This is a genomic window from Glycomyces luteolus, assembly GCF_027622875.1.
Classification (GTDB): domain Bacteria; phylum Actinomycetota; class Actinomycetes; order Mycobacteriales; family Micromonosporaceae; genus Glycomyces; species Glycomyces luteolus.
Map to the genome: position 1 here is coordinate 1 of NZ_JAPZVP010000007.1, position 225,367 is coordinate 225,367.

Below are 225,367 nucleotides of genomic sequence, written 5' to 3' on the forward strand. Positions count from 1 at the left end.
GGGCACCGGCGTTGCCGGTCCCGCCGCCGCAGCGAGCGCTCCGGCCTTGCGGCGCTTGCGCGCCAAGCGGATCGGGAGGATGATCGCGGCGGCCACGAGCGCCGCGACGGGCAGGAACGGCAGCACGACGCCGATCACGACCGAGACGACCACGAGGAACCCCACCGCACCGTTGAAGCCCACGACGACGCCGTCCCAGAACGAGTCCGGTCCGCCGTAGTCCTCGGCCGCGGGCGCGGATGGCGCGACAACGGTGAAGTCGATGGTCGACAGCGCCACCCGGTCCTGCAGGTCCTCCAGTTGCGCCTCCAAGGACGCCAGTTCGCCTTCCCGCTCGGCCAGTTCGGCCTCGAGTTCGAGGATCGCGGTCACGGAGGTCGCCTCCGCGAGGAGCCCGCGCACCCGCTCCACACTCGCGCTCTTCGTGGCGATGTGCGCGTCGAGGTCGACTACGGCCTCGGTGACATCCTCAGTGGTCACCGCCCGGTACCGTTCGCTCTCGGCGAGCGCGGCGAGGCCGTCCATGGCCTCGGTGAACCGCTCGGACGGGACCCGCAGGACCAGGTGGGCGCTGCTGTACGAGTCCTCCTCGCCGGTCGCGCGGTCCCGCTCGTCGGCGGTGACGAACCCGCCGTAGGACTCGGCGAGGTCCCAGGCCTCCTCGGCGACGCCCTCGGCGTCGGCGTCCTGGACCTCGAGCACCGCTTCGTAGACGATGGAGCGCTCGCCGGTGTCGATCTGCGGGTTCGCGACGGCGCCGGGGTCCTCCTGTCCGGCCGTGTCGGCGGCCTCGAGATCGTCCTGCCCCTCGACCGACGAGCCGGCGCCGCCGGAGCTCGCGCATCCGAAGAGGAACATTGCGGCCGCGGCGAGCACGGCGGCGGATCTGAAGAGTCGCATGGTCAGCCTCGCAAGGGGTCTCGGAAGGGGCGTGCGGCAGGGGAGCCGCCCGGTGTCTCCCATGGTGTTCCCTCCGCGTCACGAACCAGCTGCGGAAGCCGCTCGATAGGGGAAGGAAGATCATGTGCCCGTTTGACGCCGCACTGCCCGGTCGCGTTCCCGCCGCCGACTCAAGAGGACCGCCGAAACTGTTGCCATATACTTGCAATAGGGACGCGGGCCATGTGACATGTGATATGCCACCACCCCCGGCCCTCGTCCATGAGCGCAGCACCCGAACACTGACGAAGACCATGAGGGAGACCGATTGGCGAAGAAGGAGGCACTGGTGACCGATCACGAACAGGCTCCGCCCGTTGACCGCGCCGCCGACGGGCGTGTCCCGGGCGAGCTCGGCCGGGCGCACCCGATCACGCAATACGGCGAAGCCGTGCTGCACCGCGCCTGCAAACCCGTCGAGGCCTTCGACGACGCGCTGGCGGCGCTGGTCGAGGACATGTTCGCGAGCATGCACGCGGCCAACGGCGTCGGCCTGGCGGCCAACCAGATCGGCGTCGACGCCCGGGTGTTCGTCCTCGACTGCGAGGACGCCGACGGCGTGCGCACCGTGGCGGCCGTGGTGAACCCGGTGCTCCACCTGCCGCCCGCGCCCCGGGAGCTCATGGTCGACGACGAGGGCTGCCTGTCGGTGCCCGGCGCGTTCGAGGACACGCCGCGTTCGACCACCGCCGTGGTCGAGGGCTTCGACGCGCACGGCGAGCCCGTACGGATCGAGGGCACCGGCACCTTGGCACGGTGCCTCCAGCACGAGTACGACCACCTCGAAGGCACCGTCTACGTCGACCGGCTCCCGAAGAAGGCCCGCAACCGCGCGCTGGCCGAGGCCGGCCTCCGCTAGGCCGCGGGCGGCGTCGGACCCCTCTGGCATCATCGGCGCCGTGGAATACACGGAACTGAAAGCACGCCTGCGCCAGGCCTACGACGCCGACGCCGACTCCCGCGCGGTCATGAGCGACCGCCCGTGGAAGGCCCTGGAACGCAATCGGTTCGCCGACCGGCTCCGCGAGTCCGGGGCGTCGCGGCTGCTGGAGATCGGTGCGGGGCACGGGATCAGCGGCCGGTTCTTCGCCGACCAGGGTTTCGACGTCACGTGCGTCGACCTCTCGCCCGAACTCGTGGCGCACTGCCGCGGCAAGGGCCTGGAAGCGCAGGTGATGGACTTCGGCGACCTGGACTTCGAGGACGCGTCCTTCGACGCCGTGTTCGGCATGAACTGCCTGCTGCACGTGCCGAAATCCGAACTCCCCGGCGTGCTCGCCGAAGTGCGCAGGGTGCTCGCCCCGGAAGGGTTGTTCTACTGGGGACAGTACGGCGGCCAGGACTACGAGGGGGTCTGGGAGACCGACCACTGCGTCCCGAAGCGGTTCTTCTCCTTCTTCACCGCCGACCGCATCGAGGCGGTCGCGGACGAGCACTTCGACCTCGTCGAGGCGAACCACACCGCGCTCGAATCGGACATCGACCAGTACCAGGGACTCATCCTCCGCAAGCGCTGAGACCGCCGAGGCCGCCGAGATACCGTTGATGCAGGGTTTGGGGCTGGGCAAGCGCTCCAGCGCGCTCTATCCTCGCCTCAGGCCGCCTCAGGCCGCCTCACGGCCGATCCAGGCGCGGAACGGGGGACACGCCATTGTCTGCTGAGCAGCAACAGATCGCCGAGCTCATCGCGATCGGCAACGACGGGCGCCTGTACGCGACCGAGCCCGACCGGCTGCGCCGCCTCGTCCGCTACGAGCTCGCCCGCGAAGACCGGCTCGCCCAACCGGAACTGCGGCAGGCCGGCGTCGGACTCGTCGCGCTCGGCGAGTACACCGAGGCGAAGCGGGTGCTCAAGCTGGCGCTGCAACGCGCGGTGACCCCGCACCAGCGCGTCGCGGCGCTCGTCAACCTCGGCGACGCCCACCGCTACCCCGGAGAGCTCGCCGCCGCCGAGCCGCTGTACGAGGAGGCCATCGAGATCGCGCAGGCCGAGAGCCCGCACACCCTCCACTTCGCATTGCAGCACTATGGCAAACACCTCATCGACGCCCGCCGCCCCCACCTCGCGGTCGAAGTCCTGACCGAGGTCCTGCTCATGCGGCAGAAGATCGGCGATCCGGCCCTCATCGCGTCGACACAGGACGCGTTGAGCGCCGCCCGCGCGGCCGTCGGGCAGCGTACGATCTGACACTCTCCGTGTTGCACCGTCCTTCCGTAGCCGAGCAGAGGAACGCCATGACGACGAACCCGACCGCCGACTCGAACCCCGCACCGCACGAGGCGATCGGTCTCGCCCGCATCGCGGACATGCTCCGTGCCGAAGCCGCGAACGGCCTGTACTGGGGAAGCGAACCCGACGAGGAGGCCCGGCTGCGGGCCCTGCGCGACCGCGCCGCGGCGCTGCTCGCCGAGGTCGACCACCGCTCGTACGAGGAGATCAGGGCGGTCTTCGCGACCGACAGCGTGCTGCGGACGCCGATCCCCGCCACCGAGTTCCGCATCGACTGCGGCGACGGCACCCGCCTCGTCCACCGCCGCCGCTTCCGCTCCGACCCCCTCGCACGCCGCCTCGAAGCGACCGCCGCCGCTCTCGGCGCCGACGTGCCCGCCCAGCCGATCGCCATAGCCGACACCGACCTCGCGGACCTGCCCTGCCCGCACACCTACCTGCTCGTCTACGAGTTCACGACGGACCTCGACGCCGACGCGGCCGAGAAGCTCCTCGAACCGGCCGACCCGGACCTCGACGGCGACCTGCCGACCCTGGCCCCGGCCGCCAGCGCCGTCGTACGCGAGCGCGGCCCGCTGCGCGTCTCCCCGGCGGCCAAGGAGATCCTCGACGAGGTCGCGGCCCTGGCGAAGGACTCCCTGGCGGCCGCGACGAGCCCCTACTCGATCGAACGGCACCACCGGGTTGCCGCGCACTGCGAGCGCACCGTGGAGGCCGAACTGGTCTATCCCCGCATCGACTGCGGCGACCTCGCCGCGTTCATGGTCCCCACGGGCGCTGACGCCGCGATCTTCGACGACGAGGGCCGCATCCTCGTCATACAGCGCACCGACACCGGCCAGTGGGCGGCCCCCGGCGGCGGGGCGGAGGTCGGCGAACCCGTCGGCCTGGCGTCGGTCCGCGAGGCGTTCGAGGAGACCGGCCTCGAAGTCGAGCTGACCGGCCTGTCGTGGGCGTTCGACAAGCGGGACACGAATCTCGGCGACAGCCGCATGCCGATGATCATGAGCTTCACCGCCCGCCGGACCCGTCCGGACCAGACGATCCGCCTCGCCCCGCTCGAAGCCTCCGACCACCGCTGGATGACCGAAGCGGAAGCGGCGGAAGCGGACCTGTTCAAAGGCCACGAGCTCCGCATCCCCGTCGCCTTCGCCCGCAACGAGACCCTCAAGTAGACCACCGGCAGTGATCGCGAAGGCCCGGCAGCCGAACGGCTGCCGGGCCTTCGCGATCAAACCTTAGAAGATCAGGCCGTCGCACGAGGTCTCGATCGCGGTGAGCGCCGCCGCCTCCTCATCGGAACCCTCCGGCGTGCTGTAGTACTCGTTGAGGTCGTCGATGCACGCCTGCATGACCTCCGCCTCCCCGGCCGGGCCCTCCAGCTCCGACACCTGCGCCTCGGCCGCCTCCAAGTCCTCCTGCAACTGGCTGATCTCCTTGTCCCGGTCGGCGAGCCGCGTGTCGGCGTCCTCCAGGTCGCCGTTGGCGCGCAGCCACAACGCGACCGACACCGCGGCCGCCGCCAGCCCGACCGCCATGCCGATCGCGAGGAGCGGCACCAGCGGCGACTTGCGGGGCGCGGCCGGGAGCGGCGGCTGCAGCAGCGGCTGCGTCCCGTACGCCGGCTGCGGCGGGATGGCATGCGGCGGCGGGCCGGGCTGCGCCGAGACAGGGGACTGCGGGGCGTACCCGGAGTCGTACGGCTGCGGCTGCAGCGGAGAGTAGGAAGGCGGGACGCTCTGCGGCGGCTGGGGATCGCTCGGACCGCCGAGGTTGTAGTGCGGAGGCGGGTTGTAGGCCATGATGGCTCCTTCAGCGGATGGGTGCAGTCCAGGGTAGAGCGGCCGTGCGAATCCGACGGCACTACCAGTGTGACGACAGGGAACAGGGACCGGTCCCCGCCGTTACCCAAACTTGACATCACGGACCCGCAACGGCACCGCTGAAGGGCGGGCGCGGTCCGACCGCGCCCGCCCGGACCCTTACGCCGCCTTCAGCGTGCCGCCGTCGATGACGTGGTCGGCGCCGTGGATGTTCGCGGCCCGGCCCGAGAGCAGGAACGCCACCAGGTCCGCGACTTCCTCGGGCTCGCCGATGCGGCCCGAGGCGATCCCGAACTGGCCGGGGATCGCCTCCAGGAAGTCGCCGTGCGCGACGCCGTACGCCTCGGCGACCTTGCCGCCGAAGCGCTCCTCGTCCCTCCACAGCGAGGAGCCGATGACACCCGGGGAGACCGTGTTGACCCGCACGCCCTGCGGCGCGAGCTCTTCGCTGAGCCGCTTGGAGAAGGCCGTCAGCCCGGCTTTGGCCTCGCTGTAGCCGACCGGTCCGATCGCGGGAAGGTACTTGTTGACCGAGGAGACGTTCACGATCGCGCCCCGGCGCTCGATGATGCCCGGCAGCGCCGCCTTCGTGGTCCACACCGCACTGAACAGGTTGAGGTTGAAGACCTCCGTCCACTGCTCGACCGGGATGTCGAGGAAGCCGCCGAGCGCCATCCGGTCGGCGTCGCCGCCGCCGACATTGTTGACCAGCAGGTCGATCCCGCCGACCGCGCTGGCCGCCTCGTGGACGATGCGCTCGGCGCCCTCCTTGGTGGACAGGTCGGCACTGACCGTCGCCGCGGCGATCTTCTCGAGTTCCGGGGTGATGGTGCGGGCGGCGCCGACGACGCGGACGCCCTCGGCCGCGAGGGTCTCGGCGATCGCGAGTCCGATGCCGCGGCTGGCACCGGTCACGAGGGCGGTCTTGCCGTTGAGTCCGAGTTCCATGGGACTGCCTTTCATTCGTTCTTGAACTAGAGGTCAAAAATTGAGGCGAGAAAAACGCCCTCAAGTGAGGGCGCAGTGGTCCTGCTGCGGTCAGAGACCCGCCACGGCGGTGTCGATGATCCGGTGCAGCACCGGGCCGTCGTGGGTCTGGGCCAGGACGCGCAACCCGACCACCGTGTTCATCAGGAAATGGGCCTGGGCCTCAGCGTCGACCTCCTTCGCGACGTCCCCGTCGCGCTGGCCCTTGCGGATCCGCTCGGCGAACAGCCCGATGGTCGCATCGGTCATCCGCTGCACCGCCCGGATCGCCTCGGGATCCTTGCCGCCCAGTTCGAGGGCGGTGCTGGCCGCGAGGCAGCCGCGCCTGACCGGGCCGTTGAGGTCGATGTCGACAAGGAGTGCCAGGTAGGCGCGGATGCGTTCCCTGGCGGTGCCGGGTTCGTTCAGGAAGGCTTCGGTCATCTCCGATCCGACCTGCCCGTACAGGTCCAGCGCCCTGCCGAACAGCTCCCGTTTGGAGCCGAACGTGTGGTACAGGCTGCCCTTGCCGACGCCGGTGGCCTCGGCGAGGTCCGCGGGGGAGGTCCCCGCGTAGCCCTTGGTCCAGAACGTCTCCATCGCCTGCGCGACGGCCGCGTCCGGTTCGAAGTTCTTCGGCCTGCCCATGTCCTGAACCCTACAACATTCTTGACTCAGGGGTCAACAACGGTCGGGTCTTCACGACGAGGCAATGAATGCGCTGGTGCGCAACAGGTCCGAAGGGTGCGGTGATCATGCCGTTTCGTACGGTTGCCGCAGTTGCCGGGCCGGGCGATACTGGAAGCGTGCTCAAACCCCTCGTCATCGCCTCCGATCTGGACGGCACGCTCCTCGCCCCGGGCGGCGCCCTGTCCGAACGGACCCGCGACGCCCTCGCGGCCGCCCGCGCCGACGGGATGGCCGTCGTCGCCGTCACCGCCCGCACCCCTTACGGCGTGGACATGCTGCCCGACCTCCTGCCGTACCTCGACGGCGCGGTCTGCGCGAACGGCGCCATCGTCTACGACCCCGCCACCGGGCGCATCCGCATCCTCCGCTCGATCCGGACCTCTCTGGGCCGCAAGGCGGTCGCGGCGATCGCCAAGCGCCTGCCCGACGCGGTGTTCGCCGTGGAGAACGGCACCGCAATTGTCGGCGAGGAGCCCTACCGCGCGCTGGTCGGCGCCTCGAACTGGGAGTTCGCGCCCGATGTGGACGGGGTCTTCAAGCGCGCCAAGCGGGCCGTCAAGATCAAGGTCTACTGCGCCGACCGCAGCGGCGAGGAGATGGCCGCCGCGATCGCCGACGCCGAACTCGGCGGACTGACCATGTGCCACTGGGGCGACTTCGGGATGCTCGACCTCAACGCCCGGGGCGCCGACAAGGCGTTCGGGCTCGCCACCTGGTGCCGCGAGCGCCGAGTCGGCCCGGACAAGGTGATCGCGTTCGGCGACATGCCGAACGACGCGCCGATGCTCGCGTGGGCGGGCCGCTCGTACGCGATGGGCGACGCCCACCCCGAGGCCGTCGCGGCCGCCACCGGCCGCGCCGCCACCAACGCCGAGGACGGGGTCGCCCAAGTCATCGAGGGCCTCCTCGACAACGACACCGCGGCTGCCGCCTGACCGGCGCGGTCCGCCGGAGATAACCCGTTGCGAGCCTCCGCCCGGTCTGCTGGACTTGGCGGAGCGCGGCACCGCACCGCAACGGCTCGCCGGATTCGCCGAGCGTGCCGCGCCCTGATCGACCGACGAAGGGGTCACCATGCGCCAACAGTTCATGTCATCCGAGCACCGTTCCCGCGAACTCAAGGACATGACTGCTGTTGCGTACGCTCAATCTCGGCATCCTCGCCCATGTCGACGCCGGTAAGACCAGCCTGACCGAGCGGCTCCTCCACGCCGCCGGGATCATCGACGAGGTCGGCAGCGTCGACGCGGGCAGCACCCGCACCGACACGCTCGACCTCGAACGCCGCCGGGGGATCACCATCAAGTCCGCGGTGGTGTCCTTCGCGCTCGGCGGCACCACCGTCAACCTCATCGACACGCCCGGCCACCCCGATTTCATCGCCGAGGTGGAGCGGGTCCTGAACCTGCTCGACGGCGCGGTGCTCGTCGTCTCAGCCGTCGAGGGCGTCCAGGCCCAGACCCGCGTCCTGTATCGGGCGCTGCGCCGCTTGGGCGTCCCGACCCTGGTGTTCGTCAACAAGATCGACCGGGCGGGCGCCCGGTCCGACGCGCTGCTGCGCGACCTCGCCGCGAAGCTCGACCCGGCCATGGTCCCGATGGACACCGTCGAAGGCCTCGGATCGCCGGAGGCCGAGAGCAAGCCGCGCGAGCGCGACGCCGCGTTCGACGGGGACCTGCTCGAAGCCCTCGACGACGAGGACCTCCTGGACGCCTACCTCGCGGGCGTCGACGGTTCCCCGAACGCCAGTGGCATGTCACATGTCGCGCATGACGCGGCACTGGGCTCGGCACTCGACACCGCGTTCGAGGCACGCGTCGCGAAGGGCCGGGCCCACCCGGTCCACTTCGGGTCGGCGATCACCGGCGCCGGCATCGAGAGCCTCGTCGAGGGACTCCGCCGCTTCCTGCCCGGCTCGGTCGGCGATCCGGAAGGACCGCTGTCGGGCACCGTGTTCAAAGTGGAGCGCGGCTCGGCGGGGGAGCGGATCGCCTACGCCCGCCTGTTCGCCGGTGCGGTCGCGGTGCGCGACCGCATTCACGTCGGCGACTGCCGTGAGGCCAAGGTGACCGGCATCAGCGTCTTCGAGGACGGGATCGACCGTCCGCGGCCCCGGGCCGAGGCCGGCCGGATCGCGAAGCTCCGGGGCCTGGGGGAGGTCCGCATCGGCGACGCGATCGGTCGGCCGCCGAAGCTCCGCACCGAGCACTTCCTGCGGCCCGCGCTGGAGACCGTCGTCGCGCCAGTCGATGAACGCGACCGGCCCGCGCTGCACGCCGCGCTCACCCGACTGGCCGAACAAGATCCGCTCATCGGCCTGCGCCACGACGAGACGCGCCGGGAACTGTCCGTATCGCTCTACGGCGAAGTCCAGAAAGAGGTCATCGGCGCCACCCTCGCCGAGGAGCACGGCCTCGCGGTCGACTTCCGCGAGTCCACCGTGATCTGCGTCGAGCGCGTCACCGGCACGGGCGCGGCCGCCGAGTTCATCGCCAAGGACCCCAACCCGTTCCTCGGCACCGCAGGCCTGCGGGTGGATCCCGCTTCCGGCACCGGCGTCGACTTCCGGCTCGGCGTGGAGCTCGGCTCGATGCCGTTCGCGTTCTTCAAAGCCGTCGAGGAGACCGTTCACGAGACGCTGCGCGAGGGCCTGCACGGCTGGCAGGTCGAAGGCGTCGCGGTCACGATGACCCACTCGGGCTACTGGGCCCGCCAGTCCAGTGCGCACGGCGGCTTCGACAAGAGCATGTCGAGCACCGCCGGGGACTTCCGGAACCTCGTGCCGCTCGTCCTCATGGCCGCCCTCCGCCGGGCCGGAACCGTGGTGTGCGAACCCTTGCACCGCTTCCGGATCGAACTGCCCGCCGCCGACCTCGGCGGCGTCCTCGCCGCGCTGGCGAAACTCCGCGCGGTCCCCGAACCGCCGGAACTCGGCGGCGGCCGGTGCGCGCTCGAGGGCACGATCCCGGCCGGGGCCGTCCACGGCCTCGGCCAGCGCCTCCCGGGCCTGACCAGCGGTGAGGGCGTCCTCGAGAGCGTCTTCGAACGCCACGAGCCGGTGACCGGCCCGGTCCCGTCCCGGCCCCGCACCGATGCGAATCCGCTCGACCGGGAGGCCTACCTGCTGGCGGTGATGCGCCGCGTGACCGGCAAATGAACCGCCTCGCCGCCAAAGTCCGAAGTGGAATCCATTGTGTCCCAATATGTTCGTTATTTGAGGAGTTGGACCGCAAATGTATGATTAAGATCCCTTGACCGCCCCTTCGTCCCGTCGGTACCCCTGGCGGGACGAGAAGAGAACGGACACAAGCACATGAAGCGAAGGCTCGTTACCGCGAGCGTCGCGCTGGGGGTCGTCGTGGCCGCCACCGGCGTCGCCACCCTCACCGCCCAAGCCGATCCGATCGAACCCGAGGACTCGGAACTGTCCACCTGGACCGTTCCGAGGCTCACCGCCGACGAAGCGGCCGAGCTCGAAGCGCTCGGCTTCACCCTCGCCCACGACCACGGCGCCGAATCCCACATCATCGGCGACGAAGCCCTCGCCGCCGAAGCTCGCGAACTCGGCTACGCCCCCGAATTCGTCGACACCGTCTACAAGGACCTCCCCGTCACCGCCGAGCAGGAGGGCACCTACTACGGCGGCTACCGCACCGTCGACTCCTACGAAGCCGACCTCCAGGCCATCGCCGAGGCCAATCCCGACCTCGCCAGCCTCCATGACATCGGCGACTCCTGGCTCAAGACCCAAGGCGAGGGCGGCCACGACGTCTACGCCATCTGCCTCACCAAGATCGCCGCCGGCGACTGCGAGACGGACCCGGACTCGGCCAAGCCGCGGTTCTCCCTGATCGCTCAGATGCACGCGCGCGAGATCGCCACCGGCGAGGTCGCCTGGCGCTGGATCGAGAAGCTCGTGGACGGCTACGGCACCGACGCCGAGGTCACCGAGCTCATGGACACCAGCGAGATCTGGGTGGTGCCGATCGCCAACCCCGATGGCGTCGACATCGTCGCCTCCGGCGGCGACGACCCGATCCTGCAGCGCAAGAACGCCAACGACAGCAACGGGAACTGCGGTGACAGCCTCGGCGTCGACCTCAACCGCAACTCCACGTTCGAATGGGGCGCCGACTCCACCAACCCCTGCTCCGAGACCTTCCAAGGCCCCTCTGCCGGGTCCGAGCCCGAGACGCAGGCCGTCGAGGACTGGCTCCGCGCCCTCCACCCCGACCAGCGCGGCGAGAACCCCGCTGACGCGGCGCCCGACGACGCCCGCGACGTGTTCCTCACCCTCCACTCCTACGGCGAGTACATCATCGTCCCGTGGGGCTACACCAATGACGTCGCCCCGAACGACGGCCAGCTCCGCGCGCTCGGCGAGGCCATGTCGCAGTCCAACGGCTACTTCGTCGGCACCAACGACGACACCGTCGGATACAGCACCAGCGGCACTACCGACGACATGGCCTACGGCGAACTCGGCGTCGCCTCCTTCACCTTCGAGATCGGCCCGGACACCGGGGACTGCGGCGGGTTCTTCCCCGCCTTCACCTGCGTGGACGACACATTGTGGCCCGAGAACGAGGGCGCGCTCATGACCGCCGCCCAGGCGGCGGCCGCGCCTTACGGCGGCTAGCGAACGGTTCCCGGCGGCGCGGTGCCGCGACCGCGCCGCCGGGAACCGGAACCTCCGCGTTCGCCCGCTCGACCTCGCCCGGCCGTTCATACGATGTTCCGGCCCGCCGCACACATTGCGGTTGCCCCGGCCCCGGTCCAACCCCGATACTCATCCGGTGCCCCTACCGAAACTCATCGCCACCGACCTCGACGGCACCCTGCTCGACCGGCAGGGCCGACTCTCCGAACGCAACCAGAAGGCCCTCCAGACCGCCCGCGAACACGGCATCCTCACCCTCGCCGTGACCGCCAGGCCTCCCCGCGCCGTCCACCGCGTACCCGGACTCACCGCCGTCCTCGACGGCGCCCTGTGCTCCACGGGCTCAATCCGGTTCGACCCGGTCACCCAGACCGCCGAGCTGCGCCACGCTATTCCGCTCGCACTCGCCCGCGAACTCCATCGGCAGCTGCGCATCGCCCTCCCGGACGCGGATTTCGCCGTCGAGACCGGCCAGGCGCTCCGCATCCAGGGCGAGTACTTCCGCGGCCTGCGTCTCACCGACCCGTGGATTCCCGTCACCGCCGACGAGGACCTGATCGACACGTCCGATCCCGTCGTCGGTCTGCTCGTGCACGACACGGCCTCGACGGGCCCGGCGATGCAGGAGGCCACTGCCCACATCGCACTGCCCGGCGTCCACCTGTGGGGATGGGGCCGCTATCCCGAGATCGAATGCACCGCGGCCGGAGCCGAGAAGGGCGCCACGCTGGCAGCCTGGTGCGCCGAGCGCGGGATCGGTGCCGAGGACGTGATCGCCTTCGGCGACATGCCGAACGACGTCTCGATGCTCGCCTGGGCGGGCCGGTCCTACGCGATGGAGGGCGCCCACGCGGACGCGGCCGCGGCGGCGACCGGCCACGCGGAGCCGGCCGCCGAAGACGGCGTGGCGAAGACGATCGAAGCCCTGCTCCAACGCTAGGCCACCCGGCCGAGACCGCCCCCGATCGCCACGCATCGCGCCGACGTTACGCCCCTCACCTGCACTGGCACCCGAGTGTCGACCCGTGTGGCGGTGTGGTCCTCTTCGGTGGTCGGAGGCGGATGCGGGCGGGAAGGGACATGCCCTATGCGCACACGCCCGCGCACGGGCGCGAATGCTCGCCGCCTACCGGCACCGGTAGAACACGATCGCCTTCTCGAACTCGAACACGTCATGCGCCGCGAAGTGCGATTCCAGCTCCGCCGCCGCCACGGCGAGGATCCGGTCGAACGCCGCGTCGTCGCAGTCGACATAGGACCTGATCGAGACGAGATAGTCCATGAGCGGCCGGGGCTCGGGAACCGAGACCAGGCCGCGCTTCTCGAAGCGCTCCACCGACCCGAACGCCGCTTCCAGATAGTCGGGTGCGTTGGCGGAGTCGAAGTTGGCGACCTCCGCGGACGGAATGTACGTGTCGGGGCCCAGGACCGCGCGGATCGCCCGCGCCCAGTGGGCGTACGGCTCGGCCATGTCGTCGTGGGTGTTGGTCGAGACCAGCAGGGTCCCGCCCGGCTTGAGCACGCGGCGGAACTCGCCGACCGCCTTCGCGATGTCCGGCACGTGGTACAGCATGTGCATCGCGAGCACCGCGTCGACGCTGCCGTCGGGGTAGGGGATCGCCCGGGCGTCGGCCACCATGATCGGCGGTTCGACCTCGGAGAGCATCCCGGGCGCGGCGTCGATGCCGACGACCGCGGCGGCGGGGTGGTCGGCGCGCAGCCGCTTGAGATAGCGGCCGTGCCCGCACCCGACGTCGAGCACGAGCCGAGGGTCGGCGGGCATCAGATCGGCGGCGACGTCGACCGGGTCGAACTGGGGCTCGCGGTAGTCGTAAAGGCTCACACGGGACTTGAGGTTGCCCGCGTGCGCGTAATTGCCCTTGCTGCCTTCGACGTTGACGGCCATGCAATGCCTCTCTCCTCATGGAGGACGCCGTCGCGGCGTCCTCGCGAAGCGCGGCGGCGTGCGCCGCGGTGAACGGAGCTGTCCAAACTACCCGAGAGTCCTCTGGGCACACACTCCCTGAAGCCGCCGTCAGGCGACTTCAGCTCCGGTTCAGGTTCGGGCCTTCACAATCGGAAGCTCCATCGTGGCATCGTCGGGAACCGCTCGACGGCGGCGCCACCGGAACCACACCAGCAGACCGAAACCGATGAGCAGGAGGACTACGCCACCACCGATCACATAAGCCCACCAAGGCAGACCGGCCGCGTTCGCGCCCGGCCCGCCGCCCGCGGCTTCGGCGGCCTCCTGCGGCTCGTCGGTCCGCAGGACGACTCTGTCGGCCTCGTACGCGATCCGGTAGCTAGCGCCGCCGATCTCCAGCTCGGCGTCTTGAGCGAGGTTGGCGAAGGTGCCGGACACACCGCCTGCGGCGGTGACGACGGTGATCTCCTCGGGGAGCGCCGCGCCCTCCTCGTAGGCGACCGCCAGCGTCCCGTCGAGTGTGGCCTCGCCCCCGACCGTGAGCCCCCCGTTCGAGCCCACGGTCAGGGTCGAAGCCTCGCCGAGCGACAGGTTGCCGCCGACGCTGCTCGCGGCGCGGACCGCCAGCCCCTGGTCGACGGTCAGGTCCCCGGCGAGCTCGGCCCCCGTCGCAGCGGCGCTGTCGCCTTCGGCGCCTGCCTGTCCGGAACTGTCGGCCTCCGCGTCGGCGCTGCCGTCGCCGTCCTGGCCGGTGCTGTCCTGGGCGGCGGTGCCGAGCACCACGACGCCTTCGGCGACGGTCCAAGCGCCCGCGGCACTGCTCGAGCCGGAGTACGTCCACGTACCGGTGCCCGATTTGACCAGGCCGCCTTCGCCTTCGACGCCGCCCGCGTAGGCGGTGTCGCTCGCGCTGGCCACGGTCAGACCGTCGGCGCCGAGCCGCAGGGTCGCTCCCGCGATGCCGCTGAGGTCGTTCACCGTCTGGCCTTCGACCTGCGAGAGGTCGAGCACGGCGTCCCCGCCGGAGAGCTCGACGTGCTCGGAGGCCGCGAGGTCGCCGCCGGTGAGGGCGAGCGTGCCGCCGGAGACGGTCGTCGGACCGGTGTAGGTCGTGTCCCCGGTGAGCGTCAGCGCTGCGGGGCCGGCCAGTTCGAGCGCGCCCTCGCCGCTGATCCGCGCGAGTTCGATGTCGGTGGAGGCGTTGGCGACCACGAGCGTCCCGTTGTCGACCACCTCCGCGAGATCGGTGCCGGTGAGGAGCCAGCCGTCGCCGCCCTCCTCGCCCGTTCCGAGGCGCAGGACCGCACCCGACTCGATCGTGGTGGCGCCGTCGTAGTTCTGCTGGTCGGCGAACGTGACGTCGTTGCCGGCCGTGCCCGCGATGGTGACGTCGCCGCTGCCCACCGCGTCCATCGTGTCGTGGAAGATCCCGCCGGAGATGGGCGCGTCGAGCTGGACCGGGCCGTTGTAGTCGAAGATCAGATGGCTGCGCATCCGCCTGGCGTGCATGTTGATGTAGACGGTGTCGCGGTTGCCCGGCAGGAAGAACTCGTTGTCGGTGCCGTCCCCCCACTGCACGAGCGCGCCCTCGATGTTGATGCCGCGCTTGTTGTGGTTGTGGGCCACCACCTCGTAGTTGAGGTTCGGGTCCGACAGCGACGGGTCGGTGTCCGGCCCGGAGTCGGCCCACGAGTACACCCCGGACATCACCACTCTGCTCCCGAAGATCTGGGAGTGGAAGTTGATGTCGTTGCCCCACTCGCGCGAGTAGAAGTCCACGTCGAGGACGGTGTCGTTGCCGTCCTGGGTGTCGATGATGAACGACCCCTGGTTGAGCACGGTGTCCACTTCGGGCATTGTGGAGAGGAATTCGCGCTGGCTGTAGTGGATCGCTGTGCCGTTGTAGAGCATGCCCGAGAACGTGTGGTTGCCCGCGAGCGAGAGGCCGTCCCAGGTGCCGCGCGGCTGGACGATGAAGCCGGAGCCGCTGAGGTTGCCCGGATGGTAGCGGCGGCCGTGGACCGCGACGATCAGCGTGCCGTCGACGTGGTGGTTCAGCGCGTTCCACTCGAAGTTCGGCAGGTCGTACGGGTAGTGCCCGAGGGTCCCGGTCGTGCCCTGGCCGTCGCCGTACTGGAGGGTGGCGCCGGATTCCACGGTCACCGCGGGCGGATCGGGATCCTCGATGGTGTTCCACCACCAGGGTTCGCCGCGCGCTTCGACGCGCTGGCGCTGGCGGTCCTCGGGGATGCTGAAGTCGGAGTCGGCGGTGAGCACGAGTTTCCCCGGACCGCTGACGGTGAGCGTGCCGACGCCCGAGAAGTGGCCGCCGTAGACGAGCTCCTCGCCGTCGCCCAGGTTGACGACGGCGTCGCCGTTCAGCACGACGTCCTGTCCCGCGCGGAGCTGGCCGGTGATGTCGTTGGCCGCCTGTGCCGGGGCGGCGGCGAACGGCACGGTCAGGAACGCGAGGAGCGCGGCCAGCAGCAGGCGCGCCCAGGCGGTGCCGCGCCGCGGCCGAGCGGTCGAGCCGCGAGGCGGCCCCAGGCTGTGTGAATCCTTCACGGTTCAACAAGTTACCCGGTGATTTTCAGCGGTTTTCGGTGGGTGGGCGGGCCCCGGTCCGGTCCGGGCCGTCCGGTGCGGCCGCGTTCGCGAGGCCTGCTCCGGTGCGGCGCAGAGCGGCCCGCGCCGCCGCGAGCGGGGTTAGGCTGGGCCGTATGCATGTCGTCATCGCCGGAGGGCACGGACAGATCGCGCTGCGCCTCACCGAGATCCTGGCCGCCGAAGGGCATTCGGTCACCGGGCTCATCCGCAATCCCGACCACGCCGAGGACCTCACCGCGATCGGCGGTCGTCCCATCGTCCTCGACCTCGAGCAGGCCGACGCCGAGCACCTCGGCGGGCTCCTCGCCTCCGAGATGTACGGGGAGGTCGATGCGGTCGTGTTCGCGGCGGGTGCCGGGCCCGGCAGCGGCGCGGCCCGCAAGGACACGGTGGACCGGGCGGCGTCGGTGCTGCTCGCCGATGCAGCGGAACGGGCGGGCGTGCGCCGCTTCCTGCAGATCTCCAGTATGGGCGCCGATTCGGAGCCCGATCCGAGCCGCGACGAGGTGTGGGCGGCGTACATCGAGGCCAAGGCCGCGGCCGAGGAGGACCTGCGCGCCAGGGACCTCGACTGGATCATCCTGCGGCCCGGTTCGCTCACGAACGACCCGCCGACCGGCCGGGTGCATCTCGCCGAGCCGCCGGTGGGTCGCGGTGCCGTCACTCGCTCCGATGTGGCCGCTGTGGTGGCCGAACTCCTGCGCCGTCCGACGGTGTCGCGCCTGGTCCTGGAGGTGCGGGGCGGTGACACCGCGGTCACCGAGGCGGTGGACGCGCTCGGCCCGGAGGACTGAGCACGCCGGTCCGCTTGCCTCCCATGCGTATGCGGATTGCGGCGGCAAAAGTCGTTGCTCGATACTGTACCGATGCGATTCGGTGTGGTTCCCTCCTCGGTCCGCCGCGATGTCCTCGCCTGGCACGGCAGTGCCGGCCAGGCCTGGCTCGACGGCCTCCCCAAGACGGTCTGGCGTCTGCAGCGGCTGTGGTCGCTGCGGACCGACGGGCCGCCCTACGGAGGCGGCAGCCACTCCTATGTGGTCCCGGTCCGGCGGGAGACCGGCGAGCAGGCGGTCTTGAAGGTCATCTACAGGGACGTGGAGAACGCCGCCGAACCGACTGCGCTGCACCAGTACGCGGGCGACGGCGCGGTGCGCCTGTACGAGTACGACCCCGAGACGGGAGCGATGCTCCTGGAGCGGGCCGTCCCCGGCAACCGCCTCAAGTCGACCCGCTTCTTCGGCCATCGCACCCCGGAGGCCGCGTGGCGGCGCATCGGGATCGCGTGCGGGCTCTACCGGCGGCTGTGGCGGCCGATGGACGCGGTCGAAGGGTTCCCCGGGTTCCCCGCGGCCACCGAGATGCTCGACCAGTGGCGAAGCGAGTACGGCGACCAGGGAAGCGCCGCACGGCAGGGCCCCGGGGCGGCCCGGCTCGACCTCGCCCTCGACCTGTGCGAACGGCTCGCGGACCCGCCCGAACTCGGCATCGGCAACCGCGACACCCACCTGGGGAACATCGTCTCCGCCGAACGTGAACCGTGGCTGGTCATCGACCCCAAGCCCTATCTCGCCGAGCGGGCCTTCGACGGCGGGTACCTGCTGTTCATGCTGCAGCACCACGGCCCGCACAGCGGCGCCGAGCTGCTCGGCGCGGTCGCCGAGGGCTTGGGCGCCGACGCGGAGCGCCTGCGGGCATGGGCGCTGCTGCGCGCCATCGACCACCTGACCGAGGTCGAGGGGGAACGCGAAGTCGCCGCGGCCGAAGCGACCGTGGCCGCACTCGAAGGGGCGTAAGCGAAGCGGCGGCCGCGACGCGCGTGGCGGCCGCCGGGCTCATTCGGGTGACGGCACTCGGGTCGGATTTCCGACTCGCGCTCGAGTCGTCCAGTCGTCGCCGGCCCCCTTGAACAGTCAGCCGCGAGTGTCGCGGCGGCCGGCCAGGAGACCGCGCAGACCGATCACGCCGACCGCGACGCCGAGCCCGAACGAGGTGGCCGCCAGTGCCAAATGGACCCAGAAAAAGGCCGTCGAATCGCCCGCGGCGTCGAACGCCAGGCCGCTGACGTCCTCGAACAGGTTCTTCACGAACGCGGTCCAGATGAACACCGACCAGACGCCGAAGGCGAGCAGGAACACCGAGACCGGGCGGCTGAGCTTCATGGCACCAGTATCCGGTCGGCGATGCGGGCGGACGTTTCGGGCGAGACGCACCGGTCGCCGGTCACGTTCCCGACCGAGTCGCGCCGGTTCCCTCTTTCGGTCTGCCTGTTGCGCCTACTATCCTGGTCTTTGCAGACCCGGTGTCACTCTGTGCGGCAGTTGCGTGCATACCGTGGTCTGCGATGATGGAGACCGGAATGTCATCAATAGATGGAATGGCTGGCCGGACATGAGCGGACACGACAAAGCCTCATTGCCAGACGGTTACCCCGACCCTGAAGTCGTGGGCTGGGCGCGTACCGAGGATCTGGAGTTCGCCGGCCTCCACATCAGAATGACCATTACTCCGGGAGACCGGATAGTGCAGTTGTGGGAGCTGGCCGACGGCCATCCCGTCCGCTGGCTCGGCAACGTCTTCCGCGTCGAGTCGGAACCGCCGGTCCTCAAGCTCAACTACCGCTACGAGTCGCAGTTCAATCGCACCCAGCGAGATGTCGTGGCCCGCACCGGCGCGAAGTTCTGGAAGGGCTGAGTCCCGGGACCGCCGCCCGCCCCTCGGGGCGGCACGAACCGATGCGGCGCATCGATGAACGAGCTGTCCGCTCATTCAGTTCCGATGCGCTCCAAGGCCTCGACGAGCGGCGCGAACTCGGGGTTGCGCCGCGCCTCCTCAAGCGCTTCCGCCAAGGCCCGGTCGTGGGTCGGCGTCGCCTCCGCGAGGAGCTTCCGCCCGGACTCGGTGACGTCGGTGTAGATCCCGCGCCGGTCGTCGGCGCAGATCGTCCGCTGCAGCAGCCCCCGGTCCTCCATGCGCGTCACCAGGCGCGTGGTCGCGCTCTGGCTCAGCACGACAGCCTCGGCCACCTGCCGCATCTGCAGGTGCCTGCCGGGGGCCTGCCGGTCGAGTACGGTGAGCAGCGAGAATTCCCGGACGGACAGCCCGTGCTCGGCTTCGAGGCGGCGCTCGATGCGGTCGGCGATGCCGTCGTGCAGTGCGGAGAGGGCGCACCAGTGCTGGGCCAGCGCGGTACTGGGGGATGCCGCTGTGCTCATGATGCTCCTCCGGCTCGGTCCGATCGGGGTCAATACTAGCGTACCGCGATATAAGTTACAGGCGGATAATCGTTGCTTGCATTAGTCGGCGTCTGCAAGTAATGTGGGCCTCGGCAGTTCGAACCCGAGCACGCCCGCGAGGGCCTGCGGACAGGAGAACCGATGAGCGACAAGCCGACCGTGAGCGTCCTGGGCACCGGCATCATGGGGGCCGCCATGGCCCGCAACCTCGCCCGCGCCGGGCACGAGGTCACCGCCTGGAACCGCAGCCGCGACAAGGCCGAACCGCTCACCGCAGACGGCATCCGCATCGCCGACACCCCCGCCGAAGCCGTCGCGAACGCCGACGCGATCGTGACCATCCTCCACGACGGACCCGCCGCCCTCGACGTCATGCGCCAAGCCGCCCCGGCCCTGCGACCCGGCGCGCGATGGATCCAGTCCACCACCGCAGGCATCGAAGGCATCGCCGGTCTCGCCGCCTTCGCGGCCGAACACGACCTCGTGTTCTTCGACGCCCCCGTCCTCGGCACCCGCGAACCCGCCGAAGCCGGCAAGCTCACCGTCCTCGCCTCCGGTCCGAACGACGACCAGACCGCGAACGCCGTGTTCGACGCCGTCGGCGCGAAGACCGTGTGGATCAGCGCCGACGGAGCCGACGGTGCGGCTTCCCGGCTCAAACTCGTCGCCAACAGCTGGGTCCTCGTGCTCACCCACGGCATCGGCGAAGTCCTCGCGCTGGCCGAGGGCCTCGGGGTCGACCCGCAGCGGTTCTTCGAGCTCATCGAGGGCGGACCGCTCGACGCCGGATACGCGCGCATCAAGGGCGGCCTGATCCTGAACGGCGAAACCGGGAACACCAGCTTCGGCCTCGACACCGCGGAGAAGGACGCGCGGCTCATCGTCGAGGCCGCTCGCGTGAACGGCGTCAGGCTCGACCTGGGCGAGGCCGGGGTCGAGCGCTTCCGCCGCGCCGCCGCGCAGGGCCACGGCGGCGAGGACATGGCCGCGTCGTACTTCGCGAGCTTCGCCGAATAGCAAGCACCGACGAATTGCAAGCACCGCAACAAGAAGGAGCCATCATGGCGAGGATGCTGTTCATCATGACCGGGGCCGGCGAGTGGACGCTCAACGACGGCACCAAGCACACCACCGGGTACTGGGCCGAGGAAGCGGTGGTCCCGCTCGAGGCGTTCAAGCACGCCGGTCACGAGATCACCGTGGCGACGCCGGGCGGCGTGGTGCCGCCGGTCGACCCGGCGAGCCTCACCGACGAGGCCGGCGGCGGCGCCGAGACCGCCGCGCACCTGCGCACCGCGGTCGCGACGGCCGACGAGTTCGCCAAGCCCGCGGACCTCGCCGATGTGGACCTCGGCGACTACGACGCCGTGTACGTGCCCGGCGGCCACGGGCCCATGGAAGACCTGGCCGTCAACGCCGACTCCGGCCGCCTCCTCGCAGGAGCGCTCCGCGACGGCAAGCCCGTCGGCCTGGTCTGCCACGGCCTGGCCGCGCTCCTCGCCGCCGAGGACGAGGGCGTGAACGCCTTCGCGGGCTACCGAGTCACCGGCTTCACGAATGCCGAAGAGCACCTGGCGCAGCTGGCCGACAAGGCCCAATGGCTGCTGCAGGACCGGCTCGAGGCCGCCGGAGTGGTCTTCGCAGCCGCCGACCCGTTCACCTCGCACGTCCAGGTCGACCGCAACCTCGTCACCGGCCAGAACCCCCAGTCCTCCGCCGAGGCCGCCGAAGCCCTCATCGACCTCGTCGGATAGCGCCCCTACCCGAAAGCCGAAAGGACCCACCTTGACCAGCAATCTGTTCACCCCGATCACGTTGCGCGGGACCACCGTCCCGAACCGGATCTGGATGGCGCCGATGTGCCAGTACAGCGCCGACGCCGCGGGTCCCGCGACCGGCGTGCCGAACGACTGGCACCTCCAGCACTACGGCGCCCGCGCCGTAGGCGGCCCCGGTCTGATCCTGGTGGAGGCCACCGCGATCGTGCCCGAGGGGCGCATCAGCCCAGTCGACCTCGGCATCTGGAACGACGCCCAGGTCGAGGGGCACCGGCGGCTCACCGCGTTCATGCGCGGTCGAGGTGTGGTCCCGGGCATCCAGATCGCGCACGCGGGCCGGAAGGCCAGCACGGACAGCCGCGGCGGCGGCTCGCTCGCTCCGGGCGAGGGCGGCTGGGAGACGATGGCTCCCAGCGCGATCGCGTTCAGCGGCGGCCACGCCGTGCCGCACGAGCTGAGCGTCGAGGAGATCCGCGGCGTCGTCACCGCCTTCGCGGTGGCCGCCGAGCGGGCGCTCGCCGCGGGGTACGAGGTCATCGAAGTGCACGCCGCTCACGGCTACCTCGTCCACGAATTCCTGTCCCCTGTCTCGAACCGGCGCGAAGACGCCTACGGCGGCGACTTCGCGCACCGGGCCCGCCTCGCGCTCGAGATCGCCGACGCGGTGCGCACGGCAGTGGGGGAGCAGGTGCCGGTGCTGTTCCGGCTCTCGGCGACCGACTGGATCGAACCCGACGGCTGGACCGCCGACCAGACCGTGCGCCTCGCCGCGCTGCTGCGCGAGCACGGCGTCGACCTGGTCGACGTCTCGACCGGCGGCAACCTCCCGGACGCGCGGATCCCGGCGAGCCCCGGCTACCAGGTGCCGTTCGCCGAGCGGATCCGGCGCGAGGCCGGGATGCCCACGGCCGCAGTCGGCATCATCACCGAGCCGCAGCAGGCCGAGAAGATCCTCACCGAAGGCGGCGCCGACGCCGTGCTGCTCGGCCGCGAGCTCCTGCGCAACCCGTACTGGCCCCGCCAGGCCGCGCACGAGCTCGGCGCCGAGCACCCGCTCCCGCGCCAGTACCGGCGCGCCGAACGCAAGCGGGCCTGAGCACCGGTCGGGAGGCGGCCCCGCCTCCCGACCGGCCCGCCGACACCCTCGGGAGATCCCGGGGATCACCGCCGTGACCACCTAACCTTTTCGTCCTGAATGCACTTCCGCTCAGGCTCGAAAGGGACGCCCATGACCTGGACACCCGGCGCACTCGTCCGTCACCAGCCCCTCGCCCGCCAGCACCGGCCGGGCGCCGCAGCCGACGCCTACCGCATCCACTACCGCGGCAACGACCACGAAGGCGGACAACGCCTCGCGAGCGGCGCCGCCTTCATCCCCGCCGGAACGGCTCCCGACGGCGGCTGGCCCGTCATCGGCTTCGCCCACGGCACCACCGGCCTCAGCGACGCCTCGGCCCCCTCCCGCGCCGGGTTCTCGCAGATCGAACTGGCCCACATCGACCGCTGGCTCGCCGCCGGGTACGCGGTGGCCGCCACCGACTACGAAGGACGCTCCACGCCCGGGCCGCACCCGTACTTCAACGGCGAGGCCGTCGCCGACGACGTGATCGACGCCGTCCGCGCCGTCCAGGGCCTCGACCACCGCATCGCGACCGCCTGGCTGGTCGCCGGGTTCTCCCAGGGCGGGCACGCCGCCATGCACGTCGCCAACATCGCCACCGGGTACGCCCCCGAACTCGACTTCCGCGGCACCATCGCCGTCGCACCGGCCGCGTGCGCCGGGGAGCTCATCGCGGCACTCACCGCCGACGGCGACGCCCCGCTGTCGCCGATCGTGCCCCTCACCCTCGCCGGGATCGCCGCGACACACCCCGGGTTCGAACCCGACGCGTTCCTCACCCCGCTCGGTGCCGAACTCGTCGCGTGGGCCACCCGCGCCACGCTCCGCGACATGCACCAGGCCGTGCGCGGCATCGGCAACGACCAGGCAGGGACCACCGGCATCGCGGCGCGGCCCGAGATCGCCGAGGTCCTCGACGCCGCCGGCGCCCCGGTCACCTACCTCGACCGGCCCGTGTTCATCTCCGCCAGCCGCGATGACGAGATCATCCCGCACCAGCCCGTCGAGCGCTTCGCCGACGGCCTGCGGCGGGCCGGAGCCGACGTCGCCTTCGCCGCCCACATCGGCGCCGACCACGCCGGGATGCTCGAGACCGGCCAGCCCGACGCGATCGACTTCGGACGCGAACACCTCGAGGCCGTCGGCGTCGCGTACGACGTTCCGGCCCAACGCTTCGACCTGCTCGACCGCAGCGGCGACGGCTTGCTCGCCCGCGACGACTACGACGCGTTCGCGCTGCGGCTGGCCCGCAGCCTCGGCCACGCGCCGCGTTCGGCGAAGGCCGCCGCAGTGCGCGACGGCTATCGGCGGCTGTGGAACGCCGTGTGCACCGCCGCAGACGGCGACGACGACGGCACGGTGAGCGCCGCCGAGTACCGGGCATGGGCTGCAAGGGAAGCCGCCGCCGACGGTGACCGCTCCGGTTTCGCGACGGCCGTGCGCCCCCTCGCCGAAGCCGTTATCGCCCTCGTCGACGACGACGCCGACCGCGCCCTCGACCGAGGCGAACTCGACCGGCTCCTGACCGCGTGCCGAGTCGCACCCGAAACGGCCGCCGCGACCTGCGCGCAATTGGACGCCAACGGCGACGGGCGGGTCAGCGCCGATGAGATCGTCGACGCGGTTCGAGGCTTCTGCATCGGCGAAGCGGCTCCGGGCTCCTGGCTGTTCGGCAGGTTCTGAGCGGGATGGGCGAGCATCCGCCCGGAGCCCGGAGGTCCTAGACCACCGTCTCCGAATCCGCCGTCTCGTCCCGGACGCCGAACTCGTCGCAGACCTCCTTCGTCGGTCCGCATCGGACGATCCGGCCGCGATCCATCACCGCCACGCGATGCGCGAAGCCCCGCACCGCCTCCAAATCGTGGCAGATGAACAGATAACTCAGACCCAGACGCTCCTGCAGGCCGATGAGCAACTCGAAGATCTCCCGGCGCAGCGGCGCGTCCAAAGCCGAAGTCGGCTCATCGAGCACCAGGAGACGCGGCTCGCTCGCCAGCGCCCGCGCGATGTTCACGCGCTGGCACTGACCGCCCGAGAGCTCGTGCGGACGACGGTCGGCGAGTCCGATGTCGAGTCCGGTGAGCGCGAACAACTCCCGCACCCTCGCCGGACCCGCGACAGGGTCCCAACGCCGCTGCACCCGCAGCGGCTCGGCCACGGCCTCCCCGGCGGAGAGACGCGGACTGAGCGAGCCGTACGGGTCCTGCAGCACCGGCTGCAACCGCGGACGGAGCGACCGAAGATCACGCTCACCCATGTCGGCGAGATCGCGGCCCTCGAAGCGGACCGTGCCGCTCGCGGGCCTCAAGAGCCGCAGCACCGCGGCGGCGATCGACGACTTGCCCGAACCCGAAGGGCCGATGAGCGCCAGCGTCTCCCCGGCCGCGATGTCGAACGAGACGCCGTCCACCGCACGATTGCCCGAGCGGGTTCCCATTCCCAGCCGATAGCGAACCGGCGCATGTGACATGTGATATTCCACCGTCAGATCGCGGACTTTCAGCAGCGATGCCGCATCGTTCAACGGCGCTCGCGGTGCGAGCGCGGGACCCTCTCGGATCACGTCCGAGAGCAGCCGACCCTCCTCGATGGCGAGTACCCGATCGGCGTACTCGTCGACCACCGCGAGGTCATGGGTGATGACCAGCATGCCGGTCCCCGTTGCGGCGCAGCGTTCCCGCAGGAGATCGAGGATCTGCGTCCGGGTCCGCACATCGAGTGCCGTGGTCGGTTCGTCGGCCACGATCAGTTTGGGGGTGGCGGCCGTGGCGAGGGCGATGACGGCGCGCTGGCGCATGCCGCCGGAGAACTGGTGCGGGTAGTCGCGGGCGCGGGCGGACGGGTCGGGAATGCCGACGGCGTCGAGCGCGTCCACTGCGGCCTGCCTCGCGGCGCCCTTGCCGATGCCGCGAACTGAGGCGATGGCCCCGGCGATCTGGTCGCCGACCCGGTGGACCGGGCTCAGCACCGTGAGGGCGTCCTGCGGCACGTAGGCGAGGGTGCGTCCCCGGAGCCCGCCGAGCACCGCTCGGCCGGCGCCGAGGATCTCGGTGCCGTCGATGACCGCGCTGCCCGACGCGTGCGCCGATGGCGGCAGCAGTCCCAGGATCGCTTTGGCGGTCAAGGACTTCCCGGCGCCCGAAGCGCCGATGAGCGCCACGATCTCACCGGGGTCGATGCTGAAGGAGATGCCGCGCACGGCTTCCGTCCGTCCGATTCTGACGCGAAGGTCGCGGACGTCGAGCAGGGTGCGGGCGTTCATGCGAACACCGCCTTCCGACGCGGCAGCCGGGTGAGGTTCGCGCTCGAGACCGCAAGTGCGGCAAGACATGCGATCGCGGCGGCGGGAGCGAGCGCGGCGGCGGGCGCGACCTCCACATAGGCGCGCGACTCGTCGAGCAGGAGCCCCCATTCCGGCGTCGGCGGCTGCGTGCCGAGCCCGAGGAAGCCCAGCGATGCGATCGCCAGCGCGGTGCCGGGCAGGCGCAGTGCCGCGTGGCGCGCCAATGGCCCCGCCACTTCGGGAAGCACGTGCCGGATCGTGATCCAACGTGGACTCGCGCCCAGGGCCCGCTGAGCGGTCAGGTATGAAGCGGCCCTGGCCTCTTGGGTCAGGGCGGCCGCGTGCGCGGTCAGGTTCGGCCAGGAGACGAGGGCGACCGCGATCGCCGCGCCCGCCGTTCCCGGTCCGAGCGCGGCCGCCACGAGCACGCCGGCGAGGACGGGAGGAACCGCGTTCGCGATGTCCGCGACGCCCGCCGACACCCGTGGCGCGAAGCCGAGTGCGAGCGAGAGCGCGAACCCGAACGCGCACACCGCGACCGCCGCGCCGACCGTGTGGGCGGCGCCGTGGCCGAGGCGGGCGAGCACGTCGCGTCCGAGCGCGTCGGTGCCGAGCGGATGGGTCGGCGACGGTTGCAGGAGCTTCTCCGTCACCTCAACGGTGAGCGGATCGCGGAGCAGGCCCCAGACCACGACCACGGCCAGGATCGCCGCAAGGGACACCGGCACGACGTACTGGCCTGGGCCCGAAGGGGCGCGCGGCGGCGGCGGTGGGCGCAGCGCGGCGTCTCGCAGGCCCGAGCCGAGCATGGCGCGCCGGGCGAGGTGACCGAGCGCGCCGGCGGTGAGGCCGAGGCACATGAGCGCGAGCACGGAACCTTGCAGCAGTGGCAGATCCTGGGATTTCGCCGCCCCCAGCGCAGTCCGGCCGATCCCGGGCACCGCGAAGATCGTCTCGACCGCGACGGCGCCGCCCGTCACGGCGACCACCACCATCCCGAACTGCGGCATCACCGCGGGCAGAGCGCGCCGCAGCACGCCGAGCGCAATGCGCCGCTCGGTGACGCCGGCCGAGCGCCACAGCGCCACCCACCGCTCGTCGAACGCGCCCGGGAGGGCGTCGCCGACGAGCCGCCCGAGCATCGCCCCCGCCGGGACGCCCATGGCGGCGGCGGGCAGTACGAGGTTCGCGGGCCCGGTCCAACCCGAGGTCGGCAGCCAGCCCAGCCAGACGCCGACGACGATGAGGCCGATGGTGGCGAGAAGGAAGTCGGGGCACGCCACCAGGATCGCGCCGACGGCGCCGCCGGGGCGATCGTCGCCGAGGGTGCCCCGCGCGCCGCGCCAGACGGTCCGCGCGCAGAGCGCGGCCGCCAGGAGCGTCGCCACGGCGAGCGCGCATGCCATGAGCGTCAAGGAGGTCCCGAGCCCGGAGGCCACCGCGGGGCCGACCGGGTAGCCCGAGACCCACGAGGTGCCGAAGTCGCCGTGGAGCAGGCCCGCCGCCCACCGGCCCAGGAGCGCCAGCGGTCCGGCGTCGAGCCCGAGGTCGGCGCGGATCGCGTCGAGCGCCTCCGGGGTCGCCTCCTGCTCGGCCGACTTGGCGCGGAGCACGGTGAGGGCGGGGTCGTTGCGCGAGAGCCACGGGAGCAGGCCCACGACGGCGAGCAGCGCCGTCAGCGCGCCCAGTCGGGCCAGAACGGTGCGCACCGCTACACCAGACGTGTCTGGGGACCGACGAGCTCGCGTTCACGCGGGTCCTTGAGCGACCCGGACACGCTCGCCGCATCGCCCTGGATGACCCGCTCGTGCAGAAGCGGGATCGCCGCGTCGGCGTTGAGGATCGCCGTCTCGGCCGCGAGCACGGCCGCGCGCCGGTCCTCGCCGGGCTGGGTCGCGGCCGCGGTGCCGAGGGCTGCGTCCACGCCGTCGTCGGCGAACTGGGAGAGGTTGAACGAGCCGTCGGAGGCGAAGTCGGAGAACATGTACGCGACCGGGTCGCCGGAGTCGAGGACGGTGGCGCGCGAGAGCAGGAACGCGTCGAACGCGCCGTCGAGCGCGTCGGCCTCGATGTTCGCGTACTCGCGGATGTCGAGCTCCACGGCGAATCCGGCCTCCTGCAGCTGCTGCTGGAGGACCTGGGCGACCTCGGGCAGCTCGGCGCGGTCGGTGAAGGTGCCCAGCGTGATCGTGGTCCCGGCGGTGTTCGCGGCGGTGGCGGGCCGGGTGCGGCCGGCGCGTTCGGCGGCCCACGGGATCGCCGGGCCGAGCAGGCCCTCGGCGAGGTCGGCGCGGCCGTCGTAGACCCCCTCCACGATCGTGGCGGCGTCGATCGCCTCGCGGGCGGCGGCGCGCACTCCCGGGTCGCTGAACGGGCCGGTCGAGCAGTTGAGATAGAGCGTGCAGGTGCGCGGCATCGGCACCTCGGTGATCTGGTCAGGCTCGAGCAGGCCCGCCTGGGAGACCGGGATGGCCTCGACGATGTCGGCCTCGCCCGCGCGGAGCTTCCCGGCGCGGGCCGTGCCGTCGGGGACGAACGACGCGTCGATGCCCGCGGCCAGGACCTCGCCGCCCCACCAGTCCTCGTTGCGGTCGAGTGAGGCCGAGGAGGTGCCGTCGACCGAGGTGAGGACGAACGCGCCGGTGCCCGCGCCCACAGGGTCGACGATCCCGTCGCGGTAGGCCTTCGCCGCGAGGATCGAGAGCTGCGGTGAAGAGAGCCGGTGGGGGAGCAGCGGGTCGGTGTCGGCAGTGGTGACGGCGACCGTGCTGCCCGCGACCTCCACGGTGAGCTCGACGCCGTCGAGGATGCGCGGTTTCGGCGCGGCCTGCGCGGCGAAGGCGAGGGAGTTGGCGACGGCCTCGGCGGTGAACGCGGTGCCGTCGTGGAAGACCACGTCCTCGCGGAGTGTGAAGGTCCAGGTGTTGCCTTCCTGGATCCAGTCCTGGGCGAGCCACGGGAGCGCGTTGCCGTCGGTGTCGAGCACGACGAGGGTCTCGGCGGTGGCCCAGCGAGAGAGCTTGAACGCGTCGTCAGACAGCGGTGAGAGCCCCGACCGGGGCGGCAGCATGTGCGCGACCCGGACCCGCCCGGAGGCCGTTGCCCCCTCGGAGCCTTCGGAGAAGCAGGCGGCCAGGCCGAGGACCGGGGCGGCGGACGCGGCCGCGAGGAGTGAACGGCGGGAGACAGGCAAGGGAGGACTCCATCGGGGAGGCGGGGACGGTACTCCTCGGAACCATATACAAATGAAAACCGTATTCATTTCCTGTGGGGCGGGACTTGCTCCGGGTCACAACCCCGGATCCCGCCTCATCCGCCACACGACGGCGCTATCGGACCGCGCCGTCAAGTGGTGCCATCGGCAAGTGGTATGTCACATGTCGCGCGGCATATGGCACTGAAACCCATCGGGACTCGCGCTGGGCGCCATAGAATGCCGCCATCGCCGAAGGCGAGGGGAGCCGCATCATGGACCACCGGGACGCCGCCGAAACGGGCGCGCACGCCGCCTACCGCCCCATCTCGGACTACGCGCTCATCTCCGACCGCCGCTGCGCCGCTCTCGTGTCCTCGGAAGGCTCCATCGACTGGTTCTGCCGGCCCCGCTTCGACAGCCCCGCCGTCTACGGCCGCCTCCTCGACCCCGACGCCGGCCACTGGTCCATCCGCCCCGTCGGCCCCTTCCACCACGAGCGCTCCTACGTCGGCGAGACTCTCGTCCTGCGCACCGTCTTCACCACGGACACCGGCACTGCGCACCTCATCGACGCCATGGCCATCGGCCCCTCCTACGAGGCCGACACCGGCGTGCGTCTCAGGCTCGCCTCACGCGCCCCCAGAGCCACCCTCCGCGTCCTCGAGTGCACCGCTGGCGAAGTCGACATCGAGTTCGTCTTCCGACCCCGGCCCGAATTCGGCCTGGTCAAACCCATCTTCACCAACATCCCCGGCGGCATCCTCGCCACCGGCGGCCCCGTCCGCTTCGCCCTCACCTGCCCCGTCCCCCTCGACTTCAGCGAGGACGGCGCCACCGCCCGCTTCACCCTCCGCGCGGGCGACAAACACCGCTTCGTGACCCAATCCGCCGGACTCGCCGAACCGCCGCCCGCTACCTGGACTCACGAGGCCGTCGACGCCCAACTCGAAGAGACCATCCAAGGCTGGCAGCACTGGAGCGACGCCCACCCCACCTGGGACGGGCCCCTGCCCCACCTCGTGCGCCGCTCCCTGCTCGTCCTCGAAGCCCTCCGCTACCAGCCCACCGGCGCCATCATCGCCGCGCCCACCACGTCGCTGCCCGAAGCCGTCGGCTCGGGCCGCAACTGGGACTACCGCTACGCGTGGATCCGCGACGCCAGTTTCACCATCCAGGCGCTGGCCGCCGCCGGATCCACCGATGAGGCGATCGAGTTCTTCGAGTTCATCACCCGCGCCGCCGCCCACTACCACCCCGAGAACCCGCTCCAGATCATGTTCGGCGTCGGCGGAGAACACGACCTGTCCGAACGGGAGCTCACACACCTGTCAGGTTGGCGCGGTTCACGTCCCGTGCGCATAGGCAACGCCGCCTGGCAACAGCCCCAGCTCGACGTCTACGGCGAACTCCTCGACGCCGCCTGGCAGCTGCGCCCCCACCTCGCCCACCTCGACCCCGCCGCCCGCCGCTTCCTCACCGGTGTCGCCGACGCCGCCGCAGACCAGTGGGGACGACCCGACCAGGGCATCTGGGAGTCGCGCGGCGACCCCCGCCACTACACGTATTCCAAACTCATGTGCTGGGTCGCGCTCGACCGCGCCGTCAAACACGCCGAAGTCATCGAGATCGAACAACGCGAGGCCATGACATTCGGCCGGGACATCTTCAAAGGCGAGGAACTCTCCCCTGAGGACTTCGAACGGGTGAAGCTGGCGCCGGGCTGGGCGGCCGCGCGCGACCGCATCCGCGAAGCCATCGAGACGCACGCGTGGAAACCCGAGCTCGGCGCCTTCGGGGCCGCCTTCGACGGCGACGACCTCGACGCGGCCGTGCTCCTCCTGCCCGCCGTCGGCTTCCTGCCCGGCAACGACCCGCGCGTCATCTCGACCGTGGACGTCATCGCCGAGCGGCTCCGAGAGCCGCGAGGCCTGGTGCGTCGCTATGCGTCCGGGACCGATGGACTCGAAGGCGACGAGGGCGCGTTCGTCATGTGCACGTTCTGGCTCGCGCAGGCGCTGGCCCTGACCGGCCGGGTGGAGCGGGCCCGCGAGGTGTTCGAGGAGGCGGCGGCCTGCGCCAACGACCTCGGACTCATGTCGGAGGAAGTCGACACCGCCACCGGGGAGATGCTCGGCAACTACCCGCAGGCCTTCAGCCACATCGGCCTCATCAACGCCGCGGTGGCGATCCGCGACGCCGAACGCCGCTGACCGGCCGCGCGACCGTCGGGATGCCGTCGCACCGGATCGCGAAAAGCCTTCGAACGGGACGTGCGCTGACGCTACGGTGACGTGGAGCCGCGCCTACGCGACGGCTGACAACGGGGGAACCACTGAGGAGGGCGGCGACATGGCCGCGCACAAGGAACACGCCGGACACGCGCACGAACACGGCAGGAACTGCGGCCACACCGCGGTACCGCACGGCGACCACACCGACTACGCCCACGACGGGCACCTGCACCGCCTGCACGGCGACCACGTCGACGAATGCGAGCCGCAGGGACACCTCGTCCACGATTCTCACGCCCACCAGCACGGCAAGAGCTGCGGGCATGTCGCGGTCGCCCACGGCGACCACCACGACTTCGTGCACGACGGCCACCGCCACGCCGCCCATGCCGGCCACTGGGACGACCACTGAGCCGGGTCGACGCAACGCGAAGCGGCCGTGGTCATCACGCACACGGCCGCTTCGCGTCGTCTGATCTCAGGTGGGCTGGGCCCAGGAGCCGCGGACGTGGCTGAGGTGCAGCTCCATCACCTGGCGCACGTACTCAGGGTCGCGGGTGAGGAGGCCGTGCAGGATCTCCAGGTGCTCCCCGGCCGACTCCTCGAGCTCGCCCAGCTCCATGAGGGCGGTCAGGCCGTACAGGCGCGAGCGCTGGCGCAGGTTGCGGACGGTCTCGACGAGCGTGGCGTTGCCCGAGAGCGCGAGCATCTCGAGGTGGAAGCGCATGTCGGCCTCGACGTAGGCGATGAGGTCCTCTTCGGCGGCGGCGTCCACGATGGCCTGGGCGAGGGGGCGCAGCGCCTCGATGTCGGCCGGGTCCGCGGTCGTCGCGAGCGCCACGGTCGTCGGGATCTCGATGAGCTCGCGCAGCTTGGTGTACTCGTCGAGCTGCGCCTCGGAGACGACCTTGACCCGGAAGCCCTTGTTGGGCACCGGTTCGACCAGTTCCTCCTTGACGAGGTCGAGCATTGCCTCCCGCACGGGGGTGGCGGAGACCCCGAACTGCTCGGCCAGGACGGGCACTGAGTAGACCTTGCCCGGGGCGAGCTCCCCGGTGATGACGGCGGCCCGGAGGGCCTCGCCTATGCGCTCCCGGTAGCTCGCGCGGCGCCCGCCCATCTCGGGCAGGGACATCGCGACGGCTGGCGCGGCTCCGGCTCGAGCTGGCATCAGGACCTCCTCAGTGGTATGTCACACGTGGCGCGTCACAGTATGCGGGAGGGCTCAGAGGATGAATCCGCTGGGGAAGGGGTCTTCGGGGTCGAGCGTGTACTGGGCGGTACCGGTTATCCAGGCGCGGCCGGTGACGGACGGGATGACAGCCGGGATGCCGGCGACCTCGGTCTCGCCGACGAGGCGGCCGGTGAAGCGCGAGCCGATGAACGACTCGTTGACGAAGTCCTGGTCGAGTCCGAGCAGGCCGCGGGCGCGGAGCTGGGCCATCCGCGCGGAAGTGCCGGTGCCGCAGGGGGAGCGGTCGAACCAGCCGGGGTGGATGGCCATGGCGTGCCGGGAGTGCTTCGCGTCCGAGCCCGGCGCGGTCAGGTAGACGTGGTGGAGGCCCCGGATGGACGGCTCCAGCGGGTGCACCGGCTCCGCTTCGGCGTTCACGGCCGCCATGATGTCGAGTCCGGCGGCGATGAGCTCGTTCTTGGCGGCCCGGTCGAACGGCAGGCCGAGGTCGTCGAGGTCGACGAACGCGTAGAAGTTCCCGCCGAAGGCGAGGTCGTAGCGCACCTCGCGGCCGTCCTTGAGGGTCGCGACGCGGTCGAGCCCCACCGAGAACGCCGGAACGTTCACCAGCGTGACGGCTTTGGCCGCACCGTCCTCGACCTGCACCTCCACTTGGACCAAGCCTGCGGGAGTGTCGAGGCGGACCGTCGTGACCGGCTCGGTCACCGCCACCATGCCGGTCTCGACGAGCACCGTGGCCACCCCGATCGTGCCGTGCCCGCACATCGGGAGGTAGCCCGAGACCTCGATGAACAGCACACCCCAGTCCGCGTCCGGGCGGGTCGGCGGCTGGAGGATCGCCCCGCTCATGGCGGCGTGGCCGCGCGGTTCGTTCATCAGGAAGCCGCGCACGTGGTCGGAATGGTCGCGGAAATGGTTGCGCCGCTCCATCATCGTCGCCCCCGGGATGGCGCCCACGCCACCGGTCACGACCCGGGTGGGCATGCCCTCGGTGTGCGATTCGACCGTGTGGAGCACGAGCCTGCTGCGCATGGGTCCTCCTTCTAGGCGAGACCGGCCGCGAGGGCCTGCTCGGTGGCGGTGCGGACCTCGGCGGCCTGCTCGGGCATGAGCGGCACGCGGGGGAGGCGGCACTGGCCGCCCTTGCGGCCCACGATGTCCATGGAGAGCTTGATGGCCTGCACGAACTCCACTTTCGAGTCCCAGCGCAGGAGCGGGTGCAGTTGGCGGTACAGCGGCAGGGCCGTCTCGAGGTCGCCCGCGACGGCCGCCCGGTACAGCTCCACCGTGGACTTCGGCAGTGCGTTGGGGTAGCCCGAGACCCAGCCGACGGCGCCGGCGACCGCCAGTTCGAGCAGCACGTCGTCGGCGCCCACGAGCAGGTCGAGGTCGGGGGCGAGCTCGGCGATGCGGTAGGCGCGGCGCACGTCGCCGGAGAACTCCTTGACGGCGTGGATGAGGCCCTCGGCGTGGAGCTTCGCCAGCAGTTCTGGGGTGAGGTCGACCTTGGTGTCGATCGGGTTGTTGTAGGCGACGATCGGCACGCCGGCCTTGGCGACCTCTTCGTAGTGGGCGATCACCGAGCGCTCGTCGGCCCGGTAGGCGTTGGGCGGCAGGAGCATGACCGCGCCGCATCCGGCGTCGCGCGCCTGCTCGGCCCAGCGGCGGGCCTCGGCGGCGCCGTAGGCGGCGACGCCGGGCATGACGCGCTCGCCGCCGATCGCCGCGACCGCGGTGGCGACGACCTCGGCGCGCTCGGCCTCGGTGAGGGTCTGGTACTCACCGAGGGAGCCGTTCGGAGTGACGCCGTCGCAGCCGTTCGCCACCAGCCAGGCGCAGTGCTCGTCGAATGCCGCGAAGTCGACCGTGCGGTCGTCGTTGAACGGCAGGGCGGTGGCGACGAGGACGCCGCGCCAGGGGCGCGATTCGAGTGCCGACATGGGGCTTCCAATCTCGATGACGTGTGACATGGTACTGCTGGAGCCGCCTGGGGCGGCCTGGGAAGCGGTGGCGGCGGCAGCGGCCGTTCACCGATCAGTATCAGTAATATGTCACATACTATAGTGGGATCACGGGTCCCGCGCGCAACGGGGAGTGACAAACCGCGGACCAGCGAGCGAACACCCGACGCCCGAGCCCCGAACGCCCGTCGACGAGGCTTCCCATACTGGAGGCCTCGCCGCAGGCGCCATCGCACCGAACCGTCGAACGGAGCGCACCCATGGCCGACACGCTGCGCAGTGTCAACCCGACCACCGGAGTGGCCTTCGGCGACCCGATCGCCGAGACCACGCCCGAGGAGGTCGCCCGGGCCGCGGGGGCCGCCCGCGCCGCCGCGCCCGGTCTCGCCGCGATGCGCCCGGCCGAACGCGGCAGGCTCATGCGCGCCCTCGCGACCGCTCTGCTCTCCCACGAGGACGCCGTCGTCACCCTCGCCGACGCCGAGTCCGGCCTCGGCGAGACCCGCCTCCGAGGCGAACTCGCCCGCACCACCGGCCAGTTCGAGCAGTACGCCGCCTACGCCGAAACCGGGGCGACCCTCGACGCGGTGATCGACCACGCCGCCCCGCGCGCGACCCCGCCCCGACCGGACCTGCGCCGCTGCAACGTCCCGCTCGGCCCCGTCGCCGTCTACGCGGCCTCGAACTTCCCGCTCGCCTTCGGCGTCGCCGGGACCGACACCGCCGCCGCGCTCGCCGCCGGCTGCCCGGTAGTGGCCAAAGCCCACGCATCCCAGCCCGCCACCGCCGCCCTGCTCGCCGCGATCATCACCGAAGCGCTCGAGTCCCACGGCGCCGACCCGCGCGTATTCGCCGTTGCCACCGGTTTCCAGGCCGGACTCGATCTGATCCGCGACCCGAACATCAAGGCAGCGGCATTCACCGGCTCGATCGCGGGCGGCCGCGCCCTGGCCGAGGAGGCCGCGGGACGCCCCGAGCCGATCCCCTTCTACGGTGAGCTCGGCAGCCTCAACCCCGTCGTGCTCACCCCCGAGGCCGTCGCGCAGCGCGGCCCCGGCCTGGTGGAGGAGTTCGCGGCGTCGATGACGCTCGGCGCGGGCCAGTTCTGCACCAAGCCCGGACTGCTCTTCCTCCCCGAGGGCCACGGTCTCGAGGAGGCGCTGGCGGCGGCCCTGCGCGCCAAGGAAGTCCACCCCATGCTCAACGCCCGCATCCGGGAGGCCTACGCGGCGGAAGCGGCCCGGCTGGCGTCACATCCGCAGGCGCGCTTCACGGTCGAGCCTGCGACAGTGGAGGGCGGTTTCGCGGTGACGCCGGGCCTCGTCGCGGTGCCCGCGTCCGCGATCGACGGCGACGACTCCCTGCTGCGCGAGTGCTTCGGCCCGACCGCCCTGGTGCTCACGTACGCCGACACGGCAGAGCTCGAACGGGTCCTCCCGCAGCTGCCCGGCGGCCTCACCGCGACGGTGCAGCTGGCGACTTCGGCGGATCCGGTCGCGCGGGTGGCGCTGCCGCTGCTGGCGGAGCGCTCGGGCCGCGTCATCGTGAACGGCTGGCCGACCGGTGTGGCCGTGACCCACGCGCAGCACCACGGCGGCCCGTGGCCCGCGTCGACGAACGCCCGGCACACCTCGGTGGGCACGGGCGCGATCGCGCGCTTCGTCCGACCCGTCGCCTACCAGTCCACTCCGGAACCGCTGCTTCCCGAAGCGTTGCACGACGACAACCCGCTGGGCATCGAGCGCCGCGTCGACGGCGAGCTCGAGTCCACACGGCAGCGCTGAGGACCGGAACAGCTGAGGTCGCGCTAGTGCCATGTGGCATGTGATATGTCACGCGGCACCTTGAGGTGCCGGATAAGCGGTCCGGGAAGCGAGAGCCCGATGCCCGGTATGTCGCGGCCGGGAGCGGCGCCCCCGCGCCCTTAAGGTGGCGCTTGTGGAGAGACGACAAGCGAGCGCGGCGGCGGCCGGGGTCCGCTGGGCCGTGGCCCTGACGGCAGTAGGCGTGGCCTTGGCCGGGTGCGGGGCGAACAGGGCCGCGCAGACCAGCGAGATGGCGCCTGCGATCTCCGGAGTCGACGCCGACGCGGGGACGCTGGCCCTGCGCGACATGCAGGTGGACTTCGGTGAGCGGGGCTTCTACCCGGAGGGCGGGCAGGCCCCGCTGCGGATCTGGATCGACAACCGCGGCGACGAGCCCGTGGTCCTCGAAGCGGTGACGAGCTCGGCTGCCGAGGCCGTCGTCCTCGCGACCGAGATGGTCATCCCGGAGGAGACCCCTACCGCGGACGAGTCGGCGACACCGGAGACCGATGCGTCGGCTTCGCCGACCGCCGGCGAATCCGAAAGCCCCGAAGCCGACGCTTCGCCGACCGCCGACGCATCCGAGAGCCCCGAAGCCGACGACGCTTCGCCGACCGCCGACGCATCCGAGAGCCCCGACGCCGACGCCGCGGAGTCCGCGTCGCCTGAAGGCGAAGCGACCGCCGCCGAGCTGGAGGGCCAGCGCGACTTCGAGATCGAGATCGCCCCGGACTCGTACATGCGTCTGGCGCCCACCACCGGCTCCTTCCTGATGCTCGACGGGCTGAAGGAGGACGTCTTCATGGGCGGGACCGTCGAGGTCACGTTCGTCTTCTCGAACGGCGAGGCGGTCACCGTGGACCTGCCGATGGGCGTCCCGGAGGAGGCCCCGCCCCGTTCCTATTTCGAACCGCGCCACGAGGAGGAGGCCGGGTAACTCGGCGTCCTCTCAAACGACCGAACGGCGGCGGCGCATGAGCGCCGCCGCCGTTCCCTTACCCGTTCGCGTTGCGGCGCTTCAGGACACCCGCCAGGCGGTGACTTCGATTTCGCGCGTCGTGCCGAGGTCGATCGAGGCTTCGGGCGTGACGGTCTCCATCGGCGAACCCTCGGCGTAGCCGACGTTGACCTCGGTCGCGTTGACGACGTCGCCCGCCTCGACCCGGTTGGTCCACAGCATCGCCGCGCTCACGGAGTCCCCGGGGGCGAGGGTGATCGGCGTGGGCCCGGGGTCCTGGAGCGTGTCCGAGCCCTGCCGGACCGCGACGTCGACGCCGGGGATCTCGATCACCGGGTAGCCGTTGATCTCGATGTCCTCGGTGCCGCAGTTGACGAGCTCGATGCCGGAGGAGCGTACGCCCATCGCGGCGCTGCCCTGGGTGACGGTGACATGGAAGCCTTCGGCGCAGGCCGGCGCCTCCGGCCGGTCGGTGGCCGGTTCCACCGGTTCGGCGGGCGGGGCCGCGGGCACGCCGGAGAGCTGCCAGGCCCCGAGGTCGAGCACGTGCGCGGTGTCGAGCTCGATCGGCTCGGCGAGGTCGAGCTCGTACCCGGCGTACACCGGCAGGGCGTTGATGAGGAACCGGTCGACTTCGAGCACGTCGCCGCTTCCGGTGGCGGGCGTCCACGAGAGGGGCGCGATCGCGCCCTGGCCCGGGTCGACCGTGACCGATTCGGGGGCGTTCATGTCGCGGGGCGCGACGACGTTCCCGCCGAACACGCCGACCTGCGGCATGCTGTCGAGCAGCAGCGGCTCCTCGCCGCAGTTGACCAGGCCGATCGCCATGAAGGTGCGGTCGCCGACGACGCCCGTGGGGGTGAGCGACATCTGGATGCCGTGCTCGTCGCACTCCGTGGAGGTCGCCGCGGCCGCGGTGGGCTCGTCCTCGCCGCCCGCGCCGCACGCGGACGCGGCGAGGGCGAGGACTGCGGCGATGAGCGCCAGTGGCCGGGTGGTGCGTCGCATGCGGTGTCCTTCGCTTGGTGGGGTTCCGCATGCCTGACGCTGAGGCCCTATGGCGAGGTTGCACTGGGCGTCTGAATGATCAGCACGGTCAGGTCGTCGGTGCGCTCGTAGCCGCCGGCCTGGAAGTCGGCCTTGAGCTTGCGATGGAGGCGGTCGGGGTCGCGGATGCCGGAGGCGACGTGCGCGTTGAGTCGCTCGATCACCGGGAACGTCTCTCCGGCGGCGTTGCGGCCCTCGACGAACCCGTCGGAGAACATCACGACGAGATCGCCCGGCATGAGCGTGACCTCGCGGATCTCGCTGACCTGGAGTCCGAAGTCGGCGAGGCCGAGCGGCGGCATGGGCCGCACGGTGAGCGGCTGGGCCGATCCGCGCACGAGCAGCGGGGCGGGGTGTCCGCACAGCAGGACCCTGAGGGTGTCGAAGCGGGGCGTGATCTCGACGAACGCGGCCGTGGCGTAGGACTGGTCCCATTCGTTGCGGCCGCGGTTGTGCATGCGCACGCGCCGCTCCATCCGGGCGGCGAGCTTGCGCAGGTCGGGGTCGTCGAGCGACCGTTCGCGGAAGGTGCCCAGGAGCGCTTCGGTGAGCTGGACGGCGGTGAGGTCGTGGCCCTGGACGTCGCCGACCACCGCGCGGATGCCGAGATCGGTCTCCTGCACGTCGTAGAAGTCGCCGCCGACCAGGCCGGGGCTGCCGTCGTGCGTCCGGTAGGCGACGGCGACCCGCGCCCCGCCGATGCGGGCGGGCAGTTCGGGGAGGATCGCGGACTGCACCGCCTCGGCGACGAGCGTCATCGAGATGAGGCGGTTGACCATGCGGTTCCTGGTCCACGCCAGGGCCGTGCACAGCGCGCCGATGATGAGGACGGGCGGCAGGTCGTTCCAGGTGGACTCGGGGTAGCGGAAGATCCCGAGGGCGTCCTGCCCGGAGGCGACGACGGCGGCGACGAGGATTGTCGCGCCCGCGGTGACCAAGGGCCCGTTGACGAGTGCGGTGAACGCGGGCAGCAGGACCACTGTGTAGTCGGCGAACTCGGCGGCCTCGTCGTCGAGGAACGCGATGGGGAGGCTGACGGCGATGAGGATGAACGGCATGAGCCGCAGGAGGAGGACCGTGCCGGGTTCGCCGGCGGCGATGCGGCGCCAGGGGTTCTTCGGCAGCACATAGGACCTGAAGTAGCCCTGCATGTCAGCGGCCCCGCGCTTGGTCCCGTCCACGGGGAGAGCGTATGCAGATCAGGGATTGAAAGGGCGATGAACAGGCAAAACAAGAGGCGGGCTCGCGGCGCTGGGAGTCGCCGCGGGCCCGCCTCCGGGTGCTACACCTTGGCCTGGGCCGCGGCGATGTGCTCGCGCAGCCGCTCCTCTTCCTCGGACGAGAGGTTCGTCTGGAGGAGCTTGCCCTGGTACTGGCCGCGGAGCTCTTCGAAGACCTTGTCCTCGGTCATGGAGCGGACCAGGACCACGAGCGCGGCGCTGCCCGGGTTGAGCTCCTTGCCGAGGCTCTTCATGAAGGAGTCGTCGACGCCGACGTCCGACATGGCCCCGCCCGCGGCCCCCGCGGACGCGCCGACGGCCATGCCGAGCAGCGGCGCGAAGAACAGCAGGCCGATGAGCCCGCCCCACAGCGCACCACCGGTCGCGCTGATGCCGACCAGCGAGGTCGACTGGTGGAGTTTGACCTTGCCGTCGTCGCGACGTTCGACGACGACCGCGTCGTCGAGTTTGATGAGCTCGCGCTTCTGCATGTCCGCCAGCTTGGTCAGGACGGTCTGCGCGGTGGGGACGTCCGGATAGGCCACGGCGATGAGTTTGCTCATGCGTCTTCCTCTCTGCTGGCCGCCTTCGGCGGCGTCTCGCCCGATTGTGTCCCTGTTCATGCATGTTCGCGGGCAAATGCCGGGCAAATCCCGGTACGCGCGGTGAGCACTGGTGCCGGACCCGGGTAATCCCGCCAGGCGGGACCGGCGGTTGACGCTCGCCCTTCCGGCAATCTATATTTCCCATAGATTTGGTAGAGATATCTGGTTCGGACATCACTCGGAAGGCTCCCCAGTGCGCTCCCTCGTCCTGCTCGGCCTCGTCGGCCTCGCCGCCCAACTCGTGGACGGCAGCCTCGGCATGGCCTACGGCGTCACTTCGACCACGCTGCTCCTGGCCATCGGCGCCAACCCCGCCGCCGCCTCGGCCACCGTCCACCTCGCCGAGATCGGCACGACCCTCGCCTCAGGCGCCTCGCACTGGCGCTTCGGCAACGTCGACTGGAAGGTCGTCCTCAAGATCGGCATCCCCGGGGCCGTCGGCGCCTTCGCGGGCGCCACCGTCCTGTCGCGGCTCTCCACCGAAGTCGCCGCCCCGGTCATGTCCATCATCCTGCTCTCCCTCGGCCTCTACCTGCTCATCCGCTTCACTCTGCGCGGCCTCGACCGCAAGAACCTCGGCAAGCCCCTGCGCAAGCGGTTCCTCGCCCCGCTCGGACTCGTCGGCGGCTTCCTCGACGCCACCGGAGGCGGCGGCTGGGGCCCGGTCGGCACGCCCGCACTGCTCGCCAGCGGCCGCATCGAACCCCGCAAGGTCATCGGCTCCATCGACACCTCCGAGTTCCTGGTCGCGCTGGCCGCCTCGGCCGGCTTCATCGTCGGCATCGGCAGCGCGGGCATCGACTTCGCATGGGTCGGGGTCCTCCTGGCCGGCGGGCTCATCGCCGCGCCGATCGCGGCCTGGCTGGTCCGCCACATCCCGCCGCGCGTGCTCGGCTCGGCCGTCGGCGGCGTCATCGTCCTGACCAACACCCGCACCCTGCTGCGCAGCGACTGGATCGCCGCCCCCGGCGGGGTCGCGATCGCCGTCTACATCGCCATCGCGGCCGTCTGGGTCGCGGCCGTGGTCTACTCGGTGCGCCGCCACCTCGCCGAGCGCGACGTCGGCGGGCCCGTCCTGGACAAGGCCAACAACCCGGAGGCCGCGGAGTCGCCCGCCCGCGTCGCCGAACCGGCCGCCGAGACCGCCTGAGCCACAACGACTGCGGCCCGCCCCGATCCGGGTGCGGGCCGCAGTGCTGTCCAGTGCGCCAACCACACCGTCCCTATTGGATTTGGATGACGACGTGAAGGTGAACTTCAAGTAGCATCTGGCCTCAACGTGGCCGTGAGCTGGACCGTTGGAGGCGCCGTGACGCAGTTCTACCAAGCTTTGCTCCGCGACGGAGGACCCCGGCTCGGGCCGCGGCTGCGGCGGTGCTTCGCCGCCTGGGCGGGAGCCGAGGACGACGGCGAACGGATCTTCGAACACGCCCGCGGCCGCACCCGCACCGCCTTCGCCGACAACGACCTGTGCGGCCGCTACATCCACGACGGGCCCACCGGCGACGGACGGCTCCGCACCACCGCCACCTGGGCCGCGGGCCACAAGGGCGCACCCGGCTGGGTCCGCGTCACCGTCGAGGGCGACCTCGACCAGGCGGCCGTGACCGCCCCCGGATTCATGCCCGCGTTCCTCGCCACCGGCCGCGCCACCGACGGCGCCGTCCCCGTCGAGGCCGGGCCGCTCCTCATCGGCCCCGAAGAGGTCAAGGAGCTCACCGGCTGGCTCGCCCGCCCCGACCGCGCCGTCCCCCTCATCGTCCTCACCGTCGACCGCAGCGACCCCAACCTCGTCGCCGCCTGCGCCGACCACCTCGCCGAGACCCTCGCGGGCGTCGCCGTCGTCGCCCGCCTCTACGACTCCCGCACCCAGGACGACCTCAACGCCTGGCTCGGCGGCGACCTCAGCGTCTTCGGCGGCGGCCTGCGCACCTACCTGCCCGGCGTCCGCCCGGGCGAGGAGACCTACGCGATGCGCCACCAGCCCCGCGGCGGCGGCGCGATACGCGACCAGGGCGTCCGTTCACTCGAAGTCGTCGTCAGAGGCGTCGTCGACCTCTCCGTCCACCGGCCGCTCCCCGCCGATGTACGCCGCGCCGAACCCAGGATCGCCCGCATACTCGCCGGCGCCCTGCCACCGGCCGAACTCCACGCCGCCCCGCCCAGCCCCGCCGCGATAGCCGTCCCGCGCGGACCCCGCATACCCAGACCGGCCGCACCGTCCGAACCGAAGACCGCACCACCCGACCCCCCGGTCCAGACACCCGAACCGCAGCCCGCACTGACGACCGAACCCGAGCCCCCGCAACCGGAACCCGCGGTGCCCGCGGGCCTCGCCGACGACATCGCCGCGAGACTCGCCGACCGCCTCGACGACAGCGTCCTCGACGCGCTCGTCGACATGGCCCGCGGCGGCGACTCCGAGACCACCGGCCTCATCAAGACCATGTCCGCCCACCTCGACGCCCTCACCCGCGCCGTCGAATCCGCCGGGCTCCTCGGCTCCCGCGCCCCCAGCCAGGAGCTCGAACGACTCCGCAGACAGTACGACCAGCTCGAACTCGACTACACCGAACTCCAAGAGCACGAACGCAAAGCCCAGGACCGCATCCGCTGGCTCGAGGGCCGCCTCGCCGAGCACGCCGACCCCGTCTACGGCGTCCAGACCGACGCCGACCAGGACGACTGCTGGGAGGCCGAGAGCCTCATGGAGGTCGTCCAGCGCGCCCGCAAGCAGCTGCGCCACCTCGACCTCCCCGACGCCCTCGACACCGAGGTCTCCCGACTCGACGTCACGTACCCGCGCCAGCGCCGCCGCTGGACCGGCCGCGCCTGGGACGCCCTCCGCGCCCTCGACGCCTACGCCGCCGCCCGCGCCGAAGCCCGCTTCACCGGCGGCTTCTACGACTGGTGCGCCCGCCCCCTCCCCGGAGCGCCCGTCATCACCCCGACCATGGTGTCCATGAAGGAGTCCGACTCGGTCTCGGGGAACCCGAAGTTCCACCGCGCCAGGGTCTTCCGCGTCCCCGCCGAGATCGACCCCTCAGGCCGCGTCTTCATGCCCTCCCACATCAAACTCCAGCAGGTCGGCTCGCCCGCGCCGCGCATGCACTTCCTCGACGACGCGGGCGGCGCCACCGGGAAGGTCTGGATCGGCTACCTCGGCGACCACCTGCCCAACACGCGGACCAACTGAGGGGCGCCCGCCCCGCGCGGCCCCTCCCGTAGGCTCGAGGGAACCCCCGGGAGGAGCCTCGATGGACTTCATGCGCCGCAACGCACGATGGATCGCTCTGGCGGCCCTGCTCGCGATCCTGGCGCCGTTCCTCGCCCAGATGTTCAACGCCCTGTTCGCGGTCGACACCCTGCTCGTGGCGGTGATCCTGCTGGCCGTCATCGTGATCGCCGTGGCGCTGCTGGCCCGGTCGCAGAACGACGAGGACTGAGCCCGCTCACCGGTCCCGGATCGTGAAGCCGACCAGGCCCTCCGGCTCCTCGGCGACCACCTCGACGCCCTCGACCACCGCCGTCGGCGGGCCGTGCCCGGCCCAGGCGATGATGGCTTCGACCTGCTCCGCAGTCCCTTCGAACACGGCCTCGACGGTGCCGTCCGCACGGTTGCGGACCCACCCGGCCAGCCCCAGCGACTGCGCCTCCCGCCGGCACTCGGCCCTGAAGAACACGCCCTGCACGCGTCCTTCGACGATCACCCTGCGCCGCACCATCACCGCCCCCTTTCGCCGATCACCCGCGAGTGTAGTGACCTGGGCCTCCACCCGCGGGTCCACCGGCGGTCCACCTCGAACCCGCCGGCCCCGCTAGGCTCCGAAGCAGGACCGTCACCCCTGGCCGCACACCTCCCGCAGGAGCACCCCATGGCACGCCGCAAGCGCCCACTGTTCGCCCGCTGGTATCCCGACGCCGCCGCGCGGCTCGAGGAGCGCGGCCTCGCCGCGCAACGTGCGGAGCTGCTCGCCCCGCTGGAGGGGCGCGTCCTCGAGATCGGCTGCGGCTTCGGCGCGAACTTCCCGCACTACCCGGACGCGGTCACCGAACTCGTGGCCGTCGAACCCGAGGAGCACTTCAGGGACCTCGCCCGCGCCCGCGCCGACGAACTGGGACTCAAGGCCACCATCGTGGAAGGGGCGGCCGAGGCGCTGCCCGTCGAGTCCGGTTCCTTCGACGCCGTGGTCGCCACGGCCGTGCTCTGCTCGGTCGACAGCCAGGCCGATGCGCTGGCCGAGATCGCCCGCGTCCTCAAGCCCGGCGGGGAGCTGCGCGGCTTCGAGCACGTCGGCTCGCCGGGCCGGGCCCGGCATGCGGCCGAGAAGGTCCTCGACGCCGTGCTCTGGACCCATCTCAACGGCGGATGCCGCCTCTCTCGCGACACGCTCGGCGCGATCCGCGCGGCCGGGTTCGACACCGGCGGCATGCGCGAGGAGCGCTTCGCGTTCCTGCCGTTCCCGGTCTCGAAGAGCCCGCACATCGTCGGCACGGCCCGCAAACCCGGGTGATCGCGCTTAGGCTCGGGAGGCAGCGCCCGCAGAGGAGGAACGCATGGCCCGCCGCCAACGCCGCCTGTTCGCCCGCTGGTACCCCGGCGTGGCCGCCTCCCTCGAGGAGCGCGGCCTGGGGGAGTGGCGCCGGAGCCTCCTCTCCGGGCTCGCCGGGCGCGTGCTGGAGGTCGGCTGCGGGCACGGCGTCAATTTCCCGCACTACCCCGACGCCGTGACCGAACTCGTCGCCGTCGAACCCGAAGCGCACCTGCGGGACCTCGCCCGGGAGCAGGCGGCGTCCTCCCGCGTCGCGGTGACGGTGCTCGACGGGCAGGCCGAGGCGCTTCCGGTGGAGAGCGGTTCGTTCGACGCGGTCGTCTCGACACTGGTCCTGTGCTCGGTCGAGGACCAGGACCGGGCGCTCGCGGAGATCCACCGGGTGCTGCGGCCCGGCGGGCGCCTGTGGTGCCTGGAGCACGTGGCCTCGGCGAACCGGCCGATCCGCTGGGCCGAGCACGTGTTCGACGCGGTGTTCTGGTCCCACGCGTTCGGCGGCTGCCACACGGGCCGCGACACGGGTGCGGCGATCGAGCGCGCGGGGTTCCGCCTCGAGGGCCTTGAGGCGCGGCGGTACCCGGACCTGCCGTTTCCGCTCGCGGTGAGCCCGCACCTGATCGGCGCCGCCCGCAAACCCGGCGCTTCGGGCCCTGTGGAAGACTCTGCCGGAAATCGGTGAAAGAGGTCGAGGCGATGCCCGTCTCCGCGCCCTCGATCGAAACGCTGCCGACCTCGCACCTTCGATCATCGGGAGCACCCAGTGTCCGCCAGCAGGACCGAGACCGACGAGTTCGACGCGGCCGCCTGGCATGCCGAGAACGCGACGCCGCGGCCGACCGCGGTCGTCGCCGCCGACGACCGGATGAAGGCCGACACCGCGTACCGCCTCGTCAACGGCGGCACGGCCCTGGTGTGGCGCGGCGACTTCCACAACGCCCGGCAGCTGCTGCGCGCGCTCGACCGCCGCATCGGCGAGCCGCGCCCGTCGCGGGGCACCGCCGCCGAGACCTTCTACCGGCACCGCCAGCACCGCGCCCGCCGCGCCAAGCTGCTGGGACGGCTCGTGGTCGTCCTCGGCGAGGGCTACCGGCTCGACCTGCGTCGCGCTCCCGATGTGCGCCAGGCCTGCACGGAGGCTTACGGGCCGCCTTCCGGACCGGTCGCGGTCGCCTTCACCGAGCTGCAGGGCGTGCTCAGCGCGCACCAGTGGCGCGAGCAGGGCGTGCCCGTGCCCGCGCTCGGCGACCGCGTCTTCCCGCATTACGGCGTGTTCTCGCCGATTCGAGGCGAGTACGTCGGCCTCGTGGCGGAGGCGCCGCTGCCTGCTGCCGCGGGCACCGCGTTCGACCTGGGTACCGGGACCGGTGTGCTCGCCGCGGTCCTGGCGCGCCGCGGTTTCGACCGCGTCGTGGCGACCGACGCCAACCCTCGGGCGCTCGCGTGCGCCCGCGACAACGCCGAGCGGCTGGGCCTCGCCGACCGCATCGACGCGACCGTTCACGGGCTCTTCCCGGACGGCCGGGCCGACCTGGTGGTGTGCAACCCGCCCTGGCTGCCCGGCAGGCCCGTCTCGGCGGTCGAGGGCGGCGTCTACGATCCCGACGGCGCCATGCTTCACGGCTTCCTCACCGGCCTAACCGGCCACCTGAATCCGGGCGGTGAGGGCTGGCTCGTCCTCTCCGACCTCGCCGAGCATCTCGGCCTGCGGACGCGGGACGACCTGTTGGGCGCCTTCGCGAAGGCGGGCCTCGAGGTCCTCGGGCGGCTCGACACCCGGCCGTCTCACCCGGGTACGGAGCGGAGCCCCGACCTCCTCGCCGACGCCCGCCGCAGGGAAGTGACCTCGCTCTGGCGGCTGCGCCCCGATTCCGGTTGAGCTGGGGTGCGGCGCCCGCATACGCTGCACGGCATGGACTTGCCGCGGAACCTGCTGAATGTGGTCGACATCGAGGCGACCTGCTGGAAGGGCGAGCCGCCGCCCGGCGCGGTCAGCGAGATCATCGAGATCGGCCTGACGGTTGTCGACCTCGACCGGCGCGAGCGCCTCGCCAAGCACCGCATCCTGGTGCGGCCCAGGCGGTCCCGGGTGAGCGAGTTCTGCACCGAGCTCACCGGCCTCACCCAGGAGGAGGTCGACACCGGCGCCGAGTTCGCCGAGGCCTGCCGCCTTCTCGTCGACGCGCACCGGTCCGATTCGCGGCCCTGGGCGAGCTGGGGCGACTACGACCGCAAGCAGTTCGAGCGGCAGTGCCGGGCGACGGGCACCCGCTACCCGTTCGGGCGGCGGCACGCCAACGTGAAGCTGCGGTTCACCGAGGCCCGGGGCCTGCGGCGCAGGCCGGGCATGGCGGAAGCCCTCGCGATCGCGGGCCTGCCGCTGGAGGGCCGCCACCACAGCGGCGCCGACGACGCCTGGAACATCGCCGCCCTCGTCCTCGACCTGGCCGAGCGCGGCGACTGGCCAGAATAAACTCGACCACTCCAGAAAAATAGTACGTTCGGCCATAATTGCTGACCGATCGGGTGAGGTTCTAAACTGTCCAGTAATATCATAATATGGTATAGTTTATCCAATTCGGAGTTATGAATGGACGGGCGCAGCACACCAAAACCGGTTGAACCGAACGTCGTGCGCGCCGTGTCCGGAAACCCCGCGGCGCTGTCATTGCGCGCGGCCCGAAGATGCAACCGCAGCGCCCATGCAATGCCTTTTCACCCGTGGCCGGCGACCGTGGAGGCCACGCCGATCCTCTCTCGAATGGCAAAACCATGAGAAAGCTGATATTCGTGGCATTCGCAGCGCTCGCGCTGCTGTTTGCCGGATCGTCAACCGCGTGGGCCGGAAGCCCGCACTTCATCAACGTCTCCTACACCGTTTCCGGAGACACCTTGACCGTCGAGGGCAAGGAGGCCGGACTCGGCAACGAGACGCAAGTGCACATCGAGGTCACGGCGACCGCCGAGTGCATCAACCCGGGTGGACACCACCCGAAGGCCGAGAACAAGGCCGACGTCGCCGGCGGGGGCGACTTCCCGGTGCAGAACGGGAAGGCCGTCTTCTCGATCACGGTGACAGCCGACTTCCAGCCGGACTGCTCGCCGCCCATGGAGGTCAGATTCACGAACATCGTCGTTGAGGACACAGAGCACAACGTCGTCAAACGACTCTAGCGAGTACTGCGATTCCTGCGGCTTCGGCACCTCTAGCCGGGGTCGCATAAAGCCGCCCCGACCAGAGGCGCCGACGACAGGCGCTGGAGCGCCCCAGGGCACGGTCAGGCGAGGCGGCCGTACGCCTGGAGGGTCGCGAGTGTCGCCCGGGTCAGGTAGCCGCCCCACTCGTGGACGACCACCGGGGTCCACATCATGAAGTTCGGGGCCCACCCGCCGTCGGAACCTTGGGTGTCGATGAGGTGGTCGAGGTGGCGGTCGATCTCCTCGTCGCTGAAGAGGCCGCGGGCGAGCGAGTCCGGTGTCGGTGCCAGATCGAGCGGCGAGTGCGTGTGCCCGGGCTCGGTCGGGTCCAGGGCCGCGCTGGCGCGGAGCGAGGGGCCGAGGCGCTCGATTTCGGCTCGGGCCCGGTCGCGGTCGGGGACGCGGTCGAGGAACCGGACCACGCACATCGCGTCGTAGGCGCCGATCTCGTCCAGGTCGGCGAGCGTCCGCCAGCAGAACTCGGTGGCCGGCTCCAGCCAGGGGTGCTTGACGTTGTGCGCGTGGAGGAGCCCGGCGATCGGCGCGGTCGGATTGAGGGCGGCCGGGGGATCCTCGCCCTGCGGCTGCCACCACGGGCCGCGTTCGTCCTCGACCACGGTGGGCAGGACCCAGGGCACGCCGCCGTCCTCGGTGGAGTGCTCGTCGAGCCAGGCGCAGGCGGCGAGGACGATCGCGTCCTCGAACGCGCCGACCTCGTCGAGCGCCCAGAACGCGACCTCGACGCCCTGCGGCTGGCTGCCGGGGCCGCGCAGGTCCGGTTCGATGGCGTGGCCGAAGCCGCCGTCGGGGTTCTGGTAGGCGCGGACCGCGTGCAGGACCGGCCCGGCCGGCCCGTCGTGGAAGCGGTGGGCGAAACGGGCCCGGTCGATGAGGCGGGCGTTGAGGTGGAGGTACCGCTCGGCGGCGGCGAACGCGTGCTGGCTGAGGGTCTTCTCTCGGGTCTTCATGCGGGCCCCTTCGTTGCTGCGTCGATGCGTTTTCGACCGTACCGGTGAGGTGTGACGGCTTAGTCCAGCGCGCGCTGGAAGGCCGCGAGGACTTCGTCGGTGAACAGGACGAAGCGGATGTCCGAAACGTTCGTGGCGGTCTCGCGCACGGTGCCGACGGCGATCGCGGCGGCCGACTCGGCGGGCCACCCGTATACCCCGGCCGAGACCGCCGGAAACGCGATCGAGTCGACGCCGAGCCGGTCGGCGACTGCGAGGGATTCGCGGTAGCAGGAGGCGAGGAGGTCGCCGCGGTCCTCGTCCTCGGTGTAGACGGGGCCGACAGTGTGGATGACCCAGCGGGCCGGGAGCCGTCCGGCGGTGGTGGCGACGGCCTGCCCGGTCGGGAGGCCCTTGCCGTAGCGGGAGCGGCGGAGCTCCTGGCATTCCTCGAGGATGGCCGGGCCGCCGGCGCGGTGGATCGCGCCGTCCACGCCGCCGCCGCCGAGGAGCGAGGTGTTCGCGGCGTTGACGATCGCGTCCACGTGCTGCTTCGTGATGTCGCCGCGGAGGATCCGGATGCCCATGCCCTCATGCAATCACGCGGGGCCGGGTTCGGTGCGGGGGCCGCCGTTTCGGCGCCCCGAGGCGGGTGCGGCAGTAACGTTCGAGGTCAAGGGCTTGTTACGAAGTCGTGATGCGCGGAGGTCCCCGGAACGCGTTGACAATGCAACAAGCAACCATGTATAACCAAATAAATCCAAGTGAAACGGGGGTGAAACCACATGTTCGCAGAAGAGCGCCAGCAGCGCATCGCCGAACGGGCGCGCACCGCAGGCCGCGTGGACGTCGCGGCCCTGGCGGCCCACTTCGAGGTCACCACCGAGACCATCCGGCGCGACCTCACCGCCCTCGAGCGCCAAGGCGTCGTCAAGAAGGTCCACGGCGGCGCGATCCCCCTGGAGCGCATCGGTTTCGAACCCACCGTCGCCGCCCGCGACGCCGTGCAGACCGCCGCCAAGGAACGCATCGCCGCCGCCGCGCTCGCCGAGGTCCCCGCCGAAGGCGCGATCCTCCTCGACGCGGGCACCACCACCGCCCGCATCGCCCAGGCAATCCCGGCCGACCGCGACCTCACCGTCGTCACCAACGACGTCCTCATCGCCTCCCTCCTCGCCGCCAAGCCCCGCCTCACCGTGCTCATCGTCGGCGGCAAAGTGCGCCGCCGCACCATGGCCGCCGTCGACGACTGGGCCCTGCGCGCCCTCGCCGAGACCTACGTCGACGTCGCCTTCATGGGCGCCAACGGCATCAGCGTCGAACGCGGACTCACCACACCGGACACCGGCGAGGCCGCCGTCAAGCGCGCCATGATCAACGCCGCCCGCAAGACCGTCGTCGTCGCCGACCACACCAAGGCCGGCAACGACTGCCTCGCCCGCTTCGGCACCCTCGACCAGGTCGACGTCCTCGTCACCGACACCGGCCTCGACGACGACCTCGCCGCCGACTTCGAGTCCGCCGACCTGAAAGTGGTCCGCGCATGATCGTCACCGTCACCGCCAACCCGAGCCTGGACCGCACGATCGAGATCGACCGCCTCCGGCGCGGCGAGGTGCAGCGAGCCACCGGCGCCCGCGTCGACCCCGGCGGCAAGGGCGTCAACGTCTCCCGCGCGCTCGTCGCCAACGGCCACCCCACCCGGGCGGTCCTCATCAGCGGCGGCCACGCCGGCACCGAACTGCTCGACCTCCTCGCCGAGGCGGACGTGCCGGTCATCGAAGTGCCCGTCTCCCAAGGGGTCCGCTCGAACCTCACCCTCGCCGAAGCCGACGGCACCGTCACCAAGCTCAACGAGGCCGGCCCGGTCCTGCGGGCCGAGGAGATCGAAGAACTGCTCGACGCCGCCATCGCGGCGCCGCCGAACTACGCCCTGCAGACGCCCTCGAGCAGCATCGAACGGCCGACCGCCTGGATCGCCGGATGCGGAAGCCTCCCGCCCGGGGTCGGCGCCGACTTCTACGCCCTCCTCGTCGCCCGCGCCCGCCGCGCCGGAGCCGCCACGGTGGTCGACTCCTCCGGCGCCGCCCTCGACGCGTGCCTCGCCGCCCGCCCCGACCTCGTCAAGCCCAACCTCGAAGAACTCGCCGAAGCCGCCCGCACCCGCATCGCCACCATGGGCGACGCCGTGAAAGCCGCCGAGGCCCTCCGCGCCGCCGGAGCCGGAGCGGTCCTCGCCTCGCTCGGCGCGGACGGCGCGATCCTCGTCTCGGCCGAAGGCGTCTGGCACGCCCGGGCCGCCCTCGCCGCACCCGTCGCCAGCACCGTCGGCGCCGGCGACGCCGCCCTCGCGGGCTTCCTCGCCACCGGCGGCCGCGGCCCCGACGCGCTGGCCGCCGCCGTCGCCTGGGGCACCGCCGCGGTCTCCCTGCCGGGCAGCATCATGCCCGGCCCGAACGACATCGACCTCGGCGCCGTCCAGATCACCCGCGACCCGGACGCCGCCCGGGCCCTGAGCTGAAGCTACGAAGAGGAGCACGCACCATGTCCGATCTCATCACCGCCGATCTGATCGACCTCGACCTCCACGGGGCCGACCGCCACGAGGCCACCGCCCGACTCGCGGGCCTCCTCGCCGCCGCCGGGCGCGTCACCGACGCCGACGGGTTCCTCGCCGACGTGCGCGCCCGCGAAGAGCAGATGCCCACCGGCATCGAAGGCGGCATCGGCATCCCCCACGCCCGCAGCGCCCACGTCACCGCCCCCAGCCTCGCCTTCGGGCGGGCCCCCGAGGGCATCGACTTCGGCTCCGAGGACGGCCCCGCCGACCTCGTGTTCCTCATCGCCGCACCGGAAGGCGGCGGCTCGGAGCACATGACCATCCTTGCGAAACTCGCCCGCAAACTGATCCACCAGGACTTCAAGACCGCTCTCCGCGAAGCGCCCGAAGCGGAAGCGGCCGCCGCACTCATCCAGCAATCCCTCACATAGAGAAGAAGAAGGTGCTCGAACAATGAAGCTCGTAGCAGTCACCTCGTGCCCGACGGGTATCGCCCACACCTACATGGCCGCCGAGGCACTCGAACAGGCCGCCATCGCGGCCGGACACGAGATCCAGGTCGAGACGCAGGGCGCCGCCGGCGCCGAAGCGCTCAACCCGACCGACATCGCCGAGGCCGACGCGGTCATCTTCGCCGCCGACGTCGACGTGCGCGACAAGGATCGCTTCGCCGGGAAACCCCTCGTGTCCGGCCCGGTCAAGCGCGGCATCAACAACGCGGACGCGATGGTCGCCGAAGCCGTCGCCCTGGCCGAAGCCGCACCCGCCGCGAAACCCGAGGCCGGATCCGTCGCACCGATGACGGCGGCGGCACCGAAGCTCGGCCCCGGCGCGAAGCTCCGGCTGTGGCTGATGACCGGTGTGTCCTACATGCTGCCGTTCGTCGCCGCCGGCGGCATCCTCATCGCCCTCGCGTTCCTCATCGGCGGAGCCGAGATCAACCAGGTCGTCTACGGCGGTGAGTTCGAAGGCGTCACCTACGAGGCCATCGCCAACCCGACCGACATCCTCGCCCAGGCCGGGTTCGCCGGCGTGCTGATGTACCTCGGCGCGACGGCCTTCTCGATGCTGGTGCCGATCCTGGCGGGCTACATCGCCTTCGGCATGGCCGACCGCATGGGCATCGCACCCGGCGTCGTCGGCGGCCTGGTGGCCGTCGCCATCGGCGCGGGCTTCCTCGGCGGCCTCGTCGCCGGCCTGCTCGCCGGCGCGGTCGTCATGGCGCTCAAGCTCATCAAACCCGGCCAAGCGCTGCAAGGCATCATGCGCATCGTCGTGATCCCGCTAGTGGGCGTGTTCGTCGTCGGCTTCATCATGCTCGTGGTGGTCGGCCAGCCGATCGCCGCCGCCCAGTCCTGGCTCACCGACTGGCTCGCCGGCCTCTCCGGGGCCAACGCGATCCTGCTCGGCCTGCTGCTCGGCGCCATGATGGGCTTCGACCTGGGCGGACCGGTGAACAAGGTCGCCTACCTGTTCGGCGTCGGCGCACTCGCCAGCGGCGATCTCACCATCATGGCCGCTGTCATGGCCGCGGGCATGGTCCCGCCGCTGGGCCTGGCGCTCGCGAGCGTCGTGCGGCCCAAGCTGTTCACGCCCGGCGAACGGCAGGCCGGCAAGGCCGCCTGGCTCCTCGGCGCCTCCTTCATCACCGAAGGCGCGATCCCGTTCGCCGCGGCCGACCCGCTGCGCGTCATCCCGTCCACCATGATCGGCGGCGCCGTCGCGGGCGCGGTCTCCATGGCGTTCGAGGCGACGCTGCGGGCCCCTCACGGCGGCATCTGGGTCATCGGCCTGATCGGCAACTGGGGAGGGTTCCTCGTGGCCCTGCTCGCCGGAACCGCCGCGACCTGCCTCGCGGTGATCGCGCTCAAGACCGTGGCGCGGTCCGAGACCGCCGCCGAAGCCGACGAGCACGTGCTCGCCATCTGATCCGCAGGGAAGGAACCGAGATGTCCGAACGCCGCGTAGTCATCGCCTCCACCGTGGGCCTCCACGCCCGCCCGGCCAAACTGTTCGCGAAGCTCGCCGGAGACCTGCCCGCCAAGGTCACCATCGCGAAGGAAGGCCAGGAGCCGGTCGACGCCCGCTCGCTCCTGATGATCCTCACCTTGGACGCCAAGGGCGGCGACGAGGTCGTCCTCGCTGCCGAAGGCGAAGGCGCCGAGGAATCCCTCGACGCACTCGCCGCCGAGCTGCAGACCGACCGCGACGCCCCCTGAGGAGCCATCGTGACCGCTGAGATGACCGGCATCGGCGTCAGCCCGGGCGCCGCGTACGCACCGGTGGCCCGGCTCGCACCCGTGCCCGCCCCGCCCGCCGACACCGGGCCCGAGCCCGACCCTGCCGCCGCGCTCGCCAGGGCCAAGACCGCCCTCGAAGCGGTCGCCGCCGACCTCGACGACCGCGCCGAAGCCGCCAGCGGGACCACCGCCGACATCCTCGACGCCCAGTCGATGATGCCCCGCGACCCCGCGCTGGCCGACCAGATCGAGAAGGCGCTCGCGGGCGGCCGCTCGACCCCGCACGCCGTCATCGAGGCCTACGGGTTCTTCCGGTCCGCGCTCGAAGCCGCCGGGGGCTACCTCGCCGAACGCGCCGCCGACCTCGACGACCTGCGCGACCGCACGATCGCCGTGCTGCTCGGCCGGCCCATGCCGGGACTGCCCGACCCCGGGCATCCGTTCGTGCTGGTGGCCAAGGACCTCGCACCCGCCGACACCGCCGCGCTCGACCCGGCGAAAGTCGTCGCGATCGTCACCGAGCAGGGCGGGCCCACCAGCCACACCGCGATCCTCGCCAAGTCGATGGGGCTGCCCGCGGTCGTCGCCTGCCCGGCCGCCGCCGCTCTGGCGGACGGCACCGAGGTCCTGGTCGACGGCGGCACGGGCCTGATCGTGCCCGATCCCGAACCGGGAAGGGTTCGCCGCGTCCTCGACGCCGAGGCGCGGCGGAACGCGGCGCTCGAAGCGAGCCGCGGCCCGGGCCGCACCGCCGACGGGTACGCCGTGCAGCTCCTGGTGAACCTCGGCTCCCAGGCCGACCTCGCGGCCGCCGCCGCGGTCGACAGCGAAGGCGTGGGCCTGTTCCGCACCGAGTTCCTGTTCCTCGACCGCGAGACCGCACCCACTGTGGACGAGCAGGTCGAGGCGTACGGGCAGGTGTTCGCGGCCTTCTCCGGCAGGAAGGTCGTCGTGCGCACCCTCGACGCCGGAGCGGACAAGCCGCTCGCGTTCGTCGACCACGGCGACGAGCCCAACCCGGCGCTCGGCGTGCGCGGCATCCGATTGGCCCGCACCGACGCCGGATCCTCCCTACTGGACGACCAGCTCACCGCGATCGCCGCCGCCGCGGCGAAGCACTCGGCGGAAGTGTGGGTCATGGCCCCGATGGTCGCGACCCCCGGCGAGGCCGCCGCGTTCGCCGACCGGTGCCGCGCCCGCGGACTGCCCACGGCGGGCACCATGATCGAGGTCCCGGCCGCGGCGCTGCGCGCCTCACGGGTGCTCGACGGCTGCGACTTCGCGAGCCTGGGCACCAACGACCTCGGCCAGTACACGCTCGCCGCCGACCGCATGAACGGCGCGCTCGCCGAACTCCTCGACCCCTGGCAGCCCGCCCTGCTCGACCTGGTGAGCCTCGCCGCCGAGGCCGGGCGCGAGGCGGAGAAACCGGTCGGGGTGTGCGGCGAGGCCGCGAGCGATCCGCTGCTGGCATGCGTCCTCGTCGGCCTCGGCGTCACGAGCCTGTCGATGGCGCCGGGCGCCGTCGCGGCCGTCCGCGCCGAACTGTCCACGCGCACGCTCGCCGACTGCGCGGGCATGGCGGCCCGGGCGCTGCACTCGGACGACGCGGCGGAGGCCCGCCGGGCGGTCGCCGCCTATTGACCACCCGGGTGCCACGTGACGCGTGATGTACTACCCGCCCCGGGGCTGCGGGCGGCGACTCGTGCCGCCACGGCCGACGTGCCCGGGAGCGCGGCCGGTTCGGGCGATACCGGACCCTTCAACTAACCCATTTACAAAGGCGGCGTTCGCGCCGTACCATGCATTCATGAAGTCCACCTCGCGCGACATCCGCCTCCGCAACTGCTTCGCAGTGCTCCGGCACCTGATCGCGGACGCCCCCACCTCCCGCCAGATCCTCGCCCGCGAGACCGACCTCAGCGTCGCCACCGTCTCCAACCTGGTGACCGACCTGATCGAACTCGGCGTCGTCATCGAAGTGGGCCGCGAGGACTCCGGCGGCGGCAGGCCCCGCGCCCTGCTCGCGCCCAACGCGGGAGGCGGCGTCATGATCGGCGTCGACGTCGCCGAAACCTACGTCTACCTCGAGGTCTACGACCTCACCCTGGCCGTCGTCGACCGCGTCGAAGAACGCATGGAGCCCAGCGAGAACGCCCCCGAACAGGTCATCGGCCACATCGCCTCCGCCATGGACCAGGTCCGCGAACGCCTCGGCGACCGCGCCGTCCTCGGCCTCGGCGTCAGCCTCCCCGGCCAGGTAGACGTCACCTGGGGCGTCTCCGGCTTCGCCCCCAACTGGAACTGGCACGACGTCCCCTTCCGCAAACTCCTCGACGACCGCCTCCAACTCGGCGTCCCCATCTACCTCGACAACCCCCTCAAGACCATCACCGTCGGCGAACTCTGGTTCGGCGAAGGCCGCGGCGTCGACCGCCTCGCCGTCCTCATCCTCGGCACCGGCGTCGGCGCCGGACTCGCCTTCGGCGGCCAGCTCTACCGCGGCGCCACCAACTCGGCAGGGGAGTGGGGCCACACCACCATCAACCCCGCCGGACCCCAATGCCGCTGCGGCGCAAAAGGATGCATCGAGGCCTACATCGGCGCGCCGGCCATCCTCTGGCACTGGGGCCAACTCGACGGCCGCGCCAAGGCCGGATCCCAGACCGAGGCCATGGCCGCGCTCGCCGCCGCCTGGGAAGCCGGCGAACCCACCGCCGTCCGCACTGTCGAGACCGTCGCCGAATACCTCGCCGCCGGCGTCGCGAACCTCCTCAACCTCTTCAACCCCGACCTCGTCGTCCTCGACGGCTGGGTCACCAGCGCCCTCGGCGACGCCCTCATCCCCGAATTCGAACGCCGCCTCCCCGACCACGCCATGGAGGCCCCGCTCAAAGCCGCCCGCCTCAAACGCAACGGCCAGGACCGCAACATGGTCGCCCTCGGCGCCGCCGCACTGGCCCTCGAAGGACACCTGAACCGCCTGAACACGGTGGGCTCCCGCAGCCGCCGCTGAACCCCGCCGCCTCGCGGCACCGCCGCCCCGGCGGTCGCACACGCCCCAGTCGTCCCTCCCGGCTGGGGCCGTTCGTGTTGTGCGCTGGGGAAACTCGCGCACCTCCTGCGGTGATCGCTCCCACCGGTTTCGAGCGCAAATCGTTATCCGAGCCCTTACTCCAACCCATTGACAAAGTGAGTGGCGCTCGCAACACTGGAGGCGAATCGACGGACGTCGAATCTCCGCTGCGACGTCGACCAGACACGGGGTCGCACGGGGAGCCCTTCCGACCTCTCAACGTAGCGAGGAGCTCGTCATGGTTGCCTTCAAGCGCAACGACCCTTCCCAGCAAACGCTCGCCAAACTGGCGATGAACCGCCGCCGCATGCTCGCCCTCGGCGGCCTCGCCGCCGGGGCCGGAGCGCTCAGCGCGTGCGGCGGCAACACCGGCCGCGGCTCCAGCGAGGGCGTCAACCTCTCGCAGTGGTACCACCAGTACGGCGAGGCCGGCACGCAGCAGGCCGCCGAGAAGTACGCCGCCGCGTACAAGGACGCCACGGTCACCATCAACTGGATCCCCGGCGACTACGACACCGCACTCTCCTCGGGCCTCCTTGCCGAGAAGGAGGGCGACTACCCGGACGTCTTCGAAGGCCACCTCAACCGCGCCATGGTCGAGAGCGGCCAGATCGTCCCGCTCGACGACATCCTCGCCGACGTCCTCGACGACTACACTCCCGACGACCTGGCGCGCAACACCATCGACGGCAAGCTCTACGGCGTCCGCATGATCGACGACCCGCAGTTCCTCTACTACCGGCCGTCCCTGCTGGAGGCCCAGGGCATCACGCCCCCCGCCACCTTCGAAGAGCTCATGTCCGCCGCCGCCGCGCTCACCACCGGCGACGTCAAGGGCCTCTTCCTCGGCAACGACGACTCGGCCACCAAGCTGTTCCAGCCGATCGTCTTCTCCGCCGGCGAGACCCTGCTGACCGACGCCAACGAGATCGGCTTCACCAAGGAGACCGTCCTCGCCGGGGCACTGCAGGTCAAGGAGCTCCACGACTCCTCCTCGCTGCTCGTCGGCGCCCCGACCGAGGCCTGGGACCCGTCCTCGATCATCCAGAACCTCTGTGCGATCCAGTGGTGCGGCCTCTGGGCGCTCCCGCAGATCATCGAGGCCCACGGCGACGACATCAACGTGATCCCCTTCCCCGCCTTCGGCGGCGGCACGCCGACCGTCTTCAACGGCGGCTGGGACACCTTCGTCAACGCCAAGTCCGCGAACGTCGAAGAGGCGAAGGCCTTCGTCAAGTGGCTCTGGATCGACAACGAGGAGTTCATCCTCGACTGGAACCTCTCCTACGGCTTCCACATCCCGCCCCGCCTCTCGATGCGCGGCAGCGCCGAGCAGCTCCAGTCCGGCCCCGCCGCCGAGGCCGTCCGCATCTCCGAGGAGTTCGGCTGGGCCGAGAACCCGAACTGGACTCCCAAGATGGAGACCGCGGTCGACGACATGATGAACCACATCGTCCTCGAAGGAGCCGACCCCGACGCCGAGTTCGACGCCGCCGCCGCCACCATCCAGGGCGAACTCGACTCGATCTTCGGCTAGGGGAGTGCGACACGTGGCAGTCTCCGCAGAGGCCGCCCCGGACGCGAAGGCGGGCACCGGGGAGCACGCTCCCCGGGCCCGCCGGGGCGCCCGCTGGCGGACCTCCCTCACCTTCTGGTGCTTCGTCGCACCGTTCCTGATCGGCCTCTTGGTCTTCACGGTCATCCCGGTCGTCTGGAGCGCCTACCTGTCGTTCTTCGACGCGACCAACACCGTGAGCCCCACGCCGGAGGACTTCGTCGGGTTCGGCAACTACACCGCGATGCTGACCGACCCGGCCTTCCAGGACAGCCTCATCACCTTCTCGGTGTTCGCGGCGTTCATCGTGCCGGTCACCTTCGCGTGCTCACTCGGCCTGGCGCTCATGCTCAACCGGGTGCGCCTCATGCGCGCCTTCTTCCGCTCGGTGTTCTTCCTGCCGTTCGCCTGCTCCTATGTGGTCGCGGCACTGGTGTGGAAGATGTCGATCTTCAACGGCGTACGCTACGGCCTGGCGAACACCGTCCTCGACCTCTTCGGCGTCGACGAGATCGCCTGGCTCTTCCGGCCCGACCCGCCGTGGTTCTGGCTCGTCATCGTCTCGCTGCGGCTGTGGATCCAGGTCGGCTTCTACATGATCCTGTTCATCGCCGCCCTCCAGCAGATCCCCCAGCACCTCTACGAAGCCGCCTATGTGGACGGTGCGAAGCCCGGCCGGCAGACCTTCTGGCACATCACGCTGCCGCAGCTGCGCGCCACCTCCGTGGCGGTGCTGATGCTCATCCTCATCGCCGCTTACCAGGCGTTCGACGAGTTCCTGCTCCTGGTGGGCACCATGCCGTCGGCGAGGCCGCCGCTCGTCTACCTCTACCAGACCTCGCTGGGCATGCAGCAGGAGCTGGGCACCGGCTCGGCGGGCGCGCTCATCCTGGCGCTCCTGATCGCGCTCGTGACCCTCCTGCAGGGCAAGTTCCTCGGCTTCGGCAACTCGGAAGAGCGGTGAGCCATGACCATTGAGATCAAGCGCAAGTCCCCGGCCGGCCGCAGGCGCGGACCCGGCACCAGGGGCGGGGGCGCGGTCAACTTCCTCGGGCTCAGCGTCCTGTCGGTCCTGTTCCTCATCCCGTTCTATCTGATCCTGCGCAACGCCCTGTCGACGGACGCCGAGATCACGGCGCCCGGCTGGATGTGGTTCCCCGTCGCGCCCGCCTGGGAGAACATCGAGAAGCTGTTCACCGACCCGTCGGTGCCGATGGCCCGCGCGCTGCTCAACTCGGCGCTGGTGGCGACCCTGACCACGGTGGGCACGCTGTTCCTCTGCGCCACCGCCGGTTACGGTCTCGCCCGCATTCCGTACCGGCACGCGAACAAGGTCTTCTACCTGGTGCTGGCGACCCTCATGATCCCCGGCGCAATCACGTTCATTCCGAGCTTCGTGATGGTCTCGAGTCTCGGCTGGATCTCCGATCTGCGCGGCCTGGTGATCCCTACGCTCTTCAACGGGTTCGTGGCCTTCCTGTGCCGCCAGTACTTCCTGAGCTTCCCCAAGGAGCTCGAGGAGGCCGCGCGGGTCGACGGGCTCGGCTACTGGGGCGCGTTCTGGCGCATCGTGATCCCCAACTCGGGGAACTTCCTCGCCGCGATCGCCGTCATCACCTTCGTGGGTTCGTGGAACTCCTTCCTGTGGCCCTTGGTGATCGGGCGCTCCCCGGACTCGTGGACGGTGCAGGTGGCACTGTCGACGTTCCTGACGGCCCAGACGGTGAGCCTTTCGCAGCTGTTCCTGGCGGCGCTCGTCGCCATGCTGCCGCTGCTGTTCGTCTTCCTGTTCCTGCAGCGGTTCCTGGTGCAGGGCGTGGCGCAAACCGGTCTTAAGGGGTGAACACAAGGGACTCCCTGTTCCCATAGCGGACCGATGCGGATGCTAATGTGAGCTGCACTTCGGTCAGCGAGCCCAACCGGCTGCGGGTGAACACCCCGCAGCCGTGCGCTTTGACCACGCCCGTCCCCCCTTTGCACAAGGAGTCATCCCCAGTGGAAGAACTGAAGATCCGGTCCCCCTTCGGCGTGTGGATCCTCACCCTCGTCAGCTTCGGCATCTACGGCCTGTTCTGGTACGCCAAGACCGCCACCCAGATCAAGGCCGTCAACCCGAACAACCCGGGCAACGTCAGCGGCTCCAGCCTCGTGGTGTGGATGCTGTTCGGCTTCATCACCCTGTACATCGTGCCGATCATCAACTGGTTCAAGCTCTGCGCCTCCATCAAGGCCGAGCAGCAGGCCGCCGGTCTGGCCCCCACCTTCAACACCGGCGTGGCCACCCTCCTGTGCTTCGTCGCCGGAACCAACCTCTGCTACATCCAGGCCCAGCAGAACCTGGTCGTGAACGCCGTCAAGGCCCGCCAGGGCGTCCCCGCCTAAGACGCCCCTCGTCGTTGCACACGCGGAGGCGAAGCCCCCGGCTGCTGATCGCGGCCGGGGGCTTCGTGCTGCGTGACGCGTGATATGCCACTGCGCGGCACAGGCGGCGTCCTAGCAGCCGGGGACCGGCTAACCTTGCCGCTGTGGATCTGACCGAATTCGTGCCCGTCGTCCCCGACTTCCCCGAGCCGGGGGTCGGCTTCCGCGACATCACGCCGCTGCTCGCCGACCCGGGCGCCTTCCGCTCCTCGGTCGACCGGCTCCTCGAGGCCTGCGCGGCCCACCCGTACGACGCGATCGCCGCGTTCGACGCCCGGGGCTTCCTCTGGGCCGCCCCGCTCGCCGACCGCACCGGCACCCCGCTCATCCCCATCCGCAAGGCCGGCAAGCTCCCGCGCGCCGCCGCGGTCGAGACCTACCGCGGCGAGTACGCCGAAGTCCGAGTCGAGATGCACGCCGACGCCGTCCGCGAAGGCGACCGGATCCTCCTGGTCGACGACGTCATCGCCACCGGCGAGTCCATGGCCGCCGGCGTGCGCCTGGTCGAGGGCCTCGGCGGCACCGTCGCCGCCTGCGCCGCCCTCCTGGAGATCGCCTCCCTCTCGGGCCGCGACCGCCTCGACGGCTACCCGGTGATCTCGCTCCTGGGCAAGCTCTAAGCCCGCCAAGCGAATCCGAGGCACATTCGCACACTACCGATGTCGTACCCACCTGTCAGGGTGGATCCGGGGGTCCGCGACACGGGTAATACGTGACATGTCACATCGCAGTCACGCGGTGCGCCCCCTCGGCGCGACACCACCACCGGGCCGAAGCAGACCAATGGCGCGTGACCGGTGATATGTCACGCGCCATCGCCCTTTGCGGGAAGACCGTTCAGCCGACGAGCTTCGCGAGGTTCGCCGGGTCGGCCAGTGCCGAGCCCATGCCGATGACCGAGGCCCCGGCTTTGATGTAGGTGTCGATCTCGTCGGGGCCGACGCCGCCGGTGGCCACGAACTTCATGTCCGGGAACGGGCCGTGCATCGCCTTGAACCAGTCCGGTCCGAGTGTCGAGGCCGGGAAGACCTTCACCCAGGTGCAGCCGAGGTCGCGAGCGAGGCCGACTTCGCTGGCGGTGGCCACGCCCGGCAGGTGCGGCAGTCCGGCCGCGTGGGAGGCCTCGAGCACCGCCGGGTTCAGGCCCGGCGCGATCGTGTAGGCCGCGCCCGCGGCGGCCGCGCGCTCCACGTGCCCCGCGGAGACCACGGTTCCGGCGCCCACGGCGCGCCCGCTCGGGCCCGCGGCCTTCACCGCGGCGGCCAGCGCCGCTTCTTGGCCGGGCTTGCCGATGGGGACTTCGACCAGGTCGAAACCGGCGTCCCACACCCGCTCCGAGAGCTCCACGGTCTCCTCGGCGGGCAGGCCCCGCCAGATCGCCATGACGCGCTGCCCGGCGAAGAGGCGGTCGAAGAATTCGCCTTGGTCAAAGGTCACTGGTCCTCCAGGATGGCTCGGACGGTCTCGGGTGGCGGCGGGGGCGCGAGGTCCCCGACGGTCTGGAGGGCGCCGGCGGCGAGCCGGTGGCCCAGCCGCATCGATGCCTCGAGTGAGGCGTCGTGCAAGTGGCCGTAGAGGAATCCGGCGGCGAACGCGTCGCCGGCGCCGACCGGTTCGACCACGTCGACCGGTTCGGCGGGGGAGTAGGCGCTCTTGCCGCCTTCGAACGCGGTGACGCCGTTGCCGCCGTCCTTGACGACGAGGGCGCCGGTGCCGGGCAGGAGTTCCCGGACGTCGTCGGCGGTCGCCACGCCCCACAGGGTCTGGGCCTCGTCGAGGCCGACGAAGGCGATGTCGGCCGCGTCGGCGAGGCGTCGCAGGGCCGGCCCGGCCTCGCCCACGGGCCACAGCGCGGGCCGGTAGTTGACGTCGAAGCTCACCAGTGCCGGGTCCAGGGCCCGCTCGATGACGAGCTCGTCGATGAGGGCGGCGCACGTGTCGGAGAGGACCGGGGTGATGCCGGAGAGGTGCAGGAGGCGCGGGGCCGCGGTCCCGTCGAGGTGCCCGGGGCTCATGGTGGAGGCGGCCGAGCCGCGCCGGTAGTAGTGGACGCGGGTGCCCTCGGGTCCGGGGTCTTTGAAGTACACGCCGGTGGGCCGGCCGGGGTCGGTCTGGACGTGGCCGCAGTCGACGCCGGCCTCGCCGAGGACGTCGAGGATGCGCTGCCCGAGCGGGTCGTCGCCGACCTTGCCGCACCAGGCGGCGTGCGCGCCGAGCCGTGCGAGGGCGACGGCGACGTTCGATTCGGCCCCGGCGACGCCCATGTGGAGGTCGACGGCGCCGCGGAGGGGTTCGGCGGCGGCGGGGGCGAGGACGATCATCGATTCGCCCAGGCACAGGACGTCCATGTGGCTCCGTTCGTGTCCGCGCTCGCGCGTGTGTGGGGTCGGCAAGAGGTGGCTTCAGCCTACCGACTGGAAAACGCATACACAAAGCGGCGGTCGCCGCTCGCCCGGGACGGCGTGGCTCGGGTTCCCGGTTCGGCGCCCCCGCCCGCGTAGACTGTGTGACACAGGCCTCTCACCTTGGAGCCGGACATGACCGACCTGCGTCTGGTGAAGCTCTTCGCGTGGACCATCGGCGTGCTCATCCTGCTGTGGATGCTCACCGAGTGCTTGGGGGGCGCGGACGAGACCGACCCCGGACCTCAGGATCTCAACCGCGACACGCAGCAGTACGCGGCCGACTGCGAGCGCGCCTGGCAGGCGCTCGACCTGGCGGTCCAGGCCGATGACGACAACGTGGACAGCATCGTCGACCAGCTCGACACGCTGGGCACCGAGATCGAGGACCCGAACCTCAAGGCGCTCACGGCGGACTTCGGGCAGCAGGCCCAGGAGATGGTCGCCGACGCGCAGTCCCAGGACGCCGAGGCCCTCGAGGACGCCCAGGCGGCGTTCCGGGACGACGCCGCGCTCGATCTCGCGATGCGCTGCCCGCTGCGGTGAACATGCCCGCAAGCTGGACACAGGTATTGACAGTGTTCGAAATTATCGCTAACTTCTACACGTTCGAACATCCTTCTGCCGGAAGGAAGTTCAGTGAGCCTCAATGTGGAGGGACGCGGCACGGCGCGCGAGCGCCCGGACCGCCTGCGCCTCCGCGCGGACTTTGCTCTGGGGTTGACGGGGCGGGACCGCCCGAAGGCGCCCGGGCCGCGTGATCGCGGCCCAGGCGGCGACGGGCGGTCCCGCCCCGTTCCGTTCGCGGCTGGGGCTTACCTCCGGTGGCACGCCCCGATAGGCCGGCCCGCGCCAGTGCAAGCGTTCGTCTGCATTCGCACACCCTCGAGTACGCACGTGGCCGACGAGCTGCGGTTTCGCATGATTCCAGGCGCCCGTCGCGGACCGCGCGTTTGGGTTCGGGGCCGCGCTTGTGGCAAAATGGCACGTCTGCCGTTGACCCGTAGGAGCCTCGTTGCCACCCAGCGAATTGCACGCCACCTTCCTGCCCGACCACGCCTCCCCGGCCGACGGGCGGCTGCTCTTCTTCGGCGGCGCGCACCCCGAGGCCGCGGTGGCCGAGCTCGGGCTACCGCCGGGGGACCCGGTGGACGCCGAGCTGTACCTCGACGGCGAGCTCCGCGAGATGGAGGGCGTGGCCATGCCGGTGCGGCCGGTCCTGCCCGCGCTCACCCGGATCGCCTCCCGCCCGGACATCACCGAGTCGGTCGCGATCTGGGCGCGCATCGCGAACGCGGTCGACGACGACAAGTTCGACGACCTCGACCGCATCGCCGGCGAACTGCCCGCCGAAGGCCACTCCGTGCCGCACTCCGAGGGGCACGTGTGGACCGCGAAGGCGCTCGTGGGCGCGTTCGTCGAGTCGTTCACCGAGCTGCTGCGCTCCGACTCCGGACTGAACCTGCGCCTCATCACCGCCCAGCACTCCGACCCCGGCGAGGTCCGCGTCAACGCCGACCTGCGCAAGTACCAGGCCCACGGCATCGCCTGGCTGGAGGCCGCGGCCGAAGGCGGCGCGGGCGTCATCCTCGCCGACGACATGGGCCTCGGCAAGACCCTCCAGTCGATCGGGCTGCTCGTGCGCCGCGCCGGGAACGCCCCGCACCTCGTGGTCTGCCCGACCTCGCTGGTCGGCAACTGGCAGCGGGAGATCGCCCGATTCGCGTCCCAGCTCAGCGTCCACCTGCACCACGGCCCGGCCCGCACCAAGGACCGCGCGCCGCTGACCGAGGCCGACGTCATCGTCACCTCGTACTCGATCGCGTTGCGCGACATCAAACTCCTGCGCCAGATCGCGTTCGACACGATCGTCATCGACGAGGCCCAGGCCATCAAGAACCACCGCTCGCGCACGGCCGGAGCCGTCCGCGACCTCACCGGGCGCGTCCGGGTCGCCCTCACCGGTACCCCGGTCGAGAACCACCTGTCCGAGCTGTGGTCGATCTCCGAGTTCGTCAACCCCGGGCTCCTCGGCGGCCAGACCGACTTCAAACGCCGCTTCGCCGACCCCATCGAGATCGGCCGCGACCCCGTCTCGGCCGCCACCCTCCGCGCCCGCATCGACCCGGTCGTGCTGCGCCGCATGAAGGAAGACGTGGCCGCCGACCTGCCGCCGAAGATCGAGGCGGTCGTCGCCTGCACCATGACCGACGAGCAGGCCGGGCTCTACAAGGAGGCCATCCGCGAGGCCTTCGACGAGGGCCTCGGCGACGGCATCACCCGCCGCGGCCGCGTCCTCAAACTCCTGACGCGGCTCAAGCAGATCTGCAACCACCCCGCCCAGTACGTCGGCGAAGGCGACGGCGGACTCGCCGAGCGCTCAGGGAAGCTCGACCGGGTCACCGAGATGCTCGCCGAAGTCGTCGACGAGGGCGACAAGACCCTCATCTTCACCCAGTACCGGCAGATGGGGGAGCTGCTCTCGCGCCACCTCCACGCCGAACTCGGCGTCGCCGCGCCGTTCCTGCACGGCGGGCTCGACCAGCCCGCCCGCGACCGGCTCGTGGACGAGTTCCAGACCGGCGAGGGACCGGCGATCCTGCTCGTGTCCCTCCGCGCCGGCGGCACCGGCCTCAACCTCACCGGCGCCTCGCACGTCGTCCACTACGACCGCTGGTGGAACCCGGCCGTCGAAGACCAGGCCACCGACCGGGCGCACCGCATCGGGCAGACCCAGACCGTCTACGTCCACAAGCTCGTCACCGCCGGGTCGCTCGAGGAACGGGTCGACGAGCTCCTCGCGCGCAAGCGGGCCATCGCCGACGCCGTGGTCGGCAACGGCGAGGACTGGCTGGGCGACCTCGACGACTCCCAGCTGCGCAAACTCATCGAACTCGACGCCGACGGAGGCCACCTGTGAGCGACCCCTACGGCCGGACCTGGTGGGGCCGCAAATGGTGGCGGGCCCTGGAGACCATCGGCCTGAACTATCCCGACCAGCGGATCGTCAGAGGGCGCGCCCTGGCCGGGCAGGGCGCCGTCAGCGGCATGTCGATCGACCCGGGCAAGGTCTCGGGCCGCGTCACGGACGGCGGCCGCGCCTTCGACACCGAGATCAGGATCCCCGTCTACAACGCGTCAGCGTGGGCCGCGGGGATGACCGCGCTGTCCCTGTCGCCCTCGTGCGTGGCCGGGCTGCTCGCCGGGCGCCTGCCCAAGCGGATCGACGACGTCCTCGCCGAGACCGGGATGCGCCTGCTGCCCAAGAAATTCGTCACCGAGGAACACAACCGCATCACCGCGAGCTGCCCCTGCTCCGACAGCCGCGAAGTATGCGCCCACATCATGGCGCTCGCCCTGGTCAGCGCGGCGAAGATGGACGACGACCCGTGGCTGGTCCTGCTCCTGCGCGGCGGCCCCACCCGCGACCTCGCCGGGCGCCTGCGCGCCGCCAGGCTCGCCAGCATGGACGCCGCCCAGCCCGTCTGACCGCCTCCATCGACGATGAGGACGCCGAAGCCGGGCCGCGATCGCGGCCCGGCTTCGTATTCGATTCGCGCGGATCAGCCCTTGGCAGGCCGGATCCGATCAGTGATCCAAGCGTCGAGCCGGCCGAGATCGGCGCAGGCCGCGACCTCGGCGCGACGTTGGTCGCCCACCTCGCCGTCCGCCTCCAGCATCCGAAGCAAGGTGGCGCGGGCGTGTCGGACAGCGCCTTCGCCACGGCCCTCTTCACGGCCCCTGGCCAGGAGCTCCTCGGTGTACTCCGAGTGGTAGCGACGGGCTTCGGTCTTCATGAGTGCCTCCAGCAAGCTCGCAGGCTCCTTGGCCAAAGTGGTGAGCAGGAATGTCGCGTAGCCGGCCGCTCGTCCAGGCTCGATGGTGCCGAGCCAGCGGTCGAGCGTCGAGACGAACAGTTCGGTCGGAATGGTCTTGGGCTGCCGGCGCATGACCGCCGCGGCGACGGCCGCCGCCGCGTTCGGCGGGGCCTCGTCGGAGCCGAGATCCGGCATGTTCGCGGGGCCGACCGTCGCGACCGCGAGGATGCTGTCCGGACCGGTGCTGATCCCGCGGCGGAACCTCCTGGCGAGCGCGTCGGTACGGCACAGCATGAGCGGTACGACCGGGATGCGGTGGTCCTCGAAGGCGCGCGCCACGTAACCGGGCAGCCGGTGGTACTCGTCTTCGCTCCACTCGTGCTGCACCACGCAGACGACCAGCGACTCCGACCCGTCCGCGAACCCGAGACGAACGACGGCGTCCGCCCCGCGCTCGGTCGGCCCCGGCGAGCCGACCGCGCCCGAGCGCGTCTCCGCCAGGACCCATCTCGCGCCGCGCGGTCCGCCCGCGAGCGCCAGCATCCACGGCACCGACGCCGGCTCGTCCTGGATCAGCTTCACGAGGATCTCGTGGAACTCTCCTGGCATTGATTCCTCTTTCCAAATCGGGGATCACCCGAAAGAACGAGGAACGAACCGGACGGACACGGCCCTGTCGGAAACCTGACAGTCTGGGAGAGAAGGGGACTGCCCCGACCAGCGGCGGCGCCGCAGACTCAGGCCAACGTCACCGACAAACCGGAACCGTTGGGCGACACCGCCACCGAGAGCATGTCCGCGACCCTCGGCAGACCGTCGGCCGCCTCACCCTTGTAATCGCCCACCACCACCGTGGCCGCACCCGCGGCCCTCGCCGAGGCCAGACCCGCAGGAGCGTCCTCGAACACCACCGCCTCCGTCGCATCGAACCCGAGCGCCTTCGCCGCCAGCATGTACGGCTGCGGATGCGGCTTGCCCTTCGTCACGTCATCGGCCGCCACCAGGATCTTCGGCAGCGGAATGCCCACCGCCGCCAGCCGCCGCACCGTCAGCGCACGCGTCGCCGACGTCACCACCGCCCACCGGTCCCGGTCCAGACCGCGCAGCAGCGCCGCCGCCCCCGGAATCTCACTGATCCCGTCCGTGCGGTCGATCTCCTCCGCCTCGATCCGGTCGGTCTCCGCCACCACGTCCACGCCGTGCGGCGCGAACTCCGCGACCACCTCGATCGTGGGCCTCCCGTGCGCCACCGCCAGAATCGCCGAAGCCTCCAAGCCGTGCCGGTCGGCGAACCGCCCCCACGCCCGCTCCACCGACGCCGTCGAATCGACCAGCGTCCCGTCCATGTCGAACAGCAGCACCGAAGCCGTCAGCACCGAATCGCCCATGCGTACCCTCCTCGAGTCCAATGGACCGTCACGCTACCAACGGAACATGACGGCCACGCTAACTCTCACGAAGGATTCGAACATCGCACCGTGAGCCTGAGCCCCGCACCGCACCGATAACGGTTGCGCCGAACCGGACGACCACCTAGCGTCGACACCGTGCCAGCACTGATCCTCCCCACTGAGCGCCTTGGACTCTCCTTCGCCGAGGCCGTCCGAGAATTCCTCGCCGAAGGCCGCGGCGGACCCGACGACCGCACCCTCCTCGGCGACCTCATCCGCGAAGCCGGACACCCCGACGACACCGACCAGTGGATCGCACGCGTCCTCGACTTCGAACACCGGCTCACCACCGACCCGCCCGCGAACTTCGTCCCCGCCACCACCTACTGGTGGACCGACGACGACATGTACCTCGGACGCATCAACCTCCGCCACCGCCTCAACGCCTCCCTCAGCGAGACCGGCGGCCACATCGGCTACGACATCCGCCCCACCGCCCGCAGGCAGGGCCACGCCACCGCCATGCTCGCCGCCGTCCTGCCGCACGCCGCCGCCATCGGCATCGACAAGGCCCTCCTCACCTGCGGCGTCCAGAACATCGCCTCCCGCAAGGTCATCGAAGCCAACGGCGGGGTACTCGAAGACGAACGCGGCGGCAGACTCCGCTACCGAGTGCCCACCGCGCCATAGCCGCCACGCAAACAGACACCGGTTGGGGGAACAAGGTGGAACTCAAACGCGTCGACTACGACCGCACGCAGCACGCCGGATACGCGAAGGGCCGCAGACTCCTTCCCACGAGCCGCCGCACCTGGCTCCGGGCCTTCCGCGAGCACGCAGGGGACCGGCGCATCGGCACCGTCCTCGACGTCGGCTCCGGCACCGGGCGCTTCACACCCGCGCTGGCCGACGAGTTCAGTGCCGACGTGATCGGCATCGAGCCCTCGGCGCGGATGCGGGAGGTCGCCCACATCGAGTCCTCGCACCCGCTCGTCTCGTACGTGCCCGGCCATGCCGCGGACCTGCCGGTCGCCGACGCGAGCGCCGACCTGGCGCTGATGTTCCTCGTCTGGCACCACGTGCCCGACCGGCCCGCCGCGGCGCGGGAACTGGCGCGCGTCCTCGCGCCGGGCGCGCGGCTGCTCATGGCGACCACGCTCTCGGACCGACTCAAGGAGCTGCTGCTCTACCGGTACTTCCCGCGGACGCGCGACATCGACGCGGCGGTGTTCCCGACGCTGGAGGAGACCGTCGACGTGTTCGCCGAGGCCGGGTTCGCGCACTCGGGACTCACCGAGGTCCACCACCGCTCGGCCGACAGCCTGAGCGAGTACGCCGGGCGGCAGCGGATGCGGGCGCTGTCGGTCTACGAGCACCTGACCGACGAGGAGTACCGGGAAGGGCTCGCGGCGCTGGAAGCCGACGCGGTCGCGGAGACCTCGCCTCGCGCGGTCGAATCCGAATGCGACCTGCTCGTGTTCACTCGACGGTGAACGGCCGCAATGGTTCCCGCGGTTGCGATGGCACATGACATGTGACATGCCGCTGAGGAGCGGCGGGGACGACACCGAGATCGGCGATGGTGCATGGCATGTGCCATATCATCGCGGCCCCGCTGAGGCCGCCTCACCGACCGCGTGCCATGGCATATGACATGCCACTGACTGGCCACCCGGGCCTCAGTTGCCGTCCGGGGCGACGAGACCGGTGTTGTAGGCGAAGATGACCGCCTGCACTCGGTCCCGGGCGCCGATCTTGGCGAGGATGCGGCCCACATGGGTCTTCACCGTCGACTCGGCGAGATGGAACCGCTCCGCGATCTCGGTGTTGTTCCAGCCCCGTCCGATCGCCGTCAGCACCTCCTTCTCCCGCTCGGTCAGGACCCCGAGCCGCTCGGCCGCCGCCGAGGTGTCGCCCTCGCCCTCGACCGGGAACTGGTCGGCGAAGCGGTCGAGCAGCCGCCGCGTCAGCTTCGGCGCGACCACCGCGTCACCTGCGGCCACTACACGGATCCCCGCCAGCAGCTCCTCCGGCTGGGCGTCCTTGACCAGGAACCCGCTCGCGCCGGCCCGCAGCGCCGCGTACGCGTACTCGTCGAGGTCGAACGTGGTCAGCACCAGCACCCGGCTGCGGCCGCCCGCGGCGATGATCCGGCGCGTCGCCTCGATCCCGTCCACGCCAGGCATGCGCACGTCCATGAGCACCACGTCAGGGCCCAGCTCAGTCGCGCGCCGCACCGCGTCCGCCCCGTTGCCGGCCTCCCCGAGCACCACGAGATCCGGCTGGCTCTCCACCAGCATCCGGAATCCCATGCGCTGCAAGGGATGGTCGTCCACGATCAGCAACGTGGTCACCGGTGCTCCTCTCCGTCCCCGGGCAGCCACAAGGCGACCCGCCAGCCCCCGAGCGCCTCCGGCCCGGCGACCATCGTGCCGCCGAACGCCGCCGCCCGCTCCGACAAGCCTGCCAGACCACGGGCGGTACCGGCCTCGTCCACCCGGTTCCCGCTGTTGCGCACCGTGACGGAAAGACCCGAGCCCCGGTACTCGATCGTCACCTCGGCCCGCTTCACGCCCTTCGCGTGCTTCAACACGTTCGTCAGCGACTCCTGCACCGTCCGGTACACCGCCAGCTGCTGGTTCTCCGACAGCGCCAGCGGCTCGCCCGTCACAGTCACCGTCACCGGCAGCCCCGCCTCCCGGACCCGCTCGATCAACGCATCCAGATCGGACAGTCCCGGCTGCGGCGCCAGCTCCAGCTCCCCGTTCTCCTCCGCCTTGAGCACCGACAGGACCCGGCGCAGCTCGCCCAGCGCCTCCCGGCTCGTGCGCCCGATCGCCTCGAGCGCCTCCTTCGCCTTCTCCGGCGAAGCGGTCGCGGCGTACGCGCCGCCGTCCGCGAGCGCGTTGATCACCGCCAGGTTGTGCCCGATGATGTCGTGCATCTCCCGCGCGATCCGGTTGCGCTCCGCCGTGACCGCCTGATGCGCGGCCTGGTCGCGCTCCGCGTGCTGGAACTCCCGGCGGGTGCGCATCAGCATCCCGATCGTCACGACGAACCCGAAGTAGATCGCCCCAGGCGCGAAGTACCCCAGGAAACCGAGCACCGAATGACCCTCATTGACCAGCCAGTCGATCAACGAGGGCACCAGCGAGACCAGGCCCGCCCACCACAGCAGCTTGAGCGGGCGCCGCACCACCAGGTTGTAGAGCACGAACGTGAACGCCACCGCCCCCGCCGCGTTCACGAACCCCGCGTTCTCATCGCTCGTGTACCCGAGCGGGATCGTGATCGCCAGCGGCGCGCACTGGCTCAGCAGCACCGTGAACGGGTACCGCCGCCGCCAGATCGTCGGCACCAGGAACATCGCCACCAGCACGAGCTGCAGCAGCGGACGCTCCGGCTCGAGCTCTTCAGCCGCGGCGAACACCATCGCCATGGCGGCGGGGAACGAGTACAGGAAGATCGGGAACAGATTCCAAAGCAGCGGATGCCGGGAGTCGAACTCCAGCATCCGCTGCCACATCCCGCGCTTGCGGGTAACGGTCACGGCCTCGGCCACGAGTACATGCTCACACGTCGCGACGCTTGAGCAGCACGCCCGCCAGGCCATACGTGACGACCAGCCAGATGCCCATCCACAACCACGACTCGCCCACCGACAGGTTCGCCCCGCCCGGGTCGACCATCAACAGCGTGTTGGACACGTTGCCCGGCGCGTACGGCGTCACATCGGCGACCCAGTTCCACGGCAGCAGCGTCGCCAACTGCGGCAGGATCATGATCACGCCGATGTAGAACCCGATCGAACCGGCCGAGTTGCGCAGGATCGAACCGATCCCGAGCGCCAGCAGCGCCAGGTACACGATCATCGCCGTGTACCCCAGCAGCGCCCGGAGCACCCCGTCGCCGGCCAGCGACACGCCGCCCAGATCCGTGCCCGAGAAGATCGCCTGCGTCATGAAGAACGTCAGGAACACCATGACGCCGAACAGGACCGCGACCACGGCCCCGTACACGGCGGCCTTCGCCCACAGCACCGAGACGCGCCTCGGCGCGGCCGACATGGTCGAGCGGATCGACCCGGTCGTGTACTCACCCGTGACCGTGAGGATGCCCAGCACCGCCACGAACACCGAAGCGAGTGAAATCCCCGCCATCGAGAAATCGAGCGCCGCACCCGCGCCGCCCGACGCCTGGTCGCTCGGCACACTGGACGCGATGAGCGCACCCAGGCCGGCGCTGAACACGACCGCGCACAGCAGCACGATCCAGGTCGAACGCAGCGACCACAGCTTCGTCCACTCCGAACGCAGCAATCCCGCCGCGCTGAGCTTGTAGTTCGCCGGCGGCGTGTAGGCCGCGGGACGGTCGGTCATCACGGCGGCGGTCATCGGTTCGCCCCTTCACTGGTCTGGCGGTACTCGACCGCGTCGGCGGTCAACTGCATGAACGCGTCCTCAAGGGACCCGCGGTCGGTGCGCAGCTCGTGCAGCACGAGGCTGTGCGCGGCCGCGGCCTGGCCGACGACGGCGGCCTCGGTCCCCGTCACCTCCAGGACCCCGCGCTCCGGACTCGCGACGGAGATCCCGGGCCCGGCCAGATGCTCGGCCAGGCGCGCCGCGTCGGGCGAGACCACCCGCACGCGCGACCGCCCGTTGCCGGACACGAAATCGTCCACCGTGGTATCGGCCAGGAGCCGGCCCTGCCCGATCACGACCAGGTGCTCGGCCGTCTGCGCCAGCTCGCTCATGAGGTGCGAGGACAGGAACACCGTCCGGCCCTCGGCTGCAAGGCCCTTGAGCAGCAGGCGGATCCACTTCACACCGTCCGGGTCGAGACCGTTCACCGGCTCGTCCAGGATCAGCACTGCCGGGTCGCCGAGGAGCGCCACGGCGATGCCCAGGCGCTGGCCCATGCCGAGGCTGAAGCCGCCGACGCGCTTGCCGGCGACCTCGTGCAGGCCGACGAGGTCGATGACCTCGGTGACGCGGCGTTTCGGGATGCCGTGGGTGCGGGCGAGGGCCAGGAGGTGCTTGTAGGCGCTGCGCCCGGCGTGAACGGACTTGGCCTCGAGCAGCGCGCCGACCTCGGTGAGGGGCGAGCGGAATTCGGAGTAGTGCTTCCCGTTGACCCGGGCGAGGCCGCTGGTGGGAGCGTCGAGGCCCACGATGGCGCGCATCGTGGTGGACTTCCCGGCGCCGTTGGGGCCGAGGAAGCCGGTGACGACGCCGGGTTTGACGGCGAACGACAGATCATCCACGGCGGTCTTCTTGCCGTAGCGCTTCGTCAAGTGCTCGATCTCGATCATGCACCGAACGCTACGGCGCGCCGAAGGGCGCTTCATCGGTTCGAGGAGCGAACTTCAGGGACACGAGTGGTACCCGAGTACTACGACTTCAGGTCAGGGCGGGGCGGGCGCGCCATCACCGGGAATCCGACAAGTGCCGCGTGACATGTCATATATCACCCGTATGGCGAACCCCCGGAAATACCCTGACACAGGGGTACGACAGTGATGGGGGAAGGACATCGGTTCCGGCCGTTCGGGCCGGTCCGTCATTTCGCCTCGGAGTAGCTGTCGACCACCTTGGGCCGCAGCGGAATGCGAACCGGAAGGTCACCGAAGAGGGTTCTCGTGGCGGCGTCGGCGGCCTGTTCGATGACCGAGCCGACGGTCGCGGCGTGCTCGGCCGGGCAGTGGACCACGACCTCGTCGTGCAGGAAGAACACGAGCTCGCCGAGTCCGCGCTCGTGGAGTTCACGCCGCAGCAGGGCCAGCAGGACCAGGGCCCACTCGGCCGCGGTGCCCTGCACGATGAAGTTCCGGGTGAAGCGTCCGCGGCCGGTCGCGGCCCGCGTGCCGTCCTCGGAGTTGAGGGTCTGCCACCAGCGCTCGCCCGGGGCCGGAACGGTCCGGCCGAGCCAGGTGCGGACCAGTCCGCCCTTCTCGCCGGTGCGCGCGGCCGACTCGACCCGGTGGAACGCGGCCGGGAACCGGTCGCGCATGAGCTGCACCAGCTGCGCCGCGTCCCCGGCCGTACCGCCGTACATCGCGGAGATGAGCGCGATCTTGGCCTTCGACCGCTCGCCGCCCAGTCGCGGCGCCAGCTCGGTGTACAGGTCGTCGGCGGCCGTGGCGGCGATCATCGCCTGGTCCCCGCTGATGGCCGCGAGCAGCCGCGGCTCGAGCTGCGCGGCGTCGGCCGCGACGAGCTTCCAGCCCGGCTCGGCCCGGATCGCCTCCCGCACGGCGTGGGGGAGCTGGAGGGCCCCGCCGCCGTCAGTGCCCCAGCGGCCCGTGTCGGCCCCGCCCACCATGTAGACGGGCCGGAACCGGCCTCGGTCGGCGAGCCCCGGATCGGCATCGGCCCCCGGCGCTCCCGTCGCGGAGACCCAGGCGTCCGCCCAGTTCCAGCCGAACGCCGACCACACCCGCGCGTGCTCGCGGTAGACCTTGAGCGCCTCGACGGCAGGGTGGTCGACGGAGGACAGCTCCCACGAGTGCGTGTTCTTCACATCGAGCCCGGCCGCGTGGAAGGCGGCGAGGACCTGCTTCGTCGAATCGGGATTGAGCTGGTGCCCGAACGCGTCGACCACCTTGTCCGCCAGCGCCTGGAGCTTCCTGGGCCGCATGCCCTTGGTGGGGCGCGGCCCGAGCAGGTCGCGCAGGAGGCGGTCGTGCACGCCGCGGTCGAAGGGGACCCCGGTGCGGCTCATCTCGGCGGCCACCAGAGCGCCGGCGGATTCGGCCGCGAGCAGCGTGCTCAGGCCCGGAATGGCGGCTGCCGCGGCGCGGCGGCGCTGGTCGAGCCAGGTCGCCTGCAGGCGGACGAGGAGGGCCGGGCCGTCCACGGGTTCGGGCTCGCGCTCGAAGAGCGTCCCGGCGTCGGGGTCGGACTCCGCGGTGACGGCGGGCGGCTCGCGGCCTTCGACGCGGGAGAGGATGCGTTCGGCCAGCCGAAGGTCGCGGCAGCGGTCGAGTCGGGCCCCGGCGTTCAGCAGCGGCGGGTAGTCGTGCGCGGCGTCGGCGAGGACCCATCGCGGCGCTTCAGGGTGGCGGTGGCCGAAGTCGGAGCGGGCGGACTCGGTCCCCCCGGTGCGGCGACCGCCGGAGAGTTCGCGAGCTGCGGTGTCCGTGCGAGCGGCGATGGCACCGCCAGTGGCGGTGTCGCCTGAGGCGGGGTTGCGCCGCGCATCGGCCTCGATCGCGGTCACCGCGGCGGCCAGGTCGTGGTGGTACGTGACGGCGCCGCCGGGCAGGGGCATCGTCCACCCTTCCCCGCCGCGACCGTGCACGAGTGCGACCTCCATGGCTCAAGTGCACCATGTGCCACCGACATCCCGACCCATCCGGCGCCGCAAGGCGCATTCCGGGGCAGGCGAACCGCCTCCCGGTGAGGCGAGCCATGAATGCGCCTCGCTTCCCTGCGCCTCCGGTCCGTGTCGTGCCCGCATGTCAGGGTCGTACCGGGCCCGCAGATCGCGTAGTACGTAATATGTCACATGGCATTGCAGGTCAGGGCCGGAACTGGCGGCCGTGAGACGACTGTAGACATACTTTCGCGTCTTCCCGGGTAACCAGGCGCCATGGCACTGATTCTGTGGATCCTCGCGGTCCTTCTCGTCATTTACGGCATCTTCATGATCTTCCGGGGCCAGGTGCTCCTGGGGATCGTGGTGATCATCGTCGGCCTCCTGGTCGGCCCCGGCGGGGTGAGCGTCTTCACCTGACCGGGCTGCGGGCGGCGGTGGCACCCGGCATGCGGCCGCCGCTGCGCAGCGCGCCCGGATGCCGCTGGGCGGCGTGCGACCGGCCGGGGAAGCTCGCGGTCGCCGCCCAGCGGCGCCACTGCGCTCGCCGCTAAGCGGACTCTCGCACCACCAGTTTGGTGGGAAGGATCTGGAGCGCTTCGACCTCGTGACCCTCCAAGAGCCGCAGCATGGTCCGGGCCATGGTGCGGCCGATCTCCGCGATCGGCTGCCGCACCGTCGTCAACGGCGGATCGCAGTACGTCGCCAGCGCGATGTCGTCGAACCCGACCACCGCCACGTCGCCCGGCACGCTCCGGCCCGCTTCGCGCAGCGCCTGGAGCGCGCCGTGGGCCATGAGGTCCGAGGCCACGAACACCGCGTCGAGGTCCGGTTCGTCCGCGAGCAGCTGCCGCATCCCCGCGTGTCCCGATTCGGCCGTGAAGTCGCCGACCGCGACGATCGCGCGACGGTCCGCGTCCGCGAGCGCCTGCCGGTACCCGTCCAGGCGCGCGCGCCCCGCGACCATGTCCTGCGGTCCGGCCACCGTCGCGATCCGCTTGCGGCCCTTGGCCAGCAGGAACTCCACCGCGGCGCGCACACCGCCGACATGGTCGACGTCGATGCAGGGCGCGGCCAGGTGGGGCAGGCCGTTGCACACCACCGGCACGCCGCGCCGCATCATCAGCTCGGGCAGGAGGTCGGCGTCGTGCAGCGAGGCGAACATGACCCCGTCGACGTGCCCGCCCACTGCGTACCGCTCGGCTCGCGAGCGCGCCTCCGCCGAACCGGTCGTCAGGAGCACCAGGAGCTTGCCCGCCGCGTCGAGCTCCGTGGCCACGCCGCGGATCACGCTCGGGAAGAACTGGTCGTCCGAGAAGACCCGGTTCGGCGACTCGGGGAGGATGAGCGCCACCGAATCGGTCCGGTGGGTCACCAGGGACCGCGCGGCGGCGTGCGGGACGTAGCCGAGCTCGGCCGCCGCGGCCTCCACGGCCCGCCGCAAGTCCTCCGCGACCGTGGTCTGCCCGTTGACGACCCGTGAGACCGTCGCACGCGACACGCCCGCCCGCTCGGCGACCGCCTCCAGCGTGGGCCGGCCGGTGCCGGGACTCCGCACCGGCCCGCCGCCGGGCACCGCCTCCGCTCGCCGCATGCCTTCCGCCTCCGTACCTCTCAGCCCTTGACCGCGCCCTGCATGATCCCGCTGATCATGTACTTGCCCAAGAGCGCGAACACCGCCAGCAGAGGAAGCGTAGCCAGCATCGTCCCGGTCAGCACCAACGACTGGTCGGTGACATAGCCGCCGCTGAGCGTCGACAGCGCCACCTGCACGGTCTGCCGCTCGGGGCTCGACAGCACGATGAGCGGCCAGAAGTAGTCGTTCCAGGAGGTCAGGAACGTGAGCACGCCGAGCACGACCGCAGCGGGCCGGGCGGCGGGCATGACGATCTGCCAGAAGATCCGGAACGTCGAGGCGCCGTCCATCCTGGCCGATTCGATGAGCGAACCGGGCAGCGCACCGCGCAGGTACTGGGTCATGAAGAAGACCCCGAACGCGCTCACCAGCCCCGGCGCGATCACCGCCCACAGCGTGTCCGTCCACTCCAGCTCGATCATGAGCATGAACAGCGGGATCACGCCCAACTGCACCGGCACCATCATCGTCGCGACCACCGACACCAGCAGCACCTTGGCGCCCTTGAACTCCAGTTTCGCGAACGCGAACCCGGCGAGCGTCGAGAAGAACACCACCGACGCCGTCACCGAAGCGCTGACGAGCACCGAGTTCCACAGCGCCGTACCGAAAGGCACCGTGGCGAAGACCCGCTCGACGTTCGCGGCGAGATTCGCCCCGGGCAGGACCGGCGGCGGGACCTGCGCGAGCGCCGAGTTGTCGCGCGAAGCCACTACGAGGCTGTAGTAGAGCGGGAAGCCCGAGAAGAACAGCACCGCGACCAGCGTGAGGTAGACGAGGCGGCCGGGCTGCTCGCGCAGGGCCCGCAGCCGCGCTCGTGCCCGACGGCCCGGCCGGCCCGGCAAGGCTGTGCGGTCGGCCCGTCGGGGGTCTGCGGCGGCGGGGGAGGACGTCGGCGCGGCGGCGAGGTCGGGGCGGGTCATGAATCGCTCCTGATGCGGCGGATGAAGAGGTAGTTGAGGAGGGCGACGATGACGATGACGAGGAACATCGTCCATGCGACCGCGGAGGCGTAGCCGAATGCGAAACCGCGGTTGAAGCCGTGCTCGTACAGGTAGAGCGTGAGCGTCTGGAACTGCCTCGAGGCGCCGCCGGTGACGCCGTTCGGTCCTCCGCCGCCGAAGAGCTGCGGTTCGGCGAAGATCTGCAGCCCGTAGATGGTCGAGACGATCACGGTGAACACGATGGTGGGCCGGATCATCGGGACCGTGACGTGGAACAGCTGCTGCATCCGCGAAGCGCCGTCGAGATGGGCGGCCTCGTAGACCTCGCGCGGGACGGCCTGCATCGCGGCGAGGAAGATCAGGGCGTTGTAGCCGGTCCACTTCCACGCCACCATCACCGCGATGGCGATATGTGACGTGGCACTGCCGGACTGCCAGTCGACGCGCCCGGCTCCGAGCGATTCGAGCACCCAGTTGACGAGCCCGAAGTCGCGGCCGAACAGCTGGCTGAAGATGACGGCGACGGCCACCACGGAGGCGACGTTCGGCAGCAGCATCCCCATGCGCCAGAACGTCTGCCCGCGCAGGCGCAGCGTCAGCAGGTGCGCCAGGAGCAGGGCGGCCAGCAGCTGCGGCACCGTGGCGAGCAGCAGGATGGAAAGCGTGTTGCCCAGGGCGTTCCAGAAGTACGGGTCGCTCAGGAGCGTCTGGTAGTTGCCGAGCCCGAGGAACGCGTGCTCGTCGGAGAGCAGGCTCCACTCGTGTGTGGACACCCAGGCCGTGTAGGCGAGCGGGAAGAGCCCGAACGCGGCGAAGAGCGCGAAGAACGGGGCGATGTACAGGTACGGCGAGGCTTTGAGGTCCAAGCGGTACCGCAGGTGCTGGAAGCGCCCTGCGGGGCGCTCGGGTCCTGCGGTGGGGGAGGACCGTCCAGTGGGGTCGGCGGTGCTCTTGGCGGCGATGGTCATCGGGTCGCTTTCAGGATCGTCGGAAGCGGAAGCGGAAGCGGAAGCGGAAGCGGAAGCGGAAGCGGAAGCGGGACCGGCCGGGCGCGGGCGGTGCGCCCGGCCGGTCCCGCCTCCTTTGGGGGGCTAGAACGATTCGAGGTCGCCGAGGACCTGGCTCCAGGCCTCCTCGGGCGTCTGGCTGCCGTCCTCGATGCGGCCGAGTCCCTGGCCGATCGTCGCGAGCACGTCGCCCTGGAGCGGTCCCTGGTACTGCGGCTCGACGGCCTGGGCCGCCGCGGTGAAGATCTGCCCCACGGGTGCGTCGTTGAAGTAGGCCTTCGTCAGTCCCGTGAGCGCCTCGTTCTCGTACAGCTCCGGTGCGGACGGGAAGTTCCCGGTCGCCTCGAACACCTTGAGCTGCTGCTCAGGGGCGGTGAGCCATTCGATGAACGCGTATGCCTCCTCGGGGTGCTCCCCCTGCGAGGGCAGCACGAGGTGCGAGCCGCCCATGTTCCCGGCGCCGCCGGGCACGGTGGCGATGTCCCACAGCCCGGCCGAATCGGGCGCGTTCGTCTCGATGTACGAGGTCATCCACGCCGGGCAGATGATGGTGGCGAAGGTGCCCTCGCTGAAGCCCGCGTTCCATTCGGGCGTCCAGGCCTGGAGCCGGTTCGACATGCCCGCCTCGATCGCCTCCACGGTCAGGTCCCATGCCTGGCCGATCGCGGGGTTGGACTCGACGACGAGGTTGTCCTCGCGGTCGTAGACGCCCTCGTCGGCCTGCTCGACCATGGCGCGGAACATGTTCCCCGAGGACTCGAAGAAGTACCCGCCGCCGGTGGCCGCCGAGTACTGGCGGCCCACGTCCACATAGTCCTCCCACGACGCGGCCCACAGCGCCGAGACCTCGTCGCGTTCCACCGGCAGTCCGGCCTGCTCGAAGAGGTCGCGGCGGTAGCACATGGCCATGCCGCCGACGTCGGTGCCGAGGCCGATCAGGGATTCGCCGTCCTTGGACAGGGCCTGCTGCCACTTCCATTCCAGCCATTGGCCTTCGAGGTCGTCGGCGCCGAGTTCCAGCAGGTTGTGGAAGCGGTCGGGCTGGGAAGTGTACTGCGAGATGTAGCCGACCTCGACGGCTTCGATGTCGGCGGTGCCCGAGCCGGTGGCGAGGTGGGTGGTGAGGTTGGTGTGGTGGTCGGCGAACTCGGCGATGCGCTCCTCGAACTCGATCTCGGGGTGCAGCTTCGTGTACTCCTCGTAGAGGGGCCCGAATCCGAAGTCGCCGAACAGGCCGACGCTGAGGGTGATCTTGCCGTCGTCGTCCCCGCCGCCGGAGCAGGCGGCGGTCAAGGCGAGCGCCGCCGCGGCGGCAGCCGCCATGGCGGTGCGGATCGGTCTGGTGTTCATCGGTGGTTCTCCACTCCGGGTGGTGAGGGATCCGCTGCCCGGTCGGGCAGCGGGCGGCGGCACGCGGCCGCCGTGGCGATAGGGCGTGGCTCCGGGCCAGCTTCAAGAGAGCGCTCTCTGCTCCGGATTGCGGGCCCCGAAGCCGAGCGGTGCGCTTCAGGGCCTTGGAAGGTCGAGCCGACCGGTGCCGGCATCGATTTCGGTACGTCACGCGTGACATGTGATGTGCCACCGCTTTGGGGGAGTGGCGGAGCGGCGCGGCCGTGTGGAAGGACGGCGCGGCCGCGCCGATCGGATCAGTGCCTGAAGTGGAACTCCTGCACGGACACGAAGTCCTGCGGCTGGCCCGAGGTGAAGGTGAGGAACACGTCGTGGGTGCCGGTCACCGAGGCCACGTTGCCGGGCACGTCCCGCCAGGAGGTCCAGCCGCCGGTGTTCGCGATCGCGAACGAGCCGATCGGATTGGCGGTGGCCGAGTCGATCCGGACCTCGACGAGACCGCTCACCCCGCCTCCGGCACCCGAGGCGACCCGGGCGACGAAGTCCACCGGACTCGTCGACCCGAAGTCCACATCGTCATAGCGGGCCCAGTCGCCGTTGCCGAGCGGCCCGATCGACGAGCCTCCGGCCGTGGCGCCCGAGGAGGCGTCGAACGACGCCGCCGCGATCGACGCGAACGCGTCGCGCTCCCCGCCGGGGCCGCCGGTCGTCGGCGGATCGGTCGGCTCGCCGGTGCCGCCCCCGCCCGCGGTGAACACCCGCACGTAGTCGACGAGCATCGAATGCCCCGGCTCCGTCGCGGCCGTCGGCGTCGCCTGCCCCGACACGCCGTCGGGGAACGCCCCGCCGATCGCGAGATTGAGCAGCAGGAAGTACCCGGCGTGGTCGGTCATCTGCGCCCACGTGTCCGCCGGCAGGTCGCCCTCGTCGATGGTGTGGAACAGCGTCCCGTCCACGTACCAGCGCAGCTGGCCCGCCGCGCCCGACTCGTCCCACTCCATGCCGTAGGTGTGGAAGCCGCTGTGGCACGAACCGCCGCAGTAGGTCTGCCCGGCGAGCCCGTTGAACTCGTTGCAGGGCCCGCCCGGCGCCACACCGCAGTGGAGCGTCCCGAACGTCCAGTCCAGACCGTTCACGTTCTCCATGAAGTCGATCTCGCCGATGCCCGGCCAGTTCCAGTGGTTGCCGCGGAACGGCGCGCCCATGGACCAGAACGCGGGCCAGTATCCGAGCGCCGCCTCACCGTTCACCTGCGGCAGCTGGAGCCGTCCCTCGACTTTCAGCGTCCCGCCCGGCGGCGGCTTGAAGTCGGCCCGGACGGTCTCGATCCGCGCCGAGGTCCACTGCCCGGCGGCGTCGCGCAGCGCGGTGATCTCGAGGTTCCCGCTGCCGTCCATGGAGACGTTCGCCGGGTCGTTCGTGTGGGCGGCGATCTCGCCGGTGCCCCAGTTGCCGGGCCCGCCGGGGTAGCCGTGCCCGAGGTCGTAGATCCAGTTCGCGGTCGAGGGCTGCGATCCGGCCGAGCCGTTGAACTCGTCGGACCAGACCAGGTCCCAGGTCTGCGCGGCCTCGGGGCCTTCCTGGGCGCCGGCTTCGGCGATGGTGAGGCCCGCCGCAGCGAGCACGGCCGCTCCCGCGGTGGCGGCGGCGACGGCTCGGACGAGCCTTCGCGGTGCAAGTCGGCGGCGGGGTGGATGCTGTCGTTCGGAGGTCTGCGCTTGTGCCATGACGGCTCCTTTGCCGAGGGTTCGAGAGATCGCTCTCTCAGATCTGATCTGGATGCAGATTGATCTTGAGAGAGCGCTCTCTCAGTCGGTTCAGAGCTCATTCCTACCGAACAAATCGGTACATGTCAATGGGTCGTGGCCCAACCGTTATCGGCCGAGCCGCGGGTAAGCCCTTGCAGCGCTTGGTTAACGATCACCTCGAAGGCGTGGCGGTTCAGCGTGCGCCTTCGTCGCCCTCGGTCTGCGGCGGCTGCCGCGCCTCCCGCGACCGCCGCTGCAGATCGTCGAGCCGCGCCTGCCGCTCGTGCCGCAGCCGCTCCAGGCGCCGCTGCCGCTCGCGCCGCTCCTCGGGCGACTCCGTGCCGCCGAGCATCCGCTTCTCGAGCCACTCCACGTGCTCGGCGTGCGCCGCGGCGTTGATCGCCCGGACGTCCTGGTAGGTGCCCCGCAGCGACTCCATCCGCTTGAGCGCGTCGTGGCACTGCGCCAGCAGGATCTCGATGTCGGCGTTCTCGGCCGGGTCGGCGTCCTCGCGACGCGCCTCGAGCCACGCGATGCCCTCCCGCAGCTTCTCGCGGGCCTTGAGGTTGTGCATCGCCAGGTCCTCGACGAGTCGGTCGGTCGTCTCGAGGAAGCTCAGGTGAGGATCGGGGCGGTCGTCGGTGCCCATGGGGGCCGTCCTTCCACGAGGAGGTGCCTCTACCCCCTCTACCATACGGGCGCGGCTACGATCATCCTTCACCGCGCGACCGATTCACCCCGAAGTCTGAGGCCCAGTGGAACCCATCGAGACCGTCATCGACACCCTCACCCGGACCCAGGACGCTCCCCCCGTCTGGGTCATGCTCGCCTGCCTGGCCGCCGCGGCCGCCGCCGTCCTCTACACGCCCGTGTGGCGCTGGTCCCGCGGCCTCGTCACCATCGCCCACGAAGGCGGCCATGCGTTCATGGCGGTCCTCATGCGCCGCCGCCTCACCGGCATCCGCCTGCACGCCGACACCTCGGGCCTGACGTTCTCGCGCGGCAGGCCCACCGGATTCGGCGCCGCCATGACCCTCTTCGCCGGCTACATCGCCCCCGCCGCCCTCGGTCTCCTCGCCGCGGGACTCACCGGCGCCGGGCGCATCGTCCTGCTCCTGTGGATCACGCTGGTGCTCCTGGCGGTCATGCTCGTCTTCATCCGCAACTGGTACGGCGCGCTCGCGCTCATCGTGGTCGGGGCGGGCGTCTTCGCCGCCACCTGGTACGGCAACGCGATCGTGCAGACCGTCGCCGCCTACGTGGGCGCCTGGCTGCTGCTGCTCGGGTCGGTGAAGCCGGTGCTGGAACTCGGCTCGCGCCGCCGGGGCAGGCGCGGCTCGGGCCAGTCGGACGCCGACCAGCTCGCGGGGATCACCCCGCTGCCCGCCGGCGGCTGGATCTTCCTGTTCGCCCTCGCGACCATCGCGGCCGCGCTGTGGGGCACCTACATGCTGCTGCCCGCCGACGAATGGCTCGCCGCCCTCTAGCGTCCGCTTCGGGAACGGCGCCGATTCAGCGCAGATGCCGCTTGGTCTTCGCGGTCGGCGCCACCGAGTACGGGTCCTCCGGCCACGGGTGCTTGGGGTATCGGCCGCGCATCTCCTTGCGCACCTCCCGGTAGGGCCCTTCCCAGAACGACCTGAGGTCGGCGGTCACCGCGAGCGGCCGCCCGGCGGGGCTGAGGAGGTGCAGGACCACCGGCACGCCCGCGACGCGCGGGGTGTCGACGGCGCCGAACATCTCCTGGAGCTTGACGGCGAGCACCGGCGTCTCACCGGAATAGTCGACGCGGGCCTCGCGTCCTGAGGGGACCGCGAGCGCCTCCGGAGCGGTCTCGTCGATGCCGGCCTGCCACGGCAGCAGGTTCCGCAGCGCCTGGCCGACCGGGATGCGCTCCACATCGGATCGGCGCCTCGCCCGGGGCCACCACGGCTCCAGCCAGTCGGTGCCCGCCGTGAGCGCCGCGTCCGAGACGTCGGCCCACGGTTCGCCGAGCGCTCGGTGGCAGAACGCCATGCGCTCGCGCAGCCGCTTCGACTCCTCCGACCAGCGCAGCAGGCCGAGGCCTTCGCGGCGCAGCCCTTCGGCGAGCGCCGCCGCCACGAGCGCCGGATCGGGCTGGCGCAGCGGCTCCGAGGAGATCTCGATCGCCCCGAGCGACCGCACGCGGCGCGCGGCCACGTCCCGGCGCTCGCCGTCCCACTCGACGCGCTCGCCCGCGCTGTCGCCAACCAGCTCGCAGGCGAGCTCGCCGTCGATCGGGACGGCGGCCCGGATGAGGGCGGCGGCGCGGCCGGGGGAGCGGTCGGCGTCGGCGATGGCGAGCCACGGGCTTCCGGCGAGCGAGGAGCCCTCGGCGGCGACCGCGCCCGTGCCGGCGACGGTCCGCCACTGCCCGGCGCTCAGCGCCGCGCCCATCCGGTTCGGGTCGGCCCCTCGGCCCCGGATCGGCGTGAACGCCGCTCCCCCTTGGCTTTTGGCGACGCGCTCGGGAAAGGCCAGGGCGATGACGGTGGCGGCGGCCTCGTCGTCGGCGACCGCGAATCGGCGCGCACCACCGGATCGCGACGCGGCCGCACCGGCTGGCGGGCTTCCGTTCGCCGCAACGGTGTCCGGGCTCCGCTCGGTGCCTGCGTCGCGCGCGCTCGACAGCGCTCGCTTCAGGCGTTTGACCTCGGACTCCCACTGCCGGTCCCTGCTGGTGCGCAGCTGGCGCCACTGCGCGAGGAGGTCGTCGCCTCTGGCGCGGCGGTCGAGGTTCAGGAGCGCGGCGACCTCCGCGGCCTTCTCCGCGCCGACGCGTTCCGCGCCGTCGACCAGCGCGCGGGCCAGTCGCGGCGGGACGCCCATCCGGGCGAGGGCACGGCCCCGCGCGGTCGCCATGCCGTCGGTGTCGATGGCGCCCAAGGCGCGGAGGGTCGTCTCGGCGGCCTCGAGCGCGCCCGCGGGCGGTGGGCCCGGCAACGCCAGGTCCTCGACGGGGGTGCCCCAGCAGGCGGCCTGGAGGCGGAACGCGGTGAGGTCGGAGCAGGCGATGTCCGGGGCGGGCTGGGCGGCGCGGCGGGCGTGCTCGGCTTCGCTCCAGCACCGCCAGACCGCGCCGGGGCCTTCGCGTCCGGCGCGGCCCGCGCGCTGGTCGGCGGAGGCGCGTGAGGCGTAGGCCGTGGTCAGGCCCGGCAGGCCGCGCGCGTGGTCGATGAGGGGCCTGCGGGCGAGTCCGGCGTCGACCACGATCCGCACCCCGGGCACGGTGAGGCTGGATTCGGCGATGTCGGTGGCGAGGACGACCCGGCGGCGATCCCCTGCGCGCATGGCACGGTCCTGTTCGGACGACGAGACCGAGCCGTGCAATTGATATATATCGACTCCGAGGTTTTCGGAAGTCAAGTGGGACAGCCGCTCGGCGACGCGACGGATCTCGGCGGCGCCGGGGAGGAAGACCAGGAGGTCGCCGTCTCCCGCGTCGAGGGCCCGTTCGGCGGTGTGGGCGACGTGCGCGAGGAATCGGGGGTCGACGCGCATTCCGTCGGGTGCGTTGACACGCTCCCTCGTTGGGGCCCAGTGCATCTCGACGGGGTGGCGCATCGGTTCGGAGCTCACGGCGGGCGCGGGGGCGTGCTCGGTGCCGAGGAGGGCGGTCCAGAGGGTGACGTCGGCGGTGGCGGAGGCGGCCACGAGGCCGAGGTCGGGGCGCAGGATCTGGCGGGTCTCGGCGAGGAACGCGCAGGCGGTGTCCGTCTCGAGGTGGCGTTCGTGGCATTCGTCGAGCATGACGAGGTCGACGCCGGGGAGTTCGGGGTCGGCGATGAGCCGGTTGAGAAGGACCCCGGTCGTCACGACCTCGACGCGGGTGGCGGCGGACCGGCGGGCTTCGCCCCGGATCTGGTAGCCGACCCGACCGCCGACCTGCTCGCCGAGGATCGCGGCCATGCGCGTGGCGGCGGCCCAGGTGGCGAGGCGCCGCGGCTCGGCCACCAGGACGCGCCGCTGTGGCATATCACGTGTCACACGTGACGCGGCATCGCCGGCGGGAACGTCCTCTCCGGGTATGAGCCCGGCGAGGGCGAGCGGAGCGAGCGTGGTCTTGCCGGTGCCGGGCGGCGCGGCGAGCACCGCGGTCCCGGTGCGCGCCACGGCTTCCAGGAGCGCGGGCAGGGCTTCGCGGATCGGCAGCTCGGGCAGCGCGGGCGGTTGCGGCATGACGACCATTCTCGCCGAGGCCCTGCGGGTGCGGCGACCGGACGAGGTGAGGGCGCGCAGGCCGGGTCGGCTCGGGGCCGAATACGGCGAGGGCGGCGACCGCGATGCGGTCGCCGCCCTCGCTCACGGCTCAGCCGGCCTGCTGGTTGCCGTCCGGGCAGGATTCGTCGTTTGCGACGTAGCTCAACTCGATCGCGGTCTCGTACCCGACCTCGGTGCCGCCTTCAGGGTCCTGGTAGAGCACCTCGCAGGTGTCGAACTCGCCGGTCTCGGTGGAGGTCGGCACCGCAGTCACGTCGGTGAAGCCCTGGCTCGCGAGCTCGTCCATGGCGTCGCTGACATTCTGACCGGTGAAGTCGTCCATCTCGACGAGCTGCGGCTCCTCCTCGGAGGTCTGGTCGTCGGAGTTGTCCTCGTCGTCGCCGTCGCCGTGGTTGTCGGAGTCGCCCTCTCCGGAGTCGCCGCCCGAGTCGTCGCTGGTCTCCTCGGCGGCCTCGGTCTGCTCCGCCGACGTCTCGGCCTGCGACGTGGCGCCGGTGTCCTCGCCACCGGTCAGGTCCTTGTCGTCGTCGGACTGGTCCCACGGCTTCAGCAGGAACAGGGCGACGAGGATGACCGCGATGCCCGCCACGACCACCAGGATCGGCCCGGTCGGATTCCGCTTGGGCTGCTCGGCCTCGCGCGGGGGCGGCAGCGGGCGCTCGGGCGCGCCGCCGGTCCGGTACTGGCCGGTCCCGGGCGAGCCGTACTCGTCGTGCTGCACCGGCTGCGCCGAGGTGTGCGCGGGTGCGACGCCCGCGGCCATCGCCGGGGCCATGCCCGGCGTCATGACCTGGGTCGACTGCGGCGACGGGCCGGACTGGTACGGGCTCGGCGAGGGAGCGAGGATCGTCGTCGTGCCGCCGCCCATGCCGCCGGACTTGCAGACCTGCGCGAGCTCGGCCGCCGAGGCGAATCGCTGGCGCGGGTCCTTCGCGAGGCATCGCATGATGATCTGCGCGACCGGCCCGGGGACGTCGGGAGGGAGCGGCCCGGGCTGGCCGGTGAGGTGGCCGGCGATCGCGGCGGTCGGCTCGTTGCCCGCGAACGGGGGCCGTCCGGCGAGGCATTCGTACGCGACGATGCCCAGCGAGTAGAGGTCGGTCGCGCCGGTGAGCTGCGCGCCCTGGAGCTGCTCGGGGGAGGCGTAGGCGAGGGTGCCCATGACGGTGCCGGTCTCGGTCAGCCCCGCGCCGCCCTTGGCGGCGGCGATGCCGAAGTCGACGATCTTGACGCCGCCGTCGGAGTCGACGAGCAGGTTCCCCGGCTTGATGTCGCGGTGGATGATGTGGGCCTGGTGGGCCACGTCGAGGGCCTCGGCCGCCGAGGCCATGATCTTCAGCGTCTCGTTGGGGGACAGGCGCCCCCGCTGGCGCAGCACGTTGTCGAGTGCCTGGCCGCGCACGAGCTCCATGATGAGGTACGAGACCAGCCCCTCGGGGGCGTGCTCCTCGCCGTAGTCGTAGAGGCTGACGATCCCGGGCGACTGGAGCTGGGCGACGGCCTGCGCCTCCTGGTGGAAGCGGGCGCGGAACCGGTCGTTGCCGGACAGTCCTGAATGGAGCAATTTAACGGCGACCGTGCGGTTGAGCCGGGTGTCGGTGCCTCGCCACACCGCGCCCATGCCGCCCGCGGCCAGACGCTGTTCTAGGCGGTAACGGCCAGCGATCAGGTTCCCGGGTTCCACCCTCGGCCTCGCTTCTGATTCAGGGAGCAGGGGACGTGGGAGAGCTTAGTCGGCAGGCCCCGGACCGCCCGAGGGCGCCCGGGAGCTGCCGGGTTCGATCGGCACAGCCCGAATGTGTGACATGTGATATGGCACTGCTCGGTCGGTTCGGGCCGATCGCGATCGGCCCGAAGCACCTACTGCGCGTCGTCGGCCGGCTCCAGGGTCAGGCTGATCGAGTTGATGCAGAAGCGGGCGTCGTCGGGGTTGTCCCAGCCCTCGCCGTAGAACACGTGGCCCAGGTGCGAATCGCAGTTGGCGCAGCGCACCTCGGTGCGGCGCATGCCGAGGCTGTCGTCCTCCAGGAGCCGCACGCGGTCCCCGGCCATGGGCGTCCAGAAGGAGGGCCACCCGCAGCGGGAGTCGAACTTCGTGTCGGAGGCGAACAGCTCGGCGCCGCACGCGCGGCACCGGTAGACGCCCCGGCGCTTCTCATCGACGTACTCGCCAGTCCACGGCGCCTCGGTGCCGCCCTGGCGCAGCACCTTGTACTCGTCGCGGCTGAGCTGCTCGCGCCACTGCGCGTCGGTCTTGCGGTCCTCGGCCATGCTCCAAGTGTAGGAGCAGCGCGCGCCGTCTCGTCTCGCCCGGGCGGGGCGCACCCCGATCGGGGAGCGGGCCCAGGACCGCGCGCCACCTCCCGGCAGCGGGCATGTGTTGGATCGACGGGCCGACAGCGCAGCGAGCGGGCGGTCCGATCCGCGGGACCTGCTTACCACTGCCGTTGCGGCACGGAGGCGCCCGAGCCCGCGTCGCCCTCCCGGCGGGCCGCTAGGATCGTGCCCATGCGGTACCTCCTTGGCGACTACACCACTGAAGGCGGCCCGGGCCTCGTCGTGGCCGGCCCCGACGGACTCGGCGCGGCGGCGGCGGTGGTCAACCCGACGTGGGTCCACGTCGGCCCCGAAGCGGTCTACACCCTCACCCACACCGAGCCCGGCTTCGCCGCGGCCTGGCGCCTCGGAGAGGACTTCACCCTCGACCGGGCCGGCCAGGGACAGTCCACCGGCGGCGACAACCCCTGCCACGGCACCGTCGACCCGAGCGGGCGCTGGCTGCTGGTCGCCAACTACGGCGACGGCGACGGGGGCGGCTCCGTCGCGGTCCTGCCGATCGGCGAGGACGGCACGCTGGGCGAGGCGACCGACGTCTTCAAGTTCTCGGGCTCGGGCCCCGACGCGGATCGCCAGACCGGGCCGCACGCGCACCAAGTGGTATGTCACATGGGACGCGTCCTGGCCGTCGATCTGGGCACGGACCGTATCCACGCGTTCGACCTCGGCGAGGACGGCAAGCTCGTCCCGGCGGCGACCACCGTGCTCGAGCCGGGCTTCGGGCCGCGGCACCTGGCCTTCCTCGGCGACCGCGCGATCGTGGTGGGGGAGTTGGCGAACGCCGTGGCCGTCGGGACCTTCGACGAGCGCGCGGCCACGTTCGCCTTCCGGGCCCCGGTCGCCCTGCCGGGCGGCGAGGTCGCGGACTTCGCGGCCCTGCCGGACATCGGCCTTGACGAGGAGACGCCCCGCCCGCTTCCGGCGGCCGTGGTCCCCGACCCCGAACGAGGCCTGGTGTACGTCACGGTGCGCGGCCCCGACCAGGTCGCCACCGTCGATCCCGCCGACGGCTCGCTCGTGCGCTCGGTCCCGGTAGGCGGCGCCTGGCCCCGCGATGCCGTGCTCACCGCCGACGGCACGCTGCTGGTGGCCTGCCAGCACTCCGGCGCCGTCACCCGGGTCGACCCGACCGGTGCGGCCGAGCCCGTCACCGAGTGGTCCGTCCCCGGCGCCACCTGCGTGGCCCCGCTCACATAAATCGTTCCGACCAGGCAAATTTGCGCCGCCTGCAAAATTTCTTCATTTGCATCTTGTGAACATGAGTAACCTCCACTAGGGTTGCTCTCATGGCCGACCAGACCGGACTCCGCGAACGCAAGAAGGCCGCCACCAAGGCGGCCCTCTCCGCAGCGACCTTCCGTCTCGCGGTCACCAAGAAGGGCCTCGGGAGCGTCACGGCCGACGAGATCGCCGCCGAGGCCGGCGTCTCGACCCGCACCTTCCACAACTACTTCCCCTCGAAGGAAGCCGCGCTCCTGCACGACTTCAACGAGACCACGAACGCACTGCTCGCCGACCTGCGCGAACGGGCCAAGACCCAGCCGATCTGGGACGCGATCCGCGACGCCGGCATCGCCATGCACCTCGACGAGAAGTTCGACCTCGAGATGATGCGCTGCCGCGAGCAGCTCATCCACGACTCTCCCTCGCTCATCAAAGAGCAGTCGGGCCAGTTCATGGCCCTGTTCACCGAAGCGATCGGGATCGTCGCAGAAGCCACCGGCACCGCCGTCACCGACCTCTACCCGCGTCTCGTGCTCGGCAGCGCCCTGGTCTGCATCAAGACCACCACCGAGCACTGGCTCTCCGAGCCCGGCGAACGCACCCTCGCCGAGGCGATCACCGAGGGCTTCGCCGTCCTCGAACACGGCATCACCAAGCCGCCCTCCGCACCCGGGAACTGAAACCGCCCGGGTCAGAGACGACAACTGAAGAGAAGGCACTACCAGGAAACCCCACCGCCGACGACCTCGTCGGCGAACACCACCCGAGCCGACCGGCTCCGCCGCCGCACACCCACTGCCGTCCTTGCGACGCAGCGCGGACGGCGGAGCCGGAAGGCGAACCCTGTAAGGAGCACCCAGCGTGGCCACCTTCCTCTACCGTCTCGGCAGAGGGTCCTTCAGACTGCGATGGCTCGTCCTCGTCGTCTGGGTCCTCATCGTCGGCGGCGTCGGCGCCGCGGCGGCGACCATGCAGCAGGAGACGAACCCCGAGTTCGTCCTCCCCGGCACCGAATCCCAGGAGGCCTTCGACCTCCTCGAAGAACGCTTCCCCGAGGCGAGCGCGGACGGCGGCAGCGCCCAGATCGTGTTCGAATCCGAGACCGGCGAACCGCTCACCTCCGAGGCCAACAAGGCCGCCATCGAGGACCTCGCGGCCGTCATGCAGGACTCGCCGCAGATCGCCGCGGTCACCAGCCCGTTCGCGACCGACGAAGCCGGCAACCCGATCGGCATGATCTCCGCCGACGGCCAGAACATCGCCGTCATGCAGGTCACCTACGCCGAACCCTCCATGGAGCTCGACGAGGCCACCGTGGACTACCTCCAAGAGGCCGTAGCCGACACTGAAGACGCCGGCGTGCGCGTCGAGGTCGGCGGCGACGTCCTCCAGGCGATGCCCGAGACCGGCGCCACCGAGCTCATCGGCATCGGCGTCGCCCTGGTCGTCCTCGTCATCACCTTCGGCGCCCTCCTCGCGGCGGGCCTGCCGATCATCACCGCCGTCCTCGGCGTCATGCTCACCACCGCCGGCATCCTCGCCGCGACCTCCTTCATGAACGTCAGCGAATCCACCGGCACGCTGGCCTCCATGATCGGCCTCGCCGTCGGCATCGACTACGCGCTGTTCATCCTCTCGCGCTACCGCGGCGAACTCGCCAAGGACGGCCGCGTCGAAGACAAGCGCGCCCGCGCCGAGGCCATGGGCCGCGCCGTCGGCACCGCCGGCTCCGCCGTGTTCTTCGCCGGCCTCACCGTCGTGATCGCGCTCCTGGGCCTGTCGGTCGTGAACATCCCGTTCCTGACCGAGATGGCCGTGGCCGCCGCCGTCACCGTCGTCATCGCCGTGCTCATCGCCGTCACCCTGCTCCCGGCCTTCGCCGGATTCGCCGGGAAGCGGATCTTCACCAGGCGGCAGCGCCGCCGCATCGCCGAGGGCCTCCACGACTCCAAGCCCAACGGCGGCAAGCGCTGGGCCGGGTTCGTCACCCGACACCCGATCCTGGTCGCCCTGGTCGGCATCGTCGGCCTCGGCACGCTCGCCTACCCGGCGCTCGACCTCGAACTGGGCCTGCCCGACGCCGGCTCGTCCAGCGAGGACACCACCCAGCGCCAGGCGTACGACCTCATCAGCGAGGGCTTCGGCGAAGGCTTCAACGGCCAGCTCCTCATCGTGGGCGACCTCGAAGACGGCGTCGACGCCATGACGGCCGCGCAGAGCATCACGGACGAGCTGAACGGCATCGACGGCATCGCCGTCGTCGGCCAGGCGATGCCGAACGCCGACATGGACACCGTCATGGTCTCCCTCATCCCGGAGACCGGCCCGTCCGACCACGCCACCAACGAGCTCGTGCACGAGATCCGCGGCGTCCTCGCCGACGACGCCGACGCCGACTGGTCCGTCACCGGCGCCACCGCGCTGAACATCGACATCTCGGACAACCTCAACGACGCGCTGCTGCCGTACATGCTCATCGTCGTCAGCCTCGCCGCGCTCATCCTGCTGCTGGTCTTCCGCTCGCTCCTCGTGCCGATCATGGCCACGCTCGGCTTCATGCTCAGCGTGTTCGCCGCACTCGGCGCGCTCGTCGCGGTCTTCCAGTGGGGCTGGATGTCGGAGCTGTTCAACGTCGACCAGCCCGGCCCGATCATGTCGATGATGCCGATCCTCATGATCGGCCTCGTCTTCGGCCTCGCCATGGACTACCAGATCTTCCTGGTCACCCGTGTCCGCGAAGCCTACGTGCACGGCGCGAATCCGAAGCAGGCCATCGTGGAGGGCTACGGCCACTCCTCGCGGGTCGTGGTCGCCGCCGCGCTCATCATGATCAGCGTCTTCGCGGCGTTCATCTTCAGCGGCGAAGCGCTCATCGCCTCGATGGGCTTCGCCCTCGCGGCCGCGGTCATCTTCGACGCCTTCGTGGTCCGCATGGCGATCATCCCCGCGATCATGGCCCTCATCGGCCGCGGCTCGTGGTGGATCCCCAAGTGGCTCAACCGGATCCTGCCGAACGTGGACGTCGAAGGCGAAAAGCTCCAAGAGCACCTCGCCAAGGACGCCCCGCACGAAGCCGAGCGCGAGCTCGTCGGAGCGTCCAAGTAGCCGATGCCTGAAGGGGACCGGGCCCGCCCCGGCCCGGTCCCCTCCGGCAATCGGCGAACGGGGGACCCTTCATGGTCTTCTTCTGGGCGATGCTCATCCTCATCGGCATGGTGGTCGCGGACTTCTTCGTCCCGATGCTTCCGAGCGCGACGCTCGTGACCGCCGCCGCCGGACTCGTCTTCGGCAACCCGATCCTCATCGGAGTGCTGCTCGTCGGCGCCGCCGTCGCCTCCTGGCTCGGCGAATTCCTCGGCTACCGGCTCTTCCGATCGCTGCGAACGGGACTCGCCCGCCGCAGCCCGCGCGCGGTGCGCGGCCTCGTGACCGGCACCGTCGCCAAACTCGAAACCCTCCTGCAGCGCACCATCAGCGACCACCCGTACCGGACGACGATGGTCGCCCGGTTCCTGCCCGCCGGACGCACCGCGCTGGCGTGGGCGGCGGCCGGCACCGCCAAGCCCCCGTACGCGCGCATGGCCGCCCTCGGCGGGGCCCTGTGGGCGGTGTACTCGGTGAGCCTCGGCCTCACGATCGCGTGGATCGCCGGGCCAGGACTGCAGTCCCTCATCGGATCCGTCGTCACCATGGCGGCCGTAGGCCTGTTCCTCGGCTGGCTGGCCCGCCGCTGGCAGCGGACCCACCCCGACCTGCCCGGCAGCGTCCCCGACGCCGCAGTCCTCCCGATCGCGGCCGCACCCGACACCGCGCTCCCCGTACCCCGCGACACTCCGGACGACGCGAGCGGCACGACCGCCCGCGCTGCCTGAACCGCCCAGTGCCATGCCACATGTGACATGGCACTGGGCCCATCCCGGGCCCGGCAAGCCGCTCCACACGCCCACCGGCCGCGAAACCGCCGCTCCGGCACCGGCCCCACCGGGACCCCTTGCCGTATCCGGACGGCATTGATAGCGTCTGCCAGCGTGACTTCACCGCAGCGCATCTTCGGACCGCTTGACCACAGCCGCACCGGGTGGGCCTCGGCCGCGCTCGCGATCGGGAAGCCCGCCGCCGACCTGGCGGTCCAGGGCCCCGAGGCCATGCCGGTCACCATGTCCAACCACACGCACGTCGAGAACTGGTTCGAGCTGCTGACCCGGCCCCTGTGGGGCCTGGCCGCCGCCAAGGACACCGTCCCCGCCGACCTGTGGGCCGGCATCGCCACCGCCCTCGCGCGGGCCCTCGACCCCGCCGATCCGTGGTATGTGGGCGACGTCCAGAACGGCGGGCAGCGCGTCGTCGAGTCCGCCGCCGTCGGCTGGACCTTCGCCCTCGCTCCCGAGAAGCTCTGGGAGCCCTTGGACGCCAAGGCGAAGGACAACGTCGCCGCCTGGCTGACCGCCGCTTACACAGCGCCGGTGGCCGACACCAACTGGCACTACTTCCCGGTCTTCGTCGGTCACGGGCTCAGGCGTCTCGGCATCGAGCACGACCGGGCCGTGACCACCGGCCACCTCGACCGCATGGGGGAGTTCGCCCTCGGCACCTCGGTCTTCGAGGACGGTCCCGGCGGGCGCGTGGACTACTACAACCCGTTCGCGTTCCACACCTACGCGCTGCTGCACTACAAGCTCTGCGGCGACGACCGGTTCGTGGCCAACGCCGCCGCGTTCGCCCGCAAGTTCCGCTCCTGGTTCGCCGCCGACGGCGCCGCCGTCCCCTACGGGCGCAGCCTCGGCTACCGGTTCGCGCAGGGCTCCATGTGGAGCGCTCTGGCGGCCGCCGACGTGGAGGCGGTGCCGTGGGCCGAGGCCGCGGGGTTCGCGCGCCGCCATCTCGACTGGTGGTGGCAGCGCCCGATCCTCGACCCCGAAGGGCGCCTCACCGTCGGCTACGCCTACCCCAACGACGCGGTGGTGGAGCAGTACCTGACGGCCGGTTCGCCGTGGTGGGCCACGAAGATCTTCACTGGACTCCTCGCTCCGGCCGACCATCCCTTCTGGACCGCTGACGCGGCGGTGCCGGAGCCGGTCGTGGAGCCGCACAAGGCGGCTCGCGCGGTCCACGTGCGTGACCGGGGCGGCCACGTGACGCGCCTGAACGGGCAGGCCTGGCACCCGTGGGCCCGCGGGGGTCAGGAGGCCTACAGCAAGTTCGCGTACTCGACGCTGGCGGGCTTCTCGCACTCGACGCCCGGTCCGGGCCTGGAGTTCGCGGTGCCGGACGGGGCGCTGATGCTCTCCGAGGACGGGCGCCACTGGCGCGGCCGCGAGGACTCCGACGAAGGCACGATCGACGCGAACGGCGTACTCACGATCGCTTGGCAGCCTTGGGAGGACGTCACGGTGACGACCTCCCTCGAAGCGGCCGTCGACGGCTGGCACGCGCGGGTCCACGTGATCGAGACCGAGCGGACCCTCCACACCGGGGAGGGCGGCTGGTGCGTACCTCGGCCCGGGCACATCGCCGAAGTCGACGAGACGAAAGCCGTAGTGGTCAGCCAGGGGATCCGCTCGGAGATCATCGACGGCGTCAGTGCGCATCAAAGCGGCGGCAGGCAGGCGGCGCTCATCGAACCGATGAACGGCACCCACCTGTACTGGCCCAGCACCGTCCTACCGGTGCTCAGGGGCGTCCTTGAACCAGGCAAACACGTCCTGAAATCTCTGATATATATCGGCACCGAGGTTTAAAACCTCCTCTTAATAAACAGACAAAAAACACTGAATCGTGCGCGGCTTCGCCGCGCTCTCACCAAAAGAACGACTGCGAGCCCGGTCACGATCGCGATTCGGGTGTCACAAACGGCGGCCCTGTTCGGCTCTTGGAATGCAACTGGCCGAGAACCCTTGAGGAGGGCCGCCGTGAACGCAGTACCTGATCCGCCGGCAGCGGTGTTCGCCGAGCACCGCGAGCTGCTGTTCGGCATCGTCTACGGGATGCTGGGCACCGTCGCCGACACCGAGGACGTGCTCCAGGACGTCTGGCTCGCCTGGGAGCGCCGTTCGCACGGCGCGCCGATCGAGCACGCCCGGGCCTATCTGGTGCGGGTGGCGATCAATGCCGCGATCGCCCGCCAGGAGGCCGTGAAGCGCCGCCGCGAGACGTACATCGGGCCGTGGCTGCCCGAGCCGGTGATGACCGAGACGGCGCCGGACGCCGCCGATCCCGCGTTGCGGGCCGAGTCGGTGTCCTTGGCGCTCATGGTGGTCCTCGAATCGCTGACTCCGGCCGAGCGGGCGGTGTTCGTGCTGGCCGAGGTCTTCGGGTACGCGCACGGGGAGATCGCCGAGCTGCTGGGGCGCTCGCCCGCGTCGGTGCGGCAGCTCGCCCACCGCGCCCGGTCGCATGTGCAAGCCCGCCGCCCCAGGTTCGCGGTGGACCCTGCGGTGCACCGGCAGGTCACGGAGCGGTTCATGGCCGCCGTCGCGGGCGGGGACCTCGACGCGCTGCTCGGGCTCATGTCGCCCGAGGTGGTGCTCAACTGCGACGGCGGCGGCATCGGTCCGGCGGCCGGGCCCCGGCCCATGCACGGGGCCGATCGCATCGCCGCCCTGCTGGTGGGTCGCACGTTCCGCCGCTCCGAAGGGCTGGCGATCGAGTTCCGGCCCGTGAACGGCTCGCCTTCGGCACTGATGGTGCGCGAGGGGCGCGTCGTCGGCGTGCTCATGCTCGAGCTCGCGCCCGAGGGGGACCGGGTCGCCGCGGTCTACGCGGTCACGAACCCCGAGAAGCTCACCACCCTGCACTGAAAGCAGATCGAGTAGTCGCCGTGCCGGACCGCCGGTCGCGGCTCCCGCCACCGTGCGCCGATCAGGCGCGAATCCGAGGAAACCCATGAAGCTCACCGTCATCGCAGCGACGGGCGGGGTCGGCCGCGCCGTACTCGCCCAAGCGCTCGAAGCGGGCCACGACGTCACCGCCGTAGCCCGCGATCTGTCCAGAATCGACAGCAGCATTCCGGCCGTGGCCGTCGACCTCACCGAGCCGGTCACCGAAGCGCTCGTCGCGGCCGTGGCCGGGGCGGACGCGGTCCTGTCCTGCCTCGGGCCGCGCGCCAAGGCCGAGACCGGCATCGTCGCTCCCGGTACCGCGCGCATCATCGCGGCGATGCAGGCGGCGGGGTCGCGGCGGCTGCTCGCGGTGAGCGGCATCGGCCTCGCCACCGTCCCGACCGCGGCCCGGCCGCACCCGCCGCGCCGCGAACCGGGCGCGGGCCCGTTCCTGAACTACGTGATGCTCCCGATCCTGCGGAGCGCGATGGGCACGCACATGAGCGACGTCGCCGCGATGGAGGAGCTGCTGGAGGAGAGCGGCCTCGACTGGACCTCGGTGCGTCCGCCGCGCCTCACGGACGGCCCGCGCACCGGCGTCTACCAGGTCGCCTACGGCACCAGCCTTCCCTTGGCGCTCAAGATCTCCCGCGCCGACGTCGCTCACGCGATGCTCGCCGCGATCACCGACCCGCGCGCCTCGCGCACCCACATCACCACCGCTTACTAAGGAGCAATCCCATGTCCACGCTCGCTCTCGTCCTCGCGATCACGTTCGGCGTCCTCAACCTCGGTTCGGGCATCGGCGCGATGGTCCGACTGAAGGTCATCCTGCCGCTCATGGACGGCGCGCACGTGCCGCAGTCGATGCTCGTCTTCCCGATCGGCGTCCTCAAGGCCGCCGGCGGGCTCGGCCTCCTGCTCGGCCCGGCGTTCCCCCTGGTCGGCACGGCCGCGGCCGCCGGCCTGGTCCTGTTCTGGACCTGCGCGGTCCACACGCACGTGCTCGCGAACTTCTGGCCGAAGGAGACTTTCGGGACGTTCACGTTCCTGGCCTCCTCGATCGCGCTGCTGGCGCTCGGCCTGGCCGTGTGAGCGCGAGCGTTCACCGCCAGGCGGAGCGGGGTTCTTCCGGCAGTCTTGAACATTTCGCATTATTCGGGCAATCTGATTGCGCCATAACCGAAGCCGAGACCCCTCGGCCGCAAGACCACTGGAGTCACATGCACCTCCCGCCCCGCCTGGCGGCGCTCACCGCGCTGACCTCGCTCGCCGCCCTCACCCTCGCCGCCGCTCCCGAACGGGTCGAGGCGCAGGACGCCGCGATCAGCGGCGATCTCTCCGTCCTCTCCTACAACATCGCGGGCCTGCCGCTCGGGCTCGGCGATGGCGACCCCGAGACGAACACGCCGATCATCGGTTCCCGCCTGGGCTCCTACGACATCGTGCACGTCCAGGAGGACTTCAACTACCACGCGGCGCTGTACGCGGCCGACGACCATCCGCACCGGACGGCCACCAGCGGCGGCGTCCCCTTCGGCGACGGCCTCAACACGTTGTCCGACCTGCCGTTCGAGGACTTCGAGCGCGTCAAGTGGAACGACTGCTCCTCCGGTTCGGGCGACTGCCTGACACCCAAGGGCTTCACGTTCATGCGCGCCCGCCTCGCCGAGGGCGTGTGGGTCGACCTGTACAACCTCCACACCGACGCCGGGAGTGAAGCGGCCGACATCGCGGCCCGCGAGAAGAACCTGGCGCAGGTCTCGGCGTTCATGGCCACGCACTCGGCCGGGAACGCGGTGATCGTCTACGGCGACACCAACACCCGCTACACGCGCGGCGACGGCATCGCCGAGTTCGCGGCGGGCAGCGGCCTCACGGACGCCTGGGTGGAGCTGATCCGCGGCGGGGACGCCCCGAACGCGGGCGATCCTGCCCTGACCTGCCAGGACGCGACCGTGGATGCGACCTGCGAGGTGGTCGACAAGGTCCTCTACCGTTCCGGCGACCACGTCAAGCTCGACGCGGGCACCTACCGCAACGACCATGCCGCCTTCAGGAACGACGCGGGCGAGAACCTCTCGGACCACTATCCGATCGCGGTGGACTTCTCCTGGAGCACCGGCGGCGACTTCGCGCTCAGCGACCAGCTCGGGGGGCCGCACGGCGACTTCTTCACCGATGTGGACGACCTCGACGCGGGCGACTCGGCCCGCGTGCTGCGCCTGCGCGCGGGGGAGCGGGTCGACTCGATCGGCGCGACACTTGCGGACGGCACCGTGCTCGATCATGGCGGCAGCGGCGGCACCGTGCGTGAACTGACGCTGGCGGCGGGGGAGTACCCGGTCGCCCTTCGCGTCTGCCAGGCTCAGCATGACGGCCGCACGCGGATCTTCTACGCCCGCTTCACGACCAGCGCCGGCCGCACGCTCGAAGGCGGTACGGCGACGGGCGAGTGCGCGACGTTCACGGCGCCGGCGGGCTGGCAGATCGCCGGTTTCCACGGTCGGGCGGGCGCGGCTCTCGACAAGGTCGGCGTGGTCTGCACGCGCCGCTGAACGGGCGTCTAGCCGTACTCGGCGATGTCGTGGACCATGAATCCCAGAGGGGCGCTGATCCCGGTCAGCACGCAGAACCAGACGAGGTATCCGGGGTCAGCGCCGTGGAGCAGGAAGCCCATGAGGATGACGGCAGCGACGCAGGCGATGGCGAGGACCCACTGGAGGAACGCGACGAAGTAGCTGATCGGGATCTGGGCGGCGGAGACGAGCGCGCCCGCCGACCCGGCGACGAGCATCGAGCAGCCGACGGCCGCGATGCCCCAGAGCAGGTTGGCGAAAACCTCGTCGGACCAGGCGCGCAGGCTCGCAAAGGTGAACTCGGGTGCTTGCGCGGTGTCGTTGTCGTCGGTGCTTTCCTGTTCGGCGCTTTCAATTTCGGTGGCCTGGCTCGTATCGGAGGTGGCTTCGGTGGTCTGCTCGACCGCGTTGATGTCCGGGTCGGTGCTGGGGGCGAGGGTCCAGCCCTGCTGCTCCAGCCACTGCTGGCCGCCGAACAGGGCGAAGATGGTCGCGACTCCCGACAGGAACGCGACCGTCCAGGCGAGGCCCTTCACGAATGTCGACAAGGGGCTCCGAACCTCCAAAGCAGGGCGCACGACCGGCCTTCACGGGCAGCGGTGCGGGCGGGCACGACCGAGCTGATCCTATTGCGCCAGCGCCACTGGCGGGTTGCCGCATCGGGGTCGGCCCGAGCGCTCGTGGTCAGGCGTCCATCGCCAGGCAGCGGCGCACTTCCCGCATTCGGTAGGCGATGTGTTCGGCCGTGTCGAGTTCTGTGCTGCCGTTGCTGTGGACCAGGCCGGCCGCCCAGAGGCATTGGGCCGCATGGCGGGCGGCCATGAGCACGGGCAGGTGCGCCTCTAGTTCGGGCGGCAGTGGGCGCACCGACCGGTACCCGGCCAGGAATGCGGTTCGCAATCGTCGGAAGTGGGGGTAGTCGCTGAGGTTGCCGAGGATGGGTCCGAGATCGGCGAGGTAGTGGCCCCAGCCGCTGTCGTCGAAGTCGATCACGCCGACGTTCCAGCCGTGCGAGGTGCGCGTGGTGTGGCAGTTGAGGAGGATGAAGTCGTGGTGGACGATCCCGTACGTGTCGGGGCCGTTGCCGAGGCGGTGGAAGATCTCGGTGGTGCGGTCGGCGACGGTGTCGAAGAGTTTGCGGTCTTCGGTGTCCAGCAGGTCGTGGAGGGGGCCGGGGCGGTGCGGGGAGTCCTCGGTGAACAGCGCTGGGGCGTCCCAGGTGGGCAGGTGGAAGTCATCGGGTGGGGTGAAGGTTTCGGCCGCCTGGTGGAGGTGTGCCAGGGCGCGGCCGATCTGGTGTACGCCGCGGGGGCCGAGGCCGGATTCGGGGCGGCGTACGCGGCCGTCGACCCAGGTGAGCAGGTCGCAGTGGACGGTTCGGGGTTCGTCGGCTGCGGGCAGGGGGACCGCGACCGACAGTGCGCTGTTTTTGGTCGACACGGGTTTGGGGATGCGGACTCCGGTTTCGGCCAGGGGTTCATGGATCGCGTCGAGGAAGGCCAGTTCTGATCGGGTGTGGGCGGGGAGGCGGTAGTTGGGGCGGTGGACTCGGAGGGCGTAGCGGCTGTTTGCGGTTGTCACGGCGAAGACCGCGTTGTTGAGCAGTCGGATCGGTTCGATGGTGACCGGTCCGGGCAGGTCGTATTCGAGCAGGGCGGTTTCGGCGGCGGTCCTGGCCGTGTCGGCGTAGGCGGTGGGCGGCACGCGGGCTCCTTCGGTGGTGCACCGGTCGGTGCGGGGTGGAGTGATCACAGCAGACTGGCAGCTCGGGCGCAATCGGGTATCGAAGGGCCGGAATGCGATTGCCCCGCAGGCGCAACCGGGACGCGGGGCTGCGCGTCTAGTACTCGCACGGGAAAGCAGGCCCATGAGGTTGACGGGCTCGACGGGAACGCGGAAGGACCGAGCGATGCACAGCGCTTCAGGACAGACCACCGACGAGCGGTTCCAGCAGGTCGGCAATTACCGGAGCGGCGACGGTCTCGCCGCGCGCCAGGGGATCTTCGCTTACAAGACCCCCGCCTACGACCTGCCCGGTGTCGTCAGCGCGAACCTCACGGGCGAGCCGAAGCGGGTGCTCGACGTCGGGTGCGGCAACGGCCGCTACACCGCGCGGCTGCGCGAGGCCTTCCCCGGTGCGGAGGTGATCGGTGTCGACCTCGCTTCGGGCATCCTCGAGTCCGTCGCGGAGCCGACGGTGGTCGCGGATGTCGCGGACTTGCCGTTCGAGGACGGTTCGGCAGACGTGGTGCTCGCGATGCACATGCTCTACCACGTGCCCGACATCCCGGCCGCGCTCGACGAGCTGCAGCGGGTGCTCGCTCCCGGCGGGGTCCTGTTCGTCTCCACGAACGCCTCGGACGACAAGGCTGAGTACGTCCCGATCTGGCAGGACGCGGCGAAGGCCGTGCTGGGAGCCGAAGTGCGGCTGACGCTCTCGGCGCTCCTGGAGCGGTTTTCGCTGGAGACCGCCCAGTCGATGCTGGCCGAGCGTTTCGACAGGGTCGTGCTGCACGACCTGCCCGGTGTCATCGAGCTGCCCGAGCCGGGGCCGCTGGTCGCCGCGTTCCGGTCTGAAGAGGACTTCATCGGTCTGCCGCCGGAGGACTTCGAGCGGCTCATGGGCGAGATCGAGCGACGGTTGGGCGAGCACTTCGAGCAGCAAGACGTTCTGCGGATCACCAGCCACGGCGGGATCCTCGAATGCCGGGGCGCGAAGGGCTAGCGCCTCTCGACCGGGACACGCGCAGTCTGGGCCCGTTAGGATCGCAGGTGGTCGACCTGTTCGGAGGCAACGATGCGCAATACCGAAATGGCGAAGCTCGGCGTCCTGGTCGGGGAATGGCGGACGACGATCTCCGACGCCTGGTTCATCGAACCGCCGGGGACGGCGGTGCCGGGCGAGACGAGCGTCAAGTGGCTCGGGGAGTCGATGTTGCTGGTGCACACGAGGTTCGGCGGGGGCGGGCATGAGCATTCGGAGTTGCGGAACGTGCTGGGGCGGAGCGATGCGAACGACCGCTTCGTGGCGCTCTATGAGGACGACCGGGGCGTGTGCCGCGAGTTCGCGATGACCTTCGGGGACGGGCGATGGACGATGTCTCGCAAGGATCCGGACTTCCATCAGCGTTTCATCGCCGACGTCGTCGAGCAGGACCGGATTCTCGGGCGCTGGGAGGCTTCGGACGATGCGGGTGTGACCTGGCGCAAGGACTTCGACCTCACGTATGAGCGCCTTTAGCGCTCTGGGGTGGGTGGGGGGCTGCTTCGCTGCTGCTGAACGGGTCGGGGCCACCGCGAAAGCGGTGGCCCCGTTTGGTCGTGGCGGTTATCCGGCGACCCAGAGGCTCAGGGGTTCGAATCCTCCGAGGTCGGTGATGGAGCTGGAGCCGGGGACTTGGTAGGGGCCGCCGACGCAGTCGTCGTTGGCGAAGAGGGCGGCGCTGGAGGTGTGGGTGTTGATGGCGGAGTTGACGCGGCCGGCCCAGCCGTGGTCGACGAGGCTGACGCAGGTGCCGGGTTCGACGAGTGAGCTGACGGTGAAGCGTTCGCCGGTGAAGCCGGGGCCTTCGAAGAGGCAGAGGGTCTCGGTGAAGGGGCAGTCGCCGGTGCTGGTGGTGTCCGAGGTGGAGGCTGCGGCGGGGCTGGCGGTGGCGAGGAGTGCGGTTGCGGTGAGTGCGAGGAGGACGGCGGGGGTTCGCTTGCGGGGGAGGGAAGTCGCGTCGGTGGCCTTGGGGTGCTTGCGCATGCGCGGTTGCTCCTTTGGTCGCGAGTTGCTTTGCTAGTCAAGCATATCGATATTTGGGAGCGGTGTCATCGCGTCGAGCGCGTCGATTTCCGCTGGTTTGCGGATCACCGGTCTCGCTTGCGCGTTCGGTGACGGTGCGCACTTTTTTACGTCCCCGCAACGGGAGTTCATACGGTCGTTCTTGACGTGAACGGCAGTGAAACATCGCGCACTTAGCTTGTACCCATAGCGGATACGACGCTGTATACGCACCTGTACACCGCCGCTGCCTGCGGCGGAACCCCTTACAGGCCCGGTCCCCGTCGAACCGGGACGCTCACCCCGCGAAAGGTCGATCACCGCATGCCACAGCGTTTCAAGTTCAGAGCCCGAGATGTCGCCCGTACCTTCACCGCCTCCGCCGCCGTCACCGCGCTCGCCCTGACCGCCGCGTGCGGTTCGCGGGCGGGAGAGGAGACGGCGGCCGCCGAGTCCTGCGTGGACACGTCGGGCGACACGGTCAAGGTCGGGGCGCTCAACTCCCTGTCCGGCACGATGTCCATTTCCGAGACCACGGTCCGCGACGCGATCTACCTGGCCGTCGAAGAGATCAACGCCGCAGGCGGCGTGCAGGGCAAGCAGATCGAGATCGTCGCCGAGGACGGCGCCTCCGAGCCGACGGTGTTCGCCGAGAAGGCGGAGAAGCTGATCCGCGAGGACTGCGTCGCCGCCGTGTTCGGCGGTTGGACGTCGGCGTCGCGCAAGGCGATGCTGCCGGTGTTCGAGGACAACGACTCGCTGCTGTACTACCCGGTCCAGTACGAGGGCCTGGAAGCCTCCGAGAACATCTTCTACACCGGGGCGACGACCAACCAGCAGATCATCCCCGCCCTGGACTACCTGGCCGAGACCGGCGTGAAGTCGCTGTACCTCGTCGGCTCCGACTACGTCTTCCCCCGGACGGCGAACGCGATCATCAACGCCTACGCGGCCGACAAGGGCATCGAGATCGTCGGCGAGGACTACGCGCAGCTGGGCTCAGTGGAGTTCTCCACGATCGTCAACCAGGTCAACGCCTCCGGTGCGGACGCCGTGTTCAACACCCTCAACGGCGACTCGAACGTGGCGTTCTTCCGCGAATACGCCAACGTCGGCCTGACCGCCGAGGAGATGCCGGTCATGAGCGTCTCGATCGCCGAGGAGGAGGTCGGCGGCATCGGTGTGGAGAACATCGAGGGCCAGCTGGCGGCATGGAACTACTACCAGACGGTCGAGTCGCCCGAGAACACGACCTTCGTGGAGGCGTTCAAGGCCGAGTACGGGGCCGAGCGGGTCACCTCCGACCCGATGGAGGCCGCGTACAACTCCGTGTACCTGTGGGCCGCCACCGTCGAGAAGGCCGAATCCTTCGCGGTGGAGGACCTCCAAGCCGCCGCTGACGGGGTCTCTTTCGCCAGTCCTGAGGGCACCGTCGTGATCGACGGCGACAACCACCACGTGACCAAGACCGCGCGGATCGGGCAGATCAGCGCCGACGGGCTGCTGTACACGGTGTGGGAGTCCGAGGGCCCGATCGAGCCGGACCCGTTCCTCGAGGGCTACGACTGGGCCGCCGACCTCAAGGTGACCGAGTAACCACTTTGCACATGTACGGCTTGCAAGCATCGCCGTGATAGGCGATCAGGAAGGAGACACCGTGGACCTTCTCGTAGGGCAGTTGTTCACCGGTCTGAGCACCGGCTCGATCCTGCTGCTGGCGGCGCTGGGCCTCTCGCTCACGTACGGCCAGATGGGCGTGATCAACATGGCGCACGGCGAGTTCATCATGGCGGGCTGCTACACGGCCTACGTGACGCAGCAGGTCGTCGGCGACGCCGGGGTGTCCCTCCTGATCGCCCTCCCCACCGGGTTCCTCGTCGGCGGGGCCATGGGCCTCATCCTCGAGACCCTGCTCATCCGGCACCTCTACCACCGGCCGCTCGACACGCTCCTGGTCACCTTCGGGGTCGGCCTGGTGCTGCAGCAGGTCGCGCGGGACGTGTTCGGGGCTCCCGCCGTGAACGTGACGGTGCCGCAGTTCCTGCGCGGCGGTGTCGACCTGCTCGGCACGGCGGTGCCGAAGACGCGCCTGTTCATCCTGGCGCTCGCGATCGCCGCGGTCGCCGCGGTGACCCTCGTCCTCCGGTTCACCCCGGCCGGCCGGCGCATCAGAGCCGTGGTCGGCAACCGGGACCTGGCCGAGACGGCCGGGATCTCCTCGCGGGCCGTCGATGCGGGGACGTTCTTCATCGGCTCGGGGCTCGCCGGCGTCGCCGGTGTGGCGTTGACGCTCATCGGGGCGACGAGCCCGACCACCGGCCAGTCCTATCTGGTCGACGCGTTCCTCGTCGTGGTCGCGGGCGGCATGGGCCGCATCAAAGGCGCCGTGGTCGCGGCGATCGCACTGGGGACGTTCCAGGCCGTGTTCGAGACGTATTCGACCGCGTCGCTGGCGAAAGTGGGCGTGTTCGTCGTCATCGTCGTCTTCCTGCAGCTGCGGCCCCAAGGCCTGTTCACGCTGCGGACAAGGAGCCTCGCATGAGCAAGTTCCTCACCGGCCGCGCCGGGACGTGGACCGGGTTCGCCGCCGCCGCGCTCGTCCTCTTCGGCGCCGCGCCCCTGCTGCTGTCGGGATTCCGGCTCGGGCTCCTCGCCCAATTCCTGTGCTACGCGATCGTCGCCGTCGGCATCGGCCTCGCCTGGGGCCGCGGCGGGATGCTCACCCTCGGCCAAGGCGTGTTCTTCGGCATGGGCGCCTACCTCATGGCCATGCACATGAAGATGGCCGACGCCGAATTCCGCAATGGGCCCGGCTCGGTCCCCGACTTCATGGAACTCGCCGGCATCCGCGAAATCCCGGCGTACTGGGTGCCGTTCGCGTCCCCGGCGTTCACGATCGCGGCGATCCTCATCCTCCCCACCGCCTTCGCGGTCCTCCTCGGGTTCGCGGTGTTCAAACGCCGCGTCAAGGGCGCCTACTTCGCGATCCTCTCCCAAGCCCTCGCCGGCGCCTTCGCGATCCTCCTCATCGGACAGCAGTCCATGGGCGGGTTCAACGGCCTCTCCCGGTTCCGGTACTTCTTCGGCTACAACCTCGACGACCCGATCAACCAGCAGATGCTGTACTTCATCGCCGCCGGGATCCTCCTCGTCGTCCTCGCCGTCGCACTGCAACTGCGCCGCTCCCGCTACGGCGAACTGCTCGTCGCCGTCCGCGACGCCGAAGAACGCGTCCGCTTCCTCGGCTACGACGCCGCCAACATCAAAGTCGTCGCCTACGCTGCGGCCGCACTGTTCGCCGCCGTCGCCGGAGCGATCTTCGTCCCCATCGTCGGCATCATCTCCCCGGCCAACATCGGGATCGTGCCCTCCATCATGTTCATCCTCGGCGTCGCCATCGGCGGCCGAGGAAGCCTCATCGGCCCCGTCATCGGCGCGCTGGCCGTCGCCCTCGCCCAGTCCGCCCTCTCCGAGCAGTTCCCGTCCGCCTGGACCTACGCCCAAGGACTGCTGTTCATCGTCGTCATCGCCCTGCTCCCCGGCGGCATCGCCTCGATCGCCGCCGCCACCAAGCGGTTCCGCAGGGAACCGGTCACCGCGGAGGCCCCAGCATGAACCAGGCAGCACTCACGTGCACGAACATCGAAGTCGAATTCGACGGCTTCAAAGCCGTCAACGGCGTCGACCTGACCCTCGACAGCGGCGAAGTCCACTTCCTCATCGGCCCCAACGGCGCCGGCAAGACCACCCTCGTCGACGCCATCACCGGCCTCACCCGCTACACCGGCTCCGTCACCAAAGACGGCACGGAACTGCGCGGCAAGAAAGTCCACCACATCGCCCGCAAAGGCATCGGCCGCACCTTCCAGACCGCCACCGTCTTCGAACACCTCACCGTCGCCCAGAACCTCGACATCGCCGCCGGATCCGGACGCTCCCCCTGGCACCTCCTCCGCCAGCGCCGGCATCTGCCCGATCAGGTGGTGGCGGTGATGGAGCAGATCGGCCTGGACGGTCAGGCCGAGACGGCGGCGGGGGTGCTCGCGCACGGGCAGAAGCAGTGGCTGGAGATCGGGATGCTGCTGGTGGGTGATGCCGATGTGCTGCTGCTGGACGAGCCGATCGCCGGTATGGGGCATGAGGAGCGCGATCGGACGGGGCGGTTGCTGCATGACATCGCGGCGACGCGGGCGGTTGCGGTGGTCGAGCATGACATGGATTTCATGCGGGCCTTCGCGTCCCGGGTCACCGTCTTGCATGCCGGGGCGGTGCTGGCGGCGGGGACGGTGGATGAGGTTTCGGGTGATCCGCGTGTCCAAGCGGTGTATCTGGGTTCGGTACAGGAGCAGGAGGTCGCTGATGCTGCGACTGCGTAATCTGACGTGCGGGTACGGTCGCTCTGCTGTGGTGCACGGTGTCGATCTGGAGGTCGGCGCTGATGAGGTCACTGCGGTGATGGGTCATAACGGGGCGGGGAAGACGACGTTGCTGCGTGCCGTCGTGGGTCTTGTCCCGGTCATGTCGGGGACGATCGAGTTCGATGGGGAGGCGATCAACCGGAAGCCGGCGAACAGGCGTGTGAGGGCCGGTATGGCCTATGTTCCCCAAGGGCAGCAATGCTTTGCGCATTTGACTGCGGGTGAGAATCTGCGTTTGGTGGCGGACGGCCGCAAGAGCGGCAGGGCGCTCGTGGATGCGCAGTTGGATCGGTTTCCGGCGTTGCGGGGGCTGCTGTCCCGGCAGGCCGGGCTGCTTTCGGGCGGTCAGCGGCAGCAGTTGGCGATCGCGCGTGCGCTGATCACGGAGCCGCGGTTGCTGATCCTGGACGAGCCGACGGAGGGGATCCAGCCGAACGTGGTCGCCGAGATCGAAGGGGCGATCGTGGACCTGGCCAAGGGCGGGTTGTCGGTGCTCCTGGTCGAGCAGCATCTCGGATTCGCGTTGCAGGCCGCGTCGCGGTTCACGGTGCTGCGGTCGGGCCGGGTCGCCTCCCAGGGCGAGGCGGGCAGCGGTGCGGTGGAACGGGTTCGGGAGGCGATGGCCATATGAGCGGGTTCATGGCGTTGCCTGAAATGGAGGGTCCCCTCGCTGCGCGGGTGTATGTGGCGTTGCGGGCGGACTTGATGGCGGGAAAGTACGAGCCGGGGAAGCGGCTTGGTGAAGAGCGTCTCGCGGGGAACTACGGTGTCTCGCGGACGCCCGTGCGGGAGGCGTTGAGCCGACTTTCAGCCGACGGGCTCGTGTCGCGCGAGGTGGACGGCCTGTATCCCTACCGGCCGAGGATCGACCAGTTGCATGATCTGTACGAGGTTCGTTTGACCCTTGAACTGCGGGGACTGGCTCGGGCGGCGGCTGACCCGGAGATCCGGCATGACCGGGATCTGCTGGGCCCGGAGCTGGAGCGCTGGTACCGGTTGCGGGAGGCGCCGCCGGGACCGGACGCCGGATTCGTCGAGTCCGACGAGCGCTACCACCTGACGCTGCTGGCGGCGTCGGGGAATCCGCAGCTCGCGGAGTCGCTGAAGGTGGTGAACAACCGGATCCGGCCGGCGCGGATGTTCGATTACTTCACGGCTGAGCGGATGGCCGACACGATCGGTGAGCACATCGCGATCGCTGAGGGTGCTTTGGAGGGCCGGTATGAGGAGGCGACGGCGATTCTCACCCGGCATATCGAGACGTCGCGGTCGATCGTGGTCGGTCGTGCTGAGGCGGCGTTGACGTGGGCGCATCTGGCGAATGCCGTCCGTCCTTAATCCCCTGGTTCTTTGAGAGTGAGTCCTGTCGTGTTCGACCGTATCTTGATCGCCAATCGCGGCGAGATTTCCAGGCGCATCACGCGCACCGCCCGCCGGCTCGGTGTCAGCACGGTCGCGGTCTATTCGGAGGCGGATGCGGCGTCGCTGCATGTGCGGGACGCTGATGCGGCGGTGTGCGTGGGTCCGGCGGCGCCTGCGGAGTCGTATTTGAACGTGGATGCGATCTTGTCGGCGGCGAAGGACACCGGTGCGCAGGCGATCCATCCGGGGTATGGGTTCCTGGCCGAGAACGCGGATTTCGCGCGGCGTGTCGCGGAGGCGGGGCTGGTGTTCATCGGCCCGTCGCCTGAGCACCTCGAGTTGTTCGGCGACAAGGTGGCTGCGCGGGGGGCCGCGACGGCTGCGGGGGTGCCGCTCGCGGCGGGGACGGCGGCTTTGGACTCGGTGGAGGCGGCGGTTGCCGCGGCGGCTGGGGTCGGTTTCCCGGTGATCGTGAAGGCGTCGGCGGGTGGCGGTGGGATCGGGATGCGTGTTGCCGAGTCCGCGGCGGAGCTCGCTGAGGTGTTCGCGACGGTGAGGCGCTTGGCGGTGGACAACTTCGGTGACGACGCGGTCTACCTCGAGCAGTATGTGCGGCGTGCTCGGCATGTCGAGGTGCAGGTCTTCGGTGACGGGGAGGGGCGTGTGGTGAGTCTGTCCGATCGGGACTGCACGTTGCAGCGGCGTCATCAGAAGGTCATCGAGGAGGCTCCTGCTCCGGGGTTGCCGGATGCGGTGCGGGTGCGGATGCATGCGGCGGCGAGGGCGCTCGCGGGCGCGGCGAAGTACCGGTCGGCGGGGACGGTGGAGTTCATCTACGACGCCGAACGCGAACAGGTGTCGTTCCTGGAGTTCAACACGCGTCTGCAGGTCGAGCATCCGGTCACGGAGCAGGTCCTGGGGATCGACTTGGTGGAGTGGATGATCCGGGCCGCCGCTGGCGATACGGGGTTTCTTGCGGGTGTGCCTGATTCGGGTCCGGCGGTCGTCGGTGCGGCGGTGGAGGCGCGGGTCTACGCCGAGGATCCGGCGCGGGGCCATCTCCCGTCGGCGGGTCTGCTGACCTGTGTGGATCTGCCTGAGGGGGCGCGGGTGGACACGTGGGTGGAGCGGGGTCTGGATGTCCCGGCGGCCTACGACCCGATGCTGGCCAAGATCATCACGGCGGGCGAGACCCGTGAGCGGGCGTGGGCTGCGCTGGCTGTTGCGTTGGGCGAGACCAGGATCGAGGGCGTGCACACCAATCTCGGCCAGTTGCAGGCCGCGGCGGTCGATGCGCGGGTCGCGGCGGTTGCGCACGACACTGGCACGGTGGCGTCGATCCGCGACGTGTCGCCGCGCATCGACGTGATCGCCGCGGGGGTGCTGACCACGGTGCAGGACTTTCCGGGCCGGATCGGGTACTGGCAGGTCGGGGTGCCGCCGTCGGGGCCGATGGACGACTATTCGTTCCGGCTGGGCAACCGGGCTCTGGGCAACCCTGAAGGGGTCCCGGGCCTCGAGTGCACGATCGCCGGGCCGACTTTGCGGTTCGGTGTGCCGGTCACGGTGTGCGTCACGGGTGCGCCCGCGCCGGTGACGCTCGACGGGGCGCCGGTGTCGCAGTGGGAGCCGATCGAGGTGCCCGCCGGTGGCGTGCTCGCCGTCGGCGCTATCAGTGGCGCGGGGGCCCGTACGTATGTGCTCTTCCAAGGGGGCCTTGACGTCCCGACGTTCCTCGGGTCCGCTTCCACGTTCCCGCCCGGCCGCATCGGCGGTTACACCGGCGACCAGCTGCGTGTCGGCGACCGCCTGGTCCCGGCCGGCGCGGGCCACGGGGATGCGGTAGCGGTGCCGGTGGGTGAGCGGCCGGAGTTCGGGCATGCGTGGACGCTCGCGGTGACGCCGGGGCCGCAGCCGGCGCCGCACTATTTCACGGTCGAGGACATGGAGCGGATCTACGCCGCCGACTGGTCGGTGCAGGTCCATGCTGGACGGTCGGGGGTGCGGTTGGACGGGCCGCGGCCCGAGTGGGCGCGGACGGACGGCGGTGAGGCCGGGCTGCACCCCTCGAACCTGCACGACAATCCGTACTCGGTCGGCACGGTGAACTTCACCGGGGATACGCCTGCCCTGCTGGGCCCGGACGGGCCGAGCCTGGGCGGGTTCGCGTGCCCGTTCACGGTGACCACTTCGGACCGGTGGAAGCTGGGGCAGCTGCGGCCCGGCGACGCCGTCCGGTTCCTGCCCGTCAGCGAGGACGAGGCGGATCGGCTGCGCGCCGACCCGGTCGCCGCACCTGTCGCGCTGGTCGGCGCGAAGGACGATACGGCGACGCTCGCCCAGATCGAGGCGGGGGAGGAGCGGCCGGCGGTCGCCTACCGGCGGGCGGGGGATGACGCGGTCCTCCTCGAGTACGGGCCGATGCACCTCGACCTCGGCCTGCGGATGCGGGTCGGGGCGCTCATGGACGCGCTCGCGGCCGCGAATCCGGCCGGGCTCATCGACACCACTCCCGGGGTGCGCTCCCTCCACTTGCATGTGGACCCGGAGGTGCTGCCGATCCGGCGATTGACGGGGCTGCTGGTCGAGTTGGAGCAGGACCTGCCCGACATCGCGGACATGACCGTGCCCTCGCGCGAGGTGCGGCTGCCGATCTCGTGGAACGACACGGTCGTCGACGAAGCCATCGCCCGCTACTCGACGAACGTGCGCGACGATGCGCTGTTCAACCCCTCCAACATCGAGTTCATCCGCCGCATCAACGGGCTCGACTCGGTCGAGGACGTCGCCGCGATCGCCACCAGCGCCGAATGGCTCGTCCTGGGTTTGGGCGACGTGTACCTCGGTGCGCCCGCGGCCGTTCCCGTCGACCCGAGGCACCGGCTGGTCACCACCAAGTACAACCCGGCCCGGACCTGGACCGCCGAGGGGACCGTCGGGATCGGCGGATCCTATATGTGCATTTACGGCATGGACTCGCCCGGCGGGTACCAGCTGGTCGGGCGCACGGCCCCGATCTGGGCGGGCCTGCGGGACCTGGCGTCGTTCCAGGACGGGCTGCCGTGGCTGCTGCGGTTCTTCGACCGCGTCGTGTTCGAGCGGGTCTCCGAGGAGGAGCTGGCCGAGACCCGCCGGGAACTCGCCGCCGGGCGGGCGCAGATCGACATCCGGCCGGGCCGGTTCGCCTACGCTGACTACCGGAAGCTGTTGGCCGACAACGCGGTCGAGATCGGGGCGTTCCAGTCGCGGCAGGCCGCGGCGTTCGAGGCCGAACGGCGCCGGTGGGCCGATGCCGGCGAATTCGACCGCGACCACACTGAACCCGCGCCCAGCAGCGGCGAGACGATCGCGCTCGAACCGGGCGAGACGCTCATCGAAGCGCCGATGGCCGCCAGCGTGTGGCGCGTCAACGTCGCCGAAGGCGACACCGTGGCCGCCGAAGACACCGTCGTCGTCCTCGAAGCGATGAAACTGGAGATGCCCGTGGCCGCCGGCCGCTCGGGCACCGTCACCCGCGTGCTCGCCCGGCCCGGCGCCCAGGCCGCGCCCGGCACGCCCCTGCTCGTCATCGCAGGCGCGTAAGCGACAGTGGACCAAGTGGACAACCAGACAGGGGACCTCGTGAACAGTGCCAGCGCCGCGCAGCGGGTCAAGGCCGCCCTCGCCCGTATCGCCGAAGCCGAACGGCCCGAGGCGTGGATCGCGGTGCGCGGGGAGGCCGACCTCGCGGCCGAGGCCGCCCGGATCGACGCCGCGGTCGCCGCGGGCGCGGACCTGCCGCTGGCCGGGACCGTGTTCGCCGCGAAGGACAACATCGACGTCGCCGGGCTGGCGACGACCGCGGCCGCGCCGTCGTTCGCGTATGTGCCGGAGGCGGATGCGACCGGGGTGGCGCGGCTGCAGGCGGCGGGGGCGATCTGCTTGGGCAAGACCAACCTCGACCAGTTCGCGACGGGCCTGGTCGGTACCCGCAGTCCGTTCGGTGCGGTCAGGTCCGCCGCCGATCCGGCGTTGATCTCGGGCGGGTCGTCCTCGGGTTCGGCCGTCGCCGTGGCCTTGGGCGTGGTCGATTTCGCGCTCGGCACCGACACGGCCGGGTCGGGGCGGGTCCCGGCCGCGCTCGGCGGGCTCGTCGGGGTCAAGGCGACCCTCGGGCTCGTCCCGGTCGACGGGGTCGTCCCCGCGTGCGCGTCCTACGACTGCCTGACCGTGTTCGCGCCCGACCTGGATCTGGCCGCGCTCGCGATCGGGACCATGACCGGGCCCAGTGCCGCCGACCCGGCGTCGCGGGAGTGGCCGGCCGATGCCGTCTTGGCCGCGCCGCCGGTGCCGCGGGTCGCGATCCCCGCACCGGGCGCGCTGGCCGCGCTGGATCCGGATTTCCGGCCGTTGTGGGCGGCTGCGGTCGAACGGTGCGCGGACGCCGGGGCGGCGGTCGCGGTCATCGATGTGCAGCCGCTGCTGGATGCGGCGCTGCTGCTGTATGAGGGTGCGCTCGTGGCCGAGCGGTTCGCGGCGTTCGGGGCGCATCTGGACGCTGCGGACACCGACCCGACGGTCGCCGCGATCGTGGCCGGCGCCGTCGCCTTCTCGGGTGCGGACCTGGCCGCCGACCAGCAGCGGCTGCGCGCCATCCGCCGGGAGTCAGAAGCGCTGCTGGCCGGGTTCGATGCGCTCCTGCTGCCCACCGCGCCGTTGCACCCCAGCCTCGCCGAGGTCGCGGCGGATCCGATCGGCGTCAACGCGCGCATGGGCACGTACACGAACTTCGTGAACCTCCTCGACATGGCCGCCGTCGCGGTGCCCGCCGGGACCGCCGGCACGAAGGGGTTCGGGGTCAGCTTCATCGTCCCCGCCTTCCGCGACCAGGTCGCCGTCGACCTCGCCGCGCGGTTCCTCGGGGTCGAGGCGCCGCGGTTCGGCCCGGCCGGGGCCGACCTGGTCGTCTTCGGCGCCCACCTGACCGGTATGAGTCTCAACCACCAGCTCACCGATCTCGGCGCCCGCTACGGCGGCGAGGTGCGCACCGCACCGGCCTACCGGATGTTCGCCCTCGACACCGACCCGCCCAAACCGCTCGTGGTCAGGGCCGGGGACGGCGCGAGCCTGCCCGGTGAGCGCTGGGTCCTCAGCCCGGCCGCGCTCGGCCGGTTCCTCGAGGCGCTCCCGGCGCCGATGACCCTCGGCAAGGTCGAACTCGACGACGGCACCTGGGCGACCGGGTTCGTCGCCGGGGCGGCCGCGGGCGAGGACATCACGGCCGCAGGCGGATGGAAGGCCTGGCGGCAGCAGGCGCCTACCATGGGCGGCACCCACGACGCTTGAGGAGCACGATGCGCGACCGACACGACCTCACCCTGCAGGCGCTCGCCCGGATCGAACGCAAACTCGACCTGGTCATGCAGCACCTGGAGATCCGCGACTACGCGCCGCCGGAGCCCGACCCGTTCGGCGGCGTCCGCGACCTCGTGCGGCAGGGCAGGAAGATCCAGGCGATCAAGGCCTACCGGGAGATCACCGGCGTCGGATTGAAGGAAGCGAAAGACGCGGTCGAGCGCATGGAAGCGGGCCGCTGAACCGCCCCGGCCGGAGCAGAGCCCGGTCCACGTTGCGGACCGGGCCCGATGCCGTTGCGACGCAACGGCACACGCTCGCGCGGGGCCACCGGGCACCGGTGGATGTGACGGTCACTCGCGGGATTCGGGTAGGGTCGCGGCCATGAAACCCCCGCCGCAGCCCACGGTCCGCCGCGCACTGGTAGCCGCCCTCTGGCTCGCGTGCGTCTTCGGCGGGCTCATCGCCGCCGTCTGGGGCATCGGCTGGGCCTTCGAAGGGGGCCCCCAGCCGAGCGTGGCCACCGTCGAAGGCGCCACGCACCTCGCCTTCCCCGAGGACACGGAGGTCACCGACGCCGACCTGTCCCAGATGGAGTCGCCCGCCCCCGGGGACCGGGCCGAGGTCACCGTCGAGATCCCCGCGGACGACTTCGACGACTTCCTCGCCGACAACGCGATGGAGGCGCCCCTGCTGGCCGGGACGACCCCCAACGGCACCGCCACGGGCACCATCCCGGCCGGATGCACCGAGGACGTCTGCCACGCCTCCAGCATCATCGTCGAGGGCGGCACCGTCACCGTCCAGCTCACCGTCACCCTCATCTGACTCAGGCGAACAGGGCCGGCTCGCCCCGTTCGAGCGACAGCAGCCGCTCCTTGCGCCACAGGCCGCCGGCGTAGCCGGTGAGCTTCCCGTTCGCGCCGATCACCCGGTGGCAGGGGACGACGATCGCGATCGGGTTGCGGCCGTTCGCCAAACCGACCGCGCGCACCGCCTTCCGGTCCCCGATCCGCTCCGCCACCTCCATATAGGACACGGTTTCGCCGTAGGGGATGCGGCACAGCTCGTCCCACACCCGGTGCTGGAAATCGGTGCCCTGCGCCGCCAGCGGCAGGTCGAACTCCTTGAGCTCGCCCGCGAAATACGCCTCGAGCTGATCGACCGCGGCCTCCAGGACCGGGGTCGCCTCCTCCGGGCCCCACGCGTCTTTCACCTCCTCCACGCCCATGTGGACGTAGGCGACGCCCGCCTCGACCGCCGAGACGGCCAGCAGGCCCAGAGGCGACTCCATCGTCAGATGCCTCGCGCTGGTGTTCATCGCGTACTCGCTTCCTTCTCGATCGGCAGGTGGTTCGTCGGGTGCTCACTGGTGGCCCACAGGTACTGGACGGCGTAGGCCCGCCACGGCCGCCACGCCTGCGAACGCGCCTCCAGGGCCCGCCCGGCACCGAGTCCGAGATGCCGGGCGCCCTTGATGACGCCGAGGTCCTTCACCGGGAACGCGTCCGGGTCGCCCAGCGCGCGCATCGCGATCATCTCGATCGTCCACGGCCCCACCCCCGCCACGGCGGCCAGCGACGCGCGGGTGCGGGCCCAGTCGGCGCCCGGCCCCACATCGACCCGGCCCCCGGCCAGCGCGTCCGCCAGGGCGAGCACCGTGGTCTTGCGTCTGCCGGGCATGGGCAGGTGGGCGGGGTCGGCCTCGGCGAGCGCCGCGGGCGCGGGGAAGAGCCGGCTGAGGCCGCCGTCGGGGTCGTCGACCCTCTCGCCGTAGCGTTCGGCGAGGCCGGCGGCGATCGTGGCGGCCGAGGCGGTGGCGATCTGCTGGCCGATGACGGCGCGGATCGCGTACTCGGGGCCGTCGGCTTTGCGCGGCACCCGCCTGCCCGGGGTCTTCTCGGCCAGGGGCGCGAGGACCGGGTCGGCGGTGAGGGCCTCCATCGGGGCGTGCGGGTCGGCGTCGAGGTCGAGGGCGCGGCGGCAGCGGGCGACCGCGGCGGTGACGTCGCGCAGGTCGGCCACGCGCAGGCGGCATTCGATGTAGCCCGGTCCGGGGCGGAGGGCGGCGGTGCCGGGGCCGTGGGGCAGGCGCAGGGTGCGGCGGTAGGCGCCGTCCCGCCATTCCTCGACGCCGGGGGCCGCGGCGGCGGCGAGGTGCCCGAACAGGTTCGAGGGCTCGAACGGTTCGCGGTAGGCCAGGCGGAGCGTGATCGCGCCGCCGCCGGCGGCGGCGCGGCCTTTCGCTTTGGCGCGCAGTTCGGTGGGGGCGCAGGCGTAGACGTCGGCGACGACGCGGTTGAACGCCCGGATCGAGGCGAAGCCGGCGGCGAAGGCGACCTGGCCCATCGGCAGGTCGGTGTTCTCGATCAGGGTCCGGGCGACCTGGGCGCGCTGGGCGCGGGCGAGCGCGGCGGGTCCGGCGCCGACCTCCGCGATGAGGAGGCGTTCGAGCTGCCGGAGGGAGTAGCCGAGGCGGGTGGCCAGGCCGGCGGCGCCCTCGCGGTCGACGACGCCCTCGCCGATGAGGCGCATGGCGCGGGCGCACACGTCGGTGCGCCAGTCCCAGGCGGGGGAGCCGGGGGAGGCGTCGGGGCGGCAGCGTTTGCACGCGCGGTACCCGGCCTCCTGCGCCGCGGCCGCCGACGGGTAGAACCGCTGGTGCTCGCGTTTGGGTTTGACAGCAGGGCAGGAGGGGCGGCAGTAGATGCGGGTGGAGGTGACGGCGAGGAACACCCAGCCGTCGAAGCGGGCGTCACGGCCGGCGACGGCGGCCTGCAGCCGCTCCTCGTTGCCGATGATCGCTTGGAAGTCCATGTCCACAAGACTGCCCCGGGGGTACGACAACGGCTAGCCAGAAATCGACATCACGATTCGGGGAGATGGAGGCGGTCGACGGCCTCGCGGGAGCGGCGGGCCGGGCGGCGGTCGTAGCGGGCGGTCGTCGCCGGCGAGGCGTGCCCGACCAGGGACTGGGTGATGGCCAGGTCGACGCCGGCGTCGAGGAGCTCGCCGATGAAGGTGCGCCGGAAGTCGTGCGGGGTGTGGCGGCGCTGCCCGGCCTCGACGAGGCGCTTCATGAGCAGGTCGGCGATCGCCTGCCCGGTCATGCCGGAGAGCTGGTTGCCGGTGCGGCGCAGCCGCCCGGCCTTGTTGATCGGGCAGAACAGGGCCCCGGCGTCGTTGCCGCGCACCGCCGTCCACCGGTCGATGCGGGCCTGGGCGGCCTCGGTGACGTACACCGACCGCTCCTTGTTGCCCTTGCCGACGATCCGGATCGAGCGTTCGAGGGGGTCGTAGTCGGCCAGGCGCATCGAGGCGATCTCCGAGCGGCGGCACCCCGTCGAGTACAGGGTCGCGAGGACGGCGGCGTCGCGGGCCCCGGCCGGGCCCGGGTCGGCGTCGCACGCGTACAGGGCCGCGCCGAGCGCTTCGGCGTCGACCTGCTGGCCCACCGGGAGCCGCTGGGCCTTCACCGGCTGCAGGTCGCAGGCCCGCTGGTAGTCCTCGGCGGCCATCAGGTCGAGCCGCCACGCCTCCTTGAGGACCCGGCGCAGCGCCGCCAGGTGCTTGTTGACGTACGCGCCCGACCAGCCGGCGTCGATCATCGCCGCCCGCAGCCGCGAGGTGTGCTCATAGCGCAGCAGATGCCACGGCTGGCCGGCGCCGACCGTGTCGGGGTCGCCGGAGAGGAGCTGCGCGATCCGGTCGAGGCAGCCGCGCATGGTCCGCCGCGACTCGGCCGACCCGAGCGTGTCCAGATAGGCCCGGTACGGGTCCGCGCCCGGGCGGAGCGGTGCGGGGGCGCGGCTCCAGTCGATCCCTGCGATCTCAGCGGACATGCGTCCCACCATAGTTCACGTCCCACTCCCGTTCCGGCCGTAGCGGTTCACGCCGACTCGGCGGCCATGTCGCGGAGCTTGCGCACCGTGCGAATGTTCCGGGTCGTCGCCTCGAGGGCCCCGAGCGGCTTCCAGAACCCGGTCCGCTCCAGCGTGGAGCGGCCCAGCCCGTCGGGGTAGTACACCCACACCTCGGAACCGGCCGCGTGCGCCTCCTCGGCCTGCCCCGCGGGGACGGCCAGGTCGGGGGCGGGCCCGGACAGGAACGTCACGGTCACCTTCGATGCGTCGAGGCCCCGGCCCGCGAACGGGTCGGCCCCCGCGATCCGGTCGATCTCGGCGGCCGTGCGGACCATGACCGGGACCGTATGCCCGAAGGCCTCCGCGATCACCGCCGCGACCCCCGCCGCCACCGCGGACGCGTCCCGGCCTGAGTCGAGGACGATGTTCCCCGACTGGATGTAGGTCCGCACCCGCTCGAACCCGGCCGCCGCGAGGGCCTCGCGCAGCTCGCCCATCGGGACCTTCCGGTGCCCGCCGACGTTCACGCCCCGCAGCAGCGCCACATAGGTCGTCACCAAAGCACTCCTCCCGCCGCAATGGACCCAACCTACCCCGACGGTACGACGGGCCGCGGCGTGGCAAGATCGGCGGTTATGAGCCCGGCGTTCCGCACCACCACCATCGCCGTCCACACCGGACGCCGCGAGACCGTCAAGGACCTCACCGGCGACTGCGAGGCGTTCCTGTCCTCCATCGGCGCCCGCGAGGGCCTGCTCAACGTGTTCGTCCCGCACGCCACCGCCGGGATCGCCGTCATCGAGACCGGCGCGGGATCGGACGAGGACCTCCTCGACGCCCTCGCCGACCTCCTCCCGCGCACCGACCGGTGGCGCCACCAGCACGGCTCGACCGGGCACGGCCGGGACCACGTCCTGCCCGCCCTCGTCGCCCCGCACGCCACCCTCCCCGTCGTCGCCGGACGCATCGCCCTCGGCACCTGGCAGTCGGTGCTGCTGGTCGACACCAACCGCGACAACCCCGACCGGACCGTCCGCCTCAGCTTCCTCGGCTAGGCCGCGGCGCTCATGCGCTCCCACTGCCCGGCGTCGAGCTTCACCTCCAGGCCGGCCGCGACCTCGTCGAGCTGCGCCACCGACGACACCCCCACCAGGGGGATGATCGGCGCCCGGTGCCCGGCCAGCCACGCCAGCACCACCTGGTTGCGCGTCGCACCGGTCTCGGCGGCGACCTCGTCCAGGACCCGCAGGCGCGCCTCGGTCCCCGGGTGCCGGTAGTGCTCACCCAGCGGCTTGCCCGGGTTCACATAGGCGCCCGACAGGAGCGAGGAGTACGCCAGCAGCGCCGTCCCCGGCGTCCCGGCCACGAAATCGAGGTCCTCGGGCGCGGCGTGCACGTGCCCGCCCTCCGGCAGCGCCGTCCCCGGGCGCGGCTGCAGATACGAGTACCGGTTCTGCATCGCCGTATACGCCGCCGCGCCGGTCGCGGCCGCGACCGACCGCGCCCGCTCCACCCGCCACGCCGCATGGTTCGACGCCCCGACCATCCGGGCCTTCCCGGCCCGCACCACCGCGTCGAACCCCGCCACCGTCGCCTCCAGCGGCGTGTCCCGGTCGTCGCGGTGCGACCAGAACAGATCCACCCGGTCGGTGCCCAGCCGCCGCAGCGACTCCTCCAACCCGGCGCCGATCCGCTCCGCCGTCAACGGCTCCGAATGGTCCAGGCCCCCACCGGGAAACGACGGCCGCCGACCCACCTTCGTCGCGATCACCAGGTCGTCCCGGTTCCCGCGCGCGGCCAGCCAGCGCCCCAGCAGCAGCTCCGACTCATCGCCGGTGCCGCCGTCGATCCAGAACATGTAGCAGTTGGCGGTGTCGATGAAATTGCCGCCCAGTTCGGTGAACCGGTCCAGGATCGCGAAGCTGGTCGCCTCGTCCTGCACGCCGCCGAGGGCCATGGCCCCCAGGCACAGGCGCGACACGTCGATCCGGTCCGGTCCCAATGCGATCCGCTCCACAGCGGTCTCCTCTCGTTCGACCTCCGACGCTAGGACTTGGAGTGGACTCCAACGCAAACCCGCAGGCCAGTGGGGTGAGGTATCCTCGTTGCTCGTGGCAGACAATGCAACGGCCCCGACCTACACGATCGGCGAATGCGCGCGCCGCTCCGGTTTCACCATGGACACCCTCCGGTACTACGAGCGCATCGGGTTGATCGACGACGTGCGGCGCACCGCGACCGGGCAGCGGCGCTTCACCGACGGCGACCTCGAATGGCTCGGCACCTTGAAATGCCTGCGCGACACCGGGATGCCGGTCGAGCAGATGGCCCGCTTCGCCGACCTCGTGCGCGAAGGCGACCACACCATCCCCGAACGCATCCGCCTCCTCGAGGCCCACCGCGTCGCCGTCGACGAGCGCATGGCCGACCTCGCCGCGAAACGCGACTACATCTCCGGGAAGATCGACTACTACCGGAGCGTGTGAAAACCAGTCGACACCGGCCCCGTAGCGCGGCGATACTCGGCGCGTGCCCCATCACCTGGAAGCGGCCCGCATCGCAGCGATCGTCGCCGCCGAGCTCGCCCCCGCCTCGATCGGGATCGCCCTGTTCGGGTCCGTCGCGAACGGCACCGACCACCCCCACTCCGACATCGATCTGATCCTCGCCGCCGACGGCGCGAGCGGCGTGCAGGTCAAGCAGGTCGAGGGCCGCATGGTCACCCTCACCCGCAAGACCCCCGACGATCTGGCCGCCGCGTTCACCCGCCCCTGGGAGGCCGTGACCGCCGTCGCCGCCTGGCGCGCCGCGCGGATCCTCACCGACCCGCAGGGCACCATGCACCGGCTCCGGACCGAAGCGCAAGCCTGGACATGGGACGCGCTGGCCGCCGAAGGCGACCGGTGGGCCGCGGCAGCACTCGTGGGCCTCGCCGAGGAAGTCCACAAAGTCTGCGGGATGCTCGCCCGAGGCCGGGCCCGCGCCGCCGCCGCCAACCGCGCCGTCCTCGCCCTCCAGCTCGGCCAGCCCATGGCCGCCGCCCACCGGATCCTGGTCGACTCCGAGAACGACCTGTGGGACGCCCTCGCCGACGCGGCGGGCCCGGCCTGGGCCCGCGCCTGGGACGACGCCGCGGGCGTGAGCGGCTGCGACCACGAGCGGGGCTGCGCGGCCGCGCTCGAGCTGTACCGGCTCGCCACCGCCCGCCTCGACACCCACCTCGACGGCGACGACCGCGCGATCGTCCGCACCGCCCGCGACCTGGCCGCCGCAACCTGCACCGACAAGGACCACTGATCCGCCGCCACATCCTCACCGGCACCCCCGGCGCCGGCAAGACCACCATCCTGGGGCACCTCGCCGCCGCCGGGCACACCGCGACCGCCGAGACCGCCACCGACCTCATCACCGAAGCGCAAGCCGCAGGCGACCCGCTGCCATGGAACGCCCCCGGCTTCCTCGACGCCATCGCCGACGAGCAGGCACGCCGCCAACGCGCCGCCGACACCCTGCCCGGGCCCGTCCAGTACTTTGACCGCTCCCCGGTGTGCACCCTCGCGCTGGCCCGGTTGCAGAACCGCCCGGTCGGGCCGGCGCTCGCGGCCGAACTCGACCGCATCAAAGCCGAAGCCGTCTACGAACGGCGCGTCCTCTTCGTCGAGCACCTCGGGTTCATCACCCGCACCGAGGCGCGCCGCATCGGCTTCGAGGAGGCCCTCCACTTCGAACGGATCCACCGCGCGGCCTACCGCGAACTCGGGTACGAATGCGTCCCGGTCCCGCCCGCGCCCGCCGCCGAACGCGCCGCGCTCGTCCTGCGCCTGACCACCGAGAACGAGACCGTTGACTGACCTCACCGCCGCACTCGTCCAGGCCCTCGTCGCCGACCAGTTCCCGCACTGGGCCCACCTGCCGGTCGCACCGGTCCCGAAGCAGGGCTGGGACAACCGCACCTTCCGGCTCGGCACCGAACTGTCGGTCCGCCTGCCCAGCGGCGGCGCCTACGCCGCGGCCGTCGAGAAAGAAGACCGCGCCCTGCCCGCCCTCGCGGCGCACCTGCCGCTGCCGGTGCCCGAACCGGTCGCCACCGGCGCACCGTCCGAGCGCTACCCGCACCCGTGGTCGGTCCGGCGCTGGCTCGAAGGCGACACGCTCCTCGACGCGCCCGACGTCGACCGCGCCCGCCTCGCGCACGACCTCGGGACGGTCCTGACCGTGCTGCGCGCCGCCCCGACCAGGCGCGGCACCGCCGCCGGAGCGCACTCGTTCTACCGCGGCTGCCACCCCAGCGCCTACGCCGACCAGGTCCAGCGGTCCCTCCGCCTCCTTGCAGACACTGTGGACACGAAAGCGTGCGAAGCGATCTGGGACGAGGCGATGCGCACCGTCTGGGCCGGCCCGCCGGTGTGGTTCCACGGCGACATCGCGGCAGGGAACCTCCTCACCACCGGCGGAAGGCTCGCCGCGCTCATCGACTTCGGCACGTGCGGCATCGGCGACCCCGCCTGCGACCTCCCGATCGCCTGGACCTACTTCACCGGCGAGGACCGCGCCCGGTTCCGGGCAGCGGCCGGACTCGACGACGGCACGTGGGCGCGCGCCCGCGCCTGGACCCTCTGGAAGGCCCTCATCATGATGTCCGGCATCTCCGGGCACGACCCCGACGGCATCCAGGCCCGCAACCTCGCCGAAGTCCTCGCCGACCCGCTCACCTGAGGTCGGCGACCAGGGCCTCCCCGGCCGGCCACGGCCCGAACCCGGTCTTCGAGTCGAGGTGCCCCACCTCTCCGGCGTCGAACAGCGCCGCACCCCACGCCTGGGCGTAGACCCCGGCGGAAGCGAACGTGCAGTACGGGTCGTCACGGGAGGCGACGAGCACCGCGCGGAACGGCAACGGCGCCATCGGCACCCGCCGGTCCGCGTCCGAATCCGGCTCGGCCTCGCGCAGCCACGGCGGGGTCACCAGCAGTGCCGCGGCCACCGGCCCGTCGTGGCGCGAGGCCCACATGACCGTGGTGATGCAGCCCGCCGAGTGGGCGACGAGGACCACCGGCTCCGGACTGGCGCCGATCGCGAGGTCCAGGGCGGCAATGCGATCGGCGAACACCAGGGGCGGGCCCGGCGGCTCGGGCGCCCACGCCCAGCCCGGGCGCGAAGCCCACTCGCGCAGCCAATGTGTCGCCTTGGGAACGCCCCGCCCGGGGACCGCCAGGAACCGCATGCCCCGATCATCCCAGCGCCGCCGTTCACGCCCGGCGGCGATGCCTGACCGTCACCCGCGCCTTCGGGGTCGGGCGGGCGACCTCCTCGAACCCCGCCGCCAGGAACATCGGGAGCGTCCCGGTGTAGGAGCCGCCCGGGCTGCGGTCGACCACAGCCGGGTCGATCGGCACGCCCTCCACCACGGCGGCGCCGCCCCGGTAGGCGAAGTCGACGGCGGCATCCAGCAGTGCCCGCGAGACGCCGCGCCCGCGCCACTGCTCGGGCACGAAGAAGCAGGACACCACCCACACCGCGTCCAGATCCCCGGGTTCGGGCAGCGGCCGGGTGCCCCGGGCGGTGTTGAGCCGCGGATACGCCGAGCGCGGCGCCACGGCGCACCAGCCGACCGGCTCCCCGTCCGCATAGGCGATCAGCCCCGGCGGGCCCTGGTCGACGACCTCCCTGGCCGCTGCCGACCGCGGCCGCGACAGGCGCTCGCCGCGCTCCTCGCGCCACCACATGCAGTAACAGGACCGGTTGGCGCCCATCTGCCGGGCCAGCGCCAGGAAGTCCGGCCACCGGTCCGGGACCAGTTCGGCGACGGTCACTTGCGGTTCCACGCCATCGAACCTATCGCCCGCCGCGCGTCGGCGCCGCCGCTCGCCCCGAAACGGCGCCCGAGTGCGTCAGCCGATCGGGGCGTCGCCGACCAGGCCGCGCGCGTAGTTCACCGTGGACCGCTGATAGCGCGGCAGGTGCGGGGCGAGGGCGATGAGCGCGACCGACAGGCCCTCGCGGTCGCGGCCGAGCTTCGCGAGCGTCAACGCCTCGCACATCGCCAGCGCGTCATCGTACGCATCCGAGCCGCGCGCCCGCTCCTCCTTGATCATCTCGAGCGCCCGCTCGGGGTGCCCGGTCTCGCGCAGCGACGACGCCATCTGGATCGACACCCGGCGGCGCCGCACCCCCGACAGTCCCGCGGCGATCGCGCGCCCGTAGTAGCCGACGGCGGCCTCGGTGTACCCGGTCGAATCGTGCGCGCCGCCGACCTCGAACAGCGCCAGCGGGTCGTCGGGGCCGCACTCGGCCGCGAGGTCGATCATCGCCTGCACGAACTCGTCGCGGCCCAGTTCGTCCAGCCGCTCCCACAGCGCGGCGACGCGCGCTTCCCAAGCCTCAGTTGCCATGCCCGGCAACCTACGCCACCGCGGCGCCGTCTCGCCTACCGGTCGCTCAGCCCGTCGGCGAGCGCACCGAGCCCGCCCAGCAGGACCAGCCGCTCATCGGCGTCCAACGCCTCGTAGATCGGGGCGTCGAGCCGGTTCGTCTCGGCCTCGATCGCCTCCCGCTCCGGGCCGGGCTCCAGCGCCTGGATCTGCTCGACCGTCAAACCCGCAGCGCCCCAAGCGGCCCGGTGCGCATCCGCCCGGTGGTGCCGCAGCGCCTCCAGCCGCGAGGCCAGCAGCGCCGAAGGCGACGCACCCACCGGTTCCCACACCGGCGTCAACGCCTCGAACACCGGACCGCCCGTCGCCTTCCCGGCCTCCAGCAGCCGCTGCACCAGCGGCAGGACCGCCTCGACCGCGGCCAGTCCCGGCATCGACGGACTGGGCCGGTAGGACCACAGCCGCTCCGCGGTCGCCGCGAAGACCCGGTCGGCCTCCAATGTGATCGCGCGGCCGGCCTCGGTCAGGTGCCAGTACCCGTCGATGCGCTCCACCAGGCCCGGCGCTTCGGCGGCTTCCGGATCGAACGGCCAGTACGCCATCCGCGCCGCCAGCGCCGCCTCCGGCACCGGGTGGTCCAGCAGTGCAGCGAACACGTCGATCTCCAGGCCGGGCGTCAACCCGCGGCGCGCGTACAGGTCCCGGACCTCCGCGCGGGCCCCGGCGCGCAGCGACACGTGGACGCGATCGATCACAGGACGGATCACGGCGGCATACAGCATCGGCACTCCCAGGGACGCAAGACGATTAGGATGCCGCCCATGATCCCATCCGCGCTCACCGCACTCAACCGCGAATCCGAGCAGCTCTCCACCGTCCTCGACGGCCTCGACCACGGCGACTGGACCGCACCGACACGCTGCACCCCATGGGATGCCGCAGCACTCGCCGCGCACATCACCATGACCCTCGCGCGGCTGTGCCCGATGCTCGACGCCCCCGAGCCCCCCGAAGCCGCCGTCGACGCCGCCGGCTACTACCGGCCCGACGAACGCTTCTCGCCCGACGTCAACGAGATCCGCATCGACTCGGCCGCCGAAGCGGCCGCAGCAGGCGGCCCGGCCGTCGCCGCCCGCTTCCACGCCACCCGACGCACACTCGAGCGGTGCGCGAACGAGGCGCCCGGGCGGCGCGTCACCACCCGCCACGGCGACCCCATGACCCTCGAGGACTTCCTCACCACCCGCGTCGTCGAAGTCGCCGTGCACGGCATCGACCTCGCCGACGCGCTCGACCGGCCGCGCTGGACCACCCCCGAGGCCGCCGCGCACGTCGCCGCGCTCCTCCTCGGCCCCGACCACGCCACCGTGCTGGCCGGCCTCGGTCTGGGCCCGGTCGCTTTCATCGCCAAGGCCACCGGCCGCGACGATTTCACCGCCGCCGAGCGGGCCGCGGTCGAGGCGCGCGGGATCACCTGGCTCGCGCTCGGCTAGCAGGCCGAGGCGGTGTAGTCCAGCAGCGCGGCCTGCTCGGCCTCATCGACGGCGAGGTGCCATTCGGTCTTGACCTCGACCCACGCCCAGATGTAGGCGCACCACACGGTCTCGTCCTCGGGCATCCACTCGGCGGGGTCCTGGTCCGATTTGGAGCGGTTGGAGGAGGCCGTGACGGCGATGAGGTGCCAGTTGTTCTCCTGCCAGTTCGCGTAGGCCTGGCGGTCCTCGGTCGTCCAGTCGACCGCGCCGGAGCCCCACGCCTCCTTCAGCGGCACGAAGTGGTCGATGTCGATGTCCCCGGAAGCGGTCACGGTCTCGCCGTCGTACATCGAGACCCATTCGCCGGTCATCGCGCCGTCGCAGTCGGCCTCGGTGAGGGCCCCGGTGCGGTCCTGCTTGACGAGCACGTCGTCGCGGGCGTCGCAGCCGTTGCCGTCGTCGTCCTTCCAGTGGGGGAACAGGGACCGGTCGTAGCCGCTGTCGCGCTCCTCGGCGACCTCGAGCGCTTCGATGCCGGCGGTCAACGCGGCGGGGTCGACGGTGACGGTGAACGGCGCGGTAGCGCTGAACTCGTTCGACACCTGGGGGCCGGTCCCGGACGGGGCGTCGGTGGTCGCCTCGTCCACCAGACCGGACAGATCGGAGCAGCCCGCGGCGAGCACGAGGGGGAGCACGAGGAGCAGACGGGAGGCACGCATGGGCGACGTCCTAACGGGACAGCGAGAGGGGCACGGCGGCGCACCAGTGCGCCCGGGATGTTCGCAACGTAACACAACGCGGTCCGCCCGAACAGGCCCGCGCCTGCTAGATTCCCCCGAATGATCGTCTGGCTCAACGGCAACTTCGGCGCCGGCAAGACCACCACCGCGCGCCTCCTCAAAGACACCCTCCCCGCCCGCGTCTTCGACTCCGAGCACATCGGATACCTCCTGCGCCCCATCATCGGCGACATCCCCTGCCACGACTTCAAAGAATGGGCGCCCTGGCGGGGCCTCACCATCGAGACCGCCCGCCAAGTCCTCGACTTCGTCGGCGGCACCCTCGTCATCCCGCAATCGGTCCTCCAACACGGCTACTGGACCGAACTCACCGACGGCTTCGCCAAAGCCGACATCCCCGTCCGCGCCTTCACCCTCCACGCCGACCGCGACACCTTCCGCCACCGCGTCGAACACGACACCGACGAACCCACCGCCAAGCAATGGCGCCTCGACCACCGCGAACGCTACGAGACCGCCCTCGACGCATGGATGCGCGACCACACCGAGATCATCGACACCAGCCACCTCACCCCCGACCAGGTCGCCGCCCACATCACGACCGCCGTGACCGGCTGAAACCCGCAACCGCCTGAAAACGTCACACCCTGGCGCGACGATGGGAGCGAAGCAGCCACACACCGCACGGCAAAGGAGCCCGCCATGGCCTACCTCGTCCTCATCGGCACCCGCAAAGGCCTGTTCACCGCCCAAAGCGATGACCGCGTCCACTGGTCCGTCGACGGCCCCGCCAAACTCGACGACGACGGCTTCACCGCCGTCGCCGAAATCTACGCCGCCGCCTGCGACCCCGCCACCGGCCGCATCCTCGTCGGCGCCTCCACCTTCTTCGGACCCTCCATCTGGCGCTCGAACGACCGCGCCCAGACCTGGTCCGAACCCGAGAACGCCCCCATGGCCTTCCCCCAAGACCTGCCCTACCGGCCCCTCGACTTCTCCGACACCGCCGGCCTCGACCAACCCGACACCGACCAGACCAACACCGTCAAACGCATCTGGCAACTCACCTTCGGCCCCGGCCAGCGCGTCTGGGCCGGCGTCGAACCCACCAGCCTCTGGACCTCCGACGACGGCGGCCAGAGCTTCACCTTCAACCGGGCCCTGTGGGAACACCCCGAACACACCACCTGGGCCTCCGGCGCCGGCGGCCCCGCCGTCCACACCATCGTCCCCGACCCGAACAACCCCCAGCACCTCACCGTCGCCATCTCCTCAGGCGGGATCTACCAGACCGACGACGACGGCAAGACCTGGAACGGCATCACCAAAGGCATCACCGCCGACTACAGCCCCGACACCGAACCCGACTCCGGCCAATGCATCCACAAAGTCACCCGCGACGCCGCCGGCACCCTCTTCGCCCAATCCCACGGCCCCGCCTACCGCGCCACCCGACCCGACGGCGGCTGGACCAACATCTCCGCCAACCTCCCCTCCGACTTCGGGTTCGCCATGGTCGCCCACCCCACCGAACCGGGCACCGTCATGGCCTGGCCCGTCGGCGAATCCATGGACCGCACCCCGCCCGACCACCACATCAGCGCCTGGCGCACCACCGACGGCGGCGACACCTGGAACCCCTGGGGCACCGGCCTCCCCGCCGAGCCCTACTTCGGCACCGTCATGCGCGACGGCGCCTGCACCGACGGCGCCACCCGACCCGGTTGGTACTTCGGCACCCGCTGCGGCGACGTCTGGGCCGCCGACGACCAGACCGGCGAATGGCACCTCATCGCCGCCCACCTGCCCGACGTCCTCTGCGTCCGCGCCATGGAGACCCCGTGATGGTCGACGTGAAACTCCCCGCCGCACTCGCCTCCGAATGCGGCGGGGCCCGCCACCTCGGCATCGACGTCCCCGCCGAAGCGACCCTCGCCGACGTCCTCGACCAGATCGCCGCCGAGCACCCGCGCCTGGGCCGCCGATTGCGGGACGAAGCCGGGAAACTGCGCCGCTACGTCAACATCTACATCGGCGACGACGAAAGCCGCCGCCTCCAAGGCCTCGACACAGCCGTCGACGGCCGCGACATCCAGATCCTCCCCTCCATCGCCGGAGGCTGACACACGAAATCGGGGCGCCGCGCACCAGCGCGACGCCCCGCAACACCCTGGGGGGACTAGGACTTGCCGTTGATCGACACCACGTCCACCACGAACACCAGCGTCTCGTTCGGACCGATCACGCCACCGGCGCCCGCCGCACCGTAACCCAGCTCCGGCGGAATCACGATCAGCCGGCGGTCGCCGACCTGCGCACCCACCAGGCCGTCGTTCCAGCCCTGGATCACCGGCGCCGAACCCAACGGGGACACCGAGAACGGCTGCGCGCCCCGGTTCCACGACGCATCGAACTCCTTGCCGTCCGACCAGTTGAACCCCGCGTACTGCACCGCGACCGCATCCCCGGCCTTCGCCTCCGCACCCGAACCCTCGACCACATCGAAGGTGAACAGCGCCGCCGGCGGCTGCTGGTCACTCGGCACCGACACGACCGGCTTCGCATCCGTCTCGGCCGACACCGACACCTCGACACCGTCACTGATCTGCACCACGTCAGCATTCCCTTCCTCGGCGGCGTCGTCATCCACGCCGCAACCCGCCAGCAGCCCCACGCTCACACACGCGACGGCCACCGGCTTCCAAACTCGACTCAGCAGGCTAAAGGCCACCGAGGGAACCTACCACCCGCCCCACCCCGCCCCCGCCCACACGCCGCACCCGAGCGAGCAGCCGCACACGCCCGCCACCGACTACCCTTCAACACAACGACCCCGACTGCACCACACCACAAGGACGACGATGACCGGCCCCACCACACCCGCACCCATGCACCCCCTCCGCCGCGCCCTCACCCTCTGGGGCGCCATCATCGCCCTCCTGTGGCTCATCCTCATCATCGACATCGTCCTACCCGCACACCTCACCGGCTACGGCATCACCCCGCGCACCACCGAAGGCCTCTTCCCCGGCATCCTCGCCGCACCCCTCCTCCACGCCGGCGCCCCGCACCTCATCTCCAACACCATCCCGCTCGCCGTCATGGGCACCATCGCCGCCCTCCGCGACTGGCGCGGCATGTGGATCGCGCTGGCGTGCTCGCTCGTCGTCTCCGGGCTCGGCGTCTGGCTGCTCGCGCCCGCGTGGTCGGTGACAGTCGGCGCTTCGGGGATCGCCTTCGGGCTGTTCGGGTACCTGCTCGCCCGCGGCGTCTTCATCCGCAGCATCGCCGACATCCTCATCGGCGTCCTCATCGTCATCGTGTACGGGTCGCTGATCTGGGGCGTGCTGCCGTCGCATCCGCACGTGTCCTGGCAGGCCCACCTGTTCGGCTTCATCGGCGGGATCCTCGCCGCGTTCGCCACCGCGAAGGCCGCCCGCCGCGCGGCGAGCCCGGCCGCGTGAGCGCCCCGAGCGGCTTCAGCTACACGGCGCGGCGGGACGGCACCGTCGTCATCGCGCATCGCGGGCGGGCCGCCGCGACGCTCCGCGGGGCCCGTGCAACGAAGTTCCTCGACGAGATCACCGCAGGGGACGAGCAGCTCGTGATGGCCCGCTGGACCGGCGCGTACAAGTTCGGCAACGAACGCGCCGCCCGCCGCCACCCCCGCAACCAGGGACGATAAGCCGGAGCGGGGGAGGGGCGGGCCCCCGGGATCGACGGCGCACCCCCATAGCCCTATAGTGCTAACATCCTAGTGAAATAGAGAAACTTCGTGATCGACTTCCACCTCGAACCGCGCTCAGGCGTGGCCCCGTACATGCAACTCGTCCACCAGGTCCAGCAAGCCCTCCGACTCGGGATGCTCGACGTGGGGGACCAGCTGCCCACGGTCAAACAAGTCGTCGCCAAGATCGCCATCAACCCCAACACCGTCCTCAAGGCCTACCGCGAACTCGAACGCCAAGGCCTCGTCGCACCGCGACCGGGACGCGGCACCTTCGTCACCGCCACCCTCGCCGACGCCAGCCTCGACGCGCACGCCGAACTCAAAACCGCACTCCAGCAATGGATCGCCAGCGCCCGAGGCGCCGGACTCGACGACGAGGCCATCCAAGCCCTCTTCGACACCACCATCAGAAAGGCACCGCAGGCAACCCCATGAACACCCCAGTCCTGAGCACCAACGCACTCACCAAGCGCTACGGCAGACACACCGCGCTGGCCGAAGCGACACTCGACATCCCCGCCGGACGCATCGTCGGCCTCGTCGGCCCCAACGGCGCCGGCAAATCCACGCTCCTGGCCCTCGCCGCCGGTCTCATCCGCCCCACCAGCGGCCGCATCGAGGTCCTCGGCCGCACCCCCGCCGCCGACGCCGCGCAGCTCGCCGACGTCGGCTTCGTCGCCCAGGACACGCCCGTCTACGCGGGCCTCACCGTCGGCGACCACCTGAAGCTGGGGGAGCACCTCAACCCGACCTGGGACGCCGCGTTCGCCGACGGCCGCGTCAGGCAGCTCGGCCTCGACCTCGGCAGGAAGGCCGGGCGCCTCTCCGGCGGACAGAAAGCCCAGCTCGCACTCACCATCGCCGCCGCCAAACGCCCCAAGCTGCTCATCTTCGACGAACCGGTCGCCGCCCTGGACCCCCTCGCGCGGCGCGCGTTCCTGCAGAACCTCATGGAGTTCGTCGCCGAACTCGACGTCTCCGTGATCCTCTCCTCCCACCTCATCGGCGACGTCGAACGCGTCTGCGACCACCTCGTCGTCCTCGCCGAATCCCGCGTCCAGGTAGCCGGCGACATCGACGACCTCACCGCCGCGCACCACCGCCTCGTCGGGCCCCGCGGCACCCTCGACGCCCTGCCCGACGGCGTCCAGGTCATCGCCGCCGACCACACCGATCGCCAGACCACCCTCATCGTCCACAACACCACCGGCCGCCCGTTCGAGCACCCCGGCGCCGACACGATCGGACTCGAGGACATGGTCCTCACCTACCTCCACCGCGCCGAGGGCCTCACCGCCCCCACCCTCGAGGAGACCCGCGCATGATCTGGCTGACCTGGCGCCAAATGCGCGCCCAGACCCTGTGGTCCGCCGGCATCATCGCCGCTGCCGCCGCCTACCTGCTGTACCTCGGCGCCGACATCCGCGACGCCTACCGCCTCAACATCACCGACTGCACCACCGGCTGCGACGACGCCGTGCACACCCTCGCCGACCAGTTCGGGTCCGGCCTGCTCCTCATCGGACTCTTCCTGCTCGCCGCACCGGCCCTCATCGGCGCGTTCTGGGCCGCGCCCCTCATCACGCGCGAACTCGAGACCGGCACCCACCGCCTCGTGTGGAACCAGTCGGTCACCCGCACCCGCTGGCTCGCGGTGAAACTCGTGATCGTCGGGGGAGTGAGCGTCCTGTTCACCGGCGCGCTCAGCTTGCTGTTGACCTGGGCCGCAGGGCCGTTCGACAAGGTCGTCGACAGCCGGTTCGAGCCGTTGACGTTCGCCGCCAGGGACCTCGCCCCGTTCGGGTACGCCCTGCTGGCGTTCACCCTCGGCCTCGTGGTCGGCGTGCTGGCCCGCAAGACGCTCGTGGCGATGGCGGTGACGCTGCTCGTGTTCGTCGTCTTCCAGCTGCTCATGGCGAACGTGCTCCGACCGCAGTTCGCCGAGCCCGTCACCGAGACCATCGGCTGGGACGACGCGAACACCGTGGGCCATATCGACTCCTTCGGCATCGGCCCGCAGGGCGCCGGCATCCAGGAGTACCAGATCCCCGGCGCGTGGGTGGTCTCCGACTACATCGTCGTCTACAAAGGCGACGGCACCGAGTTCACGGAGGCGGACCTCAAGACCTGCGAAGCCCAGGGCGGCACCCCGGACGACTGCTTGATCGCGCTGGATGCCACGTTCGACGTGACCTACCAGCCCGCCGACCGCTACTGGGACTTCCAGTGGATCGAGTTCGGCGTCGCCGCCGGGCTGGCGGCCGTCCTGGCCGGGGTCGCGTTCTGGCGGATCCCGCGCGGACTCTCGTGAGCCGCCGCAGCCGAACCACACCGACCTGGCGAGATTCCCGCAAGTAATGAAGGAGGAGGCGGGTGTCCGGCCCTAGGGCCGGACACCCGCTGACGTTTCATCGGCGTCACTGGTCGGTGATGTCGACCATCCAGTTGATGCCGAACCGGTCGACCAGCGCACCGAACTCGTCGCCCCACATCTGCTTCTCGAGGGGCATGGTCACCGTGGCGCCCTCGCCGAGGCCCTCCCAGTAGCCGCGGAGGCGGTCGGCATCGTCGCCGGAGATGCTGATCGAGATGTTCTGGCCCGGCTTGTGCTCCATGCCCGGAGGCATGTCCGAGGCCATGATCATGTAGCCCGCCTCCGAGTTGAGCGAGGCGTGCATGACCTTGTCGGACCCCGGGCCGGGCATGCCGGACTCGCCGAAGGTCATCACCTTCAACTCGCCGCCGAGCACGCTCTGGTAGAACTCCATGGCCTCCCGTGCGTTCCCGTCGAACTGGACGTACGGATTGAGGATCGAACCCATTGCGGGCTCCCTTCGTCGTAGCGGTCTACCGCCATACTCGCAAGCGGGGCCGACGCGGGACCGCGATTCGCCGATTCCGGCATGCGCGGGGGATCAGGACGCGGCGCGTTTGACCAGCTGGAACAAGGCGACTTCCTGGCTGCGGAACATCACAGGCTCAAGACCCGATAGGACACGAGAGTACGTAGACGCGATCGCTGAGTTTGCCGATGAGCCGATAGATGTGCCAGAGGCAGTCACCGAGGGCAATCTGATAGTTGTCGTCGCCGAACCGCTGGATGTAGCGGTCTGGGTCGCTCAAGAGCCGGGCGGCGTGAAGCAGGTTCCTGCTGCCTTTGCCCGAATGCTCCTCGCCGTATTGGCCCCATTCGGTTCCGAGAACGTGGCACTCATCGATCTGCAACCCGGCAGCGTGCATCGCGGCCTCTGCGTAGTCCGGCCGCATGTTCTGCTCGACGCATCCCATCGTCGGCAGCAGCCAAGCCGCCTCTCCCGGCTCCAGCCTGTCGGTGCAGAACATCTGATAGACCAACGCCCGGCCTCCAGGGACCAATGCCCGGCGAAATTCGGCGAATGCTGTGGGAAGGGCGTCGACGTGTACCAATACGTCGCGACACCAGATCAAGCTCATCGAGGCGTCGGAGACAGGAAGCGCCTCGGCTCTCCCTAGGTCAAAGGACACGGCGTCTTCCAGTTCTGGTTGGGTCTGAGCGCGGTCGGCAAGGTCCTTCCGGGCAATATCGATGTGGCGTTGAACCGGGTCGATGCCACGAATCCGCCAGCCAAAGCGTTGAGCCAGTTCAAGAGTGTGCCGACCTTCGCCGCATCCGACATCGAGAACGTCTGCGCCGGGTTCGAGTCCGAGCCGCTCCGCGGTCTCGTAGAACATGCTGGGACCTCGGGGGCTGAGGCTCTGATCCAGTAGCTCCTTGTATTCCTCCTCAACCTGCGCGAACGCGTCGTAGCTGCGGGAGAGGAACGCTTCGTCCGCCATGGTCACTCCAGTCCGATGATCCCGGTTCAATTCCGCCCCAACGACGACGTCCCGGGTCTCCTGCGGAACCTAGTGGAGGTGTTGTTGGGCAGCAAGCCTTTTGCCGTCTCACGGATATCCCGTTCTGTCACCGATCGAAGACTCGGTCGCAGGTCGCGGAGACGGGGGCTTCGACCATCACCCAGTGCCAGTAAGGGAAGCCAGGAACGTTGCCAGTCGCTAGAGAGCGTCGGCGAGTTTGGCGGTGAAACGGTGCAGATGCGGATCGAGGATCTCGATCGGTTCGTCGAGCACTTGCGTTAGCGCCAGCCACTTGATGCTGGAGAACTCCTCTTCGCTGAACCATGTGATGGTCTCAGGGGTCGAGCGGATGAGGTGCCAAAGCGAAACGTCGGTGTGCTGGCCGGGGCCGCGAGTGTCCGTGACGGTCAGGAAGAGCGGTTGTTCGCCGAAGACTGCGGAGGGGACGGCCGTGATGTCGAGTTCTTCCTGGCATTCTCGTTGGACGGTTTCCCAGGGAGATTCGCCGGGTTCGACATGCCCGCCCGTTGGCAGCCAGAGACCGGCTTTGCGATGTTCGACCAGCATCACCTGCGCCCGAGCCTCATCGAGTACGACGAAGTAGCTGACCAGATGCATCGGTGGCGTCGCCGGCTTCACGGTGCGATAGAGCGGTGCGCCGCTTGCAATCCATGCTTGAGCAGTGGAGATGTGGCGCTGCTCCAGATCGTCCCAGGGTCTGATGCCCTGGAGGAGGTCTGAAAGTCGAGCGCGGCTGGTTCGATCTGGCGTTGAGGACGCATCGACGATTGTCACGTGGGACATGATGCCACCCGCCTCCGGCGGTCTCGCGCCCTTCTCGAATCTCAGAGTTTGAATGTGTGATGGCCGCAGTTTCATCGGCCGACCCGCCATCGGGACAACAGGAAGGCGCCGCCGATAGCGCGGGTGCACCCGCTCCGAGCAGATCCGCAGCCGGGACATACGACTTCCCTCAGGGTCATGGCTACCTGGATGCCAACACGTCGAGCCACCCCGATTACGTCATCGATGGTGATATCACGGAGGCTTGGAAGGAGGACAGTGAGGAGATGGTCGCACCAGATCCTTGTTGCACCAATGCATCTCGTGATCAACTGGGTCCGAGACTGTTACGGGAGGCGTAGTTAGGGTTGTGACCCATGAGGCGAGATGGTCCGGTGGGTTTGGTGATGGAGCACATCGGTGCTTACCCGAGCGGCAGATAAGGTTCGTGGTTCTTCGCCGCCGTCTTTGCCATCGTCGTCGCAGCCATGCTGGTCACCGAGCTGAACACGGGAAGCCGGCTCGATCGGAAGGTGGCGCGGTGGCGGGACCACATCGTTGGCTGGTTGGGCGAACGGTGGCACGATCGGGGGCCGAGCGTCCGGCTCAGACCACTGGCGCAAGGCGCCGCCAGCAGATGAGACAGCGGCGAGTTTGGTGAATCCCTGATGCATGGACAGGTGGCGGTCCCAGCGGACGGCGAGGCGTTTGAACTGGTGGAGGTGGGCAATGGCCTGTTCGACAACCCAGCGGATCTTGCCCAGGCCGATGATCTTCTTGCGACCGCGCTGCGGAATGATCGGCTCGATTCGTTTGGAGCGCAGCCAGTCACGAAAAGCCGCGGAGTCGTAGCCGCCATCGGCCAAGATCGCATCCGGCCGACGACGCGGACGGCCAACCCTCCCCGCCACGGGACCGATCGCCTCGACAAGGTCGACCGCAGCCATGACGCCGCGTCTTCCCCGATGTCGCAGGCCAGAACGGCTGCGGCGCATACGCGATCACCTTGGGATCGAAGTCCAAGCGAATCGCGTGATCGCGTTCGAGCCAGGACTCGTAGCCGACATGGCGCCCCAGCGTCGCCGACCACCACAGGCCCGGGTGGTTCCGCTGCTCCCGCCAAGAGGGAAACGTCGCACCGGTCGCCTGTCTCCGGTTTGAGCCGTTGCGCCCCAGTCAGATCGACCAGCTGCTCAACGCCTTTTCTGGTGAGGTCGGGCGTACCGCCACCGAGCGCCGGTGAAGCAGCACAGCTCACCGGCTTGGGATGAAAGCTAGGTCCGAACGATGCACGACCCCTGTTGAACGACATCGACTTGTCAGCGGGAACCGACATCTGATGTCAGCGCTGCCGGTCGCCGTCGTGCGCCCGCTCCCTGCTGCGAGACGGCGTTCGCTGTCATCCCGATGTCGCTCAACAGCTCACCCGAAGTAGGTTGGCTCGTCGTTGACATCTTTGGTGGGATCGCCGCCGAAGTCCCCGTAGGGGTTGTTCTGCTCGGTGGTTCCCTCGGTGTACACCGGGGCACTGGCATGGACGCTGTGGCCGCCTTCGCTCCCGAAGCGCCCGAGGTCTTTCGCTTCGAGGTCGACCGGGTCACGGTTGACCAGGACCAGGGCTTCGTCGGTCGGGGAGGTCTCGGTCTCGATGCGGAGGTCGAAGCCGCCTTCCTCGGTCTGGTGGAGGTGGAGGCGCACGTGCCCGTAGTCGCCGGCTTCGGCGGCGGGCGGTGTGGCCAGGTGCAGGTCCGCCTGTCCCCAGGCGAGGGCCCCGTCGGCGCCTTCGGCGCACGCCGAGCTGTCTAGGTCGAGCGCCTTGTCGGTCGCCAGGGGCGCGGTGCAGGGGACGGCGAGCATGTCAAGCGACCCGGTCAGCTCACCCAACTGGTAGTCGCTCCCCTCGACGGTGATGGCCCCGTTGTCCATCACGATCGGGATTCGGGCTTTGAACAGGTCCGCTGGTGCGGGCAGGTCCGTGCCCGGCAGGGGTGCGGCGTTTGCGGCGCCTACTGCGGCCAGCAGGAGCACTCCGGTCGCGGCGGCGGTGGTGACGATTTTGCGCATGATGGTCCCTTCTCGACGATCGATTCCTCGCCGACCGTAAACGAACGTGCAGCGGCCCGCAGGCCAACGCGGCAACTCCGACTACCGGAACAGCGACATCACCAGCCCGGGCCGGCAGCTGAGCTGTTGAACGACATCGACTTGTCAGCGGGAACCGACATCTGATGTCAGCGCTGCCGGTCGCCGTCGTGCGCTCGCTCCCTGCTGCGAGCCTGACGATCCATGTCAGCGTTCGCCGTCATCCGATGTCGCTCAACAGGGTCAACTCGGACTAGACATTCGCTGGAGGCCGTGTCAGGCCCCTGATCATCATTACTTGCGGGAACGGCACTTCTCGTGAGTTATATGCCGTGATGGGACACGCCTGTTTTTCCATTATTTAAATATTAAAAACGGAAATTAATAATGGTAGGTTGTGTGCATGACGAAACCAGGTACGACCACCGGCCCTGTCCCGACGACCCGGACGGCCGCCAAGGGCGCGACGCTGTGCAAGCGGTGCGGGACGCCGATCCCGCAGCAGCCCGGGCGCGGACGACCGCGCCTGTATTGCGCCGAAGGCGACTGCGCCGCCCAGGCCAAACGCCAGCGCGAGCTGCGCCGGTCCACGCCCGGGCTCGAAGGCGCTCTGGCGAGGGCCGAGGAGCTGTACGAGCAGATCGAGCAGTCGATGGCGTCGGCGCTGGCGCCGCTGGCTGAGGCGCTGCGGGCGGAGACCGATCCGGCCGAGGTCGAGGCGCGGCTGGCGGAGGTGCGGTCGGATGCGGCCTCGACCGTGGCGGCGGCGCGAGCGGAGCGGGACGAGGTGGCCTCGCGGGCGGCGGCGCTGCGTGAGGAGCTCGAGGCTGCGCAGGGCGAGGTTGAGCGGGCCGCCGGCGCATTGGAGGCGGCGGAGGTTCGGGCGAAGGAGGCGGTGGCGGCGCGGGTGGAGGCCGTGCGCGCGGCGGAGGCGGCTCGTGAGGAGACTGCCGGGGCGGTTGCGGAGGCCGTTGCCGCCGTGGCGGGTCGGAAGGAGGCTGAGGCGCTGGCGCGGGCTGCTGAGGAGGCGCGTGCGGCGGCGGTGTCCGAGCGGGAGGCTGCGGTGGCGGCTCGTGAGGAGGCCGAGCGGGTGGCGGTCGCGGCGCGGGGTGAGGCGGAGGCGGCGCGGGCGCGGGCGGATCAGGTGGCCGTGGAGGCTGCGGAGGCGCTGCGGGCCGGTGAGGCGGCGCTGGAGCGAGCCGAGGCGCGGGCGCTGGGGTTCATTGGTGAGCGGGACGCGGAGCGGTCGCGGGTGGAGTCGCTGGTGGCGGAGGTGGCGGTGGCGCGGCGGGACGCGGAGCAGGCGGCCGCGCGGGCGAGCGAGCTCGGTGGGGATCTGGATCGGGTCCGGGGTGAACTCGCCGACGCGGTGGCTGATGCGCGGGTGTCGGTGTCGCGAGTGGAGGCGGCGGAGGCCGCTGGTGTCGAGGCGCGGGCGGCGGTGGAGTCGTGGCGGGAGCGGGCCCTGGCTGCGGAGGCGCGGTTGGCGGAGCGGGAGGGCGGCGGGAAGTAGTCCTACTCCCCCGCGCGATGCCGCGTGGTTTGTCTGTTTTGGAGGGTCGGGCCCCGGTGCTGCCGGGGCCCGGTGCCGCTAGATGCCGGCGGCTTTGCGGGCGTTCTGTTCGACGAGGTCGAAGTATGCGGTTCGGGACTGCTCTTCGACCCAGAGGTTGTCGTTGCCTTGGCGCATGCCGGCGGCGCCGTCGATGCCTTCGCGGACGATGTCGGCGTGTCCGGCGTGGCGGTGGGTTTCGGCGATCATGTGGGTGAGGATCTGGCCGAGGGTGACGGTGGCGCGGTCGGTGGGCCACCAGGGGACGTTGCCTTGGGCGTCGAGGTCGAGCTCGCGGATGGTGGCGTCGGCGTGGTCCCAGACGCGGCGGTAGAGGTCGGTGACGTAGTCGCGGCTCTCGTCGGGGGTGGCCCAGAGGTCGGCCTGGGGATCGTCGTCGTCCAGCCAGGGCAGGGTTTCGGGGAAGGGGCGGGCGAAGGTGTCGCCGAAGTAGCCGACTTCAGTGCTGGCGAGGTGCTTGACGAGGCCCAGGAGGTTGGTGCCGGTGGGGGTGAGGGGGCGGCGGATGTCGTACTCCCCCAAGCCTTCGAGTTTCCAGAGGACGGCGTCGCGGCCGGACTGGAGGTAGCGGCTCAGGTGGGTTTTGAGGTCGGTCATGGGTGCGAGTGTCCCATCGCGGGCAATCGGATTGCGGGGCTGGGGCCGGTGTTGTTACCGTGGCGTCCGATGACTTCTCATGACGGGCCGTCTCGATACGGCTTTCTGGACTGCAACTCCCCCATCGCCGCTTGGCGTCTCGACCGGCAGGTCGAGGAGTGCGCGGCTGCCGCGCCGCAGCTGATCGTCGACATCGGGTGCGGATGGGGCGAGCTGCTGCAGCGCGTCACCGCGAAGGTGCCGGGCGCGCAGGCGTACGGGATCGACTCGGACCTGGAACTGCTGGAGCGCGGCCGTGCTGGTGCGGCGGCCAAGGGCATCGCCGACCGGGTCGAGTTCGTCGAATACCAGGGCAAGGACTGGGAGACCCCGGCCGACCTGGTGGTCTGCATCGGTGCGGCGCATGCGTTCGGCACGGGCGCGGAAGCGCTGCGCGCGTTGTATCCGCTCGTGAAGCCCGGTGGGCGGCTGCTGTTCGGCGACGGGGTCTGGAACCGGGTCCCGACCGAGTCCGAGCTGGAGCCGATGTGGCCTGGTACGACAGCTGAGGAATTCGTGCTGCTCCCCCGCCTCGTGGACGAGGCGGTCGCGACCGGGTTCCGCCCGCTGAGGGTCGAGTCGGTCGAGCAGTCCGAATGGGACGACTTCGAGTCGCAGTTCCTGGCGGACAAGGAGTCCTGGCTGCTGGCCAATCCCGGTCACTCGAGGGCTGCCGAGATCCGCGAGCAGGCCGACGCGCACCGGGACTGGTGGCTGCGCGGGCACCGGAGGCTCCTCGGGTTCGCTTACCTGACGCTGGGCCGACCGGTCGCATAGGCGTATGCCGAAGGCCCCGAACCGATGCGGTTCGGGGCCTTCGGCGTGTCCGGTCCCCCGCCGTGCCCTCAGAGGGCGGCGAGGACGGCGAGGCCGATGAAGAGGATCTGCTCGGCGGTGCGGATGCCCAGCGGCGTGGCGGGTTTCCCGGCGAGCGGGATGCCGCGGCGGGCAGCCGAGACGTTCGCGGGGAACATCGCGGCCAGCAGGAGCGCCAGGCAGATCGCGGCGGCGGGCGCGGTGGCGGGGATGAGGAGTCCGGCGGCGCCGGCCAGTTCGAGGACGCCGGTGAGGGCGACCAGCGCGGCGGGTTGCGGGAGGCGTTCGGGGATCATGCGGATCATGTCGTCGCGGAATGCGGGGACGAAGTGGACGATGCCGGTGATGAGGAACATGGCGGCGAGGCCGATGCGCAGGGAGGTCTGCCAGTCGAGGGCGTCGACGCCGAGGAGTCCGGTGAGGCGTGCGAGGAGGGTGGCGGCGGTGAGGGTGATGATGGGGACCATGGGGGCGGGCCTTTCTGGGGAGCGCACCAGTGCACGCTTCTTGACAGTGTCAAGTTCATGATGCAGCAGGGATCTTGACACTGTCAAGTGTTGGTGGTGTGGGCTCGGCCTCAGGAGCGCCGTTCGCGCCAGGCGCGCACCTCGGCGTCGACGTCGCGCAGGCCGAACCGCAGCGGCGGGCCCTCGATCGGGCCGATGAGGGCTTTCCTGATGCGCACGTTCAGCGCTTCGACCGCTGCGCGCACGGCGGCGTCGTCGCCCAGCGCGTCGAGGGTCGCAGGGAGCGCTTCGATTTCGCGGGCGAGTTTGAGTGCGGGCGGGAGGGCGTCGAGCCCGATGTTCTCGCGGGTGGCCTGCTGGTGGAGCCACCAGTCCTCGCGCAGCGGCTGCCCGATGCCCGGCAGGGGTTTTCCGGCCCCGGGGAGGTTCTTGAACTCGCCGCGGCCCTCGGCCTCTTGGATCTGGCGGTCGACACCGCGCGCCTGCCTGTCGCTCATCGCAGCCTCCTCGCTAGGGGCTCAATGGTAGCGATGCGGCCGCCTCAGCGGCGAAACCTGGGAGCGGCACGGCGGCGAGCCGTCAATGGGCGGCGTGGATCACCAGCGCGACGGCCGTGAACTGGGCGGCGTAAGCGGCGACGGTGAAGGCGTGGAAGACCTCGTGGAAGCCGAACCACTGCACGGAGGGGTTGGGTCGCTTGAGGGCGTAGATGACGCCGCCGGCGGTGTAGAGCACGCCGCCGGTGATGATCAGGGCGGTGGCGGTGGTGCCGGCGCCTGCGAGGAGCTGGGGCATGACGAAGACGGCTGCCCAGCCCAGGGCGATGTAGAGGGCCGTGGAGAGCCAGCGCGGGGCGCTGAGCCAGAGGGTGCGGAAGGCGACGCCGGCGAGGGCGCCGGTCCAGATGGCGGTGAGGAGTGCGGTGCGGGCGGTGCCGTCGAGGGCGAGTGCGGCGATGGGTGTGTAGGTGCCGGCGATGATGAGGTAGATGTTGGCGTGGTCGAGGCGTTTGAGGCGGGTGGTGGCGCGTTCGGAGAGGTTGGTGCGGTGGTAGAGGGCGGAGATGCCGAAGAGGGCGGCGGAGGTGGCGATGTAGACGGCGGTGGCGAGGCGGCCGGTGAGGGTGGGGGTGGTGGCGATGAGGATGAGTCCGGCGATGATCGCGGTGGGGAAGGCGGCGAGGTGGATCCAGCCGCGGAGGTGGGGTTTGGTGTCGGTGATCGCCAGTGCCATGGGTCGACGGTATCGCTGTTGGTTACTTGCCGGTAGTGCTGCTGCTCCCCCGATCGGGGGTGGGGTTAAGCCCCGATCGGGGGTCTCTTGGCTGGTGGGGCCGTTAGGCTCCGGCCGTGGGCGAGGTGTGGGGCGCTGGCGTGTCGGTGCAGTTGCTGGTGCTGGCGGTGGCGGTGGCGGCGGTGGTGGCGCCGTTGCTGGTGGACCAGTTGGAGCGGTGGGTGCGGTCGCCGAGCGTGGTGGTGGAGATCGTGCTGGGGATCCTCGTCGGGCCGCATCTGCTGGGGTTGGTGCAGGCGCATCTGCTGTTCGAGACGGTGTCGCAGTTGGGGTTGGCGAGCTGTTCTTCCTGGCGGGGTTTGAGATCGATGTCCGGGCGGTGCGGAGGCGGCCGATCACGCTGGCGTCGGTGGGGTGGGGGTTGTCGTTCGCTTTGGCGGCGGGCGGGTTGGCGGTCGCGGGTGCGGGGGCCGCGGTCATGATCGCGGCGATCGGGTTGTGTTCGACGGCGTTGGGGACGATCCTGCCGATCGCGCGGGGTTCGGGTCTGCTGGCGGGGCCGGTGGGGCCGCATCTGATGGCGGTGGGGGCGGTGGGCGAGTTCGCGTTGCTGGCGTTGCTGTATTCGGAGGGGCGTCATCCGGGGTGGACATCGCGTTGGGGGCGTTCGCGGCCGGGGTGCATGCATGCGCTGCTGTCGGCGTTGGACGAGCGGGAGGAGGCTCTGGTGCACTCGAAGCTGGACGGGATCGGGTTCGGTGCGGTGGTGCCGGTGTTCTTCGTCTATGCGGGGGTGACGTTCGATCTGGACGAGTTGCTGGGGTCGGCGCTGGCGTTGGTGCTGATTCCGGTGTTCTTGGCGGCGTTTGCGGCGACGGGGCTGCTGATCGTGGTCGTGGCGGCGTCGACGGCGGCGGAGCGGGGCTTGGTGGAGGAGTCGATCGCGGCGGCGATGCTGTCGGTGCTGCTGTTCCCGCTCATCGGGTTGCGGTGGGCGCGGATGGATACGAGCGCGGTCACGGCGGAGGCGATCTAGCGGGGGTCAGCGCTGGGGCGTAGGCGCGAATACGTTCGTGTGCCGATGCGGGCTCGCGGCGTGGGCGGCGATGGTGGTGGCATGTTCAAGCTTCGCAGGGGCGCGTATCGGGCGCTCGTCATCGTCCATGTGGTCTCGTCGGTCGCCTGGCTGGGGCTGAGTCTGTGTCTGCTGGTCCTCGGTGTGCGGGCGACGGGGGCCGGGGATGCGGCCGGGCAGTATGCGGCCGGGACGGCGATGTCGGCGCTGGCGGGGGCGCTCGCGGTGCCGTTGGGGGCGGCGGCGCTGGTGTCGGGGGTGGTGCTCATGCTCGGCACGAAGTGGACGATCGCGTACACGTGGGTGCTGGTGAAGCTGGTGGCGACGGCGATCACGTTCGCGCTCACGGTGTTCTCGCTGCGGCCGGGGCTGGCCGCGACGGCGGCCTCGCTTGACCCGGATCGTCTGCAGGTGCTGGACAACCAGATCCTGGCGGCGCCGATCGTGTCGTCGTCGGTGTATCTGGGGGCGGTGGTCCTGTCGTACGTCAAGCCGTGGGGACGGCGAGGCGCGCGCGTGCCGGCCCCAGCGCGAGTGCCCGCTCGTAGTGGCCGATGAGCGCGTCGCCTTCGGCTTCCCAGGTGCGGACCTGGACTTTGAGGCGGCCTCGTTCGCCCCATTGGGCGAGGAGGTCGCGGCGTTCGGCGAGGGCCTGGACGGTGGCGGCCAGCGCGGGGGCGTCGCCGGGCGGGAAGTGGGTGCCGTCGACGCCGGGGTCGACGAGTTCGGCGGCGCCGCCGGCGTCGACGGCGACGACGGGGACGCCGGAGGCGTGGGCTTCCTGGATGGTCTGCCCGAACGTCTCGAAGGGTCCGGTGTGGACGAACAGGTCGAGGGAGGCGTAGAGGCGGGAGAGGTCGGTGCCGTGGAGGGCGCCGAGGAAGGTGGCGTGCGGGAGGAGGCGTTCCAGGGCGCGGCGGCGGGGGCCTTCGCCGGCGATGACGAGGCGGATGCCGGGGGTGGCGGCGAGGTCGGTGAGCCAGTGGAGTTGTTTTTCGCGGGCGAGGCGGCCGACGTAGCCGACGAGGAGTTCCCGGTCGGGGGTGAGGGCGTCGTGGAGGGCCTGGTCGCGGTAGCGGGGGTGGAAGCGGTCGGTGTCGACGCCGTGCGGGAGGACGGCGAGGCCGCCGATGCCTTGGGCGGCAAGGGCTTTGGCGGTGCATTCGGAGAGGGCGAGGTTGACGCGGGCGCGGGAGTGGATGGAGCGCAGGCGGTGCCATACGAGTTGTTCGAAGGCGGTGAGGTGGTAGGCGCGGGTATAGGCGGGCAGGTCGGTCTGCCAGACGGCGACGGTGGGGACGCCGCGGCGTTCGGCCCAGGCGGCGGCGCGGGCGGTGTAGCCGAAGGGGCTGGCGAGGTGGACGACGTCGGGGCGGTGGGCGTCGAGGGCGTCGTCGAGGGCGCGGGTGGCGAGTCCGGCGCGGAAGTGCTTGTAGGCGGGGAGCTGGATGGAGGGGACGTGGACGACTGGCCAGTCGAAGACGGGCCGGGGGCCGGGTCCGGGTGCGGGGGCGATGACGACCGGTTCGATCCCGCGGGCGGCCAGGTGGGCGGCGGCCCGGGCCACGGAGCGGGCGACGCCGTTGACCTGGGGAGGGAATGACTCGGTGACCAGTGCGACTCTCATGGTCGGAGCGTAAGTGCCCAGGTGGGCGGGTGGGGGAACCCGACATGGCCCGGGTCTGAACCGCAGCCGATATTCCGGGCCGGGCGGGTTCGGGTGTGGGGGGCGGGTCGCGGTGGGGCGGTGGCGGTGTGGGGGCCGGGGCGGGCGTGGGCGACTTCGATGCGGGGTGGTGTCGTACCCGGAGGGTAGGTATTGGAGGATGCAGCAACCGGTCGGCCCTGGGCCGGCCCTGCGGGTGCCGTTCACTGCGGCGGTGCCCGCCGCAACCTTGTGAAGGAGCCCCCGATGTCACTGTCGAGTGCCGACATCGCTCATCTCGAAGCGGTGCTGGCGCAAGGAAAGAAGCCGAAGGTGGTGTTCACCGACGCTGCCGGGCAGGTCGCCGGGCGCACCGGGAAGGTCGTCGCCCTCGATCCGGGCGGGGTGGACGACTTCGTCCATGTCGCATTCGGGTCCGACGAGCTGTCGTTCTCCGCCGTTGAACTGCGCCTGCCCGCGCCCGGCGAGGGTGCGCGGCGCGCGCCGCGCCAGCGCTCGAGCGAGCCGGCCGCGCCGGTCGCGCCTTCGGGCCCGGGACTGCTGCCCGAGGAGCCCGCGCCGAAACCCAAACCAGCTGTGAGTGAGAGGAAACCCGTGACCGCACCTGAGGTGTCTCAGATGGCCGCCGCCGAGCCTGCGGCGGCCCCGAAGAAGAAGGCCGCCCGGCCGCGCGCCGCGGCCGCGAAGCACCCTGAGCTTTCGATCACGTTGACCTATGAGGACGGGGAGTGGTCGGTCGCGGCCTCCCGCGGCGCCCGCACGGTCGTCAAGGGCGCCAAGGTCGCGCACTCGAACGCGCTGGCGATGTGCCAGGCGTCGGGTTCCGATGAGGTGGCCGAGGTCGTCGACGAGGTGGTCGAGAAGATCCGCTCCGAGGCCGCCGAGGAGGCGTCGCGGCTGCGCCGCCAGCTCGAGGAGGCCGAGGCGCGCCTCGCCGAGCTGAAGTAGCGCAAGGGAAGCCGACGGGCCCGGTGCGGTATCGCACCGGGCCCGGCTGTGTGCGGGGAGCCGCTCGCCCGTGGGGGTGGCTGGGGATGGCGGGCTGTGGCGGTCCGGAACGGACCACTGCCACACGGTTCTGGCATCGGTCGTTCGAGCAGGTCGCTGGCTTGATTTGGGTGCGTGGCGGGTCAGTCTCGGGCGTGCTTGATGTAGATCATGACCGCTTCGCGGGTGGTCTTGACGCCCAGGGATTGGCGGGCCGCGGCGATGCGGCGGTTGGCGGTGCGCAGGGACACGAATTCGGCTTCGGCGGCGGCGGCGATCGTGGAGCCCGCCGCGAGGCGTCCCAGCAGGGCCCGCTGCTCGGCGTCGAGGTCGAGGCCGTCGGCGGCTTCGGCCTTGCCCGGGGTCAACCCGAGAGGCCCGACCCGGCGCAGGTCCGCGGCGAGGCTCAGTGCGAGCGCGCCGGTCGCGACCGCGACGATCCCGGCCCCGCGCGCGGCCGCGAGGACCGCCTGCGAGGCCGTGTGGTCGTCGTTGACCTGCCCGTGGCACACCAGGTGCCGCTCGGCCAGGTCCCAGGCCGGCTCGAGCAGCGCGAACCCGCGGTGCGCCGCCCAACCGGCGGCGGCGCAGCGGCGCACGATCGCGTCCGCGTCGCCGGACGCGCCGACCACGTGCAGCGGCACCTGCTCGACCATCACGCCTCACCGCTCTCGGCGGCCGTCAGCAGCACCGCGGCCTCGGTGCGGGTCTTCGCGCCGAGTTTGCGCATCCCCGAACGGATGTGGGTCTCCACGGTCTCGGCGGTGATGCCGAGGATCTCAGCGATCCGCCGCGACGGATGCCCGGAGGCGACGTGCCGCAGCACTTCGCTCTCGCGGTCGGTCAGTCCCCCGCCGCCGCGCGCCGACCGGCGGTCGCGGCGCACGTCGTGCTTGCGCAGGCCCCGGCGGGCCCTGCCGGCCAGGACGATCAGGCCGTGCTCGTCGGCGATCCGCTCGGCCGCTTCCAGGGCCGCGACGGCGGCCTGCGCGTCGCCCGCGTGCGCGGCGAGCGCGAGGAGGCAGCGGACCTGCTCGCGGGCGGCCAGGCCGTCCCAGGCGGTCGCCGCCTGCGCGAACGGGCCCGGCGCGGCCTTGTCCCACGCCGAGAGCGTCGAAGCGACCGGTACCGGCCACGGGGACTGCTCGGCGGCGACCGGCTCGGTCCCGGTGTCGTAGGCGATCCACCGGCCGGTGATGTGCGCGAGCCCGCCGACCAGGCCCGGCCGGGATTCGGGCGCTTCGGGTCCGGGCTGGCCGTCGAGCCAGGCCGTCTCGTGGTCGAGCCACGCGACGAGCCCTTCGAGCGCGGCAGGGGCGTCCTTCAACCGCGCCAGGCGGGCCCGCGCGGCCCCTAGCGCGCCTGTGTCGGCCTCGGCGAGGGCGATCGAGGCGTCGATGAGCGTGTCCGCGACCGCCGGGAGCGCGTGGTCGGCGAGCGACTGGGCGGCGGCGATGACGTTGTCCAGGCCCGTGCCGGAGAGGACCAGGCACCACGCGGCGGCGGCGAGGAACCGCGTCTGCCACGAGTAGGCGCCCGCGGCCCCGGCCCGGTCGGCAGCCTCGTGCGCGACCGCTTCGGCCTCGACGAGCCGCGCGGCGTCGGCGAGGGCGATCACCCGCGACCACGCGCACCAGAACGCGGTGGTCGCATCCCCCGCGTCGCGCGCCAGCGCCTCGGCGAACGCGAGCGCGTCGGGGTCGTCCCCGGCGAGCGCGGCGGCCAGGCCCGGGTGGGTCAGGTCGGGGTGGGCCTCCCGCAGCGACGCGATCAAGTCGTCCTTTTCAGAGGGTGGGGCGGTGAGGAGGCGGAGCTGGTCGGCTTCGGGCCCTTCGGGTGCGCTTTCGAGGGCGGCGCGGGACTGCGCGGTTTCGCCGAGCGCCAGGAGCGCCCACGCGCGCGCCAGGGCGGCCTCGGGGTCGTCGGGGGCGCGGTCGAGGACGGCGAGCGCGGCGCGGGTGCGTCCGGCCGCGAGCGCGGCGCGGGCGGCGGGCACGGCGTGGGACGCATCGAGGTCGGCGGCGAGGAGGAGCGCTTCGGCGCGGGCCTGCGGGCCCGCGGACTGGGCCGCGTCGAGGGCGGTGGCGAGGGCGCGGTCGGCCAGGCCCGCGGCGTGGGCGTGGCGGGCGGATTCGACGCCGACAGTGGCGTCGGCGAGGCGCTCGTGCATGGACAGGCGGGCGTCGTGGTCGAGGATGCCCGCGGCGACCTCGGCCATCCACGGGCTGGCGGCCCGCAGGTGGGCGCCGTCGGGGACGGTCAGGCCGGCGTCCTGGAGGACGGCGGCGCCGTCGCCGAGGAGGCTCGGGTGCGCCGGCCGGCCCAGGAGGCCGAGCGCGGCGAGCGCGGTGCGGCCCGAGCGCGGCAGGTCGGCGATCGCGGCGGCCGCCGCGGCGGCGGGGTCGCCGGGGGTCTCCAGGTCCAGGTCCTCGCCGGGCGATTCGAGGTTCGCGGCGCGCTTGGCGAGCGCGGTGAGGGCGAGGGGGTTGCCGCCGGCTCGGACGGTGAGGGCGGCAGCGCGCGAGGGCGGCAGCGCGGGCGCGGCCTCGGCGACGAGCCGGGCCGCTTCGGCGTCGGTCAGGTCCGGGACCGGGATGACGGTGGCGGATCCCAGGAGCCGGGCCAGCGCGGTCTCGCTCAGCCGGTTGGGGGTGCGCAGGGCCGCGGCGACCGGGAGGCGCTCGGCGAGGATCGGGAGGACGGCGAGGGTCGCGGCGTCGCACCACTGCAGATCGTCGATGACGAGAAGGCCACCGCGAGTGCGGGAGTAGACCGCCTCGGCCAGCAGCGGCAGGTCGTCGGCGGGCATCCGCGCCCGCGTCGCCCGCTCCAGGGCCAGCGCGGGGGCGCCGGAGAGCATCGCGAGGCCGCCGCCGGCGTGGACCGGGCGTTTGGAGGCCTGCGCGAGCCGCTCGAGCAGGCGCGTGCGCCCGCAGCCGGGAGGGCCGGTAACGACCACCAGGCCGGGTCCGGCCAGCGCTTCGGCCATGGCGTGGAGCGCTTGATCGCGGTCGCCCTGGCCGGGGTCGGCGGGCGCGGAGTCGACGCGTGGTCGGGCCAGACCGGGGGTGGGCGGCGGGGCGGCCAAAAGGGGGCTCCTAACGCTGTGGCACGAATGGGGGAGGCGGCCGGGCGGCTGCGGTTTGTATCGTCGTCTTGTCGACGGAACGCCGACGCCTCTCATGATATTGCGGAACCTTCGATGCCGCAGACCGGCGTCGGCGCCCAGGTGCCGAGAGAACGACGAGAGGGCGGACGCGGGAGCATGGTGGCAGGGCAACTCACCACGAGTGTGGCGGGCATGTGCGAAGAGCTGGCCGGCAAGGTCAGCAGCGCGTCTCGCCCCGTGGTCGAGGAGGTGGCCTCCAGGCTCGGGCAGCCGTTGCGCGTCGCGGTGGCGGGGCGGTTGAAAGCGGGGAAGTCCACGCTGGTCAACGCTTTGATCGGGCGCAGGGTCGCGCCGACGGCGGCCGGTGAGTGCACGCGCGTGGTGACCCAGTTCCGGTACGGCCCGGCCGACCGGGTCGACGTGATCGCCCGCAACGGCACGAAGCACGCGGTCCCGTTGGACGCCAACGGGATGATCCCCACCACGCTGCCGATCCCGGCCGACGAGGCCGCGATGATCGACGTGCAGCTGTCCTCGGACCGGTTGCGGGACTTGACCGTCGTCGACACGCCCGGTCTGCAGTCGGTCAACACCGACATCTCCGATGCGGCGCGCGAGATGCTGTTCGCCGCGCCCATCGCCGACGACGTCGACGACGACTCGCGCGCGGCCGTCGAATCGGCCGAGGCGATCATCTACGTGTTCACCCAGCAGGTCCGCGCCGACGACGTCGAGGCGTTGGAGGCGTTCGCGAAGGCCTCGCAGCAGCTGGCGTCCTCGCCGATGAACGCCCTGGGGCTGTACAACAAGGCCGACAAGCTCGCGCCCGGGCCCGGCCAGGACCCGTGGCCCGTCGCGGGCCCCATCGCCGGCGACCAGGCCGCGGTGCTGCGCCGCTCGGTGTGCGATGTCGTCCCCGTCGTGGGGCTGCTGGCCGAGACCGCCGAAGCGGGCCTGCTGACCGCCGCCGACTGCGAAGCGCTGCGGACCCTCGCGGGACTCGACGAGGACAAGCGGGCGCTCATGCTCGCCTCCGCCGGCCTGTTCCTGTCCACTGAGGGGCCCGTCGACAAGCACCAGCGTCAGCGCCTGCTCGAGCGCCTGGACTTGTACGGCATCCACTTCGCGATCGCGCACCTCGGCGCGAATCCGCACCTGGCCACCGGTGAGCTCGTGCGGCTGCTGTTCGCCGCCTCCGGGTTCCCGCGGCTGCGCACGACCCTGCACCAGATCTTCGGGGTGCGGGCCGATGTCATCAAGGCGGGCTGGGCGCTCGGGCGCCTGGACGCGGCCGCCGCCTCCGGGCCCGCCGCCGACCGCGACCTCTTGAGGGGCGCGGTCGAATCGATCGTCGCCCGCCCCGAATACCACCGGCTGCCGCTCCTGGAGGCCGCCGCGCAAGTCACCACCGGGCAGGTCGCCCTGCCCGAAGCCATGGAAGCCGAAGTCGCGCGCCTCGCTTTGACCGACGACGCCGGCGTCGTTCTCGGCCTCCCCGGCGAAGCCCGCCCCCAGCTGCGCCGCGCCGCCATCGAAGCCGCCGCGCGCTGGCGGGCCTTCGCCAACGGCGGCGCCACACCGGCGCAGGCGCGGGTGGCGAACGTGGTGCATCGTGGTTTCCATCTACTCGCCCAGCGGCTCGGATGAGCCCTAGAACCCGGCCCCGCAGTGGGACGCCTGCACGACCGAAGGAGAGCATTGTGACGAATCGACTCGGCGGACCGCTGGTGGGAGCCCTCGTGGGCCTCGCCGCCGCCGCCCTGGGCGCGGTGTTCCTCACCGGCGGGTTCGATCCGGTGACTTTGGCCGTCGCGGCCGGGTCGGTCCTCGTCACCGCCGTGGTCGCCGTCCTCACCGGACGGTCGATCGCGCCCGCGCCGGCACCGCAGGCGGCGCCGCCGGTCTCCGGTGTGCCCTTCTCCCCTGGGCCGTCGGGGCCGATCCCGGTGCAGCAGCTGCAGGAGCCGGCCCGTGCCGCGCAGGCCATGTCCGACCGCAACGCCCTCGTCGAGGCGTGCATCTGGATGCGCGACCGCGCCACCTCCCCCGCGCTCGCGCAGCACCTCGACGGCGCGTTCGCCCGCGTCGGCGTCGCCCAGGTCGATGCGACCGGGCAGCGGTTCGACCCGGCCGTGCACGAGGCCGGATCCACCATCGCCGCCGGGTCCCCCGCTGAGGACGGCATCATCGCCCGCACCGAGCAGATCGGCTACACCGACCGCGGCCGCCTCCTGCGCCACCCCATCGTCACCGTCTACCGGGGCCAGGTGCGGGCATGACCGACACCGCCACCCCGCCCCCGGCCGCGAAGCCGGCCACGGTGAAGAAGGCCGCGACGCCCGCGAAGCCGAACCCGGCCCAGCAGATCCACAAGCTGTGCGCCCGCGCCGCCAAGGCGGGCAACGCCTCCCTGCGCACCGTCGACGCGAAGGCCGCCGCCGAAGTCGACGAGGTCTCGCGCTGGCAGCCCGACAAGCCCGTCGCCGTCGTGGTCGGCGAGACGAAGCGCGGCAAGTCCTCGCTCGTGAACGCCCTCCTCGGCATGCCCGGACTGTCGCCGGTGGACGCCCAGGTGGCGACCACGGCGTACCTCGAGTTCGCCTGGGCCGAGCAGGCGTCGGTGCGCGCCTGGCAGCCCGGCGCGGCCGACCCGATGCTCCTGGGCGTGGGCGACCTGCGCAACTGGGCGACCCGGCTGGGGACGATGCCCCCGGGCATGGTGCCGCCCAGGCGGATGCTCGTGGGCCACCCCTCGGCGCTGCTCAAGCACATGTCCGTCGTGGACACGCCCGGGACGGGCGGGCTCGACCCCGACCACGCGCAGATCGCGCTCGAAGCGGTCGCGCGCGCCACGTGCCTGATCATGGTCACCGACGCGTCCTCGCCGATGGCGAAGACCGAACTGGACTTCCTCACCGAGGCGTCCAAGCGCGTCAACTTCGTCGTGTTCGCCCTGACCAAGACCGACACCTACCCGGGGTGGCGCACGGTCATGGAGGAGAACCGCTCGCTGATCGAGGCGCACGCGCCGCGCTTCCGCAACGCCCCGCACTACCCGGTGTCGGCGATGCTCGCCGAGCACGCCCTCAACTCGCAGGGCCCCACCCGCCAGGCCCTCGCGAAGGAGTCGGGGATCGGGAAGATGCAGCGGGCCCTCGTCAAGGTCGCCACCGCCGGGAAGGCGCTGGTCGCGGCGAACGTGGTCCGCGCGGTGCGCACCGAGTTCCAGCGGCTCGCCGTCTCCGCCGCCGCCGACATGAAGGCCTACGACCCCGACCCTGAGGCCGCCAACCGGCTCAAGGAGGAGAAGAAGCAGGCCCTCGCCTTGCGGCGCACCGAGACGAAGAAGGCGAACCTCGCCCTCCGGGTGGAGACGCAGCGGGCCAAGATCGAAGTCCAGGGCCGCCTGCGCACCCACTTGCAGGAGCTCGAGGAGGCGCTGCTCGACGAGGTCGAGAAGGCCAACAAGGCCGCGCTCGAATCGCTGCCGAACCGGGTCGACATCGCCCTGCAGGGCATCGCCGCGCGCCTCTCGGGCGAGCTGCACCAGCGGTTCGTGCTCCTGGCCGAACGCGTGCTGCGGCAGGTGTTCAACGACGACGAGCTGCGCCAGGCCACCAACTCGATCTCCGCGGGCCTGCGCACGGCCGCCTCCGGGCGGGCCCGGCGCGGCGACAACTCCGACGGCGCGCTGCTCGTGGCGTCCTCGGCAGGTGTGGCGATGATGGCCGGACGCGCGGTCACCATGGGCGCCGGTGCGATCGGCCTCGGCGCGGTCGCCGGGGTCGGGGCCATCGCCCTGACCGCCTCCGGTGTCGGCATCGGCCTCGCCGCCGCCGCGTTCCTGCTGTACCGCCGCAAAATCCAAGGCAACCGCGCCGCCGCGAAGCAGTGGGTCCAGCGGGTCATCGCCGAAGCCCGGGCGAACCTCAACGAGGAGATCAGCTTCCGCTTCACCGAGGTCGAGTTCGTGTTCAACTCCACGCTGGACGACGCCCTGGAGCGCCGCGCCGCCGAGTTCGACGCGCGGATCTCCGCCGCCGAGAACGCCCAGAAGGCCGACCAGGCCGCCAGGGCGAAGAAGCAGGCGGCGCTCAAGCAGCGCCGCGACTCCATGGCCGCCAAGGTCAAACAGCTCGACGAGGTGCTGGCAAAGGCCCGCACCCTCGTCCCAGGCGAGGAGGATGCGTGATGGATGAGTTCGACGCCTTCGAGCCCGAAGGCAACGCGGACTTCGACACCGGCGACCTCGATGACGACGCGGACGCCCCCGCATTGGACGAGTTCGACGACGGCGAGGTTCCCGGCGACGACGACCTCGAAGGATTCGCGTTCGACGGAGCCGAGACCGACTTCGACGGCGACGAAGCGCTCGAGGAGGACTTCACCGTCGACGCCGAATTCGACGACGACGCGGTCGAGGACGAGGCCCCCGCGGGCGACGAGACCGCCTACGCCGCCACGTACGAGGATCTCCTCGTCGACGAGGCCGACAACCCGCCGAACTTCCCGCCCGAACTGGACCTCGACGTCCCCGAACCGGTCGACGGCTACCCCTGGGTCGACCTTGACGTGCTCGGCTCGGCCGAGGCCGAGCCGTGGGTGAACTCCGGCTCCTCGGTCGACGCCTCCGAGTACGCGATCGCCGACGTCGACGACCCCGCCGCTTCCGCGCTCGCCCGGTTCTGGCAGGGCTAGCACCGGCGTCGGCGCGCCCGGCAGCCGCCGACCCGGCACCGCCCCGGAGCACGTTCGCGGATGACGCTTGCCCGAGGGGCCGAGCGGGCCGTTCGCGCGGTTGTTTAGCGGATCGTAAGCACGGTCGCCGACGGTTCGGCGCGGGAAGCGCGATGATGGAGGGGTGAACACCACGCACCCCGCCAGCGCCCGCGCCTGGGCCCTCGCCGGATCGGTCGCGGCCCTCGCCGGCCTCGCCGTCGGGCATCTCGCCGCGGCCTTCGCCGCGCCCCGCTCCGCGCCGCTGTCGGTCCTCGCCGACGCCGTGATCGCCGTCGTCCCCCTCGAGGTGTCGCACTGGTTCATCGACCTGGTCGGCACCGCGGACAAGCCGCTGCTCATCGCCGGCCTCGCCATCGGCGTCGCCGTCGCCGGAGCGGTCGCGGGCCTGGCGTGGCGGCGCTCCCCGCAGGTCGGCCTGGCCGTCTTCGCGGCGCTGGGCGTGATCGGCGCGGCCGCGGCGGTCTCGCGTCCCGGACTCGGCGCCGCCGCCGCCATCCCCTCGATCCTCGCCGCCGGTCTCGCCGCGCTGGCGTTGACCTGGTGGGACGTGCAGGGCCGCAAACGGACCGTGACGGGCCGCCGCGGGTTCCTCGGCCTCACCGCCGCGCTCGGCGCGGCCGCGGTCGCCGGATCCTGGTGGGCCTCCAGGCTCGGACCGGCCGCGATCGAAGCCGACCGCGACGCGCTCGTCCTCCCCGAACCCGACGTCCCCGCGGTCGAACCGGGCCCCGGCGCCGACTTCGAGCAGGCGGGCCTGTCCTCGTACTGGACGCCGAACCGCGACTTCTACCGCATCGACACCGCCATCACCGTCCCGCGTATCGACGTCGACGACTGGTCGCTGCGCGTCCACGGCATGGTCGACCGCGAACGCACGTACACGATGGAGGAGCTCCTCGGCCGCGAGCTGATCGAACGCGACATCACCTTGTGCTGCGTGTCGAACCAGGTCGGCGGCGAACTCGTCGGCAACGCCCGCTGGCTGGGGGTCTCGCTCGCCGAACTCCTCGCCGAGGCCGGGGTGGACCCGGCCGCCGACCAGCTCGTGTCCCGCTCCTCCGACGGCTGGACCGCCGGGTCCCCCACCGACCTCGTCTTCGACGGCCGCGACGCCATGATCGCCCTCGGCATGAACGGCGCCCCGCTGCCGGTCGACCACGGCTGGCCCGCCCGCCTCGTCATCCCCGGCCTGTACGGGTACGTGTCGGCCACGAAGTGGGTCACCGAGCTCGAACTGACCACGTTCGACGCCTACGACGCGTACTGGATCACCCGCGGCTGGTCGACCCCGCGGCCCATCAAGACCCAGTCGCGGATCGACACGCCCCGTTCGAAGGCCGACTCGGGCACGGTGGTCGTCGCAGGGGTCGCGTGGGCGCAGCACCGCGGGATCTCGGCCGTGGAACTGCGAGTCGACAATGGCGACTGGCGCGAGTGCGCACTGTCCGATGTCGCCACCGGGGACACGTGGCGGCAATGGCTCGTGGAATGGGAGGCCGAGCCCGGTGAGCACACGCTCACCGTCCGCGCCACCGACGGTGAAGGGATTCCGCAGACCAGCGAGGTGCAAGGGGTCGTACCCGACGGCGCCACCGGGCTCCACAGTGTCACCGTCACCGTCTCGTGAAGCACCGAATGAGACGCATCCGTATGAAAATGTCGGACCTGGCGACACCCGAAGCGGCAATGCGGCGGTAGATTGACTCCATTACCGTCGAGACCGACGCCCGACTCCCCTCACGGGCACCGGCCCGTCCCCGCACGACCGACCGGGAGCCGCGTGGTGAACGAACCAGACCACTACCGCGTCCTCGGGGTCAGCCCGCAGGCCCCGAAAGCCGACATACAAGCGGCCTATCGCCGCCGGCTGCGCGAGACCCACCCCGACCGCGGCGGCGACGAGGACGAGTTCCACCTCGTCCAAGGCGCCTGGGAGACCCTCTCCCACCCTGGGCTGCGCCGCGAATACGACCTGCTGCGCTTCGGCCGCCGCGCCGCCCGCCGCTACGGCAAGGCCGCCGCGAAACCCTCGCACCGCAAAGTCCGCGGCTGGAACGTCTCGCCCGCGCCGCAGCCCGCCGCGCAGGGCTTCCCCGCCGAGGGCGCCCTCGTCGCCGTCCCCTGGCACGCCAGGCTGCGCCTCACCCGGCCCGTGCACCGGCCCTCGGCCTGGGCCGCGGCCGCATACATGGCCGCGGTCGGCGCCGTCTGGGTCTTCTGCGGGCTCGGCTACCTCGGGCAGGCGCTCGCCGCCGACGGCTGGCTGTTCCTGGCCCTGGCCATCCCGGTCACGATCGCCGTCGCCATCATCGTGCTCGTCCAGACCAGCCGCGCCCTCAGGCGCCGCCCCGACACCGCGCCGAACCCGCCCACCGGGCGGCTCATCATCGCGTTCCTGTTCGCCACCGCCGTCGTCTGGCTCGCCGGCCTCTCGACGCCGTGGGGCTGGGCACTGGGCGTCTACGTGCTCACCGGCACCGCCCTGGCGTGGACGGTGAAGCGCCTGCGGTACACGCTGGCGCTGCGCCGCTCCGTCGGCGGGGCCCTGCGCCAGTTCAACGCGTTCGGGCCCGCGGGAACCCGCCCGAAGGCGGACCGGTCCACGGGCAAGCTCCTGCGCGAAGTGCTCACGAACCTGCCCGCGGCGCGGCTGTTCGTGGCACTGCCGGTGGACCTGGAGACGCGCGTGCCGCATGCGATCGTCTGCGGCGACCGGATCGCGCTGCTGTGCGCGCCGGTCGGGCGCGACAGCGCCGATGTGGACTCCGTGAACCTCGCCGAGGCCGTCAAGGCCCTCGACGCGGCGCTGCCGGACGCGAACGTGCAGGGCTGGGTGCTGTGGCCGACTCTGCCCGAGACCGCCCGCGCGGGCGAGGCCGCCGCCGTCCACGACGTCGCGGTCGGCCAGGCCGCCAGCGATATCGGCCTGTGGCTCGCAGCGGGCGGCATGGTCTACGACCTGCCGGTGCTCCAGGCGCTGCGGATGCGCCTCGCGGCGGTGCCGGCCCCGCGCACCGGGGACCGGACCCCGGTCGTGCGCACCTGAGTTCAGCTGCCTCAGTCCTTGTCCGCTGCCGCACCGCAGATCCGCTCCGCCGCAGCGTAACCGCACGCTCCGTGAGCAATCGCACCCTCCACACGGACGGGTTCCGCCAGTACAGTGCAGGCTGTGAACGCCACCGACCGAGCCGCCGAGGACGCCGCCGGAAGCACGGGCGCGGCCAGCGCCGGGAGCGCCAGCCGACCCGGCGCTGACGCCAGCGGGCCTATGCCGCTGGCCGCCGGAGACGCGGACCGGTCGCTCGCTCGACACTCTGACGCGATCGTCGCCAAGCGCCCTGGGGCCTCGGCCACCGACAGCGTTGCGCCAGCCCTTGTCGCGCGCGCTGACGCGATCGTCGCCGACCGCCTCCGTGCCGCCGCCGCCCGCGAGCCCCTGCCGGGCGAGGCGGCCGGGACGAGCGCCGCCGAACTCGCCGCGTCCCTCAGCGCCGGTTCACCGCACTCCGCACGGTTCACCGCCGAGATCGCCGCGGCCGTGCGCGGCACCGCCCTCGCCCTGCAAGCGGCGCAACCCCACCCCGCCGACCTCTGGGCGGCTGCCAGCGCGGCGCACCCGGACCCGTCGGTGTGGTTCGAGCAGGCGGTCCTGCTGGGGCATCCGACGCATCCGCTCGCGCGTTCGCGCGGCGAGCTGACCGATGACGAGATCCGCGCCTACGCGCCCGAGCATCGGCCGCGGTTCGACTTGCGGCTCTACCGGTTCGAAGGGCTCGACGAGCCGCCGATCTGGTTGAGCATCTGCGGTCGGACGGAGCAGCTGCCGGTCCACCCGTGGCAGGCGGCGCGCTACGGCCTGACTGCGGTGTCGCGGACCGTCTCGGATGCGGCGCCGCTGATGAGCCTGCGCACGGTCTCAGCAGGCGACCTCCACATCAAGACCGCCGTGGACCTGCAGTTGACCTCGGCGGTCCGGCACGTCTCCCCGGCGTCGGTGCACAACGGCCCGATGCTGTCGCGGTATCTGGTCGATCCGGCCGCCGCGCAGGGCATCACGTTGCTGAAAGAACGTGCGGCCATCGCCCGCGGTCCGGAAGGCGAGCCGCTGCCGCAGCTGGCCGCGATCGTCCGCCCTGCCCCGCACCTGTCCGGACACCCGCGCGCGGTCCCGCTCGCGGCCCTGGCCGAACCCGACCCGGCCACCGGTCGGCCGATCGCGGCCGCGCTCGCCGGGGACGACCTCGAAGCCTGGTGGGACGCTCTCGTGGCGGTGGCGCTCGCGCCGGTGCGGCTGTTCGAGGCGACCGGTGTCGCGCTCGAGGCGCACGGGCAGAACGCCCTCGCGTCCTTCACCGGCGACCGTCCGACCTCGCTGGTGTACCGCGACTACGGGGGTGTCCGCGTCCCCAGGACCGGCTGGCCCGTGCTCCAAGGCGACCTGCAGACCGACGATGCCGACGAGCGGCTGCGCAAACTCACCGCCGCGCTCTTCCCGACCACGCTGACCGCGCTCGTGGATGCGCTCGCGACCTGGACCGGCACCGATCCGGGACGGTGGTGGCGCACCGTCGACCGCGCTCTAGCCGACATCGGCGGCAAGGCCGCACAGGCGATGCGGACCGAGTCGTGGACTATGAAGGCCACCACCGCGATGCGTCTGGCCGAGCGGCCCACTGACGACATCTGGGTGCCGATCGAGAACCCTCTGGCGGCGGTGTGAACCTCGCCTCCCAGATCAAAGCGGCCGCCTGGCGCGAGAACCTGGGCGGCTTCCGCGACCGGCCCCTGCCTGAGGGCGCGCGTGAGCGGGCCTTCAACCAGCTCGACGTCGACGGGCCCGATGAGGACCCGGTCAAGACCCTCGAGGCGATCCTCGGCGGGGCCGTGCCCGAGCACCTCGCCGCCGAGCTCCACTCCGCACGCGAAGGCTTGGAGCACGCGCGGACCCGTGCGGAGCGGCGCGGCCGCCACCTCGCCGCTCTGGCGGCGCGGGCCGGGGCCGGGAGTCTCGCCGAGCTCGTCGCCTCGTGCGGGCGCGACGTCCACACCGTCGGGCGGCTGCTCGAGACCCTCGCCACCGAAGGGCATCAGCTGCATCCGTGCGCGCGCACCCGCCTCGGCTGGGACCGGGCCGACCGGGAGCGGTACGACCTGGAGGCGACCCGGCCGATCCGGGTCCGGCTCGTCGCCGACCGCGCCGGGGTCCTTGAATACTCCGGCGAGGACTTCCGCGACCAACCGATGCTGCGCGGCCTCGACCTGCCCGACCCGGTGCTCCCGGTGCACCCGTGGCAGCTGGAGCACCGGATCCTGCCGGGCCACCGGGACCTGTTCGACTCCGGGCGCTTGAAGGTCATGGACGAGTCGATCCCGGCCTGGCCGACCGCGGCGATCCGCACCCTCGCCGGACACGACGCGCCCGGGTTCTTCAAGCTGGCCTTGGGCATCCACATCACCTCGACGCGGCGCGACATCTCCCCCGCGACCGCGCTGCTGGGCCCGCGCCTGTCCGCGCTCATCGGCCACATCCACCGCGTCGGCGACAACGGGACCGAGTCGCAGCACCGCATCGCCATGGACGTCTCGGGGGCGTGGCTGCCCGGTTCGCGCGACCTCACCGCACTCGCCCGGGCGCCGCTCGCCCGCTACGAGCCGAAGGGGACCGTCTACGTCCCGGCGACGGCCCTCACCGCGACCTCACCGGTGACGGGCCTGAGCCTCGCCGCCGAATACGCGCGCTGGTCCGGCGACCCCGACGCGTGGATCCACCGCTACGCCAAGCTGTTCGCCGGTCCCGTCCTGCGCCTCGCCGAAGGCGGCATCGGTCTGGAGGCGCACCTGCAGAACAGCATCGTCGCGATGCGCGGCCCCGAACCGGTCTTCCCCGTCTCCCGCGACCTCGGCGGCGCCCGCATCCACCTGCCGACCCTCCCGTGGGAACTCGAACTGCCGCAAGGCAGCCCGGTGAACGCGACGAGCATGGACCAAGTGCGGGCGAAAGTCGCCTACACGTTGTTCCAGAACCACTTCGCGGCCCTGGTCGCCGTCCTCGAACGCGACCTGGGACTGGACGGGGCGGCGTTCTGGGCGGACCTGGCCGACGAGCTCGGCGATCGCCTCTCCCAGGCCGAACGCGCCGCTTACCTCGCATCCGAGCAGCCCACGAAAGCGCTGCTGACCATGCGCCTGCACCCAGGCGAGGAGATCGAGACCCTCGTGGACAACCCGCTCGCGAACGCCCGCGTGCACCAGCACCCCACCCTCGACCGGCACGTCCGCGCACTGCGATCCCCCGCCAGCGCCTGGATCTACGACCCCGCCGGGGTCACCGCGTTCCTGGAATCCCTGCGAGAGCACCTCAGCGGGCACACGGTGCTGTACGCGATGAAGGCGTGCGCGAACCCGGCGGTGCTGGCCGCGGCCGTGCGGGCCGCGCACGGCGTCGAGTGCGCCTCCGGCGGCGAACTGGCCGCGGCGCAGGCGGCGGGGGCGGCGCGGCTGGCGTTCTCGGGTCCGGCGAAGACCCCGGACGATCTGGCCGCGGCGGCGGCGTGCGGCGTGCCGCTGTGGATGCACGCCGAGAGCGTGCGCGAGCTCGACGGGCTGGCGGCGGCCGGGTTCACCGGTCCGGTCGCGTTGCGCGTCAACCGGGGCCGGGCCCTGCCGGGGACGCATCAGATGACGGGCGTGCCGACCCCGTTCGGCATCGACGAGGCGCAGGTCCCGGCGGCGATCGACCGGGCCCTGGGTCTGGGCCTGGACCTGGTCGGGTTCCATCTGCACGCGGTCTCGAACTGCCTTGAGGCCGAGGCGTACGCGCATCATGTGCGCGACTCGCTCGGGTGGTCGCATGCGGCGGCGCGGGGGCGGTTCGCGCTGCGGTACGTGAACGTGGGCGGCGGGCTCGGGTCCGATCCGCGCGGGGCGCGGATCGACGTGGCCGCGCTGGCGGCGGGCCTGCGGGGTCTCGATGCGGGCGGGGCGGAGCTGGTGTTCGAGCCGGGCCGGTATGCGGCGGCACCGGCGGGCTGGTACGTGGCCGAGGTGTTGGATCTGAAGACCGTTGGGGGCCAGGCGTTCGCGGTGGTGCGCGGGGGGACGCACCATTTCCGGCTGCCGGCGGCGTGGGGGTACTCGCATCCGTTCGCGGTGGTGCCGGGGCCGCGCCGGGGCGAGGTGTGGTCGGACGTGGAGGTGCGGGTGTGCGGGGAGCTGTGCACGCCGCGGGACGTGCTGCACGGCGGCCAGCGCGTGTCGTCGCTTGCCGTCGGGGATCGGCTGGTGTTCGCCAATGCCGGTGCGTACGGGTGGGAGATCTCGCATGACCGGTTCCTGGGGCATCCGGGCCCGGAGCAGGTCGTCATCGGCTGATCGGCGGATCCGCGCGCCGGTGCGGTGCGTCTACGATGAAGGGCCCGAAGCCGACGCGCCGCCCAGTGCCTTCCGCGGCGCGCGCACAGCCTCGATCCCTCATTGAGGAGTCCGCATGCCCAATCGGCGCCATGCCCGACGGACGCACCGCGATGCCGCGAAGTTGGCGGCCGCGGGCAACCATCAAGGCGCCCTTGCCGTCTACGCCCATGCCGAGGGCGAGTTCCGCGGCTGCCTCGCGGTCCACCCGGAGGATCGGGCCACGCGGAGCGACTTCGCGGAGCTCCTGGCGGATCTGGCGGCGTCGCACGCGGCCGTCGGCGAGGTCGGCGAGGCGTATGCGGCGCAGCGGGAGCGGGTCGCGATCACGGCGAGTCTGCAAGCGGGGCCGGTGGAGTGGGCGGCGGCGCGCCTGGATCTGGCCGAGGCCGCGGTCGGTGCGGGGCGGCTGCTGACGGCGGCGACGGAGGCGGACGCGGCTCTGGGGCTGCTCGAGGAGGTGGATCCGGCGGATCCGTCGAGTCCGGGTTTCACGACGCTGGCGGACGCTATCGCGCGGGCGGCGCGGGTGTACGCCCGCGCGGCGGACCCGGATCTGGCGGTCGGCGCGGCGGATCAGGCGGCCCGGATGCTCATCGCGGCCCGCGAGGCCGCCCCTGGCGGGTTCGGTGCCGACGGCATCGGGCTGGACGGCACCGCCGGGTTGCTGCGCGACAGTCTGCGCCTGGCGGCCGCGCTGCATGCGGGTGCGGGCCGTGCGGGGCATGCGCGGGGCGCGGCCGATCTGCTCACGCGGCATTTCCCGGGGGTCTCGCCGCCGTCGGCGCCGATCCCGTTGACGTTGCGGGCGGCGTTGGAGACGGCGATGCGCATGGGCGCGTTCTTCGATCCGGGCCTGATCGAGCGGTTGTGCCCGGATCCTGCCGGGCGCGGTGCGCCGGTGACGGTGAGCGCACGGTGCGATCCGGGGCTCGCGGCCGTCGCGCTCCACACCGTCGAGCCGGCGGTGGAGGGGCTGGCGCCGACCCATCCGAACCTGGCGTGGCGCATCGCCACCGAGGTCCATTATCTGCTGACCGCGGCCGACCGGGTCGGCGAGCGGAACCTGCATTTGAACTTCCGCGATCACGGCCCGGCGTGGCTGGCGATGCTCATGGCGCTGACGGCGACCGGCAAGCAGGGCCCGATCCTCCAGGACCTCGCGGCCGCGCTCGCGGAGCTGCGCGAGCGGCTGCGGACGAGGCATGCGGCGGCCGACCACGAGCCGCTCGTCGTGGCGGCGAACCGTTTCATCGCCATGCACGGGGACCGGGTGCGCTGAGCGCTGCACCGCGCGGGGCGGTTCAGCGGTCGGCGCCGAACCAGCCGGGAATGTCGAGCCGGAAGACCTCGCCGGGGGCGAGGGTGCGCAGGTCGGCTTGGAGGGCGGCGAGGCGTTCGGGGCCGATGGTCTGGGCCCATCGGGCTTGGATCGCGTCGAAGCTGCGGGCGGAGACGGCGAGCATGTCGACGCCTTTGGCGGTGAGGCGCACGAGTTTGCGGCGGGCGTCGCCCGGGTCGGCGGCGCGCTCGACGTAGCCCTGCTGCTCGAGGCCGGCGATGGTCTTGCCGGCGGCCTGCTTGCTGATGCCGAGGCGCTTGCCGAGTTCGACGGCGGTCGTGCCGCTTGTGCCGATGGCCTGGAAGACGAAGCCGTGCATGGGTTTGACGTCGGGGTGGCCGTGGCGGGCGAGGTCGGCGTGGGCGGCGTCGATGATGGCGCGGAACGCGGCGAAGAGCTGCAGCGGGAGTTCGTAGCCGGGGGTCGGCTCAACCATGATCGACAACCTGGTTTACTATATGGGTAACCATGTTGTCCATCTTAGGAGACGCCCCCTTGCGTATCGTCCGCAGCACCGAATCCCGCCGCTCCGAGACTCCCGCGGCGGTCATGACCACCTTCGCCTCCCCCGACCTCGGCGGCGCCGCCGCGCCGCTGTGGAAGGTCGAGGCCGCCGCCGAGACCGCCGGTCCCGTGCACCACATCGACGCCGAGCAGGTCTGGGTGGTCCTCACCGGCGACGTCGCCGTCACGGTCGACGGCGCCTACGCCGATCTGGCGGCGGGCGACACGATCGTGATCGCCGCCGACGCGGCACGCCAGTTCGCCCCGGGGCCCGACGGCTTCACCGCGATCTGCACCGGCCCGGCCGGGATGCGGGCCTACATGCCCGGCAAGGAAGACGCGAAGATGACCCCGCCCTGGACGGCCTGAGCCGTGGCGGCGCCGGTCCCGGACATCGAGCGGCCCCGGCCGGGACGCGAGGTCCCGGCCGGGGCCGCTCTGGCGTGCGCATGCGCCTGTGGCGTCAGTTCGACAGCCCCAGCTGGCGCATGAACTCCGATTCGTCGAAGTACAGGTGGTGCTCGGTGATCTTGCCGTTCTCCACCGTCGCGATGTCGCACGAGCGGAGTTTGACCTTCTTGCCGGTCGCCGGCAGCGTCTCGCCTGACGGCATCGTCAGCTCCCCGGTATGGGTGCCGATGAAGTACCCCTCGTCGACCGCCCTGCCGTTGGATTCGAGTTTGGCGATCGACTCGTAGTGGCTGTCGGGAAAACCGTCGATGAACTGGTGCCAGTACTCGGCGATCTTCATGCGCCCCTTGACCGGCCCCGCATCGGGCGTCATCACCACGGCGTTGTCGGCGTACAGGCTGACCGCCTTGTCGACATCGTGCATCTCGACTGCCGTATCGGTGAGTTTGTCCAACACGTCTCTCGCTTGGCCCATGGCCCTCACCTCCTCGACCATGAGTATTCTTCGCTACTCGCGAGTCGGTGGGTCCTTCCGGAAAATCTCAACTCACGGCCCTGATCAGGTACTATGCGCGGCTTGCGCGGCGCTTCGCGAAGTCGCGGAGCGCTCGAAGGAAGTCGATCTGCCGGAAGCCGGGCCAGTAGACGTCGCAGAAGGAGAGTTCGGCGCTCGCGGACTGCCACAGCAGGAAGCTCGAGAGGCGCCGCTCGCCGCTGGTGCGGATGATGAGGTCGGCTTCGGGCAGGTCCGGTGTGTACCGGTGCGCACCGATGTCGGCGGCGGTGAGGCGCGCGGCGAGTTCGGCGATCGTGGTGCCTTGGGCCGCTTCGGCATCGAGCAGGGAGCGGACGGCGTCGACGATCTCGTCCTGTCCGTTGTAGCCGATGGCTACCGTGAGGTGGCCGCAGGTGCGGTCGGCGGTGGCCTCGCATGCGGTCTTGAGGGCGTGGGCGGTGGAGTCGGGCAGGTCGTCGAGATGCCCGGCGATGTGGAGGCGCCACTGGTTGCCGGGGCGCAGGAGGCGTTCGGCGACGATCTCCTCGATCATGGCCATGAGGTGGGCGACCTCGCCGCTGTCGCGTTTGCGGAGGTTGTCGGTGGGGGCGACGTAGACGGTGACGTGGGCGATGCCGATCGCCGCGCACCAGTCGAGGAGGTCGTCGAGGTGCTCGGCGCCGTAGCGGTGGCCGATGCCGGGGTCGTCGAAGCCCTGCTGCCGGGCCCAGCGCCGGTTCCCGTCCATGGCGACGGCGACATGCCGGGGCAGGAGCTCACGGTTCAGGTTGCGGCGCAAGCGCCTCGCATACCAGCGGTACAGGATTCGAGGTGCGCGCATGCCGAACAGCCTAGCGGGTGGAGGGTGCGGGGGGGGGCCCGCCCCGCGCCCCCCCCCCGGGGGGGGGGGGGGGGGGGGGGCCCCCCCCGCCCCCCCCCCGCTGCGGTCAGAGGCTGGCTTCGGCGTAGGCGTCCATGGCCGCTCGCATGTAGGCGGCGAAGCCGTCGCCGACCTGCTCGTAGGTGTCCTTGAAGCGGGGTTCGTCGGTGTAGAGCGCGCCGAGTCCGCGGTAGGCCTCGGCGGTGGGCTGGTCGCCCCAGTGCTTGGCGATGAGCCGGTAGTGGTCGACGACGACCTCCTGCACGTCGGGGTCGTCGGCGGCCTTGCCCGCCTGGCGGAGTGCGCTGAGTCGGGCATTGATGTCGTTGAACGCCTCGGGGATCGCGCGGCGCTCTTCGGGGGTGAGGTCCTGGAGGGTCTCCCAGGCGCGTTCGACGACGGCCTGGCCCCAGCGGCGGCGGGCCTCGTCGCGGTAGTGGGCTTCGGTGGCGGGGTCGAGTCCGCCGAACCAGGTTTCCGGTGCCATGGGCTGGCCTCCTTCGAGTTGTCGGATGGTCGCCTCGACGGTGGCCGCGAGGCGGTCGAGGCGGGTGCGTTCGGTGTCGATCTCGGCGGCGTGGCGTTTGAGGGCGTCGACCGGGTCGAGGTCGCCTTGGAGGATCTCGGCGACGACGTCGAGGCGCAGGCCGAGCCGTTTGAGCAGGAGGATCTGCTGCAGGCGCAGCAGTTCGGGCCTGCCGTAGCGGCGCAGGCCGCCGTGGCCGTGGGAGGCCGGTTCGAGGAGCCCGATGGCGTCGTAGTGGCGCAGGGTGCGCGCCGAGACCCCGGCCAGGCGGGCGACCTCGGCGGTCGTCCAGACGTCCATTGATGCGCTCCTTCGTTCGTCATGCGGTTACGACGGTATTGGCTGACGTAGCGTCAGCCGCAAGGATCGCGAAAAGAGACACGGGTCACGGTCAAGCGCCGCGACCTCGCCGGGCCCGGGTCGTTGTTTACATGGGGCGGCATCACCTACTCACGTGGGGCGTACATCCCCCTGGGGTCTCCCCGCTCACGCGGGGCAGGAGAAACGAGAAGCCCCCCGGCGAACGCCGGGGGGCTTCTTTCACGTCCTCGCTAGGCGGCGCGGATGGCGGCCTTGCGGAAGTCGCGGTTGAGCTTGCCGATGACGTCGAGCCCGATCTCCTTGGGGCACGCGGCGGCGCATTCGCCGGTGTTGGTGCACCCGCCGAAGCCGGCCTCGTCGTGGGCGGCGACCATGCCGAGCACGCGCGTGGCCCGCTCGGGCTGGCCCTGCGGCATGAGGCCCAGGTGGGTGACCTTGGCGCCCATGAAGAGCATGCCCGAGCCGTTGGGGCAGGCGGCGACGCAGGCGCCGCAGCCGATGCACGCGGCAGCGCTGAAGGCGGCGTCGGCGTCCTGCTTGGGGATCGGCACCGCGTGGGCGTCCGGGGCGGTCCCGGTCGGCGCGGAGATGTACCCGCCGGCCTGGATGATCCGGTCGAACGCGGAGCGGTCGACGACGAGGTCCTTGATGACCGGGAACGCGCCCGCCCGCCACGGCTCGATGTCGATCGAGTCGCCGTCCTTGAACTTGCGCATGTGCAGCTGGCAGGTGGTGGTGGCGGCTTGCGGGCCGTGCGGCTGGCCGTCGATCACGAGCGAGCAGGCGCCGCAGATGCCTTCGCGGCAGTCGTGGTCGAACGCGACCGGGTCCTCGCCCTCGCCGATGAGACGCTCGTTGAGCACGTCGAGCATCTCCAGGAACGAGGCGTCCTCGGAGACCTCGTCGATCTCGTAGGACACCATCTTGCCCTCGGCCTGGGCGTCGCTCTGGCGCCAGATTCGCAGAGACAGCTTCACTTGTAGCTCCGTTGGGTGGGCTTGACGTATTCGAACTCGAGGGCTTCCTTGTGGAGGACGGGCGCGTCCTCCCCGAACTCCCAGGCCGCGACGTACGAGAAGTGCTCGTCGTCGCGCTTGGCCTCGCCGTCCTCGGTCTGGGACTCGGCGCGGAAGTGCCCGCCGCAGGACTCGGTGCGGTGGAGGGCGTCGATGCACATGAGCTCGCCGAGTTCGAGGAAGTCGGCGACGCGGCCGGCCTTCTCGAGCTCCTGGTTGAGCTGCTCGTTCTTGCCGGTGACCTTGACGCGCCGGTAGAACTCGTCCTTGAGGCCGCGGATGAGGCCGATGGCCTTGCGCAGGCCCTCGTCGGTGCGCTCCATGCCGCAGTACTCCCACATGATCTTGCCGAGTTCGCGGTGGAAGGAGTCGACGGTGCGGTCGCCGTCGTTGTTCAGGAAGAAGTTGATGCGGTCGTCGACGGCCTGGCGGGCGGCGACGACGTCCTCGTGGGACTCGTCGAGGGCGTCGAAGGGCCCGTCAGCGAGGTAGTCCGAGATCGTGTTGGGCAGGACGAAGTAGCCGTCGGAGAGGCCCTGCATGAGCGCCGAGGCGCCCAGTCGGTTGGCGCCGTGGTCGGAGAAGTTCGCCTCGCCGGCCACGAACAGGCCCGGGATGTTGGAGGAGAGGTCGTAGTCGACCCAGAGGCCGCCCATCGTGTAGTGCACGGCCGGGTAGATGCGCATGGGGCGCTCGTACGGGTTCTCGCCGGTGATCCGCTCGTACATGTCGAAGAGGTTGCCGTACTTGGCTTCCACGGCCTTCTTGCCGAGGCGGTCGATCGCGGCGGCGAAGTCGAGGTAGACGCCGAGCCCGCCGGGGCCGACCCCGTGGCCTTCGTCGCACACGACCTTCGCGGCGCGCGAGGCGATGTCGCGGGGCACGAGGTTGCCGAAGGCCGGGTAGCGGCGTTCGAGGTAGTAGTCGCGCTCGTCCTCGGGGATGTCCGCGGGGTGGCGGTCGTCGCCCTTCTGCTTGGGCACCCAGACGCGGCCGTCGTTGCGCAGCGACTCGGACATGAGCGTGAGCTTCGACTGGTGCTCGCCCGACTGCGGGATGCAGGTCGGGTGGATCTGCGTGTAGCAGGGGTTGGCGAAGTAGGCGCCCTTGCGGTGCGCGCGCCAGCCGGCGGTGACGTTGCAGCCCATGGCGTTCGTCGACAGGAAGTACACGTTGCCGTACCCGCCGGTGGCGAGGACGACGGCGTCGGCGAGTTCGGTGGAGATCTCGCCGGTCACCAGGTCGCGGACGACGATGCCGCGGGCCTTGCCCTCGACGATGACGAGTTCGAGCATCTCGTGGCGGGTGTGCAGGTCGACGGTGCCGGCCGCGACCTGGCGCTGCAGGGCCTGGTAGGCGCCCAGGAGCAGCTGCTGGCCGGTCTGGCCGCGGGCGTAGAAGGTGCGCGAGACCTGCGCGCCGCCGAAGGAGCGGTTGTCGAGCAGGCCGCCGTATTCGCGGGCGAAGGGGACGCCCTGGGCGACGCACTGGTCGATGATCTCGGTCGAGACCTCGGCGAGGCGGTGCACGTTCGACTCGCGGGAGCGGAAGTCGCCGCCCTTGACGGTGTCGTAGAAGAGGCGGTGGACGCTGTCGCCGTCGTTGCGGTAGTTCTTGGCGGCGTTGATGCCGCCCTGCGCGGCGATCGAGTGCGCGCGCCTCGAGGAGTCCTGGAAGCAGTAGTTGGCGACCCGGTAGCCGAGTTCGCCGAGGGTCGCGGCGGCGGAGGCGCCGGCGAGGCCGGTGCCGACGACGATGACGCGCAGCTTGCGGCGGTTGGCCGGGTTGACCAGCCGCCCGGAGAAGCGGCGCTGCTCCCAGCGTTCGCTGATGGGCCCGGCGGGGGCCTTGGTGTCCGCGACGGGTTCGCCCTCGCGGTAGAAGTCAGTGCTCATATCACTTCACCAGTCCGAACGTGACCGACAGGGGGACGATGGCGAACCCCAGGACGATGATGAGGGCGACGGCCAGGGCGGTCGCCTGCGTGCGCTTGCGCCACTTCGTGGTCGGGCCCGCGATGGTCTGCACGGCCGACCAGATGCCGTGGCGCAGGTGGAAGCCGAGGGCGGTGAGGGCGAGGAGGTAGAACACGGTGACCGGCCAGCGCTCGGGGCTGAAGGTGGCGACGACGGCGCCGTAGGCGTCGGGGACTTCCTTGACCGGATTGACCGTGCGCCAGGTCAGGTCGAGCAGGTGCCAGACCACGAAGAGGAAGATGACGATGCCGCCCCAGCGCATGACGCCGTAGGCGCCCCGGCTTTCGCCGCGGTTCTTGTGGCGGTGCGCGTACCGGACCGGGCGGGCGTGGTGGGCGCGCCGGGAGAGGACGAGGCCCGACCAGATGTGGACGGCGATGGAGGCGATGAGGCCGATGCGCAGGATCCACAGGATGCTCTCGTGGGGCAGCAGCGGCTCCCCGAGGGTGCGCAGACCGTGCGCGTAGTCGTTCATCGACTCGCGGCCTTCGAAGATGTGGAGGTTCCCGGCCATGTGGGCGATGATGAACAGGATCATCAGGATGCCGGAGACGGCCATGGCGATCTTGAGGCCGATGTTGGAACGCCAGGGCGCCAGGGGCGCCTTGGGGCGTTTGTCCGGCCTCGCGGCGGGGCGGTGTTGCAGATCCGTAGACACGTCCAGAGGCTAGACGCGATGGGGGTCACGGGTCCAATTCATGGCGTGGCGGTCTTTCATGCCGTTAGGTTATGAAGATGCGCCCGCAGCAACTCCAGGCCTTTCTCGCTGTCGCACAAACCCGGCATTTCACCCATGCAGCCGAAGAACTCGGTGTGACACAACCGTCATTGAGCAAGCAGATCCAAGCGCTCGAATCCGAGCTCGGCGCGGAGCTGTTCACGCGTGCGCGGGGCCGGATCGAGTTGACCGACGCGGGGCAGACGCTGCTGCCGCACGCGCGCCGGATCACCGCGGCGGTGACGGCCGCCCGTTCCGACATCGACGACGTGCTCGCCGTCAGGGCCGGTCACCTGCGCTTGGGCGCGACCCCGTCGCTGTGCTCGTGGCTGATCGCGCCGCTGCTGACGCGGTACTTGGAGGCGCACCCGGGCGTGACGGTGACGCTGACCGAGGACGGGTCGGGGCCGCTGACCGACCGGCTCACCGCCGGGGACCTCGACCTGGCGTTCACGGTGGGCGACATGGCCGAAGACGCCGGGCTGAGTGTGCAGCCGCTGTTGTCGGAGGCGCTCGTGGTCGCTTCGGCGGCGCACCTGCCGCCGCTGACGCGGCAGGGCTTCATCGGTCTGCCGCAGCTGCGGGAGCAGGCGTTCGTGCTGCCCGCGCACGGCTACGACCTGCGGGACCTGACGATCGCGACGTGCGAGGGCGCGGGGTTCACGCCCCGGACGGGCGTCGACGGCGGCGCGACGGACGCGGTCGCGTCCCTGGTCGAGGCCGGGCTGGGGATCGCGCTCCTGCCGGCGATGATCGCGGCGGGCCGCCCGGGCCTGCGGGCGACGCCGCTGGCGCCGCCGGGGGCGAGCCGCACGATCGCCCTCGCCGCGCGGCGGGAGGCGCCGCTGACGAAGGCGGCCGGGGCGTTCGCGGCGACGCTGGAGGCGCATCTGACGGACCTGCACGCCTGGGGGCGGCTGCCGCAGGGCATGCAGGCCCTCTGAATTCCTCGACGGCGCCCATTCCTCGACGGTGCTCATCCACGGGTCGCGAGCAGTCTCGGCGGCGCTTGCGAACCGTCAATCAGCGGCGCCGAGGCTGCGGTCGAACATGGCGGCGATCTGGCGGGCCGAGGGCGTGCCGGCGTCGGGGTCGGCTCCGGCTTCGAGGAGGGCGGCGACGGCTTCGCGGTAGTCCTTGAAGACCGCTCCGGCGAGCGGGGACTGGTCGCGGTCGTTGCGTCGATCCACATCGGCCCCGGCTTTGACGAGGGCGCGGACGGTGTCGGCGTGGCCGTGGTAGGCGGCCAGCATCAGCAGGGAGTCGCCCGAGCCGTTCACCAGGTCGACCGGGAGGCCGGTGTCGACGAAGCGGAGCAGCCGCTCGGTCTCGCCGCCCCGGGCCAGGTCGAAGGCGGCTTCGGCTATGTCGTTGAAATCCTCGTCATCGCTCACGTCCCACAGCTTTTCACACCCGTCCCGGTGACGTACGGGTTCGTGCGGGGCCTCCGCAATGGACCGCTCCCAGTGGAGTTCACCCTCGCAGGTGTCGGATCGGGTATTGACACGGCTGCGCGGGGGTGGGAAAGATTGAATGCGGGCCCCGCGGCCGCGTCGCTGACACGTCTAGATGCCGCGCCGCCCGACAACGGTGGGACACAAACGGTGAGGACTCGGGCATGAGCGAGCCGAAAATCCTAGGGCAGTTCCAATTGGAACATCGCACTATCCAAGTGAGCGGCGACGACGGCAATGCCGGTACCGTGTGGCTGCGCCGCGTCCACCCCGATCCGCCGATGGCGCTCGGCTGCGTGGTCGAGCTCGACTCCTCGACGCCCCGGCTGCGCCTCTACCGGGCCGAGTGGCCCGATGCGCTGCGCGAGCAGGCGAAGGAGCAGACCCTGGCGATCTGGCGGTCGGCCCGGCCGTGACTCAGCGCAGGACCGCGGCGACGCCCGCGGCCTTCGCTTCAGCTTCGGCCACTTCGGCTTCGGGGTCGGAGCGCCAGGTGATGCCGCCGCCCGACCAGATGTGGGCGTGCTCGGCGTCGAGGGCGACGGTGCGGATCGTGACGCCCAGGCGCGTCTCGTGGCCGGTGAGGAACCCGAAGGCGCCCATGGCGGGCCCGCGGCCGACCGGTTCGATCCCGCCGACGAGGTCGAGGACGGCGAGTTTCGGTGCTCCGGTGACCGACCCGGGCGGGCACATCGCCCGCAGCAGGTCGGCGAAGCCGGTGCCGGGGGCGAGGTCGGCGGTGACGGTGGACTCGGCCTGCCACAGATCGGCCCAGCGGCCGATGTGGAAGAGGTCCTTGACCTCCACGGTGCCGGGGGCGGCGACCTGGGCGAGGTCGTTGCGTTCGAGGTCGACGATCATGACGTGCTCGGCGCGTTCCTTCACCGAGGCGAGCAGCGCCGCCCGTCCGTCCTCTGTGGCCGGTGCGGTGCCTTTGATCGGATGCGTCGCCGCCGCCGACCGGTCGGCGGTGAGGAAGCATTCGGGCGAACCGGAGGCGACGAGCCAGTCGTCGCCGGCGAGCACCCCGCCCCACGACGCCCCAGCCACTGTGGACGCCGCACGGGCGATGGCGGCGGGATCGCCCGACCAGCGGGCGCGCCGGTGGCCGACGACATTGGCCACGTACACGTCCCCCCGGCCGATCGCCTCCTGCACCGCGCTGACCGCCGCGGCGTGGTCCGCGCCGGACCACGAGGCCTCCCAAGGGCCGACCGTGAACGGCCCCGGCGGCGCCGCCTCGCGCGCCGGACCGTGGACGTAGGCGACCAGCGCCAGGTCCGGCACCGCGGGGACGGGACTGGGGGCGCCGATCGCGCCGCCGACCATGACCGCCCCGGCGGCGGCCGAGACGAGCACCGCGACACCGCAGACCGCGCCGTCCGCGCTCGCGTGCCCGCCCGCGTCGCCCTCGGCGAGGTGGCGGGCGCGGAAGTCGGCCGCGAGCGCGGCCGGGTCGCCGCCGTCGCCGATCCGCCACTCGAGCCGGTCGACCTCCACGAGCCGGTCCCGGCACGCCGCGGGCACGCCCGGCGGGGCGGGGCGGACGGCGCGGAAGTTCGGCATGCCTCAAGTATCGCCGGGCCCGGGCCCCGCGGCCCGAGCCGTGTGGCTCACCTCACCGGCCTCAACTGCCGATGGCGTCGAGGACCCCGCCCTCGGCCGGCGCCTGGACGAACGAACCGCCCGTGGCCGTGGCCAGGGTCGTCAGGTTCGCCGGATCGGTCTCCCCGAACCCGACCGTGTACACCTTCGTGCTCGCCGCCAGCTGCGCGGCGGTGTCGTCGGCGGTCCCCTCGCTCACTTCGTCCTTGCTCGCGTTCGTGAAGACCACGATGACGCTCACCGCGCCGTCGGCGGCCTGCCCGTCCATGAACGCGCTGGCCGCGATGAGGGTGTCGTAGAGGGGCGAGCCGCCCTCATAGGAGTTCTCGGAGACGGCGTACAGGTCGGTCTCGAGGGTGTCGCGGCCGTCGTCGGTGAGCTCGGTCAGGCCGGTGACCTCCCGGTAGGGCTGCTCCTCCCCCGCGCCGACCCCGTACTCCCACACCCCGACCTGGTAGGTCGACTCCATGTCCCGCACCGTGGCGATGGCCGCCTGCACGGCCGCGTCCCCGGCGGTGAGGTCCTGACCGCCGTACGAGACCGATTCGGTGTCGGTGGAGGAGGACCGGTCGACCAGGAACAGCACGCGCAGGGTCTCGCGGCCGACCTGCCAGGCCTCCACAGCCTCGCCCACGGTCTCCGGGGTGGTCTGGGCCAGCGCGGCCTCGGGGTCGTCCACGGCCGGGAACTCGGGGTCTTCGAACTCGCCGGCGTCGACCTTGCCTTTGAGGAAGTCCCCGAACTGCTCGGCGATCGCGGCGTCGGACTCGGAGACCCAGCCGCCGCTGAGCACGAGGTAGGTCGCGACGGCGCCGACGCCGGAGCCGTCCGGGATGACGGGCACGAGCGGGTCGGGGGGCGCGTTCTCGGCGTTGAAGTCCTCGACCTGGTAGTCCAGGGCGGTGATCGCCCGGGTGGGGTCGGGGGCCTCGGCGTAGGCGTCGAGGGAGTCGTCCGCGTTGGCGGCGAGCGAGCCGGTGCCGGTCGCGCCCTTCCAGGCGGTCATGGCGTCGGCGGAGAACCCGCCCGAGCCGTCCCCGGCGGCGTTGAGCATCGCGACGAGGCCTTCGGTGGAGGTCCGGGGGTTGGCGGCCGCGAGGGTGATCGTCCCGTTCTGCGCTTGGGTGAGCACGTCCGCCCAGGTGGGCGGTTCGCCGCCGACCCAGCCGAGCTCGGTGGCCTTCGAGTTCGGTACGGCCAGCACGGAGGAGGCCTGGCCGAGCACGAGCGGTTCGCCGGCGACGAACGCGGCGGTGGTCTCGCTCGCGGCGAGTTTCGACACCCACGCCTGCGAGTCGGGGACCCACGCGATCGGCCGCGGCCCGAATGTCTTCTCGTCCCAGTTGCCGCTGAACTCGCTGGAGGCGTCCGCGGCCGACACTTCGCGGATCTCGGCGCCGATGCACTGCCCGGTGGAGGCCTCGGGCCCGGTCGCCTCCCACTCGTGCGCGGCGTCGGCGATGCTCCCGGCGATGCTCGGCGCGGCCGCGATCGCCACCCGGTACATCGGCCCCGAGCAACCCGACCGCATCAAAGCCACAAAGCCCCAGGTCAAACCTGCCGCGACCAGCACGCACACGAGAGTGATCACGATCCAGGGGGCCACCACCATGCGGTTGCCGCCCTTCTTGCGTCGCCGCCCGAGCCGGTGCGACCTCACCTTGTGCGTGGTACCGAAAACCATCAGCTTCACTCCTGGGGGGAATCGTCGGCGCCCAGTGTAAAGCCCCAGCCTCAGGCCCCGCCCACTGTGGTGAGCGGGGCCCGCGTTCGGCTACTCCCCGAAGGCCTCGATCGGCGGGCACGTGCACGCCAGGTTGCGGTCCCCCCACGCATTGTCGATCCGGCCGACCGGCGGCCAGTACTTGGAGGCCGAGACGCCGGCGGGCCAGGCCGCCTCGGTCCGCGAATAGGCCCGGTCCCACGCCTCGCCGGTGACGACGGCGGCGGTGTGCGGGGCGGCGCGCAGCGCCGAGTCCTCCACCGCGACCGCACCGGAGGCGACCGCGTCGATCTCGGCGCGGATGGCGATCATCGCCTCGCAGAACCGGTCGAGTTCGGCCAGGTCCTCCGATTCGGTCGGCTCGACCATGAGCGTCCCGGCGACCGGGAACGACATGGTCGGCGCGTGGAACCCGTAGTCGATGAGCCGCTTCGCCACGTCCTCCACCGTCACCCCGGAGTCCTTCGACAGGTCCCGCAGGTCGAGGATGCACTCGTGCGCGACGAGCCCGTGCTTGCCGGTGTACAGCACCGGGTAGTGCTCCCGCAGCCGCGCGGCCACGTAGTTCGCCGCCAGCACCGCCGCGGCGGTCGCGGCGGTGACGCCCTCGGCGCCCATCATCCGCAGGTACATCCACGGGATCTGCAGGATCCCCGCCGAACCCCACCGCGCCTGCGACACGGGCCCGACCGGACCCGCGGTCTCGGCCATCGGATCGGAGGGCAGGAACGGCACGAGGTGCTCGGCGACGGCGACCGGCCCGACGCCGGGCCCGCCGCCGCCGTGGGGGATGCAGAACGTCTTGTGCAGGTTCAGGTGCGACACGTCGGCCCCGAACCGGCCCGGCTGGGCCCAGCCCAGGAGCGCGTTCAGGTTCGCGCCGTCGACGTAGACCTGCCCGCCCGCGTCGTGGACCTTGGCGCACACCTCGACGATGGTCTCCTCGTAGACGCCGTGCGTGGACGGGTAGGTGACCATGAGCGCGGCGAGCCTGTCGGCGTGTTGGCCGAGTTTCGCCTCGAGGTCGGCCAGGTCGACGTTCCCGGCGTCGTCGCAGGCGACGACGACCACGCGCATGCCGGCGAGGACGGCGGAGGCGGCGTTGGTGCCGTGGGCGCTGGCGGGGATGAGGCAGAGGTCGCGGTCGGCGTCGCCGCGGGCGTGGTGCCAGGCGCGGATGGCGAGGAGTCCGGCGAGTTCGCCCTGGGATCCGGCGTTGGGTTGGACGGAGACGGCGGCGTAGCCGCAGACTTCGGCGAGCCAGGTTTCGAGCTGGTCGACGAGGTGCTGCCAGCCGCGGGTCTGGTCGGCGGGGGCGAGGGGGTGGACGTCGGCGAATTCGGGCCAGGTGATGGGTTCCATTTCGGCGGCGGCGTTGAGTTTCATGGTGCAGGAGCCGAGGGGGATCATGCCGCGGTCGAGGCCGTAGTCCTTGTCGGCGAGGCGTTTGAGGTAGCGCATCATGGCGGTCTCGGAGTGGTGGGCGGTGAAGACGGGGTGGGTGAGGTAGGTGCTTTCGCGGCGCAGCTGGACGGGGATGCGGTCGGCGACGGGTTCGTGGAGGTGGGCGCCGAAGGCGTCGCAGACGATGCGGAGGTCGCTGTCGGTGGTGGTCTCGTCGCAGGTGGCGGCGACGGTGTCGGCGTCGACGCGGCGGAGGTTGAGGCCGCCGGCGGCGGCGGTGGCGATGATCTCGTCGGCGCGGCCGGGGACGGCGGCGGTGACGGTGTCGAAGAGCGCGGCGGTGGTGAGGTCGATGCCGGCGCTCTGGAGTGAGGCGGCCAGTCGCGCGGCTTGCGCGGCGGTGTGCTCGGCGATGGCTTTGAGGCCCTGGGGGCCGTGCCAGAGGGCGTAGGACGCGGCGATGACGGCCGGGAGGACCTGGGCGGTGCAGATGTTGCTGGTGGCCTTCTCGCGGCGGATGTGCTGTTCGCGTGCTTGGAGGGCGAGGCGGAGGGCGGGGGCGCCGGCGCTGTCGCGGGAGACGCCGACGAGGCGGCCGGGCAGTTGGCGCTGGAGGGTGTCGCGGACGGCCATGTAGCCGGCGTGGGGGCCGCCGAAGCCCATGGGCATGCCGAAGCGCTGGGTGGTGCCGACGGCGATGTCGGCGCCGAATTCGCCGGGCGCGGCGAGGAGGGTGAGGGCGAGGAGGTCGGCGGCGACGGCGACGGTGGCGCCGTGCTCGTGCGCGGCCTCGACGGTGGGGGTCCAGTCGGTGACCGTGCCGTCGGCGCCGGGGTATTGGAGGAGGAGGCCGAAGGCGCCCTCGGGGATCGCGGCGGGGTCGGTGAGGTCGGCGACGGCGAGGTCGATGCCGAGGGGTTCGGCGCGGGTCTGGAGGACGGCGAGGGTCTGCGGGAGGACGCGGTGGTCGACGGCGAAGACGTTCCCTGCGGTCTTCTTGGCGGCGCGCCGGGCGAGGAGCATGGCTTCGGCGGCGGCGGTGGCTTCGTCGAGGAGGCTGGCGCCGGCGGTGTCGAGGCCGGTGAGGTCGGTGATCATGGTCTGGAAGTTGAGGAGGGCCTCGAGGCGGCCTTGGGAGATCTCGGCCTGGTAGGGCGTGTACGCGGTGTACCAGGAGGGGTTCTCGAGGACGTTGCGGCGGATGACGGCGGGGGTGTGGGTGCCGTGGTAGCCGAGGCCGATCATGGAGCGGTGGGGGCGGTTCTGGGCGGCGAGGGCGGCGAGTTCGGCCTGGGCCTGGGTCTCCGCGATCGCGGCGGGCAGGGCGAGGCCGTCCGAGGATCGGATGAGGGCGGGCATGCAGGCGTCCATGAGGGCGTCGAGGCTGGGCTGCCCGACGGCTTTGAGCATGGCGTCCTGGTCGGCGCTGCTGGTGCCGATGTGGCGGTCGGCGAAGGTGCGCTCGGTCATGGGGAGACTCCGGTGACAGGTCGACGGCGGTTGCGGTCCCCTCGTCTGTCACCAGCGCCTTGCTGGCTTCAGAGCGGCCAATTCCGGGCGGTCCTGGTACCTGAGAGTTTGAAGCGAGGGACTTGCCCCTTCGGTGCCGTGGAGCGCATGTGGCCCACGATCTCTCCCGCCCGGTTTTCCGGCTCTGCGGCCATGGTAGGTCAGGAAGCGGTCCGTCGGCGACCGGGCACGGTCCCGGTGTGGTGCCCTTGGGTCTGCTCGGGCGGGTGGAGGCGGGTCGGGGTCGTGACGGGGGCCTCGCCTGGGAGGGTGGCGAGGCGGCCCATGACTTCGGTGACGGTGGTGCGCACGGCGATGCCGAAGACGCCTTGGCCGCCGCGGAGGAGGTCGATGACCTCGCCGGCGGAGCGGCATTCGTAGACGGTGGAGCCGTCGGACATGAGGGTGATCTCGGCGAGGTCTTTCACGCCTCTGGAGCGGAGGGCTCCGACGGCTTTGCGGATGTTCTGGAGGGAGACGCCGGCGTCGAGGAGGCGTTTGATGACTTTGAGGACGATGATGTCGCGGAAGGAGTAGAGGCGGTTGGATCCCGACCCGGAGGCGCGGCGGATGGAGGGTTCGACGAGTCCGGTGCGGGCCCAGTAGTCGAGTTGGCGGTAGGAGATGCCGACGACGCGGCAGGCGGCGGTGCCGCGCCATCCGCGGATCTGGCTGGGGGGGACGGCGGGCCGGCCTGCGGGTTCACTGTGGGCGTCCATGGCTTTCCTCCCCTTTGACGGTGTCGAAGGTGAGCGTAAGCTTCCGGACCCTCCACCATGGGCTGAACCAGAGAAAAGCTCGAACAGCTGGTCGGGGTGTTACTGGCTCTCGCCGAAGTCCTCAGGCGTGACGTCTTCGAGGAACTCGCGGAACTTCTCCACCTCGTCCTCCTGGGTGTCGGGGAGGACCACCCCGGCTTCGTCGAGGACGGCGTCGGCGCACCAGATCGGGGCCTCGGCCCGCAGTGCGAGCGCGATCGCGTCGGAGGATCGGGAGGAGACGCGGGTGCGCCCGTCGAGCACGAGCTCGGCGAAGTAGACCGTGTCGCGCAGTTCGGTGATCTCGACCGAGGTGAGGGTGACGTCGAGCGCGTCGAGCACGTCCCGCATGAGGTCGTGGGTGAGCGGACGGGAGAGCTGCACGTCCTGCTGCTGGTAGGCGATCGCGGCGGCCTCGACGGTCCCGATCCAGATCGGCAGGTACCGGTGGCCTTCGGTCTCCTTGAGCAGGACCACCGGCTGGTTGCTCGGGAGTTCCACCCGGACCCCGACCACGGTCATCATCCGCACCGGTCCGCCTCCAACGGGTCGCCTGTTCCTGGAACGGACCCGCACCGGGTTGGCCCCGGGCGGGTCCTCGAGACTCTCAGCCTACTCGCGGTCGGCGTCCGCGGGGCGGTCGCCGGGGGTCCGAGCGGGCGCGGTCAGGCCGCGTTGAGTTTGGGGCCGCTGACGAACACGAGGCGGAACTTGCCGATCTGGACCTCGTCGCCGTTGCCCAGGCCCGCGGTCTCCACCCGCTCGCGGTTCACGTACGTGCCGTTGAGGCTGCCCACGTCGCGGACGGTGAATCCGGCCGCGTCGCGATGAAATTCGGCGTGTCGCCGCGAGACGGTCACGTCATCGAGGAAGATGTCGGAATCGGGGTGCCGCCCGGAGGTGGTCACCTCCTGGTTGAGCAGGAAGCGCGCGCCCGCGTTCGGCCCGCGGCGGACGAGCAGCAGTGCGGTCCCCGCGGGAAGCGAGCTCGCCAGGTTCGCGGCGTTCGTCTCCGCGTCGACCTCGCCGCTCTCCTGGAGAGCGGACAGGTTCATCGTGGCCGTCACATCCGGCGGAGGGAACTCGTCATTCGAACGCGTCATGGATTGCCACCTTCTACAAGTCTGGACCCTCTGGTCACTCCGTAAGCTTCGCATACGCACCGGCGTCGAGCAAAGCAGTGAGCGAGCCGGCATCCTCGACTTCGATGTCGAACATCCAGCCCGCCGCATAGGGGTCGCTGTTCACCAATTCCGGGGATTCCGACAATTCGTCATTGCACGAAAGAATCTTACCGGTCAACGGAGCGTACACGTCGGAGACGCTCTTGGTCGACTCGACTTCGCCGACCACCGCTCCCGCCCGAACCTCGGTGCCTGCCTCCGGGAGCTGGACGAATACGACATCGCCGAGCGCGTTCTGAGCGAAGTCGGTGATGCCGATGCGGACGATGTTCGCGCCCCGCTCCTCGACCCACTCGTGCTCCGCGGTGTAACGCAGTTGCTCCGGAATCACCTGGCGCTCCCCTCTTGGAAACCCCGCCGCGCGGCGGGTCGGACGATCATGACCGTATCGCCCGGGCCCGGGCCGCCTGCGGCGGGGCCGCGGCTCGTGATCATCGGCGCGCGGCCCTACGCGGGCACGCTCGGCTGCGGGCGGGGCGCGCGCATCACACGAGCGGCCTGCCTCAGGTAGACCACCGCCGCGAGCCAGTACAGGCCCAGACCCCACCACGCCAGGGCCCACCCCAGCGGAGTCGCCCACGCGTCCGCATCGGCCACCAGACCGGCGATGACGAGCACCGGGAACGACATGAACACCATCGCCGTCGCGCACTTGCCGAGGAAATGCACCTGCGGCGGCGCGTACCCGTGCCAGCGCAGCACGACCACCATCGACACCATGACCGCGTCCCGCAGCAGCACCACGGCCGCGAACAGCCATGGCAGCAGACCCAGGAACGTGAGCATGAGCAGCGAGGAGAGGATGTAGAGCCGGTCGACGAACGGGTCGAGCAGCCGCCCGAGCTTCGAGACCTGGCCCAGGCGCCGGGCCAGCTGCCCGTCGACCCAGTCGGTGCCGCCGCCGACGGCGAGGATGATCGCGGCCTGCCAGTAGTACTGGGTGGCCAGCAGGAGGTAGCACACCAGCGGGATGCCGAGGAGGCGCACGGCCGTGACCAGGTTGGGCCATGTCCACACGCCCCAACCGGGGAGCGGCGCTGCTGCTGGTTTGCTCAAGGCGGTCCTCTCGGCGGGGCCCGTGTCGCCGCGCGACTGCGGTCGCGGCGACGCGTGTCCTGGGTCGGTCTCCTCTCGCCGGCCGGTGCGGCGGGCGGTTCCGAATACTCTGCCAGTCCGGTTCGGTGGGTGTATCTGGATTCTAACCGGAGGCTCCGACACGCGTACCGCCGAATTTGCGCCCCGCCGCAAGGGCCGCCCGGCGCATTCGACCGAGGCCGCCCGAGCTGGCACCCCGAATCGTGCCTCCATTGAGGACTCCACCGGTGCCGGGGGCACCCGGAAAACGTGACAGGAAACAACCCCGAGCCAGCCCGTGCGGGCCGGCCCGGCACACCACGACACTCCAACCCGGCCGCTAGACCTCCCGCCGCGCCTCCTCCTCACGCGCGATCCGACGCCGCCGCACTGCCACCGCCGCACCCACCAGGCACCCGCTCATCGGCACCACCAGCAGCCACAGCGCCCACGCGCACACCGCCAGCACCGCCACCCCGCCCAGCAGCACGCCCGTACCCGACACGTCCCCGCGCGCCTCCTCCAGCGCACCCGCCGACAGCGACCGCCACCGCACACCCGGCACCCACGCCGCCGCCGCCCGCAGCAGCACCGCCGCCGCCAGACCCGCCACCGCAAACGTCGCCAAAGCGAACCCCGGACGACCCGGCACCCCCTCCTGCGCCAGCACCAGCAGATTCAGCCCCAACAGCAGCCCGGCACCGACCACCGCCAGACCCGCACGCCACGACTCCCGCCATGCGACACGGAAATCCGCCCAGAAACCGCCCCACCCCGACGACTCGCCATCGACATAGGCCGCCACATGCCGCGCCCCCGCAGCCAGCGCCGCAGGCACCGTCACCACCGGCAACGCCGCCAACACCACCCACACACCGGTCAGCAGGCACTCGGCCAAGAGCGCGAACCCCTCACCGAACGCCTGCCGCCTACCAGCCGCGGACGCCACGCTAACCCTTCACACCCGACGTCGCGATCCCCTTGATCAGGAACTTCTGGAACACCAGGAAGAACAACACCACCGGAACCAGCGACAGCAACGTCATCGCCATCATCCCGCCGTAATTCGACACCGCCTCAGTGTTGTTGTACGACTGCAGCAACCGCGGCAGCGGGAACTTCTCGATCTCATGCAGATAGATCAACGGCCCCATGAAATCGTTCCACGACCAGATGAACGTGAAAATCGACGACGTCACGATCGCCGGACGCAGCAACGGCAGCATGATCGAGAAGAAGATCCGGAAATGCCCCGCACCATCGATCGTCGCCGCCTGATCCAACTCACGCGGAATACCCCGCAAGAACTGCACGTACATGAACACGAAGAACGCATCCAACCCCAAGAACTTCCCGATCACGAGCGGAAAGATCGTGTTCACCACATCCATCTCAGAGAAGATCAGGTACTGCGGAATCAACATCACCTGACCCGGCAGCAGCAGCGTCGCGATCACCACCGCGAACATCGCCTTCCGCCCCGGAAACTCCAGCCGCCCAAGCGCATACGCCGTGATCGAACACGACGCCAGAATCCCCACCACCGACAACGCCGCGATCACGAACGAGTTCCAGAAGAACCGCCACAGCGGCACCCCCGCCATCCCGTCGAACGCGCTGGCGAAGTGCTCCCACGTGATGGAGGTGGGGATGGGCGAGATGCTGGTGAGGATGTCGGCGTTGGGTTTGACGGCGGCCGTCAGGACCCAGAACGCCGGGTAGAGCACGACCACGAGGACGGCCAGGAGCGCGAGGTGCCAGATCACGGATTTGGCGCGCGCGCCCGCGGTGCGCTTCTTGCGCGCGATCACGCGCGGCTCGGTGGCGGTGGTGGCGGTCATCGGTTGTCCTCCCCCGCGTAGTAGACGAGGTTCTTGGCGGCGCGGAACATGATCAGCGTGACCACGCCGACGGCGAGCACGAGCATCCACGCCCACGCCGAGGCGTAGCCCATCCGCAGGTCCACGAACGCGAGCGCGTAGATGCGGACGGTGTAGAACAGGGTCGACCAGGCCGGGCCGCCGGCGGTGCCGCCGATGATGAACGCGGGCCCGAACAGTTGGAACGCGTGCACGGTCTCCATGAGCACGTTGAAGAAGATCACCGGGGAGAGCATCGGGATCGTGATGTGCACGAACCGGTGCCATCTGCCCGCTCCGTCCACTTCGGCCGCCTCGTAGAGCTCGCTGGGGACCTGCAGGAGCCCGGCCATGAAGATGACCATGGGCGCGCCGAAGGTCCACACCGACAGCAGCACCAGCATGAGGATGGACACCGACGGGTTGCCGATGAACCCGCCGCCTTCCCACCCGAACCAGGACATGAACTGGTCCTGGGGACCGCCGCCGGAGAACAGGGCCTTCCAGACGATCGCGATGCCGACGCTCATGGCGATGAGCGAGGGCATGTAGAACGCCGCCCGGTAGAACCCGATGCCCCGCCGCGACTGCGTCAGCAGCATCGCCACCGCGAGGGAGGCGATGAGCTTCAGCGGCACGGCCAGGAGCACGTACAGGAGGGTCACCTTGACCGCCCGGCCGAACATCGGGTCCTCGAACATCGCCGTGTAGTTCGCCATGCCGACCCAGTCGCCGCCCAGCAGCAGGTGGTAGTCGGTGAACGAGAGGTACAGCGACCACAGCATCGGACCGACGGTGAAGACGAGCGACCCGATGATCCAGGGGGTCATGAAGGTGTAGCCGACGAGCCGCTCGCCGCGGCGGGAGATGGGGGCGCGGCGCTTGGCCGCCCCCCGGCTCCCGCCCGCGGGCGGCGCTTCGGCCCCTGTCGCCGCGGGTGGCGCGGTCGTTGAGGGTGAAGCTGACACGGTGAAGGTTCCTAACGGTGGTTACTGCTCGTTGGCCAGGAGGGTCTCGGCCTCGGTGAAGAACAGCTCGGCCGCCTCGACCGGGGTCATCTCGGCGTACTGCACCTGCTGGTACAGCTCACCGAACTTGACCTCGATCGCGCCGGTCGCGGCCGGCGGGGCCGGCGGTGGCGTGGTCAGGTACTGCGAGACGGACGCTTCGTAGTCGATGACCGCCTGCGAGGCCGCGTCGAGCTCGACGTTCGCCAGACCGGCGTTGGTGGCCGGGATGCCGCGGCTGGTGCCCAGGATCGCGATAGCCTCCGGGTCGCCCAGGAGGAAGTCGATGAGCTTCGCCGACGCCTCCGCCTGCTCGGTCGCAGCCGAGATCACGAACTGCATCGAGGGCTTGAGGTACAGGCCCAGGTTGTTCGGGTCCAGCGTGGGCGGCGCGGCCAGCGCCAGCGTGCCGCCGTTGGCCTCCACGGTCGGCGAGAAGCCGGGCATGAAGTTGTCCCAGCCGATCTCGGAGGCGAGCAGATCCTGGACGAGGCCGCCCTCGACCCACTCGACCGTCGTCGCGACCGGCGGGACGTCGCCGGCGGCGTACAGCGCCGCGGTGGTCTGCCACCATTCGGCGAGCTTCGCCTGGTCGAACGCGAGGGCCTTGCCGTCCTCGGTGTAGAACGAACCGCCCTGCTGGCGCAACCACAGCTCCATGAAGTGGTACTGCCCGGCCCAGTCGCCGCCGCCCCACTTGCCTTCGCCGAGCCCGGCAGTGACCTTGGCGATGTCGGCCGCGTACGCGTCCCAGCTGTAGCCGGGGGCGGGAGCGGCGACGCCGTGCGCCTCGAACCAGTCCGAGCGGTAGATCAGGCCGAGGGTGTTGCCCGCGGCAGGGACGGCGATGAGCTTGCCGTCGAGCTTGGCGGTCTCGAGGAAGCCCTCGCGGAAGTCGTCGGTCTTGACCACGCCTTCGAGGGGCAGCAGCAGTCCGGTCGTGCCGAACTGGCGCAGCCGCGAGTAGTCCATCTGGAACACGTCGGGAAGGTCCTGCGAGGCCATGCGGCCGGTCATGCCCTCCCAGTAGGTCGGGAAGTCCGCGAAGTTCGTCTGGACCTTGATGCCCTCGTTCTTGGACATGAAGAGGTTGACGGCCTCGGTGGTGATCTCGGCGCGAGCGTCGTCGCCCCACCATTCGAAGCTGATCTCGACCGGGTCGTCGGCGGTGCCGGCCGGGCCGTCCTCACCGCAGGCGGCGGCAGCGGCGAGCACAGCGGTAGCCGAAGCACCGGTGAGGAGTGAACGGCGCCGGAGACCGTGGGGGTTGCGCATCATCGTTGATTGCTCCTTCTTATAAGAGGGGTCCCGCCCCAGGGGCGGGCCTTCGGGATGTATTGAGTTCGCTTGCGCCGCTTGTCAGGCGACGCAGGTCGGGAACCGCGCCGCCGCGCTTCCCCAGGGCGTCTCGGGCCCCCGGGGATCGAAGCGGCGCGGACGGGCGGAGGCGCGGGCGACCGCGCGGCGCGCCGCGGGCCCCGGCGCGATCAGGCCGAGCGCCTGGGCCTGCACGAGGGCGTTGCCCAAGGCGGTGGCCTCGTCGGGCCCGGCCAGCACGGGCCGGCCGGTGGCGTCGGCGGTCAACTGGCACAGCAGCGCGTTGTTCGCGCCGCCGCCGACGATGTGGATCGTTTCGACCGCTTCCCCGGTGAGCTCCTCCAGCGCGGCGACCGCGCGGCGGTGGGCCAGCGCCAGCGAATCGAGCACGCACGCCGCGACCTCGACCGGGGACTCGGGGATTGGCTGCCCGGTCTCGGCGCAGTACGCGCGGATCCGCGCGGGCATGTCGCCGGGATCGGCGAACCGGCCGTCGTCGGGGTCGACGACCGACCGCAGCCGCTCGGCCTTCGCGGCCTCGGCCAGCAGCGCGGCGAGCTCGATGTCGAGACCCTGCGCGCGCCAGGCGATGACCGACTCGCTGAGCAGCCACAGCCCGGCCACGTTGCGCAGGAACCGGATCGAACCGTCCGCTCCCCGCTCGTTCGTGAACCCCGCCTCGAGCGCCGCGACCCCCGTGATCGGCTCGTCGCGTTCGACGCCGACGAGCGACCACGTGCCGCACGAGATATAGGCGGCCCGGTCCCCCTCGTACGGGACGGCCGCGACCGCCGCGGCGGTGTCATGGCTGGCCGTCGCGACCACCTTGGCCGACAAGGCGAGCCCGGTCGCCGCGGCGACCTCGGGCAGCACCGGCCCCAGCACCGTCCCGGTCGGCGTGACCGGACCCAGCAGCCCCAGGTCGAGGCCGAGCCTGCCCGCCAGATCCGCCGACCAGTCGCCGGTGGCCAGGTCGATCAGCCCGGTCGTGGAGGCGTTCGTCGCCTCCCAGGCCGGGACGCCCGAGAGCCAGTACCCGATGAGGTCCGGAATCAGCAGGGCCCGGTGGGCGCTGGCGGTCTCGGCGGCGAGTTGGAAGATCGTGTTGAACGGCTGGGGTTGGATGCCGGTGGCCGCGAAGAGGTCGGCGGCGCCGACCTGTTCGAGGGCTTTGGTCTTGGCGGCGGCGTTGCGGTTGTCGCGGTAGCAGACGGGGTTGGCGGCCAGGTGGCCGTCGTGGCCGATGAGGCCGTAGTCGACCGCCCAGGAGTCCACGCCGATCGCGGCGGCGTCGCCGGCGGCGCGCAGGCCCTCGAGGATGCCGGACCACAGGCCGAGCACGTCCCAGTAGAGGCGTCCGCGCACGTTGACGGCGCGGTTGGGGAACCGGGCGGTCTCGGTGAGGTCGATCCGGTCCCCGCGCACGTGCGCGGCCATGACGCGGCCGGAGGACGCGCCGAGGTCGACGGCGGCCAGGAGCGTCACCGCAGGAATCCTTGCGGGTTGCCCGAGTCGACGGGGATGTGGACGCCGGTGGTGAGGCCGAGGTCGGGGCCGACGAGCGCGTAGACGGCGTCGGCGACCGAGGACGGCAGCACCTCTTTCTTCAGGAGGGTGCGTCCGGCGTAGTACTTGCCGAGTTCGGATTCCTCGACGCCGTAGACGGCGGCGCGTTCGGCGCCCCAGCCGGAGGCGAAGATGCCGGAGCCGCGGACGACGCCGTCGGGGTTGATGCCGTTGACGCGGATGCCGCGGCCCCCGAGTTCGGCGGCCAGGAGCCGGACCTGGTGGGCCTGGTCGGCTTTGGTGGCGGAGTACGCGATGTTGTTGGGGCCGGCGAACACCGAGTTCTTGGAGGCGATGTAGACGATGTCGCCGCCCATGCCTTGGGCGATCATGAGCCGGGCGCTCTCGCGGGAGACGAGGAAGGAACCCTTCGCCATCACATCGTGCTGGAGGTCCCAGTCCGCGGCGGTGGTCTCCAGCAGCGGCTTCGACAGCGACAGCCCGGCGTTGTTGACGATCAGGTCCACGCCGCCGAACGCGAGCGCCGCGGCGTTGATCGCGGCGGCGACGGCCGCCTCGTCGGTCACGTTGCAGGCCACGCCTACCGCGGTGTCGGCGTTCCCGATCTCGGCGGCGGCCGCCTGGGCCTTCTCGGCGTCGAGGTCGGCGATGACGACGCACGCGCCTTCGGCCGCGAGGCGTTCGGCGGTGGCCTTCCCGATGCCGCCGGCCGCGCCGGTCACGAACGCGATGCGCCCGGCGAGCGGCTTTGGCTTGGGGCGGCGCTTGAGTTTGGCCTCTTCGAGGTCCCAGTACTCGATGCGGAACTTCTCGGATTCATCGATCGGGGCGTATCGCGAGAGGGCTTCGGCGCCGCGCATCACGTTGATCGCGTTGACGTAGAACTCGCCGGCGACGCGCGCGGTCTGCTTGTCCGCCCCGAAGGAGAACATGCCCACGCCCGGGACGAGCACGATCGCCGGGTCCGCGCCGCGCATCGCGGGCGAGCCGGGTTCGGCGTACCGCTCGTAGTAGGCGGCGTAGTCCTCGCGGTAGGCGGCGTGCAGCTCCTGCAGTCGCTGGACCGTGGCCTCGATGGAGGCGGTCGGCGGGAGGTCGAGGACCAGGGGCCGGACCTTGGTGCGCAGGAAGTGGTCCGGACAGGACGTGCCGAGGGCCGCGAGCTCGGGCATCCGCGCCGAGGCGAGGAAGTCGAGGACGACCGGGTCGTCGGTGTAGTGCCCGACCTGGCGGTGGTCGGTGGAGGCGAGGCCGCGGATGACCGGCGCGAGCGCGGCGGCGCGCTCGGCGCGGGCCTCGGCGGCCAGCGGCTCGGCGACCCGCGCACCGAACGGGTCGGCCTTGCCGCGCTCGGCGATGAACGCCTCGCAGCCGCGGATGATCTCGAGCGAGTTCGCTTCGCACGCTTCGGAAGTGTCGCCCCAGGCGGTGATGCCGTGGCCGCCGAGGATGCAGCCGATGGCCTGCGGGTTCGCCGATTTGATCGCGGCGATGTCCAGGCCCAGCTGGAAACCGGGGCGGCGCCAGTCGACCCACACCACGCGGTCGCCGAAGCACTCCTTCGTCAACGCCGGACCGTCAGCGGCGGTCGCGAGCGCGATGCCCGAGTCGGGGTGCAGGTGGTCGACATGGCTCGCGTCGACCAGGCCGTGCATCGCCGTGTCGATCGACGGCGCGGCACCGCCGCGCCCGTGCAGGCAGTAGTCGAACCGCTCGACCATCGCGTCCTCGGCGTCGAGGCCCGGATAGGTGCCCGCCATGGCCCGCATCCGGTCCAGCCGCAGCACCGCGAGCCCCGACTCCGTCAGGGTCCCGAGGTCCCCGCCGGAGCCCTTGACCCACAGCAGCTCCACCGGCTCCCCGGTCACGGGGTCGGTCTCGGTCCCCTTCGCGGAAGTATTGCCGCCCGCGAAGTTCGTGTTCCGCTTGTCCGCACCCAGCCGGTTCGACCGGCCGATCAGATCCCCTACCGCACTCATCGCTCAAGCCCCCCAGCCGGCGGCCTGGCCGCCCTGGCGGTCGGCCTTGATCTTCTCCGCATAACCCGAAGCGGCGTACGCGGCCATCGGATCCGCGTCAAGACCCTGTTCGCCGCGCAGCTCGGCCAGCAGGGAACGCACGTCCGTGTTGTAGGCGTCCATCAGGACCGCGTTGGCGCCCAGCACATCTCCGGCGGCCTGGGCCGCGCTCAGCGCGACGGTGTCGACGAGCAGCGCCTTCGCCGTCGCCTCCTGCACGTTCATCACCGACCGGATCTGACCCGGGATCTTCGGCTCGATGTTGTGGCACTGGTCGAGCATGTAGGCGATCCCCGAATCCGGCCCCACCACGCCGCGCAGCGCCAGCTCGTGCATGATCCGGAACAGCTGGAACGGATCGGCCGAGCCGACCATCAGATCGTCGTCGGCGTAGAACCGCGAGTTGAAGTCGAACCCGCCGAGCTTCCCTTCGCGCAGCAGCATCGCGACGATGAACTCGATGTTCGTGCCCGGCGCGTGGTGCCCGGTGTCGATCACGACCTGCGCCTTCGGGCCGAGCTTCAGGCAGTGCGCGTACGCCGTCCCCCAGTCGGGGACGTCCATCGTGTAGAACGACGGCTCGAACAGCTTGTACTCGAGCAGGAGGCGCTGGTGGTCGCCGAGCCGGGCGTAGACCTCGGCGAGGACCTCGGCGAGGCGGTCCTGGCGGTCGGCGATGGAGTCCTGGCCGGGGTAGTTGGTGCCGTCGGCGAACCAGAGTTTGAGGTCCGTGGAGCCGGTGGCGTCCATGATGTCGACGCATTCGAGGAGGTGCGCGGTGGCTTTGCGGCGGACGGCGGGGTCGGGGTGGCAGACCGAGCCGAGCATGTAGTCGTCGTCTTGGAAGGTGTTGGAGTTGATGGTGCCGATCCGGATGCCGAGGTCGGCGGCGTGGGCGGCGAGCGCCTCGTAGTCGTCCACTTTGTCCCAGGGGATGTGGAGGGCGACGGATCCGGCGGCGCCGGTGTACTGGTTGACCTGGGCGGCGTCGGCGAGTTTCTCGAAGGGGTCGCGGGGGACGCCGTGCTGGGCGAAGACCTTGAAGCGGGTGCCGGAGTTGCCGAACGCCCATGAGGGCAGTTCGATGGTCTGGGCCGCGAGGACCCGCTTGGCGTTCTCGGTGCGGTCGCTCATTCGCCGGCTCCTTCGCGTGCGGCCCGGGCCAGTTGGGTCTCGAGGTTGAACACTTCGGGGAGGACGGTGAAGGCGTCGTCGGCGTTGGCGCCGTCGATGCCTTCGAAGAACGGGGCCATCTCGGCCTGCCAGCGCGCGTTGACCTCGCGTTCGGCCATGCCGGCGCGGGCGGCGTCGAAGTCGTCGGTCTCCAGGTAGCCCACGAGGAGTCCGTCGTCGCCGAGGAAGAGGGAGTAGTTGGACCACCCGGTCTCGGCGAGGGCGGCGAGCATGTCGGGCCAGACGGCGGCGTGGCGTTCGCGGTATTCGTCCAGGCGGTCGGGCCGGACGCGGAGCGTGAAGCACACGCGCGCCTTGGAAGGCGCTTGCAAGCCGTTGGTCGGGGCTGCCAAGGGGTTCCTCCTCGGAGTGTGCGGCCGGAGCCGCAGACTTTTTGAATCGATTCATGAAGGGATTTCGATAAGTTAAAACCCTCGAGCCTCAGGTTGTCAAGGCGCGACCGCCAAGAAATTCGAACACGGTTCGGTATATGCTCCTCAAGCTCCGGGTTCGTCGTTGAACCGTTTCAAAGACGGCGCAATACCGTGATCCGGGTGCCGCCCAGTGACGGCGATCGATTCGTCGATACGTGCCGCCGCACCACCCTGGGCCCCCGATAGCATTCGTGAGGTGACGATGACCACTACCAGCATGAAGGACGTCGCGCGCGCCGCGGGCGTGTCGGTCGGGACGGTCTCCAACGTGCTCAACCGGCCCGAGGCCGTGGCCGAGGAGACCCGCACCCGCGTGCAGGCCGCGATCGCCGAGCTCGGCTACGTGCGCAACGATTCCGCCCGCCAGCTCCGAGCCGGGCGCTCCCGCACCGTCGCGGTGGTCGTGCTGGACGTGGCGAACCCGTTCTTCACCGACGTGGTGCGCGGCGCCGAACCGCTCATCGAATCCGCCGGCGGCGTCGTCACCGTCTGCGACTCCGGCGAGGACGTCCGCCGCGAGCGCCGCCACCTCGAGATCCTCGAGGAGCAGCGGGTCCTCGGCCTGCTCATCACCCCCGTCGACGACACCTCCGCGTCCTGGATCGAACGGCTCTCGGGCCACGACATCCCGCTCGTCCTCGTCGACCGCGGCGCCGGCCGGCACCCGCACTGCTCCGTGGCCGTCGACGACGTGCACGGCGGCCGCCTCGCGGCCCGCCATCTCGCCGACCGCGGGCACGCCCGGATCGCGTTCGTGGGCGGCCCGTCCTCGATCCCGCAGGTCGCCGACCGCTTCGCGGGCTGCCGCGAGGTGTGCGAGGAGCGCGGCGTCGCCTTGGAGGTCTTCACGACCGCCGGCCTCAACTTCGCGGCGGGCCGCGAGGCGGTCGAGCAGATGCTCGGCCTCGAGGAGCGGCCGACCGCGATGTTCTGCGCGAACGACCTCGTGGCGCTGGGTGCGTTGCAGGCGTTGACGATGCACGGCGTGAAGGTGCCGCAGGAGTGCGCGATCATCGGCTACGACGACATCGATTTCGCGGCTGCGGCGGCGGTGCCGCTGTCCTCGATCCGGCAGCCGCGCGCGCAGCTGGGCCGCACGGCCGCGCAGCTGCTGTTCGACGAGATCGGCGAGGGCGCGGGGCACACCCACCGCAATGTGGTCTTCCAGCCCGAACTCATCGCCCGGGCGTCGACGGCGCAGGAGTCGTGACCGCACCCCACCAGTTCCTGTAACGGTAAAGTTCGAGTCTGGTAGCGTCTCCGAAACCGGCCCGGCAAGCGCTCGCGTGTGCTCTTCGGGCCGCCGGTGACCGACAGCGAACCCTTCACAGGAGGCGATCATGGCCGAACCCCAACGCGCGCGCATCGAGTTCGATCCGCGCTTCACCGTCGCCGAGGTGCCCGAGCGGCTGTTCGGCTCCTTCGTCGAACACCTCGGACGGTGCGTCTACACCGGCATCTACGAGCCCGGCCACGCGACCGCGAACGCCGACGGCCTGCGCCAGGACGTGCTCGACCTCATCAGCGAGCTGGGCCCGACGATGGTCCGCTACCCCGGCGGGAACTTCGTCTCCGGCTACCGCTGGGAGGACGGCACCGGCCCCAAGGAGGACCGGCCGCGGCGCCTGGACCTCGCCTGGGGCACCACCGAGACCAACCAGTTCGGGCTCTCGGAGTTCATGAAGTTCTGCCGCACCGTCGGCGTCGAACCGAACATGGCCGTCAACCTCGGCACCCGCGGCCTCCAGGAGGCCCTCGACCTCCTCGAGTACGCCAACCACCCCGGCGGCACCTACTGGTCGGACCTGCGCCGCTCCCACGGCGACGAGGAGCCCTACGGCATCAAGCTGTGGTGCCTGGGCAACGAGATGGACGGCCCCTGGCAGATCGGCCAGAAGACCGCCCACGAGTACGGCCGCACCGCCGACCAGGTCGCCCGCTCGATGCGCTACATCGAACCCGACCTCGACCTCGTCGCGTGCGGCTCCTCCTCCCGCGGCATGCCGGAGTTCGGCGCCTGGGAGGCCGAGGTGCTGACCCAGTCGTACGAGTCGGTCGACTACATCTCCGCGCACGCCTACTACCAGCCCCGCGACGGCGACTTCAAGTCGTTCATGGCCTCGGCGCAGGACATGGAGCTATTCATCGACGGCGTCACCGCCACCGCCGACGCGGTCGGCGCGAAGCTCAAGAGCGACAAGAAGATCAACATCTCCTTCGACGAGTGGAACGTCTGGTACCAGAACGCGCCCACCGGTGAGCGCGAGGAGCCCTGGGCCGTCGCGCCCCGCCAGCTCGAGGACATCTACTCGGCGATGGACGCGGTCGTGTTCGGCTCGCTGATGATCACGCTGCTGCGCCGCTGCGACCGCGTCACCGCCGCGTGCCTCGCGCAGCTGGTGAACGTGATCGCCCCGATCATGACCGAGCCCGACGGCCCGGCGTGGCGCCAGACCACGTTCTTCCCGTTCGCGGAGGCCTCGAAGTTCGGCCGCGGCAAGGTCCTGCGCGTCAACGCCGACTCCCCGTCGTTCGCGACCGAGAAGTACGGCGACGTGACCGCCCTCCACTCCGTGGCGGTGGCGAACGAGGACGGCACCTACACCGTGTTCGCCGTCAACCGCGACCTCGAGTCGACGCTGACCCTCGAGATCGACCTCGCCTCGCTCGGCGGCCTCGCCGACGTGACGTGCTCGACGCTCACCGACGACGACCCGAACGCGAAGAACACGCTGGAGGAGCCGACCCGCGTGGCCCCGGTCGCCAACGGCGACATCACCGTCAAGGACGGCGTGGCCTATGTGGAGCTGCCGGCGATGAGCTGGAACACCATCCGCATCGCTTAGCGAGCCGAACGAAAGGGGCCCGCAGCGTCACGCTGCGGGCCCCTTTTCACGCTCAGGCGCGGGACTGGCGGACGGCCGCGGCGAGCTCGCCCAGGAGCGCCTCGGTCTCGTCCCAGCCGACGCACGCGTCGGTCACGGACTTGCCGTAGTCGAGTGTCTCCAGGGGGCCGGGCTCCTGGCGGCCGGGCTCGATGAAGCTCTCGATCATCAAACCGGCGATGCCCTGCTCCCCCGCGCCGATGCGCGCGGCGACTTCGCGCACGACCTCGGCCTGGCGGACGTGGTCCTTGCCGGAGTTGGCGTGGCTCGCGTCCACGACGAGCCGCTGCGGCATGTCGTGCTTGGCCAGGAGCGCGAGCGCGTCGCGCACGTCAGCGGGTCCGAAGTTGGGGCCGCCGCGGCCGCCGCGCAGGATGATGTGGCAGTCGGGGTTGCCCGAGGTGGAGACGATGGAGGCGCGGCCGTCCTCGTCGACGCCGAAGAACACGTGGTCGCCGGCGGCGGCCCGGCAGCCGTCGATCGCCGAGGTCAGGTCGCCGTCGGTGGTGTTCTTGAACCCGACGGGCATCGACAGGCCCGAGGCGAGCTGCCGGTGGACCTGGGACTCGGTGGTGCGGGCGCCGATCGCGCCCCAGGAGACGGCGTCGGCGATGTGCTGCGGGCTCGTGGGCTCGAGGAACTCGCAGCCGACCGGCAGACCGGTGTCGAGCACGTCGAGGAGCACCTGCCGGGCCAGGCGCAGGCCGAGCTCGACGTCGTGGGTGCCGTCGAGGTGCGGGTCGTTGATGAGGCCCTTCCAGCCGACCGTGGTGCGGGGCTTCTCGAAGTACACGCGCATGACGACCATCAGCGCGTCGCCGAGCGGGGCCGCCGCGGCGGCGAGGCGCTGCGCGTAGTCCTTCGCGGCGGCCGCGTCGTGCACCGAGCAGGGGCCGACGACGACGAGCAGGCGGTCGTCGGTGCCGTCGAGGACGTGCTTCACCGCGGAGCGGGTGCGTTCGACGAGCGCGGCGCGCGCGTCGCCGAGCGGCAGTTCGGCACGGAGGACGGCCGGGGCCACGAGCGGCTGGAATGCGGTGACGCGCAGGTCGTTGGTCTGCGGCGAGCGGTCGGCGGGCGAGGTCATCAGGTTCCCATCTCTGGTGCGAGGCGGGTCCTGTCCACTCGTGGTCTCCCCCGGTGCCGGCCCGCCTGACGGCGAAAGGCAGCGACTCGTGTCGCTGCCTTGTTGGCTCCGGGTGTGTTCGTCGGTCAGCGCGTGCGCCGCCGGGCTCCACCCGGAGCCGGCGTAAAGCGCTGATACCAACGAACTGCCGTGAACATGGCCCGAACCGTAGCACACCCGCCAGGCGGCGGCCAGGCCCCGGGACCTGCGTCACAGGCCGCTGATGGTCGCCGGGGCGCGCTCGGCACGGGCGAGCGCGCGCACGAGGCCGGCTTGGCCGTGGCGTTTGGCGGCGAGGCGCGCCAGCATCCACGCGGCCGTGTCGAACGCGTCCTCGTCGAAGACCGGGGTGTCGACGGCGACGGAGTAGGCGAGGTCGTCGCTGTGGACGACGAGTTCCATGATGCGGGTGCAGAGGAAGTCGTCGAGGGTCATCGCATAGGGCCAGCGGGTGTGGCCGCTGGTCTCGGTGCCGCCCATGGCGGGCAGGGCCGTCTCGAGGGCGGCGAGCGCGGACGCGGCCTCGTCGATGACGGCGGCGGGTCCGGCTTCGGCGGCCCTTTCGCCGCCGTCGCGGATGCCGGTGTTGTAGTCGTTGTCGACGTCGGCGGCGAGCCACGCGGCCCGGCCGTAGTGCTCGAAGAGGCCGACGGTCTCCTTGCCGGTGTGGTCGGCGGCGAGCCCGGCGGTGACGGAGGTGATCTGCTGCGACAGGTGGGCGGCGAGGCCGCCGACGGTGAAGCCCTCCAGGGCCGAGGGACCGGTCCAGGCCTTGGCGACCGCGCCGTCCTCGACGAGTGCGAGGCCGGTGCGGGCGGCGTGGAGGTACTGGTCGCGGATGCTGGTCATCGGCTCGCTTTCTAGCGCATTGAGACGTGGACGTGGTTGGTGTGGTCGGAGGCGGGGTCGCCGCCCGCGCCGGAGTAGGAGCGCCACCCCGAGGACGGCGACCAGAACTCGCGGTACCAGATCACGTATTCGACGCCGAGCGCGTCGGCGTTGTTGACGTACCAGGAGGCGAGCTGGTCGCCGTAGGTCTTGTCGTCGCCTTCGGCGTCCTCGTTCTGGAACCCCGAGGCGTCGGCGGCCCAGTCGCACGCTCGGCCGAGCGGATGCTCACCCGAGCCACCGGAGCGGTAGCAGGAGACGTAGTGGTCGAAGCCGGCTTCCTTCGTCTCGTTGTACATGTGCAGGGTCCGGGGCGTGAGGCAGCCGTCGGTGGTGGGGTCGTCCTCGGTGCAGCCGCCGCCGTCGCCGCCGTAGCCCTCGGCGGCAGGGGCGCCGCCGTCCGAGCCGGGCCCGGAGGCCTCCTCGGCGCGGAGCTCCTCGAGCTGCTCTTCGAGCTCCTCGGCCGCTTTTTCGGCGTCTTCGAGGGCATCCTCGGCGGTCTTGACCTCGTCGGCGTGCGCGGCCCGCTGGGCTTCGAGCTCGTCGAGGAGGGACCCGGCCTCGTTCATGAGCGCGGCCCGCTCGCCGCCGAGGAACCCGGCGTAGGTCATGGCGTCCACCAGGTCGCTGCTGTTCTCGGAGGAGAGGATCGCGTTGGTGGTCTCGAGGTCGCCCTCGGTGTGGAGGTAGATCGCGTACTCGTTGAGGTCGGCGGTGAGCTCGTTGAACAGCGCCTGCGTGTCGGCGATCTGCACTTCCAGTGCGGCGGCGCGCTCGTTGGCGGCGTCGACCGCGTCCTCGGCGTCGGCGACCTTGTCGATGGCCTCGGCGAGGTCGGATTCGAGGGTCTCCTCGTCCGGTTCGGCCGAGGCCGGCGCCGGGAAGAACGCGACGAGGGCGGCGAGGAGCACTATGGGGAGGATCTGCTTGCTGCGCACGGGTGGAGGTCTACTTCCGGAGGGTCGGGTCGCCGCCCTGGCTGGGCGGCGGCCGGTTTACAGGTCGAGGTCGACCACAAGGGGGGCGTGGTCGGAGGCGCCTTTGCCTTTGCGTTCGTTCCGGTCGACGTAGGCGTCGGACACCGCCGCCTCGAAGGCGGGGTTGGCCAGGGCCAGGTCGATCCGGAGGCCGCGGTTCTTGGGGAAGTCGAGGTTGCGGTAGTCCCAGAACGTGAACGGCTGATCGTGTTTGAGGGGACGCGGGTAGACGTCGGCGAGGCCGGCGGCCTGGACGGCGGCCAGCGCGTCGCGTTCGTCCTTGGTGACGTGGGTGGTGCCCGGCCATTCGTCGACGTCCCAGACGTCGTCGTCGGTGGGGCAGATGTTGTAGTCGCCGAGGGCGGCGAAGGGGCGGTCGCCGGCGGCGTCGGCTTTGACGTCGGCGGCGAGGGCCTTGAGGAACGCGAGCTTGTACGGGAAGTGCGGGTCGGCGACATCGCGGCCGTTGGGGATGTACAGGGACTGGACGCGCACGGGCCCGCACGTGGCGGTGATCGCCCGCGGCTCGGTCGCATCGGCGAAGGCGGGCTGGTCGGTGATGCCGCGGCGCACGTCCGCGATGCCGACCCGCGAGAGGATGGCGACGCCGTTCCAGCGGCCCAGTCCCCACGCGGCGGTCTCGTAACCGGCGGCGCTGATCGCTTCCAGCGGCACATCGGCGTCAGCGCATTTGAGCTCCTGGAGGCAGACCACGTCCGGCTCCGCGGTCTCGAGCCAGGCGAGCAGCCGCTCGAGGCGGGCTTTGAGCGAGTTGATGTTCCACGTGGCCACGCGCATGTGCCACACCCTACCCGCAATCGGGTCCGCGCTCGGCGGACCCGGGGTGCGCGCGCTAGTTTCCGCTGCTCGGAGCGGTCGAGACAGGGTCCCGTGTGGCCGGTTGGGCACGTTCAGTGCGGGGCCCGACGGCCACGGCGAGCAGACCGAACCCGAGGGCCGTGGTGAACCCGGTGACGGCGACCCCGGAGTCGTTGACGACCGCACCGAGCACCGCGACGGCACTCAATCCGATGACGGCGGCCGCGACCTCGCTGGAGCGGATCGGCGCCCGCTTGCGCCAGATGATGATCGCGCCGATGAGCGCCGCGAGCGACAACCAGGTCAGCGGCCGCCCGATCGTGCCGATCGCGGCGCCGGCCTTGCGGATGAGGATGTTCGTCGCGGTCCCGTCCAGGACGGACCCGACGAACCGGCCCAGGTGCGTCTGGTCCTCCTGCGGCCGCAGGTAGTCGAGGAACCCGCCGATCGCGAACACCCCGAAGGCGATCCCGCCCGCGAGGATCACGGCCTTGACGGTGAGCTTGCGGCCCCACAGCTTCCAGCAGCACAGGATCACGGCGGCCACGAGCGTGAGCGTGCCGCCCATGTCGCGGCCCAGGTTCGGGGCGCCGACGATCACCACCGCGCACACGCCGATCGCGATCGGCCCCCACACCCGCGCCCGGCCCTTCCACGGCACGAACGCGATCAGGAGGATCACGGCGGCGGCGAAGACGCTGAACGCGTAGTTGCCGAGCCCGGTGAACCGGGCCCCGGCCTGCGCCGTGTACCCCATCGGCGTGTGCAGCGGCCACGTCGCACCCGACACCTGGTCAACGGCGATGAGCAGCGCCGCAGCGCCCGCGATCACCAGCACCGGGCGAGCCCCCCGCCGCGTCCACGGCAGCGACGCCGCCACCGTCAGCACGGCCATCCCCGCGGCGACGATCACCCAGAACGCCAGCGACGGATGCTCACCGCGCCACCAGTGCGGAATCCCCGCCGCGACCCCCGCCACCGGCATCGCCGCGACCGCCAGGCACACCGTCCGCGCCAGACCCCGGTACCTGTCCGACCCGCACAGCAGCCACACCGCGGCCGCGACCGCGATCACCCCGAGGCCCGACAGGACCGAATAGAAGACGAAACTGACGGCGATGACCGACTGCGACGCCGCCGTCTCATCGATCCCCTGCGCGACCGCGGCCTCGCTCGTACGGCCCGCATCCGGCAGCACCTGGATCGGCGCGCCCGCCACCGTCGCCGGCACCTCCGCGCCGACCGCGCCCAGCGCGGTCGCCGTCACGTCCACCAACTGCACATACCCGTCGCGGCCCGTCGTCGCCGACGTCAACTCGCCCGGCTCCACACCCGCACCCGAATACAGGACCGGATGCAGCGCCGACGGCGCCGAAGCATCCGCCACGCCCGCCACCAGCAGCCGCCAGTCCTCCGGCAGCGCCGCCTCGACCTCGCCCACCGCCGCATCGGCCTCCGCCGCTGCCCGCGTCCGCACCGAATCCGGCTCCGGCGCGATCTCCCCCGTGTCCAGCTCACCGGACGGCTCATCAGAGCCGACACCGGTGTCGTCCTCTCCGAGCTGGTCGTAGTCCGTGCTCGTATCCGGCGCCTCATCGGCCGTATCGCCCACGACCACACCGGGATCGACGATCACCACGTCGCACGCGGCCATCGCCTCCCCCAGCGACGCCAACCCCGGCGCCCAGAACGAGATCCGTCCCTCCGTGTCCGCCGCGGCCAGCGCCGCACCGTCACCGATCCCCGCCACACACGCGCCCGGATCGGGCTCGACCACCGGCTCACCAGCGGCTTCGGCCTCCAGCGCCGCCGCCTCCTCCTCGGCGGCCATCGCCGTCATCGCATCCGCGAGCGAACCGAGCCGAGCCCCGTAGTTGAACGACTCGTTCGCCTCGATCAGCGCGTCCCAGCCCCCGGCCGACCAGCCGTCACCGTCCTCCACGGGCGCCGGCAACTGCGACTGCGCCGCGCACTGCGCGTCCCGCGGCGCCGCACCACCCGCACGCTCACCCGCGCCCAGACTCAGCCAGCCCGCCTCAGGACACGTCCACGACCCGATCGTTCGCACACTCATCGACGCCGACGCGCCCGAACCCGCCATCGCCCACAGGTTCGGCGTCACCGACTCGTCGACATCCGTCCACGCCAACCCCGGCACACCCAAGACGATGATCCCCGCGACCTCGTCCTCCTCGGCAGCCGCAGCCGCCGGAGGCACCGCCAGCACCGCGCACACCACCGCCAGCACGGCCGCGAAACCGCGCACCCACGAACCGCCCCCGCCGCGCATCCGCACGCCCGCCTCCCAAGTCATGCCAGCAGTCTACGGAGTCCCCGCGCCACCGCCCGCCGCCGACCGTCAGACCTTCGCCACACCCTGTCGCGCCGCGACCGGCAACACCCCCGGGCCCGCGTTAGGCTCGCCCTATGCGCACCATCGCCACCGCCAACGTCAACGGAATCCGCGCCGCCGCCAAGAAGGGCATCATCCCCTGGCTCGAACAGACCCAAGCGGACGTGGTGCTCCTCCAAGAAGTCCGCGCCGACCACACCCAGATCCCCGCCGAAGTCCTCGAAGCCGGCGGCTGGCACTGGCACGTCGCCCCCTCCACCGTCGCTAAAGGACGCGCCGGCGTCGCCGTCCTCACCCGCGGCGAACCCGAAGCCGCCCGCGTCGGCTTCAATGGTTTCGAGGGCGCGGTCGAATTCGACGAACACGGCCGCTACGCCGAAGTCGACCTCCCCGGCCTGACCGTCGCCAGCCTCTACCTCCCCTCCGGCGAAACCGACACCCCCCGCCAGGTCGAGAAGGAACGCTTCATGACCGTCTTCGCCGAATACCTCGCCGAAGCCGCCAAGAAAGCGGCCGCCGGCGGGCGCGAACTCCTCGTCTGCGGCGACTGGAACATCGCCCACGCCGAACCGGACCTCAAGAACTGGAAATCCAACAAGAAGACCGCCGGCTTCCTGCCCAACGAACGCGCCTGGCTCACCGACCTCTACGGCACCGGCACCTTCGTCGACGTCGTCCGCGCCCTCAACCCCGGTGTCGACGGCCCCTACTCCTGGTGGTCCTACCGCGGCCGCGCCTTCGACAACGACGCCGGCTGGCGCATCGACCTCCACGTCGCCACGACCGCCCTCGCCGCGAAAGCCACCAAAGCCTGGGTCGACCGCGCCCCCGCCCACGACCAGCGCTGGTCCGACCACGCTCCCGTCCTGGTGACCTACGACCACTAACCCCGGCTGGCCGACCGGCCAGGTGGACGGGCACCATTGAACCCCGTGAGCCTCATCGACTACCTGCCGTCCTCGAACGCACCCGAACCCGACGACGTCTACACGGCCTTCGCGCAATGGGCCGAAGACGCCGGGATCGTCCTCTACGAGCACCAGGAAGAGGCCCTCCTGGCCATCTGCACCGGCCAGAACACCATCATCGCCACCCCCACCGGGTCCGGCAAGTCGCTCATCGCCGCCGCCGCGCACTTCAACGCGCTCGCGAACCAGCGCACCTCCTTCTACACGGCGCCGATCAAGGCGCTCGTGTCGGAGAAGTTCTTCGAGCTGTGCGAGCAGTTCGGGCACGAGAACGTCGGGATGCTCACCGGCGACGCCGCCGTCAACCCCGACGCTCCGTTGATCTGCTGCACCGCGGAGATCCTCGCGAACCTGGCGCTGCGTGAAGGCGCGGACCTCGACTGCGACTCGGTGGTGGCGGACGAGTTCCACTTCTACGCCGAGCCCGACCGCGGCTGGGCCTGGCAGGTCCCGCTCCTCGAACTGCACCGCGCCCAGTTCACGCTCATGTCGGCGACCCTGGGCGACACGGAGTTCTTCCAGAAGGATCTGACCCGGCGCACCGGCCGCGAGACCGCCGTGATCTCCTCTGCGACCCGGCCTGTCCCGCTGCACTACGAGTACCGCAAGACCCCGCTGCACGAGACCGTCGAGAACCTCGTCGCGAACAACCGGGCCCCGGCGTACATCGTCCACTTCACGCAGGCCGCGGCCCTCGACACCGCCCAGGCGCTGTCGAGCCTCAACCTCGTCGACAAGGACGCCAAGGCCGCGATCAGCGCCGCGCTCGGCGGGTTCCGGTTCACCACCAAGTTCGGCCAGACCCTCGCGCGGCTCGTGCGCTCGGGGATCGGCGTCCACCACGCCGGGATGCTCCCCAAATACCGGCGCCTCGTCGAACGCCTCGCCCAGCAGGGGCTGCTCAAGATCATCTGCGGCACCGACACCCTCGGCGTCGGCATCAACGTCCCGATCCGCACGGTCCTCTTCACCGGCCTCACCAAGTACGACGGCCGCCGCACCCGCCGCCTGCGCGCCCGCGAGTTCCACCAGATCGCCGGACGGGCCGGACGGGCCGGTTTCGACACCGAGGGCTTCGTCGTCTGCGAGGCCCCCGAGCACGTGATCGAGAACGAGAAGGCCATGCAGAAGTTCGGCCTCGACCCCAAGAAGCGCAAGAAGATGGCGAAGAAGAAGCCTCCCGAGGGCTTCGTCGGCTGGTCCGACGAGACCTTCGCCGCGCTCTCGGAGGCCCCGCCCGAGCCGCTCCAGTCCCGGATGCGCATGACCCACGCGATGCTCATCAACCTGCTCGCCCGGCCCGGCAACACGTTCCAGCACGTGCGCACTCTGATCGAGGACTCCCACGCCGACCGCGCCACCCAGCTGAAGATGGCCCGCACCGCGCTCACCATCGCCCGCACGCTTCGCGACGCCGGGATCATCGTCATCGACGGCGGCAAGGTCAAGCTCACCGTCGACATGCCCGACCACTTCGCGCTCAACCAGCCGCTCGCGCCGTTCGCCTTGGCGGCGCTGGAACTGCTCGACACCGAGTCGGACGAGTACGCGATGGACGTCGTCTCCATCGTCGAATCCACACTGGAGGGCCCCGGCCAGATCCTGGCCGCCCAGCGCAACAAGGCCAAGGGCGCGGCGATCGAGGCGATGAAGGCCGACGGCCTCGACTACTACGACCGCATGAACCAGCTCGAAGACACCGAAGTGGACTACCCGAAGCCGCTCGCCGAGCTCCTCGACGACGCGTTCAGCGCCTACCGGACCAGCCACCCGTGGGCCGCCGACTACCAGCTCGAACCGAAGTCGATCCTCCGCGAGATCTGGGAGGGCCGCATGAGCTTCGGCGAGTACATCGGCCTCTACGGCATCCAGCGCGGCGAGGGCCTGCTGCTGCGGTACCTCTCGAGCGCGTACAAGGCCCTCGTCCAGACACTCCCGGAGGACACCGGCGGGCCCGAGCTCGACGACCTCACCGCCTGGCTCGGCGAGACGATCCGCCAGACCGACTCCTCGCTCATCAACGAGTGGGAGCAGCTCACCAACCCCGCCGAGGACGAGAACCTCGACACCGGCCGCCCCAACCGGGCCTTCACCGACAACGAGCGGGCCTTCACCATCGCCGTCCGCAACGCCGCCTTCCGCCACGTCGAACTCGCCGCAACCGACCGCGTCGAGGCCTTGGCCGCGTTGGACACCGGCTGGACCGCCTCCAAATGGGACGCCGCCCTGGAGCGGTACTTCCAAGCCCACGACGACATCGGCACCGCCGGTGCGGCGAGGGGCAACGAGTTCCTCGACATCGCCAAGGACGGCCGCACCTGGACCGTCCGCCAGACCATCGACGACCCGGCGGGCGACAAGGACTGGGCCATGGTCTTCAAGGTCGACCTCGACGCCTCGGATGAGACCGGCACCGTCGTCATGGCACTGGAGGACTTCACCGACTAGCGATGGACCACAAGGGATCCGAGGAGTCGGTAGCATCGCCTGATGCCCCGACTCCTCCCTCTTGACGCGCTCGACGGCCCACCGGTACGCGCCCGCTGGACGGCGGTACTCGCGGTCACGCTCGCGATGACCGCCTCAGTGACCGACTGGAGCGCGGCCTGGGACACCGCCCGCGGCCTGGTCCCCGCCCGGACCGAACGCCACGAATGGCATGCGGACGATCTCGCCGCTGCGCCTGCCGCCGACCCCGACGCGGGTTATCGCGAAGGCATCGTCCACCCCGAGATCGCACGCACAGCGCAGCTGCGCGCCGACGACCTGATCCTCGACCTGATCTGGGACGCACCGATCACCATCGCGACCATCCGCGTCGAGACCTACACCGACGCGTTCGGCACCGGGCACCGCCTCGCCCTCGGCATGGAGACCACCACCGCCGCGGGCACCGGCTGCCTCAACGCCGCACTGCGCACTTCCGGAACCAACGCCGGAGACGCCACCAAACTGCAGTACTGCACCCGCACCGACCTCCACGAGCCCCCGGGCGAGCCCACCGGCGAATGGCGCCCCTTCCACTTCTTCCTGACGCAGACCGCCAACCTCGACGCGGCCGCCTACTATGACCCGCTCATTGACGACGCTCCCGATCCGACCCTCGTCGACTACTTCGGGTTCGGATTCGAGACCGGCGACGCCTACGACACCGGCCTGTGGCCGAACTGGCGGTCCCCCCAGTGGTACCGCGATCCCGAATGCGCCTCCGATCCGGGCATCTACCTCAGCCTCGACGACCTGCACCTCACCGACCGCTACGCCGACCCGACGATGCACGGCACCGGCGCCGAACTCACCCATCTGGGTTCGCCCGCCTATCCGGTCGAGGACCGCCTCGTCCTGCCCGCGTGCACCCCGGTCGGCAACGGCTACTTCGACGACGCCACGGCCCTCGAGCCGTACCTCGACATCACCCTCGTACCCCTGTCCTCGTGGACTGAGTTCAACGCCTCCACCACCGAACCCCGGCCGCTGCGCACCGCCGTCGCCATCGACGTCCGCTCCTGCGACACCGAACCTCGCACGTGCAGCAGCGACCCCACCGTCCCCGACGATCCCAACCATCCGGGCAACAGCGGCACCGCCGGCGACTGGCTCAGCGAAATACTCCATCCCGAACCGTAAACCCCTGCCGCACAGGCCGATTGATGGCAGAATCAGCCGGTGCTCACCGATCCGCTCCACTCCCCCGTCGGCTCCCCGCTCCACACGGTCGTCGCGCTCCAGCACAACACCGGGAACCAGGCCACCGGCGGCATCTGGCGGGTCTCCGGCCCCGGCGGGGACGCGATCCTCAAGCACCTCACACCCGACGGCGGCGGCTTCGAACACTGGGAGTCCTCGGACGACCCGCGGCACTGGAACTTCTGGCAGCGCGAATACCTCGCCTACAAGTCCGGGTTCGCGGCCTCCTACGGCCGGGAATCCGGAATCGGAGCGCCCGCGCTGCTCGCCGCCGGAGAACGCCCCGACGGCAGCCGCGAACTGTGGCTCGAAGCGGCCGACGGCATCCACGGCCGCCACTGGACCGTCCCCATGCTCGCCGACTTCGCCCGCCGCCTGGGCGTTGTCCAAGCCCTGCACCGCGACAGCCCCGAGCAGACCTGGCATTCGCGCCGGTTCCTGCGCCAGTACGCGGGCCGCCGTGATTTTCTCGGCGTCCCTTGGGACCAGGCGGCCGCCGCGGCCCACTGGCCGGGGGGCACCCGCGACGGCCTGCGCCTGATCTGGGAGCGCCGGACCGACCTCTTCACCGTCGCCGAATCGCTGCCGCAGACGATCTGCCACCTCGACGTGTGGCCCATGAACCTCGTTCAGCACCAAGGCGAGCCGGTCCTCCTCGACTGGTCGTTCACCGGCCGCGGCGCGATCGGCGAGGACATGGCGAACCTCATCGCGGACACGTTCTTCGACGGCCTCCAGCCCGTCGAGCGACTCGCCGAGACCGAAGCGCGCCTCACCGACGCCTATCTCGACGGCCTCGCCGAAGCCGGGTACGCCGACCGCGAATCGACGCGAAAAGCCATCGCCGCCACCGGCGCCGCCAAGTACTGTTGGCTCGCCCCGGCGATGCTCACCCGCCTCGCCGCGGGCCGACCGATCGCCAGCGCCGACTACGACGCCGCCGGGGACGCGGCGGTGCTCCAGCGGCGCCGCCCGATCTTCGACATGCTCATCCGCTGGGCCCGCACCGCCCTCGACCTCTGAGAGACCACCATGCCCGTCCAGATCACCGAGACCATCGCCCTCCCCGACAGCGAACTGCGGTGGCGCTTCTCGCGGTCCTCGGGCCCGGGCGGGCAGGGCGTCAACACCACCGATTCGCGCGTGGAGCTGGTGTTCGACCTGGCCGGGACGAAGGCGCTGCCGCCCGCGCTCATCGAACGGGCGCTCGCGCGCCTGGGCGACCGGCTGGTCGACGGGACGGTCGTGATCGCGGCGTCGGAGTTCCGTTCGCAGCTGCGCAACCGCGAGGCCGCCCAGGAGCGCCTCGCCGAGCTCATGCGGCGGGCGATCGCCGCGCCGCCGCCCCCGCGCGTGGCCAGGAAGCCCTCGAAGGGCGCGAAACGGCGGCGCCTGGAAGACAAGCGCCGCCGTTCGGACGTCAAGAAGCTGCGCCGCAGCACCGACGACTAGCGGTGTCCGAGAAGTCCCGGCCGGCGGGGTTGCTCAAACACCTCTAGTTCTCGGGCAGGGGCTCCCCGAAGTCGGGGGTGCCGTCCTCGTTCCAGCCGAAGGGCTGGACGCGGCAGTGCCGGTCGGGGTTGTCGAGCGGGTCGCCGACGATCTCCTCATAGGCGCGGGCGTGGAAGACGAGGAGGTCGTTGCCCTCCTCGTCGACCGTGAACGCGTTGTGGCCGGTGCCGTAGATCCCGTTGGCCTCACTGGTGGTGAAGACCGGCACGGGGTGCTTGGTCCACGAGGCGGGGTCGAGGAGGTCGGCTTCGGCATCGGCGGTGAGCAGGCCCATGCAGTATTCGGCGCCGGTGCCCGAGGCCGAGTAGGTGATGAAGACCTTGCCGTTGCGCACGATCGCGTACGGGCCCTCGTTGACGGCGAAGCGGACGGTCTCCCACGGCAGTTCGGGGCGGGAGAGCTCGACGGGTGCGCCCTTGACGGTCCAGGGGTCGGCGAGTTCGGCGAGGAACAGGCTGGTGTTGGAGCCTTCGAGAGCGGGGTCGTGCTGGGCCCAGCAGAGATAGCGGGTCCCGTTGTGGGCGAAGGTGGTGGCGTCGAGGGAGAACGAGTCGATCGGGGTCTCGATCTGGCCCTTCTCGGTCCACTCCCCGGCCAGCGGATCGGGGTTGCGGTTCTCCAGGACGTACATGCGGATGCGCCAGACGTCGGCGGTGGCCGATTCGGCTTCACCGGCGGCGAAGTAGACATACCAGGCGCCGTCGATCCAATGCAGTTCCGGAGCCCAGATGTGGGAGCCCATGGGGCCTTCGGGGTGCTGGACCCAGATGGTGGTCTCTTCGGCATCGCGAAGCCCGAGCAGGGAGTCAGCGGCGCGCAGCACGATCCGGTCGTAGGCGGGGACGGTGGCGGTGAAGTAGTACCGGCCGTCGGTGTGCCTGGTGATCTGCGGGTCGGCGCGTTCGAGGATGAACGGGTTCGGCAGCATCTTGTTATCGGTCACAACGGTGATGCTACAACTCCACCCGGAGCGTCCCCGCAGGCTCCACCTCGGCGGCTCCCGCCGATTGGGACGCGAGCCAGTCCACCAGCAGCTCCACGTCCGAACAGGCCAGGTCGAAGCGCACTTCGGCGCCGAATTCGACATCGACGAGCCGCACGTCCTCGCGCAGCCGCAGCAGGCCCTCCAGGCTCCCGGCCAGGCCGTAATCGACCCGGACGTAGAGCCGCTGCCAGTACGCCAGCTCGACGACGCCCGCCGCGTCGATCGCGGCCGACACGGCCGCACCGTAAGCGCGCACGAGGCCGCCCGCGCCGAGCTTCACGCCGCCGAAGTAGCGGGTGACGACGGCGAGCACGTCGGTGAGATCGCGCCCGCGCAGCACCTCGAGCATCGGGACGCCGGCGGTCCCGGCAGGTTCACCGTCGTCGTTGGAGCGGGCCGCCCGGCCGTCGTCGAGGACATACGCGGTGCAGTTGTGGGTCGCGTCCCAGTTGGCTCTGCGGTGGGCGCTGATGTGTTCGCGCGCTTCAGCATCGGAGGCGATCCGGTAGAGCGTGCAGATGAACCGCGACCGGTTGACCTCGGTCTCGGTCTCGGAGCGGCCGACGGCGAGCGTGCGCATCAGCCCACGACACCGTGCTCCCAGGCCCACGCCGCGATGCCCACGCGGTTGCGGACCCCGAGCTTCGCGCGCACAGCCTCCAGGTGCGTCTTGACGGTGGAGACGGAGACGAACAGGGTCTCGGCGATCTCGGCGTTGGTCTTGCCGCGGGCCACGAGCTCGACGACATCGAGCTCGCGCTCGGTCAGCACATGCGACGCCTTCGGCCCTTCGGGAACGGGCTCGGTGAGCCGTTCGAGGAGGCGCACCGTGACCGACGGAGAGATGAGCGACTCCCCGCCCGCGGCCGCGCGGACCGCCTCGACCAGGAGGGTCGGCCCGGAGTCCTTGAGCAGGAACCCGGTCGCACCCGAGCGCAGCGCGCCGTACACGTACTCGTCGGTATCGAAGGTGGTGACGACCACGATGCGCGGACCGGTGCCGTTCGCTCCGGCGAGGAGCGTCCGAGTGGCTTCGAGGCCGTCGAGACGCGGCATCCGGATGTCGAAGAGGCACACGTCGGGCTTGAGCCGCCGCGCCTCCGACACCGCGACCACCCCGTCGGGGGCGTCGGCCACGACTTCCATGTCGGGCTGGGCGTCGATGATGGCCCGGAACCCTGCCCGGACCATCTCCTGGTCGTCTGCGATCAGCACTCGGATTGCCACGCCCCGAGCCTAACCGGCGCTGGCCGTTAGGCGGCGGCGCCCGCCAGTTCGCGCTCGCGAGCAACAAGCGCCTGCACCGGCTCGTCGACGGGGGCCGGGCGGACCGGCACCACCGCCGAGGCCTCGGCCTCGCGCTCGAGGACGGCCTGGCGCCGCGCCGACCGGTGCCGGATGGCGAAGGTCGTGGTCACCAGGAACAGCCAGGTGCCTTCGAGGAGGATGAGGCCCCAGTCGTGGCCGATGATCGCCGCGGTGAGCAGGATCGAGCAGGCCGAGATGACCAGCAGCAGCGAAGCCGGCTTCGTCGCGTGGATGCGGTGGGTCTGCAGGAGCAGGAAGTTGGTGATGTAGAGCAGCGCGCCGATGATCTGGAACATGATGCGGATGTCGAAGTCGTGCATGGCGAATCCTCGAAAGAACGTGAAGCAGGCAGGAAGGCGCCCCGCGTCGGCGATGGCGCGGTGGCAGGAAGGAGAGCTGGAGAGGAGGAGAACCGAGGGGTTACGGGGTAACGGCCGGGTGGCCGCTCGGTCTGCTCCGCGCGCAGACCTCCAACACGGCCCCTCGCAGGACCCGCGTCTGGAGCGACCCGCAGATGCAGCGGGTCCACACCGTCACACCCGAGGCGCTGTGATGCCGGGACACGGTCGTCACCGGATCGGCGTCGGGCCAACCGCAAAACGGGCAGCACTGCATGACCGCGTCCTCCTTACAGGGCTTCGGGTTTCGTTCTAGGAATGAGCGCCGGCCGAAAACCGCCCCCGGCGGCATCGCGCACTGTTCTCACGCTCAATACGAGGTTAAGGTCCCAATCGTCCGGGCTACAACACCTTGGTGACGCTAGTTTGCGAAACTCATCGTGAAGCGAACACTTAAGCGATTGGGGCCACACCGTGATCGACCTGAGGAGACTGCACGTGCTGCGGGCGATCGCCCACCACGGCACCGTCTCCGGCGCGGCGAAAGCCCTGCACATGTCCACTTCAGCAGCGTCGCAGCAGATCCGACTGCTCGCCAAGGACCTCGGCGTGCCGCTCCTCGAACCGGTCGGACGCGGTGTCAAGCTCTCCTCGGCCGCGCAGGTCCTCATCGCCCACATCGACGCGATCGAGGCCATGTGGCGCCTGGCCGAGGCCGAACTCCAGGCCACCGAAGGCGAACCGTCCGGGATGCTGCGCCTGTGCGGCTTCCCCACCGCGATCGCGACCCTGCTCGCGCCCTTGGTGGACACCGCCCGCGCCCGGTACCCCGCGCTCGAGCTCCGGTTGCGCGAGGCCGAGGCCTCGGAGAGCTTCGACCTGCTCTTCGCCGGAGAGGCGGACCTCGCGCTCGTCGAGGCGACCCCCGACAACCCGCCGCCCGAGGACATCCGCTTCGACGCGCAGACGGTCTTCAACGACCCGTTCGACCTCGTCGTGCCCGGCGGCCACTGGTGCGCCGCCAGCGCTGCCGTGGATCTGCGCGAGGTCGAACGCGAGCCGTGGATCATCGGCGTGCCCGGGTCGATGCACCGACGCCACGTGCTCACCGCCTGTTCGAACGCCGGATTCCGGCCCACCGTCACCGGCGAAGCACGCGAATGGAATGTCATCGCTGTCATGGTCGCCCACCAGATGGGCGTCGCGCTCATCCCCCGCCTCGTAGACCTCCCCCACCACCTCGACCTGGTGCGCGTCCCCGTCTCCGGTCCGTTCACGCCGTTCCGCCACTTCCAGGCCGTCACGCTGCGCGGCGGCGCCCGGCGCCCCTCCGTCGCCGCCGTCATGGAGCTCCTGAACGAGCAGGTGCGCGCCGCGGAAGGCATCGGACCGCTTCCCGAAGCCCCCTAGGAAACTGCGCTCTCTCCGCGTACACCAGGGCTGAGCTGGGCGTACCAGTGAACGTGATTGCCTCTACTGGACACTGAACTCCGTTACGCTGACCGCATGTTCGACTACGGCGGCGATCCCGCGACCACCGGCCCCCGCCACCTCCGCGTGCGCGGAGGCACCGCGCTCAGCGGGTCGATCGACGTGAAGACCTCCAAGAACGCCGGCGTCGCGCTCCTGTGCGCCAGCCTCCTCAACCGCGGCCCCACGCTGCTCCGCCGCGTCGCCCGCATCGAAGAGGTCAACCGCATCCTGCGGGTCCTCGACTCGATGGGCGTCGAGCACGAATGGCTCGGCCCCGAAGGCGACCTCCGCATCCAGCCGCCCGAACGCCTCGACCTCAGCCGCATCGACGCGGACGCGGCCCGCCGGACCCGCTCGATCATCATGTTCCTCGGGCCGCTCCTCCACGACTACACCGAGTTCGACCTGCCGTTCGCGGGCGGCTGCGAACTCGGCGACCGCACTGTCGAGCCGCACCTCACCGCACTGCGCCGCTTCGGCCTCTCGATCGAACGCTCCCACGGCTGCTACTGCGCCACCGTCAAGGAGAACATCGAACCGCCCGGCGCGATCGTCCTGACCGAACGCGGCGACACCGTGACCGCGAACGCGATCATGGCCGCCGCCCGCTTCCCCGCGGTCACCGTCATCCGCAACGCCTCCTGCAACTACCAGGTGCAGGACTTGTGCTGGTTCCTCGAGAAGCTCGGCGTGCACATCGACGGCATCGGCACCACCACGCTCGAAGTCTACGGCCGCGACGAGATCGACACGCCGGTCGACTACGCGCCCGCCGAGGACCCGATCGAGGCCTGGAGCCTGGTCTCCGCCGCGATCGTGACCGAATCCGAGATCACCGTGTGCCGCACCCCCATCGAGTTCGTCGAGATCGAACTCGCCCTCGCCGAGGAGATGGGCCTGGCGTACTCGAGGGGCCCCGAGTACCTGGCCGCCAACGGCCGCACACGGCTGGTGGACCTCACCGTCCACCCCTCCCCGCTGCGCGCCGCCGCGGACAAGATCCACCCGATGCCGTTCCCGGGCCTCAACATCGACAACCTGCCGTTCTTCGCGCTCATCGCCTCCTGCGCCGAGGGCGGGACGATGATCCACGACTGGGTGTACGAGAACCGCGCCATCTACCTGACCGAGCTCAACCGGCTCGGCGCGCAGGTGCGCCTGCTCGACCCGCACCGCCTCCAGGTCGAAGGGCCCGTGCGGTGGAGCGGCGCCGACGTCGTGTGCCCGCCGGCGCTGCGCCCGGCCGTCGTGCTCCTGCTCGCGATGCTGCGCGCGCAGGGCGTCTCCGAGCTGCGCCACGTCGACGTGATCCACCGCGGCTACGAGCAGCTCGCCGAACGGCTGCAACGGCTCGGAGCCGAGATCGACCCCTTCTGAACCACGCTCGCGAACGGCCCGCGACCGTATGTGACACTTCCATTCATGAACATGCCCTCCGATGTGCCGCCGCAGACCTTTGCGCTCCTGAGCCTCGTCCAGGCTCACCTCAAGCACCTCGACAAGGTCGAGGGCGAGGTCATCGGCAGCCCGCAGTGGGAGGCGACCATCGAGTCCACGAAATCGGTGGTCGCCGCCAAGTCCCCCGGACTGGCGATCACCGCCGAGGACATCCCGATGATCGTCGGCACCGGCTCCCCCGACCGCAGGCGGCGCCTCTACGCCACGATGCCCGTGACCCCCGAGATCGCCGCCCTCGCCGACGAGTCCGAAGTGGCCCTCTTCGCCTACAACCGGCGCGGCCGCCTCCAGCCCGCCAACCGCACCGCCGCGAAATCGCAGTCCCGCGCCTGGTACCCGCCCGCGAAGGCCCTGGCCCCCATGCGGATCATCGACGACGCCGTCTGGGAGCCCGTGGTCGCCGCGACCGGTGACAGCGGCCGCCCCGGCATCTTGGAGGCCGCCGCCGGATGGCTCGTCCTCCTGGTCGTCATCGCCTTCATCGCCGCCGCAGGCTATCTGCTCCTCTGGTTCTTCGACCTCATCTGACGCTCCTCGAGAGGCAACGCCCGAGCCCTCTGTTTCCGCTGCTCAGCAAGCGGATACAGAGGGCTCTTCCGTGCTCTGTCCTTCTTGGCGAGTGCGCGGGCGAAGCCCGTGCTCGTGCTTTGAACGGCCGATTTCGTTGACTGACAACGAGGTTCTTTACCTCGGAGTCGATATATCTTGTCAAAACTGCCATAATGGACGCATGCTGAAGATGGCCATACTCGGATTCCTGCGGGACTTCCCGCTCCACGGCTACGACCTCAAGAACCGGGTCGCCAGCCTCGCCGGACACGTCCGGCCGATCGCCGACGGGACGCTCTACCCCACGATCAAGAAGCTCGAGGACGCGCAGTGCCTGACCCGGCGCACCGCGCCCGGGTCGGTCGCCGCACCGCGCCACATGCTCGAGATCACCCAGACCGGCACCGACCAGCTGCGGCGGTGGCTGCGCGACCCCGAGCCGGGGTTCATCACCGACGACAACAAGTGGTACGTGCTCCTCGCGTTCCTGCACCACCTCGAGAACCCGCGCGAGCAGGCGCTCGTGCTCGCGCGCAGGCGCGAGTTCCTCGACCATCCCGCGCAGCTGTTCTTCGACGAGCAGGGCGCGCCGATCCCGCCCGAGCGGCTCGAATCACCGTTCCGGAAGGGCCTCATGCAGATCCACCGGTCGACGAACCTCACTGAGATCGACTGGCTCGACCGCCAGATCGGCGACCTCAACCGCCGCGCCGGCTTCGCGGTCCACCAGCGCGACGGGGCCTAGGGCCTGTCTAGCCGTTGAGGATCGTCGACAGCAGCACGAAGAACACCACGATCAGGATGATCACGGCCGCGCCGGTCACCAGGACGGCCGGCTCCTGCGTCAGGGGCCGCTTCGCGTTCACGGGGTGCTGCTGCGGCTGCTGATACGCCTGCTGCGGGGCCTGGACGGGCTGCTGGTAGCTCGTCTGGGGCGGCAGCATCTGCGGGGCCTGGACGGGCGCCTGGACCGGCGGGCGGGGGGCCGACATGTGCCCGGCGGGCGAGACGGGCCCGCCGGAGGTGGGCCGGGTCAGCGGCTGGTCGGAGGGGGCCGGGCCTGAGGCGGCGCGCACGGCGCCTTCCACGACGACGGTCTCCGGCTGCTCGAAGGTCTGCGGCGGCACGCCGAGCTTGGAGTGGATGAGCTGGGAGATCGCGGGGATGCGCGAGGAGCCGCCGACGAGGAAGATGCCGACCAGGTCGGCGGGGTTCATGCGGGCGGCCTGGATGGCGCGCTGGAGGCAGTCGACGGTGCGCTCCAGCGGCGGCCGGGCGATCTCCTCGAACTCGGCGCGGGTGAGGTGGGCGTCGACCTCCAGCGCGGGGAGGTGGATGTCGGCGCTCGCGGTGCGCGAGAGGGTCTCCTTGGCGCCGCGCACGTCCTCGTAGAGCATGCGGCGGTAGCGGCGGTCGCGGTCGTCGGCGGGGCTGAGGAGGCGCTTCCAGTCGTCGGGGTGAGAGGCGCCGTAGGTCTTGCCGAGGTGCTCGACGATGCCGTGGTCGAAGTCGAGGCCGCCGATGTCGCCGATGCCCTCTTCGGCGAGGACCTCGAAGCCGGTCTGGGTGCGGCGCACGACCGTGGCGTCGAAGGTGCCGCCGCCGAGGTCGTAGATGGCGAGCGAGCGCCCGGGCGGGACGGCGGTGCCGAGCACGGAGGTGAAGTAGGAGGCCGCGGCCACCGGCTCGGGGATGAGCTGGGGGGCGGGGAGCCCGGCGAGGCGGGCGGAGTCGACGAGGATGGCGCGGCGGCGCTCGCCCCAGCGGGCCGGGTGGGTGAGGCGGACCTGGCCGGGCATCTGGCCGGCCTGGCGCTGCGCCTCCAGGGCGACCTGCTGCAGCACGTACGCGAAGACCTGCGGCACCGGGATCTCGGAGGTGCCGAGGAACAGGGACCCGTCGTCGATGCGGCGCTTCGGGTTCGGTTCGAACCGGGCGGGGTCCATGCGGGCGTTGCGCTCGGCGTCGCGGCCGACGAGCATGCGGCCGTCGGAGTTGTAGTAGACCGCCGAGGGCAGGATCGGGGCACCGTCGAACAGCAGGGGGCGTACGCGTCCGTCAGCCGAGCGGAGCACGGCGACGGTGTTCGAAGTTCCGAAGTCGATTCCAAGCACGTGCATGTGAGATCTCCTTGTCTGTTGGACACCTTACTGGGCGCGTCCACGCCGGATGCGACCCGTTCGGTGTCCACGAGTCGCTCACGCCCCGTTCGCACCCGGGTGGCCGGATGGGGTCGGACGGCGTTTGACTCGGGGGATGTCCGGTCCGGAACGGGACGAGCGGCATCTCACGTGCTCGGTCGCGCGGATACGGCCCGGTGTTGTGTCACACTTCAAGGGGACGTCCGTGGGCGGCCGCAGGAGCGCCGGGCCACACTTGGGGGTCCGCATCGCGAACGCGGCGCCTGGGAACGGCGGTTCCGGGAAGGATCCGGCCGCGTCCCGGCGTTGTACGAAGCGAAAACCCTCAGGAATCGGCGTGATCGGCTGGGGGAATGCGTCGGCCCAGGGCTGACCGGGTCGACGGCGTGTGGCAAAGCGAATGCTCCAGAGGAAGTGCAGGGGAACATGGGCGACAGAATGCTGAGGGGCTCCCGTCTCGGTGCCGTCAGCTACGAATCTGACCGCAACACGGAGCTGGCCCCGCGCCAGACCCGCGACTACGTCTGCCCGCAGGGGCACCGTTTCGAAGTGCCGTTCGCGGTCGAAGCGGAGATCCCGTTGACGTGGGAGTGCCGTCTCGACGGTTCGACGGCCAAGCTGGTCGACGGCGAGGAGCCGGAGACCAAGAAGGTCAAGCCGCCGCGCACCCACTGGGACATGCTGCTGGAGCGCCGCTCGATGGAGGAGCTCGAAGAGATCCTCGACGAGCGCCTGCAGGAGATGCGCGCCCGCCGCGGCGAGCGCTAGTAGCGAGGCGCAGAAACAGCGAGCCTAAGCCTTCTACGAGGCTCACGGGCCCGGGTCGATCGACCTGGGCCCGTTCTTCGTGTCCCCGTACTTCACCGGCTCGTCGGCGTCGAAACCGCGCTCGCCTGTCCCGTAGCCGTCCGCGCTGCGCTCGTCGATGACTTCGCCGTCGATGATGTCGCCGCCGCCGAAGCGCATCACGGGGGCGCTCGCGGCGAGCCAGCGGCCGAGGCCGCGGAAGAGCAGGCGGGTGGGCGGGAACAGCAGCAGCAGGCCGACGAAATCGGTGACGAATCCGGGGACGATGAGGCACACGGCCCCGGCAAGCGCGTACCCGTTCGGCAGTTCGCGGGAGGGGTCGCCGCCGGAGTTGAGGTAGTCGCGGGCGGCGGCGAAGGACTTCTTGCCCACGTACTGCACGAGGGCGATGCCGAGGAAGCTGGTGCCCACGAAGATCAGGACCGTGTAGAGGAAGCCGATGAGGTAGGCCAGGCCGAAGAAGGCGGCGGCCTCGGCGATGACCCACGAGGCCAGCGCGATCCGGAAGGCGAGCGGTGCGCGTTTGGGTGCGGCTGGCGGCTGGTACGTCACTCTTCGATTCTGCCACGCCGGAGGGCGTGCTTGAGCTGGCGTGCGCGGTGGGCCAGGCCCCAGCGGCTCACGTTCCAAAGGGCCTCAACGGTGATGGCGCCGCTCATCTTGGAGGCGCCCGCGCGGCGCTCGGTGAAGACGATGGGGACTTCGCGGATGTCGAATCCGGCTTTGACGGCGCGCCAGGTGAGGTCGATCTGGAAGCAGTATCCGACGGAGTTGACGGTGTCGAGTTGGAGTTTGTGGAGGCGGTCGAGGCGGTAGGCGCGGTATCCGGCGGTGACGTCCTTGACGCGGAGGCCGAGCATGGCGCGGGTGAAGACGCCGGCGGCGCGGGAGAGGGCGAGGCGGTGGAGGGCCCAGTTCTGGACGGCGCCGCCGGGGATGTAGCGGGAGCCGATGGCGACGTCGGCGCCGTCGTCGAGGGCGGCGAGGAGGCGGGGCAGGTCGGCGGGGTCGTGGGAGCCGTCGGCGTCCATTTCGACGACGGTGCGGTAGCCGTGCCGGGTGGCCCAGTCGAAGGCGGCGAGGTAGGCGGCGCCGAGGCCCTGCTTCTCGGCCCGGTGGAGGACGTGGACGCGGTCGTGGGCGGCGGCGAGGGTGTCGGCGAGGTCGCCGGTGCCGTCGGGTGAGGAGTCGTCGACGATGAGGATGTCGATCCGGTCGCACCCGGCGAGTGCGGCGGCGACGGTCGCCTCGATGTTGTCGCGCTCGTTGTACGTCGGGATGGCCACAATGGCCGGACTGGTGTCGTTGCCGGTGGGGCACCGGTCCGGTGTCTGGCTCATGGCGTCGGCTTTCTAGGTCTGGCTGCGGCGGTGCTTGAGGTTGATCAAGATGGCGCAGGCCAAGGCCACCAGTGCCGCTCCGGTGAGGACCGCTTCAGGAAGGATACCCACTGTGGAGGCCGGAGTCGAACGGTCCGAGAGGGTCAGATCCGCCTGGATGACGGCGGCGGTGTTGAACTCGGTGGCCTGGGAGACCTCGCCGGTGTGGTCGGTGAAGCCGGAGACCCCGACGGTGGAGGCCATGAGGCCGTCGCGGCCGTGCTCGAGGGAGCGGAGCTGGACCATGGCGAGCTGCTGCCTGGCCTCGTTGACGTCGAAGGTCGCGTTGTTGGTGCCGACGGCCATGAGCTGGGCGCCGTCGAGGACGGAGGCGCGGGTCTCGGCGTCGAAGGCGATCTCGAAGCAGATGAGGCCGGAGAGGGTGTAGTCGCCGACTTCGACGATGCCGGCGTTCTGGCCGTGCTCGAATCCGGCGACGTTGTCGAGGCCTTCGGACATGCGCGGGTCGATCCATCCGGCGACGGTGCTGAAGAAGGCCTTGTAGGGGACGTATTCGGCGAAGGGCACGGGGTGGCGCTTGGAGTACATGTAGACCGGGCCGTCTTCGGGGTCCCAGACGATGGTCATGTTCGAGCGGGTGCCGTCGTCGTTGTGGACGATGCCGCCGAGGACGATGGGCGCGCCGATGGCGGCGGCCGCCTGGCTGATGCGGTCGTAGGCGTCTTCGTTGGCAAGGGGGTCGATGTCGGAGGCGTTTTCGGGCCACATGACGAGGTCAGGGCGTTCGGCGCGGCCTTCGTTGACGGCGTCGGCGAGGTCGAGGGTGGCCTGGACGTGGTTGTCGAGGACGGCGCGGCGCTGCTCGTTGAAGCTCAGGCCGAGGCGCGGGACGTTGCCTTGTACGACGGCGACGTTGATCTCCTCGCCGTCGGGGGCGGTCGCGTTGATCGGCAGTGCGAGGGGCGCCAGCGCGGTGAGCGCGGCGGCGGCGGTGAAGGCGGCGGCCTTGCGGATGCCCGCGGTGCGGCGCTCCCTCGGCGATGCTTGCGAGCCGTAGATGTGCACAGCGAGTGCGTAGCCGGCCGCGAGGAGGAAGCCGCCGGAGAGGGCTACGAGAAAGCTCAGGAAGGGGGCGCCGCCGAGCCAGATCGCGGCCGCGGTGGGCGACTCGGCCTGGCTGAAGGCGAGGTTGCCCCAGGGGAAGCCGCCGAAGGGCTGGCGGGAGCGCAGGGCCTCTTCGGCGACCCAGGCGACGCCGGTGAGCGGGGCCCAGGTCCAGCGGTGGGTGTCGATGAGGCGGGAGCAGGCGGCGAGGCCCATGCCGAGCAGGCCCATGGCCAGGGCTTCGAGGCCGCACAGGAACAGCCAGGGCCACTGGCCGACCTGGGTGGATGACCAGGCGAGGAGGGGCAGGAAGAACGCCATCCCGTAGACGAAGCCGACGCCGAGGCCGCCGCGGAGGCGGCGGCGGTGCACGGCGGCGCCGAACCCGGCGACGGAGACGGCCGCGAGGGGCCAGGCGCCGTAGGGCGGGAAGGCGAGCACGGCCAGGAGGCCGGAGGCGATGGCGAGGACGAGCGCCGCGGGGAGGGTGAGGCGGCGGCCGAGCGGGGAGTCGGTCAGCAGGAGCGGGCGGCGTTTCGGCGCGGGGGGCGCCGCCTCGGGCGTCGGGGCGGCTTCGCGGTCGATCACGGTGCTCAAGTAGGGCGCTCCTCGCTGGTACGCGGTGCGGGGCCGCGGTGCGGCTCTCGGCGAGGGGCCCTCGCCGTGCCGGTCGGGGCTCTAGCGTACTGCGGGTACGGCAAAGGGGCGTAGCTGTGTCCGGCTACGCCCCTCGCACGGGTTTCTCCCAGTCCCTGTACGGCCGGTGTCCCCTGCGGCGTCGGCTGGCGACCTTCGGACCAACTCGCACCCGTCTGGCTGAGCGTCTACGAGTTGTTGTCTAGGGATCTCCTGCGTCTGCTGCGGGTCCACCACCGGCGACCGGCTCGCCTTCCTCCGCCGACCCCCGCGATCTGGACCTGGCCGCCGGTAGCAGTGCGGCCGCGCTGCCACCTTGTCCAGTCTGCGTGGGAGCAAAGCAAGTCGAGTCGCCCCCGACGTTCGGCGGGCTTCCGTTTCTGGTCGTCCGCCGAGGACCAGACCACCGTAAGCCAAACTGCGCCGATGGCGTCAACCGGGTCGGATTATTGGCTCCACAATTTTTTTCGCGTCAGGAAGGGCGCTGAGTCGGGGCTGGCCAGGCGGCCGACCAGATCAGCAGGCCGTCGGCGATGGTCATGGAGCACTTCGGATCGGGGACGTCCGGATCACGCAAATCGGGAAGTCCCCCGTCCGTGAGCTCCCACACGGTGAAATTCGCGCGGGTGTGCGGGACGAGCGCTCCTGCGTCGTCGATGCCGAGGGCCCTCCAGCCACCCCTGGTGGCCGCGGTGAAGGCCGCGGCCATCGGAAGGCGCGACACCGGGTTGCGGTGGCGCACGGCGGCTCTCACGCCGCCCCAGGGGTCGAGTGCGGTCACGGGTGAGTCCGATCCGAAGGCGAGGGGGACGCCGACCCCGGCGAGCTTCGAGAGCGGGTTCGCGGCGAGGGCCCGCTCGCGCCCGAGCCGGGTCGCGTACATGCCGTCGGGACCGCCCCAGGCGGCGTCGAACGCGGGCTGCACGGAGGCGTGCACGCCGTGGTGGACCATGCGGGCAATGAGCGCGGCGTCGAGGAGTTCGGCGTGCTCGATCCGGTGGCGGGCGTGGCGGATCGTGTCGAGGCCGAGCACGGGTTCGACCGCGTCGAGGCCGTCGAGGACGTTCTGGATCGCGCCGTCGCCGATGGCGTGGAAAGCCGCGGGCAGGCCCGCTTCGTGGCAGTCCAGGAGGTGCGCGGCGACGTCGGCGGCGGTCAGGTACTCGGCGCCGAGGGTGTCGGCGTCGCGGTAGGGCTCGCGCAGGAACGCGGTGCGGGCCCCGAGGGAGCCGTCGGCGGAGAGGTCGCCGCCGCAGCCGTGAGCGCCGAGGTCGCGGGCCCTCTCGGCGGCGCGCAGCTCGCCCCACCAGCCGTGGACCGAGGGCGTGTCGGGTCGCTGCCCGAGTTCCACCAGGCCCTGGAACTCCTTCTCCCCCAGCGGGTCGGCGGCGACGGGGATGAAGTGCTCGACGACGGCGGCGATGCCGCGACGCGCGGCGATGGCGAGCGCGTACTCGGCCAGCGCGAGCCGCTGCCCGACCGGGACGCGGGCGCCGAGCGTGGCTCGGGCGGCCTTGTGGGCGGCCCGGGTGAGCACGCCGGAGGAGTCGTAGCCGTCGTACTCGGCCAGTTCGGGGTGCTCGGCGAGGAGGCGCGGGGTGGCGATGCCGGTGTGGCCGCAGGCGCGTGAGAGGTAGGCGATGCGCCCGCCCGCGGCGCGTTCGACCGCCGCGCCGGACGGGAGCGCCGGGTCGTCCCAGGTGGTCTCGTCCCAGCCGCCGGCAAGGACCAGCGCGTCGGCGGGCGCCGAGCGGGCGAACGACTCGAGGTGCTCGAGCACGGCCGCCGCGGAGCGGTCGCCGGCGAAGTGCAGGCCCGCGAGGGCGCTGCCGGTGGCGGTGAGGTGGACGTGGGAGTCGACGAACGCGGGCGTCACGAGCCCGCCGCCGAGGTCTTCGATGCGGTCGGCGGCGGGCGCGTCGGCTTCGGGGCCGACCCACTCGATGCGGTCGCCGGCGGTGAGCAGGGCCGTCGCGGCGGGACTCGTCGGGCTCAGCACGCGGCCGCCGCGCCACAGGACGCGCGGTGCCGCCCCGGTACCGGTCTTCTGGAGGAGGCTCATGCCTCCCATGATGTCAGTCGACGGGGTGCAGGACGCGGTGGAGGAAGCTGCGGGCCCGTTCGGTCTTCGGGTTCGAGAGGACTTCGGCGGGCGGCCCGGACTCGACGATGACGCCGCCGTCGAGGAACAGCACCCGGTCGGCGACCTCGCGCGCGAAGCTCATCTCGTGCGTGACCACGAGCATCGTCATGCCTTCGGCCGCAAGGCCCTTCATGACTGAGAGGACCTCGCCGACGATTTCGGGGTCGAGGGCGCTGGTGGGCTCGTCGAAGAGCATGAGCCGGGGTTTGACGGCGAGCGCGCGGGCGATGGCGACGCGCTGCTGCTGCCCGCCGGACAGCTGCGAGGGCTTCGCCTGCTCCTTGCCTTCGATGCCGACCTCGGCGAGGAGCCGCCGGGCCTCGGCGACGGCTTTCGCCTTGGGGATCTTGCACACGCGCACCTGGGGCACGACGAGGTTGTCGAGGATCGTCATGTGGCTGAAGAGGTTGAAGTGCTGGAAGACCATGCCGATGTCGCGGCGGGCGAGGTCGAGGTCGGCGTCGGGGCCGGTCATGTCGTGCCCGGCGGCGGCGATGGTGCCTTCGGTGGGGGTCTCCAGGAGGTTGACGCAGCGCAGCAGCGTGGACTTGCCGGACCCGGAGGGGCCGATGAGGCACACCACTTCGCCTTCGGCGATCTCGAGGTCGATGCCTTTGAGGACCTCGTTGTCACCGAAGCGCTTGTACAGTCCCTGGATCTCGACGATCGGCGTCGCTTCGGTGTTCATCGGGGTTCTCCTCGCTTCTCCAGTCGGCGGGCCAGCAGACCGAGCGGGATGGTCAGCAGCAGGTAGAGCAGGCCGCCGACCAGCAGCGGGGTCGCGTTGGCGTTGGCGGTCAGCTCGTTGCGGGCGAACTTGGACAGCTCCATCGTCGACGTGGTGACGCCGAGGACGAACACGAGGCTGGAGTCCTTGGTGAGCATCACGAGCTCGTTCGTGAGCGGCGGGATGACGATCCGCAGCGCCTGCGGCAGGACGACGGTGATCATGGTGCGGGTGTGGCTCATGCCCAGCGATCGGGCCGCCTCGACCTGTCCTTTGGGGACGGCCTGGATGCCGGCGCGCACGCTCTCGGCGATGTAGGCGGAGGAGGTCAGGCCCAGGCCGATGGCGACCTGGCCGTAGACCCCGCCGGGGTACTGGATGCCCGGGAAGGCCTGCGGCACACCGAAGCCGACGAGGAACAGCACCAGCAGCGCGGGCAGGCCGCGGAAGATCTCGACGTAGCCGGTGGCGAACCACCGGTAGGGGCCGAAGGCGGAGACGCGCATGAGCGCGATCGGCACGCCGACGACCATGCCGAACACGAACGCGAGCAGGGTGTAGACGATCGTGTTCCAGAACGGCGTCCACACCGCCGGGAACATCGCGGCGGCGATGTCGATCTGGAAGAACGAGTCGGCGATGCGGCCCCAGTCGGCCACGACCGCCAGGACGACCACGATCGCGGCGAGCACCGTGTACTGGATGGCTCGCGCGAGCCGCTGCCGCCGCGCGGGCGTCATGCGGCGGTCGAGGGTTTCGGTCTCGGCGTCCACTACTGACCGGCGTCCCCGGTGTAGGGCTCGCCGATCCACTTCTCGTAGAGCTCCGCGTAGGTGCCGTCCTCGAAGGCCTGGTCGAGCATGGCGTTGACCTCGTCGAGCAGCTCCTTGTTGTCCTTCTGGACGGCGAAGCCGTAGTGCTCGGCGGTCTCGATGGGCTGCACGAGCGTGAAGTCGGTGCCGTCGCCGATCATGGCGCTCCAGGTGGCGAGGTCGGCGATCGAAGCGTCGACGCCGCCCGAGGAGAGCGAGGAGGCGATGTCGCCCATGGTCTCGAAGGCGACGGGCTCGTAGCCGTACTCTTGGGCGTGCTCCTCGGCGTAGGTCTCGCCGGTGGTGCCGGACTGGACGGCGACCTGCAGGCCGGAGAGGTCCTCGAGGCCGGCGACGGACGAGCCGGCGGGGACGACGAGGGCCTGGTCGGCGCGGTAGTAGGCCTGGGACATGCCCATGGCCTCCTGGCGCTCCTCGGTGATGGTGAGGCCCGCGGCGGCGATGTCGCAGGTGCCGGCGTTCAGGGCCGAGCCCGAGCCGATGGAGTCGAAGTCGATCTCGACGATCTCGACGGTCTGGTCGAGGCGCTCGGCGAGGAGCTGCATGAGGTCCATGTCGAAGCCGACGTACTCGCTGCCGTCCATGTACTCGAAGGGCTCGAACGGGACGTTCGTGCAGACGGTCAGAGTGGAGTCGTCGCCGGAGTCGGACGTGCAGGCGACGGCGGCCAGCCCGGTCCCGATCAGGGCCAGGGCGGCAGCGGCGCGGCGGGCGTTGGTGTTCACCTGAGGGCTCCTCATAGTTCGCTGATTCGCTGATCATTCCGGTCGGACCCCCTCATCGTTGTTCCAGCTGGTGGAAAATGTGGCAGGTTTCGCACTAAACAGGCCGTCGAATCGGCGTTCTCACACGGTGTCGGGCGCCCGTGAGACAGTGGTGGACATGCTCATGCTCATCGACGCCGCCTCGCTGTGGTACCGCGCCTACTACGGGCTCCCCTCCTCGATCAAGGCCCCGGACGGGCGGCGCTCGGGGGCGGTGCGGGGCTTCTTCGACGGCCTGGCCGTGTTGGCGCGCAAGTACTCCCCCACCGGGATGGTGTGCTGCCTGGAGGGCAACTGGCGGCCCGGTTGGCGCCTCGACCTCATGCCGGCATACAAGGCCGCACGGGCGCTGCCCGACGGCTCGGAGGACACCCCGGAGGGCCTCGACGACCAGGTCGCGGCCATCGAGGCGCTGCTCCCGGCCCTGGGCGTCGCAACGGCGACGCACCCCGAGTTCGAGGCCGACGACGTGATCGCGACGCTGGCGGCGCGCACCGCCGAGCCGGTGGTCGTGGTGACCGGCGACCGGGACCTGTTCCAGCTCGTCGACGACGAACACAACCGGAAGGTCGTTTACCTCGCACGCGGGATATCTAAGGCGGAATTGTTCGACGGCGAGGCCGTCGCGACCAAGTTCGGCGTCGCCCCTGAGCACTACGTGGACTTCGCGGTCCTGCGCGGCGACCCGTCCGACGGGCTGCCCGGGGTCAAGGGCATCGGCGCGAAGACCGCGGTGACGCTGGTGAACACGTACGGCGGCATCGCGGGCCTGAAGGCCGCCGCGGCCGAGGACGGCTCGGACCTCCCTGAGCGCCAGCGCAAGGCGATCACCGAGGCCGCCGACTACCTCGACCTGGCCGTGAAGACCTCGACCGCGGTCACCGATGTCGACGTCCCGCTGGTCGACGCGACCCTGCCGAAGGCACCGAAGGACCCTGAGCGGGTCGAAGCCCTCGCGGCCGAATGGGGCGTCGGCTCGGCGCTCAAGCGGTTCCACGAGGCCATCGCCCTCGAAACGGCCTGACTCACCGCACGTTCAGCGCGGCCGCCCGCCCCGCGGGCGGCCGAATGGGCCACGGGCCGGGTCTCAGACGTCGGCGACGACGCCGCGGCGGATCGCGTCCACCGCGTCGTAGGCGGCGTCGGCGAGCTGATTGGATGACTCGGTGCCGATATATCTTGCAGCAGTCCCCATTTGGTGCAGCAGGTCGGCCGTACGCCGCGCCCACCGCACGAAGTCGCCGCCGGGCATCGGCCAGGGGCCGTCAGCGGCGGCCAGCGCCTTCGACAGCTCCTCGCCGTTGGTCCACCGGTAGATCGGCCAGGCCAGTCCCATCTGCGGGCGCGAGATCAGCGACAGGCCCCGCGTGTTCTCCGCGCGCCGGATCGCCTCCCAGCGCCGCACCGTCTTCTGGACCGGCTCCGTGATCGGGCCGGGCACCGCCACGAAGAACTCGTCCTCCTCGAAGCGGGACTCGTAGATCACCGTCGACGCGATCGCCGCGAGAGCAGGCGCGTCCAGGCCCTCCCAGATGCCGTCGCGCAGGCATTGCGCCACCAGCAGGTCCGTCTCCACGAACAGGTTGCGCAGCAGCCGCCCGTCGCTGGTGACGGTCTCACCGTCGAGGTAGCCGAACTCGCTGAGGACCTCGCGCACGGCCGTGAACTGCCGCGCCAGGGAGTGCTCGCGGCGCTCGGAGCGGCGGCGCAGCAGCTCGCCCTCGCGCTTGAGCCGCGCCCAGCGGGAGGCGTGCACGGTGTGCTGCCCGGCGTCGGGGCAGAGGCGGCACGGGTGGGCCTTGACCTCTTCGCGCAGCCGCGCGATCTCGGGGGTCTCGGCGGCGCCGCCGCGGCGGGTCGGCCGCGAGCGGTCCCGGGTGGCCTCGCGCAGGCTCGAGGCGAGGTCGGAGCGGGCTTTGGGGTCGCGGCGCTCGAAGCGCTTGGGCATGCGGATGCGGGTGGCGACCTCGACGCCGCCGTCGAACGCCGAGCTCTCGAGCGTGCCGGTCCAGCCGTCGGCGGTGAGCACCGCCCAGCGCGGGTCGTGGTGGCGCGAGCCGCCGGTCGGGCGCAGGAACACGGCCCAGCCGGTGCGTTTGCCGCGGGAGATCCAGATGACGTCGCCGGCGCGGAGCTTCTCGAGGCTGGTGCGGGCCTCGTCGCGCAGGGCGCCCTTGCGGCGCTTCTGCGCGCCGCGTTCGGCCTGCGAGAGCTGCTGGGTGAGGTCGTAGTAGGCGAGGAAGTCGCCCAGGTGGCACTCGGCGCCTTCGGCCGCCTCGGCCGCGCGGCGGTTGAGCGTGCGGGCCTGCTCGGCGATGTGGACGGCCTCGGAGTCGGACTGGAACTGCGCGAAGGAGGAGGCCAGGACCTCTTGGGCGCGTTCGACTCCGGCGGCGCCGATGAGGTTGACGGCCATGTTGTAGGAGGGCGCGAAGCTGGAGTTGAGCGGATAGGTGCGCTTGGAGGCGAGCCCGGCGAGCTCCTTCGGGCGCACGTCCTCGGCCCAGACGGTGACGGCGTGGCCCTCGACGTCGATGCCGCGCCGCCCCGCGCGCCCTGTGAGCTGCGTGTACTGGCCGGGGGTGAGCATGACGTGGTCGGAGCCGTCGTACTTGATGAGCCGCTCCAGGACCACCGACCGCGCGGGCATGTTGATGCCCAGCGCGAGCGTCTCGGTGGCGAACACGGCCTTGAGCAGGCCGCGCTCGAAGAGCTTCTCGACGACCTCCTTGAACACCGGGAGGAGCCCGGCGTGGTGGGCGGCGATCCCGGCCGCGAGGCCCGCGAGCCACCGGTCGAAGCCGACGGCTTCGAGGTCGGCGGGGTCGATGTGGGCGACCGAGCCGGTCGCGTATTCGACGATCTCGTCGCGTTCGCGCCCGTCGGTGAGCCGCAGCCCGGCGCGGACGCATTCGTCCACGGCCGCATCGCATCCGGCGCGGGAGAAGATGAAGTAGATGGCCGGCAGCAGGGCGGCCTGGTCGAGACGCGAGATCACCCGGCCGCGGTCCACATAGGGGCGTCCGCCGCGGCGCCGCCCGCCGGTGCGGCCCTCGTTGCGCTCACGCGCCCGGGCGTCCTTTTTGAGCAGTTCCTTGGAGACGTAGTCGCCGTCGGGCTCGAACAGGTCGAGCAGCGCGCCGCCGATCATCATGTGCTGCCACAGCGGGACCGGCCGCGTCTCGGAGACGACGACCTCAGTGGAGCCGCGGACGCTCTTGAGCCAGTCGCCGAACTCCTCGGCGTTCGAGACCGTCGCCGAGAGGGAGACGACCCGGACCTCTTGCGGGAGTTCGATGATGATCTCCTCCCACACGGCTCCGCGGAAGCGGTCGGCGAGGTAGTGCACCTCGTCCATGACCACATAGCGCAGTCCATGCAGGGTGGAGGAGCCCGCGTAGATCATGTTGCGCAGGACCTCGGTCGTCATGACGACGATCGGGGCCTCGCCGTTGACGACGGTGTCGCCCGTCAGCAGGCCGACGTTCTCGGCGCCGTGCGCGGCGACGAGGTCGTTGAACTTCTGGTTCGACAGCGCCTTGATGGGGGTGGTGTAGAAGCACTTCGCGCCCTCGGCCAGCGCCAGGTGCACGGCGAACTCGCCCACCACGGTCTTGCCGGCGCCCGTGGGCGCGCACACGAGCACGCCGTGGCCGCTCTCGAGGATGCGGCAGGCCTCGACTTGGAAGTCGTCGAGTTCGAACGGGTAGTCCCCTGCGAAGGCCGCCAGCTGAGGCCACTGCCGGCGCGCCTGCGCGGCGGCGTGGCGTTGGGCCGGGGAGCGGTCGTCGGCGTAGGGCACGTCGGCGGTAACCATGGTCTCAACACTAGTCTGCCGCCCCGACAAGGGCACTCCGGTAACGCGGGTTCCGTACCCGGCTGTGACGACGCCTACACGGCCGGGTATCGTCCGTTTGTGCACCGGGATTCCTCACCAGGAGATGACGATGCGGGACGCGGAGGGGTCGACGCGGTCCTGTTCGATTTCCACGGCACCTTGGCGCAGCTCGAACCGCTGACCCGCTCGGTATCGCTCGCGGCCGAGTCCTGCGGACGGCAGCTCCATCCGCTCGCGGTGACCGCTCTAGCGGACGCCATCGGCGCGCAGGGCTGGCCCGGCTCGGGCATGGAGCCGCGGGTGCGTCCCCACTTCGCCGACGCCTGGGCTGACCGCGACCTTGACGAAGAGGCCCACCGCGAGGCGTACTCCGAGCTCGCGGCGCAGGCGCACGGCGTGTTCGAGGGCCTGGCCGAGGCGCTCTACGACCGCATGGCCTCCCCTGAGGGCTGGGTCGCGTTCGCCGACACGATCGGCACGCTCGTCTCGCTGAAGGCCCAGGGGTACCCGATCGCGCTGGTTTCGAACATCGGTTTCGACGCGCGGCCGATCCTGCGCCGCTTGGGCATCGACCGGTTCATCGACGAGTGGGTGCTGTCCTACGAGGTCGGCTACTGCAAGCCGGACGAGAAGATCTTCTACGCCGCCTGCCACGCGCTCGACGTCGAGCCGAGCCGCGTGCTCATGGTGGGCGACACGATGGCCGACGCCGGGGCGTCGCGGGTCGGCGCCCGCTGCTACCTGGTGCCGCACGCCGAGGCGGGCCGGATCGTCGGCCTCGACGCGGTCCTGCGGCTGGTACGCGGCGGCTGCTAGAGCGCGCGAATGGACACTGGAAGGGCCCCACCGCTTTCACGGTGGGGCCCTTCCTCAATGCTCGACCTTCGTCCTCAGCGGACTCAGGTGATGTCGTCGTAGCCTTCGACGCGGCGTCCGAAGCGGCCGCGCCGTTCGGGCTCGCCGGGGTAGTCATCGTCGTCGAGCCCGCCGGCCGCGATGTCCGCGGTGGCGGTCAAGTCGTCCGAGGGACCGATGTCGCTGGCCTCTTCGTCATCGAGGTTGTCGTCGTCGTAGACGATGCCCTTGCGCTTGTCGTTGAGATAGGCGACACCGCAGGCTCCCAGGTACAGGATGAGCATGCAGATCGCGAGCGCCGTCATGCCGAACGGGT

The 225,367-nt window shown here is 71.1% G+C and carries 220 protein-coding genes and 1 riboswitch (1 of these 221 cut by a window edge); of the genes, 113 read left to right on the plus strand and 107 right to left on the minus strand.

Features of this window, described 5'->3' with window-relative positions:
- Positions 1 to 900, minus strand: a 900-nt coding sequence (locus tag O1R50_RS10315; protein ID WP_270109929.1) for a DUF4349 domain-containing protein, incomplete at its 3' end; no start/stop codon positions are given.
- 328 nt (positions 901 to 1,228) lie between these two features.
- On the opposite strand from O1R50_RS10315, the gene def reads away from it, so the two are divergent.
- The 4 genes from def (at position 1,229) to O1R50_RS10335 (ending at position 4,344) form a co-directional block, all read left to right on the plus strand.
- A complete protein-coding gene (def, locus tag O1R50_RS10320; RefSeq protein WP_270109930.1) occupies positions 1,229 to 1,798 on the plus strand; it encodes a peptide deformylase in 570 nt (189 codons plus the stop codon).
- Positions 1,799 to 1,838: 40 nt separating this feature from the next.
- The gene (locus O1R50_RS10325) at positions 1,839 to 2,456 is read left to right on the plus strand and encodes a class I SAM-dependent methyltransferase (RefSeq protein ID WP_270109931.1); all 618 of its coding nucleotides are present in this window, start codon (positions 1,839 to 1,841) and stop codon (positions 2,454 to 2,456) included.
- A gap of 134 nt (positions 2,457 to 2,590) precedes the next feature.
- Entirely contained in the window at positions 2,591 to 3,127 is a 537-nt protein-coding gene (locus tag O1R50_RS10330) for a tetratricopeptide repeat protein (RefSeq protein WP_270109932.1), read from the plus strand.
- A 47-nt stretch (positions 3,128 to 3,174) separates the two neighbouring features.
- A complete protein-coding gene (locus O1R50_RS10335) occupies positions 3,175 to 4,344 on the plus strand; it encodes an NUDIX hydrolase (RefSeq protein ID WP_270109933.1) in 1,170 nt (389 codons plus the stop codon).
- Positions 4,345 to 4,407: 63 nt separating this feature from the next.
- On the opposite strand, the gene O1R50_RS10340 is transcribed toward O1R50_RS10335, so the two are convergent.
- The 3 genes from O1R50_RS10340 to O1R50_RS10350 all read right to left on the minus strand — a co-directional run bounded on the left by O1R50_RS10340 (position 4,408) and on the right by O1R50_RS10350 (position 6,606).
- Positions 4,408 to 4,971: a hypothetical protein gene (locus O1R50_RS10340; protein WP_270109934.1), complete on the minus strand. Its 564-nt coding sequence runs from the start codon at positions 4,969 to 4,971 to the stop codon at positions 4,408 to 4,410.
- 180 nt (positions 4,972 to 5,151) lie between these two features.
- Entirely contained in the window at positions 5,152 to 5,940 is a 789-nt protein-coding gene (locus tag O1R50_RS10345; RefSeq protein ID WP_270109935.1) for an oxidoreductase, read from the minus strand.
- Between the two features lie 90 nt (positions 5,941 to 6,030).
- On the minus strand, positions 6,031 to 6,606 hold the full coding sequence (locus O1R50_RS10350) for a TetR/AcrR family transcriptional regulator (protein ID WP_270109936.1): 576 nt from the start codon (positions 6,604 to 6,606) through the stop codon (positions 6,031 to 6,033).
- Between the two features lie 158 nt (positions 6,607 to 6,764).
- Here O1R50_RS10350 and O1R50_RS10355 point away from each other — a divergent pair, with 158 nt between their 5' ends.
- From O1R50_RS10355 to O1R50_RS10370, 4 genes are all read left to right on the plus strand, one after another.
- Entirely contained in the window at positions 6,765 to 7,583 is an 819-nt protein-coding gene (locus tag O1R50_RS10355) for an HAD-IIB family hydrolase (protein WP_270109937.1), read from the plus strand.
- A gap of 200 nt (positions 7,584 to 7,783) precedes the next feature.
- A complete protein-coding gene (locus O1R50_RS10360; RefSeq protein ID WP_270109938.1) occupies positions 7,784 to 9,805 on the plus strand; it encodes a GTP-binding protein in 2,022 nt (673 codons plus the stop codon).
- 156 nt (positions 9,806 to 9,961) lie between these two features.
- The gene (locus tag O1R50_RS10365; protein ID WP_270109939.1) at positions 9,962 to 11,287 is read left to right on the plus strand and encodes a M14 family zinc carboxypeptidase; all 1,326 of its coding nucleotides are present in this window, start codon (positions 9,962 to 9,964) and stop codon (positions 11,285 to 11,287) included.
- Between the two features lie 157 nt (positions 11,288 to 11,444).
- Positions 11,445 to 12,248, plus strand: a complete 804-nt coding sequence (locus O1R50_RS10370; protein WP_270109940.1) for an HAD hydrolase family protein — start codon at positions 11,445 to 11,447, stop codon at positions 12,246 to 12,248.
- 186 nt (positions 12,249 to 12,434) lie between these two features.
- On the opposite strand, the gene O1R50_RS10375 is transcribed toward O1R50_RS10370, so the two are convergent.
- Both O1R50_RS10375 and O1R50_RS10380 read right to left on the minus strand, forming a co-directional pair.
- A complete protein-coding gene (locus O1R50_RS10375) occupies positions 12,435 to 13,214 on the minus strand; it encodes a class I SAM-dependent methyltransferase (RefSeq protein WP_270109941.1) in 780 nt (259 codons plus the stop codon).
- Positions 13,215 to 13,364: 150 nt separating this feature from the next.
- Positions 13,365 to 15,800, minus strand: a complete 2,436-nt coding sequence (locus tag O1R50_RS10380) for an autotransporter-associated beta strand repeat-containing protein (RefSeq protein ID WP_270109942.1) — start codon at positions 15,798 to 15,800, stop codon at positions 13,365 to 13,367.
- 155 nt (positions 15,801 to 15,955) lie between these two features.
- Here O1R50_RS10380 and O1R50_RS10385 point away from each other — a divergent pair, with 155 nt between their 5' ends.
- Together O1R50_RS10385 and O1R50_RS10390 are read left to right on the plus strand one after the other, a co-directional pair.
- Complete coding sequence (locus O1R50_RS10385) at positions 15,956 to 16,636, plus strand: NAD(P)-binding oxidoreductase (RefSeq protein ID WP_270109944.1); 681 nt, start codon at positions 15,956 to 15,958, stop codon at positions 16,634 to 16,636.
- 72 nt (positions 16,637 to 16,708) lie between these two features.
- Positions 16,709 to 17,635: an aminoglycoside phosphotransferase family protein gene (locus O1R50_RS10390; RefSeq protein ID WP_270109945.1), complete on the plus strand. Its 927-nt coding sequence runs from the start codon at positions 16,709 to 16,711 to the stop codon at positions 17,633 to 17,635.
- Positions 17,636 to 17,752: 117 nt separating this feature from the next.
- Here O1R50_RS10390 and O1R50_RS10395 read toward each other — a convergent pair whose 3' ends face one another.
- On the minus strand, positions 17,753 to 18,001 hold the full coding sequence (locus O1R50_RS10395) for an SCO4848 family membrane protein (RefSeq protein ID WP_270109946.1): 249 nt from the start codon (positions 17,999 to 18,001) through the stop codon (positions 17,753 to 17,755).
- Positions 18,002 to 18,254: 253 nt separating this feature from the next.
- Here O1R50_RS10395 and O1R50_RS10400 point away from each other — a divergent pair, with 253 nt between their 5' ends.
- Positions 18,255 to 18,533 carry a hypothetical protein gene (locus O1R50_RS10400; protein WP_270109947.1) on the plus strand — a complete coding sequence of 93 codons (279 nt, stop codon included), beginning with the start codon at positions 18,255 to 18,257 and terminating at the stop codon, positions 18,531 to 18,533.
- 71 nt (positions 18,534 to 18,604) lie between these two features.
- Here the strand turns inward: O1R50_RS10400 and O1R50_RS10405 are convergent, their stop codons facing one another.
- Positions 18,605 to 19,054: a MarR family winged helix-turn-helix transcriptional regulator gene (locus O1R50_RS10405; protein WP_270109948.1), complete on the minus strand. Its 450-nt coding sequence runs from the start codon at positions 19,052 to 19,054 to the stop codon at positions 18,605 to 18,607.
- Between the two features lie 162 nt (positions 19,055 to 19,216).
- Between O1R50_RS10405 and O1R50_RS10410 the strand changes: the two genes are divergently transcribed.
- The 4 genes from O1R50_RS10410 (at position 19,217) to O1R50_RS10425 (ending at position 23,656) form a co-directional block, all read left to right on the plus strand.
- On the plus strand, positions 19,217 to 20,092 hold the full coding sequence (locus tag O1R50_RS10410) for an NAD(P)-dependent oxidoreductase (protein ID WP_270109949.1): 876 nt from the start codon (positions 19,217 to 19,219) through the stop codon (positions 20,090 to 20,092).
- Positions 20,093 to 20,136: 44 nt separating this feature from the next.
- The gene (locus tag O1R50_RS10415) at positions 20,137 to 20,829 is read left to right on the plus strand and encodes a type 1 glutamine amidotransferase domain-containing protein (protein WP_270109950.1); all 693 of its coding nucleotides are present in this window, start codon (positions 20,137 to 20,139) and stop codon (positions 20,827 to 20,829) included.
- A 31-nt stretch (positions 20,830 to 20,860) separates the two neighbouring features.
- Positions 20,861 to 21,949 (plus strand): NADH:flavin oxidoreductase/NADH oxidase, encoded by a 1,089-nt coding sequence (locus O1R50_RS10420; RefSeq protein WP_270109951.1) that lies wholly within the window; start codon positions 20,861 to 20,863, stop codon positions 21,947 to 21,949.
- 132 nt (positions 21,950 to 22,081) lie between these two features.
- Positions 22,082 to 23,656 (plus strand): lipase family protein, encoded by a 1,575-nt coding sequence (locus O1R50_RS10425; protein WP_270109952.1) that lies wholly within the window; start codon positions 22,082 to 22,084, stop codon positions 23,654 to 23,656.
- 37 nt (positions 23,657 to 23,693) lie between these two features.
- On the opposite strand, the gene O1R50_RS10430 is transcribed toward O1R50_RS10425, so the two are convergent.
- From O1R50_RS10430 to O1R50_RS10440, 3 genes are read right to left on the minus strand one after another with little or no spacing between them, the layout of a single operon-like run.
- Entirely contained in the window at positions 23,694 to 25,235 is a 1,542-nt protein-coding gene (locus O1R50_RS10430) for an ATP-binding cassette domain-containing protein (RefSeq protein WP_270109953.1), read from the minus strand.
- Positions 25,232 to 26,965, minus strand: coding sequence for an ABC transporter permease subunit (locus O1R50_RS10435; RefSeq protein ID WP_270109954.1), 1,734 nt, complete (start codon positions 26,963 to 26,965; stop codon positions 25,232 to 25,234). Before O1R50_RS10435 ends, O1R50_RS10430 begins: the two co-directional genes overlap by 4 nt.
- A gap of 2 nt (positions 26,966 to 26,967) precedes the next feature.
- Complete coding sequence (locus O1R50_RS10440; protein WP_408612670.1) at positions 26,968 to 28,518, minus strand: ABC transporter substrate-binding protein; 1,551 nt, start codon at positions 28,516 to 28,518, stop codon at positions 26,968 to 26,970.
- A gap of 206 nt (positions 28,519 to 28,724) precedes the next feature.
- On the opposite strand from O1R50_RS10440, the gene O1R50_RS10445 reads away from it, so the two are divergent.
- Together O1R50_RS10445 and O1R50_RS10450 are read left to right on the plus strand one after the other, a co-directional pair.
- On the plus strand, positions 28,725 to 30,662 hold the full coding sequence (locus O1R50_RS10445) for a glycoside hydrolase family 15 protein (protein ID WP_270109956.1): 1,938 nt from the start codon (positions 28,725 to 28,727) through the stop codon (positions 30,660 to 30,662).
- A 139-nt stretch (positions 30,663 to 30,801) separates the two neighbouring features.
- Positions 30,802 to 31,095, plus strand: a complete 294-nt coding sequence (locus O1R50_RS10450; RefSeq protein WP_270109957.1) for a hypothetical protein — start codon at positions 30,802 to 30,804, stop codon at positions 31,093 to 31,095.
- A 66-nt stretch (positions 31,096 to 31,161) separates the two neighbouring features.
- On the opposite strand, the gene O1R50_RS10455 is transcribed toward O1R50_RS10450, so the two are convergent.
- Genes O1R50_RS10455 through O1R50_RS10465 form a run of 3 tightly spaced genes read right to left on the minus strand, consistent with a single transcriptional unit; the run spans position 31,162 to position 33,818 of the window.
- Positions 31,162 to 31,854: a GntR family transcriptional regulator gene (locus O1R50_RS10455; RefSeq protein ID WP_270109958.1), complete on the minus strand. Its 693-nt coding sequence runs from the start codon at positions 31,852 to 31,854 to the stop codon at positions 31,162 to 31,164.
- Positions 31,855 to 31,908: 54 nt separating this feature from the next.
- Entirely contained in the window at positions 31,909 to 32,910 is a 1,002-nt protein-coding gene (locus tag O1R50_RS10460; RefSeq protein WP_270109959.1) for a proline racemase family protein, read from the minus strand.
- An 11-nt stretch (positions 32,911 to 32,921) separates the two neighbouring features.
- Positions 32,922 to 33,818 (minus strand): dihydrodipicolinate synthase family protein, encoded by an 897-nt coding sequence (locus O1R50_RS10465; RefSeq protein WP_270109960.1) that lies wholly within the window; start codon positions 33,816 to 33,818, stop codon positions 32,922 to 32,924.
- Positions 33,819 to 34,099: 281 nt separating this feature from the next.
- On the opposite strand from O1R50_RS10465, the gene O1R50_RS10470 reads away from it, so the two are divergent.
- Positions 34,100 to 35,623, plus strand: a complete 1,524-nt coding sequence (locus O1R50_RS10470) for an aldehyde dehydrogenase family protein (protein ID WP_270109961.1) — start codon at positions 34,100 to 34,102, stop codon at positions 35,621 to 35,623.
- Between the two features lie 154 nt (positions 35,624 to 35,777).
- Positions 35,778 to 36,581 carry a copper chaperone PCu(A)C gene (locus O1R50_RS10475; protein WP_270109962.1) on the plus strand — a complete coding sequence of 268 codons (804 nt, stop codon included), beginning with the start codon at positions 35,778 to 35,780 and terminating at the stop codon, positions 36,579 to 36,581.
- A gap of 81 nt (positions 36,582 to 36,662) precedes the next feature.
- Here O1R50_RS10475 and O1R50_RS10480 read toward each other — a convergent pair whose 3' ends face one another.
- The 3 genes from O1R50_RS10480 to O1R50_RS10490 form a co-directional block, all read right to left on the minus strand.
- On the minus strand, positions 36,663 to 37,610 hold the full coding sequence (locus tag O1R50_RS10480; protein ID WP_270109963.1) for a DUF4232 domain-containing protein: 948 nt from the start codon (positions 37,608 to 37,610) through the stop codon (positions 36,663 to 36,665).
- A 47-nt stretch (positions 37,611 to 37,657) separates the two neighbouring features.
- Positions 37,658 to 38,830 carry a PP2C family protein-serine/threonine phosphatase gene (locus O1R50_RS10485; RefSeq protein WP_270109964.1) on the minus strand — a complete coding sequence of 391 codons (1,173 nt, stop codon included), beginning with the start codon at positions 38,828 to 38,830 and terminating at the stop codon, positions 37,658 to 37,660.
- A 101-nt stretch (positions 38,831 to 38,931) separates the two neighbouring features.
- Positions 38,932 to 39,432 (minus strand): DUF1269 domain-containing protein, encoded by a 501-nt coding sequence (locus tag O1R50_RS10490; protein WP_270109965.1) that lies wholly within the window; start codon positions 39,430 to 39,432, stop codon positions 38,932 to 38,934.
- Between the two features lie 235 nt (positions 39,433 to 39,667).
- On the opposite strand from O1R50_RS10490, the gene O1R50_RS10495 reads away from it, so the two are divergent.
- The 3 genes from O1R50_RS10495 (at position 39,668) to O1R50_RS10505 (ending at position 42,920) form a co-directional block, all read left to right on the plus strand.
- Positions 39,668 to 40,624: a sulfite exporter TauE/SafE family protein gene (locus O1R50_RS10495; RefSeq protein ID WP_270109966.1), complete on the plus strand. Its 957-nt coding sequence runs from the start codon at positions 39,668 to 39,670 to the stop codon at positions 40,622 to 40,624.
- A 159-nt stretch (positions 40,625 to 40,783) separates the two neighbouring features.
- The gene (locus O1R50_RS10500) at positions 40,784 to 42,670 is read left to right on the plus strand and encodes a hypothetical protein (RefSeq protein WP_270109967.1); all 1,887 of its coding nucleotides are present in this window, start codon (positions 40,784 to 40,786) and stop codon (positions 42,668 to 42,670) included.
- A 61-nt stretch (positions 42,671 to 42,731) separates the two neighbouring features.
- Positions 42,732 to 42,920, plus strand: coding sequence for a hypothetical protein (locus O1R50_RS10505; protein ID WP_270109969.1), 189 nt, complete (start codon positions 42,732 to 42,734; stop codon positions 42,918 to 42,920).
- Positions 42,921 to 42,926: 6 nt separating this feature from the next.
- On the opposite strand, the gene O1R50_RS10510 is transcribed toward O1R50_RS10505, so the two are convergent.
- Entirely contained in the window at positions 42,927 to 43,199 is a 273-nt protein-coding gene (locus tag O1R50_RS10510) for an acylphosphatase (protein ID WP_270109970.1), read from the minus strand.
- A gap of 150 nt (positions 43,200 to 43,349) precedes the next feature.
- Between O1R50_RS10510 and O1R50_RS10515 the strand changes: the two genes are divergently transcribed.
- From O1R50_RS10515 to O1R50_RS10535, 5 genes are all read left to right on the plus strand, one after another.
- Positions 43,350 to 43,988 (plus strand): class I SAM-dependent methyltransferase, encoded by a 639-nt coding sequence (locus tag O1R50_RS10515; protein WP_270109971.1) that lies wholly within the window; start codon positions 43,350 to 43,352, stop codon positions 43,986 to 43,988.
- Between the two features lie 43 nt (positions 43,989 to 44,031).
- The gene (locus O1R50_RS10520) at positions 44,032 to 44,706 is read left to right on the plus strand and encodes a class I SAM-dependent methyltransferase (RefSeq protein ID WP_270109972.1); all 675 of its coding nucleotides are present in this window, start codon (positions 44,032 to 44,034) and stop codon (positions 44,704 to 44,706) included.
- An 81-nt stretch (positions 44,707 to 44,787) separates the two neighbouring features.
- The gene (locus O1R50_RS10525; protein WP_270109973.1) at positions 44,788 to 45,903 is read left to right on the plus strand and encodes a class I SAM-dependent methyltransferase; all 1,116 of its coding nucleotides are present in this window, start codon (positions 44,788 to 44,790) and stop codon (positions 45,901 to 45,903) included.
- A gap of 33 nt (positions 45,904 to 45,936) precedes the next feature.
- Positions 45,937 to 46,497 (plus strand): 3'-5' exonuclease, encoded by a 561-nt coding sequence (locus O1R50_RS10530; protein ID WP_270109974.1) that lies wholly within the window; start codon positions 45,937 to 45,939, stop codon positions 46,495 to 46,497.
- A 299-nt stretch (positions 46,498 to 46,796) separates the two neighbouring features.
- The gene (locus tag O1R50_RS10535) at positions 46,797 to 47,198 is read left to right on the plus strand and encodes a hypothetical protein (protein ID WP_270109975.1); all 402 of its coding nucleotides are present in this window, start codon (positions 46,797 to 46,799) and stop codon (positions 47,196 to 47,198) included.
- A 104-nt stretch (positions 47,199 to 47,302) separates the two neighbouring features.
- On the opposite strand, the gene O1R50_RS10540 is transcribed toward O1R50_RS10535, so the two are convergent.
- Both O1R50_RS10540 and O1R50_RS10545 read right to left on the minus strand, forming a co-directional pair.
- Positions 47,303 to 48,190 carry a hypothetical protein gene (locus tag O1R50_RS10540; protein WP_270109977.1) on the minus strand — a complete coding sequence of 296 codons (888 nt, stop codon included), beginning with the start codon at positions 48,188 to 48,190 and terminating at the stop codon, positions 47,303 to 47,305.
- Between the two features lie 59 nt (positions 48,191 to 48,249).
- Positions 48,250 to 48,756 carry an O-acetyl-ADP-ribose deacetylase gene (locus O1R50_RS10545; protein ID WP_270109978.1) on the minus strand — a complete coding sequence of 169 codons (507 nt, stop codon included), beginning with the start codon at positions 48,754 to 48,756 and terminating at the stop codon, positions 48,250 to 48,252.
- A 198-nt stretch (positions 48,757 to 48,954) separates the two neighbouring features.
- Between O1R50_RS10545 and O1R50_RS10550 the strand changes: the two genes are divergently transcribed.
- The 12 genes from O1R50_RS10550 (at position 48,955) to O1R50_RS10605 (ending at position 60,641) form a co-directional block, all read left to right on the plus strand.
- Entirely contained in the window at positions 48,955 to 49,716 is a 762-nt protein-coding gene (locus tag O1R50_RS10550; protein WP_270109979.1) for a DeoR/GlpR family DNA-binding transcription regulator, read from the plus strand.
- The gene (locus O1R50_RS10555; protein ID WP_270109980.1) at positions 49,713 to 50,690 is read left to right on the plus strand and encodes a 1-phosphofructokinase family hexose kinase; all 978 of its coding nucleotides are present in this window, start codon (positions 49,713 to 49,715) and stop codon (positions 50,688 to 50,690) included. Before O1R50_RS10550 ends, O1R50_RS10555 begins: the two co-directional genes overlap by 4 nt.
- Before the next feature lie 23 nt (positions 50,691 to 50,713).
- The gene (locus O1R50_RS10560) at positions 50,714 to 51,160 is read left to right on the plus strand and encodes a PTS sugar transporter subunit IIA (protein ID WP_270109981.1); all 447 of its coding nucleotides are present in this window, start codon (positions 50,714 to 50,716) and stop codon (positions 51,158 to 51,160) included.
- Between the two features lie 22 nt (positions 51,161 to 51,182).
- Entirely contained in the window at positions 51,183 to 52,658 is a 1,476-nt protein-coding gene (locus tag O1R50_RS10565; protein WP_270109982.1) for a PTS fructose transporter subunit IIC, read from the plus strand.
- A gap of 20 nt (positions 52,659 to 52,678) precedes the next feature.
- Positions 52,679 to 52,948 (plus strand): HPr family phosphocarrier protein, encoded by a 270-nt coding sequence (locus O1R50_RS10570; RefSeq protein ID WP_270109983.1) that lies wholly within the window; start codon positions 52,679 to 52,681, stop codon positions 52,946 to 52,948.
- 9 nt (positions 52,949 to 52,957) lie between these two features.
- The gene (gene ptsP / locus O1R50_RS10575) at positions 52,958 to 54,613 is read left to right on the plus strand and encodes a phosphoenolpyruvate--protein phosphotransferase (RefSeq protein WP_270109984.1); all 1,656 of its coding nucleotides are present in this window, start codon (positions 52,958 to 52,960) and stop codon (positions 54,611 to 54,613) included.
- Between the two features lie 166 nt (positions 54,614 to 54,779).
- Positions 54,780 to 55,985, plus strand: a complete 1,206-nt coding sequence (locus tag O1R50_RS10580; RefSeq protein ID WP_270109985.1) for an ROK family transcriptional regulator — start codon at positions 54,780 to 54,782, stop codon at positions 55,983 to 55,985.
- A gap of 298 nt (positions 55,986 to 56,283) precedes the next feature.
- Entirely contained in the window at positions 56,284 to 57,582 is a 1,299-nt protein-coding gene (locus tag O1R50_RS10585) for an ABC transporter substrate-binding protein (protein ID WP_270109986.1), read from the plus strand.
- A gap of 13 nt (positions 57,583 to 57,595) precedes the next feature.
- Complete coding sequence (locus O1R50_RS10590) at positions 57,596 to 58,564, plus strand: carbohydrate ABC transporter permease (protein ID WP_270109987.1); 969 nt, start codon at positions 57,596 to 57,598, stop codon at positions 58,562 to 58,564.
- 3 nt (positions 58,565 to 58,567) lie between these two features.
- Complete coding sequence (locus tag O1R50_RS10595) at positions 58,568 to 59,443, plus strand: carbohydrate ABC transporter permease (protein ID WP_270109988.1); 876 nt, start codon at positions 58,568 to 58,570, stop codon at positions 59,441 to 59,443.
- Positions 59,444 to 59,595: 152 nt separating this feature from the next.
- Positions 59,596 to 59,982 carry a DUF4234 domain-containing protein gene (locus O1R50_RS10600; protein WP_270109989.1) on the plus strand — a complete coding sequence of 129 codons (387 nt, stop codon included), beginning with the start codon at positions 59,596 to 59,598 and terminating at the stop codon, positions 59,980 to 59,982.
- 143 nt (positions 59,983 to 60,125) lie between these two features.
- Complete coding sequence (locus O1R50_RS10605) at positions 60,126 to 60,641, plus strand: adenine phosphoribosyltransferase (RefSeq protein ID WP_270109990.1); 516 nt, start codon at positions 60,126 to 60,128, stop codon at positions 60,639 to 60,641.
- Between the two features lie 217 nt (positions 60,642 to 60,858).
- Here O1R50_RS10605 and O1R50_RS10610 read toward each other — a convergent pair whose 3' ends face one another.
- Positions 60,859 to 61,458: a bifunctional 4-hydroxy-2-oxoglutarate aldolase/2-dehydro-3-deoxy-phosphogluconate aldolase gene (locus O1R50_RS10610; RefSeq protein ID WP_270109991.1), complete on the minus strand. Its 600-nt coding sequence runs from the start codon at positions 61,456 to 61,458 to the stop codon at positions 60,859 to 60,861.
- Positions 61,455 to 62,369 (minus strand): sugar kinase, encoded by a 915-nt coding sequence (locus O1R50_RS10615; RefSeq protein WP_270109992.1) that lies wholly within the window; start codon positions 62,367 to 62,369, stop codon positions 61,455 to 61,457. The genes O1R50_RS10610 and O1R50_RS10615 overlap by 4 nt, the downstream gene beginning before the upstream one ends.
- Positions 62,370 to 62,558: 189 nt before the next feature.
- Between O1R50_RS10615 and O1R50_RS10620 the strand changes: the two genes are divergently transcribed.
- The 3 genes from O1R50_RS10620 to O1R50_RS10630 all read left to right on the plus strand — a co-directional run bounded on the left by O1R50_RS10620 (position 62,559) and on the right by O1R50_RS10630 (position 65,912).
- Positions 62,559 to 62,969, plus strand: coding sequence for a hypothetical protein (locus tag O1R50_RS10620; protein ID WP_270109993.1), 411 nt, complete (start codon positions 62,559 to 62,561; stop codon positions 62,967 to 62,969).
- A 469-nt stretch (positions 62,970 to 63,438) separates the two neighbouring features.
- Positions 63,439 to 65,343, plus strand: a complete 1,905-nt coding sequence (locus tag O1R50_RS10625) for a DEAD/DEAH box helicase (protein ID WP_270109994.1) — start codon at positions 63,439 to 63,441, stop codon at positions 65,341 to 65,343.
- A complete protein-coding gene (locus O1R50_RS10630; RefSeq protein ID WP_270109995.1) occupies positions 65,340 to 65,912 on the plus strand; it encodes an SWIM zinc finger family protein in 573 nt (190 codons plus the stop codon). The genes O1R50_RS10625 and O1R50_RS10630 overlap by 4 nt, the downstream gene beginning before the upstream one ends.
- A 74-nt stretch (positions 65,913 to 65,986) precedes the next feature.
- On the opposite strand, the gene O1R50_RS10635 is transcribed toward O1R50_RS10630, so the two are convergent.
- Positions 65,987 to 66,850 (minus strand): hypothetical protein, encoded by an 864-nt coding sequence (locus O1R50_RS10635; RefSeq protein WP_270109996.1) that lies wholly within the window; start codon positions 66,848 to 66,850, stop codon positions 65,987 to 65,989.
- 128 nt (positions 66,851 to 66,978) lie between these two features.
- Positions 66,979 to 67,629, minus strand: coding sequence for an HAD-IA family hydrolase (locus O1R50_RS10640; protein ID WP_270109997.1), 651 nt, complete (start codon positions 67,627 to 67,629; stop codon positions 66,979 to 66,981).
- Between the two features lie 159 nt (positions 67,630 to 67,788).
- Between O1R50_RS10640 and O1R50_RS10645 the strand changes: the two genes are divergently transcribed.
- Together O1R50_RS10645 and O1R50_RS10650 are read left to right on the plus strand one after the other, a co-directional pair.
- Positions 67,789 to 68,322 (plus strand): GNAT family N-acetyltransferase, encoded by a 534-nt coding sequence (locus tag O1R50_RS10645; protein ID WP_270109998.1) that lies wholly within the window; start codon positions 67,789 to 67,791, stop codon positions 68,320 to 68,322.
- A gap of 35 nt (positions 68,323 to 68,357) precedes the next feature.
- Positions 68,358 to 69,125 (plus strand): class I SAM-dependent methyltransferase, encoded by a 768-nt coding sequence (locus tag O1R50_RS10650; protein ID WP_270109999.1) that lies wholly within the window; start codon positions 68,358 to 68,360, stop codon positions 69,123 to 69,125.
- 186 nt (positions 69,126 to 69,311) lie between these two features.
- Here O1R50_RS10650 and O1R50_RS10655 read toward each other — a convergent pair whose 3' ends face one another.
- The 5 genes from O1R50_RS10655 to O1R50_RS10675 all read right to left on the minus strand — a co-directional run bounded on the left by O1R50_RS10655 (position 69,312) and on the right by O1R50_RS10675 (position 74,946).
- Positions 69,312 to 69,986, minus strand: coding sequence for a response regulator (locus tag O1R50_RS10655; RefSeq protein ID WP_270110000.1), 675 nt, complete (start codon positions 69,984 to 69,986; stop codon positions 69,312 to 69,314).
- The gene (locus tag O1R50_RS10660) at positions 69,983 to 71,194 is read right to left on the minus strand and encodes a sensor histidine kinase (RefSeq protein WP_270110001.1); all 1,212 of its coding nucleotides are present in this window, start codon (positions 71,192 to 71,194) and stop codon (positions 69,983 to 69,985) included. The genes O1R50_RS10655 and O1R50_RS10660 overlap by 4 nt, the downstream gene beginning before the upstream one ends.
- 10 nt (positions 71,195 to 71,204) lie before the next feature.
- Positions 71,205 to 72,026: an ABC transporter permease subunit gene (locus O1R50_RS10665; RefSeq protein WP_270110002.1), complete on the minus strand. Its 822-nt coding sequence runs from the start codon at positions 72,024 to 72,026 to the stop codon at positions 71,205 to 71,207.
- A complete protein-coding gene (locus tag O1R50_RS10670) occupies positions 72,023 to 72,943 on the minus strand; it encodes an ABC transporter ATP-binding protein (protein ID WP_270110003.1) in 921 nt (306 codons plus the stop codon). Before O1R50_RS10670 ends, O1R50_RS10665 begins: the two co-directional genes overlap by 4 nt.
- Positions 72,944 to 73,191: 248 nt before the next feature.
- Positions 73,192 to 74,946, minus strand: coding sequence for a bifunctional 3'-5' exonuclease/DNA polymerase (locus O1R50_RS10675; RefSeq protein WP_270110004.1), 1,755 nt, complete (start codon positions 74,944 to 74,946; stop codon positions 73,192 to 73,194).
- 276 nt (positions 74,947 to 75,222) lie between these two features.
- Between O1R50_RS10675 and O1R50_RS10680 the strand changes: the two genes are divergently transcribed.
- Entirely contained in the window at positions 75,223 to 75,366 is a 144-nt protein-coding gene (locus O1R50_RS10680; RefSeq protein WP_270110005.1) for a GPGG-motif small membrane protein, read from the plus strand.
- 130 nt (positions 75,367 to 75,496) lie between these two features.
- On the opposite strand, the gene O1R50_RS10685 is transcribed toward O1R50_RS10680, so the two are convergent.
- The 6 genes from O1R50_RS10685 to O1R50_RS10710 all read right to left on the minus strand — a co-directional run bounded on the left by O1R50_RS10685 (position 75,497) and on the right by O1R50_RS10710 (position 82,280).
- Positions 75,497 to 76,540 (minus strand): LacI family DNA-binding transcriptional regulator, encoded by a 1,044-nt coding sequence (locus O1R50_RS10685; RefSeq protein WP_270110006.1) that lies wholly within the window; start codon positions 76,538 to 76,540, stop codon positions 75,497 to 75,499.
- A 20-nt stretch (positions 76,541 to 76,560) separates the two neighbouring features.
- Complete coding sequence (locus O1R50_RS10690; RefSeq protein WP_270110007.1) at positions 76,561 to 77,505, minus strand: carbohydrate ABC transporter permease; 945 nt, start codon at positions 77,503 to 77,505, stop codon at positions 76,561 to 76,563.
- On the minus strand, positions 77,502 to 78,494 hold the full coding sequence (locus O1R50_RS10695; protein WP_270110008.1) for a carbohydrate ABC transporter permease: 993 nt from the start codon (positions 78,492 to 78,494) through the stop codon (positions 77,502 to 77,504). Before O1R50_RS10695 ends, O1R50_RS10690 begins: the two co-directional genes overlap by 4 nt.
- 123 nt (positions 78,495 to 78,617) lie before the next feature.
- On the minus strand, positions 78,618 to 79,883 hold the full coding sequence (locus O1R50_RS10700) for an ABC transporter substrate-binding protein (protein ID WP_270110009.1): 1,266 nt from the start codon (positions 79,881 to 79,883) through the stop codon (positions 78,618 to 78,620).
- 296 nt (positions 79,884 to 80,179) lie between these two features.
- Entirely contained in the window at positions 80,180 to 81,610 is a 1,431-nt protein-coding gene (locus O1R50_RS10705; protein ID WP_270110010.1) for a carbohydrate-binding protein, read from the minus strand.
- A gap of 214 nt (positions 81,611 to 81,824) precedes the next feature.
- Positions 81,825 to 82,280 carry a hypothetical protein gene (locus tag O1R50_RS10710; protein WP_270110011.1) on the minus strand — a complete coding sequence of 152 codons (456 nt, stop codon included), beginning with the start codon at positions 82,278 to 82,280 and terminating at the stop codon, positions 81,825 to 81,827.
- Between the two features lie 106 nt (positions 82,281 to 82,386).
- Between O1R50_RS10710 and O1R50_RS10715 the strand changes: the two genes are divergently transcribed.
- Positions 82,387 to 83,118: a M50 family metallopeptidase gene (locus O1R50_RS10715; protein WP_270110012.1), complete on the plus strand. Its 732-nt coding sequence runs from the start codon at positions 82,387 to 82,389 to the stop codon at positions 83,116 to 83,118.
- Positions 83,119 to 83,143: 25 nt separating this feature from the next.
- On the opposite strand, the gene hrpB is transcribed toward O1R50_RS10715, so the two are convergent.
- The 3 genes from hrpB to msrB all read right to left on the minus strand — a co-directional run bounded on the left by hrpB (position 83,144) and on the right by msrB (position 88,144).
- Positions 83,144 to 85,831 (minus strand): ATP-dependent helicase HrpB, encoded by a 2,688-nt coding sequence (gene hrpB / locus O1R50_RS10720; protein ID WP_270110013.1) that lies wholly within the window; start codon positions 85,829 to 85,831, stop codon positions 83,144 to 83,146.
- Between the two features lie 130 nt (positions 85,832 to 85,961).
- Positions 85,962 to 87,557, minus strand: coding sequence for a serine/threonine protein kinase (locus O1R50_RS10725; RefSeq protein WP_270110014.1), 1,596 nt, complete (start codon positions 87,555 to 87,557; stop codon positions 85,962 to 85,964).
- Positions 87,558 to 87,733: 176 nt separating this feature from the next.
- Entirely contained in the window at positions 87,734 to 88,144 is a 411-nt protein-coding gene (msrB, locus tag O1R50_RS10730) for a peptide-methionine (R)-S-oxide reductase MsrB (protein ID WP_270110015.1), read from the minus strand.
- Positions 88,145 to 88,381: 237 nt separating this feature from the next.
- Between msrB and O1R50_RS10735 the strand changes: the two genes are divergently transcribed.
- The 9 genes from O1R50_RS10735 (at position 88,382) to O1R50_RS10775 (ending at position 98,810) form a co-directional block, all read left to right on the plus strand.
- Positions 88,382 to 89,407: a lactonase family protein gene (locus O1R50_RS10735; protein WP_270110016.1), complete on the plus strand. Its 1,026-nt coding sequence runs from the start codon at positions 88,382 to 88,384 to the stop codon at positions 89,405 to 89,407.
- Positions 89,408 to 89,496: 89 nt separating this feature from the next.
- Positions 89,497 to 90,114: an acyl-CoA-like ligand-binding transcription factor gene (locus O1R50_RS10740; protein WP_270110017.1), complete on the plus strand. Its 618-nt coding sequence runs from the start codon at positions 89,497 to 89,499 to the stop codon at positions 90,112 to 90,114.
- 181 nt (positions 90,115 to 90,295) lie between these two features.
- Positions 90,296 to 92,539 (plus strand): MMPL family transporter, encoded by a 2,244-nt coding sequence (locus tag O1R50_RS10745; protein ID WP_270110018.1) that lies wholly within the window; start codon positions 90,296 to 90,298, stop codon positions 92,537 to 92,539.
- 71 nt (positions 92,540 to 92,610) lie between these two features.
- A complete protein-coding gene (locus O1R50_RS10750; protein WP_270110020.1) occupies positions 92,611 to 93,306 on the plus strand; it encodes a DedA family protein in 696 nt (231 codons plus the stop codon).
- 156 nt (positions 93,307 to 93,462) lie between these two features.
- On the plus strand, positions 93,463 to 95,172 hold the full coding sequence (locus O1R50_RS10755) for a DUF2264 domain-containing protein (RefSeq protein ID WP_270110022.1): 1,710 nt from the start codon (positions 93,463 to 93,465) through the stop codon (positions 95,170 to 95,172).
- A gap of 171 nt (positions 95,173 to 95,343) precedes the next feature.
- Entirely contained in the window at positions 95,344 to 96,231 is an 888-nt protein-coding gene (gene sigJ / locus O1R50_RS10760) for an RNA polymerase sigma factor SigJ (protein WP_270110023.1), read from the plus strand.
- A gap of 85 nt (positions 96,232 to 96,316) precedes the next feature.
- A complete protein-coding gene (locus O1R50_RS10765; protein ID WP_270110024.1) occupies positions 96,317 to 96,982 on the plus strand; it encodes an NAD(P)-dependent oxidoreductase in 666 nt (221 codons plus the stop codon).
- Positions 96,983 to 96,993: 11 nt separating this feature from the next.
- Positions 96,994 to 97,347, plus strand: a complete 354-nt coding sequence (locus tag O1R50_RS10770; RefSeq protein ID WP_270110026.1) for a DoxX family protein — start codon at positions 96,994 to 96,996, stop codon at positions 97,345 to 97,347.
- A 128-nt stretch (positions 97,348 to 97,475) separates the two neighbouring features.
- Positions 97,476 to 98,810, plus strand: coding sequence for a jacalin-like lectin (locus tag O1R50_RS10775; RefSeq protein ID WP_270110027.1), 1,335 nt, complete (start codon positions 97,476 to 97,478; stop codon positions 98,808 to 98,810).
- 8 nt (positions 98,811 to 98,818) lie between these two features.
- Here the strand turns inward: O1R50_RS10775 and O1R50_RS10780 are convergent, their stop codons facing one another.
- Entirely contained in the window at positions 98,819 to 99,379 is a 561-nt protein-coding gene (locus O1R50_RS10780) for a hypothetical protein (protein ID WP_270110028.1), read from the minus strand.
- 136 nt (positions 99,380 to 99,515) lie between these two features.
- Complete coding sequence (locus tag O1R50_RS10785; RefSeq protein WP_270110029.1) at positions 99,516 to 100,535, minus strand: phosphotransferase enzyme family protein; 1,020 nt, start codon at positions 100,533 to 100,535, stop codon at positions 99,516 to 99,518.
- Positions 100,536 to 100,740: 205 nt separating this feature from the next.
- Between O1R50_RS10785 and O1R50_RS10790 the strand changes: the two genes are divergently transcribed.
- Together O1R50_RS10790 and O1R50_RS10795 are read left to right on the plus strand one after the other, a co-directional pair.
- Positions 100,741 to 101,556, plus strand: a complete 816-nt coding sequence (locus tag O1R50_RS10790) for a class I SAM-dependent methyltransferase (RefSeq protein WP_270110030.1) — start codon at positions 100,741 to 100,743, stop codon at positions 101,554 to 101,556.
- Between the two features lie 72 nt (positions 101,557 to 101,628).
- On the plus strand, positions 101,629 to 102,072 hold the full coding sequence (locus tag O1R50_RS10795; RefSeq protein ID WP_270110031.1) for a hypothetical protein: 444 nt from the start codon (positions 101,629 to 101,631) through the stop codon (positions 102,070 to 102,072).
- Between the two features lie 87 nt (positions 102,073 to 102,159).
- On the opposite strand, the gene O1R50_RS10800 is transcribed toward O1R50_RS10795, so the two are convergent.
- On the minus strand, positions 102,160 to 102,579 hold the full coding sequence (locus O1R50_RS10800) for a peptidase inhibitor family I36 protein (RefSeq protein ID WP_270110032.1): 420 nt from the start codon (positions 102,577 to 102,579) through the stop codon (positions 102,160 to 102,162).
- Positions 102,580 to 102,921: 342 nt separating this feature from the next.
- On the opposite strand from O1R50_RS10800, the gene urtA reads away from it, so the two are divergent.
- The 10 genes from urtA to O1R50_RS10850 all read left to right on the plus strand — a co-directional run bounded on the left by urtA (position 102,922) and on the right by O1R50_RS10850 (position 114,539).
- Positions 102,922 to 104,193 carry an urea ABC transporter substrate-binding protein gene (gene urtA, locus O1R50_RS10805; RefSeq protein WP_270110033.1) on the plus strand — a complete coding sequence of 424 codons (1,272 nt, stop codon included), beginning with the start codon at positions 102,922 to 102,924 and terminating at the stop codon, positions 104,191 to 104,193.
- 61 nt (positions 104,194 to 104,254) lie between these two features.
- Positions 104,255 to 105,139 (plus strand): urea ABC transporter permease subunit UrtB, encoded by an 885-nt coding sequence (gene urtB / locus O1R50_RS10810; RefSeq protein WP_270110034.1) that lies wholly within the window; start codon positions 104,255 to 104,257, stop codon positions 105,137 to 105,139.
- Positions 105,136 to 106,212: an urea ABC transporter permease subunit UrtC gene (urtC, locus tag O1R50_RS10815; protein WP_270110035.1), complete on the plus strand. Its 1,077-nt coding sequence runs from the start codon at positions 105,136 to 105,138 to the stop codon at positions 106,210 to 106,212. The genes urtB and urtC overlap by 4 nt, the downstream gene beginning before the upstream one ends.
- Entirely contained in the window at positions 106,209 to 106,973 is a 765-nt protein-coding gene (gene urtD, locus O1R50_RS10820; RefSeq protein WP_270110037.1) for an urea ABC transporter ATP-binding protein UrtD, read from the plus strand. The genes urtC and urtD overlap by 4 nt, the downstream gene beginning before the upstream one ends.
- Positions 106,957 to 107,646, plus strand: coding sequence for an urea ABC transporter ATP-binding subunit UrtE (gene urtE / locus O1R50_RS10825; RefSeq protein ID WP_270110038.1), 690 nt, complete (start codon positions 106,957 to 106,959; stop codon positions 107,644 to 107,646). The genes urtD and urtE overlap by 17 nt, the downstream gene beginning before the upstream one ends.
- A gap of 8 nt (positions 107,647 to 107,654) precedes the next feature.
- Complete coding sequence (locus O1R50_RS10830) at positions 107,655 to 108,353, plus strand: GntR family transcriptional regulator (RefSeq protein ID WP_270110039.1); 699 nt, start codon at positions 107,655 to 107,657, stop codon at positions 108,351 to 108,353.
- Between the two features lie 30 nt (positions 108,354 to 108,383).
- Positions 108,384 to 111,959, plus strand: a complete 3,576-nt coding sequence (gene uca, locus O1R50_RS10835; protein ID WP_270110040.1) for an urea carboxylase — start codon at positions 108,384 to 108,386, stop codon at positions 111,957 to 111,959.
- Between the two features lie 15 nt (positions 111,960 to 111,974).
- Positions 111,975 to 113,702 carry an allophanate hydrolase gene (atzF, locus tag O1R50_RS10840; protein WP_270110041.1) on the plus strand — a complete coding sequence of 576 codons (1,728 nt, stop codon included), beginning with the start codon at positions 111,975 to 111,977 and terminating at the stop codon, positions 113,700 to 113,702.
- A gap of 8 nt (positions 113,703 to 113,710) precedes the next feature.
- On the plus strand, positions 113,711 to 113,953 hold the full coding sequence (locus O1R50_RS10845; protein WP_270110042.1) for a ribosomal protein L7/L12: 243 nt from the start codon (positions 113,711 to 113,713) through the stop codon (positions 113,951 to 113,953).
- Between the two features lie 142 nt (positions 113,954 to 114,095).
- Positions 114,096 to 114,539 carry a hypothetical protein gene (locus O1R50_RS10850; protein ID WP_270110043.1) on the plus strand — a complete coding sequence of 148 codons (444 nt, stop codon included), beginning with the start codon at positions 114,096 to 114,098 and terminating at the stop codon, positions 114,537 to 114,539.
- A gap of 1 nt (position 114,540) precedes the next feature.
- Here the strand turns inward: O1R50_RS10850 and O1R50_RS10855 are convergent, their stop codons facing one another.
- From O1R50_RS10855 to O1R50_RS10870, 4 genes are read right to left on the minus strand one after another with little or no spacing between them, the layout of a single operon-like run.
- On the minus strand, positions 114,541 to 115,032 hold the full coding sequence (locus tag O1R50_RS10855) for a methylated-DNA--[protein]-cysteine S-methyltransferase (protein ID WP_270110044.1): 492 nt from the start codon (positions 115,030 to 115,032) through the stop codon (positions 114,541 to 114,543).
- Positions 115,029 to 116,528: an AlkA N-terminal domain-containing protein gene (locus tag O1R50_RS10860; protein ID WP_270110045.1), complete on the minus strand. Its 1,500-nt coding sequence runs from the start codon at positions 116,526 to 116,528 to the stop codon at positions 115,029 to 115,031. The genes O1R50_RS10855 and O1R50_RS10860 overlap by 4 nt, the downstream gene beginning before the upstream one ends.
- Positions 116,529 to 116,578: 50 nt before the next feature.
- The gene (locus tag O1R50_RS10865; RefSeq protein WP_270110046.1) at positions 116,579 to 117,553 is read right to left on the minus strand and encodes a tyrosine-type recombinase/integrase; all 975 of its coding nucleotides are present in this window, start codon (positions 117,551 to 117,553) and stop codon (positions 116,579 to 116,581) included.
- 47 nt (positions 117,554 to 117,600) lie between these two features.
- Entirely contained in the window at positions 117,601 to 118,131 is a 531-nt protein-coding gene (locus O1R50_RS10870; protein WP_270110047.1) for a DUF1697 domain-containing protein, read from the minus strand.
- Positions 118,132 to 118,209: 78 nt separating this feature from the next.
- On the opposite strand from O1R50_RS10870, the gene O1R50_RS10875 reads away from it, so the two are divergent.
- On the plus strand, positions 118,210 to 118,629 hold the full coding sequence (locus O1R50_RS10875; RefSeq protein WP_270110048.1) for a secondary thiamine-phosphate synthase enzyme YjbQ: 420 nt from the start codon (positions 118,210 to 118,212) through the stop codon (positions 118,627 to 118,629).
- Here the strand turns inward: O1R50_RS10875 and O1R50_RS10880 are convergent.
- Positions 118,626 to 119,591 (minus strand): aldo/keto reductase, encoded by a 966-nt coding sequence (locus O1R50_RS10880; RefSeq protein WP_270110049.1) that lies wholly within the window; start codon positions 119,589 to 119,591, stop codon positions 118,626 to 118,628. The genes O1R50_RS10875 and O1R50_RS10880 overlap by 4 nt on opposite strands.
- A 94-nt stretch (positions 119,592 to 119,685) precedes the next feature.
- Here O1R50_RS10880 and O1R50_RS10885 point away from each other — a divergent pair, with 94 nt between their 5' ends.
- The 4 genes from O1R50_RS10885 to O1R50_RS10900 are packed head-to-tail and all read left to right on the plus strand — an operon-like array spanning position 119,686 to position 122,290.
- Entirely contained in the window at positions 119,686 to 120,060 is a 375-nt protein-coding gene (locus O1R50_RS10885; protein ID WP_270110050.1) for a MerR family transcriptional regulator, read from the plus strand.
- Positions 120,061 to 120,103: 43 nt separating this feature from the next.
- A complete protein-coding gene (locus O1R50_RS10890) occupies positions 120,104 to 120,871 on the plus strand; it encodes a nucleotidyltransferase domain-containing protein (protein WP_270110051.1) in 768 nt (255 codons plus the stop codon).
- 11 nt (positions 120,872 to 120,882) lie between these two features.
- A complete protein-coding gene (locus tag O1R50_RS10895; RefSeq protein WP_270110171.1) occupies positions 120,883 to 121,425 on the plus strand; it encodes an ATP/GTP-binding protein in 543 nt (180 codons plus the stop codon).
- Positions 121,418 to 122,290, plus strand: coding sequence for an aminoglycoside phosphotransferase family protein (locus O1R50_RS10900; protein ID WP_270110052.1), 873 nt, complete (start codon positions 121,418 to 121,420; stop codon positions 122,288 to 122,290). The genes O1R50_RS10895 and O1R50_RS10900 overlap by 8 nt, the downstream gene beginning before the upstream one ends.
- Here the strand turns inward: O1R50_RS10900 and O1R50_RS10905 are convergent.
- The 4 genes from O1R50_RS10905 to O1R50_RS10920 all read right to left on the minus strand — a co-directional run bounded on the left by O1R50_RS10905 (position 122,283) and on the right by O1R50_RS10920 (position 124,724).
- A complete protein-coding gene (locus tag O1R50_RS10905; protein ID WP_270110053.1) occupies positions 122,283 to 122,795 on the minus strand; it encodes an RBBP9/YdeN family alpha/beta hydrolase in 513 nt (170 codons plus the stop codon). The two genes, O1R50_RS10900 and O1R50_RS10905, sit on opposite strands and share 8 nt — an antisense overlap.
- Positions 122,796 to 122,820: 25 nt before the next feature.
- Positions 122,821 to 123,396 (minus strand): GNAT family N-acetyltransferase, encoded by a 576-nt coding sequence (locus O1R50_RS10910; RefSeq protein ID WP_270110054.1) that lies wholly within the window; start codon positions 123,394 to 123,396, stop codon positions 122,821 to 122,823.
- A 66-nt stretch (positions 123,397 to 123,462) separates the two neighbouring features.
- The gene (locus tag O1R50_RS10915) at positions 123,463 to 123,963 is read right to left on the minus strand and encodes a tetratricopeptide repeat protein (RefSeq protein WP_270110055.1); all 501 of its coding nucleotides are present in this window, start codon (positions 123,961 to 123,963) and stop codon (positions 123,463 to 123,465) included.
- A gap of 35 nt (positions 123,964 to 123,998) precedes the next feature.
- Positions 123,999 to 124,724, minus strand: coding sequence for a hypothetical protein (locus tag O1R50_RS10920; protein ID WP_270110056.1), 726 nt, complete (start codon positions 124,722 to 124,724; stop codon positions 123,999 to 124,001).
- A gap of 39 nt (positions 124,725 to 124,763) precedes the next feature.
- Between O1R50_RS10920 and O1R50_RS10925 the strand changes: the two genes are divergently transcribed.
- On the plus strand, positions 124,764 to 125,435 hold the full coding sequence (locus O1R50_RS10925) for a maleylpyruvate isomerase N-terminal domain-containing protein (RefSeq protein ID WP_270110057.1): 672 nt from the start codon (positions 124,764 to 124,766) through the stop codon (positions 125,433 to 125,435).
- Here the strand turns inward: O1R50_RS10925 and O1R50_RS10930 are convergent.
- Positions 125,432 to 126,136: an HNH endonuclease family protein gene (locus O1R50_RS10930; RefSeq protein ID WP_270110058.1), complete on the minus strand. Its 705-nt coding sequence runs from the start codon at positions 126,134 to 126,136 to the stop codon at positions 125,432 to 125,434. The two genes, O1R50_RS10925 and O1R50_RS10930, sit on opposite strands and share 4 nt — an antisense overlap.
- Before the next feature lie 120 nt (positions 126,137 to 126,256).
- On the opposite strand from O1R50_RS10930, the gene O1R50_RS10935 reads away from it, so the two are divergent.
- The 3 genes from O1R50_RS10935 (at position 126,257) to O1R50_RS10945 (ending at position 128,280) form a co-directional block, all read left to right on the plus strand.
- Entirely contained in the window at positions 126,257 to 126,775 is a 519-nt protein-coding gene (locus tag O1R50_RS10935) for an AAA family ATPase (protein ID WP_270110059.1), read from the plus strand.
- Positions 126,776 to 126,859: 84 nt separating this feature from the next.
- Positions 126,860 to 128,002 (plus strand): WD40/YVTN/BNR-like repeat-containing protein, encoded by a 1,143-nt coding sequence (locus tag O1R50_RS10940; RefSeq protein ID WP_270110060.1) that lies wholly within the window; start codon positions 126,860 to 126,862, stop codon positions 128,000 to 128,002.
- On the plus strand, positions 128,002 to 128,280 hold the full coding sequence (locus O1R50_RS10945; RefSeq protein WP_270110172.1) for a MoaD/ThiS family protein: 279 nt from the start codon (positions 128,002 to 128,004) through the stop codon (positions 128,278 to 128,280). The genes O1R50_RS10940 and O1R50_RS10945 overlap by 1 nt, the downstream gene beginning before the upstream one ends.
- A gap of 56 nt (positions 128,281 to 128,336) precedes the next feature.
- Here O1R50_RS10945 and O1R50_RS10950 read toward each other — a convergent pair whose 3' ends face one another.
- Positions 128,337 to 128,888 (minus strand): FKBP-type peptidyl-prolyl cis-trans isomerase, encoded by a 552-nt coding sequence (locus O1R50_RS10950; RefSeq protein ID WP_270110061.1) that lies wholly within the window; start codon positions 128,886 to 128,888, stop codon positions 128,337 to 128,339.
- Positions 128,889 to 129,018: 130 nt separating this feature from the next.
- On the opposite strand from O1R50_RS10950, the gene O1R50_RS10955 reads away from it, so the two are divergent.
- From O1R50_RS10955 to O1R50_RS10975, 5 genes are all read left to right on the plus strand, one after another.
- Positions 129,019 to 129,621 (plus strand): rhomboid family intramembrane serine protease, encoded by a 603-nt coding sequence (locus O1R50_RS10955; protein WP_270110062.1) that lies wholly within the window; start codon positions 129,019 to 129,021, stop codon positions 129,619 to 129,621.
- Positions 129,618 to 129,842 carry a hypothetical protein gene (locus tag O1R50_RS10960; RefSeq protein ID WP_270110063.1) on the plus strand — a complete coding sequence of 75 codons (225 nt, stop codon included), beginning with the start codon at positions 129,618 to 129,620 and terminating at the stop codon, positions 129,840 to 129,842. The genes O1R50_RS10955 and O1R50_RS10960 overlap by 4 nt, the downstream gene beginning before the upstream one ends.
- Positions 129,843 to 129,932: 90 nt before the next feature.
- Positions 129,933 to 130,322: a GntR family transcriptional regulator gene (locus O1R50_RS10965; protein WP_270110064.1), complete on the plus strand. Its 390-nt coding sequence runs from the start codon at positions 129,933 to 129,935 to the stop codon at positions 130,320 to 130,322.
- Positions 130,319 to 131,212: an ABC transporter ATP-binding protein gene (locus O1R50_RS10970; RefSeq protein ID WP_270110065.1), complete on the plus strand. Its 894-nt coding sequence runs from the start codon at positions 130,319 to 130,321 to the stop codon at positions 131,210 to 131,212. The genes O1R50_RS10965 and O1R50_RS10970 overlap by 4 nt, the downstream gene beginning before the upstream one ends.
- Entirely contained in the window at positions 131,209 to 132,198 is a 990-nt protein-coding gene (locus O1R50_RS10975) for an ABC transporter permease (protein ID WP_270110066.1), read from the plus strand. Before O1R50_RS10970 ends, O1R50_RS10975 begins: the two co-directional genes overlap by 4 nt.
- A gap of 106 nt (positions 132,199 to 132,304) precedes the next feature.
- On the opposite strand, the gene O1R50_RS10980 is transcribed toward O1R50_RS10975, so the two are convergent.
- The 5 genes from O1R50_RS10980 to O1R50_RS11000 all read right to left on the minus strand — a co-directional run bounded on the left by O1R50_RS10980 (position 132,305) and on the right by O1R50_RS11000 (position 136,571).
- Positions 132,305 to 132,709: a VOC family protein gene (locus tag O1R50_RS10980; protein WP_270110067.1), complete on the minus strand. Its 405-nt coding sequence runs from the start codon at positions 132,707 to 132,709 to the stop codon at positions 132,305 to 132,307.
- Positions 132,710 to 132,866: 157 nt separating this feature from the next.
- Positions 132,867 to 133,703: a class I SAM-dependent methyltransferase gene (locus tag O1R50_RS10985; RefSeq protein ID WP_270110068.1), complete on the minus strand. Its 837-nt coding sequence runs from the start codon at positions 133,701 to 133,703 to the stop codon at positions 132,867 to 132,869.
- 219 nt (positions 133,704 to 133,922) lie between these two features.
- The gene (locus O1R50_RS10990) at positions 133,923 to 134,528 is read right to left on the minus strand and encodes an NUDIX domain-containing protein (protein WP_408612671.1); all 606 of its coding nucleotides are present in this window, start codon (positions 134,526 to 134,528) and stop codon (positions 133,923 to 133,925) included.
- A gap of 341 nt (positions 134,529 to 134,869) precedes the next feature.
- On the minus strand, positions 134,870 to 135,454 hold the full coding sequence (locus O1R50_RS10995) for a transposase (protein ID WP_270110070.1): 585 nt from the start codon (positions 135,452 to 135,454) through the stop codon (positions 134,870 to 134,872).
- A gap of 475 nt (positions 135,455 to 135,929) precedes the next feature.
- Positions 135,930 to 136,571, minus strand: coding sequence for a hypothetical protein (locus O1R50_RS11000; protein WP_270110071.1), 642 nt, complete (start codon positions 136,569 to 136,571; stop codon positions 135,930 to 135,932).
- Between the two features lie 421 nt (positions 136,572 to 136,992).
- On the opposite strand from O1R50_RS11000, the gene O1R50_RS11005 reads away from it, so the two are divergent.
- Positions 136,993 to 138,102, plus strand: a complete 1,110-nt coding sequence (locus tag O1R50_RS11005) for a coiled-coil domain-containing protein (protein ID WP_270110072.1) — start codon at positions 136,993 to 136,995, stop codon at positions 138,100 to 138,102.
- 78 nt (positions 138,103 to 138,180) lie between these two features.
- Here the strand turns inward: O1R50_RS11005 and O1R50_RS11010 are convergent, their stop codons facing one another.
- On the minus strand, positions 138,181 to 138,759 hold the full coding sequence (locus O1R50_RS11010; RefSeq protein WP_270110073.1) for a DinB family protein: 579 nt from the start codon (positions 138,757 to 138,759) through the stop codon (positions 138,181 to 138,183).
- Between the two features lie 69 nt (positions 138,760 to 138,828).
- Here O1R50_RS11010 and O1R50_RS11015 point away from each other — a divergent pair, with 69 nt between their 5' ends.
- A complete protein-coding gene (locus O1R50_RS11015; protein ID WP_270110074.1) occupies positions 138,829 to 139,575 on the plus strand; it encodes an SAM-dependent methyltransferase in 747 nt (248 codons plus the stop codon).
- A gap of 68 nt (positions 139,576 to 139,643) precedes the next feature.
- Here O1R50_RS11015 and O1R50_RS11020 read toward each other — a convergent pair whose 3' ends face one another.
- The 3 genes from O1R50_RS11020 to trhA all read right to left on the minus strand — a co-directional run bounded on the left by O1R50_RS11020 (position 139,644) and on the right by trhA (position 141,314).
- Positions 139,644 to 140,081, minus strand: coding sequence for a DoxX family protein (locus O1R50_RS11020; protein ID WP_270110075.1), 438 nt, complete (start codon positions 140,079 to 140,081; stop codon positions 139,644 to 139,646).
- A gap of 110 nt (positions 140,082 to 140,191) precedes the next feature.
- On the minus strand, positions 140,192 to 140,578 hold the full coding sequence (locus tag O1R50_RS11025; RefSeq protein WP_270110076.1) for a DnaJ family domain-containing protein: 387 nt from the start codon (positions 140,576 to 140,578) through the stop codon (positions 140,192 to 140,194).
- Positions 140,579 to 140,660: 82 nt separating this feature from the next.
- Complete coding sequence (trhA, locus tag O1R50_RS11030) at positions 140,661 to 141,314, minus strand: PAQR family membrane homeostasis protein TrhA (protein WP_270110077.1); 654 nt, start codon at positions 141,312 to 141,314, stop codon at positions 140,661 to 140,663.
- 116 nt (positions 141,315 to 141,430) lie between these two features.
- On the opposite strand from trhA, the gene O1R50_RS11035 reads away from it, so the two are divergent.
- From O1R50_RS11035 to O1R50_RS11045, 3 genes are all read left to right on the plus strand, one after another.
- Positions 141,431 to 141,796, plus strand: coding sequence for a cation:proton antiporter (locus O1R50_RS11035; protein ID WP_270110078.1), 366 nt, complete (start codon positions 141,431 to 141,433; stop codon positions 141,794 to 141,796).
- The gene (locus O1R50_RS11040) at positions 141,793 to 142,350 is read left to right on the plus strand and encodes a hypothetical protein (RefSeq protein ID WP_270110079.1); all 558 of its coding nucleotides are present in this window, start codon (positions 141,793 to 141,795) and stop codon (positions 142,348 to 142,350) included. Before O1R50_RS11035 ends, O1R50_RS11040 begins: the two co-directional genes overlap by 4 nt.
- Positions 142,351 to 142,431: 81 nt before the next feature.
- Positions 142,432 to 142,947 (plus strand): hypothetical protein, encoded by a 516-nt coding sequence (locus tag O1R50_RS11045; RefSeq protein ID WP_270110080.1) that lies wholly within the window; start codon positions 142,432 to 142,434, stop codon positions 142,945 to 142,947.
- On the opposite strand, the gene O1R50_RS11050 is transcribed toward O1R50_RS11045, so the two are convergent.
- On the minus strand, positions 142,877 to 144,016 hold the full coding sequence (locus O1R50_RS11050) for a glycosyltransferase (RefSeq protein ID WP_270110081.1): 1,140 nt from the start codon (positions 144,014 to 144,016) through the stop codon (positions 142,877 to 142,879). The two genes, O1R50_RS11045 and O1R50_RS11050, sit on opposite strands and share 71 nt — an antisense overlap.
- Positions 144,017 to 144,301: 285 nt before the next feature.
- On the opposite strand from O1R50_RS11050, the gene O1R50_RS11055 reads away from it, so the two are divergent.
- Positions 144,302 to 145,003, plus strand: a complete 702-nt coding sequence (locus O1R50_RS11055; protein WP_270110082.1) for a hypothetical protein — start codon at positions 144,302 to 144,304, stop codon at positions 145,001 to 145,003.
- Positions 145,004 to 145,185: 182 nt separating this feature from the next.
- On the opposite strand, the gene O1R50_RS11060 is transcribed toward O1R50_RS11055, so the two are convergent.
- Both O1R50_RS11060 and O1R50_RS11065 read right to left on the minus strand, forming a co-directional pair.
- A complete protein-coding gene (locus O1R50_RS11060) occupies positions 145,186 to 145,698 on the minus strand; it encodes a LuxR family transcriptional regulator (protein WP_270110173.1) in 513 nt (170 codons plus the stop codon).
- Positions 145,698 to 148,130, minus strand: coding sequence for a LuxR C-terminal-related transcriptional regulator (locus O1R50_RS11065; protein WP_270110083.1), 2,433 nt, complete (start codon positions 148,128 to 148,130; stop codon positions 145,698 to 145,700). The genes O1R50_RS11060 and O1R50_RS11065 overlap by 1 nt, the downstream gene beginning before the upstream one ends.
- 177 nt (positions 148,131 to 148,307) lie before the next feature.
- On the opposite strand from O1R50_RS11065, the gene O1R50_RS11070 reads away from it, so the two are divergent.
- The 9 genes from O1R50_RS11070 (at position 148,308) to O1R50_RS11110 (ending at position 161,583) form a co-directional block, all read left to right on the plus strand.
- Positions 148,308 to 149,798 (plus strand): dynamin family protein, encoded by a 1,491-nt coding sequence (locus O1R50_RS11070; RefSeq protein WP_270110084.1) that lies wholly within the window; start codon positions 148,308 to 148,310, stop codon positions 149,796 to 149,798.
- 53 nt (positions 149,799 to 149,851) lie between these two features.
- Entirely contained in the window at positions 149,852 to 150,430 is a 579-nt protein-coding gene (locus tag O1R50_RS11075) for a nucleotide exchange factor GrpE (RefSeq protein ID WP_270110085.1), read from the plus strand.
- Positions 150,427 to 152,343, plus strand: a complete 1,917-nt coding sequence (locus tag O1R50_RS11080; RefSeq protein ID WP_270110086.1) for a dynamin family protein — start codon at positions 150,427 to 150,429, stop codon at positions 152,341 to 152,343. Before O1R50_RS11075 ends, O1R50_RS11080 begins: the two co-directional genes overlap by 4 nt.
- Positions 152,343 to 152,849, plus strand: coding sequence for a hypothetical protein (locus tag O1R50_RS11085; protein WP_270110087.1), 507 nt, complete (start codon positions 152,343 to 152,345; stop codon positions 152,847 to 152,849). The genes O1R50_RS11080 and O1R50_RS11085 overlap by 1 nt, the downstream gene beginning before the upstream one ends.
- Positions 152,850 to 153,012: 163 nt before the next feature.
- Complete coding sequence (locus tag O1R50_RS11090; RefSeq protein ID WP_270110088.1) at positions 153,013 to 154,518, plus strand: molybdopterin-dependent oxidoreductase; 1,506 nt, start codon at positions 153,013 to 153,015, stop codon at positions 154,516 to 154,518.
- Positions 154,519 to 154,674: 156 nt separating this feature from the next.
- Complete coding sequence (locus O1R50_RS11095; RefSeq protein ID WP_270110089.1) at positions 154,675 to 155,937, plus strand: J domain-containing protein; 1,263 nt, start codon at positions 154,675 to 154,677, stop codon at positions 155,935 to 155,937.
- A 123-nt stretch (positions 155,938 to 156,060) separates the two neighbouring features.
- Positions 156,061 to 157,611: an IucA/IucC family protein gene (locus tag O1R50_RS11100; RefSeq protein ID WP_270110090.1), complete on the plus strand. Its 1,551-nt coding sequence runs from the start codon at positions 156,061 to 156,063 to the stop codon at positions 157,609 to 157,611.
- Positions 157,608 to 160,262 carry an IucA/IucC family protein gene (locus O1R50_RS11105; RefSeq protein WP_270110091.1) on the plus strand — a complete coding sequence of 885 codons (2,655 nt, stop codon included), beginning with the start codon at positions 157,608 to 157,610 and terminating at the stop codon, positions 160,260 to 160,262. The genes O1R50_RS11100 and O1R50_RS11105 overlap by 4 nt, the downstream gene beginning before the upstream one ends.
- Positions 160,263 to 160,377: 115 nt before the next feature.
- On the plus strand, positions 160,378 to 161,583 hold the full coding sequence (locus O1R50_RS11110) for a hypothetical protein (RefSeq protein WP_270110092.1): 1,206 nt from the start codon (positions 160,378 to 160,380) through the stop codon (positions 161,581 to 161,583).
- Between the two features lie 22 nt (positions 161,584 to 161,605).
- On the opposite strand, the gene O1R50_RS11115 is transcribed toward O1R50_RS11110, so the two are convergent.
- Complete coding sequence (locus O1R50_RS11115; protein WP_270110093.1) at positions 161,606 to 162,079, minus strand: MarR family winged helix-turn-helix transcriptional regulator; 474 nt, start codon at positions 162,077 to 162,079, stop codon at positions 161,606 to 161,608.
- A 59-nt stretch (positions 162,080 to 162,138) separates the two neighbouring features.
- Here O1R50_RS11115 and O1R50_RS11120 point away from each other — a divergent pair, with 59 nt between their 5' ends.
- Positions 162,139 to 162,516 (plus strand): cupin domain-containing protein, encoded by a 378-nt coding sequence (locus O1R50_RS11120; protein WP_270110094.1) that lies wholly within the window; start codon positions 162,139 to 162,141, stop codon positions 162,514 to 162,516.
- A 94-nt stretch (positions 162,517 to 162,610) separates the two neighbouring features.
- Here O1R50_RS11120 and O1R50_RS11125 read toward each other — a convergent pair whose 3' ends face one another.
- The 6 genes from O1R50_RS11125 to O1R50_RS11150 all read right to left on the minus strand — a co-directional run bounded on the left by O1R50_RS11125 (position 162,611) and on the right by O1R50_RS11150 (position 168,371).
- Positions 162,611 to 163,033 carry an ester cyclase gene (locus tag O1R50_RS11125; RefSeq protein WP_270110095.1) on the minus strand — a complete coding sequence of 141 codons (423 nt, stop codon included), beginning with the start codon at positions 163,031 to 163,033 and terminating at the stop codon, positions 162,611 to 162,613.
- Positions 163,034 to 163,124: 91 nt separating this feature from the next.
- A complete protein-coding gene (uppS, locus tag O1R50_RS11130) occupies positions 163,125 to 163,895 on the minus strand; it encodes a polyprenyl diphosphate synthase (RefSeq protein ID WP_270110096.1) in 771 nt (256 codons plus the stop codon).
- Positions 163,896 to 164,001: 106 nt separating this feature from the next.
- On the minus strand, positions 164,002 to 164,760 hold the full coding sequence (locus tag O1R50_RS11135) for a MerR family transcriptional regulator (protein ID WP_270110097.1): 759 nt from the start codon (positions 164,758 to 164,760) through the stop codon (positions 164,002 to 164,004).
- Between the two features lie 251 nt (positions 164,761 to 165,011).
- On the minus strand, positions 165,012 to 165,758 hold the full coding sequence (locus O1R50_RS11140) for a succinate dehydrogenase/fumarate reductase iron-sulfur subunit (RefSeq protein ID WP_270110098.1): 747 nt from the start codon (positions 165,756 to 165,758) through the stop codon (positions 165,012 to 165,014).
- Complete coding sequence (locus tag O1R50_RS11145; RefSeq protein WP_270110099.1) at positions 165,755 to 167,692, minus strand: fumarate reductase/succinate dehydrogenase flavoprotein subunit; 1,938 nt, start codon at positions 167,690 to 167,692, stop codon at positions 165,755 to 165,757. The genes O1R50_RS11140 and O1R50_RS11145 overlap by 4 nt, the downstream gene beginning before the upstream one ends.
- Before the next feature lies 1 nt (position 167,693).
- The gene (locus tag O1R50_RS11150; protein ID WP_408612674.1) at positions 167,694 to 168,371 is read right to left on the minus strand and encodes a succinate dehydrogenase cytochrome b subunit; all 678 of its coding nucleotides are present in this window, start codon (positions 168,369 to 168,371) and stop codon (positions 167,694 to 167,696) included.
- A gap of 137 nt (positions 168,372 to 168,508) precedes the next feature.
- Here O1R50_RS11150 and O1R50_RS11155 point away from each other — a divergent pair, with 137 nt between their 5' ends.
- Positions 168,509 to 169,435 carry a LysR family transcriptional regulator gene (locus O1R50_RS11155; RefSeq protein WP_270110102.1) on the plus strand — a complete coding sequence of 309 codons (927 nt, stop codon included), beginning with the start codon at positions 168,509 to 168,511 and terminating at the stop codon, positions 169,433 to 169,435.
- 75 nt (positions 169,436 to 169,510) lie between these two features.
- Here the strand turns inward: O1R50_RS11155 and O1R50_RS11160 are convergent, their stop codons facing one another.
- Positions 169,511 to 169,885 carry an ankyrin repeat domain-containing protein gene (locus O1R50_RS11160; RefSeq protein ID WP_270110103.1) on the minus strand — a complete coding sequence of 125 codons (375 nt, stop codon included), beginning with the start codon at positions 169,883 to 169,885 and terminating at the stop codon, positions 169,511 to 169,513.
- A 224-nt stretch (positions 169,886 to 170,109) separates the two neighbouring features.
- Between O1R50_RS11160 and O1R50_RS11165 the strand changes: the two genes are divergently transcribed.
- On the plus strand, positions 170,110 to 170,361 hold the full coding sequence (locus tag O1R50_RS11165; protein WP_270110104.1) for a hypothetical protein: 252 nt from the start codon (positions 170,110 to 170,112) through the stop codon (positions 170,359 to 170,361).
- Position 170,362: 1 nt separating this feature from the next.
- On the opposite strand, the gene O1R50_RS11170 is transcribed toward O1R50_RS11165, so the two are convergent.
- The 16 genes from O1R50_RS11170 to O1R50_RS11245 form a co-directional block, all read right to left on the minus strand.
- Entirely contained in the window at positions 170,363 to 171,511 is a 1,149-nt protein-coding gene (locus O1R50_RS11170) for a chorismate-binding protein (RefSeq protein WP_270110105.1), read from the minus strand.
- Positions 171,512 to 171,572: 61 nt separating this feature from the next.
- A complete protein-coding gene (locus tag O1R50_RS11175; RefSeq protein ID WP_270110106.1) occupies positions 171,573 to 173,234 on the minus strand; it encodes a vWA domain-containing protein in 1,662 nt (553 codons plus the stop codon).
- A 90-nt stretch (positions 173,235 to 173,324) separates the two neighbouring features.
- Positions 173,325 to 176,147, minus strand: a complete 2,823-nt coding sequence (gene gcvP, locus O1R50_RS11180; protein WP_270110107.1) for an aminomethyl-transferring glycine dehydrogenase — start codon at positions 176,145 to 176,147, stop codon at positions 173,325 to 173,327.
- A gap of 78 nt (positions 176,148 to 176,225) precedes the next feature.
- Positions 176,226 to 176,326, minus strand: a riboswitch (glycine riboswitch).
- Positions 176,327 to 176,347: 21 nt separating this feature from the next.
- Positions 176,348 to 176,905 carry a MerR family transcriptional regulator gene (locus tag O1R50_RS11185; RefSeq protein ID WP_333490258.1) on the minus strand — a complete coding sequence of 186 codons (558 nt, stop codon included), beginning with the start codon at positions 176,903 to 176,905 and terminating at the stop codon, positions 176,348 to 176,350.
- Between the two features lie 99 nt (positions 176,906 to 177,004).
- A complete protein-coding gene (locus O1R50_RS11190) occupies positions 177,005 to 177,475 on the minus strand; it encodes a bifunctional nuclease family protein (RefSeq protein WP_333490259.1) in 471 nt (156 codons plus the stop codon).
- 134 nt (positions 177,476 to 177,609) lie between these two features.
- Positions 177,610 to 178,047, minus strand: coding sequence for an FHA domain-containing protein (locus tag O1R50_RS11195; RefSeq protein ID WP_270110108.1), 438 nt, complete (start codon positions 178,045 to 178,047; stop codon positions 177,610 to 177,612).
- 34 nt (positions 178,048 to 178,081) lie between these two features.
- Positions 178,082 to 178,459 carry a glycine cleavage system protein GcvH gene (gene gcvH, locus O1R50_RS11200; RefSeq protein WP_270110109.1) on the minus strand — a complete coding sequence of 126 codons (378 nt, stop codon included), beginning with the start codon at positions 178,457 to 178,459 and terminating at the stop codon, positions 178,082 to 178,084.
- 116 nt (positions 178,460 to 178,575) lie between these two features.
- Entirely contained in the window at positions 178,576 to 179,184 is a 609-nt protein-coding gene (locus O1R50_RS11205) for a CDP-alcohol phosphatidyltransferase family protein (protein ID WP_270110110.1), read from the minus strand.
- Positions 179,185 to 179,542: 358 nt separating this feature from the next.
- Positions 179,543 to 180,100, minus strand: coding sequence for a DUF624 domain-containing protein (locus O1R50_RS11210; protein WP_270110111.1), 558 nt, complete (start codon positions 180,098 to 180,100; stop codon positions 179,543 to 179,545).
- A 52-nt stretch (positions 180,101 to 180,152) separates the two neighbouring features.
- Positions 180,153 to 181,043 (minus strand): carbohydrate ABC transporter permease, encoded by an 891-nt coding sequence (locus tag O1R50_RS11215; RefSeq protein WP_270110112.1) that lies wholly within the window; start codon positions 181,041 to 181,043, stop codon positions 180,153 to 180,155.
- Positions 181,040 to 182,029: a carbohydrate ABC transporter permease gene (locus tag O1R50_RS11220; RefSeq protein ID WP_270110113.1), complete on the minus strand. Its 990-nt coding sequence runs from the start codon at positions 182,027 to 182,029 to the stop codon at positions 181,040 to 181,042. The genes O1R50_RS11215 and O1R50_RS11220 overlap by 4 nt, the downstream gene beginning before the upstream one ends.
- A 21-nt stretch (positions 182,030 to 182,050) precedes the next feature.
- On the minus strand, positions 182,051 to 183,346 hold the full coding sequence (locus tag O1R50_RS11225; RefSeq protein WP_270110114.1) for an ABC transporter substrate-binding protein: 1,296 nt from the start codon (positions 183,344 to 183,346) through the stop codon (positions 182,051 to 182,053).
- Positions 183,347 to 183,427: 81 nt separating this feature from the next.
- A complete protein-coding gene (locus O1R50_RS11230; protein WP_270110115.1) occupies positions 183,428 to 184,870 on the minus strand; it encodes a rhamnulokinase in 1,443 nt (480 codons plus the stop codon).
- Positions 184,867 to 186,891, minus strand: coding sequence for a bifunctional aldolase/short-chain dehydrogenase (locus O1R50_RS11235; protein WP_270110116.1), 2,025 nt, complete (start codon positions 186,889 to 186,891; stop codon positions 184,867 to 184,869). The genes O1R50_RS11230 and O1R50_RS11235 overlap by 4 nt, the downstream gene beginning before the upstream one ends.
- Before the next feature lie 3 nt (positions 186,892 to 186,894).
- Positions 186,895 to 188,064 carry an L-rhamnose isomerase gene (gene rhaI, locus O1R50_RS11240; RefSeq protein ID WP_270110117.1) on the minus strand — a complete coding sequence of 390 codons (1,170 nt, stop codon included), beginning with the start codon at positions 188,062 to 188,064 and terminating at the stop codon, positions 186,895 to 186,897.
- Positions 188,061 to 188,456, minus strand: coding sequence for an L-rhamnose mutarotase (locus tag O1R50_RS11245; protein ID WP_270110118.1), 396 nt, complete (start codon positions 188,454 to 188,456; stop codon positions 188,061 to 188,063). The genes rhaI and O1R50_RS11245 overlap by 4 nt, the downstream gene beginning before the upstream one ends.
- A gap of 283 nt (positions 188,457 to 188,739) precedes the next feature.
- Here O1R50_RS11245 and O1R50_RS11250 point away from each other — a divergent pair, with 283 nt between their 5' ends.
- Both O1R50_RS11250 and arfA read left to right on the plus strand, forming a co-directional pair.
- Complete coding sequence (locus O1R50_RS11250; RefSeq protein WP_270110175.1) at positions 188,740 to 189,747, plus strand: LacI family DNA-binding transcriptional regulator; 1,008 nt, start codon at positions 188,740 to 188,742, stop codon at positions 189,745 to 189,747.
- A 130-nt stretch (positions 189,748 to 189,877) separates the two neighbouring features.
- Positions 189,878 to 191,383 (plus strand): arabinosylfuranosidase ArfA, encoded by a 1,506-nt coding sequence (gene arfA, locus O1R50_RS11255; protein WP_270110119.1) that lies wholly within the window; start codon positions 189,878 to 189,880, stop codon positions 191,381 to 191,383.
- A 52-nt stretch (positions 191,384 to 191,435) separates the two neighbouring features.
- Here the strand turns inward: arfA and O1R50_RS11260 are convergent, their stop codons facing one another.
- From O1R50_RS11260 to O1R50_RS11280, 5 genes are all read right to left on the minus strand, one after another.
- Positions 191,436 to 192,509: a 3-deoxy-7-phosphoheptulonate synthase gene (locus tag O1R50_RS11260; protein WP_270110120.1), complete on the minus strand. Its 1,074-nt coding sequence runs from the start codon at positions 192,507 to 192,509 to the stop codon at positions 191,436 to 191,438.
- A gap of 249 nt (positions 192,510 to 192,758) precedes the next feature.
- The gene (locus O1R50_RS11265) at positions 192,759 to 193,397 is read right to left on the minus strand and encodes a maleylpyruvate isomerase N-terminal domain-containing protein (RefSeq protein WP_270110121.1); all 639 of its coding nucleotides are present in this window, start codon (positions 193,395 to 193,397) and stop codon (positions 192,759 to 192,761) included.
- An 11-nt stretch (positions 193,398 to 193,408) separates the two neighbouring features.
- The gene (locus O1R50_RS11270) at positions 193,409 to 194,374 is read right to left on the minus strand and encodes a coiled-coil domain-containing protein (RefSeq protein ID WP_270110122.1); all 966 of its coding nucleotides are present in this window, start codon (positions 194,372 to 194,374) and stop codon (positions 193,409 to 193,411) included.
- A gap of 57 nt (positions 194,375 to 194,431) precedes the next feature.
- Positions 194,432 to 195,211, minus strand: a complete 780-nt coding sequence (locus O1R50_RS11275; protein WP_270110123.1) for an exodeoxyribonuclease III — start codon at positions 195,209 to 195,211, stop codon at positions 194,432 to 194,434.
- A gap of 55 nt (positions 195,212 to 195,266) precedes the next feature.
- Positions 195,267 to 197,480 (minus strand): hypothetical protein, encoded by a 2,214-nt coding sequence (locus O1R50_RS11280; protein WP_270110124.1) that lies wholly within the window; start codon positions 197,478 to 197,480, stop codon positions 195,267 to 195,269.
- A 179-nt stretch (positions 197,481 to 197,659) separates the two neighbouring features.
- On the opposite strand from O1R50_RS11280, the gene O1R50_RS11285 reads away from it, so the two are divergent.
- From O1R50_RS11285 to arfB, 5 genes are read left to right on the plus strand one after another with little or no spacing between them, the layout of a single operon-like run.
- Positions 197,660 to 198,472, plus strand: a complete 813-nt coding sequence (locus O1R50_RS11285; RefSeq protein ID WP_270110125.1) for an exodeoxyribonuclease III — start codon at positions 197,660 to 197,662, stop codon at positions 198,470 to 198,472.
- 36 nt (positions 198,473 to 198,508) lie between these two features.
- On the plus strand, positions 198,509 to 201,001 hold the full coding sequence (locus O1R50_RS11290; protein WP_408612672.1) for a DEAD/DEAH box helicase: 2,493 nt from the start codon (positions 198,509 to 198,511) through the stop codon (positions 200,999 to 201,001).
- Positions 201,002 to 201,043: 42 nt separating this feature from the next.
- Positions 201,044 to 202,180 (plus strand): hypothetical protein, encoded by a 1,137-nt coding sequence (locus O1R50_RS11295; protein ID WP_270110127.1) that lies wholly within the window; start codon positions 201,044 to 201,046, stop codon positions 202,178 to 202,180.
- Between the two features lie 39 nt (positions 202,181 to 202,219).
- Entirely contained in the window at positions 202,220 to 203,263 is a 1,044-nt protein-coding gene (locus O1R50_RS11300; protein ID WP_270110128.1) for a hypothetical protein, read from the plus strand.
- Between the two features lie 9 nt (positions 203,264 to 203,272).
- A complete protein-coding gene (arfB, locus tag O1R50_RS11305) occupies positions 203,273 to 203,692 on the plus strand; it encodes an alternative ribosome rescue aminoacyl-tRNA hydrolase ArfB (RefSeq protein WP_408612673.1) in 420 nt (139 codons plus the stop codon).
- Positions 203,693 to 203,735: 43 nt separating this feature from the next.
- Here the strand turns inward: arfB and O1R50_RS11310 are convergent, their stop codons facing one another.
- From O1R50_RS11310 to O1R50_RS11325, 4 genes are read right to left on the minus strand one after another with little or no spacing between them, the layout of a single operon-like run.
- Positions 203,736 to 204,695, minus strand: a complete 960-nt coding sequence (locus O1R50_RS11310) for a glycoside hydrolase family 43 protein (RefSeq protein WP_270110129.1) — start codon at positions 204,693 to 204,695, stop codon at positions 203,736 to 203,738.
- Positions 204,696 to 204,705: 10 nt separating this feature from the next.
- On the minus strand, positions 204,706 to 205,317 hold the full coding sequence (locus tag O1R50_RS11315; RefSeq protein ID WP_270110130.1) for an IMPACT family protein: 612 nt from the start codon (positions 205,315 to 205,317) through the stop codon (positions 204,706 to 204,708).
- Positions 205,317 to 205,964: a response regulator gene (locus O1R50_RS11320; protein WP_270110131.1), complete on the minus strand. Its 648-nt coding sequence runs from the start codon at positions 205,962 to 205,964 to the stop codon at positions 205,317 to 205,319. Before O1R50_RS11320 ends, O1R50_RS11315 begins: the two co-directional genes overlap by 1 nt.
- A 26-nt stretch (positions 205,965 to 205,990) precedes the next feature.
- Complete coding sequence (locus O1R50_RS11325; protein ID WP_270110132.1) at positions 205,991 to 206,365, minus strand: hypothetical protein; 375 nt, start codon at positions 206,363 to 206,365, stop codon at positions 205,991 to 205,993.
- 492 nt (positions 206,366 to 206,857) lie between these two features.
- On the opposite strand from O1R50_RS11325, the gene O1R50_RS11330 reads away from it, so the two are divergent.
- The 4 genes from O1R50_RS11330 to O1R50_RS11345 all read left to right on the plus strand — a co-directional run bounded on the left by O1R50_RS11330 (position 206,858) and on the right by O1R50_RS11345 (position 210,608).
- Positions 206,858 to 207,793 carry a LysR family transcriptional regulator gene (locus O1R50_RS11330; RefSeq protein WP_270110133.1) on the plus strand — a complete coding sequence of 312 codons (936 nt, stop codon included), beginning with the start codon at positions 206,858 to 206,860 and terminating at the stop codon, positions 207,791 to 207,793.
- A gap of 96 nt (positions 207,794 to 207,889) precedes the next feature.
- Entirely contained in the window at positions 207,890 to 209,233 is a 1,344-nt protein-coding gene (locus tag O1R50_RS11335) for a UDP-N-acetylglucosamine 1-carboxyvinyltransferase (RefSeq protein ID WP_270110134.1), read from the plus strand.
- A 45-nt stretch (positions 209,234 to 209,278) separates the two neighbouring features.
- A complete protein-coding gene (locus tag O1R50_RS11340) occupies positions 209,279 to 209,842 on the plus strand; it encodes a hypothetical protein (RefSeq protein ID WP_270110135.1) in 564 nt (187 codons plus the stop codon).
- A gap of 202 nt (positions 209,843 to 210,044) precedes the next feature.
- Positions 210,045 to 210,608 carry a PadR family transcriptional regulator gene (locus O1R50_RS11345; protein ID WP_205327474.1) on the plus strand — a complete coding sequence of 188 codons (564 nt, stop codon included), beginning with the start codon at positions 210,045 to 210,047 and terminating at the stop codon, positions 210,606 to 210,608.
- Between the two features lie 7 nt (positions 210,609 to 210,615).
- On the opposite strand, the gene O1R50_RS11350 is transcribed toward O1R50_RS11345, so the two are convergent.
- A complete protein-coding gene (locus O1R50_RS11350) occupies positions 210,616 to 211,983 on the minus strand; it encodes an Hsp70 family protein (RefSeq protein ID WP_270110136.1) in 1,368 nt (455 codons plus the stop codon).
- Between the two features lie 447 nt (positions 211,984 to 212,430).
- Here O1R50_RS11350 and O1R50_RS11355 point away from each other — a divergent pair, with 447 nt between their 5' ends.
- Positions 212,431 to 212,772 (plus strand): RNA polymerase-binding protein RbpA, encoded by a 342-nt coding sequence (locus O1R50_RS11355; RefSeq protein ID WP_205327476.1) that lies wholly within the window; start codon positions 212,431 to 212,433, stop codon positions 212,770 to 212,772.
- A gap of 42 nt (positions 212,773 to 212,814) precedes the next feature.
- Here the strand turns inward: O1R50_RS11355 and O1R50_RS11360 are convergent, their stop codons facing one another.
- The 7 genes from O1R50_RS11360 to O1R50_RS11390 form a co-directional block, all read right to left on the minus strand.
- Entirely contained in the window at positions 212,815 to 213,363 is a 549-nt protein-coding gene (locus tag O1R50_RS11360) for an FxsA family protein (RefSeq protein ID WP_270110137.1), read from the minus strand.
- On the minus strand, positions 213,360 to 214,151 hold the full coding sequence (locus O1R50_RS11365) for a polyprenol monophosphomannose synthase (protein ID WP_270110138.1): 792 nt from the start codon (positions 214,149 to 214,151) through the stop codon (positions 213,360 to 213,362). The genes O1R50_RS11360 and O1R50_RS11365 overlap by 4 nt, the downstream gene beginning before the upstream one ends.
- 12 nt (positions 214,152 to 214,163) lie before the next feature.
- A complete protein-coding gene (lnt, locus tag O1R50_RS11370; RefSeq protein WP_270110176.1) occupies positions 214,164 to 215,843 on the minus strand; it encodes an apolipoprotein N-acyltransferase in 1,680 nt (559 codons plus the stop codon).
- A gap of 520 nt (positions 215,844 to 216,363) precedes the next feature.
- The gene (locus tag O1R50_RS11375) at positions 216,364 to 217,953 is read right to left on the minus strand and encodes an amidohydrolase (RefSeq protein ID WP_270110139.1); all 1,590 of its coding nucleotides are present in this window, start codon (positions 217,951 to 217,953) and stop codon (positions 216,364 to 216,366) included.
- A gap of 13 nt (positions 217,954 to 217,966) precedes the next feature.
- Positions 217,967 to 218,722 carry an amino acid ABC transporter ATP-binding protein gene (locus tag O1R50_RS11380; RefSeq protein WP_270110140.1) on the minus strand — a complete coding sequence of 252 codons (756 nt, stop codon included), beginning with the start codon at positions 218,720 to 218,722 and terminating at the stop codon, positions 217,967 to 217,969.
- Positions 218,719 to 219,501 carry an amino acid ABC transporter permease gene (locus O1R50_RS11385; protein ID WP_408612675.1) on the minus strand — a complete coding sequence of 261 codons (783 nt, stop codon included), beginning with the start codon at positions 219,499 to 219,501 and terminating at the stop codon, positions 218,719 to 218,721. The genes O1R50_RS11380 and O1R50_RS11385 overlap by 4 nt, the downstream gene beginning before the upstream one ends.
- 32 nt (positions 219,502 to 219,533) lie before the next feature.
- Complete coding sequence (locus O1R50_RS11390) at positions 219,534 to 220,319, minus strand: transporter substrate-binding domain-containing protein (protein WP_270110142.1); 786 nt, start codon at positions 220,317 to 220,319, stop codon at positions 219,534 to 219,536.
- A 157-nt stretch (positions 220,320 to 220,476) separates the two neighbouring features.
- Here O1R50_RS11390 and O1R50_RS11395 point away from each other — a divergent pair, with 157 nt between their 5' ends.
- Complete coding sequence (locus tag O1R50_RS11395) at positions 220,477 to 221,382, plus strand: 5'-3' exonuclease (RefSeq protein ID WP_270110143.1); 906 nt, start codon at positions 220,477 to 220,479, stop codon at positions 221,380 to 221,382.
- 63 nt (positions 221,383 to 221,445) lie between these two features.
- Here O1R50_RS11395 and O1R50_RS11400 read toward each other — a convergent pair whose 3' ends face one another.
- On the minus strand, positions 221,446 to 224,175 hold the full coding sequence (locus tag O1R50_RS11400) for a DEAD/DEAH box helicase (protein ID WP_270110144.1): 2,730 nt from the start codon (positions 224,173 to 224,175) through the stop codon (positions 221,446 to 221,448).
- A gap of 99 nt (positions 224,176 to 224,274) precedes the next feature.
- On the opposite strand from O1R50_RS11400, the gene O1R50_RS11405 reads away from it, so the two are divergent.
- Positions 224,275 to 225,012 carry an HAD family hydrolase gene (locus O1R50_RS11405; protein WP_270110145.1) on the plus strand — a complete coding sequence of 246 codons (738 nt, stop codon included), beginning with the start codon at positions 224,275 to 224,277 and terminating at the stop codon, positions 225,010 to 225,012.
- 83 nt (positions 225,013 to 225,095) lie between these two features.
- Here the strand turns inward: O1R50_RS11405 and tatC are convergent, their stop codons facing one another.
- On the minus strand, positions 225,096 to 225,367 hold the 3' end of the coding sequence (tatC, locus tag O1R50_RS11410; protein ID WP_270110146.1) for a twin-arginine translocase subunit TatC. The gene runs 709 nt beyond the window's last position; only the last 272 of its 981 coding nucleotides appear in the window; its start codon lies off the right edge, out of view; the stop codon is at positions 225,096 to 225,098.

Bases quoted from the DNA above. Each gene is read 5' to 3' on its own strand.
- O1R50_RS10335 (WP_270109933.1), top strand. From the start codon at position 3,175: ATGACGACGAACCCGACCGCCGACTCGAACCCCGCACCGCACGAGGCG.
- O1R50_RS11285 (WP_270110125.1), top strand. From the start codon at position 197,660: ATGCGCACCATCGCCACCGCCAACGTCAACGGAATCCGCGCCGCCGCC.
- O1R50_RS10455 (WP_270109958.1), bottom strand. From the start codon at position 31,854: ATGCCAGCTCGAGCCGGAGCCGCGCCAGCCGTCGCGATGTCCCTGCCC.
- O1R50_RS10595 (WP_270109988.1), top strand. From the start codon at position 58,568: ATGACCATTGAGATCAAGCGCAAGTCCCCGGCCGGCCGCAGGCGCGGA.
- urtC (WP_270110035.1), top strand. From the start codon at position 105,136: ATGAGCAAGTTCCTCACCGGCCGCGCCGGGACGTGGACCGGGTTCGCC.
- O1R50_RS11170 (WP_270110105.1), bottom strand. From the start codon at position 171,511: ATGCCGAACTTCCGCGCCGTCCGCCCCGCCCCGCCGGGCGTGCCCGCG.
- O1R50_RS10530 (WP_270109974.1), top strand. From the start codon at position 45,937: ATGGACTTGCCGCGGAACCTGCTGAATGTGGTCGACATCGAGGCGACC.
- O1R50_RS10690 (WP_270110007.1), bottom strand. From the start codon at position 77,505: ATGACCCGCCCCGACCTCGCCGCCGCGCCGACGTCCTCCCCCGCCGCC.
- O1R50_RS11010 (WP_270110073.1), bottom strand. From the start codon at position 138,759: ATGACCGACCTCAAAACCCACCTGAGCCGCTACCTCCAGTCCGGCCGC.
- O1R50_RS11275 (WP_270110123.1), bottom strand. From the start codon at position 195,211: ATGCGCGTGGCCACGTGGAACATCAACTCGCTCAAAGCCCGCCTCGAG.
- O1R50_RS11380 (WP_270110140.1), bottom strand. From the start codon at position 218,722: ATGAACACCGAAGCGACGCCGATCGTCGAGATCCAGGGACTGTACAAG.
- O1R50_RS10620 (WP_270109993.1), top strand. From the start codon at position 62,559: ATGACCGACCTGCGTCTGGTGAAGCTCTTCGCGTGGACCATCGGCGTG.
- O1R50_RS10505 (WP_270109969.1), top strand. From the start codon at position 42,732: ATGGACTTCATGCGCCGCAACGCACGATGGATCGCTCTGGCGGCCCTG.
- msrB (WP_270110015.1), bottom strand. From the start codon at position 88,144: ATGGCCGAGGACCGCAAGACCGACGCGCAGTGGCGCGAGCAGCTCAGC.
- trhA (WP_270110077.1), bottom strand. From the start codon at position 141,314: ATGGCACTGGCGATCACCGACACCAAACCCCACCTCCGCGGCTGGATC.
- O1R50_RS10425 (WP_270109952.1), top strand. From the start codon at position 22,082: ATGACCTGGACACCCGGCGCACTCGTCCGTCACCAGCCCCTCGCCCGC.
- O1R50_RS10860 (WP_270110045.1), bottom strand. From the start codon at position 116,528: ATGGACTTCCAAGCGATCATCGGCAACGAGGAGCGGCTGCAGGCCGCC.
- O1R50_RS10685 (WP_270110006.1), bottom strand. From the start codon at position 76,540: ATGCGGCGAGCGGAGGCGGTGCCCGGCGGCGGGCCGGTGCGGAGTCCC.
- O1R50_RS10765 (WP_270110024.1), top strand. From the start codon at position 96,317: ATGAAGCTCACCGTCATCGCAGCGACGGGCGGGGTCGGCCGCGCCGTA.
- O1R50_RS11045 (WP_270110080.1), top strand. From the start codon at position 142,432: ATGTTCAAGCTTCGCAGGGGCGCGTATCGGGCGCTCGTCATCGTCCAT.
- O1R50_RS11350 (WP_270110136.1), bottom strand. From the start codon at position 211,983: ATGCACGTGCTTGGAATCGACTTCGGAACTTCGAACACCGTCGCCGTG.
- O1R50_RS10830 (WP_270110039.1), top strand. From the start codon at position 107,655: ATGGCGTTGCCTGAAATGGAGGGTCCCCTCGCTGCGCGGGTGTATGTG.
- urtE (WP_270110038.1), top strand. From the start codon at position 106,957: ATGCTGCGACTGCGTAATCTGACGTGCGGGTACGGTCGCTCTGCTGTG.
- O1R50_RS11195 (WP_270110108.1), bottom strand. From the start codon at position 178,047: ATGACGCGTTCGAATGACGAGTTCCCTCCGCCGGATGTGACGGCCACG.
- O1R50_RS11260 (WP_270110120.1), bottom strand. From the start codon at position 192,509: ATGACCTCGCCCGCCGACCGCTCGCCGCAGACCAACGACCTGCGCGTC.
- O1R50_RS10615 (WP_270109992.1), bottom strand. From the start codon at position 62,369: ATGGACGTCCTGTGCCTGGGCGAATCGATGATCGTCCTCGCCCCCGCC.
- O1R50_RS11325 (WP_270110132.1), bottom strand. From the start codon at position 206,365: ATGCACGACTTCGACATCCGCATCATGTTCCAGATCATCGGCGCGCTG.
- O1R50_RS10750 (WP_270110020.1), top strand. From the start codon at position 92,611: ATGGTCTTCTTCTGGGCGATGCTCATCCTCATCGGCATGGTGGTCGCG.
- rhaI (WP_270110117.1), bottom strand. From the start codon at position 188,064: ATGAGCGACCGCACCGAGAACGCCAAGCGGGTCCTCGCGGCCCAGACC.
- O1R50_RS10940 (WP_270110060.1), top strand. From the start codon at position 126,860: ATGGCCTACCTCGTCCTCATCGGCACCCGCAAAGGCCTGTTCACCGCC.
- O1R50_RS10540 (WP_270109977.1), bottom strand. From the start codon at position 48,190: ATGAAGACCCGAGAGAAGACCCTCAGCCAGCACGCGTTCGCCGCCGCC.
- O1R50_RS10340 (WP_270109934.1), bottom strand. From the start codon at position 4,971: ATGGCCTACAACCCGCCTCCGCACTACAACCTCGGCGGTCCGAGCGAT.
- O1R50_RS10795 (WP_270110031.1), top strand. From the start codon at position 101,629: ATGCGCAATACCGAAATGGCGAAGCTCGGCGTCCTGGTCGGGGAATGG.
- O1R50_RS10695 (WP_270110008.1), bottom strand. From the start codon at position 78,494: ATGACCATCGCCGCCAAGAGCACCGCCGACCCCACTGGACGGTCCTCC.
- O1R50_RS10390 (WP_270109945.1), top strand. From the start codon at position 16,709: ATGCGATTCGGTGTGGTTCCCTCCTCGGTCCGCCGCGATGTCCTCGCC.
- O1R50_RS11165 (WP_270110104.1), top strand. From the start codon at position 170,110: ATGAGCGAGCCGAAAATCCTAGGGCAGTTCCAATTGGAACATCGCACT.
- O1R50_RS10510 (WP_270109970.1), bottom strand. From the start codon at position 43,199: ATGGTGCGGCGCAGGGTGATCGTCGAAGGACGCGTGCAGGGCGTGTTC.
- O1R50_RS10775 (WP_270110027.1), top strand. From the start codon at position 97,476: ATGCACCTCCCGCCCCGCCTGGCGGCGCTCACCGCGCTGACCTCGCTC.
- urtD (WP_270110037.1), top strand. From the start codon at position 106,209: ATGAACCAGGCAGCACTCACGTGCACGAACATCGAAGTCGAATTCGAC.
- O1R50_RS11340 (WP_270110135.1), top strand. From the start codon at position 209,279: ATGAACATGCCCTCCGATGTGCCGCCGCAGACCTTTGCGCTCCTGAGC.
- O1R50_RS10405 (WP_270109948.1), bottom strand. From the start codon at position 19,054: ATGAGCACAGCGGCATCCCCCAGTACCGCGCTGGCCCAGCACTGGTGC.
- O1R50_RS10970 (WP_270110065.1), top strand. From the start codon at position 130,319: ATGAACACCCCAGTCCTGAGCACCAACGCACTCACCAAGCGCTACGGC.
- O1R50_RS10735 (WP_270110016.1), top strand. From the start codon at position 88,382: ATGCGGTACCTCCTTGGCGACTACACCACTGAAGGCGGCCCGGGCCTC.
- O1R50_RS10845 (WP_270110042.1), top strand. From the start codon at position 113,711: ATGCGCGACCGACACGACCTCACCCTGCAGGCGCTCGCCCGGATCGAA.
- O1R50_RS10460 (WP_270109959.1), bottom strand. From the start codon at position 32,910: ATGCGCAGCAGGCTCGTGCTCCACACGGTCGAATCGCACACCGAGGGC.
- O1R50_RS11080 (WP_270110086.1), top strand. From the start codon at position 150,427: ATGACCGACACCGCCACCCCGCCCCCGGCCGCGAAGCCGGCCACGGTG.
- O1R50_RS10705 (WP_270110010.1), bottom strand. From the start codon at position 81,610: ATGGCACAAGCGCAGACCTCCGAACGACAGCATCCACCCCGCCGCCGA.
- O1R50_RS11050 (WP_270110081.1), bottom strand. From the start codon at position 144,016: ATGAGAGTCGCACTGGTCACCGAGTCATTCCCTCCCCAGGTCAACGGC.
- uppS (WP_270110096.1), bottom strand. From the start codon at position 163,895: ATGCGCGCACCTCGAATCCTGTACCGCTGGTATGCGAGGCGCTTGCGC.
- O1R50_RS10985 (WP_270110068.1), bottom strand. From the start codon at position 133,703: ATGGCGGACGAAGCGTTCCTCTCCCGCAGCTACGACGCGTTCGCGCAG.
- O1R50_RS11015 (WP_270110074.1), top strand. From the start codon at position 138,829: ATGACTTCTCATGACGGGCCGTCTCGATACGGCTTTCTGGACTGCAAC.
- O1R50_RS10675 (WP_270110004.1), bottom strand. From the start codon at position 74,946: ATGGAGGTCGCACTCGTGCACGGTCGCGGCGGGGAAGGGTGGACGATG.
- O1R50_RS11385 (WP_408612675.1), bottom strand. From the start codon at position 219,501: ATGACGCCCGCGCGGCGGCAGCGGCTCGCGCGAGCCATCCAGTACACG.
- O1R50_RS11060 (WP_270110173.1), bottom strand. From the start codon at position 145,698: ATGGTCGAGCAGGTGCCGCTGCACGTGGTCGGCGCGTCCGGCGACGCG.
- O1R50_RS10920 (WP_270110056.1), bottom strand. From the start codon at position 124,724: ATGCTGTATGCCGCCGTGATCCGTCCTGTGATCGATCGCGTCCACGTG.
- O1R50_RS11225 (WP_270110114.1), bottom strand. From the start codon at position 183,346: ATGATGCGCAACCCCCACGGTCTCCGGCGCCGTTCACTCCTCACCGGT.
- O1R50_RS10465 (WP_270109960.1), bottom strand. From the start codon at position 33,818: ATGTCGGCACTCGAATCGCGCCCCTGGCGCGGCGTCCTCGTCGCCACC.
- O1R50_RS11020 (WP_270110075.1), bottom strand. From the start codon at position 140,081: ATGGTCCCCATCATCACCCTCACCGCCGCCACCCTCCTCGCACGCCTC.
- O1R50_RS11295 (WP_270110127.1), top strand. From the start codon at position 201,044: ATGCCCCGACTCCTCCCTCTTGACGCGCTCGACGGCCCACCGGTACGC.
- O1R50_RS11235 (WP_270110116.1), bottom strand. From the start codon at position 186,891: ATGAGTGCGGTAGGGGATCTGATCGGCCGGTCGAACCGGCTGGGTGCG.
- O1R50_RS10670 (WP_270110003.1), bottom strand. From the start codon at position 72,943: ATGATCGAGATCGAGCACTTGACGAAGCGCTACGGCAAGAAGACCGCC.
- O1R50_RS11005 (WP_270110072.1), top strand. From the start codon at position 136,993: ATGACGAAACCAGGTACGACCACCGGCCCTGTCCCGACGACCCGGACG.
- O1R50_RS10740 (WP_270110017.1), top strand. From the start codon at position 89,497: ATGGCCGACCAGACCGGACTCCGCGAACGCAAGAAGGCCGCCACCAAG.
- O1R50_RS10560 (WP_270109981.1), top strand. From the start codon at position 50,714: ATGTCCGATCTCATCACCGCCGATCTGATCGACCTCGACCTCCACGGG.
- O1R50_RS10680 (WP_270110005.1), top strand. From the start codon at position 75,223: ATGGCACTGATTCTGTGGATCCTCGCGGTCCTTCTCGTCATTTACGGC.
- O1R50_RS11040 (WP_270110079.1), top strand. From the start codon at position 141,793: ATGATCGCGGCGATCGGGTTGTGTTCGACGGCGTTGGGGACGATCCTG.
- O1R50_RS11070 (WP_270110084.1), top strand. From the start codon at position 148,308: ATGGTGGCAGGGCAACTCACCACGAGTGTGGCGGGCATGTGCGAAGAG.
- O1R50_RS11125 (WP_270110095.1), bottom strand. From the start codon at position 163,033: ATGGGCCAAGCGAGAGACGTGTTGGACAAACTCACCGATACGGCAGTC.
- O1R50_RS10640 (WP_270109997.1), bottom strand. From the start codon at position 67,629: ATGGGCGATTCGGTGCTGACGGCTTCGGTGCTGCTGTTCGACATGGAC.
- O1R50_RS10875 (WP_270110048.1), top strand. From the start codon at position 118,210: ATGAGCCCGGCGTTCCGCACCACCACCATCGCCGTCCACACCGGACGC.
- O1R50_RS10980 (WP_270110067.1), bottom strand. From the start codon at position 132,709: ATGGGTTCGATCCTCAATCCGTACGTCCAGTTCGACGGGAACGCACGG.
- urtA (WP_270110033.1), top strand. From the start codon at position 102,922: ATGCCACAGCGTTTCAAGTTCAGAGCCCGAGATGTCGCCCGTACCTTC.
- hrpB (WP_270110013.1), bottom strand. From the start codon at position 85,831: ATGCCGCAACCGCCCGCGCTGCCCGAGCTGCCGATCCGCGAAGCCCTG.
- O1R50_RS10350 (WP_270109936.1), bottom strand. From the start codon at position 6,606: ATGGGCAGGCCGAAGAACTTCGAACCGGACGCGGCCGTCGCGCAGGCG.
- O1R50_RS10635 (WP_270109996.1), bottom strand. From the start codon at position 66,850: ATGCCAGGAGAGTTCCACGAGATCCTCGTGAAGCTGATCCAGGACGAG.
- O1R50_RS10365 (WP_270109939.1), top strand. From the start codon at position 9,962: ATGAAGCGAAGGCTCGTTACCGCGAGCGTCGCGCTGGGGGTCGTCGTG.
- O1R50_RS11185 (WP_333490258.1), bottom strand. From the start codon at position 176,905: ATGGACGCCCACAGTGAACCCGCAGGCCGGCCCGCCGTCCCCCCCAGC.
- O1R50_RS11345 (WP_205327474.1), top strand. From the start codon at position 210,045: ATGCTGAAGATGGCCATACTCGGATTCCTGCGGGACTTCCCGCTCCAC.
- O1R50_RS10585 (WP_270109986.1), top strand. From the start codon at position 56,284: ATGGTTGCCTTCAAGCGCAACGACCCTTCCCAGCAAACGCTCGCCAAA.
- O1R50_RS11265 (WP_270110121.1), bottom strand. From the start codon at position 193,397: ATGACCAGCATCCGCGACCAGTACCTCCACGCCGCCCGCACCGGCCTC.
- O1R50_RS10450 (WP_270109957.1), top strand. From the start codon at position 30,802: ATGGCCGCGCACAAGGAACACGCCGGACACGCGCACGAACACGGCAGG.
- O1R50_RS10545 (WP_270109978.1), bottom strand. From the start codon at position 48,756: ATGGGCATCCGGATCCTCCGCGGCGACATCACGAAGCAGCACGTGGAC.
- arfB (WP_408612673.1), top strand. From the start codon at position 203,273: ATGCCCGTCCAGATCACCGAGACCATCGCCCTCCCCGACAGCGAACTG.
- O1R50_RS11055 (WP_270110082.1), top strand. From the start codon at position 144,302: ATGTCACTGTCGAGTGCCGACATCGCTCATCTCGAAGCGGTGCTGGCG.
- O1R50_RS10570 (WP_270109983.1), top strand. From the start codon at position 52,679: ATGTCCGAACGCCGCGTAGTCATCGCCTCCACCGTGGGCCTCCACGCC.
- O1R50_RS10855 (WP_270110044.1), bottom strand. From the start codon at position 115,032: ATGAACACCAGCGCGAGGCATCTGACGATGGAGTCGCCTCTGGGCCTG.
- O1R50_RS10415 (WP_270109950.1), top strand. From the start codon at position 20,137: ATGGCGAGGATGCTGTTCATCATGACCGGGGCCGGCGAGTGGACGCTC.
- O1R50_RS10850 (WP_270110043.1), top strand. From the start codon at position 114,096: ATGAAACCCCCGCCGCAGCCCACGGTCCGCCGCGCACTGGTAGCCGCC.
- O1R50_RS10925 (WP_270110057.1), top strand. From the start codon at position 124,764: ATGATCCCATCCGCGCTCACCGCACTCAACCGCGAATCCGAGCAGCTC.
- O1R50_RS10535 (WP_270109975.1), top strand. From the start codon at position 46,797: ATGAGAAAGCTGATATTCGTGGCATTCGCAGCGCTCGCGCTGCTGTTT.
- O1R50_RS10935 (WP_270110059.1), top strand. From the start codon at position 126,257: ATGATCGTCTGGCTCAACGGCAACTTCGGCGCCGGCAAGACCACCACC.
- O1R50_RS10470 (WP_270109961.1), top strand. From the start codon at position 34,100: ATGGCCGACACGCTGCGCAGTGTCAACCCGACCACCGGAGTGGCCTTC.
- O1R50_RS10440 (WP_408612670.1), bottom strand. From the start codon at position 28,518: ATGAATACGGTTTTCATTTGTATATGGTTCCGAGGAGTACCGTCCCCG.
- O1R50_RS11375 (WP_270110139.1), bottom strand. From the start codon at position 217,953: ATGAGCCTCCTCCAGAAGACCGGTACCGGGGCGGCACCGCGCGTCCTG.
- O1R50_RS11315 (WP_270110130.1), bottom strand. From the start codon at position 205,317: ATGCGCACGCTCGCCGTCGGCCGCTCCGAGACCGAGACCGAGGTCAAC.
- O1R50_RS11250 (WP_270110175.1), top strand. From the start codon at position 188,740: ATGACCACTACCAGCATGAAGGACGTCGCGCGCGCCGCGGGCGTGTCG.
- O1R50_RS11400 (WP_270110144.1), bottom strand. From the start codon at position 224,175: ATGGTTACCGCCGACGTGCCCTACGCCGACGACCGCTCCCCGGCCCAA.
- O1R50_RS10515 (WP_270109971.1), top strand. From the start codon at position 43,350: ATGGCACGCCGCAAGCGCCCACTGTTCGCCCGCTGGTATCCCGACGCC.
- O1R50_RS11355 (WP_205327476.1), top strand. From the start codon at position 212,431: ATGGGCGACAGAATGCTGAGGGGCTCCCGTCTCGGTGCCGTCAGCTAC.
- O1R50_RS11110 (WP_270110092.1), top strand. From the start codon at position 160,378: ATGCCCAATCGGCGCCATGCCCGACGGACGCACCGCGATGCCGCGAAG.
- O1R50_RS11335 (WP_270110134.1), top strand. From the start codon at position 207,890: ATGTTCGACTACGGCGGCGATCCCGCGACCACCGGCCCCCGCCACCTC.
- O1R50_RS11155 (WP_270110102.1), top strand. From the start codon at position 168,509: ATGCGCCCGCAGCAACTCCAGGCCTTTCTCGCTGTCGCACAAACCCGG.
- O1R50_RS10865 (WP_270110046.1), bottom strand. From the start codon at position 117,553: ATGTCCGCTGAGATCGCAGGGATCGACTGGAGCCGCGCCCCCGCACCG.
- O1R50_RS10345 (WP_270109935.1), bottom strand. From the start codon at position 5,940: ATGGAACTCGGACTCAACGGCAAGACCGCCCTCGTGACCGGTGCCAGC.
- O1R50_RS10490 (WP_270109965.1), bottom strand. From the start codon at position 39,432: ATGAGCAAACTCATCGCCGTGGCCTATCCGGACGTCCCCACCGCGCAG.
- O1R50_RS11025 (WP_270110076.1), bottom strand. From the start codon at position 140,578: ATGAGCGACAGGCAGGCGCGCGGTGTCGACCGCCAGATCCAAGAGGCC.
- arfA (WP_270110119.1), top strand. From the start codon at position 189,878: ATGGCCGAACCCCAACGCGCGCGCATCGAGTTCGATCCGCGCTTCACC.
- O1R50_RS10565 (WP_270109982.1), top strand. From the start codon at position 51,183: ATGAAGCTCGTAGCAGTCACCTCGTGCCCGACGGGTATCGCCCACACC.
- O1R50_RS10915 (WP_270110055.1), bottom strand. From the start codon at position 123,963: ATGGCAACTGAGGCTTGGGAAGCGCGCGTCGCCGCGCTGTGGGAGCGG.
- O1R50_RS10975 (WP_270110066.1), top strand. From the start codon at position 131,209: ATGATCTGGCTGACCTGGCGCCAAATGCGCGCCCAGACCCTGTGGTCC.
- O1R50_RS10905 (WP_270110053.1), bottom strand. From the start codon at position 122,795: ATGCGGTTCCTGGCGGTCCCCGGGCGGGGCGTTCCCAAGGCGACACAT.
- O1R50_RS10665 (WP_270110002.1), bottom strand. From the start codon at position 72,026: ATGACCGCCGCCGTGATGACCGACCGTCCCGCGGCCTACACGCCGCCG.
- O1R50_RS10790 (WP_270110030.1), top strand. From the start codon at position 100,741: ATGCACAGCGCTTCAGGACAGACCACCGACGAGCGGTTCCAGCAGGTC.
- O1R50_RS10995 (WP_270110070.1), bottom strand. From the start codon at position 135,454: ATGGCTGCGGTCGACCTTGTCGAGGCGATCGGTCCCGTGGCGGGGAGG.
- O1R50_RS11000 (WP_270110071.1), bottom strand. From the start codon at position 136,571: ATGCGCAAAATCGTCACCACCGCCGCCGCGACCGGAGTGCTCCTGCTG.
- O1R50_RS10800 (WP_270110032.1), bottom strand. From the start codon at position 102,579: ATGCGCAAGCACCCCAAGGCCACCGACGCGACTTCCCTCCCCCGCAAG.
- O1R50_RS10945 (WP_270110172.1), top strand. From the start codon at position 128,002: ATGGTCGACGTGAAACTCCCCGCCGCACTCGCCTCCGAATGCGGCGGG.
- O1R50_RS10375 (WP_270109941.1), bottom strand. From the start codon at position 13,214: ATGGCCGTCAACGTCGAAGGCAGCAAGGGCAATTACGCGCACGCGGGC.
- O1R50_RS11395 (WP_270110143.1), top strand. From the start codon at position 220,477: ATGCTCATGCTCATCGACGCCGCCTCGCTGTGGTACCGCGCCTACTAC.
- O1R50_RS10550 (WP_270109979.1), top strand. From the start codon at position 48,955: ATGTTCGCAGAAGAGCGCCAGCAGCGCATCGCCGAACGGGCGCGCACC.
- O1R50_RS10385 (WP_270109944.1), top strand. From the start codon at position 15,956: ATGCATGTCGTCATCGCCGGAGGGCACGGACAGATCGCGCTGCGCCTC.
- O1R50_RS11175 (WP_270110106.1), bottom strand. From the start codon at position 173,234: ATGGTTTTCGGTACCACGCACAAGGTGAGGTCGCACCGGCTCGGGCGG.
- O1R50_RS10555 (WP_270109980.1), top strand. From the start codon at position 49,713: ATGATCGTCACCGTCACCGCCAACCCGAGCCTGGACCGCACGATCGAG.
- O1R50_RS10520 (WP_270109972.1), top strand. From the start codon at position 44,032: ATGGCCCGCCGCCAACGCCGCCTGTTCGCCCGCTGGTACCCCGGCGTG.
- O1R50_RS10930 (WP_270110058.1), bottom strand. From the start codon at position 126,136: ATGCGTGCCTCCCGTCTGCTCCTCGTGCTCCCCCTCGTGCTCGCCGCG.
- O1R50_RS10700 (WP_270110009.1), bottom strand. From the start codon at position 79,883: ATGAACACCAGACCGATCCGCACCGCCATGGCGGCTGCCGCCGCGGCG.
- O1R50_RS11145 (WP_270110099.1), bottom strand. From the start codon at position 167,692: ATGAGCACTGACTTCTACCGCGAGGGCGAACCCGTCGCGGACACCAAG.
- O1R50_RS11365 (WP_270110138.1), bottom strand. From the start codon at position 214,151: ATGAGCCAGACACCGGACCGGTGCCCCACCGGCAACGACACCAGTCCG.
- O1R50_RS11115 (WP_270110093.1), bottom strand. From the start codon at position 162,079: ATGGTTGAGCCGACCCCCGGCTACGAACTCCCGCTGCAGCTCTTCGCC.
- O1R50_RS10580 (WP_270109985.1), top strand. From the start codon at position 54,780: ATGAAGTCCACCTCGCGCGACATCCGCCTCCGCAACTGCTTCGCAGTG.
- O1R50_RS10430 (WP_270109953.1), bottom strand. From the start codon at position 25,235: ATGAACGCCCGCACCCTGCTCGACGTCCGCGACCTTCGCGTCAGAATC.
- O1R50_RS10445 (WP_270109956.1), top strand. From the start codon at position 28,725: ATGGACCACCGGGACGCCGCCGAAACGGGCGCGCACGCCGCCTACCGC.
- O1R50_RS10480 (WP_270109963.1), bottom strand. From the start codon at position 37,610: ATGCGACGCACCACCCGGCCACTGGCGCTCATCGCCGCAGTCCTCGCC.
- O1R50_RS11215 (WP_270110112.1), bottom strand. From the start codon at position 181,043: ATGACCGCCACCACCGCCACCGAGCCGCGCGTGATCGCGCGCAAGAAG.
- O1R50_RS10770 (WP_270110026.1), top strand. From the start codon at position 96,994: ATGTCCACGCTCGCTCTCGTCCTCGCGATCACGTTCGGCGTCCTCAAC.
- O1R50_RS10710 (WP_270110011.1), bottom strand. From the start codon at position 82,280: ATGGGCACCGACGACCGCCCCGATCCTCACCTGAGCTTCCTCGAGACG.
- gcvP (WP_270110107.1), bottom strand. From the start codon at position 176,147: ATGACCGAGCGCACCTTCGCCGACCGCCACATCGGCACCAGCAGCGCC.
- O1R50_RS10990 (WP_408612671.1), bottom strand. From the start codon at position 134,528: ATGTCCCACGTGACAATCGTCGATGCGTCCTCAACGCCAGATCGAACC.
- O1R50_RS10955 (WP_270110062.1), top strand. From the start codon at position 129,019: ATGACCGGCCCCACCACACCCGCACCCATGCACCCCCTCCGCCGCGCC.
- O1R50_RS11135 (WP_270110097.1), bottom strand. From the start codon at position 164,760: ATGGACGTCTGGACGACCGCCGAGGTCGCCCGCCTGGCCGGGGTCTCG.
- O1R50_RS10410 (WP_270109949.1), top strand. From the start codon at position 19,217: ATGAGCGACAAGCCGACCGTGAGCGTCCTGGGCACCGGCATCATGGGG.
- O1R50_RS10395 (WP_270109946.1), bottom strand. From the start codon at position 18,001: ATGAAGCTCAGCCGCCCGGTCTCGGTGTTCCTGCTCGCCTTCGGCGTC.
- O1R50_RS11085 (WP_270110087.1), top strand. From the start codon at position 152,343: ATGGATGAGTTCGACGCCTTCGAGCCCGAAGGCAACGCGGACTTCGAC.